Genomic DNA, 228177 nt, shown 5'->3' with positions numbered 1-228177 from the left:
TCTTCAGGTGCCGGCGCAGGCAACTGCAGGATGACGCTTTCGCGGGTGGGTTCCTCAGTGGCCTTGTTCCACGGCATGGCCGAGAGGGCCTGGCCCATGGCGCAGGTGTTGGTCGCTGCGGAGAACGTGAGGCCCGCGCCGATGGCACCGGCCAGCAAGCGGATCCTTGGCGAGACGAACCTGCCGCCGGCCAGACCCAGGACCACCAGGGAGCCTGCGGCGAGGCGGACCTGGCGCTCCAGATCCCAGCGGTCCCTGCCCTTCACGACGTCGCCGCCGGCGGCCGCGAAGCCGGGCGCCCCGCCCGTCAGGACGTAAGCGCCGTCGATCCCGGACTTGCCCAAGCGCTGGCGCGCCTGTTCGGCACGGGCTCCGGACTGGCAGACCAGCACGACGCGGGAGCCCAAGCGGTGGGCGAGTTCATCCGCGTGCTCGGACAGCAGCGGCAGGGGCACGTTATAGGACCCGCGGATGTGCATGGACTCGAACTCGGCGGCGGAACGGACGTCGAGCACGACGAGGTCCTGGTGCTCAGCAATCCAGGTGCGCAGGGTCTCGGGAGCAAGCGCTGTAACGGCTGGAGCCGTGGAAGGGGAAGTCATGTGCTGGCCTCTCGAAGGGGTCGTCGGGTGAATACCCCACCGAGTATTGCAGATACCCCCTGGGGTACGCAAAACACCCTAGGGGGTATAGGATGGAGGAAAACCCCGACTCTTGGAGTGACCAATGGAACTCAATCCCTCAGAACTCACACCCGTGATCAACCGGCTTAAGCGCGCCCAGGGTCAGCTCGCCGCCGTCACGCGCATGCTGGAAGAAGGCCGGGACTGCAAGGACATCGTCACCCAACTCGCGGCCGTGTCCAAAGCACTCGACCGGGCCGGATTCGCCATCATCGCCACGGGCCTGGAACAGTGCATCGTCCAAAAGGACGCAACGATGGACCGTAAAGAACTGGAAAAACTCTTCCTCTCCCTCGCCTGACTACCCTTTTCGAGCCGACCCAGGAGAACCATGACGTACACACTCAGCACGACCACCGCTCTTCCGTGGGCCGAAGCCCTGGACCGCACCCGGGACGCCCTGTCTGCCCAGGGATTCGGAATACTTACCGAAATCGACGTGCGTTCCACCTTCGAAACCAAGCTTGGAACCGAAGCCGCTGACGCTGTAGGTGACTACGTCATCCTTGGTGCCTGCAACCCCGCCCTGGCCAGCCGCGCCCTTGCCGCAGAACCCGAAATCGGCGCGCTCCTGCCCTGCAACGTCGTCGTCCGCCGCAGCAAAGACGCAGGAGTCACCACCATCGAGGCAATCGACCCACAGACCATGGTCCAGCTCAGCGCTGCACCGGCGGTCAAAGACGTCGCCGACGACGCAGGCACTCGCCTGCGTAAGGCCCTCGCCGCCTTGAGTGGCTGACCCACAACGTAATGTCTGCCAACGAGGGCGCCCCGGTGTCACAGAAGAGGACGGTCCGGGTGTGCTCATCCATGCAGCCGGTCCGCCTGAGCCCACGGTAACCTGCCGCGTTCAAACCCGGAGGCCCCGCAACCATCCGGATCGCAGACGTTGTCGACCGCACCCAGGTGAATGGATCGTGGAATGGCCCCGTTTCGAGGCCCCAAAGGTGCGAGAGCGTTCGTCGAAAACCTGCACGTAGGGAAGTGATAGAGCGTTGGAGGGGTCGACGGCGGTCTGCCGGGGTTGACGTTGTCCCTCCCGGTGGTCGGTGGTTGAGCCTGTCAGTAAAACCGTCGAAACCCCGGTACGACGACGACGGGTCGGCGTGGGACGACGCCCATCTCCCGCCGGCTCCGGGCGTAGAGCAGCGACTTTCGCTCTTGGCCAGATCCGTTGACGCTGTCCGAGGGGCCGGTTTCGGACTACCCACCGGCCGGGTCAGACAAAGGGCAAAACGCCTTCATCGCGCATCTGCGCAACTCATTCGTCCCGTGCCCGCCGCACCCAGGGTCTGGGCCTGGCAACGAGCAGAATCCCAGTGAGCTCAAGCGGTCAGCGTACCAGGCCGAGAAAGACGGCGAGCGATTGCTCCACCGCAACCATGGTCTCGGAGTCTATTCGGCCTATCCGCTGCCCGAGGTTGGCGCGACGGACTGTCGTGAGCTTGTCCACCATGATCTGGCTGATGGTTTGCAAGCCGATCAGCGGTCCTGGGTCTACAGTCAGCCTCAGCAATGGTGCGTCCGTCAAGTGAGTCGTTAGCGGCAGAAGAGTGACCGACTCCGACTCCGCAAACAGGTCATCCTGGATGATGAGTGCCGGGCGGGGTTTTTGCGCATATGTTCCGCCGGATACCGTCCACAGCTCGCCACGGTTCACTCCGGCCAGTCTTCCGAAACCTGCTCGACGAAATCCTGGTCGTCGCCAGCGCGGTCAGTGGCGGCAACCGCCAGCGCTTGGCGTTGCGCCTCACGCCTGAACTCCTCGGTGCGCGCATCGGGCACCCACATCTGAATCTGACGAAACCCACGCTCGCGCATGGCAACCCGGTGCCGTGCAACACGATCCCTAACGCTCATAGTTAAACGTTACATGTAACGCTTTGGCCTGTCACGCCCCCGATCGATTGGCTGGTCCTACGGATGCACCAGCGCCTTCACGGCACGTATTTCCCACGCCAGTACGCCCTGCAAAACACCGGCCAATCATTCACGAACACCGCCGGCACCATAGTGGTAGCCGCGGGCAAAGCAGACGCAGATGTGGACGCCGTCGAAGCGTGGACCGTCACCACCGGCAACGAGGTCAGAGTTGCTGTTCTCGATTCCGGTGTCGCCAGCGACAACGCCGACATCGCACCGAAGGCGGTCGCACGCGCCAACTTCAGTGCCTACAGCGTCGTGGGGCGCAGGATGTATCGGCGGCAGTACTCGACGCTGTTCCCGGGGCGCGCGGTTCCCGAAACGCTGTAGTCTCCGCGGCTGGATGGTTGGCCGGGAACGGGCTCTTGACCGCCACACCGGCCCGGTCCAGCATAGGAGGACACACTGGCGGTCTCCAGAGAGATGGCGGTTGACCATGGCCCGGGGAAACTTCGACGACCGGTTCTGGGCTGGGCAATTCCGCAGATGGGCTGGCGCGGCAGCGATGCTCGGCGGTGTGCTATGCGTCTTGGCCGCGTTCCTACACAATCTGGAACCGATCGGCTGCATCGGCTTGGAATGCGAGACAAGAGCCATGCGTTCATCAACCGGGTTTGTCCCGTTGGCGGCCGCTGCCGCATCCCTTCTCATCCTGGTTGGCGTGGCCGGTATGACACTCCTTGCACGGCGATCCGGCCAGTACCTCAAGCTTGCGAACGCTGGCCTGATGACGGCCGCAGTTGGGTTCATCCTGCTGTTTACCGGCGGGCTCATACAAACGGCGTTCTTCGCCGGCGACTTCCCGGGGATGCCGTACTTTGTCATCCCCGGGCTGCTGGCTGTCATCGCCGGCCTCCTGATGATCGGGGTCTTCATTCTCCGTTCAGGTGTTCTTCCACGATGGCTCGGGATCCTCTTCGTGGTCAGTACTGTCGCTCTGCTGGCAGCCAATGAACAAACACCCGCTGTCTTGCTCGCCATACCCTTTGGGCTCGCAATGGTGGCGGCCGGCTACTACATGTGGGCAGGGGCGGCAGCTATGCAGCCGCCCCTGCCAGAAGCAGCAAGATAGCTGAACAACCTCATCCAACGAGGCCCAGATCGGTGGCATAGGCCATGGTGCTAGTCATCCCCGCAATCGGGACCTTGTTTTCCTTGCATTGTTTCTCGTTGCCCTGGTCCTGCTCGGCATCGTCTGGGGCGTGGGCGGTCTAATAATCGGGCTGACGCACCTTACGGCCCTGGGCACCAGGAGTAAGAGCCGGCCGAAAGTACCGCGGAAGACCCCGGTTAGCCCCCGCGTTAGCCCCAAGCGCAAAGGTCCCCCGGCCCCCGACCGGGCTGAAACCAAAGCCCAGGACGCATCCGACATTTGGCCCAAATGGACCCCGTCGCACAGGCAGTACATGGACCGCGAGCAATCCCTCTGGCACGAGCAGTTCGACGCCTTGAATTCCCGCGAGGAGCCGCACTCCCCGCTTCCGATGTGGGTTCATCCCAAAAGATGAACAATGTCTCCCGTAGGTCCCTGATCGCAAACACAGATCCACGCGTCTCATCACAGCAAGTGCGGTCCCCAGTCATGAACGGGCGGGGACCGGTAGTGCAGCTGGTGAGCCTGCTGAAGCCCCGGTGATCGGGCTTAGGTTCTGCTGTCGACGCTCTCGGGTACGGAAAGTGTCTTGCGAACGAACGATTTCGCGACATCCTCCGGCATCAGTTGGCCGCAGCGTGACCGGGCTCTGTCGCTGAAGGGTCCTGCGAAACTTCGCACCGCAAGAACCGGTGTCGTTTTGGGGGCGGATCGGTAGTGACAGCGGGGTGCGCGATGCCAGGTCCGGAAGGTGCCGGGCGACGACGGCGATGCGGTGGTACAGGGTGTCCGGCGCCGGGACAACGTGCATGTTCGTCCGGAACTCAATCCGGATTAGTCCAGCCCGTCAAGAGGGGAGGTTGGCAGGTGCATAGGAGATGGCTTCAGATCCCGCAGGCAATACATCCGTGCCGCGCGGAAAAATCCCCCGGTTTCCGGGGGCCAGCGGCCGTGCCGCGACACCCCCACCGCGGCCCCGCAGAGGGGAAACGGCCAGCATCCTCGGTTTTGCACGTTTGTGCAGAAGGCTTGAACATATTCCCGCAGTGTTCGAAGAATGAAAGGGAAGGCGCCGCAGGGTGCGAAGAACAAGCTGCAAGGGAGCAACTTTGAGCATGCATGAATCCACCGGTGACCACAGCCCGGCCTCTTCCCGCACGACGGTTGAGAGCCTGCGTAAACGCCCCCGAGCTAAGGTGCTGATCATCGGCGGGGGCATCAACGGGGTCGGCACTTTCCGGGACCTGGCGCTGCAGGGCGTGGACGTGGCCCTGGTGGAACGGGGGGACTACTGCCAGGGTGCGAGCGGTGCCTCGTCCCATATGATCCACGGCGGGATCCGCTACCTTGAAAACGGCGAATTCCGCCTCGTCAAGGAATCGGTCACCGAACGCAACCGGCTCCTCAGGCTCGCCCCGCACTATGTTAAGCCGCTGAAAACCACGATTCCGATCTTCAGCACCTTTTCCGGCGTGCTGGCCGCCCCGCTGCGGTTCCTGACGCACAAACAGCACGGCACACCCAAGGAGCGGGGGGCCTTCCTGATCAAAATCGGACTGAGCCTCTATGACTCGTTCTCCCGGGACGGCGGCACCGTCCCGCGGCACGAGTTCAAGGGGCGAGCCAAGGCCCTGGCGGAACTTCCTCATCTCAATCCAGGCGTGAAATACACGGCAACCTATTTCGACGCGTCCGTGCACAACCCTGAGCGGCTCACCCTGGATGTCCTCCAGGACGGGCAGAAGGCCGCCGGCTCCGGCAATGACACAGCCCGCGCCGCCAATTACGTCAGCGTCAGCGGCATCGGCGACGAAGGGGTCCAACTCCGTGACGAACTCACGGGTGAGACGTTCTCCTTCACGGCCGATGTGATCGTGAACACGACCGGGGCCTGGGTCGACTTGACCAACGAGGCGCTGGGCTCGCCTTCCCTGTTTATGGGAGGGACCAAGGGATCCCATATCGTGCTGGATCACCCCGCACTGTCCGACGCCTGCCAGGGCAGCGAAATCTTCTTCGAACACACGGACGGCAGGATCGTCCTGATTTACCCAATGGGGGACCGTGTCCTGGTCGGCACCACGGACATCCGCGCCGACATGGACGAGGACGCCGTCTGCACCGACGAGGAGATCACATACTTTTTCGACCTGATCAAACACGTCTTTCCTGATATCACGATCACCCGGGAGAGCATCGTGTACAGCTTCGCCGGGGTGCGCCCGCTCCCGCGTGATGAAGCCGAGCACCCCGGGTTCGTCTCCCGCGATTACCGCATTGAACGCCGCGACCGTGACATCGCCGGCACCAACGTTCCGGTCCTGAGTCTTGTCGGCGGCAAATGGACGACTTTCCGGGCCCTGTCCGAGCATGTGACCAACGATGTCCTGGCGATCCTCGGTCACAAACGGAGCATCTCCACCGCCAAGCTTCCCATCGGCGGCGGAGCGGACTTCCCGCCCACCGAGACCGATGTGCAGGCCTGGATCACAGGCCACGTGTCCGATGATCTGGACGCCGGACGCGTCGAAGGACTGCTGACCCGCTACGGCACCCGTGCAACCGACGTCATCACCTACCTCACCGCCGGCGAGGACCGTGCCCTGAGCTCGACCCGCGAGCTGAGCCTGCGCGAAATCGAGTTCATGGTCCGGCACGAGCAGATCGGACACCTGATCGATGTCCTCATCCGGCGCACGTCCCTGGCCTTCCGGGGCCTGGTCACCGCCGAACTCCTCACCGAGCTGGCCCAGGCCCTCGCGGGACCGCTCGGCTGGGATACGGCCAGGATGGCCCAGGAAATCACGCACGCACAAAACGTGCTGCAGCGTTTCCACGGGGTCCCGGTACAAAGCCAGATTTCGTGACGCACAGCAAGGCCACGCACTAAAAGCCGGGCCGCTGCTTTGCCGCGGATCCGGACCCGACAGCGGGCGGGGCCGGGCGGAACTAGGCCTGGCGCTCCCGCCCCCGACTGCCGGTCATCACCCGAGACCGGCCACAAACAGAACAATAAGAGGAGTCAAAGATGTCTCTTGGAATTATCTTCCTGTCCGAAATATTCGGCACCGCGATGCTGACGTTGCTCGGCTGCGGTGTCGTCGCCAACGTTGCCCTAAAAGGAACGAAGGGAAACAACGGCGGGTTTCTCATGGTCACCTGGGGCTGGGGCATCGCCGTCTTCGCCGGTGTGTTCATCGCAGCAAAATCCGGCGCCCACCTCAACCCGGCCGTCACGCTGGGCCTGATCCTCAACGGCAAGAAGGAATTCGTCCCCGGCATCCCGGTCGATTTCCTGTCAACCATCACCTATTTCGGCGGCGAACTGACCGGCGCCTTCCTGGGCGCCGTGGTCTGCTGGCTGGCGCACAAGCAGCACTTCGACGCGGAGCCCATGGCAACCAGCAAACTGGCGGTGTTCTCCACCGGCCCGGCCATCCGCTCCACCCCGTGGAACCTGATCACCGAAATCATCGGCACCTTCGTCCTGGTCTTCGTCATCCTGACCTTCGGCGGCACGCCCTCCGGACTCGGACCGCTGGCGGTGGCCCTGCTGGTGGTCGGCATCGGTGTTTCCCTCGGCGGCCCCACCGGCTACGCCATCAACCCGGCCCGTGACCTCGGACCACGCATCGCACACGCACTGCTCCCGATCAAGGGCAAGGGCAAGAGCGACTGGTCCTACTCGTGGATTCCCGTCGTCGGTCCCCTGGCCGGCGGAGGACTGGCCGGCCTCGCCGCCGCCGCCGCGCCCATTGTATTCACCGCCGCACCGTAACCGTCGCGCCACCCGAACACCGTCATTCACTAAGACAAGGAAGTCATGATGAAGCAGTATGTAATCGCAATCGATCAGGGCACGACCAGCAGCCGTGCCATCGTTTTTGACCACAACGGCAATATCGTCTCCAGCGGCCAGAAAGAACACGAACAAATCTTTCCCCAGGCCGGCTGGGTCGAACACGACCCCGTCGAAATCTGGGACAACATCCGCGAGGTCATCGGCTCAGCGCTGTCCAAGGCAAACCTGACCAGCCACGACATCGCCGCCGTGGGCATCACCAACCAGCGCGAGACCGCCGTCGTCTGGGACAAGACGACGGGGCGTCCGGTGTATAACGCCATCGTGTGGCAGGATACCCGCACCCAGGACATCGTGGATCAGCTGGCAAGGTACGGCGGTGTGGACCGTTTCAAGAAGCAGGTCGGGCTGCCGCTCGCCACGTACTTCTCCGGCACCAAGATCAAATGGATCCTGGACAACGTCCAGGATGCGCGGGCCAAGGCCGAAGCAGGGGACCTGCTCTTCGGCACCACCGACTCCTGGGTGATCTGGAACCTGACCGGCGGCAGCACCGACGGCGGCATTCACATCACCGACGTCACCAACGCGTCCCGGACCCTGTTCATGGACCTGGAAACACTGCAGTGGGACAACAGCATCCTTGAGGAGTTTGATGTGCCCAGGTCCATGATGCCCGAAATCAGGTCCTCTTCCGAGGTCTACGGCACCGTCCACCACTCCCAGCTGCTGCGCGGAGTTCCTGTGGCCGGAATCCTTGGGGACCAGCAGGCTGCCACCTTCGGCCAGGCCGCGTTCGGCAAGGGCGAAGCCAAAAATACCTATGGCACCGGGTGCTTCCTGATCTTCAACACGGGCGAAGAGATCGTTCATTCCAGCAACGGCCTGTTGACCACGCTCGGCTACAAGCTGGGCAATGCGAAGCCGCATTACGCGCTGGAAGGTTCCATTGCCGTCACCGGATCGCTGATCCAGTGGCTGCGGGACAACCTGGGCCTGATCGATTCCGCCCCGGAGGTTGAGGCCCTGGCCGCGTCGGTGCCGGACAACGGCGGCGCCTACTTCGTACCGGCATTCTCCGGCCTCTTCGCACCCTACTGGCGTCCGGATGCCAGGGGCGCCCTGGTCGGGCTGACCCGTTTTGTCACCAAGGCACACATCGCCCGGGCGGCGCTGGAAGCCACGGCGTTTCAGACCCGCGAGGTGCTGGAGGCCGTCAACGCGGACAGCGGGGTGTCACTGACCGAGCTGAAGGTCGACGGCGGCATGGTGGCCAACGAGGCCCTCATGCAGTTCCAGGCCGACATCCTCGGAGTCGCCGTGGTACGGCCCAGAATCGTTGAAACCACGGCGCTCGGCGCCGCCTACGCGGCTGGCCTGGCCATCGGCTTCTGGAAAGACCTCGGAGAGCTCACCGCCAACTGGGGCGAGGACAAGCGCTGGACTCCGAAAATGGACGACGCCGAGCGGTTCCGCCAGCTCCGGCTCTGGAAAAAGGCCGTCACCAAGTCCATGGACTGGGTAGACGAGGATGTGAAGTAGGGCCCAGATCCGCCGCACGCTGACCGCCACGCATCCCCCACTACCGTTCAAGAATGAGGTCGCTATGTCTGACGCTTCCAGATCAACCCGCTATTCAATCCTGTCCCCGGCACTGGCCGTGGGCGACGACGAACCCGACCGGAACCTGGCGCTGGAACTCGTCCGCGTGACCGAAGCGGCCGCCATTGCCGGTGGCCACTGGGTCGGATTCGGCGACAAAAACAAGGCCGACGGCGCTGCCGTGGACGCCATGCGTTCCCTGCTGTCCACCGTCCATTTCAACGGCGTCGTCGTCATCGGTGAAGGCGAAAAGGACGAAGCCCCCATGTTGTTCAACGGTGAGCACGTCGGTGATGGCACCGGCCCCGAGTGCGATGTCGCCGTGGACCCGATCGACGGAACCCGCCTGGCTGCCCTCGGCATCAACAACGCCCTCGCCGTCCTCGCCGTGGCCGAGCGCGGCACCATGTTCGACCCCTCCGCCGTCTTCTACATGGAGAAGCTGGTCACCGGGCCGGAAGCCGCGGACGTCGTGGACCTGCGGCTGCCGGTCAAGCAGAACCTGCACCTCATCGCCAAGGCCAAGGGCGTCAAGGTCAACCAGCTCAACGTTATGATCCTGGACCGCGACCGCCACCGCGGGCTGGTGGAGGAAATCCGCGAGGCCGGTGCCCGGACCAAGTTCATCCTGGATGGCGACGTCGCCGGCGCGATCGCGGCCGCGCGCTCCGGTACCGGGGTCGACGCCCTCATGGGAATCGGCGGAACGCCGGAAGGCATCGTGACAGCCTGCGCCATTAAGACGCTCGGCGGCGTGATCCAGGGCCGGCTGTGGCCGACTAACGATGACGAGAAGCAGAAGGCCATCGACGCCGGCCATGACCTGGACCGGGTCCTTTCCACCGACGACCTCGTCACCGGCGACAACTGCTACTTCGCGGCCACCGGTATCACCGACGGCGACCTCCTCCGCGGTGTCCGCTACGCCAAGGACAAGGTGCTGACCCAGTCGATCGTGATGCGGTCCAAATCAGGCACCGTCCGCTTCGTCGACGGCGAACACCAGGCCCACAAGTGGGAATCCTATTCCCGCCAGGGCTAAAGGCAGGCAACCTCGCTGCCGCCGAAGGACAGTTTGAAAGTGGGTGACCTCCACCCATCCATGATCAGGCTGTCCTTCGGAGCGGCTCCGCACTCCAGCGGCGATCACGGTCTTATCCTTCGCATCCATCATCAACATCCGTTTCACGACGGAGACCAGCACCGGTAGAAGACCGGGAATTCAATGACGACGAAGTCACCGGTCCCGTCGACGCCACATGACGACGGGGTGCGCCGCCCCCGCCGTCGGCTGCCGGTGCCATCCCGGACAGCAAAGTCCTCAACGAGGGCGGTGTGGCAGCTCAGGCCTTGTGAACGCAACCAACTGGCCCGTTGGTAACGGCGTGGCGCGAAGGTGATCAACATGAGCACTCTCGAAACTGCCCTCAATAACGCATCACCGAGCACCCTACGGATGCACCAGCACCTTCACCGCCGTCTCCTTGTGGTTGATCAGGGTGTCGAAGCCCTGCTCCACCAGGTCCTCCAGCGCGATCCGCCCCGTGATGAACGGCTTCAAATCCACCTTCCCCTCCTGCACCAGCTTGATCACGGCGGGGTGGTCCCGGACGTAGGCGATGGTGCCGCGCAGGTCGATCTCCTTGAGCACCAGCTTCTGCATGTCCACCGTGGCCGGCGCACCCCAGATGGACACGTTGACCACCACGCCTGCCGGACGGACGGCGTCGAGCATGGTGTCCAGCACCGCGTTCACGCCGGCGCATTCGAAGGCGACGTCCGCCCCTGTACCGCCGGTGAGTTCCAGCACCCGCGCCGGGACGTCCTCCTTGCTGGGGTCCAGCACATGGTCAGCCACGCCGCTGGAAACCGCCTTCTCCTTGCGGGCCAGCGTCAGCTCGCTGACGATCGTGGTCACCCCCATGCCCTTGAGGACGGCCGCGGTGAGCAGCCCGATCGGACCTGAACCGCCCACCAGCGCCACGTCGCCCGCCTTCACGCCGCTGCGCGCCACCGCATGGTGCGCCACGGACAGCGGCTCGATCAGGGCCGCCTCATCAAGCGGAATGTCCCCAATGGGATGCACCCAGCGGGCGTCCACCACGATCTTCTCGCTCAGGCCTCCCCCGCCACCGGAGAGCCCGATGAACCCCATCTTGCGGCACAGGTGGTAATTGCCCGCCTGGCAGGAATCGCATTCGTCGCAGACAAAATAGGGTTCGACGACGACGTTGTCCCCCTTCGCGAGGCCCGTCACCCCTTCGCCGACTTCAGACACCGTCCCGGAGAACTCGTGCCCCAACGTCACCGGAGCCTCCTCCCCTGAGAGCGGGTGAGCATGCCCCGGTGCGGGGACGAAGATGGGGCCCTCGAGGTACTCGTGCAGGTCGGTTCCGCAGATGCCGCACCAGGCGACGTCGATCTTGACGGTCCCGGCGCGGAGCTCCGGCTCGGGCACATCCTCGATCCGGATGTCTTTCCTGCCGTGAAAACGTGCTGCCTTCATGATTTCTCCTCAAACTAACGGGTTTCGACAAGCTCAACCAACGGCGGCCGGGTTTCGACAGGCTCAACCACCGGGGCCGGGTTCAGCGCGCGTGGTGCGTTGGCTGCAGTTCGTACACCGGCGTTTCCAGTCCTTCCATCCGGGCTTTGAGCTGCAGGGCCAGGTAGGCGGAGTAGTGCCGGCTCTGGTGCAGGTTGCCGCCGTGGATCCAGAGGTTGGGGACATTGGTGGGCTTCCACATGTTGCGCAGCTCCCCTTCCCAGGGGCCTGGGTCCTTCGGGGTGTCTGAGCCGTACCCCCAACATCTTCCTACTTTGTCCGCGATTTCGGGAGAGACCAGGTCCGCCAGCCAGCCGTTCATGGAGCCGTAGCCGGTGGCGTATACAATCAGGTCGGCCTCCAGCTCAGTGCCATCACCAAGGACTACGGCGTTGCCGGTGATCTTGGAAACCTCCCCCGAGCGAAGCTGCACCCGGCCGTCGATGATCAGCTGGGAGGCGCCGACGTCGATGTAGTAGCCGGAGCCGCGCCGCAGGTACTTCACGAACAGCCCGGACCCGTCCACGCCGAAGTCCAGATCGAACCCGGCGGCCTCCAGCTGGGAGTAGAACTCGGCATCCCGGGCAGCCATCGCCTGGTACACCGGCACCTGTGCCTCGGGCAGGATCCGCAGCGGCAGCGATGCGAACAGCAGGTCGGCCTTCTCCGTGGTCACCCCGGCCGCGAGCGCCTTCTCGGAGTACAGGTCCCCCAGCGCCAGGTCCATCAGCGACTCGCTCCGGGCGATGTGCGTGGAGGACCGCTGCACCATGGTGACGTCGGCGCCGTGCTCCCACAGGTCCGCGCAGATATCGTGCGCGGAATTGTTGGAGCCGATCACCACGGCCTTCTTCCCACTCCAGTCTCCACCGCCCGGGTGCTGCGAGGAATGGCGCTGCTCCCCCAGAAAGGAGCCCGCGCCGTCGAACGCGGGAATGTTCGGGTAGCCGGAGACGCCCAGGGCGAACACCAGCTGCTTGGGGCGCAGCGTCACAGGCACCCCATCACGAACCACGTTGACCACCCATTCCTGGGTGCCGTCGTCGAACTCGGCGCCCAGGCACTCGGTGCCGGCCCAGTAGTTCAGCTCCATGATCCGGGTGTAGTGCTCCAGCCAGTCGCCGATCTTGTCCTTGGCGGCGAAGACGGGCCAGTCGTCGGGGAACTTCAGGTAGGGCATGTGGTCGTACCAGACGGGGTCGTGCAGGTGCAGGGACTTGTAGCGGTTCCGCCAGGAGTCGCCCGGCTTCTGGTTCTTCTCGATGACGAGGGTGGGGACACCGAGGCGCCGCAGCCGCGCCGCGAGGCCGATGCCGCCCTGCCCGCCGCCGATGATGACCGTATAAGGCTGCTCGTCATAGCCGAGCCGAGCCTCGCGATCCTGCTTCTGTTCCAGCCAGGAGCGGCGGCCCTTGATGATCTCGTGCGCCACGCTCTTCTCGCGGCGGGTCCCCTTCTTCTCCTCGAAGCCCTTCAGCTCCTGCATGGTGGTGAGCAGCGTCCAGCATTTGCCGTTCCGCAGCCGGAGGTGGCCGTAGCCGCGGGCGGCGGCAGTTTCGAACGTGATCCAGGCTTCCACGCTGCCGTCGGCGCCGGTGGCGTCCTCGGACAGGGCCCACCCAGAAGGCTGCACGTGGTCCAGCGTGGCCTCGAGCATCTGCCGGATGTCCGCTTTGCCTTCCAGCGTTTTCAGGTTCCAGGTGAACGCCACGAAGTCGCGCCAGTAGCAGTCGTCCTCGAAAAGCTCCAGCGCGGCGTCCACGTCGCGCCGCTGCAGGGCGGTATCCAGTTCCGTCAGCCAGGCCTGCGCGGCTGCGGTGGGTGTTTCGGTCATGTCCACTCCTTTGTGTCTGATGGTCCGTGTGTCTGTTGGTCCCGGCGGCCCCGTCCCGCCGGAATCCCCTGCGATATACTGGGACGGGCGTGAGCTGCATCACCATTGCAACGCAGTGGGGGTAACAACCGCGTTACACGGGCACTGCCGGCAAGGACGCCGCCGGTGAGGAGGACACTGTTTTGGACTACGGCCTGAGGTTTTCGGACCCGGCGAAGTACTCGCGCGCCCTGCGCCGCGCCCACGAACTGGTCATCTCCGGCATCCCGCGCCCGGAGATCCCCACCAACCTGGCGGATTCGTGGCGCCGCTCCATGGCCCTGGGCATCAGCCCGGACCAGCACAGCCCGCGGCACCTGCACGACGTCTCCGACGTCCTGGAACTGCGGCGGGAGCACCGGCTGCAGCAGGTCATGCCGGCGCTCAACGACCTGCTGGCCGACGATTCAAGTTCCGGCCGGCACCTGCTGGTGCTCACCGACGCCCGCGGCGAGATCCTGTGGCGGGTGGGCAGCCCGGAAGTGCTGCGGCGCGCGGACCGGCTGGAGTTCTCCGAAGGGGCCGACTGGTCCGAGGCCGGGATCGGCACCAACGCCATCAGCGAGGCGCTGGCCACCGGCCGGCCGGTGCAGCTGTTCTCCGCCGAGCACCTGGTACGCACCCACCATGAGTGGGCCTGCACGGCGGCGCCCATCACAGACCCGGCCACGGGCCGGCTGCTGGGAGTACTCGACGTCTCCGGACCGCTGGACACCATCAGCGCTGACACACTGCGGATGGTGCGGTGCGCCGTCAGGGTGGCGGAGTCACTGTTGGGAACGCCCGACGGCGGGACGTCCCTGGGTGCCTCTGCGCCCGTTCGTGCGTCCCGGCAGGCCGTCCGCCGAACGGCTGCTGCGGTGGAGTCGCTGGAGCTTCTCGGGGACAAACCCGCCGCAGTGTTTGCTGACGGCAGCCGCGTGACCCTGACACTGCGCCGAGCGGAGATCCTGGCGCTGCTGGATTCACGCGCCCAGGGCTGGTCCGCCGAGGAACTGGCCTATGAGCTTTATGGCGATGCGGGCACACCGCAGGCCATCCGGACCGAGATGTTCCGGGTCCGGTCCATGCTGGGCGATGCCGTGGAGTCGAACCCTTACCGGTTCGTAGCGGGCCTAGCGGGCTGTTCGGACTCGGGGCGTGTGCTGCGGCTGCTGCGCGAGGGACAGGTGGCCGAGGCGCTGGCGGCGTACCGGGCTCCCCTGCTCAGCCGCACCGGGACCATGGCCGTCCAGCTGCTCCGGGACCAGTTGGACCTGGCCCTCCGATCGGCCGTGCGGTCCAGCGGCGACGTCGGGCTGCTTGTCCGCTGGCTGTCCACGGATATGGGCTCCGCGGATTTTGACGCCGTCGAGACTCTGGGACGGTTAGTGGGCCGCGGGGATGCGCGGTATCTGGCGTTTCTGGCGTCCTGCAAGGTGGAGCATGTCCGGCAAGTGGAGGTGGCGGCGGGTAGAGGAACGTCAGCCAGCTAGGTGCCGGGAATGAGATGCCTCAGGAGGATTGAGGTTCCCGCTCAAAAAACGCACCAGGCTGTCGAAGCACCGAGGATCCGCTCCAAACTTCAAAGCGACGCATTCTATCGACCGTGGGCCAACCAGCACACCTTTCACTGGCGACGGTTGCCCGTAGCAAGCTCTCAAATTCGCGGAAATTGGGGTCCTCTGGTTGCTCCGATTGCTGATGGGTGAGCGCCAGAACTCGCGCTCCGAGGTCAACCAGCTCGTGTCCGTTAGCGAACCTTCGCCCCTTGCAGTAAGCGCAATCGGCTTTGTCGTGCAAACGACAGGGTTTCGAGGCATTAATACTCGACTCTTGGCGAATCCTATGAGTTTGCTCTTCCGACCACCCCATCAGCTCCTGGAACTCGACAAGAACGACGTCGAACGGCGCCGTTTCCAACGCCTGACAATAGCCATTCAAGTTCTTTATGTCGCGAACACCCATCTTTCGACGCCTTCCAGTCCGCTCATCGTGAAGCCGTGTAGGAAGTGCAATTCGGTTCGCAAGATCACGGATCATGCCAACGATGGTGGCCATTTCAAGGACGAACGAATGACAAGCCCGCGCCGCCGTGCGGAAGGATAGTAACGATCCGTCCTGCTCCGCAAATTTTCTAACAAGCAGCTCTTCGAAACCTCGGAGCCGAAAAAAGAGATCAGATTCCAAATCACGATGCTCACTCACTATCAGACCTTTATCTGCCAGCAGGTGACCGTTATCCTCACCATCGCAGTCAACCAGAAAAAGCGCGCGGCGTCTTTCTTGTTCATTCAGATAATTGCGGGCACCTACGCAATTTGCTTTCCCCATTCCTTTTTGGAGATGGACGGCATCCGCAAGAATCCCAGATAACGCGCTGGTATCAGCATGACTCTCAGCAACAATGACGGAATGATCTGATGGTATCGTCTGCAGAACCATACGGATCTTCTGCCCTAGTTGGCGACCGTTGAATTGCAAACTCGTCATATAGCATCAGCCATCGGAAATTCACATTCTGGCAGTTGAGCAATCAATGACGGCGCATGCGAAGCCATTAGAAACTTAAGACTTCTCCCCTTGCCCAAACTAATGAAATCCGACAACAAGTAGTCCTGCCATGCTACGTGCAGTGATATTTCTGGTTCATCAATAATAACCAACGAGTTTCTACGGCGACCAAAAATTAAGTCGAATGCGAGGATAACCAAATGCTGCTCGCCGGAACTCAATTGATCAGGTCGAATCTGGTATCCGTAGGCAGTCTCAAACATCATGCCCCTACGGCCACCGAGATGGACATGCTTGTCGCTCAGCCGGCGGTCAAGAAACGCCTTAAAGGCGCTGAGTTGCGTTTGTATTTCGCTTAGTTGGTCCAGGCGCTCCAGCGTCGACTGGAGTATGGCCGCCACTACCTGCCGAACAGCAGAAGTGTCACTAGCATCCGTCAGGAAGAGATCATCCTCTTGCTCTTGAGTCTCCAGCAAGCCGACAGTTCTTAAGCCACGGCTTCTTTCTCTTACTTCGCTCGCGAGACTAAGCACCTCACTTTGAGTTGGACCATGCCCCGACCTCATGGCCTCAACAACCCTTCGCGATAACCTCAGATCAAGACGTTCTGTACCTCGTCCGTACCGTGCCTGGGCTTGCGAAAGAATGGCCCCTATGTGATGGGCCGCCGCCATAATTGCACGTTCGTCGGAGGCCCCGCGCGTCCCCATGACACCAGCGTCAGGCAGGTCTAAGGCTTCCTGAAGGCGTCTGTCGCTAATGAACTCAACTGGAAAAAACTTGGAAAACTCGTTCAACCAGCCAGGAAGCTCTGGCTTCACCGCGCTAGAGTCCAGGTCTGCCAACGCTGTTCGACCTAGCCGATAATCGGCATATGACCTAGCGCTCCTTGGTCCCCGCTCTGTCAGGCGCATAAGCGCTCGCTCGGGGTCGTAATCGCTGTCTGCGAGTAGTTCCCTAACGCTGACCGGTAAATTTTGCAGGCCCTCACTCAGCCTGAGATCGTGAGAGCGTCCCCGCCACGTGATTATCGCGTGATTTGCCTCGTCATTTTTTTCTACAACAAACTCATCCCCGGAATCGAAGATAAGCTGCAAACTCAGAAAACGGAAAGAAAGCAATTGAAATGTATCAAGTTTCCCGGCCGCATATATGAGGCGTAGCACGGTTGACTTGCCGCTGCCATTTGGCCCAGTAAGTACCGTGGGGTGATCGGCGCCCAGCACAATCCTCAGATCGCGCTGACCGAACAAGCCCCTGATCCTGACTTCACGCAACTGGCCGGTAGCTTGCATACTAAATCATTTCCATCGTTAGCAGTTTGACCTTTTCGCTGTCATGAATCAAAAAACTCACCTCTCGGAGACACTTGATGTGCGTCTGAAGCTCCGACCCAACCCTAGCGCCCGTTACGACGTGCGAGCGTCAGCAGGCGTAATCCCAGGCGAGTCCCCACCTTTGGTTTTTACGCGCCTGTTTGGCCCCTGGTCGGTGGCTGGCGCAGGGAAGACCTCCGCTTCAACTCTTGGGCTCCATGGAACAAACCTCGGGGCCGCCACCATACAATGCATAGCAAGTACGTGCGTGATCGATGAACGCTGCACGGCAATGGGGACGATGCCAGCGGCAAGTCAAGTAGCCACTCCCCGCTGCCCGCAGCAAGGAAAGTGGGAGCAGTGGCCGGTAACAACAACGCCAACCTGGTGTGGAGCATCGCGAATATTCTGCGGGGCACCTACAAACCGGCACAGTACGGCTCGGTGATCCTCCCGTTCACCATCCTCCGCCGCCTGGACTGTGTTCTCGAAAAGACCAAGGATGCCGTCCTGAACGAGTCAGAGGCGAAGAAGGACCTGAACATCCCGCTGGACACCTTCCTGCAGAAGGCCTCGGGCCACAGCTTCTTCAACACTTCCAAATTCAACTTCGCCAAGCTCCTCGATGACCCCACCAACATCAAGGCAAACATCCTCAACTACGTCCAGGGCTTCTCGGAGAACACGCGGGACATCTTCGAGCGCTTCGAGTTCTACAAGACGCTCGAGAAGCTGGACAGCTCGGACCTGCTTTACCACGTCACCAAGGACTTCGCCGCGATCGACCTCCACCCAGAGGCCATTAGCAACATCGAGATGGGACTCATGTTCGAGGAGCTCATCCGCCGCTTCGCCGAAGCCTCCAACGAGACCGCCGGCGAGCACTTCACCCCGCGCGAGGTCATCCAGCTCATGGTCCAGCTGCTGCTGAACTACGACGACGACGTGCTCACCAAAGAGGGCATTGTCCGGTCCATCTACGACCCCACCGCCGGAACGGGCGGCATGCTCACCGTTGCGCAGGAACACCTACACGCGCTGAACCCGAGTGCATCCCTCGTTGCCTATGGTCAGGAAATCAACGACGAGTCCTACGCCATCTGCAAGTCCGACCTGCTAATCAAGGGCCAGGATATCTCCAAGATCTCCGTCGGGGACACCCTCGCCTTCGACCAGAACATCGGACAGCAGTTCGACTTCATGCTCTCCAACCCGCCCTTTGGCGTCGAGTGGAAGAAGATCCAGCCGCAGATCCAGAAGGAACACGAACTCCACGGCTTCGACGGCCGCTTCGGCCCGGGCCTCCCCCGGGTCAGCGACGGCTCGCTGCTATTCCTGCTCCACCTGGTCCGCAAGATGCGCCCGGCGCACGACGGCGGCTCCCGCATCGGCATCGTTCTCAACGGCTCACCGCTGTTCACCGGCGGCGCCGGCTCGGGCGAATCCGAGATCCGCAAGTACCTGATCGAGAACGACCTCGTGGAGGCCATCATCGCCCTGCCCACGGACATGTTCTACAACACCGGCATCGCTACCTACGTCTGGGTCCTCTCTAACAGCAAGAAGCAAAAGCACCCGGAGCGCGTCGGCAAGATCCAGCTCATCAACGGCGTCGACTTCTTCCAGAAGATGCGCAAGAGCCTCGGCTCCAAGCGCAAGGAACTCGGCCCAAAGGACATCGCGAGTATCGTCCAGCTCTACGGATCCTTCGAGGAGGACGGCGAGACCTCCAAGATCTTCAACAACCAGGACTTTGGCTACTCCACCATCACCGTCGAGCGCCCGCTCAAGCTGAACTTCGCCTTCACGCCTGCGCGGATCGACACCACATTGGCGCAGAGGCCTGTTGAGAAGCTGTCCGACGACGACCGGCAGCTTCTGGAGAAGGCCCTCCGCTCGCGCGTGGTCGAACCCTCCAAGGTGTACAAGGACCGCGAAGCTTTCCTCCGCGTCATGAAGCCCGCCCTCGCTGAGGTTGGCCTGAAACCGGGGGCTCCGGTGCTAAAGGCCGTTATAACTGGTCTCTCCGAACGCGACGAAAATGCCGACATCTGCAGGGGACCCAAGGGGACCCCCGAAGCCGATGCCGACCTCCGGGACACCGAAAACGTGCCCCTTGGTGAAGACATCCGAAAGTACTTCGCACGCGAAGTCCTCCCCCACGTCCCCGACGCCTGGATCGATGAGTCAAAGACCAAGGTTGGCTACGAGATCCCCTTCACGAAACACTTTTACAAGTACCTCGCGCCGAGATCGCTGGCTGAGATCGACGCTGACCTCAACCAGCTCATAGCTGAGATCACCACGCTCCTTGCCAAGGTGGAGAAGTGACCGAAATTTGGGAGGACACTCCTCTGCGATATCTTGTGGACCGGGTCGAGTCCGGGACAAGCGTGAATGCAGCAGACGTTGCGGCAGCTGAAAACGAACTTGGCGTACTCAAAACCAGCTGCGTGTCGCGGGGACTATTTGATCCCACTGAGAATAAACGCGTTAACGATGACGAGCGTGGCCGAGTGACCTGTCAGGTCCGCCCGGGCCGACTGATCGTAAGCCGGATGAACACCCCGTCACTCGTGGGGTCAGCCGGTTTCACCCATACAGCCCCTCCGAATCTCTACCTGCCGGATCGCCTATGGCAGATTTCAACGCGGAAGGCCGATGCTAAGTTTCTGTACTGGTGGATGCAGTCGAAAGAATACAAAGATCAGGTAAGACTGATTTGTGTAGGCACGAGCAGCAGTATGCAGAACCTCAGCCAGGACGATTTCCGGAGCTTCGTAGTCCCCACCCCGCCGATCAGTCTGCAGCGGACCGTCGCCCTGTTCCTGGATCGCGAAACTGCCCAGATCGACGAACTTGTCGACAAGCAAGTGCGGCTCATCGAGCTACTCGCCGAGAAGCGCCAGGCTGTCATCACACACGCTGTCACCAAAGGCCTCGACTCCTTGGCCACAACCAAAGATACCGACCTGGGTTGGGCGGGGATTGTAAACAGTGATTGGCCGGTAATGCCTCTCAAGCGGGCGGGGCGCGTATCGCTCGGCAAGATGCTCCAGCCGGAGCAAAAAGATGCTACGGACCGCAGGCTCCCGTACCTCAGGGCGGCCAATATTCAGCCACATGGGTTGGCTGTCGAAGACCGCCAACTGATGTGGTTCACCAAAGCCGAGCAGACGCACCTTTCTTTGAGGCGCGGAGACGTCGTTGTTGTCGAGGGCGGGGCGGGTTTCGGCCGAAGCGACGTCTTGTCAACGGATCTTGTTGGGTGGGCTTACCAAAACTCGATCAACCGTGTACGTCCAAATTTCGGGTTTGATGGTCGATTCATTAACTACGTGCTGCGGGCTATCAACGCCACAGAATTTAATGATGTGGTTTGCAACAAAGCAACTATTCCTCATCTAACGGCAGAGAAGTTGGAAAGACAGCTCCTTGCCGCCCCATCACAGTCGGAGCAGGAAAGAATCGCAGATTTTCTCGATCGTGAAACAGAAAAAATAGAAGCGCTCTCATCCAAGGCGCGGGACGTCATCAAACTTCTACACGAGCGTCGTTCCGCTCTCATCTCCGCCGCCGTCACTGGAAAAATCGATGTAACTACCGAAGGAGCGACGGCATGAGTACGGTGTTCAAGCCTGTCGGCTGGAAAGTCCAAGGCCTTGTCGATTCCGTCGAATCCGGAGTTGTCCAACTGCCTGACCTTCAGCGACCATTCGTATGGCCGAAATCTAAGATCCGCGATCTGCTCGACTCCATGTACCGCGGGTACCCTGTCGGCGAGCTGATGTTCTGGAATGTCTCGCAGGAAGAGTCGTCGCGAACGATTTCTGGTGCCACCGGACGGGTCGGTGCGCATCAGATCATTGACGGACAGCAGCGGCTCACCAGCCTGTACGCGGTTTTCAAGGGTGCGGCGGTCCGGGATGCGGAATACAACTCAAAGACGATGACCATTGCTTTCAACCCCATAAACGAAAAATTTGAGGTTGCCAACACTGCCATCGAGAAATCTGCGGATTGGATCGGCAACGTATCGGAGTTCTTCGGCAACCCGTTCAAGGTCCGGCGATCCTTCAAGAAAGGATATGAGGAAGCCCGCGGCGAGCTGACCGAGGAGATGGAGGAGCTCATAGAGGAGCGGCTCGCTCGCCTTGATAGCCTGCGCAATTATGAGTTCACAGTCGTTGAGATCCAGCCGGACGCTGACAAGAAGGTCGTCGCTGACATCTTCGTCCGGATCAACTCCGAGGGGGTGAGCCTCAAGGCGTCGGACTTCATCCTGACGTGGCTCAGTGTTTTCTGGCCGGAAGGACGCGAACGTCTTGAAGGCTTCGCTCGAGATTCTCGGCTAACTCCCCAGCGAGCCGGCGAGATCGCGGGCCGCACCGTGTCCTGGACGCCCATCAATAACTACCTTGCCGTTGACGCCGGTCAACTGGTGCGAGTCTTGGTCGCCGTAGGGCAGAACCGGGCTAAGCTTGGCGACGCGTACAACGCTCTCCAGGCGAAGGACCGCAGTACTGGCTTCGTCGTGCCTGAGCGGCAAGAGGCCGAGCTGGCAAAGCTTCAGGCAGCGCTGCCTGTCGTGCTCAAGGATCTGCACTGGACCGAATTCATCCGATGCCTCGCCGTGGCCGGCTTCAAATCGCGAAAAATGGTTACGTCGGACATGAACATCCTGTCTAGCTATGCACTCTGGATCCTGGGGCGAACACGCTTCGGCGTCGACGTGACTACCCTGCGGAACCTCATGGCCCGCTGGCTTTTCATGTCCCAGCTGTCCGGACGCTACACCGGAAGCGCGGAAACCCAACTCCAGAAGGATCTAGACCGTTTGACGGCCATCGATGGCAGCGATTCGAGCAGCTTTGTCTCGACAATCGAGACGGTCATTTCTGCTGAGCTATCGGACGATTTCTGGACCCTTCGCATGCCGGATTCGCTGGTGACATCGTCATCCGCCTTGTCACCGGCGTACCAGACTTACCTCGCCGCGCTGAATATTCTCGACGCGGACATGTTCATGCTGAGGAACAAAGTCCAACAGTGGATGGACCCCTCCTTGCCGGCGACCAAGGGAACGGAAGGCCATCATCTGAACCCTCGAAAATACCTGGAGAACGTTGTCGGCATCAAAGACCTCAAGAAGATCAACCAGGTTGCCAACTTCGCGCCGACGGACTGGAGCACCAATATCCTGATCTCCGACCGCCAGCCTGCCGAGTATTGGCCAGCTCTGGTGGCCGCACGCGGGTTCAGCGGGGACGCGCTGCGGCAGCAGATGTTCTGGCACGCTCTCCCTGAGGACTGGGAAACGATGGGCTACGAGGAGTTCCTCCAGGAGCGGCGAATCCTCATGGCCCAGGTCACGAGGGCAGGCTACGAGCAGCTCAAGTCCGGACAGTCGGTAGCGTCCCCGACGATAACGGTGATGGCACAGCCGGCTACCCATCTTGAAACCGACGTGGCGGACCTCGTCGAAGCGGGCATCCTCTCACCCGGTGATTTCCTCAGCCCTGCCGATGACTCCATCAGGATTCGGGCCGAGGTCACTGCAGACGGAGTGGTTGTCATTGACGGTCATGAGTTTTCCACCCTGGACGCCGCCGCGCATTACGCCGGCGCGGACAACGTTCCCGGGGCGGAGTATTGGCAGATGGAGAACGAGGAGGGCGAGCAAGTCGCCATCCAAGGCCTGATGAGTCCGGTTTCGCCATGAACACTTCACCGATCCAAGGCGCCACATACTACTTCCGCCACCGCAGTTGCGATCTAGAAGGGCGCCTCGTAGGTGAACAGATGCTGGTCATCGCAGGTTCATCCGCTCGTGCTGACTCTAGGCCCGGGGCGCCCGAGACAATCCTGAGTCGCCGAACCAGACTCGTGTCGGGCGGAGCTGCCGAAGTCGACGGGGAACGGTTCGTCCTAAAGCAGGATTACCTCTTCGCTGGACCGGGACAGGCCGTGGACCTGATTAACGGCGGTCATGTTCGGGAATCACTGAAACTGTGGCGGGACGCAAACGGAACATCACTGCACGACCTTCAGACCATCGAGTAGGGGACTCATTTTGGCGCAGCACAATGAAGTGACATTCGAGGAAGAGATCTGCCAAGCGCTCTCGGCAGAGGGCTGGACCTTTGAGCCGCACCGGAAGGCCGGGGATCTGTACGACGCCACCCGTGCCCTCGTCCCCGAGGATGTCTTCGCCTGGCTGGCGGACACCCAGCCGGAGCAGCTAGCCAAAGTCCTGAAGCCGAGGGACTCCCCCGCAGAGCACGAGGTCGCCAAAAGGCTACTGCTGGACCGGCTCTGCAAGGTCCTGGACAAGCCAGCGGCCAAGGAAGCGGGCATGCTGTCCGTGCTGCGCACCGGGTTCAAGGACGTCGCAGCCAAGTTTGAGATGTGCCAGTTCAAGCCGGCCATGGGCCTGAACCCCGAAACGCTGGAACGCTACGGGAAGGTCCGCCTGCGCGTGATCCGCCAGGTCCACTACTCCACGGTCGACACCAAGAAGAGCATCGACCTGGTCCTATTCGTCAACGGCCTGCCGGTGGCGACCATCGAGCTCAAGACCGACTTCACGCAGAACATCAATGACGCTGTCGAGCAGTACCGCAAAGACCGGCTGCCCCGCAACGGCAAGAACAAGGACGAGCCGCTGCTGTCCTTCGGCCGCCGCGCCCTGGTGCACTTTGCCGTCAGCAATGACGAGATCCAGATGACCACCGAGCTCAAGGGCAAGGACACCTACTTCCTGCCCTTCAACCTCGGCGACAACGGCCGCGCCGGCAACCCGGTCAACCCCAAGGGGTCGGCCACCAGCTACCTCTGGGAACAGGTCCTGCAGCGCGACTCCTGGCTGAACATCATCGGCAAGTTCCTGCACCTGCAGATCAGCGACAAGACGAACCCTGTGACGGGCGAGCGTGAGGTCCGCAAGTCCCTGTTGTTCCCCCGCTACCACCAGTGGGACGTGGTCAACCGGCTCATCGAGACCGCCCGCGCCGAGGGTCCGGGCCACCGCTACCTGGTCCAGCACTCTGCCGGCTCCGGCAAGACCAACTCCATCGCATGGACCGCGCACCAGCTCAGCTCCCTACACGGTGCCGGCAACGAAAAGATCTTCGACTCCGTCATTGTCGTGACCGACCGGACCGTGCTGGATGCCCAGTTGCAGGACGCGATCTACCAGATCGAGCACAAGTCCGGCGTCGTGGTTCCCATCCGCGGCAATGCCGGCTCCAAGTCCGCCGAACTCACCGCGGCTCTTGTTGCCCGCACCCCGATCATCATCGTCACGATCCAGACCTTCCCCTTCGCCCTGAAGGCCATCGCCGAATCCCAGGCCCTGAAAGGACGGAACTTCGCCATCATCGCTGACGAGGCCCACTCCTCACAGACCGGGTCCACGGCGAACAAGCTGAAGAAGGTCCTCTCCGCCGAGGAACTGGCGGATATCAACGACGGCGGCGAGTTCGACGTCGAAAGCTACCTGGCGGCCGAGATGGCCGAACGGGCGGATGCCAAGAACATCAGCTACTTCGCCTTCACGGCCACGCCCAAGGCCAAGACCCTGGAGCTGTTCGGCCGCACGGGTCCGGACGGGCTGCCGCAGCCGTTCCACCTGTACTCCATGCAGCAGGCCATCGAGGAGCGCTTCATCCTGGACGTGCTGCAGAACTACACCAGCTACAAGGTGGCCTACCGGCTCACCCACGGGGGCCGGGATTACGACTCGGACGACACGCAGGTGGAGAAGTCCGAGGCGCTGAAGTCGCTAATGAACTGGGTGAAGCTGCACCCATACAACATCAGCCAGAAGGTCCAGGTGATCGTGGAGCACTTCCGCGCGAACGTCGCCTGGCGCCTCGACGGCAAGGCCAAGGCAATGGTGGTCACCGGCTCTCGCAAGGAAGCGGTCCGGTACAAGCTCGCGATCGACAAGTACATCCACGACGCCGGCTACTCCGGCCTGGGCACCATGGTCGCCTTCTCCGGCGAAGTGAACGACGACGAGTCCGGACCCGAGGCCTTCACCGAGGTCAATATGAATCCCCGGCTGAAAGGCCGGACGATTCCGGAAGCATTCTCCACGGACGAGTACAAGATCATGCTGGTGGCCAACAAGTTCCAGACCGGATTCGACCAGCCCCTGCTCGTCGCCATGTACGTGGACAAGAAGCTCTCCGGCGTCTCGGCAGTGCAGACGCTGTCCCGGCTGAACCGCACCGCAGTGGGCAAGGACCAGACCTTCGTGCTGGACTTCGTCAACGATCCGGACGAGATCCTGACAGCTTTCCAGCCATACTTCCGCGAGGCCGCACTGGAAAGCGTCTCCGATCCGAACGTGGTGCACGACCTCCAGACCAAGCTCGACGCCGCGCAAATCTACCTCGAGTCCGAGGTGGACGGTCTGGTCAAGTCCTATGTCCTGGAGGCAGGCAACAACGCGCTCTCTGGTTGGGTGGCGCCGGCCAAGTCTCGCTTCAATACCCGGTACAACGCCGCGGTTGCTGGGGGCGCCAAGACTGCCCAGGACGAGCTGGACCTGTTCCGGAAGGACCTCGGCTCGTTTGTCCGCGCCTACGACTTCCTCTCCCAGATCGTCGACTTCGCCGACACGGACCTGGAGAAGCGCTCGATCTACTACAAGCACCTCCTGCCGGTTCTCCGCGTGAACGACGCGAAGGTGGCGCTGGACCTCTCGGGAGTGGTGCTGGCGAAGTACGCGCTCAAGGACAAAGGTCAGGCCCAGCTGCAGCTCTCGGGTGAGGATGCGCTGCTGAAGCCACCCACCGACATCGGCACCGGGCAAGCAAAGGACCCTGTCCTAGCGACGTGGGAGGAGGTCATCCAGCAGGCCAACCTGCCGTTTGAGGGCGAGGAGCTCGACGCGGTGGCACACTTCGTGGAGGGCGTGCGGCGTGAGTTGGTGAAAAACGAGACGCTCCAGAAGCAGGCGCAGAACAACTCCCGGAGTCACTTCGGCAGCAGTCCGCACCTGGCGGCAGCCGTCACCGATGCAGTCTCGAATTCGATGGACAGCCACTACAACCTGAGCCTCCAGGCGCTGGGAGACAAGACAAAAATGCATGCCCTGCTCAAGGTGTTGAGTGAGCTGGTTTACGAGGAGTTGCAGCTATGAGCGTCCGAGAAGACTGAATGCTGGAGCCGACCCGCTTAAGCCGATTGTTTCAGGCGATTCGTTTCCGGCCGGTCCTGATGGGAGCGAATCACACACTTATGGGACGAGATTACTGGTCCCAAAAGCATCGTGGGCTAAGTGCTATGACGCCCGCCAGAGAAATGTCACGGTACGATGGATAAAATTTAGAGTGAGGGTGGACAAGTGGCTGATGACTCAACGGACAACGTTGAACTAGTCGTAGAATCGGATGACGAATTCGAAGACTCCTATTCGGATCCCGGTTCACTGAAGTCGCAAGATGTATTGGGAACGGTCATATATCCTCTAGATTGGACTGTTGGAACTATTGTCGATCAGATCGATGCGGATCCCGATGATCCTGAGTCGACAGGAATCCTAGTAACCGATCCTCCTTTTCAGAGACGCACAGCTTGGAATGACGCCCGGCAAAGTCTTTTCATCGAATCACTCATGCTTGGCCTCCCGATCCCTCCGCTAGTGCTGGCGGAAAGCGTAACGAATCCTGGGCAGTTCTATGTGTTGGATGGGAAGCAGCGTCTAACGGCTCTTCGTCGCTTTCTGTTAGATGATAGACCACTCAAGCTTTCGGGCCTCGAATTACTTGAAACTGAGATCAAAGGGCTCACATACTCCGAAATTAGATCCAGTTCGACCTTGAAGAAATATGCACAGGCCCTCTATTCACAGCCAATACGGACAATAGTAGTAAGAAATTGGAGGACACCAGCTCTCCTGCATCTGATATTTTCTCGGCTCAATAAGGCCGCTGTCCCCTTGGCATCCCATGAGCTACGGCAGTCCCTTTATCCTGGGAAATTTACCAATTTTGTCAACCGTGAGAGTGCCCGGCCTTCTGGAGTTCTCCGAGCTCGTCGCCTCACTGAGCCAGATTTTCGGCTTCGCGATGCTGAAACTCTTCTTCGTTACATAGGAATCCGGACAAACCGGGCAAATTACGGTGGGGATCTGAGACAATTTTTGGACCGAGTACTCAAAGGGGGAAACGATCATTTTGATGATATCGAGAATGAGTTAGCTGCCATGGCTGACGACTTAGACCTTGCAGTGGGCACGACATTTGACATATTTGATAAGGTCGCGTTCCTTCGATATGATTCGGCGCGATTGAAATACATGCCGAGGTTTAACATGGCAGTCTTCGATGCAATGACTTGGTACTTTTCAGATCCAGCGATCGCGAACCTTGCTGTGAAGCGAAGGAATGATGTACGGCTTGCTTTTGAGCAGCTTTGTCGTGACAATGGCGATTTCGCGTCATATCTGACTTCCACGACCAAGACGCCTGGGGCCCTAAATGGCAGGATTGAGCTATGGGGCGCCGCTTTATCTGATGCCCTAGGCGTAGATATAGCCTTCGGGCAAACCGAGAAGTCTTTCCTACCAATAGCCGCAAAGCGCCAAGCTGTTCGCAAATAGTCATGATCGAGTTAGATGCACATTTAAAGCCTCCGAGGCACCGTTCGCGCCGATTCCAGCAGCTACGTGGCCGGCTCGATTCTATCGCCAAGGGCTTGAATCTATTGCCCGTACCGGTGACGCAGGAGGATGTTGATAGGATTCACTCCTTTAGGCTTCTCGCTCATGCTGAAATACAGGCATACCTTGAGGAGATAGCCGAAACTATCCTTGCAGTATCGGAGGAGACGCTGCAGCGGCACGAATTGACTCACGCCGCTCACCATTTAATAGTTTTTGAAGCAGTTCTGAAACTTTCTCAGAAGAGAAATGCAAGTCAGGCCAGCTATCCCCTATTTTCCCGGTCGTCGGCCATCCAGCTTTCCACAAGTGCGTTCACAGCCGCGGTCCGTAATCACCGAGGCCGAATTAAGTCCAATAATGGAGTTAAAGCCGCCGATCTCCGCACTCTGCTCGGGCCCCTCGGTTACAGGGACAGCTGGTTTTTGCCTGGTTTTCTAGATCAGATGGACCTTTTTGGAGTCCGAAGGGGCGAGGTTGCTCATAGGTCTGGTGTCATTGGTGCTGCTGTACTGCCGACCGGCTCGGCTGAAATGACATTGATAAATGCAGTGATGCCTGGTCTCAAGGATCTCGACAGATATAGTTCAAGACTTCTAATGCCAATCTAGATAGCGTGCCTTGGTTCTCCGCAGGAGACCCTACTGCGCCACAGCAGCAGCTGTCGCGTAGACATCAGCAGGCATCGGCCGGTGCAGTTTCCAGGTGATCGCAATGGGCTTCTCTCCGCTGTGCTGCACGTAGTCCACCTGTCCGAGACACTTGTATGGAACAGTTAGACCTGTCTCGTCCTCAGACGTATCGCGCGTAAAGAGCAGAATCTGCGAACCGTGTCCTGCACGGTCCAGATAGCGACTTCCAGTCGGGCTGCCCGATGACGTTGCGTTCTGCGATTCCCAGTGGAACAGCTCCGGGCTGATGGCGTAGTCCTTGTACATGGTTGTCGCCGAGTGCTTCCTGTCGTCCTTGTTCAATGTTACGAAGAAGGCATCGGTGGACGTCACCGGACACCAGGCTACGCCTTCGCGGTGCTGCACGTTCTTTCGAAGCTCCAACGACCCATACTGGAGCGCCGCCAGGATTTCCTCCCGCCGATAAGTCGCATGGGAAAGCAGCGGCACGTGTTGCAGCCCCGATCCGAGACCCTTCGCAGCATGCTTAGACGCGGCCACCCCAAGTTTCACGAGCTGCCGAATCTCGCTGCACACAAACTGGTAGCCGCGCAGGTAGTCCAGGCCGGCGTCGTACGTCTGAAAACCGCCGCCATCGTCCCACAAGGTGTAGAACAGCATGCGGGCGAATGTTTGCTCACGCATTCCAAGCTCCGCGTAGCGGGGTGTATCGGGGCGGACCAGCCTAGAGTAGGCCTCGGCACGTTCAGGATCGTCCACATGGATGAGCGCAGCCATGCGGCCCAAGAGCTTCTTCTCATCGGCATCCGAGAGCTCCTGGATCCTCCCGCTGAGGGCTGCCTCCAACGCCGAGAACCCTTCGATCAGACCCGCCTGTCGAAGGTAACCGGTCCAGGAATCCCTGGTCGAACGGTAGATCGACTTCACGTCGTTCCCGGACCGCTCCAGGTAGGCCTCTAGCTCGGTCTCCGCATACGAAGCAATGTCTCTGACGAGTTGAGCCCGGTTGAATCGGAGCTGTGCCTTGATGTTGTCCAGCACCACCTTCTGCGCCACCCGGTCAAGCACGATCTGGGAGCCCGACGGCAAGTACGGGAACTCGTCCTCGACAGCCTTCTTCAGCTCCATGCGCCCGTAGCCGGTCAGCGCCCGGTACCGAAGATCGAAGCGGAATTCACGGTGCTGCTGGCCGATGAAGTCCATAACCGTCAGGACCGCCTTGCCCTCGGCTCGTCGCAGCCCGCGCCCCAGCTGCTGAAGGAAGATCGTGGCACTCTGCGTAGGACGGAGCAGCAGGATGGTGTCCACCTGTGGGAGGTCCAGGCCTTCGTTGAAAAGGTCGACGGCGAAGATGCAGTTAATCTCCCGCCGGCGGAGGCGCTCCAGCGCGGCTGCGCGGTCAGCGTCGTTGGTGCTGCTCTCGACAGCGACGGAGGTAATGCCGGCGCGGTTGAACACCTCGGCCATATAGTGGGCGTGCTGAACCGAGACGCAGAAGCCGATGGCACGCATCTCGTCAGTGCTGGTGACCTTGTCACGGAGTTCGCGGATCACCTTGGCAGCGCGGGCGTCGTTGCCGGTGTAGAGGTTGCTGAGTTGCGTGGTGTCGTAGTTGCCGCGCTTCCATTCCAGCTGGCTCAGGTCAACGTCGTCCGAGACGCCGAAGTAGTGGAAAGGCACCAGCAGGTCAGCGTCCAGGGCGTCCCAAAGCCTGAGCTCACTGGCGGTGCGCCCGTTGAAGAACTGCTTGGCGACGTCGACCCCGTCGCCGCGCTCCGGCGTCGCAGTGAGTCCGAGAAGTTGCTGCGGCTTCAGGTGTTCCATCAGACGCCGGTAGGTTGGCGCCATAGCGTGGTGGAATTCATCTATGACGACGACGTCGAAGAAGTCCGGTTCCAGCTGTTCGATGCCTAGTGAGGACAGCGACTGGACGGAGGCGAAGATATGCTTCCACGCCTTCGGCTTGTGGTCCCCCACATAGAGTTCGCCGAAAGCACCGTCCTGCATGACGTCACGATAGGCACGCATCGCTTGCTTGAGGATTTCCTGCCGGTGCGCGACAAAGAGTAGCTTCAGATCGCGGCCAGCGGCTTCGCAGAGGCGCTTGTAGTCCAGGGCCGCGATGACGGTCTTCCCGGTTCCGGTGGCCGCGACCAGGAGATTGTGGTTGAAGCCCTTGAGGCGCTCCGCTTCAAGCTCTTCTAGCATCTCCTCCTGGTGGAGGTACGGCTGTACTTCGAGGCCGGTGGCTGCGTCCGGTGCTGCGGTGCGCCGGCCGCCGTTGCGTTCGAGTGCGGCCTCCAGCTTTTCGCCGTCTCGTTCCGGGTCGTAGCTTTGGAAGGCGCGCTGCTCCCAGTAGCTGTCGAAGGTGACCTCGAACTTCTGCAGCAGCGTGGGCGTGCCGACTGAGCTGAGCCTGACGTTCCATTCCAGACCATCCAGCAGCGCAGCCTGGCTGAGGTTGGAGCTCCCGACGTACGCCGTGTCGAAGCCGGAGTTGCGGCGGAACAGCCAGGCCTTTGCGTGGAGGCGAGTGGCCTGAGTTTCGTAATTGATCTTCACCTCGGCGCCGTAGCGGTTGACGAGCTCGTCGATGGCGCGCCGTTCCGTGGCGCCCATGTAGGTAGTGGTGAGGACTCTCAGGCGGGCTCCCCGCTCCTTGAGCTCCTCGAGGGCCGGCTGCAGAAGCCTGAGGCCGGTCCACCGGACGAAGGCGCATAGGAGGTCAACAGTGTTTGCCGACTCGATCTCGGCGCGGAGGTCCGCGGCGAGATTCGGCTCGTCCTTGCTGTTGGTCAGGAGTGCTGAGTCGCTGAGCTTCGTGGTTGGACGGCGCAGCTGGCGGCGCTTGAGGGCGTCCGGGCGATGGAGTGACTGAAGCTGGGAAGGGACATCACTGATTAGGTCGTCGTAGCGAAGCTCCTGAAGAAGCCGATTTGCCAAAGCGACTCTGTCAGTTGGCTTCGCTCCAGCGAGAACCTTCCGAACAGCGTCTGCCACATGACGGGAGAGGATATCCGGAGAGTCTTCGTCGTCGATTAACCCAAAGTTTGGTTCCAGCTCGGGAACTTTAGACAGGCTTGCCGTCAGCCATTCGGTATTAAGCAATTCATACAGACCTTCGGGCAATTGTTCAGTTGCCGGCCCCCCATCGAATGTGTTCACTGGGTAAGGCTAATTGGTAGAATGCAAAAAACCAATATCTCCGGTTGTCCCCAGGCTGCGCTTGGGGCACCACAATAAACGCATCAGTGAACGCAGTCGTCGACTATTGGGGCACTCGTCACCGCCGACAAAAACTACCGAGTCACCACTACCTGAGCCATCCAAATCAGGGCACGAACCTCTGTTCGTTGGGCACATTATATTCTATCGATGACCAAGGAATCAAATGACCAATAAATTACAATCCAAAAGTATCGCGAGGTTCAGGTTCGAGACGGTCTTCTGTTCCTTATAGATTCTCTTGCTTCGGATTCGCGGATGACAGCGACAGGATATTACTCATGAACACCCCCACACAACTACTAGCGGATAACCGCGTTGACGAGATTCTCAAGACGCTTGATTTCCTGCACCTTCGGTTTTCTAGCAATGACCGACTTAACAAAGCCAGTTGAATTACGGAACTCAGTAGCAGTAGACACAAACTCTCCGATAAGCCACTTGCCTCTCACCAACTTCCATGCGTCAGCATCCTTATCAGACCAAATTTGATCCGCCTTGTTCCATTCGTCATCGATATCGGCGGCCGCAATTCTTGGAGCCCGCTCTATAACACCCTTTAATTCGTCAAGGATTCCGGGTCTGCGTGGGCTAGGCCAACTTATGCTGGCACGATCTCGCAGCGCACGCATAGCAATCTCGGCTATCGACTGTTCCTTGTGCTTTTGAAGCAACCGCTGAAGAAGGCTTTTAACGTCTTCAAGTTCGCGATAGCTCGGCTTGAAAAAGCGACCATCGATCGCTGTCTGCAAGAAATTGTCATCGCTTAGAAGTACGCCTTCTATATCGGCTGAATTCCAAACATGACATCTCGAAGCAATGTTAGCAGCAGGCTCTTCTGCCTTGATGTCCGCATCAACGACCCCAATGATTGGTATGTCATAGCTGCTCAGGGATTCAAGAGTCCTGAGGACAAGGTTTCTGCCGTTAGCTGGGCGGATCGCCGCTCCGCCGAGCAGCGGAATGAGTTGCGGAAGTATCTCCGCGTCGAAGTCTCCTTCCGTAACCAGGAGCAGATCGGACTGCGACAAGGCACTTGCCTTAAAACCAGCATCTCTATAAAGCCGAAGCCGTTGCTCTTCATTCTCAAGAAACGACGGTGGCGAATCATGACTCAACTTGATGATGGCACCGGGTTCTACTGCATCTAGTATGGAAGGGCTATGCGTCGCAACAATCATCTGACCGCTTGATCCCATTCCTGGCGCCAGAGCATCTAAAAGTTTCGCACTTAGGCTGGGGTGCAGATACGCATCGGGTTCATCTATTGCAACGAGTGAATGGTCTTCCCCTGCTCGAAATACACGGCTCATAATGACCAACGCTTGTCGTTCACCACTCGAAAGTGCGTGCACTGGATGAAATCCCCCATCTGGAAGTCCGATACGAAGTTCTTCGGGGTGCTGCCTCGTTAGGGGAAGGAGGACCTTAGGATGCAAGAGCACGTCAACCGAACGTTTGAAGGCATCCCACTTCGACTGCGCGTCTGCCTGTCCCGTATCTAATGCATCTTCACTGGGCAGGCTTCCAGCGACACAAAGGGCACGTGCGTAGGATTGGAATTCGTTATCGTCGAGTATTCCCGAAACGGCCTGGGACCGACCTTGGCTTGTACTGCTCGCGCTTTGAGCGTCTGCAAGTTGGGCAAGATCGATAGTTCCACCGCCATGAGCGTTGAGCCGTCGTTCTGCTGGAAGGTAAATCAGGTCCATAGTTGGACACGAATTCAGAAAACTGGCATCTCTGAGACTCTCAGTAAGTGCAAGGGAATATGGCTCAGCAGTTAAATTCGTCGCGCTCTGATTCTTGCTGATGACGATGGTCGTTTCGCTTGCCGGGCGATCCGCAGGCCAACTTCTTTGAGTGGCATACTTCACCACAGCATCGAGTTCCGGTTCCGTGAGTGACACCGACAGCCTAATCTCCGCAGGAGTTTCCTGGTCCTTCGGCATTGGCACTCCTAGGGTCCAAGGCGCGAGTATGCAGGCTAAGAGTTTCGATTTACCGGTGCCGTTTGGACCAGCTATCGCCGTCAGGACGGAAGACGGAAGGTCTAGGGTGCAATCAGGCAGACCCCCAATATTCTTCACTTCTATGCGCCGAATTCTCATGTGATGACAATATACGACGAAGCTGACGCAGAATGTGACACCATCGTTCGTCAGCCCACCCTGGCAACGGCCACCTGGCTATACGATGAAAATGCCCGCACCGATGGCGCTTCCGAGGCCCATCATCGTGAACTGGCGGGGTTTGACGGGAGGGACGCTGGAGCTGTTCTTGCAGCCTCTGCCATGATTAGGGCGATGGGCACCGGATCTTTGCGCTAACGGGCAGGAAGGTCACGAAAGCGCAGCCTCAATGCAGGGCTCGGCAACGCCCGGATTGCTTGCAACCCTTCCTGATCCGTGTCACCTGTCCGGCTCAATCTCGGTCGACTACTTTGCTCTTACACCCGCCGCTGCCGGAACATCGGAAACGACTCCCGCACCCGGTCCACGGTCTCCACCGAAACCTCCACTGTCCGGATGACAGCTTCCAGCCCGAGGTCAGCCTCAACCACCCCCATCGGATCGACCAGAACACTGCGCCCCACCGACACCGGCGGCGCCTGGCACACCCCTGCCACGTACACGCTGTTCTCGATCGCCCGCGCGGCGTTCAGCGCCAGCCACTGTTCTGTCTTGTGCTCGCCCGGCACCCAGGACGAGCAGACCAGCAAAACCTGCGCGCCGGCGTCGGACAGTGACCTGGCCAGTTCCGGGAACCGCAGGTCGTAGCAGGTCATCAGGCCGAAGCGTACTCCCCCGCAATCGAACACCACGGGGCTGGTCGACGGCCCGGGCTTGATGAACGTCGATTCCCCGAAACCCTCCGCGTCGAACAGGTGGATCTTCCGGTAGAAGGCCAGCCGGACGCCGTCGGGCCCGAAGGCCACCAGGGTGTTGTACGCCTTGCCCGGCTCCTCCGAGGTCTCCACCACGCCCGCCACCAGCGCGATGCGGTGGCGGCAGGCGGTATTGGCGAGCTCCCGGCAGACGGGACCTTCCAGCGGCTCGGCCACCTCGGGGAACGTCACATCCACGATCTTCTTCTCGTAGGTGGCGTACTCCGGGAAGGGCGACCAGCGCGGCGCCGTCGCGCGCTGCCTCGGCGGCGAACCGGTCGATCGCGGCGAGGTTGGCCTGGATGTCGGTTCCCGACTCCAGCTGCCCCAGCGCTATCCGCACGGTTGCTCCTTCCCTTACGTCCAAACGGCAGCCCGGGTGAAAACGCCAAGCTCAGGCGGCGGCCTCAACCGTGGCCTTCTCAGTAGCCGTCATCTCCGGCGGCGCCGCCTTAAAGCCACGCGTAATCAGCGCCAGGACCACAATGCCCAGCACGAGCCAGGACACTCCCAGCGTAATGGCGTTGCTGTCCAACTGTGAGAGCAGGTAGGCGCAGACGATGGCTCCCACCACCGGGACCACCACGTAGGAAACGGGGTTCAGCTGGTGCCCGGCACGGCGCTGGCGCACGTAGTGGAACACCACCGAGGCATTGACGAGGGTGAAGGCGGTGAAGGCACCGAAGTTGATGAACGAGGTGGAGGTGGCCACGTCAAGGAAGATCGCGATCAGGCCGACGATGCCGGTGACGATCAGGTTCACCACCGGCGTGTGGAACTTCACGCTGAGCCGGCCGAAGACCGCCCTGGGCAGAACGGAGTCACGGCCCATGGCGTACAGCAGGCGCGAGGCGCTGGCCTGCGCCGCGAGGCCGGACGCGAACTGTGCCACCACCAGGCCGGCAAGGAAGACCGCGCCGAACAGCTGCCCGCCGGGGTGGACCAGCTGGGTCACATAGGACACCGTCACGAAGATGCCGCCGCCGATCAGGGCGATGAGCATGATGGCGCGCGGCATGTTCTTGCACGGTTCGATGGTCTCCTCGGTAAGGGTGGTGACGGCGTCGAACCCCAGGAACGAGTAGACGGCGATGGCCGCGCCCGCGGAGATGGTCGCGAAGCTGGCGGTGTCATCGACGAACGGCTGGCTGCTCACCAGTCCCCCGGCGCCGGAGGTGGACACCACGGTGCCGATGGACAGCGCCACAAAGAACACGACGACCAGCAGCTGGAACGCCATCAGCACGTAGTTGGCCTTGTCCGCCACCTTGATGCCCAGGATGTTCAGCAGTGTAGTGATGACGATGAAACCCACAATCCAGAGCCCGATGGGGATTCCCGGGAACTGCGCGCTCAGGTACGAGCCGCATGCACAATGCAGGTCCCAGGCATCCCCCGACCCATGGTTCACGCAGGTGCAGATTGCTGGAGACCAACCGCCCTCCACCGCAGTTAGGAAGTCATGAGCTACTGGGGGAAGAGGTGCCTTTGAGCAGCTATTCTCGATGCAATCTCAACGTAACGGCAGAGGGTCACGCAGCATGAAAGGGGCGCAAAAAGTGAAATAGTCTGCGCAACCAGATCGAAGTACGGGATTGAGAGCCGCCTGTCGTTGACGATCACAGCTTTCTCTAAGTCATGATGAGCAGACGCATGTCCAATGTCATTGCGCAGATTGTTGTCGAGGTGATCGAAGCAACGTTTCATTCCCGGAAGGCCCCGGATCACGTGCAGCTTGTCGGCGTTACGGAGGTGGTGAAACTGCTTGAGCGAAGTTACTTTATATAGTTTCTTATCGCCTGGCCTCGTGTATATCACGCCTTCGAAATTCCATGGATCCCCGTTTACGGCGCAGTTTCGCATCAGTAAAACAGGCCAAACGGTAGCGCAGCATGCCTCGAAGGTCCGATGGTAAGCGTCCCGGAGGGACATGAATTCGTCCTGGAATAGCGTGAAGTCATCCCAAATCGACTGATTGGTATCGGCCGCATTACGCAGATAGCCCGAGCTCCACGCAGGGGCACAGGAGGCTAGCGTCTTCGTCGCGCTGACTAACCCGCGTACAAGCGGGCCCGCAGGGTTCTGCGCTGCTGCTTCTTGGAGTGCTTCTATATAACCCTCATGCTTGAGGGCGGTGACGTGCCACTTGTTAACCTGCTCAATTGCTAAGAGTGCGCCTTCGGGGTCAGAGGCTCCAGCCAGGTAGGTCGTCATCCAACCCTGCCATATTTGAAACACCTGACTATGAAGGAGCGGCAACGCGGAATCAGCGGGTACATCGATGTCCGCATGATCCTTCAGAAACTTTGCGGTCTGCACGTAGTTACCAGACTCGTAGTACTCCAGCAACCACCCAATCTGAGGTATGAGGGCGTTGGCATCGCGTATCTCACGGCCTAACTCAAGGAGCGAACGCATCCGTTCCCGAGATCCAGCCAGCAGGTCGACGGTAAAGATCATCCCGCTCCCCGGGTCGCCCAGGTCCTTAGCTGAAGGCGACGACGGAAAGAACGGGTTCACGGTGACAACTGGGGCGTCTCCTTGCTCATCGCTGCGCTTACCTTCCAACTCCAGTCGGAAGTCCCCCGGGCCCCGCCCTTGCATGGAGCCACGGACAGGGAGTTTGCAGGCGGGGCAAGGTATATAGAAGCGCAGTAGTTCTGTCGAGTCGATAGTTACCCGGACGACAACAGCTTTACCGCACCCGGGGCAGGTCGTCTGCTGGCGAAAGATCATGCAATCTCCTCAAGTAGGCACCCGAGGAAATTATCCATGCTTTCCGCTGGCGCAGATACTGAGTTTTCTGGCACAGATCATGGCTCGTGGGAGCGCAGGTACTTAGCCCGCTTACTGCATGGTAGCGTCAGGAATATGATCTTCAAATACACGTTTATGAGCGGCCCTAATCACGGCGAAGAATTCCTTTCCCAGGTGAAAGTCCTTTCTATCACTTTGGATGGCGGGCAGTACGTGCCAGGCGGTGACGTACACATCGAAGATAGTGCTGCGGAGGAACCGCACATCAATGACGATATCAAGTTGCTTGAGTGGAAACCGGGAAACTAAGTCTCTTAGCACGAGAAGGCGGGCATCTCACGTAGAGGTGGACGCTGAAGCTATAAAGAAGTTAACAGTCGCTGCTGGGGCTAGTGCCGTGTCAGCGGTAATCACTAATTGGCAGATCCCGGAGACGAAGCAGTCGCCGTGCCGAACGCAATTGGCTCTTAACCACCGGTAGCTCAGTTGATGGCTCTGGAAGCCGTGAACGTACGTGAGGACTGCGAGAGGGCGCCCGGTCAGCCCGGGCGCCCTTCGTGTGCCCTGCACTTGCTAGTGGTGCAGAGCACCTGATTCAGTCGACAAGCACCGGCTGCTTGGTCTCGTCCGAAGCTTCAACAACCGGCAACACCTTCCCCGAACGGTGGTGGAGCCAGTTCGCCACCGCCAGCAGCGCAACGAGGGCGAACGTGCTCAGGAGCTGGGGACGGGAAGCCTCGCCGATGAATCCCACAGTGAAGATCGCCACGAGGATGACCAGGCCAAAGCACGTGAGCCACGGGAAGCCAGGCATCCGCAGGGGAAGATCCGTCCCCTCGCGGTCGGCGCGGAGCCGCAGCGCGAGTTGGGCAAGGAGAGCGGACGTCCACACCAGCAGGCAGGTCGAGCCCACGATGTTGAGCAGGACGGGCAGGACCTTCTCGGGGAAAGCCAGCTCCAGCACCACCGTGACAACGCCGAAAGCGACGCTGGCCAGGACTGCGACAACCGGGACCCGTGCCTTGGACACGGAAGCAAGCAGGCGTGGTGCTTCACCCCGCTCGGCGAGGGAGTACGCCATCCGCGAGGCGCCGTAGAGGTTGGCGTTGAGGGCGGAGAGGAGTGCTGCCACGGCTACCAGGGTGATGGCGGTGGCCGCCCCGGGCATGCCGGCGGCCTCCAACACGGCGGCGAACGGGCTCTTCAGCCCCGCCGAACCCACGGGAACCACAGCCGCGATAATGAAGATCGCACCGATGTAGAAGATTAGGATGCGCCACAGCACCGTCCGGACTGCTGTCTTCACGCTGCGGGCCGGCTCCGCGGTCTCGGCTGCCGCCACGGACACGATTTCGGTGCCGCCGAATGCGAACGCCACTACGAAGAGTGCCGTGGCGATCCCGGCGAAGCCGTCGGGCGCGAATCCGTCTCCGGTGAAGTTGGCCAGGCCCGGTGACTGCACGCCCGGCAGCCAGCCGAAGAGCAGGGCAGCGCCCACCAGGAGGAACCCGACGATTGCCGCCACCTTGAGCAGCGCGAACCAGAACTCAAACTCGCCGAAGTTCTTCACGCTGGTGAGGTTCACAGCCGTGAGCACCACGATGAACACGAAAGCCATCAGCCACACCGGCAGGGCCGGGAAGATGGTGGCCAGCAGGCCTGCCGCACCCAGCGCTTCCGCGGCGATGACCACCACGAGCTGCAGCCACCAGAGCCAGCCCACCGTGGCACCGGCCACCGGCCCGTAAGCCTTGGCGGTATAGACGGAGAAGGCACCGCTGTCCGGATTGGCGGCGGCCATCTCGCCGAGGGCCCACATCACCAGGATGATGAGGGTGCCGGCCACGAGGTAGGAGATCAGCACGGCCGGCCCTGCAGCCTGGATGCCGGCGCCGGAGCCGATGAAGAGGCCCGCGCCGATGGCGCTTCCAAGCCCCATCATGGTGAGCTGGCGGGGTTTGAGTGCGGCGCCCAGTGCGCGGCCAGACGTCATTGTCTGTTGTTCCATGGGGAGTCCTCTGGTTGTAGGTGGAACGGATGGGGTTTCAGGTCAGTCGGTTTTTCAGGCTGCGTGGGCTTCCAGGAGCCGAAGCACGCGATCGTTGGAGGCGGGGTCGGCCACGGTGATCCGCACGCCGTCGCCCTGGTACGCCCGGACCAGGATGCCCGCACGGTCGAACGCGTCCACCAGCCTGGCCCGGAGGCTCTCATCTGCGCGGATCCACAGGAAATTGCCCTGGCTCGCGTGCAGTTTCCAGCCCTGGGCTTCCAGCTGCGCGGCCATCCGTGCGCGCTCCTGCCTGACCTCGGCGACCCGCGCTTCCATCTCCTCCCCCGCGTCCAGCGATGCGACGGCCGCCTTCTGGGCCAGCGCGCTCACGGAGAAGGGAAGGGCTGTCCGGCGCAGTCCCTCAGCGATGCCCGGCGCCGCCACGGCGTATCCCACACGCAGGCCGGCGAGCCCGTACGCCTTCGAGAAGGTGCGCAGGATGCAGACGTTCGCGTACCGGCGGTAGAGCGCCAGGGAATCTGGACCGCTGCCCGCCTCGGCGTACTCCACATAGGCCTCGTCGATCACCACGAGGACGTCGGAGCGGACGGATTGCAGGAAGGCCTCGATGCGGTCGTGACTGATCGGCACACCGGTCGGATTGTTGGGGGTGCAGAGCAGGATGACCTTCGTCCGGTCGGTGACGGCCGCGGCCATCGCGTCGAGGTCGTGACCCTCAGCATCGTCCAGCGGGATGCGGACCGGCCGGGCGCCTGCCAGCTCAATCAGAATAGGATAGGCCTCGAAGGAGCGCCACGCGAAGATCACGTCATCCCCGGCGTCGCACAGTCCGGTGATGATCTGCTGGAGGACGCCCACACTGCCGGGCCCCACCGCAATCTCCCCGGCGGTGACACCCAGGTGACAGGCGAGCCGCTCGCGGAGTTCGACGGCGGCACTGTCCGGGTAGCGGTTCATGGTGCCGGCGGCTTCGGCCACCGCAGCGGCGGCAGCGGGCAGTGGTTCGTAGTGGCTTTCGTTGCTGGCGAGGGCCGCGGTGTCCGTGCCGGCGCTGCGCCGGCCCGGGACGTAGGGCGGGAGGCCGGCCACAGCGCCACGAAGGGTGGGGAGCGCGGTGTCCGGTGCGGTCAGGAGCTGATCACGGGTCATGAGGAACGATCATGTTGTGACCCGGCCCACAATGCAAGATACGCTCAACCCATTGGGACTTCTGCTCAACTTCTACTGTCTGTGGTGAAAATATGACCATCCCGAACCCGCGCACCCTGGATTCCCTCGACGGCAGGATCATCCTGGCCCTCGACAAGGATCCGGAAGCCAGCGCCCTGGCGCTCTCGCGGACGCTCGGCGTCGCACGGAACACGGTCCATGCCCGGCTGGCACGGCTCGAGCGCAGCGGCGCCCTCCGCTCCTTCAGCCGGAGGCTGGATCCCGCCGCTCTGGGCTATGACCTGATGGCCTTCCTCTCACTGTCCATCAGCCAGACGCGGACAGGCGCAGTGGAAGACGGGCTCGCCGCGATCCCGGAGGTCATCGAGGTGCACGCCACCACCGGGGACGCGGACCTCATGGCCAAGGTGGTGGCGCGCAGTACGGCCGATCTCTACCGCATCACCAACCAGATCCTGGAAATCGAGGGGATCCAACGGACCAGCACGGCCATTTCCGTGCTGGAACTCATGCCACCCCGCTACGACGGCCTCCTCAGCCGGCTCTCCGAGCAGGAATCCCGCCCTTCCAGCTAAGTACGGGTGATGCACGCCACAAGTGCGCATATTTTCACTTAGACCTGCATCGTCCTGCCAAATATCCCAATCAAATACGACTCTCTTGCCTATCCGTGAACCAGCCCACAAGCTTCCTGCATGACTACTCTTACCGTCTCCGGCCGCGTGGCACAGGTTCTCAGCAGCTACCTCAGCGATGTCTTCGGCGTTATGGGCAACGGAAACGTCTACTTCCTGGACGCCGCGGAAAAGCTGGGCCTCCGCTTCTCCCCCGTCCGCCATGAAGGCGCCGCCATCGCCGCGGCCGACGCCTACTACCGGACGTCAGGACGCCTCGCAGCGGGCACCACCACCTACGGCCCCGGCTACACCAACGCACTCACCGCCCTCGCCGAGGCGGTCCAGGCCCAGATCCCCGTCGTGCTGGTCACCGGAGATTCTCCCACCAGCGGCGCCCGGCCCCAGGACGTGGACCAGGTGGCCATCGCCGCAGCCCTTGGCGCGGCCACCTTCACCGTCACCCGCGACGCCGCGGGCTCCATCACCCAGCAGGCAGTGGAGTACGCACTCACCAAGCGCACCGCCGTCGTGATTGCCATTCCCTACGACCTCGCGGCACTCGAGGCTGCGGACGAAGAACTTCCGGCGCCGTTGGCACCTCAGGTGACGGACGACGTCGACGGCGGCCTTGGGCAGGTAGCCCGCCTTCTCGCCGGGGCGAAGCGGCCGCTGATCCTCGCCGGCCGCGGTGCGCATCTCGCCGGCGCCGGCCCGGAGCTCCGGGAGCTCGCCAACCGCCTGGGCGCACTGACCGCCGGAACCGCCCTGGCGCTCAACCTCCTCCAAGGCGAGGGGTATCTCGGCGTCGCGGGCGGCTTCGGCACGGACACCGCGGCCGGGCTCATGGGCGAGGCCGATGTGGTCCTGGTGGCGGGGGCAAGCCTGAGCCCCTTCACCATGCGGTTCGGGCACCTGCTCGGCCCGGACAGCACCGTCATCCAGATCGATGCTGCGCTGCAGCCGACGCACCCCCGGGTGGACATGTTCGTCAGCGCGGATGTGAAGTCTGCCGCGGGACACATCCTGGGGATGTTGGATGGCCCTGCCTCGCCGAACGCCAGCCGCGCAGAAGCCTGGCGCGCGGAAGCCCGCAGGCGTCTGGCCGAAGGACCGGCCCACCACCCAGGTTCCGACGAGACCCGGGACGGCCGGCTGGACCCGCGCTCCCTGGCCACGGCACTGGATGCCGTGCTGCCGGAGCGCCGCACAGTGGTCCAGGACGGCGGGCACTTCGTCGGCTGGGCACCCATGTATTGGCGCGTCCCGAGGCCGCAGGACCTGGTCATGGTGGGGACCGCCTACCAGGCCATCGGGCTGGGCCTTGCCAGCGCCGTCGGGGCTGCCCGCGCGCTGGAGGACGGCCGCACCCTGGTGCTGGCCTCCGGCGACGGCGGTTTCCTGATGGGCCTCTCCGACCTCGAATCGCTCATTGGCGCGGCGAGCAGCGCCGTCGTCGTGATCTACAACGATGCCGCGTACGGAGCCGAAATCCACCAGTACGGCTCCCAGGGCCTGACCCAAAAGCCAATGCTGATCCCCGAGGTGGACTTCAGCGGCATCGCCCGCGCGCTCGGTGCAGAGTCGGCGATCATCCGCTCACTGGCGGACCTTTCCGCGCTCACCGACTGGATCGATGCCGGCGCCAAGGGAACCTTCGTGGCCGACTGCCGCATCACGTCGAGCGTCCGGGCCCCGTGGCTGAGCGAGTGGATGGCGGCCAAGCAGGAGGCGAAGGCGGCGGTGGCGGGGTAACTGGGTCGGGGTCGCACGGCACCCCAGGACCAGCACGGAGTATCCCACCTGAATGCGCGCACCCTCTTGGAGGAACGCAACTGTAGCTGCCGAAGGCGTATCACTTGGAGGTCAAATCCTCTCGTTTCTTGTTGACACTCAATCGACGAACCGGCTCCCGGAATTCGGGAGCCGGTTCCCTGCGCAGATGCTAAAGCGTCGGCCCGTTACAGTGGCAAACGACAGCAGGCTGAAGGCTGAAGGCCATATTATGGCCCCGCTTTTGTGCATGTCCGCCAAAAAGCTACAAGTTTCTCGCTGCCCCACAAATTAGGTAGAAGCCAAATTAGGTAAGGTTGTTCCGATGTTAGGTAGGGGCGTCGCGGTTCTCTAGCAGTAGCCTTTGTCCAGGCAAAACTAATGTGAGTGGGCGCGCGAAAAGCCTCAGTTTGCCTACTGCGTAACGTGCGAATTCTGGGCCGCACTCGTCTTGGGCCGCTCCGTTGCGTTACCGAAACGGCCCGTCGTCTACCGATGATGCATCTCTTGTTACGGCCGTCACTCCGGGCGAATCCTTCGATCGTCTAATCGAAAGTCCGGGGCGGAAAGCACAAGACACCGCTATCGAAATAAGCGCATCTATGCTGCGCCTCTCCATCCAGTCATCCGCAGCCCGAAAAGGCCGCCGCACCCCGGAGATTATCCTGATGAAAGTTCTTTCACGAATTGCCGTGCTCACCGCTGTCCTGCTCGCCGGTTCTTCGGCAGCCGTGGCCGCACCTCCGCCGATCCGTTCCGACTTGCTTCCGACCATTGTCCCGGCTGGCGAAGGCTGCAACTTTAAACTGCAAGTTGAAGGCACAGACGCCAAGGCGCGTGTCAAAACTTTCAAAAACGGCAGACAGATTACTTCTGGTAAGGGCTATCTTGTGACCTATACGAACTTGAAGTCAAAGGAATCCTTGACCTTCGAAACCAACGGATCGGCTGAGATCTGGTCGGCCCCGGACGCTAACAACGTTGTTACCGTCACCGCCACAGGGAGCAACGGATTAGTCCTTTTTTCCACTGACCTTCCCGAAGAGCTAACGCCCTCGGCAATCCAGTACACCGGACGTATCGTCTACACGATCGATCTCGATACCGGCGTGTTTACCTTGATCAGCTCTTCCGGACAGCAACGGGACCTCTGCGCCGAGTTGTCATAACAAACATCTGGCTGTTCCAGCCGTGGCCTACCCACCACTTCTGAACGACGCGATTTGCTCAGGCAAGACCAGAAGCGAGTTTTTTAACCTCCGACGATTGCTGGCCTCTGGCAACCTCAGGCAGGTAGTGGAGGACACGGATGGATCATCCGTTACGTTCGGCGACGGCGGCCCTCACGCAAGTGCCGCCGTCGTACATTCCTACGTCACATCCTCCGGCGACGGCGGTTTCCTGATGGGCCTGTCCGACCTCGAATCGCTCATTGGCGCGGCGAGCAGCGCCGTCGTCGTGATCTACAACGATGCCGCGTACGGAGCCGAAATCCACCAGTACGGCTCCCAGGGCCTGACCCAAAAGCCAATGCTGATCCCCGAGGTGGACTTCAGCGGCATCGCCCGCGCGCTCGGTGCCGAGTCGGCGATCATCCGTTCGCTGGCGGACCTCTCCGCGCTCACGGACTGGATCGACGCCGGTGCCAGGGGAACCTTCGTGGCCGACTGCCGCATCACGTCGAGCGTCCGGGCCCCGTGGATGAGCGAGTGGATGGCAGCCAAGCAGGAGGCGAAGGCGGCGGTGGCGGGCTAGTTGCGCACCTGCAAGTCCACCCACACAAGACGGTGGTCGCTGCTCGGGAACGGATAGACCCCGGTCAGCCGTGAGAGGGGGTCAGCCTGGGTCGGCCAGAACACACCGGAGCCGAGGACTGGGGTCCTGCGTGAGGGCAACACGTAGTCAGCCCGGAGGTTCCCCGGCGCCGCGTCGGCGAAGTCTGCGGTGTCGTAGCGGGGGGCACCTCCATGGGTGGCGTTGGCTCCGCCCTGCAGGGCCGCCGCCTCCACGGCACCATCGGAGGCCGGCAACGGGTCGACGATTCGCTTGGAATCAAGGAGTTGGTTGATCGCGGCATCCACGGAGTCGCCGTCGAACGGGTCCGCGTTCTGGTCACCGACGATGACGAACGGTTCGCTCGGCAGCAGCCCGCGCTTCTTGCCCTCATCGTCCACGATGTACGCGGACTTGCCCGGGGTGACGTAGTCAGCCCAGAACCGGATCTCGTCGTGATTGCGGCGACCATTCCGGTCCTCCGGGCCGTCAAAGGTTGGCGGTGTGGGGTGCGAGGCGAGCACGTGCACCGTTTCGCTGCCGACCTTTACCGGAACATCCCAGTGCGACTTGCTCGACAGGCGAACTACTTCAAGCTCCTCCGGGGAAAACCAATCGGCCGGTTCGGGCGTCGCCGGGTTGTCCGGCAAGAGCGCCCCCGGCATGTCCTTCCACAAAAAATTCTGAAACGTCCGCACTTTCGCCGTGTCGATGGGGTACTTCGACAGGATCGCCATGCCGTACTGGCCCTCGAATGCACCGAAGCCGAAGGCGTCGTCGCCGCCGGTGACTTTGCCGTCGTTGTTGAGGTCGAACCCGCTGGGGATCCCGGTGTTGGACGGTGCTACGTAGGCGTAGGGGTAGTCGACCGGATCAGCCCCGCCCTGCCCGATCGCCAGGTAATTCTCGCGGAACAGATCGGTGGCACGCATCCCGGGCACGTAGTCGAATTCATTCAGCAGGATGACGTCTGGGTTCGCACGCTGGATGACCTCGGCAACGGTGCGCGCCTGCTGGTTGTCCGGAGTGCTCAGATCGGCCTCGAGTTCGCCGGCGCTTGTCCTGTTGAGCGACAGGTTGTAGGTGGCGACCCGTAGTTCCACCGTGTGGTCTTTTTTCGGCTCGGCGGCGGCCGCGGCCCCGCCCAGTCCAACGGTGAGGCTGCCGACAACAGCAGTGGCGGTGACGGCGGCGGTGAATGTGCGTCTCATGGACATGGGACTCCCTGGCAGCAAGAATGTGGCGGTGCGAACGACGGTGCGTTCAACCTAAGCCTCCAAGGTGACCACGAGACGTACCCCAGGCGAACGGAGATGGCACGGAGCAGGCCATTTCCATGGCTCCCCAGGTCAGCCGAACAGCGCCGCCACCTGGGTCAAGGTTTGAAAGACTCCGTAGGCTAGGGGCACCCCGACGAGGGCCCAGGCCACGGCCAGCCTGCCGGTGGACCTTTTCACAGGCGCCTGCGCGCCGGGGGTGTGAGCAGTGCTCATTTCAGGCCTCCATTAATGATTTGGTTGGCAGTACGGGTTCCGGGCGGGGTTCGTGGAATCGTGCGTCGACGGGCCTGATCAGGAGGTTGGCCACGAAGCCGATCACCAGCAGTGCCACCATGGTCAGCAAGGCGGCCTGGTAGGACGCGGCGTTCAGCTGGCCGGGCTTGCCCTGCGCGTCCAGGATCCCGTTGACGATCAGCGGGCCGGCCACCCCGGCGGCGGACCAAGCGGTGAGCAGACGCCCGTGGATGGCTCCGACCTGGAAGGTACCGAAAAGGTCCCGCAGGTAAGCCGGGACGGTCGAAAAGCCGCCACCGTAGAAGGAAATGATGACGAACGCGAGGGCGACGTACAGGACGGTGGTGGTGGAGCCGGCCAGTGCCAGCACCGTGTACAGCACTGCGCCGACGCCGAGGTACACCATGTAAATGCGTTTGCGTCCTGTGACATCCGAGGTGGCAGACCATGCGAAGCGGCCGGCCATGTTGCCAATGGAAAGCAACCCGACAAAGCCGGCGGCGACGGCGGCACTGACCAGGGACGCGCCATCGGACTTGCGGAAGAAGTCCTGGATCATGGGGGCCGCCTGCTCCAGGATGCCGATGCCGGCGCTGACGTTGCAGAATAGCGCGATCCACAGCAGCCAGAACTGCCTGGTCTTGATGGCGTTCTTGGCCGAGACGTTTTCTGTGGTGATGAGCTTGGCGGCCTTGACCTTGGCGGGGTCGAATCCTGCCGGCCGCCAGCCCTCGGCCGGGACCCTGATGGTGAAAGCGCCGAAGAGCATGAACGCAAGGTAGACGACGGCGAGGGTCAGGAAGAGCTTGCCCACGGCATCCCCGCTGGCCACCCAGCCCTGGGCGCCGGAGTTGGGATCGTACATTTTGAGCAGGGCGGTGGAGACCGGGCTGGCGATCAGCGCGCCGCCGCCGAAGCCCATGATGGCCATGCCGGTGGCGAGGCCGGGCCGGTCCGGGAACCACTTGATCAAGGTGGAAACGGGCGAGATGTAGCCGATGCCCAGGCCGATGCCGCCGACGAAGCCATAGCCCAGGTAGACCAGCCACAACTGGTGCGTGAAAATGCCGACCGAGCCGATCAGGAAACCGCCGGCCCAGAACATGGCCGAGGTGAACATCGCCATCCGCGGGCCGTTCTTGTCCACCCAGGTGCCCATGATCGCGGCCGACAGGCCCAGCATCACGATGGCGATGGAGAAGATCACACCGATCTCGGTCAGGCTGACGCCGAAGTGCTTGACCAGTGCCGTCTTGTAGACGCTCGTGGCGTAGGCCTGGCCGATGCAGAGGTGGACCGCGAGCGCCGCGGGCGGCACCAGCCAGCGATTGAACCCCGGTGGCGCAATAGTGTGTTCACGGTCCAGCCAGCCCATATTTTGCTCCCGTTGCTTGTCGACGACGCCGGTGTCCAGCGATCTGGGGGCGACAGCCTTCCCCCAACCGGGCCGTTGCCTTCGTCCATAGTGATGCAGATCATCAGCAAGCGTACTAATAATGCGCCGAACGGTGGCCAGCCAGCGCTGAGCGGGTCATTTCCCCCCTCCGCGTCGTCGTGGCTGTATTTCTGGAGGGAAGGGTCATCGGTGAGGACCTTACCGCCTGGCGCCAACGCACCCAGGTCGCGGGAGAGGATTTCCGGCAGCACCGCGGGCTCAATTATGTGCAATTCCTTTCAGTAAGCTCCGGACCGGCCGGACCATCCTGAGCTGCGGCAGTTCTTCCCACTCGCTGGCAGCGGCGCTCAACAGTGCCGCGCCCAGTCCCGTTCCGTGGGTGCCGGAGCGTAAAGATCGAATACAGTTCCAGCTCCTCGGGGCCGGGGATCATCCCGGCCCGGGCCGGCGTCCGCCAATCCCACAATGTGGTTGTTGCCGTCCACGGCAATGATCCGCGGGTCGGCAACTGCGAGGTGGGGGCGCCGCCGTTCCACGCGCTCGGGGATGCTGGCCCTTCGGCCGCGGAAGAACTCCGGGGAGAGTAAGTGCCCGTAGCTCTCCTCATGAGCGAGTGTGTGAAAGTGCACCACGGCCACGGCGTCCTCGGGAGTGGCCTGGCGAAGCCTATAGCATCCGTTCAGCCTAAGCTTTGCCGGGCAGCTAAGCCGGTGCAATGCCCGGCGATTCCGGGGCGTTCAAGGGTTCCTGCACGTCCTGCACCACCTCGTTGTGCCGCAGGAACCACGGCTTGAACGGCGGGTCAAAGCGGGCAAACCGTGGCGGGCCCACGGTCGTAAGCCCGGTGAGCGTTAGGGCCGCCTGCAACCCGGTGTTGCGGCGCGCAAAAGCCGCTCCGGTGCCGCTTCCCGAGAAGCGAACAACTGCGGCGACCGAACCCGGAACGGCCCGGATCCCAACGTCGGGGTTCGTCGGAACCGGAGCTGTCTCGGCCGTCAATCCTGCGGGGAGCACAAAGGCGACCACAAAGTCAGCGGGCGCATCGCTGCCCGGCAACGGACCGCTCTGAACCACCGGCGCGGTCATCGCCAGTTTTTCTGAGGGTCCGCTGTCCTGGATGACGGGGGCGGTCATCGCCAATTTCTGGCCGGCCGTATTGCTGCCGCTGATGTAGTTGAACAGGTGCCGGAAGGCAGCGTTGCCGGCGCGGTCAAAGGTCGCATTGACGTGCACCTCGGCGACAATATGCGCGGGATAGCGCCGCAACTCGAAGTGCGGGTAGCTGTGGACCAGCTCGTAGGGTTGCTGTTCGGTCATGGTTCCAGACCCTACGCCGGTCCGGCGCGGGCGGCCAGACACCAGGCACTATTTACCAGTTCGGCAACAGCATCAAATCGGCATGGACACCAGGGCGCCAACGACCAGGATCATCGCGAGCATCAGCGAGGCGACGAAGGCCAGGATGCCCGGGATGTCGGAGTCACGGATCAGGGTTGAGAGCTTCCCGGTCTCGCGCCCGGCATCGGCCGGCGCCTCCCGGTGCACCACAATCAGCGCCAGCAGCGCGAGCGGCACGTTGACTGCGAACAGCGCCTGCCAGCCCAGCGTCGCCCGCGCGCCCGGTGACGAGTCCGCGATCATCCGCTCACTGGCGGACCTTGCCGCACTCACGGACTGGATCGACGTCGGCGCCAGGGGAACCTTTGTGGACGACCGCCGGATCACGTCGAGCGTCCGGGCCCTGTGGCTGAGCGAGTGGATGGAAGCCTCACAGGCCGCGAAGGCGGCGGTGGCGGGGTAGCTGCCAGGCTGGCACGAAAAAGGAGGCCGACGGCGACACCCAGTGTCGCCGTCGGCCTCCTTTTAAGCCCGCTGTGGTGCTATCCACGCAGGGCGCTGGTGCTCTATGCCGCCGTTGGAAGCGATACGTAGCTGCCCTCGATGACGCCGGCGGCAACAACGGGAGTGCCGTCTACTGTGACATAGCTGCCACGGGTGACGGGGGGCAGGTTTCGGCCGCCAGCGACGGTGACATAGCTGCCCTCGACGCCGGCGGGGACGCGGCCGGCGGGGAGAGTCACGTAGCTGCCGCCGCGTACGGCGGTGTCAGCGACAGCGATCCGGGTGGCGTTCTCGAGATTGGTTTCGGTGGTGGATGAGGAGGTTACGGGGCGTTCAGTCAGCAAAGTCATGGGTTCTCCTTGGAGTTTCAGGATGAGGGCCATACAGGTTCTTGTGCCGCTCAAGCAGGAGGGCGGTTGCGCGTCGTGTCGCTTGCCCCGCTGGCCCGGGTATCTTCACCGGTGCGGTACTCAAGGGCTACGGTGGCCTGTACCTAACTTTACGGCTTAATGTGAGCTACTCAAAATAAGGTGGGAAGGCTCACGTTTACCAAGGCACCTGTTCGCCATCCGATGCGGGGACTAGTCTGATCCGCATCAACGTCCAACGCCGTCAAGGAGCTGTCATGGCCGGGTTTGTGCAGATCATCGAATTCAAGACCTCCCGTATCAAGGAGATTGAAGAACTGGGCCGTCCCTCAAGAACCGAGGGGAGCACTCCGGCCACGTTGCGCCGCATTGTTGCCACGGCGGACAGGGACCACCCGGGCACCTACTTCACCATCGTCGACTTCGAATCCTTTGAGTCGGCGATGGAGAACTCCGGCCAGCCGGAAACGTCGGAGTTCGCTGCCAAAATGGCGGAACTGTGCGACGGACCCGTGATCTTCCACAATCTGGATGTCATGTGGGAGGACACCGGAGACGGCGCGGGCAACGGCTAGCCAGCTTCAGCAGGCCGGTTAATCCTTGAAAACCACCCCGGAAAGGCATGCACCCATGCGGATACTCGTCGTCGGAGCCGGAGCCACAGGCGGGGCGTTCGGTACGCTCCTGCAGGAAGCGGGACGGGATGTCACCTATTTGGTGCGGCCGCGCAAGCAGGAGGTCCTTCGCCGCGACGGATTACGCTTCATCTCCCCTACCGCTGACCGGACGCACCCGGTAAAAACCATCACGGCACCGGACGGGTCAGAGGCCTTCGATCTGATCCTCGTCACGGTCAAAGCCACCGCGTTCGAGGGCGTACTCGGCGAGCTTGGCGCTTTCGTCGGGCCTGGAACGAGCCTCGTTCCCATCCTCAACGGCATGGCCCATGTGGACCGGCTTGAGCAGTTGTACCCGGGCCAGGTGCTCGGCGGCCTGGCCCGGATCGTCGCCACTCTTGACGGCGATGTGGTCCGCCAGCAGATGCCCCTCACTTCCCTCACGGTGGGCGGGCTCAACGGAAACCCTGTCCCAACGGATGTTTCCGAGGCTCTGGACGTGCCCGGCGTCGACTTCTCGGTAGTGGACGACGTAGCCGGCGCCCTGTGGGAGAAATGGGTATTCATCGCGGCCGCAGGAATCGTCAACTGCCTGTTCCGGGCGCCGGTTGGACGAATCATCGAGGCCGGCGGGCGGTCCAGGATCCTGGAGGCCATCAGTGAAACCGAAGCGGTGGCGGCGGCAGCAGGACATCCCGTTTCCGACGCCGGTCATGCACAAGCGGTGGGTATCCTGACTCAACCGGGATCCGCGTTCACTTCCTCCCTGTACCGGGACCTCAGCGCAGGGCTCCCCTCGGAAGCCGAGCACATCCTCGGCGACCTCGCCGGCAGAGCCCGCAGCCTCAACGTCCCTACGCCACTGTTGGAGCTCACGCTCATCCAGATCAGGGCCGGCCTCCCGGCCTGAACCGTTCCAGCGCGGCCAGAGGGTGGCGGTGGCGGGCTGATTCACAGGTCCACCGCCTAACATGGCCCAGATGAATGCTGCCCGGGACGTACGCTCTGCCGCCGTTGTTATCAACGCCGGATCACGCCGAGGGGCGGCACACGAACTTGCCGTTGACACGATGCGAAAGGCAGGCGTGCCCATCTCCGCCGTGCACCATGTGCACTCGGGGTCAGACCTGTCCGGGACGTTTGATCGGGTGCTTGCGGACGGGCACGACCTGGTTGTTGTCGGTGGCGGCGACGGGACCATGACCGCCGCCGCCGGCCGCCTTGCCGGCACCGACGTTGTGCTCGGCGTTCTTCCGCTGGGCACCGCCAACGACTTCGCCCGCACGCTGGAGATACCGAACAGTCTTGCCGAGGCCTGCGCCACCATCGCAGACGGGAAAGTAGTGGACATCGACCTCGGCCGGGCCAACGGTGAGCCATTCCTCAACGTCGCGTCCGTGGGCCTGTCCGTGGCTGTCACCGAAGCGCTCAGCCCCCGCCTGAAGCGGTACATCGGGCCATTGGCGTACAGCATCGCCACGCTAACGGCATATGCCCGGCACAAGGCGTTCCGGGCCCGCCTCGAGTTTCCCGACGGGGACCACGAGCCGATGGAACTCGACAGCGTGCTTCAGGTGGCGGTCGGCAATGGCCGGCATTACGGCGGCGGCAACACGGTCTCCCCCACGGCAGGGATCGACGATCACACCCTCGACATCTACGCCATCCTGGCGGGGCCACTCCGGGAGCATGTGAGTATCGCGCGGTTACTCAAGGACGGAAGCTTCATCAAACACGACCGGGTGCACCACCTGACCACCCGAGCTGTCCGGCTGGTCACGGACCAGCCGCTGCCGGTGAACCTCGACGGCGAGATCGCCACCAACACGCCCACCGACTTCACCGTCCAGCGCAACGCCGTCCACGTCGTGGTGCCCCAGAGCAGCGCCAGCGCGCTGTTCGACGGACCGGGCGCCGCGGACTAGCGGGCCGGCTGGAGTGTGCCGCTCCCCCTGGAGTGAAGCTCCCAGAGCTGGTGCGCCGGCGTCGTACTTCCCGCTAAGGCGCCGTCGCAACCGGGCCGTGAACGTGTTTCCGGCAGCCCGACTCTGCACGTAACAACCCCGTTCACCCGGTAAACTTATGGAGGAATTGTTCGGCCCGCAGAGCCCGGTTCCATCCCCCTCCTCCTTGAATGGAACAACTTCCCCATGTCCTCCGCGACTTCCGCGTCGGCGTCCCAGCGTTTCCCGCTGGCCGCCATGATGGTCCTGGCCACCATCGCCTTCACCGCCATCACCACCGAGCTACTTCCCTCCGGCCTGCTCCCCCAGATCAGCACCGGCCTGAACGTCTCCGAACCGGTGGCCGGCTACCTCGCCGCCGCGTACGCCGCCGTCATCGTGGTCACCGTGGTGCCCGCCGCACGGCTGCTCGGCAAGGTCCCCAAGCGCCCCCTCCTCGTGGCGCTCGTGCTGACGTTCGCGCTCAGCAATGCCATGGTGGGCCTCGCGCCCGACTTCACCGCCGCCATGATCGCGCGGCTGGTGGGCGGCCTGGCCCACGGACTGCTCTGGACCACCATGGCCCCCTACGTGGCGCGTGTGGTCCCGGCTGCCAAGGTGGGCAAGGCCCTGGCCATCGTCTTCAGCGGCAACAGCCTGGGCCTGGCCATCGGCGCCCCGATCGGCACCGCCCTCGGCGGCTTCCTCGGCTGGCGCGCGTCGTTCCTGGCCCTCGCCGGCTTCAGCCTGCTCCTCGCCGTCCTCGGCTTGTTCCTGCTCCCGTCCGTCCGGCGCGCCGCCGGCGAGGCCCGCCCCTCCCTGCGCGCGGCCATCGCCCAGCCCGGTGTGAAACCCGTGGCCATCGCCTGGCCGCTGCTGGTCCTGGCACACTTCGCGCTGTTCACCTACATCGCCCCGTACATCCGCGACGCCGGCCTGCCCGGCTACGCCATCAGCCTCTCCCTCACCGTCCTGGGCGTCTCCGGCCTGCTGGGCATCTGGATCGCCGGGCTCACCGTTGACTCCCACCCGCGCCGCTCGCTTCTGATTACGACGGCGGCAATCGCCGTCTCGATGCTGCTGTTGCCGTTCGTGGGCGGCAGCCTTGCCTTCGCCCTGGTGCTGATGTCGGTGTGGGGCGCCGGCCTGGGCGCGATCGGCATCTACAACCAATCGGCCATCCTCCGCGCCGGCCGCGAGAACAAGGACGCCGCCAACGGCCTCACGGTCCTGACCATCCAGCTGGGCATCACCATCGGCGCCCTCTACGGCTCCGCCGCCCTGGTGGTTGCCGGCCCACTGCTGGTCCCGGCCGCCGCGGCCCTTCCTGTCATCGCCGCCCTGGTGATCGCCTGGGCCGGAAGGACGGCAGCCTACCCGCCAGGCCCGCGTGAGTTGGTGTGGAAGAGCCCGCGGCCCATCGAGGAGCGGGCGGGCACGCGTTAGATCCCACTCACCTTGTGGTGGTAGCAGCGACGGGTCAGCTGAGAGCCCCCTTGGGTGCTAGCTAAGCTGCGGGGTCGGCGTCGCGTTTGGCCGCGTGATGGCCACCTATTGCGGCGCGGATGTCGCCCTCCTCGTGCTTGCCTTTGTCCTTGCCGAACGGCAGAGCCTTGAGCAGCGGGTGCACGATGGCCATCACCACGAGGCCCCAGGCGAGTCCGATGACGGCCGAGCACAGGGTGTTCACGAGCCAGGCGAGGAAGCCGCCCACCACCGCGATCCCGGCGAAGGGGTGCTCGAGGACATGGACTATGTCGTAGGGCGCGTGCCAGCCGAGGTCGTGTGCACCTTGCACCATGATGTGGCCACCCACCCAGAGCATGGCGATTGTCCCGATAAAGGTGATCGCGGCCAGCACGGCGGGCATGCCCTTGACGAGCAGCTCACCGGTGCGCTGGGAGCCGGCGGAGTCTTTAGCGGCCAGGTGCATCCCGATGTCGTCCATCTTGACGATGAGTGCGACGGCACCATAGACGGCCACCGTGATCACCAGAGCCACGACCACCAGGATAATCGCCCTGGACAGCAGGGAATCCTGGGCCACCTCGTTCATGGAGATGACCATGATCTCGCAGGAGAGGATGAAGTCGGTGGTGATGGCGCCCTTGATGACCTTGGCCTCGGCCTCCGGACCGCGTTCAACCGCCGGCGCATCTTCCTCCGCGGTGTGGTGTCCGCGGAGCTTGTGCCAGACCTTCTCGGCGCCCTCGTAGCAGAGGTACGTGCCGCCCGCCATGAGGATGAACGGGATGGCCCAAGGGACGAACGCGCTGATGAGCAGCAGTGCCGGCAGGATGATCAGCAGCTTGTTGCGGAGCGAGCCCCAGAAGATCTTCTTGATCATCGGCAGTTCGCGGGACGGGTCCGCCCCGGACACGTACTGCGGGGTGACGGCGGCGTCGTCGATCACCACGCCGGCGGCCTTGACCCCCGCTTTGGCGGCTCCGGCCGCGACGTCGTCCACCGAGGCGGCCGCTATGCGGGCCAGGGCTGCGATGTCGTCCAGCAGGGCGACGAGACCGCCGCTCACAGATCGGCCCCGAACTGCTCGAGGGCGGACGGCTGAGTGTGGATACCTAGGTCAAGGCGCGAGATTGGCATGCTCCGAGTCTATTGTGGCGGACAGCCGGCCGAGCAACCCTGTGTCACCTCCGCCCCAAGTTAACCTCCCCTCCAACTCAGGGCCCCAAGCGCGCAACCTCCCCTTCCTAGTGTGGACGGGTCACCGGCCATCAGCCGGTCCCCGTCACCCAGGAGGAAACCACCCATGCGCCCAGTCCTGACTGCAGCGGCAGCCGCCGCCCTGATCGCCGCCCTGGCGAGCCCCGCCGTCGCCGCCCCGGAAAACGAAGCCGGCACGCCGTCGTCGAACGCTGCCGGAACCGCCACGTCCGCGATCAAGACGAACGAGCGCAACGGCTCCTTCGACCTGCAGAGCCACCGCGGCGGCCGCGGCGAATGGACCGAGGAGTCCCTGGCCGCGTTCGCGAACTCCCTGGCGCTGGGCGTAACCACCCTGGAGTTGGACACCCACCTGACCGAGGACGGCAAGGTCATCGTGTGGCACGACGACACCATCCAGGCCAACAAGTGCGCCGACACCGCCCCCGCCACCGCCGGCGACCCCGAGTTCCCGTACGTCGGAGACCGGGTGGCCGAGCTGTCACTCGCGCAGGTCAAGACGCTCAACTGCGGCTTCGTGCGGCTGCCCGGCTACCCGGAGCAGGACGTCATCGAGGGCAACCGGATCGCCGAGCTCAAGGACGTCTACCAGCTGGTCCGCGACACCAACGCCGCCAAGGTCCGCTTCAACGTGGAGACCAAAGTGGAGGATACCCAGATCGGCGGTGCGGGCATGGAGTCCCTCACCCGGGCCGTGGTGGCCGAGATCCAGGCTTCCGGCATGGCGGACCGGACCACCCTGCAGTCCTTCGACTGGTCCTCGCTGAACCTCACCAAGGAGATCGCGCCCGAACTCCCGCTGGTGGCGCTCTCCAGCGGCGACGCCTGGATGGGCGTGGGCCAGCCGGGCGCCAGCCCCAACCTGGGCGGCATCGACATCGACGACTACAACGGTTCCCTTCCGCAGGCTGCAGCCGCGCAGGGGTACGACGTCGTCTCCCCCACGTTCCGCTCCGTCACCCCCGCGATGATCGCCGAAGCCCACGAACTGGGCCTGCCCGTCATCCCGTGGACCGTGAACACCACCGCGGACATGGAACGCCTGATGGACCTGGGCGTGGACGGCATCATCACCGATTACCCCACGCGCATGCGCACCCTCATGGAGGAACGCGGCCTGAAGCTGCCCAAGGCGTACGAGGTTAAGGGCTAGACTCCCTGCCTTTGAGTGCGCGCCGGACGGCGGCTTTCGAAGCTGCCGCCCGGCCTTTCTACGTACTCTCTAAGCTGGGGTGACCGGACCCTCCACCCGGGAACAGGAGCAGCAACCGCCGTGACCATCCCTCAGCCGCGTATAGCGGTTCTGCCAGACACGCACGACGCGAGACTTTTGGCTGAACTTACTAGTCACGCCAGCGACCTGTCGGAAGCCTCGCATACCCTGGCCAGCGCCTTCGTGGCAGGCGAGGATTCCGACTTGTGGCTGCCCCTGACCTCGCATTCCGTGACGGCATACGTTCGCCCATTCATTCATTCCAATGTCCGCACCCGTCTCGACGAGATGCCCGGGATCCCGTCCATCCCGTCCACACTCCAGAAGGTCCACGACACCATTCGGGAGTATCGCAACAAAACCATCGCGCACTCGCAGTCAACCCTGGCCACGCCGCTTCCCATGGCGCTACTGGATGTTGCAGGACGAGTGGTGAATATCGTGGGCGTGTCCATCATCCACCCAATGCCCAAGGCCATGGGGGAACGCTTTTCGGACTTGATTGCTGCGATGGAGGATGCAGTGGACCACGCAACGCAGCCGGTTCTGGAGCGCCTCCGGACCTCGTTGAGGAATGAGGCGCCGGAAACCATCAGCGGCTGGCCGCAGCCGGAGTTTTTGCACGACACCGACGCGGATTTCAGTGCCGGAAGCAAACGGCAACCGACACCACGTTGGACGGCCTACTGGCATGTGGAGCCGCCACCTGGCCACGAACCTTTCGGCCCGGCATCAGGCCACTAAGCGCCCTTCCGCTTCCACGCCACCGCCAACCCCAGCACCAAGGCGCCCAGCCCCAGCATCACCAGGACCATCAGTCCCCAGTTCTCCTGGTTCACGCCGGGCCCGTACAACACACCGATCAGCACCGTCGCTGTGATGGCGCCGAGGTAGCGGCAGGTCTGGAAAATTCCGGCCGCCACTCCCCTCTCCTCCGGCCGGGCGGATACGTACAGGCCCTGGTTCGATGCCGTGCTCACCACTCCGTACGGGACGCCCATCAACGCTGTTAGCACAAACACCAGGGGCGGCCACAGGGACAACGTCAACGCCCCGAGGCCGGCCGAGGCAACCAGCAGGATGAGCGCACCGGCGATCATCACCGGACGCACGCCGAACCGCTCAATCAGCCGTACCGTCACCGGGGTGACCAGCACGGACATCGCCGCCAGGGGCAGCATCAGCAGGCCCACCAGTCCGGCGTCGTAATGTCCTGCCTCCTGCAGCAGCTGCGGCAGTCCGAAGAAAGCAAAGTAGTAGACGCCGCTGAAGACGACGAACACGAGATACACCAGCAGTAGCGGCCGGTTCCGGCCGAGCAGCCGCAGGTCCAGGAACGGCGGGCGGAAGCGCAGCTCCCGCCACGCGAACAGCGCGGCAATGACGGTCGCCGCGCCCAGGAGCCACCAGCGGTATCCCGGCATCACGTTCAGCAGCGCCATCATCGCGAGCATCAGCGAGGCGACGAAGGCCAGGATGCCCGGGATGTCGGAGTCCCGGATCAGGGTAGAGAGCTTCCCGGTCTCGCGCCCGGCATCAGCCGGCGCCTCCCGGTGCACCACAATCAGCGCCAGCAGCGCGAGCGGCACGTTGACCGCGAACAGCGCCTGCCAGCCCAGCAGGCTCACCAGCAAACCGCCGACGACGGGTCCCACCGCGGCCGCCGACGTGTTCGCCATCTGGATCCGGCCCAGCGGGCGGGTGGCCGGCAGCTTCGCCAGCCGGCTCAGTTCGGTGACCATCACGACGGCGGACGGGTACGCCGTCGCGGTCCCCACGGCCATGAGCGCGCGGGCCACGCAGACCAGCGCGAAGTTGGGCGCGAAGGGCGCAACTGCACAGGTCACTGCCACCAGGGCCATCCCGAACGTGAACAGGCGGCGCGGCCCGAAACGGTCCGCAAGCCTGCCCATCAGCGGCTGCCCGGCCGCGGACGCGAGGTAGAACGAGGTGATCACCCAGGTGACCGTGGCGACGTCGAGCGCGAAATCCTCGCGCAGGACCACCAGCGCGACGGCGATCATGGACGAGTTCAGCGGGTTCAGGGAGGTGCCGAGGCTGAGCGCGGCGATCGCGAGGCCGGGACGGGGTTTGTGCGTCACACCCCTAAGTCTGGTGCATCGTTGCCTTGGGTCACGAACCTACTCCGCGGCGCGTGGCGAATCGAGCTCGCCGGCGATCTTCTCCTCCAAGGCGGCAAGCGTCGCCTCCGGCAGGACGATGAGGCCGTCCAGTTCCCGCCGGGCGCGCTTGTACGCGGTTTGCCGTTCGGCAGGTGTCGCGGCATTGTCCAAGGCGATGTTGAGCAGCTTCCTGGCCGTCGTCAATCGCTGGCGTTCCAGCTCAGTGAAGTTGTGGTCCTTGATCCGCTTGGCTTCGCGCTCTGCGACGTCGAAGGCCAGCTCAAAGCCATGCACGGCCGTCCGGTATTCAGCCAGCCCGGCCGCCGTCGTAATGTCCCCCGGGGCGGCTGGCCGCAAACCGTCCGCCGCCTTCTTCGCCCGGAGGAAGGCGACAGTGAGAGGCTCCCGAACATCCGTCATGACCGGAAAGTCGATCAGTTTCCCCACGTCGAGCTCGTAGTCCAGCCACCGCCGGTTCACGGCGTCGTGCGCTGCCATCAGGGCGGCGACCTGGGCCTGGCTGGCTTGTTCCGCCTGCACCGCCTGGTTCTTGACCTTGTACAGCTCCAGACGGCGACGGTGCCGGCGTTCGCTGGCCTTGGACCATGACCGTGCCCATCCTCCGGCGATTCCGCTGAGAGGGAAGGCGAGCCACCAGTAATGGCGAAGGAAGTCAAAGAATTGGTCCACGGATTCATCCTCCCACTGCCCGTCGCACCCCAAGGGGACGCCCTAAGCCCGGCTCAACCCGTCAGTTCGTTCAGTCGGGTCCGGAGGTAGCGCTGTTCGGCGTCGTTCTCAGTGAGGATCAACGCCTCTTCGAAGGCGACCCGGGCCTCGCCGAGACGGCCCAGCCGGGTCAGGAAGTCGGCGCGTGCGGCGGCCAGATACGGGTAGCGGGCCAACTGGGGCACGGCACCCAGCGCATCCAGCTCCGCCAAACCTTCCGCCGGGCCCACCGCAAAGCCGAGGGCTATGGCCCGGTTGAGTTGGACAACGGGAGAGGGCCACGTCTCCATAAGCACGTCGTAGAGCCCAAGAATCTCCAGCCAGTCAGTGTCGGACCACGACGCGCTCTCGTCATGGACGGCCGCGATGGCCGCCATCACGGCGAAGCGGCCCGGGGGCCGGGAGTTCAACGCCTCGCGCAGGAGCGCAACCCCTTCTTCGATGGCCGGCCGGTCCCATTTCGTCCGGTCCTGGTTCTCCATCAGCACCAGTTCGCGGTGCTCATCGAGCCGGGCGCCCCTGCGGGCGTCGGTGAGCACAACGAGTGCTAGGAGCCCTGCGACATCGCGGTTCTGCGGAAGCAGGAGCCGGAGCATTCTCGCGAGCTCAAGGCCGCGTTCCGCGAGATCACGGCGCATGAGGTCTGCCCCTGACGGGGCGGTGTGCCCGGTGGTGTACACCAGGTACAGGACGGACAGCACGCCGTCGACGCGCTCGTGCAGCTCGGATGCCGCTGGCACACGGTAGGGGATGTGCGCGGCCGCGATCTTCTTCTTCGCCCGGGTGATCCGCGCCGCCATGGTGGCCTCTGGCAGCAGAAACGCCCGCGCCACATCAGCGGTGGACAGGCCACACAGGAGCCGAAGCGTCAGGGCCACCTGGGCGTCCAAGGCCAGGGCCGGGTGGCAGCAGGTGAAGATCAACCGCAGCCGGTCATCGGCAATGTCTTCGGAGTCCCGGCCCGGCTCGCCCTCTGCGTACTCCTCCGGATCGAACAGCTTGGGGAGCGCCCGCTGCGCCGTCGCGGCCCGGCGATGCATATCCAGGGCCCGACGGCGGGCGGTCACCGTGAGCCACGCGCCAGGGTTAGTCGGGATGCCGCGCGGACCCCACGTGGACAGTGCACTGGCGTACGCGTCCTGCACGGCCTCTTCGGCGGTATCGATATCACCGGCAACACGGACGGTGGCCGCCAGCACGAAGGCCCACTCCCTGCGGTGCGCATCGGCAACCGCGGCAGCAACCTCCGAGCTGGCGGCCGGCGCCATCAGCTGACCATTCGCACGGGCCGGACCTCTACCCCGATGCCGGCCGGAACCTCCTTGGCGATCTCCAGCGCCTCATCCAGGTCGCCTGCCTCGATCAGGTAGTAGCCGCCCAGCGTTTCCTTCGACTCGGCAAAAGGACCATCCGTGACCGAGAATCCGCCCGCCCCGTCGCGCCGGATGGACGTCGCCGTCGAAGGTGGCTGCAGTGCGGCCCCGTTGAGCAGGGACGCGCCGCGGCGCTGCTGGAACTCCTGATAAGGCGCGCTCATGTCCTCGCCGTCGGATTGTTTCGCCGCTTCATCCTGGAAGATCAGGACCAGATACTTTGACATTTTCGTGCTCCCATCGTGGTGACTCTGCTTTGAGCTTTCACTGCATCGACGCCGACGGCCTCGCCGTCGTCAGGGCCGTACATTCTGGCCCTTACTCATACGACGCCCGCCCGAAGCGCAGATCGACAACTACTGCCAGAATTCCGTTAGCTGCCCTTCGCCGCCTGCGCTTCGATCGCGTCGAGGTCGCGGACGGCGAAGCGGTGGTGTTCCCATTCCTCGTGGAGGATGACGTGCAGGCAGTCGAGCGTGGTCACGCTGTAGCGCGGATCATCGGGAGCCTTGTGGGGGTTTTGCAGGTCCTCGGTGGTGACGGCGGCGAGGAAGTCCCGCACCATTTTCACGCGGCCGGCCCGAACCTCAAGGACCTCATCGTAGGTTGGCTTGGCCGTTTGAAATACCGACATGTCCAGTCCGTCCGTTTCGTATTCAACATTCGGCACCCCGATCGGGTGGTACGGCTGCTCAAGCCCCATAGCCGCCCCACCCAGCCACTTATCGGTGGCCATCACCAGATGCCGCAGCGTCTGCGCAAGCGACCACTCGCCGTCGACCGTTACATCCTCGGTGCCTGGCGGCAGCGCAGCCGCCCGGCGCAAAGTGGCCGTCCATGTATCCTCGAGCCGGGTCCAGGCCTTCCCCAGGCTTTCCGGGTCACCCGCGTGCCGCAACTCCCGGCCAGGAAAGCGCCGGTTGAGTTCGGCGTCAACGAGCGGAGCCACGTCCACGCCGTTGACCAGCATCGATCCCTGGTCCTCGAGGAGCCAGGGAGCGTCGATGTCCACGCGCTCAACATAAACACCGCGCATCACCGCACCGGACAGGTCGGAGCGGACGAACCTGGACCCGGTCAGGTTGACATCGGAAAACTGCGCGCCCCGCAGGTCATCGGACTCGGTAAAGGTTGCCATGCGCGCCATCTTTCCCGGTAGACCGTGATGCATCAAGGGCTGCGCGACGTCCTGGACCCGCGATTTTCGAAGGGGTAGCCCCGTCCGTTGACTCGCGATTCGCCGTGGAGGTGCAATTAAAGTGGCTCCCGCAACAGCAGAAGCCAGTCCACGAAGCGGCCCCCGCTTCCGTGAGGCCGCCCAAAATATGGAGGTCGGAATGGGACAGGCACGCGAGGTCATGGATCGCCTGAACAAGGCGATGGAGGCAAAAGACAAAGAGACGCTGGCACGCAGCTACGCCACCGACGCCGTCGCCTACACGCCGGACAAGGGTGAGCTCCGCGGTCGCGAGGCCATCACCAGCTACCTCTTCGAACTCTGGGACGCCATGCCGGATGTCCGGTACGAGCAGACGGGACGGCACGAGGCCGGCGACATTGCCATCGATGAGGGCATCGTCATCGGCACCAACACCGGCCCGCTGCGCATGCCCTCCGGCGAAACCATGGAGCCCACCGGCAAGCAGCTCCGCATCAGGAGCTGCGACGTCGCCAAGGTGGAGGGTGGCGAGATCACCTCTCACCGCTTCTACTTCGACCAGGTGGAGTTCCTGTCGCAGCTCGGATTGATGGGCGAAGTGTCCACGCAGTGACGGGTTGGTTGGCGAACTGCGATGCCGTGGGCACCTTGTGAAAGGTACCCACGGCATCCTGGTTCATCGGGCTCGCACGACGGCGGCGCGCGCCACGGACCGGTATCGTTGACCCGCGGGGTGCCCGCGGGTGCAGGCACCGAAGTCTGAATCCTGCGAGGCCACCGTTCGTCACGTCAGGGGGAAACAATATGGTCTTTGACCGAGAGCGTGAGAAGCGCAACGACAACGTGTACGCCGAACACAAAAGGGCAATCGCGGCCGGCGAGAAGCGTGTTCTCCGCAGGACCAGCACCGGGGATTTGCACAGCTACCCCGCGGACGAGATCGGCTTCAGTCCCGGACGTGGCCATGCCCAGGTCAGCACCTGGTGGGGCATGGGAATCCTTGCCATCGTTGGCGCAGCGCTGACTGTCGTTTCACTGCTAATTTTGCTGGCCCCGCTGGGACAGGGCGAAGGTCCGTTCTGGGGTTCGCTGTTCCTGACGGCTCTGTCTGTAGGTATCACGTATTATGCGTTGAGCCTTGCCCGGGACGAGTACAGGGCCACCCAGCTCCGCAAGCGGCGCAATTCCCCTAAGCCCGGCACCGGCAACGTGGACATCGATCTCCTTGAATTAGGTCAGGAACATCCCAACCGTCCCACCACGTCCCGATAGGATTCATTCCGATGTTCAACCAGCACAAGCAGTTCCGCAGGCCAGACGGCACCCATTAGGACCCGAGCAGTTTTCAACGTCAAACAGTACGAGGAGCAGTACGGTCCCGGGGCGTGCCGGAGGGATGCTCCATGGCCGCCATCACGCCCGTCCAAAGTCCAGGACTGATTGTGGCCCTCGGAATCTTCCTCACCGCAATTTCCGTTGGCATGCTCGGTCTGAGTTTCGTTCCAGAACCACCAGGGTGTCGTCCTCCACCGTGAATGCAGGGTTTCCGAGGACGCTTCGCATCTCCTCGCCGTGCCAGAAGCGCTCATGCCCGGCACGCCACTCAGCAACGGACGCGTATCCCTCACCCTCGTCGCGGGCGTGCTCACAGGTAACGCCGGCAAGCCGGACCAGCTGGACGTCCGTGGTCGCGATGACCGCTACAGCTTTCCCTGCAGAGTCGACCACAATCTGCCTGGCAGCAGCCTGCGGGAACAGCTCGTCCTCCACGATGTTCTGCACCGCCATTGGGGCCGTGGAGGTCTTGCTCCCGTCGAGAATCGCGGAAACGAGCCTGTCGCGCAAAGGCCCGGGGAAACCGAATTCGGAGCGGGGCAGGCAGTTGAACTCGTTCATCGCTTGATTCTGTCGGCTGTGTCCGCGGTCAGCAAATGGTGCGCCCGCGCCGTTAACTGGAGCGCCGCCGTCGTAATTCACGACGGCGGCCACTCACCAACTGTGCCTGTGCTGCGCGTGCTGTTAGGGGCGGAACCGTCGTGGGCCACATTGACGGTGGTCCGGCCCCCAAACGGATCAAACCGCGGCGTGTCCGCGTCAAAGTGCCCCAGTTCGGCTGCTCTTGCTGCGCTGGGGAACTTCTGCGAAGAAATCCTCAGCTTGAGCTTCCGATCCGTCTACTTATCGCACCCGATGCCGTCGCCGTCCCGGTCAAGGTGCTTCCCATATCCCGGTGTACCGGCATAAATGGGCGCCGCACCTGCTGCGCGTGCCGCCGTGCAGTTCGCGTAAGAGACGGCGGCCGGCGCCTGGACTGCCGGGGCTGGTGCCTGGACTACGGGTGCTGGCTTTACCGCCGCCTGCTGGGCAGCCTGCTGTGCCGCTGCATCGGCTGCTTTCTGGGCTGCCACCTGCGCTGCTGCCTGATCTGCTGCCGCCTTCTCGGCGGCAGCTTTATCAGCCGCGGCCTTTGCTGCAGCAGCCGCCTCTGCTGCCACCTTGTCGGCGGCGGTCTTATCTGCGGCGGCCTTTTCCGCCGCAACCTTTTCAAGGGACTTGACCCCGAGGCGAACGGTGGATCCCTTTGCCGCCTGCGCGCCTCCCGTGGGGTCCTGGGACGTCACCAGCCAGTTCTTCTTCGAAAGAATCGTCTTTCCGTCCACGGTGTCCTTGGCCTCGACCTTGAACCCGAGATCTTCCAGCTGATCCGTGGCTTTATCCAAGGTCAAGCCCGTCACGCCCGGAACCGCGACGGCAACCTCAGCAACAGCAGTTGCATCTGATGCCGGCTGCGAGGCTTCCTGCTTGCCGCCGCATCCGGTCAGCATCAGGCCAGTGAGTACAACTAATGCCAATGTCTTCTTCATTTTTTCCCCCTTGGAAAAGTTCTTGGTTTGGTCAAGTGATGGAAAGGTTTAGCTTTCGCAGGCCACGCCGTCGGAGTCGCGGTCAAGCGCTGCCCGATAGCCGGCCTGCCCGGCATAGATCGGTGCGGCGCCAGCGGCTTTGGCAGCCGTGCAGTTGGCGTAATAAGCGGCCGCAGGAACGGCGGGAGCAGGGATGGGTACAACCGGCGCCGGAGCTGCTGGTACTGGAGCAGGCACCACAACAGCGGGAGCCGGGGCCACCGGGGCCGGAGCGGGAGCGGGAGCCACCGGTTCAGCCGCAGGCGCAAGTGCCGGCGCCGCGGCCACCGGTGCCTGCTCGTTGGTTGGTGCGAGCTGGCCTTCGCAGTCGGCGAGGATCCTGGCCATTGCGTCGTGCTCCGCCTGTGTGACCCACAGGCTGTACGTCGCCTTCACCGAAATCTGCCGGGCCACATATTCACACCGGAAGCCCTTGTTCGGCGGCAACCAGGTGGCGGCATCGCCGTCGCCCTTTTTCATGTTGGTGGGACCGTCCGTGGACTGGAGGTTCAGCGGGTCATTGGCGAAGGCCGTCCGCTGCTCCGCGGTCAGCTGCTGCGCGCCCTTCTGCCAGGCGTCACTGAGGGCAACAACATGGTCGATCTGGACGGCGCTGCTGGTGGCACTCCCCCGCAGGAAGCTGATGCTGGTGCCCGTGTAGGGGTCCGCCAGCGTTCCGGACTGAACCTTGCAGGGGACACTGTTGGTGTATTTGATCCCCGTGAGGTCGCGTTTGAGAATGTCATTCCGGGTGTCGCAGCCGTTACGGTCCACGTCCATCCACGCCTGCCCGAAGAGCGCTCGGTCATAGCCCGTCTTGGGCGCCCGGCCCTTGATGGGAAGAGCGGCCAGCAGGTCGATCGCCTTGGTAGCAAAGGCCGGCTGCGTCTTCGGTGCCGCTGCGCTCACGCCGTTGGCCAGGGCGAAGGCCGTCTCAGGATCGAGCGGAGTGCCCGTCGCCTGCTCGGTGGGAGCGGACGACGGCGTCGGCGAAGTTTTGGAGGAAGCGCTCGCTGTGGCGGTTGCTGGCGAGGCATTCCAGTCCGAGGAGGCTGCCTGAAGGTCCGCCTCATTGGTCCGCGGCAACGTGACTGCCCCGGCGATGAAGAGAGCGAAGGAGACCGCAAGGGCTATGGCCCCTGCCTTCCGCTTCGCCGGGAGCCACGCCCAGGAACGGCGTCCGGTGGCCAGGACGTAGAGGCCGGTCAGGGCCGCCGAGATAGCAAGGAAAACCAGGGCACCCCCGAGACCGCTGCTGAACGCGCCAACAGTCATAAAGAGGACCGTGATGCCACAGACGATGATCGTTGAAGCGCGTGGACTGCGGGGCGGTTCCTGTCCGAACGCAGGCGCAGGTGATGCTGACCCGAAACGGGCCTGATTGTTCGGCATTATTTCCCCAATAATGAAGGCTCGGCGTTTAGCCTGACCTTTTCTCTTGAAACTTCACGGAAATGCCGAGCCTATTTCTCCGTGAGCCAGGAAAACCGAAGTTGCGGCGAACCTCAGAAAACGTTGATTGAGTCTTGAGCCGACCTTGATGAAAAATGTCGTAAATTATCAGTTCTATGGTTCTGGGCGAAATCGCTATACGGTTCCGCTTTCGTTGCCGGCTGCCGCAGGTCATCGACATGCGGCAGCCGCCGGACTCGACGTCGAGTCCGGCGGCAGGACCAAGGTGCAGCCGCCGCTGAGCGGAGCTACTGCCCCGGTGCCCGGTAGGACGGTGTTTTCTTCACCGCTTCGTCGACGTCCTCGACAGTCATGAGCGGCTTCAAGCGCACTTCCACATTGCCGGTTGAGTTGATCATCAAGGACAGTGCCGCCGCGGCCGCCTGGTCCGGCACCTCAAAGACGCCGAGGACGTCGGTGTCCCCGAAGGCGTAGTAGAAACACTCGAGCGATCCTCCTACGGAACTGAGCGCCTCCACCAGCGCATCCCGCCGCTTGGTGCCGCCCTCGCGCATAAGTCCCTTGATTCCATCGCCCACATAATTGGCTTCAAACAGATACTTGGTCATGGTTTTTCCTGTCCCGTGATGTCCAGGACGCGGGCATCCCAGCGTGTGCCTGACTTCTAGTCAGAGAGGGTCCTGGGCGGTCCCCGAGTGGGACCGTGGCCATAGCGTAGGCCCACTCCCAGGCACTGACAACAGCCTCAGCAAAACTTCCGGAGAAGCTGACGCAACCCTGGACATGTGACCAATCAGTCACCTATCCTAGAACCATGGACGCCGTGTTCAAGGCCCTCGCCGACCCCACCCGCCGGGACCTCCTCGATGAGCTCTTCCGGGAGGACGGGCAGACCCTCCACGCGCTCGAGGCCCGCTTCGAGATGACCCGCTACGGGGTCATGAAGCACCTCAAGCTGCTGGAGGACGCCGGCCTTGTGGTCACCCGCCGTCGGGGCCGGGAGAAACTCCATTTCCTCAATCCGGTGCCCATCCGCCTGGTCCACGACCGCTGGGTCAGCAAATATGCACAACCATGGGCCGCTGCCCTCAGCGACCTCAAAACCAGATTGGAAAGTCCCATGGAAAAGATCTTCGAAATCTATATCAAGACCACCCCGGAATTGCTCTGGGAAGCCATCACCACCAGCGAGATCCGCAGCAAATACCAGTTCGGCAACAGCATCAAATCGGACTGGACACCGGGGAGCCGCTTCGAAATGGGCAACGTGAAAGCCGGCGGAGCGCTCCTGGGCGAGGGCGAAAACATCGAAGTGGACCCGCCCCGCAAACTCGTCCAGACCATGACCGCGCTCTGGGGCGAGGACGTCAAGGCCGAAGGCACCTCCCGCATCACCTGGGAGATCGAACCCGTGGGCGATTCCTGCCACCTCACCGTCACCCACGACCAACTCCGCGACGGCGCCAACGACCAGCTCTATGGCGGCTGGCCCATGATCCTCTCCGGCCTCAAGACCTGGCTGGAGACCGGCGAAAAGCTCACCACCCCCGGCTCACTCATGTACACCTGAGGGACCGAGCCCTAAGGCGACCTGCGCGCCCAACCCGGGCGCCGCCGTCGCACTCCCCCGCGCTACTTTTCAGGTCCCGCGTGCGCCGCCTTTGCGGCCTCATAGCTGGTGCCGAAGGGCAGCGTGTCCAGCATGGCACCACACAACTCCGGGTGGGTATATGACTAAACGAGTTCGTCGTGGAGAATGCGAGCAGCGTGACCCATCGCCTGCTCCGCCGACGGCTGGATGACGGCCGGCACCCGACTGCGAGTGAGTGCAATAACGACTAGAGTCTCGCCGCCTATGTGTTCGACGACGCCCGCTTCGTGACGAAGATGGACGAAGGAACCCGTTTTCGAATACCAGGCCGATGTATCAGCTGAAAAATCCGGTGCGAGGCGATGTCGGAATACGTTTGCAGCGAGCATCTCGCGCAGAGGTGCCGCCACCGCATTGCCGATGCTTCCGTCCCAGATCTTTTGTAGGAGATCGGCAAGCCCGCGCGCGGTGCCGGCGTTAGCCCGCTCGATGTCCAGTTGGGGCAACGGAGAGGGATGGCCGTGTTTGTCGGCTGAAACGACGAGCGAGTGCACCGTAGCAGCATCGCGGGTTCCGGTTTGGCTCGCGAGCGAGGTATAGAGTTCGCCGATCGGATGACGCAAGACGATGCCGCTCGTGCCGAGGGCTTGGAGCCATTCCGTGACGTCGTGCGGGGAGACGATGCGGAAAATTGCATCCGCGGCCGTGTTGTCGCTGATCTCCATGGCAAGCCGGATGAGATCCCCCACGGCGATCGTCACCGGGTGGGTAAAGCGGGCAATACCGGGACCACCCTGAGATCGGCTCGCGTCATCGATGCGTACCGACAAGCTGAGGTCGAGCCGACCCTGTTGCGCGGCGTCGAGCGCGGCCGCTGCTAGTGGCAGCTTGGCTACGGACGCCAGCGGGAAGGGACGATCGGCGTCAAGTGCGAGCTCGTGTCCCGTGCCGAGGTGACGCACGAGGAGAGATCCCGAGAGTCCCGCGGTCTCGAGCACGTGCGCTGCCCGGCGCAGGGCCCGTGCCCCCGCGCCGGTCTCGTGCGCCGGGACGGTCAAGATTGCCCCCTCCTTACGCCACCGAGCGCCGCAGCGATTTCCCGCCCAAGGATCGGATCGAAGAGCTTCCTGCCGCATGTCGAGCGTGACTCAAGCCGATACGCACGTGCGACTGTCAATTCGCGCACTTCGAACCATTGCAAACGCCACGCGGCCGCCTGCTCCTGCGTACATAGGACCCAATCCTCGCCTGCTAGCGCTCCCGTGAGCGCGCTGACGACGCTTGGGGACTCGTAAACCTGATGCGCTGCCAGCCCAGATTCCGCAGCGGACTCTCGCAACATAGTCAGAAGCTGGGCGGACGCATCCTCCGCCAGAACTGCGATACGCCAAGCCGCTTGTGGCCGCAGGGCGCGGGTCGGACGCAAAGCTGCAAGTGTAAGCGGCCTGGTTCGATCGGTAGCTTGCGCGAGGCCCAGCGGCACCACCCAGTCGGCTCGGGCGGTTTCGACCGGAAGAATAGCGGCATCCGCTTCCCCTAGTCGGAACCGCAAAGAACGCCGCTCCCGGTCGTTTTCCTCGATCTGGAGGTCGGTGCCGGCCCCGAGGGCGCGTAGCCGAAGGGCCGCCCAGAGCGCTGGATCGTGATCGGGTGGTACGAGAAGGCGGACCGTGCCGCGACGATGGGATGCTGCAGCATCGAGGAGCGCGCGTTCGGCGCTCAGAACCGCTTGAGCATGTCCGAGGATTGCGGCGCCGAAGGGCGTGAGACTCACCTGGCGCGTACTCCGCTCGAGCAGCGCTCCGCCGAGATGGACCTCGAGTGCAGCGACTCGCCGACTCACTACGGGCTGGGTCGTCCGTTCATCGTGCGAGGCCGCCGAAAAACTCTGCCGATGAGCGACGGAGACGAATGCACGCGCACAATTGAGGATATCCATCTCTCAATTATGCGGAAAGTACATAAAACTCGTCTTTTCTGGCTTTGAACGCATCAGGGCATTCCCTCAGACTGGCCGCATGGAACCAATTGACGCATCCAGCCCCCAAGACCGGAAATTCGCCCCGACCCGTCGCGGAATCCTCTTGCTAGGCACAGGAGTGCTGGCAACCTCACTGGTCGCCACGGGAAATAGCCCGGGATTCGCCCAGGCGAAGCTGCCCGGGAAGGGGAGCGCCCGTCCGCATCTCGACCGGTCAATCGCCGCCCTCGAATCGGCCAATGGCGTCACGATAGGGATCGCCGCGGGCCGACGGGGACAAACGGCCTATACATACCGTGGGGGTGACACGTTCCCGATGTGCTCTCTCTTCAAGACCCTCGCTGTTGCCCGACTGCTGCGCGACCACGCGTACGATGATGAGTTCTGGAAGCGCCGAATTCTGTTCCGTGAGGATCAGATCGTGGAGAACTCCATAATTTGCGCCGCCGACGAGGACCGGGACATGAGCGTGGAAGAACTCGCCGACGCTGCCCTGCGTTTCAGCGATAACACGGCTGGCAATCTCCTGCTCGAACTCATCGGAGGTCCAATGCAGATAGGCGCCTATGCGCGAACTCTCGGCGCCCCCTTCACACGTCTCGACCGCTGGGAACCGGAGCTCAACGAGGCGCTTCCCGGTGACCTCCGCGATACCAGCACGCCGTCTGATATCCATAAACTCTACGAGGCCCTCTTGCTCGGCGACGCGCTAAGTACACTCGGGCAGGCCCGTCTTCGCAGCTGGATGCTCCGCAACACCACCGCCGGCAAGCGGCTGGGAGCGGCTGTGCCACCTGGAGCTGAACTCGCCGACAAGACAGGCGCCGGCGATTACGGAGTCGTCAATGACGCGGGCGCCGTGTGGCCGGACGGGCGTCCACCGCTAACACTGGCCGTGATGACCAAGACAGACGATCCGGATGCGGTAAACAACAACGAAGTCGTCGCGCGCGTTGGCCAGCTCATTTTCGCGGAACTCCTATAACGGCCGCTAGCCCAACGGGGCGTGTTACCCGTGTACTCACCACCGGACTCGCGATCGGATTCGCCTTCGTTGCCACCGCTCTTGCTCCGTGGCTTGCGACCGATGTCAAACTGCCTTTCAAGCTCTTCGGCGGTCATCGCTTGCCCGCGTTCGATGCGTCAGGTCGTCCAACGAAGGCTCCGCACTTCGGGCGGGTCAGCGCAACACCAATGGCCGTGCTCCGAAGCCGCTCGTACGTCCCCCCAAAGCAAGTGGCCGCACGGTGAAACTTCCGAACAGGGGAACGCCAGCGGACTCCGACGCTGAGAATATCAATCTGATTTGGGTCCACTAGCCGTGGGCAAAGATTGGCGGTCCTTGGCATGGGGTTCACAAATCCAACGAAAATTGACAGCATCAGCGGCCACCCAGTCTTGTATTTGCGCTGATGCGTAATTAGGCTGGGGCGCAAATGGATGAACTGAGTACGATTTTCCTTGCGCTGGCGGATCCCACCCGCCGTGCTCTGCTGGCGCAACTGCAGCAGGGTGAGGCGACGGTGACCGAACTGGCCGCTCCGCACTCAATTAGCGTGCCCTCCGTATCGCGCCACCTGAAAGTGCTCGAGCAGGCCGGGCTGATCACTAAGTCCAAATCGGCCCAGTGGAGGAACTGCCGGCTTCAACCAGCGCCGCTACAAAAGGTTGAGGAATGGATGCGCCCATACCGCGATTTCCTGAGCACACGGCTGGATCGCCTTGACGCTCAGCTCGCCATAAACCCCGATCGCCCCGATGCTCTCACTGAACTGAAGGATAGATGATGACCGACTTCCCGACACAAGATCGAAGCTTCACCCTTACCCGAACTTTGGCTGCATCGCGGCATGCCGTGTTCACAGCTTGGACTGACCCTGAGCATTTGGCTTGGTTCTATAACCCCGACATGCCCACACCCACCACACCCATCGAGGTCGACCTCCGGGTTGGGGGAACGTGGAAACAGCAGATGATCGTCGACGAGAACCTTAGCTATCCCACCGGTGGGATCTACATGGAGATTGTTCCCGACGAACGACTCGTCTTCCGCTGGGGAGCGGTTGGAGGCTGGCCCGAACTCGACGGCGAGAGCGAACTGACTGCCCCTGTTGTCACGGTGCAGCTGACCGACTTGGGCACGGAAACGGAGCTCGTCCTCACAGTTCAGTTTTCTGAGCATCTGGACATCGAAGAGGTACAAAAGCTCATTCTGGGAGGTACCCGGGAGGGCTGGGGTGCCACCATCGATCGGGTCAAGGACAGCACCTCCATGGCCACGGTGACCCATGGGCGCACGGCGGGGCCCCAGATCTATGTCTTTTTCCCGGGAACGGCGCGGGAAGCATTGAACTTTTACGCGGATGTTTTCGGCGGTGAGCTTTCCCTGCACACGTACGAGGACTTCGGCAGGAGCGACGGCGCACCAGAAGCCGTAGCTCATGGAGTGCTCAACGGCGTTGTTGCTCTGGCAGGTTCGGACGCAGCTGAAGGCCAAACAACGGTCCGGCTCGAAGGCATCATGCTCTCGCTGCTGGGAACCGCCGAACCGGCAGTTCTCCATAAGTGGTTCGACAAACTCTCCGTTGACGGGTCGGTGCTCGATCCACTCTCACCAAAGCCGTGGGGCGCCTCTGATGGCCAAGTCATTGATCGTCATGGACTTCACTGGCTTGTCGGATATGAGCCCGCGACATGAGCGACGCCCAATTGCTTGCTCAGCTGGCCAGTGAGCGAAGACATGTTCTTCGAACAGTCGATGGCCTCGAGAACGATGAGATGCGTCGAACCTTAGTCCCGTCCGGCTGGACAATGACGCAGCTGCTCAACCACCTGGCCTTCGACGATGAGATGTTCTGGATATCGGCTGTTCTCGGTGGTGATGACAGGGCAATCGCCGAACTTCACAACGGGTGGGCGTCCGAACCGATGACCGGTGCCGAGGCCGTCAACATCTACAAGCGTGAAATCGCTCGAAGTGATGAGGTCCTTGCGAAGATCGATTTGGATGCCCCTCCCCGCTGGTGGCCTCCAGCCAGCGCATTCGACGCACCACCGATGTCCAATGGGCGTGAGGTCCTGTTTCGCGTGCTCGCTGAGACTTCCGTCCACGCGGGCCACCTCGACATCGTCCGAGAGCTAATGGACGGACATCAGAATCTCGTAGTCGAATAGTCCCGACTTCCGGCCAGCTAAGGCGGCAGCCCGATTTGAGAACACCGACGTATCGTCGCGTTCCCAGTGAGTTAGCTAGCCGCCTGCTGGGCCACCGTATGGGCGAGCCAGTAGGAGTCGGTTCCGGTTTCGATAATGGTTCCTTTAAGGTCAGCCGGTCCACAAGCGCGGCACACAGACGTGGGTCGGTGAAGGTTTTGGTCCAGCCGGAGAAGGATTCGTTGGTGGCGATGGTTGCAGCTGGTCGAGGGCAGGACACAGGTGGGCGTCTTGCGCGGGAGATATAGGACGGGGCTGCACGTGGCCGGAGGACATAGAGCCTGGGCGGGACTTCCCCGCTTATTCGAGGACCCTCATGAGGAACGCGGCTTGAAGCTCCCCCAAGGCGTTCGGACTGAGGCAGAAGTGCCGTAGCGCCACCCGCCTACAACCTCCGCTGCCGGAACATCGGGAACGCCTCCCGCACCCGGGCCACCGCTTCAATCGAAATATCAGCTGCCCGGACGCCAGGTTCGAGTCCGAGATCGGCTTCAACGACGCCCATGGGATCCACCAGAATGCTGCGGCCCACGGAGACCGGCGGGGCCTGGCACACCCCTGCCACGTAGACGGCGTTCTCAATGGCGCGCGCGGCATTCAGCGCCAGCCACTGCTCGGTCTTGTGGGTGCCCGGCACCCAGGACGAACAGACCAGCAGGACCTGGGCGCCGGCGTCGGCCAGTGACCTGGCCAGCTCCGGGAACCGCAGGTCGTAACAGGTCATCAGGCCAAAGCGCGCTCCCCCGGACTCGAACACCACCGGGCTGGTGGACGGACCCGGCTTGATGAACGTCGATTCCCCGAAACCCTGGGCGTCGAACAGGTGGATTTTGCGGTAGAAGGCCAGCGGCTTCCCGTCCGGCCCGAAAGCCACCAGGGTGTTGTAGGCCGTGCCCGGATCCCCGGTCGCTTCCACCACTCCCGCCACCAGCGCGATGCGGTGGCGGCGGGCGGTGCCGGCGAGTTCCTGGCAGATGGGACCGTCCAGCGGCTCGGCCATCTCGGGGAACGACGCGTCCACTTTCTTCTTCTCGTACGTGGCGTATTCCGGGAAGGCGACCAAGGTGGCGCCGTCGGCAGCGGCCTCTCCGGCGAACCGGTCGATCGCGGCAAGGTTGGCCCGGATGTCGGTGCCCGATTCCAGCTGCCCGAGCGCTATCTTCACGGTTCTTCCTCCTCGGTTCAGCGGCCTGGTACAAACTGTCGGGTCTAGGCAGTCGCCTCTACGGTCGCCTTTTCCGTGGCCGTCATTTCCGGCGGTGCCGCCTTGAAACCGCGCGTGATCAAGGCCAGGACCACCACGCCCAGCACGAGCCAGGACACTCCCAGCGTAATGGCGTTGCTGTCCAACTGTGAGAGCAGGTAGGCGCAGACGATGGCTCCCACCACCGGGACCACCACGTAGGAAACGGGGTTCAGCTGGTGCCCGGCACGGCGCTGGCGCACGTAGTGGAACACCACCGAGGCATTGACGAGGGTGAAGGCGGTGAAGGCACCGAAGTTGATGAACGAGGTGGAGGTGGCCACGTCAAGGAAGATCGCGATCAGGCCGACGATGCCGGTGACGATCAGGTTCACCACCGGCGTGTGGAACTTCACGCTGAGCCGGCCGAAGACCGCCCTGGGCAGAACGGAGTCACGGCCCATGGCGTACAGCAGGCGCGAGGCGCTGGCCTGCGCCGCGAGGCCGGACGCGAACTGTGCCACCACCAGGCCGGCAAGGAAGACCGCGCCGAACAGCTGCCCGCCAATCTGCAGCGCGATGGAGCTCGCGGCGGAGGCCGAGTCCTCGAATACCCCGCCCGGGTGGACCAGCTGGGTCACGTAGGACACGGTCACGAAAATGCCGCCGCCGATCAGGGCGATGAGCATGATGGCGCGGGGCATATTCTTGCGCGGTTCAATGGTCTCTTCAGTGAGAGTTGTGACGGCGTCGAACCCCAGGAACGAGTACGCGGCGATGGCTGCGCCTGCGGAGATGGTCGCGAAGCTGGACGTGTCGTTGAAGAACGGCTGAGTGCTGGCCAGGCCGCCGGCACCCTGGGTGGATACCACGTTGCCGATGGACAGCGCCACAAAGAACACGATGACCAGCAGCTGGAACGCCATCAGCACGTAGTTGGCCTTGTCCGCCACCTTGATGCCCAGGATGTTCAGCAGAGTAGTGATGACGATGAAGCCCACAATCCAGACGGCGATGGGGATTCCCGGGAACTGCGCGCTCAGATACGAGCCGCCGATAAGCCAGATGACCATCGGCAGGAACAGGTAGTCCAGCAGGATGGCCCAACCGACGAGGAACCCGACCCGGGGATCGATGGACCTGCGGACGTAGGTGTAGGCGGAACCGGCGACCGGATACGCGATGGCCATCCGGCCGTAGCTGTGGGCCGTGAACAGCATGGCGACGAGTGCCACTAGGTAGGCGGCCGGCGAGGCCCCGCCCGTGGTTTCGGCAATGATGCCAAAGATCCCCAGGACGATGAGTGGGGTCAGGTACGCAAGGCCGAACAGGACCAGGGAGGGCAGTTTCAGCGTGCGGGTGAGCGTGGGAGTTGTCACGGTGTTTCCTTAGGCGTTGAAGGACTGGGGAGCCCAGGTGGCCGGGCTGATCCGGCCCTGGTAAACGGGCAGTTCGACGGCGTCTTCGCCGTCGCGGAACTGGGACCAGGGGCGGTTGAGGTTTTCGGTGCCGTGGGTTCTGACGCGCTCGACGGCGGCAAGGTCCAGTTCCGCGGTGAGCAAGACCGGGGCGTCCTCGGGGGCCTCGGCGAGGGTGTTGCCCTCCGGGTCCACGATGATGCTCTGACCTTTGCCGGTGGGGCCGGCGCAGTTGACGCTGACCACGAAGACCTGGTTCACGATGGCATTGGCCTTGGCTAGTACCAGTTCCTGCCGGCGGTCCGGGGTGGTGGTTTTGACGACGTTGAGGATGACCTCGGCGCCCATCCAGGCGAGCTGGCGGGAAACCTCGGGGAACCACGCGTCGTAGCAGATGTTCAGGCCCACCCTGCCGACGCCGGCCAGGTCCACGGTGGTGAACCGGTCGCCGGGGTCGTAGGGCTCGAAGGGGCGCCAGGGGAAGACTTTCCGGTAGTAGCCGGCAAGCTCTCCCTCCGGGGACAAGACCAGCTGGGTGTTGAACAGCTGCCCTTCCGGTCCGCGCTCGCACACACTGCCCGGGACCAGCCAGATGCCCAGGTCCGCGGCAAGCTGCCGGAGCTCCTTGACCCGTGGGCCGTCCAGCGGCTCGGCCGAAGATTGGAGCATTGCCGTGCGCTGCTGGTCAGGATCGGAATCTCCGAACAGGTGCAGCTCCGGGAAGACCACCAGCCTGCTGTGCGGCTGGACGGCCAGGGCGGCGGCGACCTCGTCCGCGAACGCCGAGACGGGTTCGCCGATGAGCCGCGGCCGGGCTTGGGCGGCGATGAGGGGAAGGATGCGTTGCATGGTGTTCTCCACGTTGGGGATGTGATCTGGACTATATTAGATCAGAATGATCCATTTATGGGAAGAGGGGCAGATGGGCCGTAAAGTAGCGGATATGACCCGTCAGTTGGAAGACACCGCCGACACCTCGCCCATCGGCGCAGGCAGGCTGGCCGGAATCGACCGCCGTAGCGCCATCGACGCCGTGCGGCTGCGGATCGGTATGGCAATTTCGCTTGGGCTGCTGAAACCCGGTGAGCGCCTTCCCGATCAGGAGGACGTGGCCCTGGGTCTCTCGGTCAGCCCGATCACGGCCCGCCGTGCCCTGGCGAGCCTGGCGGAGCAGGGCGTCGTGGTCCGCCGCCGCGGCCGGGCCGGTGGAACGTTTGTTGCGGATGAGCCTCCGCAGAGCGTGCTGGCCGAACTCTCGGCTTCGCCGGCTGAGTCCCGGGCCGTGAACCGGCTGGTGGATCGGCGGCTGCTGTTCGAATGCGCCGTCACGCAGTACGCGACACTCAACGCCACGGCTGAACAGCTAGATGAGCTCGACCGGCTGACCCGCGACATGGCTGGATCCGCGGACTGGTCCGACTACCACCAGGCGGACGAGCGTTTCCATCAGCTGGTGGGAACGGCGTCAGGCCTAGGTACCGCCGTGGAGGCGTACCACGAGACGCTGGCGGAGCTCTACGCCTACTTCATCCCCTACCCCATCGAACTGCTGCACGAATCGAACTGCGACCACGTCGCGCTGGTGGCAGCCCTGCGTGCCGGTCGTGTCCAGGACGCGGTGGAGGTCTCCCGCAAACACGTGGACATCCTTCACCGGACGATGTTCATGGGCCTGACGGACGGCGGAGAGGCCTCGTTGCGGCGAAGCCTGTGACTACCGGGGAACAAGCCGCCACAGGGACGTGACCTCGGCCGCGCGCGCCTCGAACAGAGGATCGTCGCGGTCCGAGGCCTTCGGATGCGTGGGCTTGGTGTCGAGCCGTTCCACTACCATCAGCCCTGCCGCCTCGATGGCGGCCAGCAGATCGTCACGCGAGCGCAGGCCAAGGTGCTCGGCCAGGTCGGAGAGGACAAGCCAGCCCTCACCGCCCGGCTCCAGGTGGCCGGAGAGTTCGTTCAGGAAGCGGAACAGCATCCTGCTCCCGGGGTCGTATACGGCGCTGTCCAGGCTGGAATGCGGTGTGGCTGGAATCCAGGGCGGATTGCACACAATGAGCGGGGCCCGTCCGGGCGGGAACATGTCGGTCAGGACAGCCTCGGCACGGTCCTGGACACCGAGGTTCCGGAAATTCTCACCGGCGCAGGCGATGGCACGCGGTTCATTGTCCGTCGCCACCACGCGGTGGACGCCACGTCGCGCGAGGACGGCTGCGAGCACCCCGGTGCCGGTGCCGACGTCGAACGCCAGCGTGTCAGCGGGCAGCGGAGCGGCGGCGACCAGGTCCACATACTCACTCCGGGTGGGGAAGAAAGTGCCATAGTGCGGGTGGATGCGGCCCTGCAGCGCATCGACGTAGACGCCATTCCGTCGCCACTCATGGGCGCCAATTGCCCCGACAAGCTCATGCAGGGACACAACGGAAGCGTCCCCGATATCGCCGTACGCTTCAGCGGCAGCCTCACTGATATCCGGTGCGCGGCGCAGCGGCACCACCGGGCCCGGATCAAGGGGAATCAGCAGCAGGCCGAGAATGCGTGCGCGGTGCGAGCGGGACTGGCGATGCCGATAGAACTTTTCAGCAGGGGTTCCTGTGATCTTCTTTCCTGCGCCTATCCGCCGGTCCAGGGCGTTGAGGACCTGCCGCGCGTTGTGGAAGTCACCGTGCCAGAGCATCGCAACCCCCTGTGACGCCATCCGGTATGCCTCATCGGCCGTGAGCGAGTCGGTGACCACTTCGACCCGCCTGGGCGCCGGTCTGCCGTTCGCCGAACGCCACCTCGCACTCATACTGGCACCAGCTTCGGCCCAGGTCACGACGGCGGGATCATCCACCGCTGCTGTGCGCGCGGGCTGCAGGGCCGACGTCGGGAGTCCCACGGGAGCTGGCATGTCGGTACTGATAAATGATCCATTCCAAGAATCCGGGGGCGGATCGGAGACTGACGATTGCGCGGCGATTCCACAACGTGCATTGTCAGGATACAGGGGTGCCGTGGCCGCCACCCGCCGTCCAGCCTGCCTAGGTCCCGGCCGGAAGCTGCCGGTTGTCGCCGGTAGCCGGAAGCGGCAAAATTAGTAAGTGCACTGACGGATTCGGCACTACAATTAATCATGGACACGATCCCGGCGGTTATCCTCATTTTCGGGGTAGCGTTCGTCTGGCTGGGCGTGCCCGTGGTGGTTATTCTTCGCTCCCGGCGCCGCAGGGGTGCACCGAGGCCGGTGCGTCCAACGGCGCATCCCGCTGATCAGGCTCACCACCCTGCCGGCGTGCGCTGGCGCCGCCTCGGCCGGATCGCGGACCAGAACAGTGGAACTCCGGTGAGGCGCCGCAGCATGAAACTTCGGAAGGTTCACGGTAAGGGCCTACCCCTATAGCCGCCTCTTGTGCCGCCCGCACGGAGGTTTCGACAAGCTCAACCACCGGGATGCAAGCTCAACCACCGGGATGCAACCTCAACCACCGAGCTGCAGGCCGATGCGTCAGGACACCCTGCGGAATTCCCCGGGCCGGAGCTGGACGTGGATGGGCAGCACCAGCTGGATGTGGGTGTCGCCGATGGGCTTGTCGAGCAGCTCGTTAATCGAGGTCTGCCCTTCCAACTCGGTGTGCTGGTTTTTGCCCATGTATCGAGCTTATGTGCGCCACCGCTGGAGGGAATCCAAAGACACGGCTACGCGGCTGGAACGAGCTTGTAGGCGTAGCGGGCGTCCACGCCACCGGCAGGGCTCATTCTCACGTCCGCTCCCTCAGTGGGCAGCAGCACCGGCGCCCTGAACACCTGACCGTCGCACGGGACCTGCACAATGGCGAGAACTTCAGCACCCGCCGCAGTGGCCACCGACAGTTCCGCCGCTGGTGGTCCTGCGCAGACGAAGCGGAGTTCGTACTGGCCCGGTTTGGCCATGAGAGTCCCGGTGGTGGGTGTGTTGGCCCTGTTGGCACCACTCAACTCGCCGGGTAAATGCGGTTGCAGCTGCTTCGATGACCACTCTCCAAAATCCGCCATCTCTGAGGTGCGCGGGTCTGCGTTCGTCTCCACCTTGACGCCCGTTGCAGCCGGCCTGCCCGTCGGCGGGACCGCGCTGATGGTGACGGGCCCGCCGGGGTGCCTCAGGAACCGGTCCAGCGGGGCGTCGCACTCAAATCTCATCTCTTCCGGTATGCCGTCGCTTTTCACGACAGTGAGCTTGGCCCCGTAAACCCCGGCACATGCACCCGTGACCATGTAGTCCCCCGGCGCCAGAACTAGGGAAAGCTTCCCGGCGGGCTCTGCGTCGGACGGCATGCCGGGATCCGACGCCGGTGCCCCGAGCAGACGCGCCACTTCACCGGCGTTTTCCGCAAAGGACCGCGGCTCCGGTGCTGCTGCCGGTGTGGATGGTGGCTCCGGTCGCTCATCCGGGCCGCTGTACTCACAGCCCGCAAGCGCAACGACGAGTGCGGCCACAACCAGCAGGACTCTTCCACGCCGAGTCTGCATCCCCCAAAGAGCTGACATGCCTCCGAGTCTATGGCCTCTTGCCTGCGGCAGTGCGAGTATGTTGAGCATCAGGTTCGCTGCAGGCGCCCCCAACCCGGGCAGTAAGGACGCGCGCTCATGACCTATGTCAACAGCTTGGCGGATGTGGGAGCAGGTGACATCTCCTTGGCAGGCGGCAAAGCCGTGGGACTGGGCGGCCTCATCCACGCCGGGCTGCCGGTCCCCCCGGGATTTGTGCTGAACACTGCAGCCTATTCTCACTTTGTGGAAGCCAACCACCTGGAGGCCGGCATCCAGGAACTGGCAAGCGTGCCGCCGGATGCGTCGCCACGGGACTACGAGGACGCCTCGGAGCAGATCCGAGCCCTGTTCACAGGTGGCACCATGCCGGCCGAGATCGCAGCGGAACTCGCCGCTGCCTACGGGCATCTCGGCGGACGTCTCGACGGCGGGGATGCGGCTGTTGCAGTGCGCTCCTCCGCCACGGCCGAGGACCTCGCCTCCGCCAGCTTCGCCGGGCAACAGGAAACGTACCTGAATGTCCGCGGGCCCGCGGCCTTGTCCGTGGCCGTGATCGAATGCTGGGCTTCGCTGTGGACGGCGCGGGCCATGGCATACCGGGCCCGTGCAGGCATCGGACCTTGCTCGGTTCGCCTCGCCGTCGTGGTCCAGAGAATGGTCCCGGCCGATGCAGCTGGGGTCATGTTCACCGCCAACCCGGCCAACGGGCGCCGCGACCAGACGGTGATCAGTGCCGCGTGGGGCCTCGGCGAGTCAGTGGTCAGCGGTACGGTCACCACGGATGACGTGATTGTCGACGCCGGGACGGGTTCCGTGCTGTCGCGACAAACCGCCGACAAGGCGGTCATGACTGTCTATGCCGAGCACGGCACCCGGGAGCAGCCGGTGCCGGCCGAGCGCCGTCGTCGGCCCGTTCTTGACGACAGTGCCGCAGCCGCGCTCGCCGGGTATGGCACACGGAGTGCGGATCATTTCGGGGCGCCGCAGGACATCGAGTGGGCGCGGGCCGGTGACCGGTTCTTCATCCTGCAGTCCCGGGCCATCACCGCGCTGCCCGAACCGGCGGCCGACACCCCGGAAACCTGGCCAGTGCCCTTCCCCAAGGCGATGTACTTCCGGGCGAGCATCGTGGAACAGCTGCCCGACCCGCTCTCGCCACTGTTTGCCGACCTCATTGACGGCTCGGTGTCCCGCTCGCTGAGAGCCTTGATGAACGAGGCCGTGGGCACGAACGTCATCCGCGAGGACGACGTTGGCCTACCCACCATCAACGGCTACGCCTATTACTACTACCGCACCTCGGGAATGTGGCGGGTGATGGGAAAGGCACTGACGGCGGTGCGCGCGCTGGTCCGCGGCCAGGCGCACATGGGCGTGGCCGGCTGGCGCGAATTTTCGCATCCCCGGTACGAACAGGCGATCAAGGACTGGTCCACGAAGCCGGTCACCGAGCTCTCCGGTGCGCAACTGCTGGAAGGTGTGCAGGCGCTGCTGGACGCCGGCACCGTGTACTACACAGCCGTGCAGTCCATCATTCCGCTCGCCGCCACCAGCGAACTCTCGTTCCGGGCGTACTACGACAAGTTCGTCCGGCGAGCCGACGATCCCCCCGCCGTGACGTTTATCCTCGGCTACGACAGCGAACCGATCCGGGCGGAGAAGTCGCTGTACGACCTCGCCTCCTGGGTCCGCGGCGTCCCCGGGCTCGCCTCCGCGATCCTCCATGAACCGACGACGGCGTTGGCCGAGTCCCAGCGCACGGGATTCCCGCCTGCCGGGTTCGCAGAGTCGTTGTGGCAGCTGTGGCGTCTTCGCTTCCAGGACCACCTCGGCCGGTTCGGCCACGCGGTCTACAACCTGGACTTCGCCAGCCCGGTACCGGCCGACGATCCGTCAGCGCTGCTGGACGCGGTGAAGTTCTACCTGCGCGGGCAGGGCAATGACCCCCATGAGCGGCAACGGCTGTCCGCTGACCGCAGGGAGATCGAAACCGGACGGATCAGCAGCCGGCTGGGGCCGCGCCGTCGGGCCGCGTTCCTCCGTCTGCTCCGGTGGGCACAGAACACCGGACCGATCCGCGAGGACGCGCTTGCCGACGTCGGCCTGGCCTGGCCGCTGCTGCGGCGGATGCTGCTTGAGCTCGGGCAGCGGCTGGTGGACGCCGCCGTCATCGCCGAGCCCGCCGATGTGTTCTGGCTGCGCCACCAGGAGCTGCGCAGCGCCGTCGAGTTTGGGCTGGCCGCGCCGGGAGCCCCGGAGGTGGCAATTGCCGGAGCCTCCCAGCCTGTCCGCGCCGCCGCAGTCGAGGAGCGCAAGATGCTGTGGCGGGGCCAGGTGAAGGCCGCCGCCCCGCAAATGCTGCCGGAGAGCCGGTGGATGGAAAAGGCTTTCGGGTCCATGATGCCCGCAGGTTCGCAGCACCAAACCGGTGACGTCATCAAAGGCACCGGCGCGAGCTCGGGCCGGGTCACCGCTCCGGCCCGCGTCCTCCGCGGACCCCAGGACTTCGCCCTGATGCAGCCCGGAGAGGTGCTCGTCGCACGCATCACCACTCCCGCCTGGACCTCGCTGTTCGCGATGGCCTCCGCCGTGGTAACCGACGTCGGAGGCCCGTTAAGCCACAGCTCCATCGTGGCCCGGGAGTACGGCATTCCCGCCGTTCTCGGCACCGGGGTGGCCACCCAGCGGCTCGCCAGCGGCCAGCTGATCCGCGTGGACGGCGACGCCGGCACCGTCACGATCGAGCATCCCAGCCCTACCTAGGGGCCGCACCGGGTGGCATGATGGGCGCATGAGCCGAGTCACGTGCGATCTGACCATCTCCCTCGACGGCTTCCTCGCCGGCCCGAACCAAAGCCTTGCGGAGCCGCTGGGCGAAAACGGAGAGCTCCTGCACCGGTGGCAGTTTGAGGAACCCGAGGCCAACGCCGCGGCGATCGAAGGCATCCTCGCGGCGGGCGCCTTCATCATGGGACGGAACATGTTCGCCGGTCCCGGTCCCGGCGCGTGGGATGAGGACTGGCGGGGCTGGTGGGGCGAGGAGCCGCCGTATCACGCACCGGTGTTCGTCCTCACCCACCAGCCACACGCGCCCCTGGAGATGCAGGGCGGCACCACGTTCAACTTCGTGACCGACGGGATCGAATCGGCGCTGGCCCAGGCGCGGGAGGCCGCCGGCAGCAAGGACGTGGCCATTGCCGGCGGAGCGGAGACCGCCCGGCAATACCTCTCGGCAGGGCTGATGGACGAACTGCGGCTCCACATCTCACCCATGATCCTGGGAGCAGGCGAACGGCTGCTCGACGGCGTCGGCAACGTCACGCTTGAGCCGACCGAAGTGAGCGGTACCGGCCTCGTGACGCACGTGCGGTATCGAGTGGTCCGCTAGATAGGGCGTCCTCCCGCAGCTGGCTCAGCCCAGGACGGCCCACCCCCGCGGTGGCACCAGGACGGCGTTCGCACCGTCATCGAGTGTCGCCTGTCCGGCTACGACGGTAGTGGCGCCCGCGGCGCTGATCAGCTGGGTGTCGTGCGAGAGGTTCAGTGCGACCACGAGCGCATCGGCGCCAACCGCGACGCGGTATGCAAGCACCTCGTTGGAGAGCTGGAGGACATCCGTGGTCGCACGGTGCAGCCATGGGTTCCGCCTCCGAACCCCGATGAGCTCGTGGTGTACGGCGAAGATGGGTCCTCCCACGGCCGAGAGCTGGTCGGGGGAGGACGGGAAGAGCGGCCTCACATCGTCGTCGCCCCCTGCCCTGTCCTCCTTGACGCCCCGGTAGCCCTGCTCGTCGCCGTAGTAGATGGACGGCGTTCCGCCGACCGTGAGCAGGACGACGACGGCGTGCGGTACGAGCGCCGCATCGGTGAGCTTGCTCGCGATGCGGGTGACGTCGTGGTTGCCGATGAAGGTGAGCGGTGCATAGGAGCGCAGGAGTGCGTTGTGTCGTTCTAATGCAGCTGCGAGTTCGAAGAAGTTCGCGTCGTTTAGCGAACTCCAGACAGCCTTCCAGAGCTCGTATTGCGTGGCGGAATCCAGGCCGCCGGACCGGACCTCTGATGCATAGTCGCCGTGGATGTACTCACCCACGAAGTACGCATCCGGATGGGATGACCGGACGCGTGCCGTGACCGGGGCCCAGAACGACGACGGGACGGCGTAGGCGGCGTCGAGTCGCCAGCCGTCCGCACCCCGGCGCAACCAGTGCTCCATGACTTCAACGACAAAATCAGCGACGGCCGGCTCGTCATGGTTGAGCGCCACGAGGTGGTGGTGGCCCTCGAAGTCGCGATACGCGGGTTCGGCCCCGGGAGCGGCACCGTCGGGCCACTCCAGCGAGAACCAGGAGGCGGTGTCCGCCTCCGGCCCGCGTGCGAGGACATTCTGGAACGGCGCGAAGGAGCGACCGGTGTGGTTGAAGACGCCGTCGAGCAGTATGCGCAGTCCGCGGCGGTGTGCCTCTGCCACCAGGGTGTCGAAGTCCTGCTCGGATCCGAGCCGCGGATCGATACGGAAGTAATCCGTGGTGTCGTACCCGTGCGTCTCCGACGCGAAGATGGGGCCGAGGGCCAGCCCCGACGCCCCGAGTTCCACCGCGTAGTCGAGCCACGGGACAAGGTCCAGCAACCGGTGGTCAGCGGCGGGTTCCGGCGTCGCGGTCTTCTCCGCGCCGACGAAGCCGAGCGGATAAACCTGCCACCAGATGGCGTGCTGGACCCAGTCAGGTTCGTTCATGGCGATGATGCCCTTCCGTCCGTTCCCGGCCGCCCGGGAAGGGCGGCAGGCTGGCCCGGGCGGGGCCGGCGTCCCGTCTAGCCTATATTGACCAGGAGGCGGCGCCCGGAGGTGGCGCCCGGGTGGACTCACACTAGTGAAAGGGAAGCCCTGTGCCTTGTTGGAAAGGCAACACTCCTTGTGCGGGGTTCATGGTGAACCAATCGCCGCCCTGCTCGGTCGCAAAGATGATGACCCTCTGAGCAGGATCGAGCGGATCGCCGTCCGGGTAGGACTCTCCTCCAGTGCACGTCGGGGGCATGGAGGAGATGCGAAGGTTCCCATCTCCGGGATCCCCTTTGAGTACCTGCTCGACTTCCACAAGGTGGGTCGTGGCCATGTGACCGTAAATGCTGGCCTCACCGGCCCGGCTTACAGGCCTTCCGATGAGCACCACGCCGGCCTTGTCATATTGGTCTTGAGGGGTCTCGAACCGGACCCACTCAACGCACGCGAAGGGGCCGGCGCTTGGAACGAGACTGCTGGTAGAACCAAGGATTGAGCCTGTGGAGTTCGGCGTGGGTTCCGCAGATCCCGGTCCGCCCGTCAGCTTTTCGCCGCACGACGTCAGCACCATGGTGAGAAGCAGGCAGGGAGCTATCCATCGCCACAACCGAATGCGTTTCGTCAGGCGTTGGACTTCCGCTTCACCCAGCCCCATACGCCCGTAGCGACAAACAGGATGAGGCCGATGATTGCCAGCCAAATAAGGCCCTTCACGGCAAAGCCAACGATCGAAAGAACAAGCCAGATGACCAGAAGCCCAATTATTAGTCCCATAGCGGCATCCTACGCCCCCGCTGGATCCGGCCGTCTATAACGCGGGCTCGTTCAGGTGTGCATCCCGGACGTCCGGTGATATTGCGCCCTGGATGACCCAGCGGTTGCCATCCGGGTCAGCAAAGTGCGAGAACTGCACTCCCCCCATGTCCTGTATTTCGCTGACGTCGGCGCCACGGCGGACGAGCTCAGCATGGACCGCACCAATGTCGGGTACCACAAGCTGCAGCCCCTCGAGGCTGCCCGGCGTCATGCTGGTCATTCCTGTGCCTATGACGATAGAGGCAGCCGAACCTGGCGGCGTCAGCTGCACGACGCGCATGCCAGGGATGTGCTCCACATCGTGGTCAAGGACAAAGCCCAACTTCTCCGTATAGAACGACTTCGACCTGTCGACATCGGCCACGGGTACTTGGACAACTTCAAGGCGCATCTCCATGCGCCTCAGAGTACCGCCCCCGGATGTGACGTTGGCAAGAACCACACAATAATGTGCTTCGCCCAGGGATACCGAAAGATGATCATCATGCTTACTATTGACTGGCGTTAGGCACATCGATGTAGCGACTGCTCACTGGGGGCAGCGGCGACCGTGCCGGAACTGGAGTTTCGCATGAGCACTGAACAGGGACTAAGCCCGCTGAGCGACGAAGAACTGATGGCACAAGGCGGCACGGCACTCCCCGACAAGGAAGTTGCCTCCGTCCTGGACCTGAACGCCGATTTGGACCTGGGCATCAACGCCGCGGCGCCCATCGATCTCGCTGTCGCGGCCAACGCCAACGTCGCAGCCCCGATCGACGCGGCTGCCTCCGCAAACATCCTCTCCTTCGGATCCGAGGCCCAGGCCCTCGCCGACCAGGGAGTCATCATCGACCAGGGCATCACTGCCGACGCTACAGCTGACTCCACGCAGGACAGCATCATTGACCAGGGCACCGATACAGCAGCCGGTGAGGACGGAACCGCGGATAGCGGCACCCCCGCAGACGGCAGCACCGACGGCGGACTCCTGCCCGGCGACGGCGCACTTCCGGATGTTGGAGCGGTGCCCGTGGATCCTTCTGCGGCCCTGGACGGGGACCTCCTGAACGTCAATGTGGACCTCGCTGCCGACGCCGACATCGCGGCCCCGATCAACGGTGCCGTTGCTGCCAACGCCAACGTTGCCGCACCGATCGACGCGGCTGTTGCAGCGAACATCGGTTCCATCGACAGCGACGCTTTCGCTGTGGCCCAGCAGGACGCCATCATCAGCCAGCACATCGACGGCGAAGCCACCGCTTCTGCCGATCAGCAGTCCGATCTCCGGCAGTAGTCCGGGCACCACCTCCCACGTGAGCACTCCTAAATGAGCACAGTGCACGGCGGGCCGCCCAGGATGGACGGCCCGCCAGCTTCCCCTGCCACGGCCACAACCGGCGCCGTCGGCCTGCCCGCTTCCTTCCCGCCCGTTTCCTCCCTGCCCGACGTTCCCGTGCGGGCCGATGGCGTGGAACTACTCGGTGAACCGAAGGGTTCGGGCTACCGTGAGCCGCCCTCGCTGGTCCGCAGGTCAGATGGCCAGGCCATCGCGCTAACACGCCTGCTGTACCTGGTGCTGGAAACAGTGGACGGACGGCGAACCACCGAGCAGGTCGCGGCCCACGCCAGCGCCCGCTTTGGGAAGTTGGTCAGCCCGGACAACGTCCGCACACTGATCAGCTCCCAGCTGCTGCCGCTGGGGCTGCTCCGGCTGGCGGACGGTTCGCAGCCGGAAGTGAGGAAAGCTGATCCCCTGCTGGGCATGCGCTTCCGCTACACCGTCACGGATCCGGAACGCACCCGCAAGCTCACCGCTCCCTTCACGGTGCTCTTCCACCCGCTCATCGTGGCGGTTGTGTGCGCAGCCTTCATCGCGGCGTGCTGGTGGGTGCTCCTGGTTAAGGGACTCGCCTCCGCAACCCACAATGCGTTCGCCAACCCGGCGCTCGTTCTGCTGGTCCTGGCGGTGACTGTCCTGTCCGCCGGCTTCCACGAGTTCGGCCACGCTGCCGCCGCACGCCGCGGCGGGGCAACACCGGGAGCCATGGGGGCCGGCCTCTACCTGATCTGGCCAGCGTTCTTCACCGATGTCACCGACTCCTACCGGCTGGGCCGGGGCGGCCGGCTCCGCACCGACCTGGGCGGGCTGTACTTCAACGCGATCGTGGCCGTGGCCATCATGGGCGTCTGGTGGGCCACCGGCTTTGACGCACTGTTGCTGGTGGTGGTCACCCAGATCCTCCAGATGGTCCGGCAACTGCTGCCGCTGGTGCGGTTTGACGGATACCACATCCTGGCCGACGCCACCGGCGTTCCGGACCTCTTCCAGCGCATCAAACCGACCCTGCTGGGGCTGCTGCCGTGGCGCCAAACGGACCCCGCGGCCCAGGTGCTCAAGTCATGGGCGCGGGCAGTGGTGACGGCCTGGGTACTGGTCACCGTGCCACTGCTGGTGCTCAGCCTGGTCATGATGGTGCTCTCGCTGCCGCGGCTCCTGGGCACGGCATGGGCCAGTGTCCTGAAGCAGCAGTCGGAATTGTCCGAAAGCCTGGCTGCCGGGGACATCGCCGGAGCCGCCGTGCGCGCCCTGGCGATCGCCGCCGTCGGCCTCCCCATCCTTGGTATTGGCTACATCCTGCTCCGACTGGTCCGGCAACTGACCACCGGGCTCTGGCAGCGGACCCGCGGCAAGTCGCTCCAGCGGGCCGTAGCGATGGCCGCCATCGCAGCGGTGACCGCCGGGCTGGCCTGGGCCTGGTGGCCCGGGGCAGACACATACCGGCCGGTGCAGCCATACGAACGCGGCACTCTGGCCGACGCCACCACTGCTGTCTTTCCGACGGCGGCGTACTCCGCCCTGCGGGAAGGCGGGACCGGGAAGACGGTAGCCCTGTGGCCCGCAGGAGCAGTTAAGCCGACGCGCGAAAACCCCCAGCTCAGCATGATCCTGGTGCCCCGCACCGGTCCTACGGGGACCGGCACAGCGGCTGACACCACGGCCGGTGCCGCCGCGGCGCCGTCGTGGGTGTTCCCGTTCAACCAGCCCGCCGCCCCGGAGCAAGACGGGAACCAAGCCCTGGCGGCGAACACAACGGACGGCTCCGTGGCCTACGACGTCGCCTTCGCCCTGGTGTGGGCCGAAGACGGCGAACCAGTGGACACCACCAACGAGGCCTACGCGTTTGCCAGCTGCGCCGACTGCGCCGCCGTGGCCGTGGGCTTTCAGGTGGTGCTTATCGTGGGTCAGGCGGATGTGATCGTGCCGGAGAACCTGTCCGCAGCCGCCAACTACAACTGTCTCCGCTGCCTGACGTATGCGCTGGCCAGCCAACTCGTTCTCACGCTCGACGGGCCGCTAAGCGACGGTGGCACGGCCAGGCTCAACGCGCTGTGGGCCGAAGTTGCCGAGTTCGGGCGGAACCTCCAGAACGTCCCGTTGTCCGAAATCCAGGGACGACTCAACGCATTCAAAGAGCAGATCAAGGAGATCATCCAAAGCGATCCCAGCGCCACGAACGGCACCGGCACTTCCGCGACGCCGTCGACATCAGCCACGCCGGCTCCTGGCTCAACCTCCGGATCGAGCGCAGCACCCACCACAGGAGCCACCGCGCCGGCACCGTTGCCGTCCGGAACCACGACGGCGGCACCGCCTCCCGCAGCGACTGTCACCGGTGGAGCGGCCCCGGAGAGCAGTCCCCCGCAAGAAGCTCCCACCACGGCGCCGACCGAAGCAGCACCCGTCGCTCCCACGCCGGTTCCGACCCCAACCACGGGCTAAGCGCCCGATCAGGAGGACGGGCGCGTCACGCAGCGGATACGCCCCGGCTCCTCGAGGGGACGGTCAGACCAGGGTCGGCTGGCTCGACAGGATGTAATCCACTGCTGCCGGGCCGGTCATGCGCAGCCCCGGCCTGAAATAGCGGTCTGCGTCGAGCCGGCGCTGATCATGCCCACTCCGCGCCATGGCAGTCCAAAAAACAGCCGGCATCCCGGGATTGATTCGGTTCAGGATGCACCAGCTGACGTAGACGCCGTACATTTCATCTTCGGTGAGCCCAAAATAATTCTCCGGTTCGACCATGATGCAGTCGGCAAGGAAGCGCGTGTACTTCGAGTCAGTCATTGGAAACCCTTCGCCTGCCGGAATTATTTGTGACAGCGCCGCACCCAGTCGGAAGGCGTCACTTTGACTGTGATTCGTAGCCACACACGCAGGCGGATTGGTCGCCTTCCAGCTTGTATCGGAAACAATCCGAGGCATATAGTAAGTTGCCTTATGATTTAGGTACACACTGCCGCAGCGCACCGGAAGGAACGGGTATGTTGGCGGAATCGCCGGGCTCCATCAGAATTGACGTGGTTGGCGGGCGTTACCGGCTGGGTGAGGTGATCGGCCGCGGCGGCATGTCGTCCGTCTACCGTGCACGGGATGAGAATCTCGGCCGGGACGTGGCCTTGAAGCTGCTCGCACCCCAGGCACCCGATGCAGACGAGCTGAAACGCCAAGAAGCTGAAATCACGCTGCTGGCGACCCTGAACCATCCCAGCCTGGTGACATTATTCGATGTCGGCGTCGACGTACGCATCCCGGATGAGCCCCGGCCGTTCCTGACCATGGAACTGGTGGAGGGGCAGGATCTGCGCAGCCGGATCAGGCACAGTGCTGTTCCCTTGGACGAGCTCGCCGTGATAGGAGCCGGCATCGCTGACGCACTGGCCTATGTCCACGGCCTTGGCATCCTTCACCGCGATATCAAGCCGGGCAACATCCTCCTGGTGCAGACCCGGCCCGGGGAGCCACTGCGGGCCAAGGTCGCAGACTTCGGCATAGCTCGAATCGCTGATGCAACACGCCTGACCGCTACTGGAGCCATGGTGGGCACCGCGGCGTACCTCAGCCCTGAACAGGCTATGGGCTCCCCGCTCACCCCTGCCACAGACATCTACTCGCTGGGGCTGGTCCTCCTCGAATGCATCAAGCAGACAATGGAATACCCCGGCAGCGCTGTGGAATCCGCCGTGGCCCGGCTGCACCGCGCGCCCAAAATTCCGGCGGAGCTTCCGGCCGAGTGGGCCGACCTGATCCGCTCCATGACGGCAATCGAACCGCTGGAACGCCCTGCAGCTGCGGACATCGAGACGGCGCTGCGGCAGGCCCTTGTCTCGCCGACGTCCACTCCCGGCGAACTCGCACCGGAACCTACGCGCGTTATCCCGGCAATGCCGTTCAGGACGCCGTCCGTCACAGCAGAATCTCCCTCCCCTAACCTTCCGGCCAGGCCCCTCCATGAAGCCGCCGACGGCGGGTATTCCGCCACCGCCGCGATGTCACGGCTGGTGCCTGGTGTCGATCAGCCCAGCGGCCCCCGGGGAACGCGCCGAAGGAAGTCACCCCGTGCGGGACAGAAAAAGCGTCTGCCGGTGGTGGCCATCCTGATCCTTCTTGCGCTGGCAGGCGGGGCGGCGGCACTGACAGCGGGCCAGGCACCAGAGCCCACACCCGACGTCGTGCCTTACCCTGCGGTGAGCGGCACCCTGGGTGACCACCTTCAGGACCTCCAGAAGAGTGTGGAACCATGACCCGCTTCCATTCCATGGGCCAGCGCACCGGAGCCCGGGGAGCCGGCCTTTCCGCCACCCTGGTGCTGGCGGCGTCGCTCGCTGGCTGCGGTCCGGCCGATACCGGTGTGCAGCGCGACACTGCCCATCACCTTCAGGAACTTGTGCTCGGCGTGAGCCAGGCAGCGGCCGCAACCGATCACACTGCAGCGCTCAAGACCCTGGACAGCCTGGAAACGGACGTGGCGTCCGCAGCCGGCAGCGGCCAGGTTTCCGAGGAACGGCACCGTAGCATCATGGCCAGCATCACCGCGGTCAGGGCCGACCTCAATGCCGCCGCAGAAGCCGCAGCGGCAGCGAAGGCAGCTGAAGAAGCAGCGGCTGCCGCGGCAGCAGCGGAGAAGGTCAAGGCTGACGCAGAAGCCGCCGCGCAGGCCGCCCAGGAAAACGCGGCGCCCGTCGCGCCGGCCGCAATACCGGCCCCAGCCCCTGCACCGGAGCAGGGAAAAGGCGCCGAGGGGAAAGGTAAGAACAAGAAGGGCTGAGGATTTGGCGTCCCCTGGCGGACCCTTCGACTACCATCGTGTGATGCCAGTTCTTATCGCCCCGGACGTCAGCTATCACGCCTCGTGGCTGGAAGGATCCGCTGAATTTGACGGCGCCAACCGGGACGGCGGAGGCCCGGCGGACTGGTCCTTGGCAGAACTCACCGATGCCCGGACCTTCCGCCGCTTTGTCGATGCCCTTGTCAACGATGCCCTGCGGGAGAGCCCGCGCAAGCCGGAGCACGTACCCTGCACGTACTTATGGATTGTGGAGGGTGACACGTTCCTGGGCTCGCTGGCCATCAGGCACGAGCTGAACGATCACCTCCTCAACGAGGGCGGGCACATCGGCTACAGCGTGAGGCCTTCCGCCAGGCGTCGCGGTCACGCGGCAGCCGCTTTGGCCGGCGCCCTGCCGATAGCCCGGGAACTGGGAATCCGCCGGGTTCTTCTCACCTGCAATGAGGACAACGCCGGCTCCCGGGCGACCATCGAAAAGAACGGCGGCGTCTACGAGGATACGCGCAACGGCAAACGACGCTACTGGATCGATACCGTCTGACCGGCTGACGGCAGCCTGCGCGCCTGCGCGATTACGAGGGTGCCATCTCCGCGGCGGCCCCGATACGCTCATAACGGACCCCTACCGGGGTATCGATACGCGAAACTCTACCGAGAACGGCTAGCGGCGTAGCCTGAGTCTATGGACTCCGAAGTCCGCGATCTCACGCTCCGCACCGGCATCTCAGTGCCGTGCCTCGTCGACGGCGACGCCGACTCAAAACCGGTGCTCCTGCTGCACGCATGGGGCGAATCCCACGGCAGCTTTGACCGGCTGATTCCCCTGCTGACCGGCTTCAGGGTCTACGCCCCGGACCTCCGCGGGCAGGGTGAGGCGGACAAACCGGAGGGCGGCTACTCCCTGGCGGAACAGGCCGAGGACGTTGCCGCGATCCTGGACGCCTTCGACGTGCCGAGTGCCGTCGTCGTCGGCTCCTCCAGCGGAGGTTACGTTGCCCAGCAGCTCGCCATTGTCCATCCCCAAAAGGTCGCGGCGCTGGTGCTGGTGGGCGCTCCCCTGAGCCTCCGGGGGCGCGCTGCCTTCGCCGACGAAGTGGACCGCCTGACGGATCCCCTCGACGAGGACTGGGTACGGGAATCCCTGTCGTGGTTTCCCCTGCTGCATGAGGTTCCCGCCTGGTTCATCGAGGACCGCGTGCGCGATGGTCTCAGGATGCCCGCCCGCGCCTGGAAGGGCATCCTCAACGGACTATGCGAGGCCGCGCCGCCTACCGAATCGGGAACTATCCACGCCTCCACGCTGATCCTGTGGGGCGCCCAGGACGGCTTGCTGCCACGCGGCGACCAGGAAACCCTAGCCGCCAGGATCGCCGGCTCCGTGCTGAAGGTCTATCCCGGCGTGGCGCACCTGGTGCTGTGGGAGTGCCCGGAACGGGTGGCAGAGGATACGACGGCGTTCCTCGCCTCCCTCGCCTGAGGCACCGCTACATTCCCATCCCGTCCATCGCCGCGGGTGTGAGGGCGACGCCCAGCGCGATGACGGCCAGCGCCACCGCAACGGAACGGTTGGCGAGCCGTTTCCACGGCAGCATCTTCTCCCCGGCAATGAAGGCCCCGATCAGTGCCATCCAGCCGAGGCTCATCACGCCGAGCGCGAACAGCGCCGTCATCAGCGCCCAGCAGCACGCCACGCACCAGGCACCGTGTTCCACGCCCATACGAACCGCACCGCTGTATCCGGGCCGCAGGCGGTGCAGGATAAAGTCCATGGGCGACCGGCATTTCATCAGGCTGACGTTTTTGGCGGGCATCAGCTGATAGACGGCCGCCATCATGATTACTCCGGCCGCAACGTAGCGGCCGCCCTGGTCCGGGGCGAAGACCCCTGGCGCCAGCGAGGCGACCCACTGGTACACGGCGTAGGCCACCAGCCCGAATGCGGTCCAGGAGACCAGATAGCCCGCCACGAAAATGGCGGTGGACCCTGCCGGTGCGTAGCGTCCCGCCTGTCGCCGGTGGCGCTGGATCCGGTGGTAGGCCACCACCATGGGCGCCACGGACGGGAACATCATGGCCGCGAGCATTACCACCCACGTGACGGTAAAGAATCCCAGCGGCCCCGGGTCAGTCCAGCTGCCCATGTCCATCCCCGTCAGCTGCGTGGACGTGAAAATCCAGCTGGCTGCGGAGATAACGACCAGGACCGCTATCAGACCGGCCTCCCGCGGGTCCACACGCGAGGCATGCGCCACGGTCTGCGCGGTCCCTCTCCTGAACAGCTTCCTGCGTTCCATCGGCCGGCCGCGCTCAGCCCCGGCCCTTCGGTGCGCCTTCAGCCATTTCACTGGCGAATGTGAAGTCGGCCGTTTCGCCGTACACGCCGTCGAAGTCCATGCCGAACAGTTCCGTGTGACCCGGGCCCTTTCCGATCCGGAATTCAGGAGCAAACCCGTACATTGCGTTTTTCACCGTAGTCACGCCGCCGTCCGGCCCGGGCAGGGGCTCGAACGTGAACTGCGCTTTGCCGGCTACCGCGCCGGACGGCTTCTCCCCGTCGGTGAACGTGACGCTGGCGCGCTCCAGCCCCAGCCATTCGCCGTACAGCCCAGCAAGGTCACCGAACGGCCCGCCGGCCTGTCCGCGGAGGATGGTTTCCAAGGCGCTCACTTGGGGATCGGATGCACCCTCGTCGACGACGGCCCCCACCTTCCAGCCGCCCGCGGTTAGATGTGTGGGGAACCAGTTGAGGAACGCGAAGTCGACGCCGGACAGGTCCGTGTCGTCGAGGTTTCCCTTCGCGATGTGGAAGACATTCAGGCCCCGGCACTCGCCGTCGGCGCCCGTTGGTGTGCCGTCCACAGGGCACGGACAAATCAGGTGGCACGTGCAGTTACCCACATACGTTCCGGACATTTCCCAAGACACAGGACCCTCCTCGCTGGCGCCGTCGCCAAGCAAAAAGCGGCCCAAACTCAGCGCCGAAAATACTTAGGAACGGGACGGATGGTCCCGTTAAGGCTGACGCTATTCCTGCCGAATCGGGGTGTCAATATGCCGGGATACCTAACGGCCGGCAGCACCAGGTTGACCGGTCTTTTAACTGTCTGATGTGCCCATCTGCGGCTAGATGTAGGCGAATTCGTCTATTCGTGAATCGCACTGCGAACCGAGCCACGTACCATCTGTGTTAGGACAGGCGTCATGCCGACCGGCCCGGACCGGATTCTAGTTGAAAGTCCAGGCGGGGACCTCGTTCCTGCCCCGCCGCCGCCGCAACACCACGATCAGGGCACCGGCGCCGCCAAGCAGCAGCGCCGCCGCCCCGGCGGCAATCGCCGGAAGCCCGGGCCCGGAGGCCCCGTCAGTGGTACCTCCGGCTGAAGTACCTCCGGCAGAACCCTGGGACCCCGCGACGGACTCCCCGCCGTCGGACGCTTCCGCACCGGCAGCGGGCGTACCCGCCGCGGCGACCACCGTCAGTGACCTGCCGCCCCTGTTGACCACCACCACTGAGCCGTCAGCCCGGACAGCCATGCGGCCGGGGTCCTCACCAGTGGGAATCGCCTCCGCCGCGGCCGTAGCACCCGGCGGGATGACCGAGACCGTGTTGTCCACACTGTTGGTTACGTACACCGTGCCGTCTGGACCGGCCACCACCTCCTGAGGCGCCTCGCCTACCGGGATCCGCCGAGCCACTGTGGTGCCGCCGGGTTCGATGACCGCCACGTCATTGCTGAGGATGTTTGCCACATAGACGGTTCCGTCCGGCGCGGCAGCAATCCCGTGCGGGTGGTCCTTCGCTCCCACGGCGATGGTGTGGGAGGGGCTCGGCGAACCGGCAGGCACCACGGTGACAGTGCCCTCGTACTCGTTGGTGGCGTACGCCGTCCCGTCCTTCGCCAGCGCCACCTCCACCGGGTAAGGCCCCGCCAGGATGGAGCGCTCGGTCCAGACAGCGCCGGGCGGCACCACCGACACGGTCCCTTCAGCCGGGTTGGACACGTACAGCGAACCGTCGGCTCCCGCCGTCAGCCAATGCGCACCCGGGCTCACCCCGATCGCGAAGCCCGCCTCTGCCGCACCGGGGGCAACCACGCCGATTTGTGCCTGCCCGGACTCGGTCGACTGCAGCACATACACGGTCCCGTCCGGCGTCACCGCCAGCGACGAGGGAAAACGTCCCACCTTGATGGTGCGGGAGGCGCGCGTTTCGCCGGGCGGGAAGACGCTGATGCCGCCCGCCCAGTGGTAGTCGCTGACGTACAGGGTGCCGTCCGGCGCGGCCGCCACGCCCAGCGGCTGGATGCCGGCGTCGATCACGGTGGTGCCGGCGGCCGGCGGGCCAGAAACCGCCGGACCAGTCGCCGGCGGGTCCTCGGCGGACGCCGGACCAGCGACGACGGCGGGGCCCAGCAGGAGCCCGGCTGCAGCCAGCAGCGCCACGCCTGCGCGCAGAAATGTTTTCGCGTTCCCGGCCGGATCGCGCGGTTCGACCGGGGCGCCCGGATCGCCGGCGGCGCGGTGCATCAGAAAGTTCTTCACAAGTTCCCCCAAAACCTTGGCCGCCCTGCGGCAGTGTTCCGATCCTACCTGCCGCCGTTAGCCCTGTGGCCGCTGGGGTGAAACTTGGCTGAGGATGGCGGTTCCAGGTCGCTCAAGCCGAGGGCTGGGATTGGTAGCGCCCTAAGTTTCTAGGCTTTGAAATCCGCGATGAGTATCGCACTCCGTGCCCGGATTGGGGCTAGGTGTTCGCCAAGGCCACTGAGGACAATGCCGGCGTCGGCCGCCTGAAGCGCGGATTCCGGGATGGACAGCCCGTCTGCGCGGAGGCTGATTAGGGTCTCCACGAGTCGAAAGGACAGATCTCCGTTCTGGCCGGTGGCGGTCCAGTCGTTCTCGGGGAGTGCCGCCCCCAGGCGTTGGTACAGTCCCCGGAGTTCCCGTCTGTCTTTAGCGAAGCCGTGGAACCGTTCGCTGCGTGATTCGGGGAGGTTGTAGAGCACACCGACATTCCAGCGGGCCTTGCACAGCTGGGTTCCGTCAAACAACGCGACGGCGTGGAGCCGGGCACCGGCCGATACGGGGTCGCTATCGCCGTCGGCCCCCGCGCAGATGCCGCGGGCAAAACCGAGGCCGCTGGATACTGTGCCCGCGAGCAGCACCTCAAGAATGTCGTCCTTGGTCTTGAAGTGGTGGTAGAGCGAGGATTGGCGGATCCCCACGGCCTCCGCGATGGACCGCGTCGACGTGGTGGCGTAGCCCTGGGTGGTAAAGAGTTCGGCTGCGGCGTCGAGGATTTCTTCACGTGCGGTGGCTCCCGGGCGGGAGGGTTGCTGCTTACGGGGGCGTCCGGGGCCGGTTGTTGTCACTGCATCATTCTTGCACTCCGGGCGCGCCATCTACTGCCGCCTCAAGGGTGGTGAGGAGCCCGAAATACGGTGGAAATGAACCGTCAATCAACTCTTTACAACGGGGAAACGAGTTCGGGATCTCGGCCTGTAAAACTATCAATTGACCGGTATTCCGCAGCGCCGGCACCACAGCGCTGCTTGTGCCGGAAGGCTTTGTCCCAACGCCGTCCCAGCCCCGGAGATCCCGATGACATCCACTGTTCTTCCCAGGTCCGCGCAGGCCGATGATGCAGACCTTACGTCTCTTGGCTACGAGCCGTCCCTGCACCGCAAGCTCGGCCGCTATGCATCATTCGCGGCAGGCTTCTCCTTCGTTTCCATCCTGACCACCATCTTCCAGCTCTTCGCGTTCGGCTACTCCTTTGCCGGACCGGCCTTTTTCTGGACCTGGCCCGTGGTCCTGCTCGGCCAGCTTCTTGTAGCCCTGAACTTTGCAGAGCTTGCCGCCCGCTACCCGCTCTCCGGCGCCGTGTATCAGTGGGCGCGGCGTGTGGGCGGCGAAACCGTTGGCTGGTTTGCCGGCTGGTTCATGGCGCTGGCTCAGGTTGTCACTGCTGCCGCTGCGGCCATTGCCCTGCAGGTGGTTCTCCCCCAGCTCTGGGGCGGCTTTCAGCTGGTTGGTGGCGACGCCGCACTGAACACTGTCTCGGGTGCCGCGAACGCCGTGGTCCTGGGCGCCATTCTGCTGGTGGTCACCACGGTGATCAACTCCATGGGAGTCAGGCTGATGGCCCACGTGAACTCCGTCGGTGTGACGTGCGAGATCGTCGGCGTCATAGCGGTGGTCCTCGCCCTCATCACGGCCGCCCAGCGCGGACCGGACGTCGTGCTGGACACCGTCGTCCTGCAGGGCTCCGATCTTGGCGCCGTCGGCGCGTTCATGGTTTCGGGCCTGATGGCCGCCTATGTCATGGTGGGCTTCAACTCGGCCGGGGAACTCTCCGAAGAGACAAAGGACCCTCGCCGGACCGCACCCCGCACCATCCTCTCGGCCCTTATCATCTCCGGCATCGGCGGGGCGCTGATGATCATCACCGCGCTGATGGCAGCTCCCAGCCTCGACGACGGCCGGCTCGCCACCGAAGGCCTTCCCTACGTGTTAACTGCCGTCCTCGGGACCTTCTGGGGCAAGGTGCTCCTGGTCGACGTGGCCGTGGCTATCTTCGTCTGCACGTTGGCCATTCAGACGGCCGGCTCGCGGCTGGTGTTCTCCATGGCCCGAGACGGCAAGCTTCCCGGCTCGGCACTGCTTTCGGCCGTCCATCCTACGCGCGGCACGCCGATGTGGCCCTCCATTGCCATCGGCGCACTGGCAGTCGGCGTTCTGGCGATCAATGTAGGCAATGCGGCGCTGTTCACCACGCTCAGCAGCGTTTGCATCGTGATGGTCTATCTGGCCTACCTCCTGGTCACCGTGCCGCAGCTCCTCAACCGCCTCCGCGGCGACTGGGACCGGGTCGGCGAGACCATGCCGGAGGGGTTGTTTTCGCTGGGGCGGTGGGGTCTGCCGATCAATATCCTCGCGGTGCTGTACGGGGCAGTGATGGTAGTCAACCTCGCCTGGCCACGACCTGAGGTCTATGACCCCTCCGGAGAAAACGGCATCCTCCTCTACTCGGCTCCGCTGATGGTGGGCGTCGTGCTGCTCCTCGGCGTGTGGGTCCGACGCTCCAGCGCCCGGTCGGCCGCACTCTCGGAAGCCTGACCACACAGCAGGACTGCAACGCGCGCTTGCAACATCGGATTTTTACACCACCCCCGGCCACGCCAACACCCCCAGGATTGACATGACATTGACCACTGAAGCACCAGCCACCGCCACCACCGCCGGAGCCCGCGCCCACGCGCGGGAACAGCACGGAAGCGCCGCGGACACCATGCGGTACATCCCGGCCACTTCCGCCCCGGAGCGGCTCACCGCCGACCTGCCGGACAGTGCCAAGGAGCATCTGAGCTGGGCAGAGTCCGTGGCCTTTGGTCGCTACACCGCGCTGACGCTGGCCCGCGGGTCCCGGATCCGGCTCACAGACACCGAGGGCGATGCCTGCGTCCATGTCCTGCTCTACCGGACCGCGGCCCTGCACGAGCGGCTCAACGTCGCAGACACCGTCAAGGTTCCGTGGCAGGCGTACCCCACCGCAGGACACCCTCTTCTCTCCGACGCAGGCCGGCTGATGGCCACCATCGTGGCTGACACCTCCGCCAGCCACGATGCCCTGACAGGTGCCACCACCCTCGTCGGAAACACCACCCGCTACGGAGCCGGAACCGCCCACAGCAGCGCGCCGGCCGGGCGCGAACTGCTCACCCTTGGTGCGCTGAAGCAGGGGCTGGGCGTACGCGACGTGGCGCCATCAATCTCGCTGTTCAAGGGGATCCGGGTGGATCCGGACGGCGGCCTCCGGTTCACAGGAGGTGCCGGTCCCGGGGCGGCCGTCGACATCCTGCTGCAGATGGACGCGGTACTGCTCCTGGCCAACACGGCCCATCCACTTGACCCGAGGCCCGCTTTTACCGGAACCGCCGTGGACGTCCTCGCCTGGCACGCCCCCGAAGACCTGGAACTGCTCGCCGCGGGCCATCTCGTTGGGCCGCTCATGCCCGAACACCGCCAGGCCCTGAACAACACCGACCACGACCTCACGGCAAGGAACGCCCGATGAACACCGCCACCGAAACCCTGGCCCCCGTCAACGCAACCGTTAGCCGGACAGCGCTCGTGGCCGGCTCCGTCGTCCTCGACGAATACGTGGAAGCGCGGGGGCCCTGGTCCGCCGTCATTGCAGCCGGCGACGTCCTGACCATTGTGGACCTGGAAGGCAACCAGGCAGTGGACTGCCTGCTGTACGCCGCCGAGGACACGTCGGTGAGGTACTCAGCCGCCGTCACCATCGCCGCGCAGCGCTCCATCGTGCTGACCACGGGCTCCGTGCTTCGCTCCGATACCGGCGCCCCGCTGATGACGGTTATGGCTGACGAAGTCGGCGTCCACGACACCATCGGCGGCGCCTGCTCTCAGGAATCCAACACCCTCCGCTACGGCCAGCACACCCGCGAGCAGCACGCCTGCGTCGAGAACTTCCTGATCGAGGGTTCCCGCTGGGGGTTGGACAAGCGCGACCTCGTCTCGAACATTAACTGGTTCATGAATGTCCCGGTTGACCCGGACGGTGCCCTCGGCATCGTGGACGGCCTCTCCGCCCCGGGCAAACGCGTGGCCCTTCGTGCGGACATCGACACGCTGGTTCTGGTCTCTAACTGCCCGCAGATCAACAACCCGTGCAACGGCTTCAACCCCACCCCCGTCCGTATGATCGTCACCCGGCCGGAGGCTGCCCTGTGAACCGCTTCGACACCCTGCTCATTGCCAACCGCGGGGAAATCGCGTGCCGCATCATCGAATCCGCGCGGAAGATTGGCTTGCGCACGGTGGCCGTGTACTCCGAAGCGGACCGCGGCGCCCGCCACGTCCGGCTCGCCGATGACGCCGTGCTCTTGGGTCCGGCACCGGCCAAGGAATCGTACCTGCGCGTCGAGGCGCTGCTGTCGGCCGCTGCGGCAACCGGGGCCGGAGCCATCCACCCCGGCTACGGCTTCCTCTCCGAGGATGCCGGCTTCGCCGAGGCAGTCGAGGCAGCCGGGCTGGTCTTCGTCGGTCCCACCCCGGAGCAGCTCAGAATCTTCGGCACCAAGCACACAGCACGGGATGCCGCCCGCGCTGCCGGCGTCCCGATGATCGCCGGCTCCGGCCTCCTCGCCGGCGTGGACGAGGCCGTACTGGCAGCCCGGGAGATCGGCTACCCGCTGATGCTCAAGGCCACCGGCGGCGGCGGCGGAATCGGGATGACCGTCTGCCGCACCGAGGATGAACTCACCGAGAGCTACCCCCGCGTCGCGCGGCTGGCGGATGCAAGCTTCAGCACGGCCGGCATCTTCGCCGAGCGGTACGTCGAGCAGGCACGGCACGTGGAAGTGCAGATCTTCGGCGACGGCGAAGGCAGGGTGGTGAGCCTCGGGGACAGGGACTGCTCGCTCCAGCGCCGGCACCAGAAAGTCGTGGAAGAGGCACCCGCCCCGGACCTTCCCGAATCCGTCCGCGACGAACTGCACCGCAGTTCGCGGGCGCTCTGTGCGTCTCTGGACTATCGCTCGGCCGGGACCGTGGAATTCGTCTATGACCCGGTCCGCGAGCAGGCCTCGTTCCTCGAAGTCAACGCCCGGCTTCAGGTGGAGCATCCCGTCACCGAAGCCATTACGGGTGTGGACCTGGTCGAGTGGATGCTCCGCCTTGCCCAAGGCGGCACCGAAGCAAACTCGGTGCTGGCCGGCCGGCCGGACAGCATTCCCGTGACCGGCTACGCCGTGGAAGCCCGCCTTTATGCCGAAGATCCGGCCCGCAACTTCCAGCCCAGTTCAGGGACCGTGACAAACGCCGTCTACCCCGCAGCCGACGGCGTGCGCGTGGACGCATGGGTGGAAACCGGCAGTGAGGTATCCACCAACTACGACCCCCTCCTTGCCAAGATCATCACCACAGGCGCCGACCGGCACCAGGCCTTCGACAGGCTCGGTGATGCGCTGAAGAACACCCGGATCGACGGCATCGAAACCAACCTCGGAATGCTCCGCGCAGTAACCGGACTGGACGCGGTCCGGAGCGCGGAACATTTCACCGGAACCCTGGATGAGCTGGGTGACCCGGAACCCCGGATCACCGTGGAGCGGCCCGGGCTGCAGACTTCGGTCCAGGACTGGCCCGGACGGGTGGGCCTGTGGCAGGTCGGTGTCCCGCCCAGCGGTCCTATGGACGACCTCTCTTTCCGGCTCGGCAACCGGGCGCTGGGCAACGCGGAGGGCGCGCCCGGGCTTGAGTTCACCATGACCGGCCCCAGCCTGCGCTTCAGCCACAGCACCACCGTGTGCGTCACCGGCGCGGACGTGGTGGTTACCGTGGACGCTACCGAGATTTCCGCTTGGGAACCAGTGACGGTGCCCGCTGGAGGCACGCTCGACATCGGCACCGCCGAAGGATCTGGCCTCCGCGGATACATCCTGTTCCAGGGCGGGCTTGACGTGCCCCAGTATCTCGGCAGCGCCTCAACGTTCACCCTGGGCCAGTTCGGCGGCCACGGCGGGCGTGTACTTCGCGCCGGCGATGTCCTGAGGGCAGCGACAGTCGATGCCGAGGACGCCCCGGCCGTTGCTCTTGGCGCGTCGGGACTGGCCGCCAGAGTCCCCTTGGACAGCCGGCCTGCGCTGACATCCGAATGGGAATTGACGGTAGTCGAAGGACCGCATGGCGCGCCGGAGTTCTTCCAGCGCGAGGACATCGAGGACCTGTATTCGGCCAGCTATGAGGTGCACTTCAACTCTGCCCGGACCGGTGTGCGCCTGATCGGCCCTAAGCCCCGATGGGCGCGGGAAGATGGCGGCGAAGCCGGGTTGCACCCCTCAAACATCCACGACACCGCCTATTCCGTGGGAGCCCTGGATTTCACCGGAGACACCCCAATTCTGCTGGGTCCGGACGGTCCCAGCCTGGGCGGCTTCGTCTGCCCGGTCACCGTGGTGAGCGCCGACCGTTGGAAGCTGGGCCAGCTACGTCCCGGTGATACTGTGCGGTTCGTGCCCGTGGAAGCCAGCCGGGCGCCGTCGACCAAGGATCTGGGTCCCGCCCGGCAGTTGGTGCTGCCCGGCGATCACGACTGGGCACCCGGGGCGGTCTCAGCCCCCGGTCTCCGTCGAGGAGACGGCGACGACGGCGTGCTGGGAAGGGTGCCCCAAGCCCCGGGCCGGCCAGCAGTCACGTATCGCCGCTCGGGGGACGACAACCTGCTGGTCGAATATGGCGACATGGTCCTTGACCTGAGCCTGAGGGCCCGTGTACATGCCCTGCACCAGCACATTGAAGCACTCCGCTTGCCCGGGATCGTTGACCTCACCCCCGGCATCCGTTCCCTGCAGATCAAGGTCGACCCTTCGGTGCTTCCGACCCCGAAGCTCTTGGGCCTGGTGCAGGAAGTCGAGGCTGCCCTGCCTGCGAGTTCAGAGCTGGTGGTGCCCAGCCGCACCGTCCGTCTTCCGCTGTCCTGGGATGACCCGGCCACGCGGGAAGCCATCCAGCGCTATATGGCAGGTGTCCGGGATGACGCTCCCTGGTGCCCGTGGAATATCGAATTCATCAGGCGCATCAACGGCCTGGACTCTGTGAACGAGGTCTTTGACACGGTCTTCAACGCCGAATACCTGGTCCTCGGCCTAGGCGATGTCTACCTTGGCGCCCCGGTAGCTACACCGCTGGACCCCCGCCACCGCCTGGTGACCACCAAGTACAACCCCGCCCGGACCTGGACACCGGAAAATGCCGTGGGAATCGGCGGTGCGTATATGTGCATTTACGGGATGGAAGGCCCCGGTGGATACCAGTTCGTGGGCCGTACCACCCAAGTGTGGTCCCGTTACGCCGATTACGCGCCGTTCGAGTCCGGTTCGCCCTGGCTGCTGCGGTTCTTTGACCGCATCTCCTGGTACCCGGTCAGCCCCGAAGAACTGTTGGACCTGCGGGCCGACATGGCCGCGGGCCGGGGCCGCGGCGTTGAGATCGAGGAGGGCACATTCTCCTTGGCGGACCATGAGGACTTCCTTGCCCGGAACAGCGACTCGATCGAGGTGTTCCGCGCGAAGCAGGCGGCAGCGTTCGCCGTCGAACGGCAAGCGTGGGCCGACGCCGGTGAGTTTGACCGCGCCGACGCAGCAGCCGCCGTTGTTCCGATCGCCGAAGAGCTGGAGGTTCCCGAGGGAGGAACGCTGGTTGCCGCACCTTTCGCCGCGAGCGTGTGGAAGGTGGACGTGGCTCCCGGTGACCGGGTCGCCAAAGACCAGCCGCTGGTTTCGCTGGAGGCCATGAAAATGGAAACGGTGCTGGTTGCCCCGTGCGACGGCGTGGTCCAGCAGGTACTGCCTGTGGCAGGTTCCCAGGTGGTGCAAGGCGAGGCCCTCGTGGTCATTGCACCGCCGGCGGTCCAGAACGCAACCGGGCACTCCGATGTGGATAGCGACGAACTGGAAGAGGCTGCAGCATGAGCACCGTACTCGCAAGCCGATGCGCCACCGAGCGTGTGAGAGCAGCACTGGCCGCCATCGACGCCGTCGACAGGCCGGAAATCTGGATTGCCCTGCGCCCGGCGGATCAACTCCTAGCCGAGGCCGGACGTATTGACACTGCAGTGGCCGCCGGCGCCGACCTCCCTCTGGCAGGAATGCTCCTTGCTGTGAAGAACAACGTTGACGTGGCGGGGATCAGCACTACGGCGGCGTGTCCCGGGTTCGCCTACATGCCGGAGCAGGATGCCGAGGCCGTAGCCCGGCTGCGGGCGGCCGGGGCCGTGGTTCTCGGCGCCACCAATCTGGACCAGTTCGCCACCGGGCTGGTTGGGACGCGAAGCCCGCACGGAGCCGTCCGCGATTCCCGCCGACCCGACCATATTTCCGGTGGTTCCAGTTCAGGCTCCGCCGTCGCAGTGGCCCTGGGGCTCGCCGATGTTGCGATCGGCACGGACACCGCCGGCTCGGGCCGGGTACCCGCCGGACTTCAGGGGATTGTGGGCATCAAGGCCACACTCAACGTGGTTTCCACCGCCGGAGTAGTTCCGGCGTGCCGCTCGTGGGACGCCGTCACCGTGTTCGCCCGGGACCTGGCGACAGCCGAACTGGCCATGGGAATCATGGCGGGGAACGCACGAACCTGGCCGTCGGACGCCAAGCTTGCCGCACCGGCCCGGCCACGAGTTGCCTATCCATCGGCCTTGCCGGAACTTCCGCAAGATTGGGCTGATGAATTCGGCCGCCAGATTGCCAGGCTTCGCGCTTCGGGAGTTGATGCGGAGCCCATCGAGTTCGACGACTTCCTTGAGGCCGCGCGCCTGCTGTATGACGGCGGTCTGGTGGCGGAACGCTATGCCGCCGTCGGAGCTTTTGTTGCCTCCGCTACCGCGGACTCCGGCAATTCTGACGGGTTGGATCCCACCGTGGCCGGAATTGTCCTCAGAGCTGGCGAGGTCCCTGCCCACCGGTACGTTTCGGACACCGGCCGGCTCAACGATCTCAAGAGCCAGGCAATGGCGCATTTGCGGGGCTTCGACGCACTGATCGTCCCCACAGCGCCTTTCCACCCGAGCCTCTCGGACGTCGCCCGCGACCCTGTCGGAGTGAACTCGAAGATGGGGACGTACACCAACTTCTGCAATCTCTTCGACCTGTGCGCTGTCGCCATACCGGCCGGGGAATTGGACGGCTTCCAGTTCGGGCTCACCGTTGTCGGGCGAACGTTCGAGGATGCGGTTGCCGCTGACATCGCCCGCAGAATCGAAACAACGCCTGCCCCGCCGGCCCTGTTCGCGGCCGGAGCCGTCCAGGCGCCCCCGGCCGGCCCCCGGAAACCATGGCCGGTGCGGGCGGGCGCTTCCGCTGAGCCGCTCGTCGTGGTTGGGGCACATCGACGAGGGCAGCCCCTGTCCCACGAACTCGAAACCTTAGGTGCCGCCTGGGACGGGGATATGCGTACGGCGGCCTGCTACCGCATGGTCGCACTGGACACCCAGCCACCGAAACCCGGGGTGTACCGGTCAGAGAACGGGGCGGAGCTCGTGGCAGAGCGCTGGCTGGTGCCGGAAGCGGCGCTGGGACGGTTCCTGGCCGCGCTGCCCGAGCCAATGCTCCTGGGTTCCGTTCGTCTGGCAGACGGTACTCGCGCTGTCGGCTTCGCTTGCGACGCCGTGGCGGCCGCCACTGGCCGGGACATTACAAGCCACGGTGACTGGATCACGGCAATGGCGGCCCATGCGACCGGATTGGAGGTCCCACGCCAAGACGCTCGCGAAAGCCTCCGGGACTCGCTCCTGACCGGGTTCACCCGGGGTCGTCAGTCAAACACCACGTGCGGGTAGCAGTGGCTGCAATCCTCGGATCACAGGAACCCTTGAGGCCAGCCCACAGATCACAAACCCATATTCAGATTCCCCGGCTCTGACAGGAGTGGAATGAACGATCAGAAGAAGATAACCAGCTGGTGGCCAAAAATTTGTTTCAGGTCTTTCCTTAGTCGTCCGGTGAATCGTCCAACCACCGCGGCGGGCGATGCGGAGCGCCAATATTGGTGGCTGCTCCCCGGTGACGCCGCATACGCGATACCGGACAATGCCCAATTAGAGGGCGGAGTGATTCAGTCTCCGGACGCCGGTTCGTCCGGCTCCGTCTGATTGCTCCGATATGGAGATTTGCATTCCAGACGCTCTTGGACGCCGCTGCCCTACAGCACCTTTGAGAGGAACGCCTTGGTCCGGTCCTGCCGGGGATTGCCCAGCAGCTCGCGGGGCGGGCCCGACTCGACCACCACACCGCCGTCCATAAAGGCGATGGAGTCCGCCACCTCGCGGGCAAATCCCATCTCGTGAGTCACCACGATCATGGTCATGCCGCTTGTGGCCAGTTCCTTCATCACGTCCAGGACCTCACCCACCAGCTCCGGATCCAGGGCACTGGTGGGCTCGTCGAAGAGCATCAGCTTGGGATCCATGGCCAGCGCCCGGGCGATGGCCACGCGCTGCTGCTGACCGCCGGACAGATGCGCCGGGTAGTGGTCCGCTTTGTCCCCCAGCCCGACGCGCTCCATCAGCTCCCTGGCGCGCAGGATGGCTTTGGCCTTCGGAATGCGTTTGACCCGCATGGGCGCCTGGATGATGTTCTCCAGCGCGGTCATATGCGGAAACAGGTTGAACCGCTGGAACACCATGCCGATGTCACGGCGCTGGAGCGCTGCTTCCTTGGGTTTGAGCTCATGGAGCTTGTCGCCCTTTTGCCGGTAACCCACCAGCTGCCCCTCCACGAAGAGGCGGCCGGCGTCGATCTTTTCCAGGTGGTTGATACAGCGCAGGAACGTGGACTTGCCGGAGCCGCTGGGGCCCACGATGCACAGCACCTCACCGGCCTGGACTTCCAGGCTCATGCTGCGCAGCACGTTGTTGGAACCGAAGCTCTTGGAGATCCGGTCTGCGGTCACCATCGGAGTAGCGTTCATCCCTTGGCTCCCAAATCATTGCCCAGCGGCGCTGCGGCTATTGCCGCCACCGCTGGATCAGTTTCCGACGCCGGTCCCGCCTGCCGCCGTCCCGTACCGCGGGAGAAGCGCTTCTCGATGAAGTGCTGCCCCACCATCAGGACGGACGTGAACAGGAGGTACCAGATCGATGCCACAATGAGCAGCGGCACCGGGGTGAAGGTCACCGCGGAGATGCCGCGGGACACCCCGTAGAGGTCAATGCTCAGGGGAATGGCCGCCACGAGTGATGTGGTTTTGAGCATAGAGATCACCTCATTGCCGGTGGGCGGAATGATGATCTTCATGGCCTGCGGAACCACCACGTAACGCATGGTCTGGCCCCACGACATGGCGAGCGCCGTCGATGCCTCCTCCTGGCCTTCGTCAACGGAGAGGAGCCCCGCGCGGACAATCTCGGACATGTAGGCGGCCTCATTGAGCGCCAGACCGATCACCGCGGTGATGTACAGGTTGGTGAACACGTCGTTGGGAATGGTGATCCACGGCGTCATGAACGGGATCCCGATGGTGAACACGGGGTAGATGAGCGCCACGATGCCCCAGAACACCAACTGGACGTAGACCGGGGTCCCACGGAAGATCCACAGGTACAGCCAGGCGATGCTCTTGACCACAGGGTTCGGCGAGAGACGCATGATAGCCAGGAGCAGCCCCAGGACGATGGCGCCGATCATGGCGTAGATGGTGAGCGTCAGGGTCACCCAGGCCGCCTGGCTGATCCGGCGGTCGAAGATATATTTGCCCACTTCCGCCCAGCCGTAGTCGGGCCGCTGCGAAGCATCCACGACGAACAGCGCCAGCAGGAACACCAGCACCACGGCGATCGAGATCCGCCAGGGGTGGCGCAGGGGAACCGCCACAATGGCGTCCCCCTGCGCGTCACTTCCGCCGGTTGCGGGGTCGGGCCGCGCCACGGCGGCGTGTTTGGGAAGAGTCATGGCTGGTTACTTGGCCGACGACGCCACGTTGAGCGCCGCCGTCTTCACGCCGCCGCTTTCGACGCCCCATTTGGAGAGGATCCTGTTGTAGGTACCGTCGTCGATCAGGGCCTGCAGTGCCTTCTGCAGGACCGGGGTGAACGCGCTTCCCTTGTCCACCGGGATTCCGTAGGGTGCCACTTCGAAGGCATCTCCGGCGGTCTGCAGCTTTTCCTTCGTCTGCGAGATTGCGTACAGGGTCACCGGCGAGTCCGCACTCATGGCGTCCACCTGGCCCACCACCAGGGCGTTGGTTGCCTGGTCCTGCGCGTCGTACTTGAAGATCTCGATGGCGGGTTTGCCCGCGTCCGTGCACGCCTTGGACTTGGCCGGTACCTCGTGAGTGTCCTCATAGGTGGTGGCCTGGACGGCAACCTTGAGTCCGCAGGCGTTGTCCGGGTCCACGGTCCTGCCTTTCGGTGCCGCCCACTGGATGCCCGCTGAGTAGTAGTTCACAAAATCGACCTGCTTTTCGCGCTCCAGCGTGTCGGTGAACGACGACATGCCCATGTCGTCCTTGCCCGCCTTGACGGACGGAAGGATGTTGTCGAAGGTGCCGATATCAAAGTTGACCTTCAGCCCGAGCGAGGCGCCCAGCGCATTCGTGAGGTCCACCGACCAGCCGGCCGGGGCGCCGTTGCCGTCCTTGAATTCGTTGGGCGGGTAATTGTTGGCCATGCCCACATTCAGGACGCCCGCGGATTTCATCTTCTCGGGCAGCAAAGCCGCAAGTTCCTCATTCTTTTGAACGGCAGTGTCTGCGGAGGAAGACGCTTTATCCGCTGCTGCCGGGGCGCTGTTGTCCACGCAGCCCGAAAGCATAAGTGCTGTTGCCGCGGTCAGGGCTGGGATTAAATAGCGGTTGCGCATTGGATCCTTAGGTAGTTGAAGATGAAGGTCCGGCACCGCGAAAATTGTGCGATTCCCCTGGATACAAAATCAGCGAGGAGTTCAGTGGGGGCGACTCCGCACCCATAAATCGGACCGCATTCCGTAAGTCACGGGTAGCTTCCGGGCCTCTGGCCTTCAACTCGGAGATAGTGGATGCGCCTACCAGCGCCATAGTAGGCGCAATTCGTTGGAGAAAAGGCCGGAGACACGGCTGGCCTCTGATGTAGGTTTGAGCTGACCCTCAGTTGTCAGCGACAAACGAATCGCAGGTACCGGATGGATGCGGACGTCATCATCGTCGGCGGCGGCCTGGCCGGGCTTGTGGCCAGCAATGAACTGGTCAGGGCAGGCAAGCGGGTGGCCATTCTTGACCAGGAGAACGCCGCCAACCTTGGCGGCCAGGCGTTCTGGTCCCTCGGCGGCCTCTTCCTGGTGGACACCCCCATGCAGCGCCGGCTCGGCGTGAAGGATTCCTTCGATCTGGCCTGGCAGGACTGGCAAGGCTCGGCCCAATGGGACCGGCTCGACGGTGACCATCCGGACGATGAATGGGCCCATCGGTGGGGACGCGCGTACGTCGAGTTCGCGGCCGGGGAGAAACGGTCGTGGCTGCGGGAGCAAGGCGTGAAATTCACCCCGCTCGTCGGCTGGGCTGAACGCGGCGATGGCCGGGCCGGCGGTCACGGCAACTCCGTCCCGCGCTTCCACGTCCCCTGGGGAACGGGTACCGGAATCTCCGAACCGTTCGCGGACAAGGCCCGGGCGGCGTCAGAGGCGGGTCAGGTCAGGTTTCACTTCCGTCACCAGGTGGACGGACTAATGTTCGACGGCGGGACAGTCACCGGAGTGCACGGGACCGTGCTGGCACCCGATCCGGCGCCGCGCGGCGCGGCCTCGAACCGCGACAAGATCGGCGAATTTGAGCTGCATGCCGACGCTGTGGTCATCGCCACCGGCGGGATTGGCGGGAACCACGAAGAGGTGCGCCGGTGGTGGCCGGACCGCCTGGGCACCCCGCCACGGAAGATGATCACCGGCGTCCCGAAGCACGTGGATGGCCGCATGCTGGGCATCGCGGACCTGGCCGGCGTCCGGCTGGTTAACCGCGACCGCATGTGGCATTACACCGAGGGCATCCAGAACTGGAACCCCATCTGGCCGGACCACGCCATCCGGATCCTGCCCGGGCCGTCGTCGATGTGGTTCGACGCCCTGGGCCGCCGGCTTCCCGCACCGGGACTGCCCGGCTACGACACCCTGGGCACCCTCAGGCTGCTGCGCACCACCCCGGACATCCAGCAGTACGATCACTCCTGGTTCATCCTCACCCAGAAAATCATCGAAAAAGAGTTCGCCCTTTCCGGATCCGAGCAAAACCCCGATATCACCAACCGGGACCTCAAGCTGTTGCTCCGGACCCGCCTTGGCCGCGGCGCGGGGGCACCCATCGAAGCCTTCAAGGACCACGGTGCCGACTTCGTCGTCGCCGACAATCTGGCCAGCCTGGTCAGCGGGATGAACGGCCTCACCGGCGAAGCGCTGCTCGATTACCGGCTGGTTGAGCGGCAGATTGCCGAACGGGACGCGGAAATCCAGAACCCGTACTCCAAGGATGCGCAGGTCATCGGCATCCACAACAGCCGCCGCTTCCTGGGCGACCGGCTGTTCCGCACCGTGAAACCGCACCGGATCCTGGACCCAACGGCCGGCCCGCTGATCGCCGTACGGCTCCACATCGTCACCCGCAAAACCCTCGGCGGCATCCAGACCGACCTCACCGGGCAAGCCTTCAGCAAGGACGGGTCCCGCATCCCCGGCCTCTACGCCGCCGGCGAGGCCGCCGGATTCGGCGGCGGCGGCGCCCACGGCTACAACGCGCTCGAAGGCACCTTCCTGGGCGGATGCCTGTTCACCGGCCGCACCGTGGGCCGCTCCCTCGCACGCCTGCTCTAGCCGCCCGCAGGAAAGATCAAAGGAGCTACCGGTCGGTCTTGACCACCGTGAACAGCACCGCCGAGTCCTCTTCCGCTTCCAGGCTGTGCAGCCCGTCCGGCACGATCAGCAGATCGCCGGCCTTGCCCTGCCACGACTCCCCGCCAGCCCGCAGCCAGACCGATCCCTTCAGCACGTAGACCGTGGCCTCGCCGGGGTTCTGGTGCTCGCTGAGCTGCGTGCCGGCACGGAAGGCCATGACGGTCTGGCGCAGTTTCTTCTCATGGCCGCCGAACGCGGTGTCGGCTGCCCGCCCGCTGGGTGCCGCAACAGCGGCAGCGATCTGCTGACGGGCCAAAGCCTCAATCGATATTTTCTGCATGACGCAACCGTACCGACGATTGCCGGCGTTGCCGAGGGGGCTGGCAACCCTTATCCGGCAACGACCCTGCAGGCATGGTCACTACCCGCCCTGCGCCGAACGGACCATGCGGATCTCGGGTAGTTCTTCCCACTCGGGTGGCAGCTGCCCGCGCCCGCCGTCGGGCCGAAAGCCGTGTTTGAAGTAGAAGGCGAGCGCCCGGGGATTGGTCTCCAGCACCCAGAGATAGGCCGGGCTTTCGCCGATTGCCGCCTTCAGCAACGCGGCCCCCAGCCCGCTGCCGTGCGTCCGCCGGAGCGCGTACAGCGAATACAGTTCCAGCGCCTCCGGGCCGTCTTCATCCCGGCGTGGACCCGAGTCGGCGAGACCCACCACCTCGTTATTGGCGTCCACGGCGATGATCCGAGGGTCGCTGCTGGCCAGATATGGTCGACGACGTTCCACCCGTTCGGGAATGCTGGCCCGCCGGGCGCGGAAGAACTCCGCTGACAGCCGGTCCCCGTACGTCTCCTCGTGGGCCAGGGTGTGCATCTGCACCACGGCTTCAGCGTCCTCGGGGGTGGCCTGCCGGATAAGAAAGTCCATGGCCCCAGCGTAGCCACCTACTACTTGGCCCAGCCCGTATTCTGCAGCCAGCCGGCCAGGATGGGCAGAGCCACGGCGCTGTGCATCGCGCCCATATGATCCAGGCCCGGCAGGACGCGGACGTCCCACCCGGCTCTGGTCAGGATGGCCTGATGCCTCGCCAAAGTCTCCCCGATGGACACCTGCACGCCGCCCCAGACCGGCTTGTAATCGATCTGGTCCTCGGCGCCTGCGAACGCGAGTTTGGCCAAGTCCGCCGGGAGCACTGCAGAGGAATCGTCAAAGTCCTGCAAGGCTTCATACAGGGTGACGAACTGCTGTGTCTGCGCCTCGGTGGTCTGGACCGCCACCGAATCCCAGTCGCCCGGCTCCGGCGCAGGCACCGGGCCGGCGGGTTCGCCGGCCGTCTGCACGGACATGGCATGCGCGGCCCGAGTGACTGCCAGCATGCTCCGGTATGGACCTTCGAGCGGCGGGAAGCCGCCCATGGCGAGCGCCCGCAGACGGTCGGTACGGAGTGCGAGCTGCAGGCCGCTCAGCGCCAGCCAGGAGTAGCCGTAGTAGGCAAAACGGTCGACGCCGGCGGCATCGGAAATTGCCAGCAGATCCTTCGCGATGTTCCCCGGGGTGAGCGTCTGCGGCGCCGGGTGGGCCATCCGGTGTGCCTCGTAGTCGGCCGCTATGACCTGGTTGGTTGGTGCCAGCCCGTTGATGAGGTTTGGTCCCAGGTCCGGATCCCCTCCCCATTGGCGCAGTGTCTCCGCCTCCGCCGTCGTGTGCAGCGCCAGGCTGACCGGAAGGAGGACGGCGGGTCCGTCTCCTTGGATGCTGACGGGGATGGTTGAGCCGTCATGGAGAACTGCGTCAACTGTGTCTGCGTCCATGGGATTCTCCCCTACCCGGAGTTCAGCCCTTTGGCGTACGCGGCCTGCCCCACGTGCTGGAGGCAGTCGGCAATGGTGCTGACCAGCCGCACGCCGAGGGTAACGGGCGGATCCCAACGTTTGTCAACGATCCGGTCCAAGTCCTCATCGGTGAGTGTCTCCAGGAATACTGCGGTCTGCCGGTGAACGGCGTCGTAGTACTCCAGGAGAAGTTCCGGACGGGCGCGCACCGCGTCGACCTGGTGGCTCGAGTGACCGTACCCCGTGTCACGGTCTGTCAGCGGCAGGCCAAAACGGCCGGCAAAGTCCTGTGACGTCCAAACCTGGTCCAGGCCAGCGGCGGAACCCACCTGGGCGTCCTCCACGCGGGCGAGGTGCCAGATCAGCCATGCAACAGAGTTCCCCGTGCCCGCCGGCCGCCGTGCCAGCGACCCGTCGTCGAGCCCTTCAAGCGTGGCCTCCACCGTCTCCCTGATCCGGCCGAAGGTGTCCAGCAACAGTTCCTTGGATTTCATCAGGTCCTCCTCAACGTGCCATTTTCACTGAGCCCCATGCTTACACGCTCGCCCCACCGCCGGATAGCGCGGGACAATGGAAGCGTTATCCAACCGCGCATGGGTACCTCAAGGAAACCACCATGAGAAAAGTGAGCGTCACCATTAACCTGTCGCTGGACGGGGTCATGCAGGCGCCGGGCCGTCCCGACGAGGACACCCGCGGAGGGTTCCAGCGTGGCGGCTGGGCGTTGCCCTACAACGACCCCGTCATGGGACGTGTGATGGGTGAGGGGATGGCACAAACAGGTGCCCTCTTACTGGGGCGGCGCACCTATGAGGACTTCGCCGGCTACTGGCCGCACCAAACAGACAACCCCTTCACCGAGGTCCTGGACAACATCCGGAAATACGTCGCCTCAAGGACCCTGGCCGAACCATTGCCCTGGAAGAACTCAACACTGCTCCAGGGCAATGCAACAATGGCCGTGGCCGCCCTCAAGAAGGAGCCGGGGCCGGACATCGCCATCCTGGGCAGCGGTGAGCTGATCCAGTCGCTGAGTAGCGGGAACCTCATCGACGAGTACGTGCTCCTCATCCATCCGCTGGTTCTCGGTTCGGGCCGCCACCTGTTCCCTGACGGCGGCCCTTCGTCAGAACTCCGGCTCGCCAGTAGCGTAACCACAACGACCGGCGTCGTGATCGCCACCTATCACGCTGTCTCAGCGGCTCAGTAGGAACCTGAAATTTCAGGGCCGGCACGAAGGTGGCGCGTCGATTCCTGAGGGGGCGCGCGAGGGGGCGCACCTGCCTTCGCGGCAAGTGCAGCCCCTTCGTGCGCCAATCAGCCCCGCGGCTGGCTACTTGCGCTGGGAGATGTTGAGAATGTTCCCTTCGCTGTCCAGGAACCAGGCGGACTTCCCCCAGTCATTGTCGGCAACGCCGTTCTCCGTCTTCAGGCCGGGGAAATCGTAGTCTTCAAAGACGACGCCGCGGCCCCGCAGTTCCTCCATCTCGCCTTCAAGGTTGTCCGTTTCCCAGCCCATCTGGGTGTTCTTGGCCGTCCCGGCATTCTCTGTCTGGTAAATCAGGAAGCCGGTTCCGTTGCCACCGCTGTACATCAGGCTGTCGTCCTCCATGGACTCCGATGGTTCCAGGCCCAGCTTGTCGCGGTAGAAATCCTTCGCCCGCTTGATGTCCTTCGCAGCGAGGACTGCCATGATGGTTGAATCCTTGAGCATGATGATTTCCTTTGTGCCTTGCTTTCGCGTTGGTGGCGATGCTTTCCCCCGGTAGCGGATCCGGAACAGCGTTGTCCGGTGCCGCGTGGCCGCCCCTTGCGCCAAGTGCCGGAGCGGCCACCTGGGACTCTCCTGCGCCGCGCCAGCCATCACCGGCACGAGGGTCCCCGAAGCCTATGTGGCCATTATGGAACTGAAAGGGCACCCGCGGATATAGGGGATTTCAACTGCTTCAGGTGGCCCTCCAGGATGCCTCGCTGTGCCTTCACGGATGCCCCTACGGACGCCGGGAACAAGTGTGGATCTGGGGCTGCTTCTGGTGCCGCACACTTAGTTAGTGCGTACTTTTGGTGTAGAAGAAGAATTCCTGATCGTTGATCCCTCCAACGGCAGTCCCCTGCCCCTGGCCGCAGACCTTCTGCGTCTCCAGGACCCGGGCGAACCCGGGGACCTTTCCGCGCACCCGATGCTCGCCGTCGAGCTTCACCAGGAACAGATCGAAGTGATCACCCACCCGCACAGCACCCTGAGCGGGCTCTCCGCCGAGATCCTGTCCGGCCGAGCCCTTGCGGACTCGCTTGCCCGGAAAGCGGGCGCCCGGATCGCCGCCCTCGCCACGTCGCCGCTGGCGGTGACACCCCATTCCACAAGCAACACCCGCTATGACGCGCTGCTGGAAAAGTTTGCTGTCACGGCCCGTAAACAGCTGACGTGCGGCTGCCACATCCATGTCTCCGTTGACTCCGACGAGGAAGGCGTCGCGATCCTGGACCGCATCAGGTCCTGGCTGCCCCCGCTGATGGCGTTGACCTCCAACTCCCCGTTCTGGGACGGCGCTGACAGCGGCTATGCCAGCTACCGCACCCAGGCCTGGAACAGGTGGTCCTCCGCCGGGCCGACGGAAATCTTTGGCTCTGCCCAGGCGTACCACCAGCGCGTAGCCGATCTGGCCGCAACGGGGGTAGTAAACAACCCTGATTTTGATGCCCGCCTCTCTGCCCGCCACCCCACTGTGGAGATCCGGGTGTCCGACGTTTGCCTCGATCCCCGCGACACCGTCCTGATCGCTGCCCTGGTGCGCGGTCTGGTGGAGACCGCTTCCCGGGAATGGAAATCCGGCCAGGCGCCGGACATGGTTTCGGCCATCATCCTGCGTCAGGGTTCCTGGCTGGCCAGCCGGTGGGGAATCCAGGGCGAGCTGCTGAACCCGCTGACCCACAAGCCGGAGTCTGCACGCGACGTCATCGCCGCGCTCCATAACCATGTCCGCGACGCACTGGTCGAGGCAGGCGACGAAGCCTACGCCAAGGCATCCCTGCAGCGGATCTTCAGCAATGGAACCGGCGCCAAGCTGCAGCGGCAGGCCTATGCCCGCCACGGCAGGCTGGCTGACGTGGTGAGCGACGCCGTCGTGGTTACGCACCAGGAGCCGGCCTTCTACGAGTCGAGCACCCAGGATGATCTCTCACTTTTGGTCCCCAACCCCGTGGTTTAGCAACCAAAGCTGATAGAGCAAATCCGGGGGCTCCGGTCTCTCGTCGGGCGGGCCGGGGAACCGCGGGATAATGGAAGCATGAGCAATCAGGATCCGGACCCTTGGGCGGAATTCGACAGGCTCAAGCCTGCCGTCCCGGACCGTGTGGCCGGCTACCCCGGCGGCGAACCGGTGGGCTTTGGCTTCCGAACGGGTGTGCGTAGCGCCAAAGTGGCCCTCGGCTTCGCCGTGTACGCGTTAGCGCTCGGAACCACGCTGGTGCTCACCGGCGCAGTGGTCTTCATCGCCCAGGGGCAGTGGCTGCTGCTCGGGCTGATGGTGCTGATCGAAGCCGTGTTCATCTACGGGTTCATCAGGCTGGCGCGCCAGGCGCGCAGCCGCCGCGCCTCCGGCTAGTCGGGCTTCTGGTTAGGCAGGCTTCTGCCCGGGCACTGCTAGGACCGCGCGGCGCGGATGGCCCGGCCTGCGGCGGCGCCGACGGCCAGGATCACCGGGACCTGGCACATCAGTGTGACTACGGTGTTGGGACGGAACGCCGCGCGCCCGCCGACGCTCCGGTACGCACCCAGCGGCAGCACCATCCCGCCGCCACCCCCGCCGGAGGCACCATCGCCAGCTTCACCGCCTCCGCCGAACCCAAAGGACACCAGGGCAACCGGGACGATTTCTTCCCCACCCACCTGGACGGGCGGGCCATAAGCCTTGGTGACGCCGATGTTTTTGAAGGTGTCCACGAAGGACGAAAAAGAGTCGGACATAACCTCACCCTAGGCGTGCGGCGCCGCGATCACCATGGCTGAGCGGCCGACGTCGGACCCTCCTCCAGCGAGCCGCGCATTGCCGCGGGGCCCTGCCCTTGCAATACTTCGGGGATGCCTGCTCCCTCAGCCGCGTTCGCCGAGAACGCCATCCACCAGCCCGCCCGTGCCCAGTTCGAGGACTTCATTGATGAGCACCGGAACATGCTCAACGCCTGTCTGGATGGCCTCACCGAGGAGCAGGCGCGCCGGTCGCTGGTGGCATCCCGCACCACCCTTCTTGGCTTGGTGAAGCACGCGGTCTTTGTGGAGAAAGTCTGGTTCGACGAGGCCATCACGTGCCGGTCGCGCGCCGAGATCGGCATCCCCGCCTCACCGGACGAATCGTTCATCCTCACGGAGCAGGACACCATCGCCAGCGTCCGGCAGTCCCACCGCGAGGCTTGCGAGGCATCTCGCCAGGCGACGTCGTTGTTGGATCTCGACGACGCGCTCCCCGGCAACCGCCGCGGCCCGCTCCCCCTGCGCTGGGTATACCTGCACGTGCTGCGTGAGTTCGCCCAGCACTGCGGGCACGCAGACATTCTTCGGGAACAGATCCTCACCGGCTGACGCCGGGCAAACGCCGGGCCGGGGCAGGCGCCGGCCCCCCGGCGTCAGGCCCGGGTCAGGCTTTGTTGGCCGTCGCGGCGATGGAAAGCGCGGCCAGTCCTCGCTCAAAATCGGCACCGATGAACTTGTCCATGTTCATAAACAGGGCGAAAACCTTCGCGAGCCCCTTGTTCTCGCCGGTCATTCGCCACGTGACCTGGGTTCCGCCGTCGGCCGGCGTTAACGTAAATATGGTGGGATTCACAGCCTTGAACGGCTTTGTGAACTCAACGCGGACCTTAATGGTCCGGGGAGCGTCCGACTCGACAATCTCCATGTTTCCGCTGCCCGCCTTGCGGTTGCCGCTCCAGGCATACTTGGCCCCCACTCCGGTGTCACTGCCCGAATACGATCGGTTCAATTCCGGATCCACGTTCTCCCACGGCGACCATTTGGTCCACTCGAGAAAGCTGTTGACCAGTGGAAACACGTCTTCCGCGGGGGCAGGAATGAGGGTGCTGCGGGTGACTTCATAAGATGACATGCGGCCATCATAGGCGGATGGGCCGGTGAACCCGCCAGCCCCGGCGGGGCGACAGTTGTTGTGTTCACCACCTGTTCCGGCGCCCGCTACCTAGCTGGCCTACAGTCGCAGGATCCACGGCCGGAACTGCGGCCGCACCAGTGAAAGAGGCAACGATGACCACCGGACTCCACCAGCACAACCTCAGCCGGAGGGCCGCGCTGGCTGCTGCCGGAACGATTGGCGCGCTGGGACTCACAGTGGCAGCGGCCGCCGGAAGCAGCGCGGCTCCGGGTCCGAAGGCACCCAAGCCCAGCCTCGCCTTCCGGACCGACGGCGGTTTCAAGGTGGTCCAGTTCAACGACACCCAGGACGACGAGCAGACGGACCGCCGCACGATCGAGCTCATGGACAAGACCCTGGACGCGGAAAAGCCGGACTTCGTCGTGATCAACGGCGATGTGATCAACGGCGGCTGCGACTCCGAGCTGGAGGTTAAGCAGGCACTCAACCACGTGGTCCAGCCCATGGAGCGCCGGCAGATCCCTTGGGCCGTCACGTTCGGCAACCACGACGAGGACTCCGTGGCTCGGACGGGCATGACCGAGGCCAAGATGCTGCAGTTCCTCCAGACCTACGAATTCAATATGAACGGCGACTCCACGCCTGGCCTGACCGGGACATCAAACTCGCTGCTGCTTGTTCAGTCCGCCAAGTCCAAGGCACCGGCCTTCGGCCTGTGGCTTATAGACACCGGCCGATATGCCCCAGACGCTATCAACGGACAGGATTTCGAAGGCTACCCGGACTGGGACTGGGTACGTATGGACCAGGTCACCTGGTACCGCAACCTGTCGATCGCTACGGAGCAAAAGTACGGCAAGAAGGTCCCGTCCCTGATGTGGGGCCACATCGCGCTCCACGAGCACCGCAACATGTGGTTCTCCAGCCTCGACTCGCGGACAGACTCGGATCACGCCCGGGCCCTCACGAAGCACAACATCATCGGCGAACGGAACGAGGACGAATGCCCCGGTCCCATCAACTCCGGCCTGTTCAGTGCCTTCCTGGAGCGTGGGGACGTCCTGGGTTACTTTGTGGGCCACGACCACGTCAACACGTACGTGGGCAACTACTACGGTGTGCAGCTCGGTTACGCGCCCGGCACCGGCTTCGGCGCCTACGGGCTCCCCGGTGCCGAGCGGAACCGCTTGCGCGGGGCACGGGTCTTTGAGCTGGATGAGAACCACCCCGGAATCTACAAGGAGACCCGGCTGGTCTTCGCCAAGGACCTGGGTATAGACCTGACTGCCAACGATCAGCCGATCGTTCCGCAGCCGCTGGATGCGGCGCAGCTCTAGCGCGGAACTACACCGGCCGAGGCGGTGCCCCCACTTGAGGTGGAGGCACCGCCGCTGTAGTCAATCACCCGGCGTCGGCACACTGCCCCAAAGTGACCCGGGGCGGGTCACTTTGCGCCGCCGCATCAAACCCGGCAGTGGCTCAGCTGAGGTATCCGTTCGGGTTAAGGACGTACTTGGTGGCCGCGCCGGCGTCGAACTCGGCGTAGCCCTTGGGGGCATCCTCGAGGCTGATGGCTTTGGCGTTGACGTTCTTGGCGATGTTCACCTTGTCGTGCAGGATGGCCATCATCAGCTGCCGGTTGTACTTCATCACCGGACACTGCCCTGTGGTGAAGCTCAGCGACTTCGCCCAGCCGGTGCCCAGGCTCAGGCTCAGCGCGCCCTTCTTGGCCGCCTCGTCCACACCGCCCGGATCACCCGTGACGTACAGCCCGGGAATGCCCAGTGCCCCGCCGGCTGCAGTGATCTCCATCAGTGAATTCAGCACCGTCGCAGGCGCCTCCTTGGCGTCGTGGCCGTGGCCGTGGCCCCGGGCCTCGAAGCCCACTGCGTCCACGCCGCAGTCCACCTCCGGAACACCCAGGATCTGCTCGATCTGCTCCGCCGGCCCGCCTTTGCTCAGGTCAATGGTTTCGCACCCGAAACTGCGGGCCTGCTTCAGCCGGTCCTCGTTCAGGTCCCCCACAATCACGACGGCGGCACCCAGCAGGTGGGCGCTGGTGGCCGCTGCGAGGCCAACAGGTCCGGCCCCGGCTACGTACACCGTGGAACCCACGCCCACCCCCGCTGTCACAGCGCCGTGGAAGCCGGTGGGGAAGATATCCGAGAGCATGGCCAGGTCCATGATCTTCTCCATGGCCTGGTCCTTGTCCGGGAACTTCAACAGGTTCCAGTCCGCGTAAGGGACCAGCACGTAGTTGGCCTGGCCGCCCACCCAGCCGCCCATGTCCACATAGCCATAGGCGCTGCCCGGACGGTCCGGATTAACGTTCAGGCAGATCCCGGTTTTGCGTTCCTTGCAGTTCCGGCACCGGCCGCAGGCGATATTGAAGGGCACCGAACAGATGTCACCGACTTTGATGAATTCGACGCCGGGACCCACCTCCACCACTTCGCCGGTGATTTCATGCCCCAGCACCAGGTCGGAGGGTGCTGTGGTGCGGCCGCGGACCATGTGCTGGTCTGAACCGCAGATGTTGGTGGCCACAGTCTTGATGATGGCCCCATGAGGCACGGTGCGCCCCACGTTCGCCGGGTTGACGCCCGGTCCGTCTTTGAGTTCGAAGGTGGGGTAATCGATATCGATCAGTTCCACCTTGCCGGGTTCCTTGTAGGCAACGGCTTTGTTCCCTGACATCCTGCTCTCCTCGCGTCGGCACGGCGTGCCTTCGTGGGGTAGCCGTGAGTTGTGAAGTGCTGCAATGGATCCCCCAGCTGCAGGGCCTGCCCGTTGCTTGAGCAGCTGGATGTTTTCCTGGCGTTGGGGGGTCCGGCCAGTGTAGGCACGGCTGCTCCCAGGGGTCTAGGGCCAAGAGCCCTAAGATTTCTGTTCCCACCAGGGAAGGCGCAAGTCCGGCGCGGGCCAGGCCGGGGCCAGATCAGGCCCGGGCAGCCAAGGCCGTGTTCAGGAACTCCAGGTGCGCGGGCGTAGTAGCCACCGCGGCTGCGACGTAATCCGGGTGCTTGCGGAGGTACTTCTTGATGAACGGGCAGACCGGGACGATGGCGCGCCCCTCGTCAACTGTTGCCTGGAGCGCCGCCTTGGCGAGCTTGCCCGCGAGTCCCTGGCCACCGTATTCCTCGTTGATCACGGTGTGGTAGAAAATCCGCTGCGGTGAGCCGCCGTCGTCGTACTCCTTGTACACGGCCTTACCAATAACGTTTCCGCCGGTCAGCACTTCGAAGCGCTGCCGCTCCGGGTTGTGGCGGATGGTGACATCGTGCATGGAATCTCCTCGGTTCGGCTTCTGCTACAGCCTAACCACGGTACCCCGGCCCTTATTTCGTCTCCCGCTAACAGGCCAGGTTGAGCGCATTCACGGCTGCTTCAGCCATCTCGAGCGACTGCGGATCATCGAAGCCCATCATTTCCGGTGACGGAGGCCGGGCCACCGCCATGGCCACCTGCCGGGACCCGTCCGCGCTGATCAACGCGAGCGCCGCGTATCCCGGCACCACCCCGACATTGCCGAAGTAATCATGGTTTGAGCACGAGTCGTACAGCCTGACGATACCGAGGCCGAACGTTTCGTATTTCGGCTGATGCATCTCCTGCACGCTTTGGGGCGTCAGCAGGCTCCCTTTCTGCAGGGCGGCGAAAAAGGTGTTGAGTTCGGTGACCGTGGAAATCATGCCCGTCTCGGGGGAACCCTTGTGGAACGGACTCAGGGCGTTGTCCACCAGCTCGCCGGTTTCCGTCCGGGTGTAGCCGTGGAGCATCCCCTGCGGGCCCGGCTCATCCCCCATCATCAGGGTGTCCTTCAGCCCCAGCGGCTCCTCGTTGTCGGCGCGGATGACCGCTCCGATGTCCTTTCCCCGCAGCTTCTCGACGAGCAGGGCCAACGCCGAATAGTTGGCGCCGGAGTAGCTGTACAGGCTTCCGGATCCGCCGGTCCAAGGCATGCCCGCAACGAACCGCACACGTTCCTCATGGGTGAAGGGCCCTTCCCCTATTTGGACGGGCGATACCCAGTAGTCGGGCATCCCGGACCGATGACTGAGCAAGCTGCGGATGGTGATGGGTCCAGGTGGCTTGCTGATGCTCTCGAAGTCCGGCAGGTACTTCTGGATGGGGTCATCCAGCTCGACCATCCCTTCCTCCACCAGCTTCATGACCGACACCGCCACCATGGTGGTGGTGATGTCGCCGATATGGGTCTGGTCGCTCAGCTGCACAGGCTCCCGGGTCTCAAGGCTTCGGACGCCGACGGCCGAGGACCATTCTCCCAGCCTTGACTTCAACTGGATGATGACTGCTGTGGCTCCCCCTGCGCGCATTTCCTCGCTGTATTTTTCCAGCACGGCAACAAAGGCCCGCTCCTTCGGGGCAGTGGCGGACGCCGTCGTCGTGGATTGAACGGTCGGGGACTGCTGATCCAGCGGATCGGGGGCACTGGTGCAGCCTGCGAGCGAAGCCACCAGCGCTGCCGCTGCAACGGCGGCCGCAAGGCGGGAGGAGCCCGAGCCATAAACGCCTGCCCGCATCCCCTGTCCCTCCACGGGGCCGGCCAGCAGCTGGACTCCCAAGAGACCCGCCAGCTGCCCCGGCACCTTCGATGTTCCTCAGGGCCAAAGGAAGTGTCAAGGAAGGCTTCGCGAGACCGGTGACGCAGCCGCCGTGGCCTTGTAGTGTCGTGGGCAACGGGCAAGGACCCCCCCTGCCGGTCACTAGCAGCGAACCGGGAAACCTAGGAGCGAACATGGCTGTTGACGAGAACGAAGCGCAGGTTCTGGACCAGTGGACCCACCGGCTGGCCCAGGCCCTGCAGATCCTGGACCTGGAGGTGGATCAGGAACTCCTCCTTGACCTGGCCAGGAAGTCCGCCGGCTCGGTGATCCATGCGGCCGCACCGGTCACCACGTTCCTGGTGGGCTACGCCGCAGGGCTCGCCGCCGGCAACGGCAGCGGGGCGGCCAGCGGGACCAAGAAGGAGTCGACGGCGGCAGTCACCCAGGCGGCCGACGTCGCCTTCCGGCTGTGCGAGGACGGGCACGACGGCGGCCCGGCCGCCGGCGGCTGGGCGGACACGGGTCAGTAGCGGGTCCCGGACCCCCCATCAAGGGTTCTGGCCCGAGTATCATCTATCCCGCGGCGGTCGGTTCCTTAACCAGCACGGCTACCGGCTCCAGCCTGACGATCACAGCTTTCGACGCCGGCGTCTGGCTGCCTTCGGCCACACTCTCCAGCGGCACCAGCACGTTGGCCTCAGGGTAGTAAGCCGCCGCGCAACCGGCCGCGGTCGGGTAGGAGACCACCCGGAAATTTCGCAAGACGCGCTCCACGTTGTCCGGGTACACGCCGTGGATGTCCACGTGCTGACCGTCGCTGAGTCCCAGTTCGGCGAGGTCCCCGGGGCTGACGAACACCACTTCGCGGCCCTTCTTGATGCCGCGGTAGCGGTCGTTGTTGCCGTAGATGGTGGTGTTGAACTGGTCGTGCGAGCGCATGCTCTGCAGGATCAGCGTTCCGGCCGGCCGCTCCACATGCTGAAGCTCGTTGACCGTGAGCATCGCCTTGCCCGTCGGGGTGGTGAACGTCCGCGAATCCCGCGGCCCGTTCGGCAGTACAAAGCCGCCATCCTGCCGGATCTTCAGGTTGTAGTCCTCGCAGCCGCTGACCACGCGCGAGATGTGGTCCCGGATGAGGTCGTAATTCTTCTCGAACCCGGCCCAGTCCGCCTGCACGGAGTCACCCACCACTTTGTGGGCCAGCCTGCTGACGATGGCAACCTCGGAGAGCAGACCCGGCGCCACCGGTTTCACGGTTCCCTGCGAGGCGTGGACCGCGCAGACCGTGTCCTCCACGGACACAAACTGCGGACCGGATTCCTGCATGTCGATCTCCGTGCGGCCCATCGTGGGCAGGATCAGCGCCTCAGATCCTGTGACGGTGTGCGAACGGTTGAGCTTGGTGGAAATCTGGACCGACAGCTCGGTGTTCTCCATCGCCGCGAACGCCGCGTGCGTGTCCGAAATGGCGCCTACGAAGTTGCCGCCCATGGCCACAAAAACCCTGATGCCGCCGTCGCGCATTTGCCTGATGGTTTCCACGGCGTCCACGCCGTGTTCGCGGGGCGGTTCAAAGCTGAACTCCTTGCCCAGGGCGTCCATAAAGGCCGGCGGCATCTGCTCCCAGATGCCCATGGTGCGGTCGCCCTGGACGTTGCTGTGCCCGCGGATGGGAGAGGCGCCGGCGCCGGGCTTGCCGATGTTGCCTCGGAGCAGCAGGAGGTTGATGATCTCCTTGATGGTGGCCACCCCCTTCTTGTGCTGGGTAATGCCCATGGCCCAGGTGATGATCACCTTCTCCGCCCTGAGGTAGCGATCCGCGAGCTCGTTGATCTCCTCAGACTGCAGGCCGGTGGCCGCCAGCACGGCAGCCTCGTCCAGCTGGGCAAGATGCTCGCGGAGCTCCTCGAGGCCCTGGCAGTGTTCGGCGAGGAATGCATGGTCCAGCACGGTCCCCGGATTCGCGGCCTCCGCGTCCAGGACCCGTTTGGAAACGGCCTGGAGCAGGGCCATATCCCCGCCGATGCGGACCTGCAGGAACTGGTCGGCAATCTCCGTGCCGCGGCCAATGATCCCCTTCACCTTCTGCGGGTTCTTGTAGCGCATCAGGCCCGCTTCCGGCAGCGGATTCACGGCCACAATGCCCGCTCCGGCCTCCTTGGCCTCTTCCAGCGCGGTCAGCATCCGCGGGTGGTTGGTGCCCGGGTTCTGGCCCATCACGATGATCAGGTCCGCCTTGGCGAAGTCATCGTAGGAGATGGTGGCCTTGCCGATCCCGATGGTCTGGCCCATCGCCCAGCCAGAGGACTCGTGGCACATGTTGGAGCAGTCCGGCAGGTTGTTTGTCCCGTAGGCGCGGACAAACAGCTGGTAGAGGAACGCGGCCTCGTTGGAGGTTCGGCCGCTGGTGTAAAAGGCGGCCTGGTCCGGGCTCGGCAGCCCCTTGAGCTTGTCCGCCGCTATGGTGAAGGCCTGCTCCCAGCTGACCGGGCGGTAGTGGTCCTCCCCCGCTGGCTTGTACACAGGCTCGGTGAGGCGGCCCTGCATGCCCAGCCAGTACTCGGACCTCTGCCGTAGCTCACTGACCGGGTTCTCAGCCCAGAAGTCGGACCCGATCACCACCGGCGTGGCTTCCCAGGTGACAGCTTTGGCGCCGTTTTCGCAGAACTCGAATGTCTTGCGGTGCCCGGGGTCCGGCCACGCGCAGCTCATGCAGTCGAAGCCGTCCTTCTGATTCAGTGCCAGCAGGGTCTTCCCGGTCCTGACTACACCCATATGCTGCACGGCCGGCTCCAGGGAATGGTAGACGCCCGGCACACCGGCGGCCCACGTCTTGGGGTGGCCGCTGACCTCGATGTCAGCCTCGTTGGCCTCTTCCACGCGCGGATTCTTGCGTGCCACGTTGCACTCTCCTTGATTCAAGCCCTCACCGTCGACCCACCGGGTTTTCAGCGGTTTGACGGTCCCTGTCCACCCTTGTTCAGGGGGTCATCCAAGTCAAGCAGGACTAACGGCAAACGCCTAGGTAGGGTGGACAGATGGACGTCCCTCCCTTTGTCTGGACCATGACCATCGCGGGAATCGTGGGCCTACTGGCTTTCGACTTCTTCTTTCACGTGCGGAAGGCCCACACCCCCACACTCAAGGAATCGGCCATTTGGTCCTCCATCTATGTGGGGATTGCCCTCCTCTTTGGCCTGGGTGTGCTGTTCTTCGGCGGCACCACCATGGGCACCGAGTACTTCGCCGGGTACGTCACGGAGAAGGCCCTCTCAGTCGACAACCTCTTTGTGTTCCTCATCATCATGGCCAGCTTCAAGGTCCCCCGCGCGGACCAGCAGAAGGTGCTGTTGTTCGGCATCGTCTTCTCGCTGATAGCCCGGACGGCCTTCATTTTCCTCGGCGCCGCCCTGATCAACAGCTTCGCGTGGGTGTTCTACATCTTCGGCCTGATCCTGCTGATCACCGCAGGGAACCTGCTCAAGCCGGACAATCACGACGACGACTCCGAGGGTTTGGTGGTCAGGCTCGCCAAACGCTTCCTCCCGGCGTCGGAACATTACGACGGCGACAAACTGTTCACAATGGAGAACGGCAAGCGTGTCCTCACCCCGATGCTCCTGGTGATGGTGGCCATCGGCGGCACCGACATCCTGTTTGCGCTGGACTCCATCCCCGCCATCTTCGGCCTCACCCAGAACGTCTTCATCGTCTTCACCGCCACCGCGTTCTCGCTGATGGGCCTGCGCCAGCTCTTCTTCCTGATCGACGGACTGCTGGACCGGCTGATCTTCCTTGCCTACGGCCTCGCCGCCATCCTCGGCTTCATCGGCGTCAAACTCATCCTGCATGCCCTGCACGAGAACACCCTGCCCTTTGTCAACGACGGCGAGCACGTCAGCGTGGTGGAGGTCAGCACCGGCGTGTCCCTGACCGTGATCCTTGGCGTCCTGGTGATCACCGTACTGGCCTCGATCTTCAGCCCCAAGGGCAAGGCCAAAAACGCGGTGTCGGGCGCCAAACGGCACGCCACCGAGTATCTGGACCTCAACTACGAAACGGACATGGCGGAGCGGGACAAACTGTTCGCCCGGATGGTCCGGGAGGAAAACCAGCTCCGCAGCCTGCCGGAGAAGTACAAACGGCTCATCCGCAACGAAACCGAATTTATGGACCTCCTCCGCAAAGCCCACGCCGAGCACGATCAGGCCCAGGTCCGGGCCGCGCAGGAATAGTTCATCGCGGGGTCACATATTGCCCCTCGAGACGCCGCGGAAGGGCAACAAGTGACCTCGCGTTGCATTGTCAGTGCCTGTTGATAGGTTCGAATCATGGCCAGGGGAACCGTCCTCCGGCCAGGCACGTCACTAGGCACGTCAATGGGGAGGCCCCGTGTTTCTGCTCGATCCAGCCAGTGGTGATCCCGGGCGTGCTGATCGGCGCAGCGCTGATTCCGGCCCCGGCGCGCCTCAGGAACTGGTATTTTCCGCCAGCGACCTTGTGGCCGCCAGCGAATGTGAGTACCGCACGCTCCGCGTCCTGGATGAGAAACTAGGCCGGTCCCCCAAAGCGCAGTTTCCCGACGACGACATGCAACGCCGTGCCGGGGCCCTCGGTGACAAGCACGAGGCCAAGGTCCTGGCCGGCCTGATCGCGCAGTATGGCGAGTGGGACGCCGGCCGCGGCGCCGGCGTGTACTCGATCGAGCGCGGGGAGAACACGCGCAGCGAACTGCTGGCCAAGCACGCTGAAACGGAACTTGCGCTCCGTGCCGGGGCCGACGTCGTCTTCCAGGCCACCTTCTTCGACGGCGAATTCCTGGGCTATGCGGACTTCATTGTCAACGAGGCCGCGGGCACGGGAGACCCGGGCCGTTACGAGGTGTGGGACACCAAGCTGGCCCGGCACGCCAAAGTGGGCGCGCTTCTGCAGCTGGCCGCGTACGGCGACCAGCTCATCGGCATGGGCCTGGAACCGTCGCCCCGGGTCACTCTGGTGCTGGGCGCCGTGGTGGACGGCGATTACGTCCGCAGCCACCACTCCCTGCCGGACCTGCTGCCGGTCTTCCGCGAGCGCCGCGACCGCTTCCGCACCCTTACCGAACAGCACCGCGAGGCCGGTTCGGCGGTGCAATGGCAACAGCCCGGCGTCGCGTCCTGCGGGCGGTGCAACTACTGCGCCGAGCAGGTCCAGTCCCACCGCGACCTCCTGATGGTGGGCGGTATGACCACGCTGCGGCGGAAGAAACTCATCGCCGACGGCGTCACCACCATCGACGCACGGGCCGATCTCCCGCTGGGCAGGGCCACCGGCTCGGTGGCCCGGCTCCGCGACCAGGCCAGGATGCAGCTGGGCCGGGACGTTCCGGACGGTTCGCGCACTTTCGCCAAGGACGGCGAGGAGCATACCGTCACGTTCAAGGTGCTGCCGGAGAACGCCCTGGCAGAGATTCCGCAGCCCAGTCCCGGCGACATCTTCTTCGACTTCGAGGGAGATCCCCTCTGGCAGGACCCCGCCACCAGCAAGTGGGGGCTGGAGTATCTGTTCGGCGTGATCGAGGCGCCTGTATCTGACGGTGACGCGGTATTTGACGGTGACGCGGCGCTCTCGGCGGGCAAGCCCGTGTTTCGGCCCTTCTGGGCGCATTCGCGTAACGAGGAACGGCAGGCCTTCCTGGACTTCCTCGCCTATGTGGAGGAGCGCCGCTCCAGGTACCCGGACATGCACGTCTACCACTACGCCGCCTACGAAAAATCGGCGCTCCGGAACCTGTCCGTCACGCACCTCGCCGGCGAGGACACCGTGGACAACTGGCTCCGCGAAGGGGTCCTCGTGGACCTTTACGCCACCGCCCGGCATTCTCTGCGGATCTCCGAGCCGTCCTACTCCATCAAGAAGCTTGAGCCCCTGTACATGGGCAGCAACCTCCGCTCCGGGGACGTCAAGGACGCCGGAGCCTCCGTGGTGGCGTATGCCGGTTACTGCGCCGCCCGGGACGACGGCGACGCCGCCAGCGCCGCACACATCCTGGCCTCCATCTCCGACTACAACGAGTACGACTGCCTCTCCACCCTCCGCCTGCGCGACTGGCTGCTGGGTCTCCGCGGGGCGCCCGCCTCAAGCGCGGCGGGCCCCGGAACGTTCGACGGCGGCGTGCAGCCGGCGCCGTCGTCGTCCGCTGTTGCGGCCCCGCTTCCCCTTCCGGAACCCGAGCCAACCCCCGAGGAGCGCCGCCTGCAGGATTACCTGGCCGGCCTCCCGGACAACCGGCCGTGGACCAACAACGAACGGGCCATCGCCATGGTGGCCGCGGCCACGGGGTACCACCGCCGCGAGCGCAAGCAGTTCTGGTGGGAGCACTTCGACCGTACCGAGTCCGAGATCGACCACTGGTCTGAGGACCGCAACGTGTTTGTGGTGGAGTCTGCTGAAGTCCTAACAGATTGGTCGATTCGTAAGCCGAGAGAACGAATGCGCACCAGGACAGTGCGGCTCCTCGGGACCATGAGTGAAGGCTCCGAGTTCAAGTCGGAGAGAACATGGTGCCGGCTCTACGAGGCACCCTTGCCAGACGGCCTGGAGGATCCGCGCGGAAGACCGATAAGTAGAGCGGGAGTCTTCAAAACGAGTATCTCTGCTATTGAGGACGCGCCGGGCGCGCCGGGTAAGACACTGATTACGATCTCCGAAAAAGAGTCAGCCAAGGTTCCTGCCCATGAGCAAACACCCTGCGCTCTGACGCCCGACAAACCCATTGAGACCGTCAGCATCGAAGCCGCCCTGGCCGAACTGGCGCAGAGTGTCGGCGCCTCGGTGCCCGTGCTTCCGGAACACCCCGGCGTCGATATCCTGCGCAAGGTGCCGCCGCGCTTCCAGTCGATGTCAGGTCCAGCTGCCGTGGGCAAGGACGCCACCGGTGCAGCGGACTACGTCACGGCGATCACCGCGACGCTGCTTGACCTCGATCATTCATACCTCGCCGTGCAAGGCCCGCCCGGGACGGGCAAGACCTACGTCGGCTCGCACGTCATTGCCCGGCTGGTGGAGCAGGGCTGGAAGATCGGCGTGGTGGGGCAGTCCCACGCCGTGGTGGAGAACATGCTGTGCACCGCCATCGAAACCGCGGGAGTGGATCCGGCGCGGGTGGCGAAGAAGCTGGCCGCCCCGCATCCCGTGCTGTGGCACCGCACGTCCGACGACGACGTCGCAGCCCTGATCGCCTCCCCCGACGGCTGCCTGGTGGGCGGCACCGCCTGGACCATGACGGGCAAGTCCGTCCCGGCAGGATCCCTGGACCTGTTGGTCATTGACGAGGCCGGTCAGTTCTCACTGGCCAACACGCTGGCCGTGGCCCGCGCCGCCAAGCGCCTCCTGCTCCTCGGTGACCCGCAGCAGCTGCCGCAGGTCACGCAGGGCTCGCACCCTGAGCCCGTGGACGAGTCCGCCTTGGGCTGGCTTGCTGCCGGGCACGCCACCCTCCCCGGCGAGCTGGGCTATTTCCTGGCGGACAGCTGGCGCATGCACCCGGACCTGTGCCGGGCCGTGTCTGTCCTCAGCTACGACGGAAAGCTGGAAGCCGCGCCGGCGGCATCCCTCCGCAGCCTCGCGGAACTGCCGGCCGGTGTGGAGACAGTCTTTGTGGACCACAGCGGGAACGCCAAGTCCTCGGCAGAGGAAGCTGCCGAGGTGGTCCGTCAGGCCCAGCGGCACATCGGGTTGAAATGGCTGCCCGGCGACGACAAGCCGGCCAGGCCCCTTAACCCGGAAGACATTCTGGTGGTAGCCGCGTACAACGCCCAGGTCCAGCTGATCAAGCAGGCCCTGCACGACGCCGGCCTGCCTGGCGTCCGCGTGGGCACAGTGGACAAGTTCCAGGGCCAGGAGGCGCCGGTAGTCCTGGTGTCCATGGCCTGCTCCGCGGTTGCCGAAGCTCCCCGCGGGGCCGAATTCCTGTTGAACCGGAACCGGATCAACGTCGCGGCGTCACGGGGCCAGTGGCGGGCGGTCATCATCCGCTCCCCCGAACTCACGAACTACATGCCCGCCAAACCGGCGGCGCTCGAGGAACTTGGCGCTTTCATCGGCCTCAGCGCGGGTATCCACAGCCCTGGCGTCACCGGGCCCTGAAGTCCCGGAACGATCCGTCGGCAGCGGAGATGGACTCATCCACCCGTTCCACCCGGCCGGGGGCATTCTCCGACCTCAGCCAGTCCAGAAGCTTGTGGACCTGCTGCTCCGGCCCTTCGGCCACGATGGACACCGAGCCGTCGTCGAGGTTCCTCACCACGCCCTTGAGCGCCAGTTCGTCGGCCTTACCCATCGTCCAAAAACGGAACCCGACACCCTGCACCACGCCAAAGACGCGGGCAGAGAGCCGGATATCGCTGTTCACAGCAGTCAGGACTGCTTGACCAGCGCAGCTTCGACGTTGATCTTGACTTTGTCGCTCACCAGCAGGCCGCCGGCTTCCAGGGCAGCGTTCCAGGTCAGGCCGAACTCCTTGCGGCTGATCTCGCACTCCGCGGAAAATCCTGCGCGGGTGGCACCAAACGGGTCCACGGCTACCCCGGTGAACTCGACCTCCAGCTCCACCGGCTTGGTGATCCCGCGGATGGTGAGATCGCCCGTGAGCGTGTAGTCCTCACCGTCGCCCTCCACCGCGGTGGCCCGGAACGTCATCTCGGGGTACTGCTCCACATCGAAGAAGTCCGCCCCCTTCACGTGTCCGTCGCGGTTGGCGTCGCCGGAATCGAAGCTGGCCGTCTTGACCGTGGCGTGAAGCGAAGCGTCGGCCAGGGATGCGCCAACGCGGGCTTCGGCCGAGGCGTCCGTGAAACGTCCGCGGACCTTGCTGATGCCCGCGTGCCGGACAGTGAAACCAATCTCGCTGTGCGACATGTCCAGGGTCCAGACGCCCGATGTAAGGCCTGAAGGAAGGGTCACTTTGCATCTCCTTTGTGGAAACAGTGGTGTGGAAACCGGCCAAGACGACCGGTTTCCACACTGCTTCACTCCGGAGTTTTTGTCCAGATACTGACCCTGCATCCGCCCTGCAGATGCCATGATCTGGACGAAAATCAGCTGGCCACGGCTGCGCCGAACAGTCAGTTGATGGTGATGTCCCGCGTTCGGTGGTCGTAGCGGATGGTGACCGTGCCGCCGTCGTGGTGCAGTTCGTGGTTGGGGCCATCGAACGTGCCGAACGCGCCGTAGTTCTCGTCCCACGAACGGTTCAGGGCGATCTTGAAGGTGTAAGAGCCGGCGGGCAGCTCGGCACTGATCTTCCACAGCTGGTCCAAGGCATCGAGCGTCAGCTGGGCTTCGTCGTACTGCGGGGCCCAGTTTTCCGGCGCGCCCAGGATGGTGTTGAAGTCGCCGGCTACCGCTACGGCCTCAGGCTGCGGGAAAGTCTCCACAGCAGGCGCCTCCGCCTTTGCCTTGGGCGCAGCCTTAGTTGCAGTTTTGGGTGCTGCCTTGCGTGAGCGGACGGCTTTAACCACGGGCTCCACTACGTCCTCGATGGCGTCTTCGATTGCCTTCGCGGCCTTCCCGACGGCGTCGGCGGCCTTCTTGGCGGGAGTCCGCTTCGCCGGAGCCTTTTTGGCGGGAGCCGCCTTGGCTGCCGGCGCGGGTGCCGGTGCGGGTGCCGGCGGAATGGCGACGTCGGCAGGAACCGGAGTGCCGGCGTCGAGCGCTGTGGCGAACGAACCCGCATCGGGGAAGGCCACCGTGGCGCGCATGCCGTCATCGGTGATGCTCCAGCCGGAACGGCCCTTGACCAGCCAGCCGGCTTTCACCAATTTGGCCGTGGCGGATGTGAGCGTCTTGTGTCCGCGCGGGATGCCGCCGCTGAGCAGCGTGGCCTCGTGATCACTGAACGGCACGCGGGCGGTGGCTTCCGCCAGAACCTCGCCGGCGTTGAGTGAACGGCCGGACCAGACACCTTCGGTCAGGACGTGCAGCACGGTCTTGAGCCGGAGGTCGGTGTTATCTGCGATGGACTTAGCCATTTTTCCCCTTGCATAATGCGATCTGTCACTAGGCATCCTGCCAAGACCCTGTTAAATCGCGCGACTTGAATAGGTTAACTCTGCGTGTCGTGACCGACTATGACGCGAATTACAGCACAAGTGAGGCAGGAGTCTCGGCTAGGGGGCTGTTTACTCAACCCTGGAGCGCAAAGTCCCGGTATCGCCGGACACTTCCCGGACGCGCTCGCGCACCAGTGTAGCGAGCAGGCGCGCGCGGAGCTAGCCGCCGTTCAGCTCGTCCAAAAGTTCGGCTTTGCGCTCCTCGGAGGCGAACGACGAATGGATGGAATTGGCCGCGAGCCGTGCCCTGTCGAAATCCGAAAGATCAAAAACGGCCTTCAGCTGAGAGAAGTTGTCGTCCACGTACCCACCGAAGTAGGCCGGATCATCCGAGTTCACGGAGACATTGAGCCCGGCGGCAAGCATGGCTGGCAACGGATGGTCCGCCAGGGTGTCCACGGCACGCAGCCGGACGTTCGAGAGCGGGCAGACAGTCAGCGGAATCCGGTCCGCAACCAGCCGCTCCACCAGATCCGTGTCCTCCATGCAGCGGATGCCGTGATCAATGCGTTCCACTCCGAGGATGTCCAACGCGTCGATGATGTACGACGGCGGCCCCTCCTCGCCTGCGTGGGCAGTCAGCCGCAGGCCCGCTTCGCGGGCTTTGGCGAACAGCCGCTCGAACTTGGCCGGCGGGTTGCCCACCTCGGCGGAATCTAGGCCGATGGCCGCGATGGGGGCGTTCATGGCCAGCAGTGCGTCCAGGACTTCCAGCGCGGATTCCTCGGACAGGTCCCGCAGGAATGCGGCGATCAGCAGGGTGGACATGCCGAAGTCCTCCTGCGAGGTGGCCAGGGCCGACGCCACCCCATTGACGCAGGTTTCGAGGCTGACACCGCGCGACACGTGGGCCTGCGGGTCCATCATGATCTCTGCATGCCGGACCCCGGCGGCGGCGGCGCGGGCCAGGTAAGCGCGCGTCATGTCGGCGAAATCCTGTTCAGTCTGCAGCACCGCCATGTTGGCGTAGTACAGGTTCAGGAAGGACTGAAGGTCAGTGAACTCGTACAGGCCCTGAAGCTCCTCCAGGCCGGAGTACGGAAGGGTAATGCCGTTGCGCTCGGCCAGTTCGAGGATCAGTTCCGGTTGCAACGTGCCCTCAATGTGCAGATGCAGCTCCGCGACAGGGAGGAGTCTCGCATCCTCTTCGGTCTGGAGCAGATCCGTCTCCGAAGGTTCTGCGCTTGGTAGTTCCGTGTCGGGCACTTCCGTCCCTGGAAGTTCCGTCACTGGAAGTTCCGTCACTTCCGTGGCTGGTAGTCCCGTCTGTGGCAGCGGATCGGCGGCATTGTCCCGGTTGTTGTCCATCGGGTCAGGATATCGCCCGCCGGCCGGTTCGCGGCTAGAGTCGGATTGATGCGGAACCCTAAACAGGCTGACGATCTTTCCCTTCCCACTCCAGGCCATCTGGCGGACGGCTTTGTCCGCGTCAGGGGCGCGCGGGAGAACAACCTGCGGAACGTGGACGTGGATGTGCCCCGCGACTCCATCGTGGCTTTCACAGGAGTCTCCGGCTCAGGAAAGTCCTCCCTCGCGTTCGGCACCATCTACGCCGAAGCCCAGCGCCGCTACTTCGAATCCGTGGCGCCGTACGCACGCCGCCTCATCCAGCAGGGCCACAATCCCAAGGTGGAGATGATCTCCGGGCTGCCACCCGCCGTCGCGCTTCAACAGCGCCGCGGCGCACCCAGCAGCCGCTCCACCGTTGGCACGGTAACCACGCTCTCCAATTCGCTCCGCATGCTGTTTTCGCGGGCGGGCACTTACCCGGCCGGCGCTGAGCAGCTGGACTCCGACGCGTTTTCACCGAACACAGCGGCCGGCGCCTGCCCCGAATGCCACGGGCTGGGGGTGGCGCACACCGTCAGCGAGGAATCCCTGGTCCCGGACCCCACTCTGACCATCCGGGAAGGTGCCATCGCGGCATGGCCGGGCGCCTGGCAGGGCAAGAACCTCCGCGACATCCTCAGCCACCTGGGCTACGACGTGGACGTACCCTGGCGGAAGCTGCCCAGGAAGCAGCGCGACTGGATCCTGTTCACGGACGAGCAGCCCGTCGTGGAGGTCACGCCCGAGCGGGACCGCGTGGCCAAGCCGTACAAGGGCCGCTTCTGGAGCGCCAAAAGCTACGTCCTGCACACTCTGGCGGACTCCCAGAGCGCCGCCATGCGCGAGCGTGTCCTGGCATTTATGGAGTCCGGCCCGTGTCCGCGCTGCGGCGGCACCGGGCTCCGGCCCGAAGCACTCGCGGTCTCCTTCGGCGGCCGCAACATCTCCGACCTCAACGCCACACCGATGGCCGAGCTCGCAGAAATCATCCGCCCCACCGCCGGGCTCAAACAAGCCGGTACCGCGTCACGCCGGCAGTCCTCCGGCGAGGAAAACGAGGTGGCCGTGGCCATCACGGCCGACCTCCTGCAGCGCATCACCGTGCTCCTGGAACTGGGCCTCGGCTATCTTTCGTTGGGCCGCGCCACCCCCACGCTCTCCCCCGGCGAGATGCAGCGGCTCCGGATCGCCACCCAGCTCAGGTCGGGACTGTTCGGCGTGATCTATGTGCTCGACGAACCGTCCGCCGGCCTGCATCCGGCCGACGCCGAACCGCTCCTGGCGGTCCTGGACCAGCTCAAGGCTTCCGGCAACTCGGTGTTCGTGGTGGAGCACAACATGGACGTGGTCCGCCGGGCTGACTGGCTGGTGGACGTGGGTCCCCGCGCCGGAGAAGGCGGCGGCGAGGTGCTTTACAGCGGCCCGGTTGCCGGGCTCGCGGCCATCCAAGCGTCGGTCACCCGGCCCTTCCTGTTCCACGACGGCGGGGCGTCCGAGGGCGGCACCGCACCTCGTGCGGGCAGCACCGCTCGTGCCGCCCAGGTCCGGGAGCCGGACGGCTGGCTGGAGCTCGCGGGGATCAGCAGGCACAACCTCAAGGACCTGGATGCACAGTTCCCCCTGGGCGTTCTGACGGCGGTCACGGGGGTGTCCGGCTCCGGCAAGTCCACCTTGGTGACGCACGTCCTCGGCGAAGTTGTGGGATCCGGGCTCAAGAACCATCAGGCTCCGCAGCTGTCCGAACCTGATGATGCGGGTCCGGCCACCGCGTTGTCTGTGGGACCGGTCAGCGGCGCGGAACGGATCGACAGGCTGGTCACGGTGGACCAGAAACCCATCGGCCGAACCCCCCGCTCCAACCTCGCCACGTACACGGGCCTGTTCGACGCGGTACGCAAGGAATTCGCGGCCACAGAGCAGGCCAGGGCACGCGGGTTCGGCGCCGGACGGTTCTCCTTCAATGTGGCCGGCGGCCGCTGCGAAACCTGCCTGGGCGAAGGCTTTGTGGCGGTTGAACTGCTCTTCCTCCCAGGCAGCTACGGGCCGTGCCCTGAGTGCGACGGGTCCCGCTACAACCCCGAAACCTTGGAGGTGACGTACCGGAACAAGAACGTGGCGGAAGTGCTGCGCATGACGGTGGATGCGGCCACCGCGTTCCTGGCCGACATTCCCGCCGCGGCCCGCAGCCTGAAAAGCCTCGGGGATGTGGGCCTGGGCTACCTCCGCCTGGGCCAGCCCGCCACGGAGCTTTCCGGCGGCGAGGCCCAGCGCATCAAGCTGGCCACCGAACTGCAGCGTGCCCAGCGCGGACATACCCTCTACCTCCTGGACGAGCCAACCACCGGGCTCCACCCGGCCGACGTCGAACTCCTGATGGCACAGCTCCACGGCCTGGTGGACAGCGGCAATACCGTGGTGGTGGTGGAACATGAAATGGCCGTTGTGGCGGCGGCGGACTGGGTCATTGACCTGGGCCCGTCCGGCGGGGACGCAGGCGGCCGGATTGTCGCCGCCGGAACCGCCGCCCACGTCGCGAGTTCCACAGCCAGCCGCACCGCTCCCTACCTGGCAGCCGCGCTTCCCCCGGTCACCAGCTGACCACCAGAAATCATCTCGGTTTGATAACGGGCCGGCGATGTCCTAGCGTGAAATGCAAGCCCGTTCTTCGGGCGACTTGAATGCCCGGTGCTGCCTCCACCAGAACTGCCCGGCCGGCAGACACCGAAAATTGACCTCTATATCGTCAGGGGCGGGCAGTGGCGCAATAACCTCCGGGGACGGACCGAGCGCTGGTGGCCTTCAGGAGCATCACACCATGAACAACAACACCATTCGTACTGCCGCACGCCGTGGAGTAGCCGTCGCCGCCATTTCCGCAGCCGGCCTTGCCCTCTCTGTCACCGCAGCAAACGCGGCCACCGACGGCGCAACCTGGGACTCACTGGCGCAGTGTGAAAGCGGCGGAAACTGGGCCACAAATACCGGCAATGGCTACTCGGGCGGCCTGCAGTTCAGCGCCACAACCTGGGCTGCCTACGGCGGCACCGGTTCCGCGGCCGACGCCAGCCGCGAGCAGCAGATCGCCGTGGCCGAACAGGTCCAGGCCTCGCAGGGCTGGGGAGCCTGGCCGTCCTGCGCCGCGGAGCTTGGCCTGAGCGGCGGAGGGGGTACGACGGCGGTGACTCCCCAGAGCGTGCCAGTCCAGAGCGTGCCAGTCCAGGCCCCTGTGGAGAGCGTGCCGGTCCAGGCACCGGTGGTGCAGGCACCAGCCGTGCCGGCCGCGACGGATGCCGTGACGGCTCCGCAGCACGCCGCGCCCGTGGAACTGAGTGGCGAGACCTACACGCTTGAGCCCGGCGACACCCTGAGCATCGTCGCCGACAAGCTTGGCGTTGAGGGCGGCTGGCAGAACCTGGCGGACGCCAACCTGGACACCATTACCAACCCGGACCTCGTGTTCTCCGGGCAGGTCCTCCAGCTTCCGGCCTAAGCTTCAAAAACTTTCCGTGTGAGCCGCCCCTTTCCCCAAGATTGACGGCCTGCGGAAACAACAAAACCCGGCAGCAACAACCCCGGGAAACAACGACGCCGGAGTGCCCCTCATTGGGGAGCTCCGGCGTCGTCCGTTTGTGTTCTGAATGACTGGCAGGCTCCTGACCTTCCTGCCCGCCCGCGGTTTTGCTCGCTTAGGCTGCTGCCTTGGCGGCCGGAATCTCGCGGATGATGCGAACCTTCCACGCGGCGTCGTCGGTGGTGTCCAGCAGGGCCACCGTGCCGTGGGCGAGGTTCAATGCCACGCGCTTGGCCGCCAGCAGTTCGAGGTAGAGGTGCTCGTTCATGCGGCTGGGGGTGTCGATCATGTACTTCACGGCGTCGCGGACCTTGCGGTAGTTGGCGCTCTTTTCGCGGTGCAGGTGAAGTTCCAGCATCTGGCGCTGGCGCACCTTGGGCTCGTGCTTGTTGAGCCAGGAGACGGCCAGATGCACACCGATCACCAACGCGAGGGAAACGGCGTAGATCCACCAGCCGCTGGACATCAGGAACAGAGGCAGGTTGCCGATGGCGACGAGCGCGATAACGATCCGCAGCGCGACGATCCGGCGCAGGGTCAGTGCCACGGAGGCCATCGCCGCACGAAAACCGTGCTGCTCGGTCCGGGCCGCGGCCGGGTCGAGGGTGAATTCATCAAGGACCAGGATGCCCTTGGCCTCCGGATCAAGCATCTGTCCGAATTTGGGCACAAACAGCTGCGTTGAACCGGCGGTCACTTCAGGTGAAATTGTCATGAGGGGGCTTCCGGGACGGTGGGGCGTTTCGGTGATCTTAGTGGCTAGCGGTACCCACTGTATGCATCGGTCCACTATGTGAACTATTTTGCTGCGCCGTTGTCGTTGAGGGACCCGCCAGCGGACCCCGCGCGTGTGGCGCCGGGCACTGCAATTGGCACATCCGCCGCATGCCGTCAGACTGAAGGGATGCAAACCTTCCTTCCGTATCCCGATTTCCGGCAGAGCGCCGAAGCACTGGACACCGCCAGGCTCGGCAAGCAGCGTGTCGAGGCGCTGCAGACCCTCCGGGCTCTGGTGATTCCCGAGTACGGCTGGCTGGACCACCCCGCCGTCCGCATGTGGATGGGCCACGTTCCGGCGCTCACCATGTACGGCCTGGCGATGGTGGACGAATGGACCAACCGCGGCCATGAAGACAACACGCGCGCCAACATCACCGAGTTCGCGCCCCAGGCTGCGCACCCGGACTACGCGGCCAAGATCCCGCTGCCGGAGTGGCTCGGAAATCCTGATTTCCACTTGAGCCACCGCGCGAAGCTGCTCCGCAAGGAACCGAAGTTCTACAAGACGGTGTTCGCTGACGCCGATTTGGACCTGGACTTCATTTGGCCTGAGCCCAAGCACGAGTTCTACCCGGCGGAGCCCGAGGGTGACATCCTGTGGATCCTTCGCGACCCGCACACGGAAATCGATCCGCAGACGCTGGATACCGTGGCACTGCCTCCGATCCGCCGCGCCGGCGCTGTTGCACCCACTGCTCCTGAGGATGGTTACTCCCCCGTGTACGTCGACGACGGCTCCCGCCGCCCGTCCAAGCAGCCGCGCAAGCTGCCGCCCAAGCAGCTCGTGAAGAAGCCCACCCGCAAGCGCCAGGCGCAGGAGGAAGCATTCGCCACCCTCCCCGGCAAGACCACCGTTGCCGTTTCATTTGAGGACGGCACCAAGTTCGCTGTGGGGCAGGTGCTGGGCCGTCCCATCACGCTCGACGACGGCCGGTTCGGCCGCACCTTCAGCGTCACCGAGGTAATCGACCGGTCCGCCTTCGACTACCCCGCACTCCTGCAGGACCCCCGGGTGTTCTTCCCGGTTCCCGCTCCCTAAGTCCGTGACTATCCTTCTGGCCGGCTGCGGCGATCTGGGCACTGAAGCGGGCCTGCGCTTCGCCGCGGCCGGACACCGTGTGGTGGGCTGGCGCCGCACGCCCGAAAAACTGCCATCGGCGATTGAAGGCGTGGCGGCGGACCTGGGCTCCACGGATCTGCCTGCTGTCCCGGCGGACACCACCGCCGTCGTCGTGGCCGTTGCGGCGGATTCGCCGTCCGAAGCCGCCTACCGGGCCGCCTATGTGGACGGGCTGGCGCACGTCCTGGACGCCCTGGAGCGCGACGGCGTGACGCCGCGGCGCGTGCTTTTTGTGTCCTCCACCGCTGTCTACGGGGACGCCGGCGGCGGCTGGGTTGATGAGAGTACGACGGCGGAACCTGGCGGTTTCTCGGGGCGCATCCTCCTTGAGGCGGAGGAACTCCTGGTTTCGCGGTTGCGCGGCACTGGTACTTCGCCCGTTGTGCTGCGCCTTGGCGGGATCTACGGTCCGGGCAGGACCCGGTTGATTGATCAGGTCCGCAGCGGTGCTGCCGTGGTTCCCGACGAGCCGCGTTTCACCAACCGGATCCACCGGGACGATGCGGCCGCGGCAATCGTTATGTTGGCGACCATGGAAGCTATGCCTGCGCCGGTATATGTCGGAGTGGACAACTCTCCCGCTGAACTTGGTGATGTACTGCGGTTCCTGGCCGCCGAAATGGGCTATCCGGAACCGCCAGTAGGTCCGGCCGGCGAGGCACGCGGTGGCAACAAACGCTGCAGCAATGCCCTACTCCGCACGACCGGGCTCGAGTTCACCTACCCGACGTTCAAGGAAGGTTACCGGGCGGTTCTGGCACGCACCGGAGTCCGCCACCCTTAGCCTCCGGGCGCGAACGGGCGCCTAAGTCCCCTTCCCCACCGACGACGCGGCGCCAACGAACACCTTCCGCCCTTCCACTACCGAAGACCCCGCGCGAACGAACACTTGCGACCCTCACCGCTTGCTTTGTGGAGTTATGCACATAGGCGTTCCTCCTCGGCGTTTTTGTCAGACCCTCGCGGGATGATTTAGGTATGGATAGCAGAGCGGCTGTGGTGACGGCGGAGGCCCTTTCGGTGTCCTTCGCTGAGCTGGCTGTACGGCTCCGTGGCGGGTCCGATTCCCCCGGTCGCGGGGGCGCTGATCCGCTGCGGCCGGCGGCGGATGGATTCCTGGACGGGCTGGCCGAGATCTCACGACTGGACGCGAAAAGTGCCGCCCTGAAAGTCTGGCTGGCTGCCGGTTACAGCGCCGCTGCCGAGGCTCTCGCGGGCCCGGCTGAGTCCCCGCAGGACCACCGGGGCCAGGAGATGGCCGTGGTCGCCGAGGTCGCCTGCGCCATGACCGTCAGCGAACGCAGTGCCGGTGCCCTGCTCGCCGAAGCCCACATCCTGACCACGGCCCTGCCGCTGACGTTCTCGGCGCTGCAGGCCGGGACGATTTCGTGGCAGCACGCGAGGATCATGGTCGACGAAACCACCAACCTGGACCCCGCCGGGGCGCACGCGCTGGAAGCACATTTCCTGGACCCCGACGCGGTGAACGCGGCGAGGGGTGGTTTGGCCGGTGAACTCATCCCCGGGAGGTTCCGGCACAAAGCCCGGACCTGGCGGGAACGGCACCACCCGGTCAGCATCGAAAAACGCCACGCACGCGGTGTCCAGGATCGGCGGGTGGAGTACACCCCGGACCGCGACGGCATGGCCTGGCTCTCTGCCTACCTCCCCGCCGACACCGCAGCCGGGATCTGGAACCGCACCACCGCCGCAGCCCGCGCCCTCCAAGGACCGGACGAGGACAGGAACCTCACCCAGCTCCGCGCCGACACCGTCGCCAACTGGCTGCTGACCAACAACACCGCAGGCGGCGCAAAAGATGGTGTGGCCGGCGGAACCGTTGAAGTGCCCGGCGCGCCTGCTGGCGTGACCGGAGGCAGCGGCGCAACGGGCACGGTTGTGGGCGAGGGGGTTCCGTCGCCGCGGGCGCAAGTTCTCGTGACCGTGCCGGTGTTCGCGCTGATGGGTCTGACCGATGAACCGGCCATGCTTGACGGGTACGGGCCGATTCCGCCGTCCATGGCCCGGCAGCTCGTCGCCGGCGGCGCCGAATCGTTCCACCGCGTCCTGATCGACCCGCGTGATGGTGCTGCGTTGGAGATTGGGCGGAGCAGCTACCGGGTCACGAAAGCCCAACGCCAATGGCTCCGGCTGCGCGACGGGAAATGCCCGTTTCCGGGCTGCAGCAACCACTCCCTCGACAACGAAGCCGACCACCTCCTTGCCTGGGCCCACGGCGGCACCACCGGAATCAGCAACCTCGGCCAGCCCTGCCACAAACACCACAGACTCAGGCACACCACAGCTTGGAAACCCACTGCAGCCACCAAGAACAAACCACCCGGCTGGATCTCACCCACCGGACGGCAATACTCCAGCGAACACCCTGACTGGGAACCACCAACCTGGCCAGATGGCCTACAGGCAATAGCCGAACAAATAGCCAACATTGGGGCCACCAACATTGCCGAACATCCCGGCCCGGCGATCCCCACACAGAGTCCACCGTGAGCTGGACTGTGGCTTCCTACCGCTGGCATGTCTGGACTGAACGCGGCTATTTGCCGAGCCCAGCCCTACGGAGCGCCTCGGCCATCGCAGTGTTTGCAGGCGCCGGATTCGGCGCCTGCAAACGGCCTCCCGAAGTCTTCGGATCGGGCTTCGAAGACGATACGTTCTTGTTCCCCGGGCTCGGCGCCCCAGATCGGCGCTGCCCATTTGAGTCACGCCCACCCTGGTCGCGCCCGCTGGCGTCACGCGGCGGATTTGCCGGACGTCCCCCAGCTGCCCGACCGTTTTCAGGACGGCCTTTTTCCGAACGCGCGGCTTCCGGTCGCCCGGCCGCCGAACGAGTACCCTCCGAACGCTGACTTTCCGAACGCTGACTTTCCGAACGCGGGCCCGTCGCCCGCCCACCGGAAGGCGTCGGCTCGTCGTCGAGCCTTAGCGTGAGCGAAATCCGTTTCCGCTCCGGATCGGCCTCCAGCACCTTCACGCGGACAACCTGCCCGGACTTCACTACCTCGCGGGGATCTGAGACAAAGCGGTTGGCCAGCGCAGACACGTGAACCAGGCCGTCCTGGTGCACTCCTACGTCCACGAACGCACCGAACGCGGCCACATTGGTGACAGTCCCCTCCAGCACCATGCCTGGCTTGAGATCGGAGATCTTCTCGATGCCTTCCGAGAACGTCGCCGCTGCAAAGGCAGGCCGTGGATCCCGGCCCGGCTTGTCCAGCTCCGCCAAGATGTCCTGGACCGTGGGCAAACCAAAGGTACCGTCAACGAAAGCGCGGGGATCCAGGGATGAGGCCGGCGCGGAGCCCGCGGCCACCAGGATTTTCCGGGCAATCGGATACGCCTCGGGGTGCACGCTCGATGCGTCCAAAGGTTCTGCTCCGCCGGTGATCCTCAGGAAGCCAGCGCACTGTTCAAACGCCTTCGCACCCAGGCGGGGCACCTTCTTTAGTTCTATGCGCTTGGCAAATGGCCCGTGTTCGTTCCGGTACGCCACAATGTTCTCGCTCAGCAACGGCCCGACGCCGGCCACCCGGCTCAACAGCGCGGGCGACGCCGTGTTCACGTCAACGCCCACAGCGTTCACGCAGTCCTCGACCACCGCGTCCAGGCTGCGGTCCAGCTTCGCTGCGGTGACGTCGTGCTGGTACTGCCCCACGCCGATGGACTTGGGATCGATCTTCACGAGTTCTGCCAGCGGGTCCTGGAGCCGCCGCGCGATGGAGACGGCTCCGCGCAGGGAAACGTCCATGCCCGGTAGCTCCGCCGAGGCCAGCGCCGAGGCGGAGTACACGGACGCTCCGGCCTCGGAAACCACCAATTTCTGCGGTTTCGCCTCCGCGGCCGGCAGTAGCTTGATGAGTTCCGCGGCAAGCTTGTCCGTTTCCCGGGACGCTGTGCCGTTGCCGATGGCCACCAGCTCTACCTTGTGCTTCTGGGCAAGCCGCACCAGGGTTGCGAGCGCCTCGTCCCACTTCCGGGCCGGCGCGTGCGGGTAGACGGTGTCGGTGGCCACCACCTTGCCCGTCCCGTCGACGACGGCCACTTTCACGCCGGTCCGCAGGCCCGGGTCCAGCCCGAGCGTGGCACGGTTTCCGGCGGGTGCGGCCAGGAGTACGTCGCGCAGGTTCGCGGCGAACACCCGGACAGCTTCGTCTTCGGCGGCAGTGAACAAACGCCCACGGAGGTCTGCGGTCAGCCGGGCCAGCACCCGCGAGCGCCAGGCAAGCTGCGCGGTCTGGATCAGCCACGCGTCGGCAGGCCGGCCGCGGTCGGCGACCCCGAGGCATCTGGCCACGGCGGATTCGTAGCGGGAACGCGCGGCTGCCAGGGCGTCGTCGTCGTTCGGATCCGCCTCGGCGAGATCCAGCTCCAGGACGCCATCCTTCTCACCGCGGAGCAGCGCAAGCACGCGGTGCGAGGGCATCCCGGTGGGCGCCTGGGCGAACTCAAAGTAGTCGGCGAATTTCTGCCCGTCGGACTCCTTGCCCTTCTTGACCCGCGACACCATCCGCCCCTGCGTCCACAGCCGCTCGCGCAGGGTTGCGGCGAGGTCCGGATCCTGCGCAACCCGCTCGACCAGGATCGAACGGGCGCCGGCGAGCGCTGCGGCCGCGTCATCAATGGAGTGTTCGGCGTTTAGGTACCTGGCAGCCTCGCGTTCCGGATCCAGGTCGGGCCGCTTCAGCAGTGCATCGGCGAGCGGCTCCAAACCGGCTTCACGGGCAATCTGGGCCTTGGTGCGGCGCTTGGACTTGAACGGAAGATAGATGTCCTCCAACCGGGACTTGGTGTCCGCGGCAAGGATCGCTTCCTGCAGTTCAGGGGTCAGCTGCCCCTGCGCGGCAATCGCTTCGAGGACGACCCGACGGCGGTCGTCGAGTTCGCGGAGGTAGCGCAGGCGCTCGTCGAGCTCGCGCAGCTGCGTGTCATCCAGCGTGCCGGTGGCTTCCTTGCGGTACCGGGCGATGAACGGGACGGTGGACCCGCCGTCGAGCAGGTCCACTCCAGCCTTGACCTGCCAGGTCTTCACGCCAAGCTCGGCGGCGATCTGGACATGGATGGCGCTGTCCGGAGTTGAGGCAGACTTTGGGGTGGACGGGACGTGCGGCAGTTGGGTCACCTAAACATTTTGCCCTACGGGCCTGATGGTCTCCAGCGACGCCAGCCGGGCAGCCTGTCGGGGTATTCCGCTCCGGGCCACGAAGTGCTGTAGTTGATATGCCGTCACAGGCATTCACTTCGAGGAAGAGGCCACCATGCGGGAACTGCTCATCGTCTTTCAGGAAGGATTCGACGAGGCCAACATCACCGTTATGGTCAACGGCAAGGAGGTCCGCCGCGATATGGGGGTGTCCACCAACCCGCTGCTGGGGGAAGCCTACGAAGCGTCGGTGGAGCTGCCCGCGAAAGGGGCGCAGGTGGGTGTGGAAGTCACCAACCGGGGCCTGAAAGCCATTACCAAAGTCAGCGGAAAGCCCAAAAGCCTGCTCGTCTCCATTCAGGATGACAAGCTGGTGATGCGCGAAGGGACGGGCCGGGAGGCATACCTGTAGTTTTTCCTTTCAATAATCCATTCGCTGGAGTATTCTGGAGATACCGCTCAGCGCTTATGAATCTGGGCGGGCCAACGTTGAAAATGAGCCAAAACAGCCGTCGGATGGCTAATTGGCGCGGGCTGCCGGGACAGCACACCGAGCAGCCAACGACGGCGGCACCCAAGCCGGGTGCCGCCGTCGTCGTTAAGCTCTGGTCAAGGCGGGAATTGACCGCTAAGCCGAATACGCGGGGTAATCCGTGTAGCCCACGGAGCCCTCTCCGTAGAACGTGGACGCGTCCGGTTCGTTCAGCGGAAGGCTTTCCTTCCAGCGACGCGCGAGGTCCGGGTTGGCAATGGCGGGGCGCCCCACCACCACGGCGTCGGCGTGACCGTCGGCCACCAGCGCGGTTGCTTCCTCACGGGTGGTGATGGTGCCGAAGCCGGAGTTCACCAGGAATGTGCCGTTGAAGCGCACCCGGAGATCCTGGACGAGCTCACTGGTCGGCTCGTGGTGCAGGATGCTGGCATAGGCGAGGTTGAGCGGCGCAATACTGTCCACCAGCACCTCATACGTGGCGCGGACATCGGCCGCATCCGTTTCGACGATGCCCTGGACGCTGTGCTCAGGCGAGATGCGGATACCCACGCGGTTCGCACCCACAGCGGCCACCACGGCGTTGACCGTTTCAATTACAAAGCGGGCTCGCTTTTCCGGCGAACCGCCATAGCTGTCGTCGCGGACATTTGAGTTCGGGGCCAGGAATTCGTGGAGAAGGTACCCGTTGGCCGAGTGCAGCTCCACGCCGTCGAATCCCGCTTCAATGGCGTTGACCGAGCCGGTGACGATTTCCTGCATCACAACGGGCAACTCGTCGGTGGTCAGTGCGTGCGGGACGGGGTATGGCTGCTTGCCGGACGGCGTGCGGACCTCACCCTCGATGGCCACGGCACTCGGACCCACGATGGTGTGACCGCCGGTGATGTCCGCATGGGATACCCGTCCGCCGTGCATGATCTGGGCGAATATCCGGCCGCCTTCAGCGTGTACTGCGTCCGTGACCTTCTTCCAGGCAGCAATCTGTTCCGCGGTAACAAGACCGGGCTGGCCCGGGTAGGAGCGTCCTGCGGGGCTCGGGTATGTGCCTTCGCTGACGATGAGTCCCAGGGATGCGCGCTGCCGGTAGTGCTCCACGACCAGGGGACCCGGAACACCGTCCTCGCCTGAACGGAGGCGGGTCAGGGGCGCCATGACCAGGCGGTTGGGCAGTTCAAGCTCGCCAAGAGTTAAGGGGGAAAACAGCATGCGCAGTTCCTTTCGAGATGAGTTGGTACTGCTGTGCCCAACTGCGCGGCGCGTGCAAGTATTCCGATGGAGGCGCGGATCACTCTCGACTTGGGTGGCCTGGCTGGATTTCAGGCGTTGCCTGCCGTCATCGCGACGTCCGATGCTTTCTAGCGGGGCGGCACGACGCCGGGGCAACCTTGACCCTGCGGGTTCTCGTTGCAGTCGTCCGCGTAGTTCCGTGTGATGGAGCGCCAGACGCTAATGGTCCGCGGCGGTGCGCTGAACTGGCCTTGACCCGGTATGGGCAGCGGCGGTCCGCTGTTCACGGAGTACGTGCCCTGGAAGGACGTTGTGAGGACGACCTGAAAATCGCCCGTGTCCGCGTAGACGTGGCTCGTCCGTGTCTTTTCACCCCAGCGGTCCTGCGGCAGCGGCCCGCCCATGGAAGGCTGTGGGCCGAAGACGGCACCGTCGCCGTATTTCCAGGTGTATTGAACCGGCGTTGCTACGACATGCACCTTTTGCCCGAACATCGTCACGTCGAACTGTTGCTCTGACGCGTCGGCGTAGAAGTTGGTCTCAGCACCGCGGAGTGTATGCGGGCTGGGCTGAGCGACCGCTGTTCCGGCGCTGACGGGCAGGCTCTCAAACTGCCGTTGGATCTGGGCGGCTATTTGTTCCAGGACATCGACAGGTTTTTCGTCGTAGACGCAGGTCGGTCCCGCGAAAAAGGTATAAGTGTTTAGCGCTTTCAGGGATCTGTACCAGTTCACCACGCGGCCATTATCTCCAGCTGTGCACTCAACATCAGGTCCCGCACAGTTGGATCCGTCGAGGTTTGGGTCCGTTCTGCACACGTGTTTGGACCGATACTTGAACGGGTCTTCGGGTAAGCCCACCGGTACCGACGTCCACGCATTGGTCTGAGGATCTTGAAACCAACCGACGGCGGAAGCGCCATTGCCATCCCATCCAGTTCCAATGGCCGGTGACTCGGCGGAGTCTGACGTGGCCATTGGCCCGGGCAACAGCAACAGAAGCGTGCAAGCCATCGCCGCAAGCAGCCTCTGCGCTGTTGAAGCATGGCCAGCCACTATTTCACCAAATGTTCGACAGTGTGGGCTTTCCATCCACTTCCATCGAAATGGGCAATGACGATGTCACCAATAGCTGGCTTTCTCGGCAAACTTCCCTTGAGCGTGGCATCCGCAAGGTAATAGTCGATCGTATCTTGGTACACCTGGACGACGGCTTGATATTCTGCTGGGCTGGTCTCGACAAAGTCCGAGTGAACGCCCTCCACATGCATCGTCCCGCCTGCCATCCAGCGCCCATCCGCGTGCCACTCCGTGACCTCGGTTTTTACATTTGCGCAGGCACCGCAGTCCGGCCCCGAGGCCGCCTCCAGCGGCTTGGTATCGCCGGTCTCGTAGGCATAGCTCAAGGTCGAGTACCAATACAAGGCGAACGCCTCCAGCCCCTCTTTCGTCTCCGTCTTCGCGACCTCCGGCAGTACCGGCACCGGCACATTCTGAGCCCGGCCGCTAGCCGAAGCCGGCACATAAGCAGCGGTCGCCGTCGGGGTTGGGCTGGGGCTGGCCGTCGAGCTCGCCGTCGGAGACGCGGACGATGTACCACCACTATTGGGATCGCCACCCGAGTTGCATCCGGTCAAGAGCAAAGCAGACGCGGCAACAGCAGCAACAAAGTGCATGCGCGAACGCCTAGACGTGGAAGTAATGTGCGATGTCATGGGCAGCTAATCCCCCGATAGATTCAAGACGTTTCGCTCCGAACAATGACCTTAAGGGTAGCCCAGTACACATTTGAGCGATGAAAGTTATCCACAGCCACCCGCCTTCGGTTGTACCACCGCCAAGGACCAATAAAAAGTCACACGGGCAGTCGCCCTCGCTCCCAGAATTTCCCGCCGAATACCTAGAATTCTTCTACCGAACGTAGAAGAATAGGCTGCATGATGTTTACCCACGCAGACGGCAATCCCATTCTGGAGCTCGACGACGAGCAGTCCTGGCAACTCCTGGAAGCAACACAGCACGGCCGGCTGGTGGTCTCCGTTGCCGGCGAACCGGATATTTTTCCCGTCAACTACCTGACCTCGGACCGGAAAATCTACCTCCGCACCGCTCCGGGCAACAAGCTGGCACAGCTCACCATCAACTCCAGGGTGCTGCTTGAAACGGACGGGATCCTCTCGGACGAGGCCTGGTCAGTAGTCCTCCGCGGTACGGCGCGCGTCCTGTCCAACTCAACAGAACTCGCCGCCGTCGAAGAGCTGGGCCTGAAATCCTGGGTGCCGACACTGAAGGATTTCTACGTGGAGATCGTGCCCACGTCCGTCAGCGGCCGCCATTTCGAGCTGGGCGACCAGCCGGAGCGCGAAATCTAGGAGCTCCTGGACTGGAACCATGGCGGACAGGCTCACTCCCGAGCAGCGCAGCTGGAACATGTCCCGCATCCGGGGCAAGAACACCAAGCCGGAGCTGCTGGTGCGCCGCCTCCTCCATGCCAAGGGTTACCGCTACCGCTTGCACGGCAGTGCTGGCCAAAGCCGACTGCCCGGCCGCCCGGACCTTGTATTCGCGGGCCGGCGAAAGGTCATCTTCATCAACGGCTGCTTCTGGCACTTCCACGACTGCCGGGTAGGCCGGCACGCGCCCAAAGCGAACGCCGCCTTCTGGGAGGCCAAGCGCACCCGCACGAAAAACCGCGACGCCGACCAGCGCCAGCAGTTGATGGCCGCCGGCTGGGAGGTGCTCACCGTATGGGAGTGCGAGCTGAAGGACGGCTCCGCCCTAGAAGCCCACCTCGTGGATTTCCTCGGCGCGCGGCAAACCGGCGCCCGGCAAGCTGACGCCCTGCAAGCAGGCATACGACAAGCAGGCATGCGACAAGCAGGCACACGACAAGCAGGCACCCTGCAAAAAAGGGCCCGGCATACCCACAGCACGCAAACTCACGGCAGGTAGCCAACCCCAGCCGGAAGTTGAGTCAATCTTGAGCCTTTGCCGCCTCCCGAATTGATCGGCGCCAGCAAAGATGAACTCCTATGAAAAACCCGCAGTCTCCTCAGGAATCCCGCAGTCCTTGTCCCGAACGGCTGTATCTCCAGGGAACAGATTTACTCTGAAAGTGGACACAAACCCAAGTCACAGCCCCCTACCCGGACGGCAGACGAGAGCGGAAGGGACGGAAATGGCTCCATCTGACGACGCAGGGCGCCCACTGGTCGATCCCTCCGTTCTTGACCGGCTACGCGTCGAACTCGACGAAGACGAGGGCTATTGCAGCGTCTTTGTGGGAAACTTCATCGACTGCCTGCCTTTGCGGATCGGCAAACTGCGGCTCGCCCTGACCACCGGAGACCTGGACGGGGCGGTAGATGCGATCCTGAGCCTCAAGACATCGAGCCAGATGGTGGGCGCCGAACGGCTGGCGGGGCTGGCCATGGACCTCGAACGTTCCATCCGCGAAGAGTCACCCCGCGCGGAACCATCCGTTGCACTGCCGCAACTGGCCGTCAACTACCTCCGGCCGATCAACCAGTGCTGCCGCCAGACCCTGCACCGTCTGCAGGCTCAGCGTTCCTCAGGCGCCAACCGGTAACCCACGCCGCGGACCGTCTGCAGCCAGCGCGGTTGCTGCGGTGAATCACCGAGCTTCTTCCGGAGGTTGCCCATGTGGACCTCCACCGAACGCTCATCCGCTTCGCTGATGTAACTTCCGACGTCGTAATCCTCGTCCCGGAGCCGACGCACCAAATCCGATTTGGTCCGGACAGTCCGGCCTGCCTCCAGCAGTGCAAAGAGGAGTTCGAACTCCGTCCGCGTCAGGTTGAGCTCCTGGCCGTCCACAGCGACAGACCGTGAGGCGTAACTCAGATCCAATCCATTGTGGCTGTAATGACCGTTTCCGCTGCCGGTGCCGACGTCGGCAGGGCGATCAGACACGGGAGCAGCGTTCTCCCCCGCGTCCGGAAGCGCCCGGGGGCGGCGCATCATCGCCGCGATCCGCGCGCGGAGTTCGCGTGGGCGAAAGGGCTTGGTGAGGTAGTCGTCAGCCCCGGACTCGAGGCCGATCAAAGTATCCAGTTCTTCAGCCCGGGCCGTGAGCATCACGATGTAGGCATCCGAAAACTCGCGGATCTGGCGGGAGACCTCGAATCCGTCGATATCCGGCAGTCCCAAATCAAGCGTTATCACGTCTGGATTCAAGATTCTGGCAGCCTTGACCCCTTCGGAGCCGCTGCCCGCCACGGTGACGTCAAAACCCGCTTGCGTCAGGACCGCGCGTACCAATTCCCGGATATCCTGGTCATCTTCGATGACCAGGCCAACTCGTGCTTCACTCATACCAGTCCCCTCAACCAGCTTGACAACGTGAGAAGTATAGCCTGCTGCCGATATCCTGCTGGTATGTATTCCCCCATCCTCCCACTTCAGGCCGACGTTCATGAGTAAACCCGAAAAGTGGGCCACCGGTCGCCTCAGGTTTTTCCGGCGACCCTTCCACGAGTACCGGCTGACGGACAGGGTGGGCCTCAGCCAGACGCCGCTCTTCGTCACCACCCTCCTGACGGCATTCCTTACGTGGGCGTTCTTCCCGGGGACCATGGACAACCCGCTCTTCGTGGCCTTCCTGATTTCCCAGCTGGCGCTCATGGCGCTCTGCTATCTGGTGCCGTGGGACCGCCTGCCCTACACCAGCTTTCTGGCAATTCCGCTTCTGGACTTCGTCTCCATCGCGGTGGGCAGGGAAGGCGGACAGGCGAGCCTGACCGGAATCAGCCTGTTGGCAGTCTTTCCCGTCATCTGGATGTGCGCCTCAGGCTACTACCCGCGCGCCTCCTTGTGGCTGTCTTTTTTCGCACCCCTGGCCATCATCTGGGTTCCGCTGCTGATCCACGGCGACGTGTCCGGTCCCAGCCTGGCCAAGTCCCTCCTCCTCCCCGTCATGATGCTGGGAATCGGCGTATCCGTCAGTGTGCTGACCCTGAGCATGATGCGGCAGCAGCGCACCCTGGAGGAGAAGGACGCGCAGCTCCAAGCCAGCCTGCTCAGCACCAGGCGCCAGGAAGCGCTGCTCAACTCCGTTCTGGAAACCGTGCACCTGGGCGTTCTCGCCGTCGACGCAGACGGCCACGACATTCTGATGAACCGGAAACAACGCGCCAACCACGAGCTGGCACGCCCGAAGGACATCGACGATCCGAACGAATCCCAGCTGCTGGTCGCCGGCGCAGACCGCACCACCCCCGTCCCGGTGGCGGACCGACCCGTGCGGAGGGCTGTCCTGGGCGAAAACTTCACCGACTACCTGGTCTGGCTGGGCGCAGGCAAGGAACAGCGGGCTTTCACCACCAGCGCCCGGGCCATGAAGGACCCCGACGGGACCTTCGCCGGCTCGGTGATCGTGTTCAGCGATGTGACCGACCTGGTGGACGCCCTGGCCGCCAAAGATGATTTCGTCGCCAGTGTCTCCCACGAGTTCAGGACTCCCCTGACGTCCATCCTGGGCTACGTGGAACTTCTCCTGGAGGATGACCCCGGCAACGACCAACTGGAGCCGCTGAACATCATCAAGCGCAATTCAGAACGGCTTCTCACCTTGGTGTCCGATCTCCTGGCCACCAGGAACGGGCAACTGATCGTGACCCCGCACGCTGTCGACGTCGCGGAACTGGTGCGCGCCAGCGTGTCCGCCGCGATGCCCCGGGCTGATGCCTCCCGTGTGGCGTTGACAGCCGAAACACCAGCCAAGCTGGAGGCCCATGTGGACGGCCCGCGTATCTCCCAGGTGCTGGACAATTTGGTCTCCAATGCGATCAAATACTCGCCCGACGGCGGCAACGTGGTGGTGTCCTTGGAGCACGACGGCGGCAACCTCGCGTGCCGGGTCAGCGATACCGGCATGGGCATGAGCCCCAACGACCAGGCCCAGGTGTTTGCCAAGTTCTTCCGGACGAGCAACGTCCGCCGGACAGCCATTCCCGGCGTTGGCCTGGGCCTGCCCATCAGCAAGGCCATCGTGGAGGCCCACGGCGGAACCATCCAGGTGGAAAGCAAACTGGGCCAGGGCACCACGTTCACGTTCCGGATGCCGGTCTAGGTTCCCGAGCGGGCGGGTGGGCCCACGCCCGCCGGGTTCCCTGGCCGAGCTTGCGAGGTTAGGGGGCGGGTGGGGACCACTTCACCCCAGGACTGCCGAGCCAGGTCCGCCACCGCTGCCAGGATGTCCGACGGCGGCATCGACAGATCCAGCGGAAACTCCACAATGTCGATGTCAGTGTTGAGGATCCGCCGCAGCTTCATCTCGCCCGCCCCCGCATAGACCAGCCACGCGGTGGGCACACCCAGGGCGGTGCAGTGGGCGAGCATCTGGTAGTGGTCGGCGGTCAGGGAGGCACCGAGGTCGGCGGCGGCCTTGTACTTTGCGTTGTAGACCACCACGGGACGTCCGCCCAGCAGGTGCACGGCGTCCGGGCGAACGGAGAGCCGGTCGGCATCGTGGACGGCTTCGCTGAGGAGCGCGTTGTACTGCAGCCGCATCTCCCCCGGATACGCCGCCATGGCCTCCCGGAGCGCCATGCCCACAAAATCCTCGAACACCTGGGCCATGTCCACCACAAACGACGCCGTCTGCTGCTTCCCCTCGCCGGCCTCGGCGGAGGCATTCTTCAGGATCAGCTCAGAGAGGCGCAGCACGGGCTGGTAGCGGACGTTCATCCGGCTCGGCGTCCACGGCGGTAGGGGCGCACCGGCGGGAAGGCGGGTGACGGCGTCGAGCTTTCCCTTCAGCTGCCGCAGGCGGCTCAGCACTTCCGGGCGGACCCCCGGCACCTTTCCCATGCGCTCCAGCGCGGCGCGCAGGATCCGGTTTTCGGCGATGTCCTCGGTGAACTCGTCGTAGGACACTTCCAACGGCACCAGCATGCCGGGGCGCCGGGAAATCTGGTCGGAAATCCGGATGCGGCCCTTGACCGTGCGGAGGGACTCATCAACGGTCAGGTAGCCCTGCAACACGCCTCGTCCCAGGGCACGCTCTGCCATTTGCGCCAGGGATTCGGCCAGCGCGCTCCAGAGTTCGCGGTCCTCGGTTGCGGCCACGGAATCAGCCCGGAAGCCCTGGTTGCCGGCGTAGCTGAGGAGGAAGAGCAGCCGGCTCAGGCCCAGCCGGTCTTTGGGGCGCACATCCAGCTGCAGGGTGCCCGTGCGGACCGACCCCACCTTGCCCGCGGGCTCGATCCGGTACAAACCCATGCCCATCGGGGAGGCCTTGGCCAGCCCGCTGGAGTTCACGAAAGCCGCGCTGGCCGCATCAAGGCGTTCCACGGTGCCTTTGGACAGCTCGTCAAGGACCAGGTGGCGCGCTGTAGGGCCGCGGCCGCGCTGCAGCGCACCACCCTGTGCCGCGTCACTCAATGCCGCACCACCGCGCGCGGGGCCGCCTGAGGCGGCACCAGCTGACGCGGCGCCACCCAAAGCTGCGCCGCCTTGCACTGTTCCACCATGCACCGCTCCGCCATGCACGGGGGTGTGGACTGGCTTAGCTGGTAACAAGGCGTCCCAGCAGCTGCTCCAGCCCGAACCGTTCCTCCAGCTGCGCGCGGGTCAGCTGGCCGTGGTAGTGCTCTTCCAGCAGCGGCATCAGCTCGTATTTCCAGATCCGGCGCAGCCCAGTCGGCGTCTGGGCGGCGGACTTCATGAAGTACGACGGGCCGATCATTAGGTCCCGGTCCCACTCGTCGATGGCGGCGTTGAGCGCATCCAGCAGCAGGGCCGGCGTGGTGTCCAGGTCCCGCGCCTGCAGGAACCGCAGCAGCGACCCCCTCACCGGCTCCGTCTGCGGATGCAGCTCGATGAACGCGAACCGGCGCCGGATGGCGGCATCCATCATGGCAATGGACCGGTCCGCGGTGTTCATGGTGCCGATGATGTACAGGTTGTCCGGCAGCGTAAACGGCTCGTTGGGGCTGTACTGCAGGTAGATCCGGTCATCACGGTATTCCAGCAGGAAGTACAGCTCGCCGAACACCTTGGCCAGATTGGCGCGGTTCATCTCGTCGATGATCAGGAAGTAAGGCTTCGTCTCGTTCCCCGGTTTGGCGGCTTCCTCGGCCAGCCGGCGCAGCGGCCCCGCCACTAGCTTGAAGGCAACCTGGCCCTCGTCGGTCTTGTCCGGCCGGTAGCCTTCGAAAAAGTCCTCATACGCGTACGACGGGTGGAACTGCACCAGCTTCACCCGCTCGTCCGTGCTGTCCTGGGCCAGCTCCGCCGCAAGGTGCTTGGCCAGGTACGTCTTGCCCGTTCCGGGCGGCCCGTACAGGACAAGCTGGCGGTTCTCCTCCAGCAGTTCAGCGATCTCCTGCAGCGGCTCCAGGTCCATGTGCAGCGACTCCGCGAAGTCGCGGCTCAGCGGGCGGAAGCCCTCCTGCACAGGAGGCACGACGGCGGCAGGGGCGTCGTCGTCGTCGTCCTCCGGTTCCGCTTCGGCCGGCACAAGCGCCTGGAGCGCCTGCACCACTTTGGTGACGTCAACAACGATCCCCGAGGTGGCCAGCTGCCGCTGGACGTGACGGGGCAGGTCGGTGGTGGCGTGGCCGCCGTCATCCAGCCAGCGCACCTTGCGCCGCAGGCGGCGGTTGTCATCGTTGTGCTCGGGCTCGCCGAGCACAACGCCCAGCCGCACGGTGCCCGCGTGCTGGAACAGAACCAGGTCGCCGGGCTTCATAACGGTGAGGAAGGCGAACACCGCCGTTTTGGTGTCCTCCCGCTCCACGTAGCCCAGGTGCTTGTAATCCTCGTCCACGGCGTGCTGCACCAGCCCGGCGGTCACGCCGGGGTCCAAGTGACGGAGATGTTCGACGTCGAGCGTCACCTTCTCATCGTCCTGCCACGCCGTGAGGAGCTCGGCGTTATCGCTGTGAGTACGCAGCAGCCACGCCCGGCGCCCGGGGTCCCCCACTTTGCGCCACTGGCTGACCAGCTGGCGGGCGTACCAGTCGATGCGCTGGCCGGCCTGTTCATCCAAATGCAGGCGGATGCGGTGGATGTCGGCGGTGATGTCTTCGTCACTGTCGCCCTTGGCCCCGCCCACCAGGGAGGCGAACGCGTCCCGGATTTCCTGCCGCTCCACGTCCGCCACAACGGGCTCGAAGTAGCTGGGCCACGCCAAATACTCGATGCTGCGGCGGATGGCGGGCTGGTCCCCCGGCGTGCCTGCTGCGAGCTCGTGGAACTTGAGCGGGTCCTTCAGCGCCTTGTTGATGGCGGCCGGAATCTGCTGGTCCACGTGCTGCACAAACCGGCAGAGCCATTTGAGGTGGTCCCAGATGGTCCAGTTGAATTCGGCGGTGCGGTCCCTGATCACGCCGTGGTCGGTCATGCCCTTGTAGAGTTCCTCGGGCAGCTCCAGCGGTGCTTCCAAGGGTGTTTCCAGCCAGGACGCAGACTCGGCCACACGGGCTCGTTTGACCTTGAGCGACTTCACCTCGTGCGCCAGGGGCAGCGACTGCAGGAAGAGCAGCTCGACGGCCAGCTGCTTGGCCTCGCGGGAAGCGTCTTCGAGGTTCTGCCGGAGGTTCGTCATCATGGGCGCCTTGGCATCCGCGGTGCCCCGGTCCAGGCGGTCCAGCAGCTCTGCCGCAGCCTCCGAAGTCCAGGTCAGGGTGTTCCCGTCCAAAGCTGACGTCTTGCCCTGCAATGCCGGTCCCAGCACAAACCAGGCCGCGTCCTCGATCTCCTTTGAGACACCGAGGGCGCGGTGCATGGCAGTCTTGGGGTTTGGGGTCATGGGTTCAAATTTACAGGCTCAAGCTGGATGCCCGCTCCGAGGTCCCTGACGGTCTGCAGTTCGCAGGCCTGCTATTTAACGGCTCCGGCCCCGGCTCCGGGCCGCTTGCGCCCCAGAATGAAGTAGCCCATCGGCCCGATGAAATTGATCAGGGCCGCCACGCGCCAGGCTGCCTTTGGTCCATTGATTTGAGCCGCCGGGCGCTTGGAAATGTCGCGCTGGGCAGCCAACATCAGCGCCACCTGTCCTATCCCGATGACCACAAATCCCGCCCGTGCCGCCGGTGACATATCTTTCCAGGTCTTTTTGTTTTTCTTGGCCATGATCAACGCTCCCTTAGTGGATACTTCCAGTTTCCGGTGTGCGCCGTTCCTGCGCAACGGATGTGCAGGAACGGCGGACACTGCTGCGGCGCTCAGGCGTTCAAAGACGAACGCTGCTTACAACGTATACGGCGCCAGCCGCTCCTTCTGCTCCGGCGTCAGGCGCAGGACGCGGCCGGAGGCCTCGTCCACAAACGCCAGATGGCTGCTGGCCCGGACGCACTCCTCCCGGGTGACCGGGTCCTGCACCACGTAGTGGATGTCAAAACTGGCGCCCTTCACGGCACCGATCCACAGTTGGACCACGGCCGGGATGTTGCGGTATTCGAGGGTCTTCACGTAGCGGATCCTGTGGTCCACCACCAGCGCCAGGGTCCCCTCCGGTACGTCGTTGAAGAGCGAGACTTCCGGCTCAATGCCGGGCAGGCCGGTTCCCCGCGGAGGCCCAAACGCCATAATCCGTGCCTCCTCCAGCATCCGGACAATCTGGACGTTGTTGATGTGCCCATAGGCGTCCATGTCACCCCAGCGCATCGGGACCAGGACCTCGATGCGCCGGGGATCGGAGACGCCTGAACCGCGGCCGGACGTGGGCTCAGACACGTGGCCGGTACCCAGCGTGCTCAGCTGTGGACCGCCGTCGAATCGTCCACAACGTTTTCCTCAACGTCGGAACCGGCGAACTGGGACATGTACAGCCGGTAGTAAGCGCCTTCCGCCGCCAGGAGCGCCTTGTGGTTGCCCTGCTCCACGATCTTGCCGTTCTCCATCACCAGGATGGTGTCGGCGTCACGGATGGTGGACAGCCGGTGGGCGATCACAAAGCTGGTGCGGTCCGTCCGCAGCGCCGCCATGGCCTTCTGGACCAGCAGTTCGGTGCGTGTATCCACCGAACTGGTTGCCTCATCCAGGATGAGCAGCGACGGGTTGGCCACAAATGCGCGCGCGATGGTGATCAGCTGCTTCTCACCGGCGCTGACGTTGTTGCCTTCCTCATCGATTACGGTGTCGTACCCATCCGGCAGGGCGCGCACAAAGCGATCCACGAAGGTGGCCTTGGCCGCTGCCATGACCTGCTCCTCAGTGGCGTCCAGGTTGCCGTACCGGATGTTGTCGTAAATGGACCCGCCGAACAGCCACGCATCCTGAAGCACCATGCCCACCTTGGACCGTAGTTCGGAGCGGCTCAGGTGCGTGACGTCCACGCCATCCAGGGTGATGGACCCGGAGTTGAGCTCGTAGAAGCGCATCACGAGGTTCACCAGGGTGGTTTTGCCGGCCCCCGTGGGACCGACGATCGCCACGGTGTTCCCGGGTTCCGCCGTGAAGGACAGGTTTTCGATCAGCGGCTTGTCCTCGGTGTAGCTGAACGTAACGTCCTTGAACTCCACATGCCCGTCTGTCTTGGCCGGCAGGTGCTCGGTGGCGGTCTCGGAGTCCTGCTCATCGGCGTCGAGGAATTCGAACACCCGCTCCGAGGACGCCACGCCGGACTGCAGCATGTTGGCCATGCCGGCCATCTGGCCCAGCGGCTGGGTGAATTCGCGCGAGTACTGGATGAATGCCGTGGCGTCGCCCAGGGACATCGAGCCCGAGGCCACCCGGAGGCCACCCACGACGGCGATGCCCACATAGCTGAGGTAGGAAACGAACTGCATGACCGGGAAGATCATGCCGGAGACGAACTGGGCCCCGAAGCTGGCCTTGTACAGGGCCTCGTTCCGTTCTTCGAAGCGTTCCAGCATGTCAGCGTCACGGCCGAAGACCCGCACAAGGTCGTGCCCGGAGAAGGACTCCTCGATCTGGCCGTTCAGCTCGCCCGTGTTCTTCCATTGGGCGGCAAAGAGCTTCTGGCTGCGGGAGCCGATCAGGCCGGCCGCCACGCCGGACAGCGGCAGCGCCACCAGGGCGATGAGGGCGAGCTGCCAGGAGACGATGAACATCATGATGACGATGCCGATGACCGTCAGCAGCGAGCTGATCAGCTGCGCAAAGGCTTGCTGCAGCGCCTGCTGGACGTTGTCGACGTCGTTCGTCACCCGGGAGAGGACGTCGCCGCGCTGGCGGGTGTCGAAGTAGTTCAGCGGGAGCCGGTTCAGCTTCTTTTCGGTGTCGTCCCGGAGCCTGCGGATCACCTTCATGACGATGCGGTTCAGCACGTAGCCCTGCAGCCAGAGGAAGATGTTGGCCACAAAGTACATCAGCAGCACTATGGCGATCAGGACCGAGAGCTTCTGGAAGTTGATCCCGGTGCCGGGAACGAGCTCCATCTTGGAGATCATGTCCGCGAAGTTGTCCTGGCCTTGCTGGCGTAGGCCTTCCACGAACTGGTCCTTGCTGGCGCCGGCGGGGAGCTGCTTGCCCACTACGCCGCCGAAGATAACGTCCATGGCCTGGCCCAGGATCTTGGGGGCGATGACGTTCAGGACCACCGAGACAATCACCAGGGCCACCACGGCGTAAATGCCCATGGCTTCAGGTTTCAGGAGACCCAGCAACCTTTTGGCGGAAGGCCAGAAGTGCTCAGCCTTCTTCGCGGGCATGCCGCCGAACATGTCGCCGTCGGCTTCGGAGGGCTTGTACTCCTCCTCGAAGAAGTCGTCGTCCTCCAGGAGGTCTTCGGGGGTGGTGGAATCCGGGTTTGTTTCGGTGGTCGAGCCTGTTGTTTCGGTGGTCGAGCCTGTCGAGACCTTCTTGGCGGCGCTCATGCCATTTCCTCCACGCTCAGCTGGGATTCAACAATTTCCTGGTAGGTGGGTGAGGTTTCCAAGAGTTCCTCATGCGTCCCGCGGTCCACGATCCGGCCGTTGTCCAGGACCAGGATCTGGTCTGCGTCGGTGATGGTGGAGATCCGCTGGGCCACGATGATCACGGTGGCGTCGGCGGTGGTCTGTTTCAGCGCGGCGCGGAGCCGGGCGTCAGTTGCCACATCCAGGGCCGAGAACGAATCGTCGAAGAGGTAGACCTTCGGTTTGGTGATCAACGCACGGGCGATGCAGAGCCGCTGCCGCTGGCCGCCGGAAACGTTGGTGCCGCCCTGCGCGATGCGGGCGTTCAGTCCGTTCTTCTTCTCGCGGACAAAATCCCCGCCCTGGGCGATCTGCAGCGCGTCCCAGAGTTCCTGGTCCGTGGCTTCGGTCTTGCCGAAGCGCAGGTTGTGCTCGATGGTGCCCGAGAAGAGGTACGGCCGCTGCGGGACCAGTGCCACGCGCTTGGTGATCTCGGCCCGGTCCAGGTTGGCCACGGACACGCCGTCCAGCAGGACTTCACCCTCGGCGATGTCGTAGAGGCGCGGCAGCAGGGCCAGCAGCGAGGTCTTGCCTGCACCGGTGGAACCGATGATGGCCACGGTCTCGCCCGGCCTGGCGGTGAAGCTGATGTTACTCAGCACCGGCGTCTCGGCACCGGGGTAGGCGAAAGTGACGTTCCGGTATTCCACCACCCCGGCCAGTGTGGCGGGAGTTTCGGGACGTTCGGGATCGTGGATGGAGGGTTCGACGTCGAGCACTTCACCGATGCGGTCCGCGCAAACGGAGGCACGCGGGATCATCATGGCCATAAAGGTGCCCATCATGACGGCGACGAGGATCTGGAGCAGGTACTGCAGGAACGCGGTCAGGGAGCCCACCTGCATGTCGCCTGATTCCACGCGCTGGCCACCGAACCACAGCACCGCGGCAGTGGAAAGGTGCAGGATCATGCCGATGGCCGGGAACATCAGGACAAACAGCGCACCGATCTTCAGGGAGACATCGGTCAGGTCCTTGTTGGCCACGCCGAACCGTTCGGTTTCGTAGGGTTCGCGGACAAAGGCCCGGACCACCCGGATGCCGATGATCTGCTCGCGCAGGACGGCGTTGATGCGGTCGATCTTCTTCTGCATCGAACGGAACAGGGGCATCAGCCGCACCACCAGGTAGCCCACCACCACAATCAGTAAGGGCACGGAGACCCAGACCAGCCAGGACAGGCTGATGTCCTCGCGCAGGGCCATGATGATGCCGCCGATGCACATGATGGGCGTGGCCACCATGAAGTTCAGGCCCATCAGCACCAGCATCTGCACCTGCTGGACGTCATTGGTGCCACGGGTGATGAGGGTGGGCGCGCCGAACGTGTTCACGTCCTTGGCGGAGAAACTGGTGACCTTGCGGAACACCCCGCGGCGCAGGTCGCGCCCCACGGCCATGGCCGTTTTGGAGCCGTAGTAGACGCCGGCGATGGCGGTGCCCACCTGGACAATGGCCACCAACAGCATCACGGACCCGGTCCGCCAGATGAAGTCCGTGTCCCCGCGGGAAACGCCTTCGTCGATGATCTGTGCGTTGAGGCTGGGGAGGTACAGCGCTGCGATGGTGGACGCCAGCTGGAGCACGACGACGGCCACGATGTATGGCATATACGGTTTGGAGTAGCGCCGAATGAGGGTGAGGAGCATGCCCGTAAATCCTTAGGAAGAGAGCGCGAAATGATGAGGATAAGTAGTAACAGGCGGGGCTGACATTTCTCAGCCTACCTACTCTACGAAATCCGTTGCCCGGGCGAAACATCTACGGCAAATATCATCCGATCGGCGTACTCCCCCGCGCGGTTCCAAAGCCACCCACCTGCGCGAACGGACACTTGGGGCCCTGGGATCCCCGGGCCCCAAGTGTCCGTTCGCGCGTCCGTCAGTAGCCGCGCTTAGGTCAGCGGCTCGCGGAGGCGAGTTCCGGCGTCGTGCTTTCAGCATTGGCGTCTGCCTTGGCCTTGGCGCTTTCCGCGGCGTCTGGCCCGGCCCCCACCCCTGGCTGCGCCTCCGGCTGGATATCAACGGTGCGCCGCAGCGGGCGTTCCTTAATGAACAGGACCGAGACCAGGGCTACCAGCGCAACAGCGGCGGAGATCAGGAAGACCTCGGCGGTGGCGTTGCCGTAAGCAGCGCGCATGATTTCGCGTACTGGGGCGGGCATGTCAACGAGGTCCATGCTGGCTCCGGCGGACCCGCCCTCCACCGGGATGCCGGCCGCAGCAAGGCCCTGCGTGGCGAGTTCGCTGACCCGGCTGCTGAGGATGGCGCCGAGCACGGACACACCGACTGCGCCGCCCACCGAACGGAAGAATGCTACCGACGCACTGGCCGAACCGATGTCGGAGGCACGAACGGTGTTCTGCACCGCCAGGACCAGGTTCTGCATCAGCATGCCGAGGCCCAGGCCCAGGATTGCCGTGAAGATCCCGGCCTGCCACAGTTCGGTGGTGTGGTCCATGGTGCCGGCCAGGCCCAGGCCTCCGATCAGCAGGATGGACCCCCCGATCAGGTAGCCCTTCCACTTGCCGGTGCGGCTGATGAGCAGACCGGAAACGACGGAACCGGTCAGGTTGCCGGCGATCATCGGAAGCGTCAGCAGCCCGGCTTCGGTGGGAGTGGCGCCGCGGGCCACCTGGAAGTACTGGCCCAGGAAGGTGGTTGAACCGAACATTGCGATGCCCACGGCCACTGAAGCGATGATGGCCAAAGCGGTGGTGCGTTCGGAGATGATCTTCAGCGGGATGATGGGCTGCTCAACCTTGGACTCCACCAGCACCAGCAGGGCCAGCAGCACCACGCCACCGCCCACCATGGCGGCCGACTGCCAGGAAACCCAGTCGTAGTAGGCGGGGTTGCCGGCGAAGGAAACCCAGATCAGGAGCAGGCTGACACCGGAGGTCAGCAGGATGGAGCCAAGCCAGTCGATCTTGACGTGGCGTTTGATGTGCTCGATTTTCAGGGTGATCTGGAGCAGGATAAGCGCGACGACGGCGAGCGGCACGCAGACGAAGAACGTCCAGCGCCAGCCCAGCGGGCTGTCCACGATGAATCCGCCCAGCAGCGGGCCACCGGCAGTGCCTACCGCCATCACGGCCCCCATGTAGCCGGAGTATTTGCCGCGGTCCCGCGGCGGGATCATGGTTCCGATGATGGCCTGCGCCAGCGCGGTCAGCCCGCCCATGGCCACGCCCTGGATAACGCGCGCGGTGAGCAGCAGCGGGATGGTCTCGGAGAGACCTGCCATGACCGAGCCGGCCACGAAGATGACGATGCTCAGCTGGACCAGGATCTTCTTGTTAAAGAGGTCGGACAGCTTGCCCCAGATGGGGGTGGTGACGGCGTTGGCCAGCAGCGCGGCGGTGATCACCCAGGCGAAGTCGGTCTGGGTGCCGTGCAGATCGGACATGATGGTGGGCAACGCGTTGGCCACAATGGTGCTGCTGAGGATGGCGGTGAAGAACGCCGCGAGGAGCCCAGTCAGGGCTTCCATGATCTGGCGGTGGGTCATCGCCATGGGTGGTGCGGCCGGTTGGCTCGACATATCAGTGCTCCTGGAGGGTCTGGGTTGCGGCGGACGGTGCCTGGGTTGGAAGTGCCGGGACTGCATGTGCCCGGGCTGAATGCTTGAGTGAGTCCGAGAGTTTCGTCAGGATCCGTGCCGTGTCTTCGGCATCCTCCTGGCTCCAATCGCTGAGGTAGTCCTGCAGCGTGGCAGTGCGGTGCTCCTCGATCTTCCGGAGCTTGTCCGCGCCGGCTGGCGACAGGGCAACCAACTGGGCACGGCCGTCGTCGGGATCCTGCCGCCGGATGACGTAACCCTGCTCTTCAAGGTCCGCGATATGGCGGCTGAGGACGGGGGCGCTGACACCGAGCCGCTCCGCAAGCTGGGTAGCGCGGGATTCCCCCTCCCCCACGAACCTGAGGACGCCCTGCAGCGCAACCCCGGTGTCCTGTCCGCGGAAGCTCGCCGCGGCCACGCATCGGACCACCCGCTGGAGGTCGAAGATGCGGTAGACAAGGTCCGCTGCGGTGTCCGGGGCGACTGCCATGATTGAGCTCTCCTCTTTTGTTTGCCTTAGGCAACCATATCTTTAAATGGTTGCTTTGGGAAACTAAAGGACTGCAGACTGGGTTCGAGGGGCGCTTAAACGCCAAGCGCGAACGTACAGTTGCGGCCCTACTTCCTCGCGGAAATGGGGCCTCAACTGTACGTTCGCGCGTAATTGGTGCTTGGTGTTCAGCCGTCCAGGTGGGTGGGACCGAACATCTTGAGCAGGGTTTCGACGACGACGACGTTGGGTCCGTCGGCGGCGAAACCCGCCTTGAGCGCGTCCCCGACGTCCTCGGGGGCCACTCGCGTGGCCGGAACACCGAACGCTTCGGCGAGCTTGACGAAGTCGGGGCGTGCGAGCTCGGTGGCCGTGGCTTTACCGAACGCGCCCACCATGTATTCGCGCAGGATGCCGTAGCCGCCGTCGTCCACGATCAGCCAGGTGACCGGGATGTTGTGCTGCTTGGCCGTGGCGAGTTCGGAGATGGAGTACATGGATGAACCGTCACCGGACACGGCGAGCACCCGGCCGGGCTTGCCCACTGTTTCCAGCCCGACGGCGCCGCCGATGGCAGCCGGGAAACCGTAGCCCAAGCCGCCGGCGCCCTGGGCGGAATGGAACTGGCCCTGCCGGGCGTCCCAGCAGCTCCAGCCCCAGTACGCAGAGATGGTCATGTCCCAGAAGGTCTGCATGTCCGCGGGGACGGCTTCGCGGATGTCGGCCATGAACTTCAGCTCTTTGCCTAGGTCCTGGGATTCGAGCCGTGCCTGGACCTTGGCGAGGGATTCCTTCACGAGGTCCTCGGGGGTGGTCCCGTGCCAGCTGCGCGTGGTGTCGACGGGCGCTGCCAGAGCCTCGTCGAGGGCGGCCAGGGCCTGGCCGGCGTCGGCGCGGATGCCCAGGCCGGGGCTGTTTGATTCGAGGACGCGCGGTTCGGCGTCGATCTGGATGATGCGGCCACGGGGTGCGAACGTGAAGTAGTTGGACGTGACTTCACCGAGGGAGGAGCCGATGACAATCAGCACGTCGGCGTCTTCCAGGAGGTCCGTCATGTGGCGGTCCTCGATCCAGGACTGGAGCGAAAGCTCGTGGGTCCATGGGAAGGCGCCGTTGCCGCCGGGGGTGCAGATGACGGGTGCGCGCAGCTTCTCGGCGATCGAGAGCAGCGATTTTTCCGCCCGGCCACGCCGGGTACCGCCACCGGCGATGATGGCGGGACGTTCCGCCGTCGACAGCCATTTCACCGCTTCCCGGACCAGCTCCACACGGGGCGGGTTGTCCGCGGCTTCCGCGAGTGCGTCCTCCACCGGAGGCACCATGATGGGATCCAGGAGCACGTTCTGCGGGATTTCCAGCCAGACCGGGCCCTGCGGCGAGGAGATGGCTTCGGTCCAGGCGTCCTGGATGGCCGACGGAATGCCCGACGCGTGCTGGATCAGGCGCTGGCTCTTGGTGACGTTCGCAGCCGAGGCCTTCTGGTCATCGAGCTGGTGCAGCATGCCCTTGCGGCGGGCGCCCAGGCCGTCGAGCGGGATCTGGCTGGCCACCACCACCATGGGCACACCCGTGGCGTAGGCCTCCTGCAGGCCGGCGAGGGACGTCAGCGCGCCGGGTCCGGTGGACAGGAACAGCACACCCACTTCACCGGTGGCGCGGGAGTACCCGTCCGCGGCGAAGGCGCTGTTGTTCTCCACGCGGGAGGACACGAAGTGCAGATTGCCGCGGCCCATGGCGTCAAACAGGCCGAGCGCGTGCTGGCCCGGGATGCCGAAGACGGTCTTGGCGCCGAGCGCTTCAAGGGTTTCGACGACGAGGTCCCCGCCGTTGCGCTGGCTGGTCCGCCTGCTGTCCCCTGCGGGCGCAGCTGCTGTGCCCGGATCGAAATCGATCATGGTCACTACTCCTTGGTTCCGGCGGCTGCGGCAGCGAAACCGGCAGGTTGGCGGGCTTCTTGGCCCAGAGCCTGGGCGGCATAGCCGTTGGCGGCCCCGAACCGGTCACCTTCAACAGCATTGTCCGCCATCAGGGTGATCAGTTCATAGGCCACATGGCTGGCTGCCACACCGGTGATTTCGGCGTGGTCGTAGGCCGGAGCAACCTCGACGACGTCGGCGCCCACCAGGTTCATGCCGCGGAAGCCGCGGATGATCTCCAGGAGTTCGCGGCTGGTGATGCCGCCAGCCTCCGGGGTGCCGGTACCGGGCGCATGCGCGGGGTCCAGGACGTCGATGTCCACGGAAATGTAGAGCGGGCGGTTGCCGATCCGGTCGCGGACCTTGGCCACGGTCTCCAGGACGCCCTGGTAGTAGACGTCAGCTGAGGTGACGATGCCGAACCCGAAGCGGTGGTCGTCGTCGAGATCTTTTTTGCCGTAGAGCGGGCCGCGGGTGCCGATATGGCTGATGGCTTCCGTGTCCAGGATGCCTTCTTCAACGGCCCGGCGGAACGGGGTGCCGTGCGTGTATTCGGCGCCGAAGTAGGTGTCCCAGGTGTCCAGGTGGGCGTCAAAGTGCAGCATGGCGATGGGTCCGCCGGCCCGCTCGGCAGCCGCACGGAGCAGGGGCAGGGCGATGGTGTGGTCCCCGCCGAGCGTCACCAGCTTGCTGCCGGCCGCGGTGAGGTCCAGGGCGTTCTGCTGGATGGTTTCGATGGCTTCATTGATGTTGAACGGGTTGACCGCCATGTCGCCGGCGTCAGCCACCTGGATGTTTTCGAACGGGCTGACGTCCCAGGCGGGGTTGTACGGGCGCAGCAGGCGGCTGGCCTCGCGGATGTGGTTGGAGCCGAAACGGGCACCCGGGCGGTAGGACACGCCGGAGTCGAAGGGCACGCCCACCACCGTCACGTCAGCCTTGGCCACCTGGTCCAGGCGCGGCAGGCGGGCGTAGGTTGCAGCGCCGGCATAGCGCGGAATACGTGATGAATCGATGGGGCCAAGGTTGCCGTTGGCTTCGATGCGCAGCTCTTTCAAAATGAGCCTCTCCTTCGAGGATTGATCGGCGGGTGTGACAGCCATCATAGCCTGAAGTTTTCTTATGCGCATCAGTTGTTTACAAAACTCTTTGCGCCGGGCCCGGCTGATCGCTCCGGCCCGGTTGCCGCGGGACCTGCATTGGGCCGTCCGCCAGTTGCCGCACCTTACCGCGGAATCATGGGGATCTGCGCGGCTGGCAGTCCGCCCGGGCCCGAGCAACTGGGCCGGAGCGTCGAGCGCAGGCGAGGCGGGTTACCCACATACGGCTTGTTCCGTCTTCCAGATCCAGTCCCGGCGGCCTGAAATGGCCCCATGGACATCTTCGAACACCTCAAACAGGCCGGCGGGGTTGCCCGTACCGCCCAGCTGCTCAGCGCCGGATACTCCCGGACGGACATTGCACGCTTGGCGGACCGCGGTGTCACCCAGCCCCGGCGCGGCATTTTTGTGCGGCCAGATGCCCACGCGGGATTCGTTGCGGCCATCCGGCACAACGCGCGGCTCACCTGCGCCAGCGCAGCCGAACACTACGGGCTGTGGCTGCGGGAGCCGCCAGCCGAGCACCATCTGGCGTGCAACCATGGCCACAGCATGGGCTTCATCCGGCACCGGACAGTCCGCTTCGATCCACACCCCGCACTGCCCATCGCCGCGGTTGAAGATGTGGTGCTGCATGCCATCGGATGCCTGCCCGCCCCGGCGTCAACGGCAATCGCCACTTCGGCCATCCGCTTGCATGGGGTACCCCTCGAGGTTTTGAAGGACCAGCTCGGAGGAGATCGATCCCGTCCTGTGCTGGCCGCGCTGCGTGAGCTGGACCTGCGCGCCGAATCCATCGTGGAAGTCGACGCCCAACACCTGTTCCGCGCCAACGGCATCGCGTTTGATGCACAGGTTCAAATTCCGGGAATCGGGCGCGTCGATTTCCTCATCGAGGGTTTCCTGATCGTCGAAGTAGACGGCTTCGCGTTCCACTCGACCAGGAAAGCCCTGCGGCAAGACCTGGCGCGCAACAACGCTTCGACCGTGCATGGCTATGCGGTGCTGCGCTACCCGCCGGAGGTCATCTGGTTCAATCCGGAGCAGGTTCTGGCGGAAATCAGGGCCGTCCTCGCCTCCAGGAAGGCATCGGCGCAGTAACGGCCGTACGCTCCCGCCCAGTTGCTTCACTGCAGGGCTGCCTGAGCAAGCCACTGGCAGCCCGCAATCCGCGCCAGTCCGGGCTATGACGGGGGCTGCCGGCCCGCAGCCAGGAGGAAGCCGGCCACAAACTGGGCAGGAACGCGCAACGCTGGCTGGCCCGAAGAACCACCTACCGGCTGGCGGCGGGGACCAGGACCCAAAGAACCTCGACGGCCTCGCCGGTGGGATTGACCCACGTATGTGGTTCGCGGCCGGGGAACGTCACGGTGTCGCCGGTGTTGAGCTCGTATTCCTCGTTGGTCAGGATCAGCCGGATGCTTCCCTTGATCACGTGGAGCACGTCCACGTCGCAGTCCACGGCGTAGAGCTCGGTCTCGCCGCGGCCATGTGGCTCGATGACGGCCTGGATGATCTGGATGCGCCGTTCGGAACGGGCAGTCAGCAGCCGCTCCACGATGCCTTGGCCGCCGAGGGAGATCCGGGGGCCGTCGTTCCGCTTGGTCAGGTGTGTTTCCGGGGCAGCGAACAAATCGCCGATGGAGATGGACAGGACCTGACAGAGGGTCACCAGGGACGCGACCGACGGCGATGTGAGGTCACGTTCCACGCGGCTCAGGAAGCCTTTGGTCAGGCCGGTGGCGTCGGCAACCTGCTCGATGGTCAGCCGCTGGGACTGTCGGGCGGCACGGATTCGGGAACCGATGGCAACGGGAACGTTGCTCGGCTCAACTGGCAGTGCCTTCATGTGCAGACCTTTCGTGGCCGGCGGTGCGGCCCCATCTCTGGAGCAATCCTAATGGCCAACCGCCGGCGTGACGCCGCGAACGCGGCAGCGAAGAACAGATAGTGCGGGCGACCTTGACTGTTGCGCCGGTCACAACATACGCTTTTAGGCAACAAGTGTTGTCTCTGAGGCAATATTTGAGGACCTCTTCCTCCCAACTCAACAAGAGCAGCGGAAAACCGGCTCCCCCAGCAGCGCCGCCGGGATACCAGCCAAGCTGCAGATCAGCTCCAAGGAGCCCCAAATGGACGCTAACTTCGTCAACATCGCCATCGTGGTGGTGTACCTCATCGCCATGCTGGCCTTCGGCTGGTGGGGCAAATCCCGCACCAAGAACAACAGCGACTTCCTCGTGGCCGGCCGCCGCCTCGGCCCGCTGCTCTACACCGGCACCATGGCCGCCGTCGTCCTGGGCGGCGCCTCCACTGTCGGCGGCGTCGGCCTGGGCTACAAGTTCGGCATTTCCGGCATGTGGCTCGTGGTGGCCATCGGCGCCGGTGTGCTCCTCCTGAGCCTGCTCTTCGCCGGCACCATCCAGCGGCTGAAGATCTACACGGTCTCCCAGATGCTCAGCCTTCGCTACGGCCAGCGCGCCACCCAGACCTCCGGCATCGTGATGCTGGCCTACACCCTGATGCTCTGCGCCACGTCTACGGGCGCCTACGCCACCATCTTTGTGGTCCTGTTCGACTGGGAGCGCTGGCTCGCCATCGCCGTCGGCGGCGCCATCGTCCTGGTCTACTCCACCATCGGCGGCATGTGGTCCATCACCCTGGCCGACCAGGTGCAGTTCATCATCAAGACCGTGGGCATCTTCGCCCTGATGCTGCCGTTCACCCTCAACGCAGCGGGCGGCTTCGACGGAATCCGTGCCCGCGTTGACGCCAGTTTCTTCCAGCTCGATGGCATCGGGATTCAGACCATCATCACGTACTTCGTGGTCTACACCCTGGGCCTGCTGATCGGCCAGGACATCTGGCAGCGCGTCTTCACCGCCAAGACCCCCACCGTGGCCCGCTGGGGCGGCGCCACCGCAGGCGTCTACTGCATCCTGTACGGCGTCGCCGGCGCCCTGATCGGCCTGGCCGCCCGCGTGGCCCTGCCCGAGATCGACGTCGCCAACCTCGGTAAGGACGTTGTCTACGCCGAGGTCGCCACCCAGATCCTGCCGATCGGAATCGGCGGCCTGGTCATGGCCGCCGCAGTCGCAGCGATGATGTCCACCGCCTCCGGCGCCCTGATCGCAGCCGCCACGGTGGCCCGTGCCGACGTGGTTCCGTTCGTGGCCAGCTGGTTCGGCAAGACGATCAACACCGACGACACCGAAAACCCCGAGCACGACGTCAGGGCCAACCGTTACTGGGTCCTGGGCCTGGGCATCGTTGCCGTGCTGATCTCCATGGCGGCGCAGGACGTCGTAGTGGCACTCACCATCGCCTACGACATCCTGGTGGGCGGCCTGCTGGTGGCCATCCTCGGCGGCCTGGTCTGGAAGCGCGGCACCGGCATCGCAGCGGCCTGGTCAATGGCCGTCGGCTCGGTGCTGACCCTGGCCCTGCTGATCGCGTACTCCACGGGAATCATTCCCAGCGAAGACGGCGTGTACGCCAACGATCCCATTTACTGGGGCCTGGGCGCGTCACTGGTTTCCTACATCGTGATCTCGCTGCTCACGCCTCCCACGGACCCTGCGGTCCGCGAGGCCTGGGACAAGCGGGTCGCCGGAGCGGTCACCGAAGAACTTCCCATGGAGGCCCACCCGGTCGCCAGCCACGGGACCCGCTAGGGATCTCAACAGGCTCGATCACCGGAGATAGCGGCTGAATCACCGGAGAAAAAGCTCAACCAACGCAGAGTACGACGGCGGCACTCCCCTTCGCTTCCCCGGCGAACCGGAGTGCCGCCGTCGTTCGTTTCATTCCGTTCCGCGGAATTCGTCCTCATCGAGGGGAACCACGCGCTCCTCGGCGTCAACTGCCACCGGGGGCGTGGAAGCCACGACCTCATCGGCATCCAGGAATTCGTCCTCAGCGTCCCAGTCGCCTTCCCTGACCGGTACGTCCTCTGCGTAGTCATAAGCCGGATCTGATTCAACAGAGTCCAGGTGCGGCATGTCCGGGTGCTGTCCGGTGGTGCTCATGATTCGACCTCCGTTTGTTCGCCTGACGTGCTTTCAGCGTGGGCGCGGGCGGACGCCACTCCTTCATCACAGCACCGCCGGTAGGCCCGGTCAAGAGCCCCAGCAACCAGGCCCGGCCCACCCGGCGGACCTCCCTACTTTAAGGGAAACCTAAACTCCGCAGTGAGGTCAGCCAGCCGAAAATCCGCGTCATTCCGCGGTAAGCTGGGCGGTGCAATGGGGCCGAACCTTCCCCATCCAGCACAGGAGCCTTGCGTGTCTCAGCACCACAATCCCCATCAAGCCGCGCCCGCGGAAGCCAACCCGTCGGCGCCGCAGCCCACGCCGGCCGACCTCCGCAAGTGGCGCCAGTACCTGGCGGACGAACGGGCCGAGGCCGCCGTCTACCGCGATCTCGCCCAGAACCGCGACGGCGAAGAGCGCGCCATCCTGCTTGCCCTTGCCGAAGCCGAAGGGCGGCACGAGGCCCACTGGCTGCAGCTCCTCGGCGACCACGCCCAAAAGTCCCGGCCGGCATCGCTCCGCAGCCAGTTCCTGGGTTTCCTGGCCCGCCACTTCGGCTCCGTTTTTGTCCTGGCCCTCGCCCAGCGCGCCGAAGGCCGCTCCCCCTACGCCCTGGATCCCAACGCCACGGACGCCATGGCAGCGGATGAACAGATCCATGAGGAAGTGGTCCGCGGCCTGGCAACGCGTGGCCGCAACCGGCTCGCCGGGACCTTCCGCGCCGCCGTTTTTGGGGCCAACGATGGCCTGGTCAGCAACCTCTCACTGGTGGTGGGCATGGCCGCATCCGGTGTGGCGAACGGCGTGGTGCTGCTCAGCGGTGTGGCAGGGCTCCTCGCCGGCGCCATGTCCATGGCCGCGGGCGAGTTCGTCTCCGTCCGGTCCCAGCGCGAGCTCCTGGCCGCCACCCGTCCCACCCAGATCACCCTCGCCGCCGCGCCGAAACTGGACATCGAACACAACGAACTGATGCTCGTCTACCTGGCGCGCGGTATGTCCCACGAAGCAGCCGAGCATCGCGTGGCCGAGCGCATGGGCCTGCTGAGCTGCGACTGCGATCCCAGCCTGTCGCTGCAGCCCGAATTGCCGGAGCCGGAGGACCAGCACGAGGCCGTAGGCACCGCGTGGGGGGCGGCCATGTCCAGCTTCTGCTTTTTCGCGTCCGGCGCTGTGGTCCCCATTCTGCCGTTCCTGTTCGGCCTGACCGGAGTGGCCGCCCTGGTGGTTGCCGCAGTGCTGGTGGGGCTGGCGCTGCTGGCCACCGGCGGAATCGTGGGCCTGCTGTCCGGGACGTCACCCCTGACACGCGGGCTGCGTCAACTGGGCATCGGCCTGGGCGCCGCCGCTGTCACCTACGTGCTGGGGCTGGCCTTCGGCACTGTGGTGGGCTAGCAGAAACACCGCGCCGTGCCACTCGCATGGCGCGCCCGGCTGTTGCCTATTTGCCGATGGCGGCCTTACTTTCACTGATCCACTGCTCCGCCGCCTTCTCCGGCGTAAGCCGCTTAAACAGCACATCGGTGTTGACGCGGGCCGTGATCTCGGAGACCGCGGTTGAACCGGTGGGACCGATGAAGGTGGGTGCGAACTCCATTTTGCCGATCTGGTCGACATAGGCGGCTTCAACTTTGCCCTGCGGCGTCAGCTGGTCCTGGATGGCGGTCCGCATGCCTGCGTTGCTGGGGACGCCGCGGTCGCTCTGGATGATCTTGGCCGCGGCCTCGTTATTGACGAGGAAGTTCACCAGCTTTGCGGCGGCCTCGGTGTGCTTGCTGCGCGCGGAAATGGTGAAGAACTGCGAGGACTGGAGCCAGATGCCCGGAGTGGGTGCTTCCCCGGGGAGCTTGAACAGCTTCAGTTCCGCTCCCGAGGCCTTGCTGAGAGCGGACAGTGAGTTGCTCCAGGTAAGCATCATGCCGGCCTGGCCCATGCCCATGAGCGTCTGCTCAGTGCTGACGCTGAGCTTCTCCACGGTCTCGGAAGCACTCGGCGCGGCCCCCGACTCGCTCAGCTTCAGGGAGAAGTCGAAGTAGTCCTCCACCGATTCCTTGCCCAGACCGAGCTGGCCGTCCTTGGTATACAGGGACTCGCCGCGCTGGCGCGCGAAGGCATCCAGGGAATCATGCGTGAGGACTGTTGCCGTTCCGTAGGTGCCTTTGGGACTCTTTGCGGTTACCTCACCCGCAATATTGGCAAAGTCGTCCCAGGTCCACTTGCTGTCGTCGGGCAGTGCAATGCCGGCCGCCTGGAAGACGGCGGGGTTCACGACTATCGCAAGGGCATTGGCACCGGTTGACACGCCGTACTGCTTGCCCTGGACCTGTCCGTTTTCCACGGCTCCTTGGTCCAGTTTGGACAAGTCCAGCGGGCCGTCCACCTTGGACAGGTCCAGCAGTGCGCCGCGGTTGGCGTATTCGGCCGGGTAGGCGCCGCCCATGGTGATGACATCGGGGGCGTCGTTGGCGGCCATCTGGGTGGCCAGCTTGTCGAAGTAGCCACCAATATCGCCGTACTCAGGCCTGACCTTGATATTGGGGTTGGCGGCCTCGAATTCCTTGATGGCCTTGTTGGTCGACTCGGCGCGGCCAGCGTTACCCCACCAGGAGAATCGGATCTCAACGGGGCCATCCTGTGGCTGGTTGGCGGACGGGCCGGAACAAGCTACGGTCACACCCAGCAAGCCCACCGCCGAGAGTACTGCGATTGTTTTACGGAGGCTGCGGATAGCGTTACGCGTCATTGGGTAGGCTTCTTCCATCCGAGAAAGCGGTTTCCTGAAACGTATCAAAGGGCGGTTGGAGCGTCAAGGGTTCTCCGCTGGCCAGCCACTTGGGACCTGTCGACGGAAACAAGTCCACGACGGCGCCATGATGGCCCGACGCCTCGGCCCCAATGCGCGCAGCGCGGTGGGCTTCCCAAGACGACGGAGATCGGCACGTGAAATGGCCAGGGGTTGACACCACCCGGCGACGGTACAAGGATTGAATCGTTTCGGAAAACGGTTTCCTAGGGCCGCATCCTTCGGCGCCGTGACATTCCCGTACGGCCGCAACCGAGACTCCTCAGACCGGATTATCCCCAGCTCAAGGCAGACAGCATCAGGAGGGCGTGCATCGTGCACAGCCAAAGCACCACCCGTCGTTCGGCACTCCCTGCCCCTGGCACCGACATCAAAGCCAGCACCATCAGCGCCAGCACCATCAACAGGGAAGCACTGGTCCGGCGGCACAATGTCCGGCAACAGAACCTTGGTCCCAGAAGCCCTGTATCCGTGGGCAACGGCGAGTTCGCCTTCACTATGGACCTCACCGGGCTCCAAACGATGCCTGAGGCCTACCCTGTTGGCGCGGGCGATGACCTGCCGCCGGGAACACTCCTCGGCACACAGGCCCAATGGGGCTGGCACGCCGTACCGCCAGACCACCCATACGGGCTCGCTGGTTCCACGGTGCTCTACGACTCACCCCGCGGACCGGTTCCATACGTTGACATGGTGGGCAACATCGTCAACGACCGCGAGACCGACACCTCCCGGGCCGAAACGTGGCTGCGGGCAAACCCGCACCGCCTCGATTTGGGACGCATCGGCTTCCGCCTAATGGAGGACGGAGCCGAACGGGCAATTTCCGAAGCCGATGTGTCCGGCACAGAGCAAACTCTCGATCTCTGGACAGGCGCGGTGACCAGCCGCTTCACGCTGGCGGGCCACCCGGTGACAGTCACCACCGTGTGCCACCCCGGCCAGGACGAAATCGGCCTTCGCGTGGAGTCGCCCGCACTGGGGACGGGCCTGGTGATTGGCATCGGCTTTCCGTATGGCTCAGAGGCCTGGCACGACGCCGCCGACTGGCACAACCCTGACGCCCACACCACCTCGCTTGGGGAGCAGGCGCCTTCCAAACTGCCTGCCCGATCCACCAGCTGGACCGTCCGCCGCGAGCTGGACCGCTCCCGCTATCAGGTGGTGATCACGGGGCAGAACCTGACTGTTAAGCAGACCGAACAGCACCGCCTCCGGATAGCTCCCGAAACCACCGCGGGACAGGACACCCCCGCTGTTCTCGATTTGTCCATTGCCTTCATCTCCGCCGGAGACGGCGACTGTATCCCTCGGGGTGACAACAGGCTGACACGGGCGGAAACCACGCCGAACCGGGGCTCAGACGCCAGCACCGCCGTCGGGCTTTCCGCGGCCTGCGACGCTGCAGGCAGCAGAGTTGCCGCCGTCTCTGAGGCCTGGTGGCAGGAGTTCTGGTCCTCGGGCGGGGCGATCGAACTCGACGCGACCGACGATCCCCGTGCGAAGGAGCTGGAGCGCCGGATCGTCCTGTCGCAGTATTTGACGGCCATCAACTGCTCCGGATCGTTACCCCCGCAGGAAACGGGACTTGTGTGCAATTCGTGGCGTGGCCGCTTCCATCTTGAAATGCACTGGTGGCACGCTGCACATTTTGCCCACTGGAACCGCGTGGAGCTCCTGCTGCCGTCGTTGCGGTGGTACGCCACAGCGCTGGAAACCTCGCGCCAAACAGCCAAGGCGCAGGGCTTCGACGGCGTGCGCTGGCCAAAGCAAGTGGGCCCGGATGGCAGGGAGAGCCCCAGCCCCATCGGGACGTTCCTGATCTGGCAGCAGCCGCACCCCATCCACCTGGCCGAGCTGGTGTACCGGGCCAACCCGGGCCGGGACGTGCTGGAGGAGTTCGCCGGAATCGTGTTCGAGTCCGCCGAATTCATGGCCAGCTTTGCGCATCCCACCGCACGCGGATTCGAGCTGGGGCCGCCCCTGATTCCTGCGCAGGAAAGCTACGGTTCCGTCCGGAGCACGGTCACAAATCCTACGTTCGAGTTGGCGTACTGGCAGTGGGGTCTCCGGATCGCGGCCACCTGGCGTGAACGGCTGGGATTGGAACCCGTCGGGGCATGGTCGGAGGTGGCCGATGGGCTGGTCCGGCCGCGCGTGATTGACGGCGTCTACGCCGCGATCGACGTCGAACCTTTCACTATCCGCACTGACCACCCCTCGATGCTGTGTGCGCTCGGCGTCCTGCCGCAGACAGGCCTGATCGACAAGGACATCATGCGGGCAACGCTTACGGACGTCCTGGCTGATTGGGATTGGGACAGCACGTGGGGCTGGGACTATCCGGTGATGGCCATGACTGCCGCGCGCCTCGAAGACCCTGAGGCCGCCGTCGACGCACTGCTGCTGGACGCGGGAAAGAATACCGTGCTGCCCAACGGACACAATCGCCAGACGGACTCCTTGCCGGTCTACCTGCCCGGCAACGGCGGACTGCTGGCGGCCGCCGCGCTGATGGCCGCCGGATGGGACAACGGACCGGACCGGCACGCCCCGGGGTTCCCGTCCAACTGGACCGTGGCTTGGGAGGGATTGGTGACTAGCCCCTAGCTGAGCCGCCCAGCACTGCGAGCGCCTCGTCCACACTGTCCACCAGGAAAATCCGGTCCTCCATGGCCCGTCCAGCGGCAAGCCGTTTGAGCAGGGGCCACGCGGGATGCTCCTGCTCCCAGTGATGCCGTCCCACCAGCACCATCGGCGTCACGGCTTCGCGGGCGCTGTAGTAGTTCTCGCAGGCATCCTGGAAAATTTCCTGTACGGTCCCGGCCGCTCCCGGCAGGAAGATGATGCCGCCCTCGCACAGTTCCAGCAGGATCGCTTCCCGGACGGCGTTGGCGAAGTACTTGGCGATGTGGGTGGCAAAGTAGTTGGGCGGCTCATGCCCGTAGAACCAGGTGGGGATGCCCAGCGACGGCGTTCCGCCCGGATAACGTTCGACGACGGCGGCCGCCTCGCGTGCCCACGCGGACACCGAGGGGCGGAAGCCGGGGACGGATCCAAGTCCGGCGAGCGCGGTCGTGAACTCCGCGTGCGGAACGTGGCTGAGATAAGCACCGAGATTGGCCGCTTCCATGGCACCCGGGCCGCCGCCGGTAGCCACCATCCGCCCGCTCTGCGCCAGGAGCCTGCCCAGCTCGGCTGCCTGGGCGAACTCCGGGGTGCCCCGCTGGGCTGCATGGCCGCCCATCACGCCCACGGTGGTGCGGCCGGCGTGGAGGTCCGAGTGCATGAACTCGTCCAGGGCGTCCCCGATGGCGTGGTCATGCAGCGCCGAGGCCAGGGTGGCGTCCAGCCGGTTGCGCTGACCCGGGCTGATGCTCCATTGGTACACCAGGGCGTCAGGCAGCTCCTCATAGGGTGAGGTTTCCAGGCCGGCGTACAGTTCCTGCGGCGTGTAAAGCCGGGCCCGGTAGGGATCGAACGGCACACCCTGCAGCTTGGGGAAAATCAGTGCGCCACGGCGGCGAAGCCCCTCTTCAATGCCCTGGTCGAAGGTACACCCGAGGAAAATGGCACCTTCCACGTCCAGGGTTTCCAGCGCCAAGTTACGGCCGCGCAGATCCAGGGACTGGGCGTGCCAGCCATGCATGGCCACCGCGCCGGCAGCGACCAGCCGGTCGAAGGCCTCCAGGCTCTCAACCTCTAGGGTCCGCGGGCTGGGGACCAGGCCACCGGAGGGGTTCACGCCGCGGACCTAACGGGCGGCACCGGCCGTGCCGGTGACGTGCTCTTCCAGCCGGACCAGCGTCTTTTCAATGCTGACCGGGTGGCGGCGCAGGTAACCTGCCAGCCGGAGGAAGAACTTGCCACGGACGGCAGTGGCGTCCCATTGTTCGGTGACGCACGTGCCGGGAGTACCGTCGGCGCCGGTGGCGGGTTCGAGGATGTAGCGCCAGACGTGGCCGTAGAAATGGCGCCAGGCGATGCGGCGGCCTTCCTCGAATTCGGAGACTGTGTTCAGGATCTTGTAGTCCACGGCCATGTTCATTTCCATGCCGAACCGGGCTCCGAGGCCCAGCCGTTCCGGGCCGCGCGGCTGGGCGCCTTTTACCGTGCCGGAACCGTCAATCGCACTGTGCAGTGCCGGCGTGGCCAGGACTTCAAAGATCATTTCGGGCGGAGCGGCGATGAAGCGTTCGCGGGAGACAAGGTATCGGCTATTCATCCCCCCAGCCTAGGACCACGGGCAGGAATGGAGGGCCACCCGCCCGTGGCAGCCTTGACCGCCGAAATTCGACTGATATTATCGACAAAGGCAGTATGTCCTATCAAGCGAACATACTAGGACATGGATTCCCTCCCGGACCTCGGGCGGGCACCAGCTTCCGGCAGGGAACGGGGAATATTTAGTGGCGAATCAACTGGGTCTCATCATCGACCGTTCCTCGCCGGTGCCCCTGTACCACCAGGTGGTCCAGGGCATCGAGAACGCCATCCACAGCGGAATCCTGGAACCCGGCAGCCGGCTGGAGAACGAAATCGATCTCGCGGCCCAGCTGAACCTGTCCCGGCCCACCATGCGCAAAGCCATGGATGAACTGGTCCGCTCGGGGCTGCTGGTCCGCAAGCGCGGCGTGGGCACGCAGGTGGTCTCCAGCCAGGTCCGCCGCCCCCTGGAACTCTCCAGCCTGTTTGATGACCTCTCCAACAACGGCAAGAAGCCCACCACCCAGGTGCTGACCTTCTCCCATATGGAGGCCGACGCGGCGACGCTCGCCACCCTCGAACTGCCCGCCGGCTCCAAGGTGTACCACTTCACCCGCCTGCGGAAAGTGGGCGGCAAGCCCCTGGCCCTGATGGAGAACTGGGTCCGGGACGACATCGCCACCATGGACGAAGCCATGCTTGCCTCCGAGGGCCTCTACGCCATTCTCCGCCGCGGCGGAGTCAACTTCCGCCTCGCCTCGCAACGCATCGGCGCGATGATCGCCAACGACTACCAGGCCCGCCTGCTGGATGCCGAGGTAAGTTCCGCACTGGTCACCATGGAGCGCACCGCAACGGACGACGCCGGCCGCCGGGTGGAAACCGGACACCACGTGTACCGGGCGGATTCGTACAGCTTTGAAATGACACTCGTACAGCGATAGCGCAAGGAATATCAATGACTAACTGGGTCTACCCCCTGGGCAGCGCCGCCGACGGCGCCTGGGACGTCTCGCTCGGAACCTCCGACTCATCCTTGGCTGTGGACGGCTGGGCCCATACGGGCCTGAAGGTGGCCACCCTGACTGCAGGGGCCGCCGTCGTTCTCCCTGCAGCGGACGAGGAGCGCATAGTGGTTCCGCTCAACGGCTCCTTCACAGTCTCCGTGGACGGTGAAGAGTATGTCCTGAACGGGCGACCGTCCGTGTTCCACGGCCCCAGCGACGTGCTCTATTCGGGAACGGCCCGTGCCGTCACCGTCAGCTCGTCCGACGGCGGCAGGTTTGCCGTTGCCACGGCTCCGGCCAAAACCTCCTATCCCACGCGCCTGGTCACGGCAGCGGAGACACCCGTGGAACTGCGCGGGGCCGGCAACTGCTCCCGCCAGGTCCATAACTTCGGCACGCCTGCGGCCCTCGAGGCTGACCGGTTCATCGTGTGTGAAGTCCTCACCCCCGCCGGAAACTGGTCCTCCTACCCTCCGCACAAGCACGATGAGGAAAAGGACGGCGAAACGAACCTCGAGGAGATCTATTACTTCGAGACGCAGGTGGCCGCAGGTTCCGGGGCGCCCGACCCTGCCCATGCAGATGCAATCGGATACCAGCGCGTCTACGCCTCGGATGAGCGTCCCATCGACGTGGCAGCCGAGGTCCGCACCGGCGACGTTGTGCTGGTCCCCTATGGCTGGCACGGCCCCGCCATGGCGGCCCCGGGCTACGACCTGTACTACCTGAACGTGATGGCCGGCCCCGGCCCGGTCCGCGAATGGCTGATCAGCGACGACCCGCACCACGGCTGGGTCCGCCAAAGCTGGGACGGGCAGGACGTCGATCCCCGGCTGCCGTTCGGCGCTTAGAGGTCAAGCGTTAGAGATCAAAAAATGCCCCTCCGGAACGGATTCCGGAGGGGCATTTTCATGGCACCGGGTCTGGTCAACGGGCCACGCTGATGGCAACCTTGACCGGGACGCCCGTGGCCAGTGATTCCTGGGCGGCGTCAGCCACGCGGGAAGCGGCCACCGCGTCCTCCGGGGTGCAGGGATTCTCCCGCCGGCCCAGGATCAGCTCCACAAACGCGGCCATTTCGGATCGGTACGCCTGGTCAAAGCGCTCGGCGAAGGTCCGGTGGGGTTCCCCGGCGGGGAAATCGATCCCGGCTTCGGCCGACGCCATGGCCGTTTGCTCATCGAGCCCAACCATCAGCGAACGGCTGGAGCCCTGGATTTCCAGGCGGACGTCGTGGCCGGCGCCGTTGTAGCGGGTGGCTGACACGGTACCGACTGTGCCGTCGTCGAACGTGACCAGCGCAAGCGCCGTGTCCACGTCGCCCACTTCGCCGATGGCCGGGTCGCCGTTGTTTGAGCCCTTTGCGTAGACCTCCACGATCTCGCGGCCGGTCAGCCAGCGGAGGATGTCGAAGTCGTGGACGGAGCAGTCGCGGAACAGTCCGCCGGAGCCGGCGAGGAACTCCACGGGCGGCGGCGCCATATCGCAGGTGACCGCGCGCAGGGAGTGGATCCAGCCCAGCTCGCCCGCCTGGTAGGCACGCTTGGCTTCGAGGTAGCCGTGGTCAAAGCGGCGCTGGTGGCCGATCTGCACCACGCCGTTGTTGTCGCGAATGTAGTCCAGCACCGGCAGGGCGTCAGCCACATTCATGGCCACGGGCTTTTCGCAGAAGACCGGGATTCCGGCGTCCACGCCGGCCTTGATCAGTTCGGGGTGGGTTCCGGTCCCCGTGGCGATGACCAGTCCGTCCACGCCGGAGGCCAGCAGGGCTTCCACCGTAGGCAGGAAGCCGGCACCGAGGCCCGCAGCGATCCCCCTGGCGTGGTCCTCGGCAACGTCGGTGAGCAGGAGCCTGACGTTGATGCCCTCCGGGTTGAGAACTCCGTTGAGTGCGGCGATGTTCCGGGCGTGCATCACGCCGATGCGCCCCACTCCGACCAGACCGAGAATGACGTCCTTCATAGTGTTCCTTCCGTTGAAAAAGTTGTAGTGCCCTGCACCGTGAACGCCGCCCGGAAGGCCGCAAGGGCTTCCTCGTCGTCACCGCTGGCCCAGGCTTCCATACCCACCGTCCCGTCGTAGCCTGCGTCCGCGAGCGCCCTGGCCACGGCCCGGTAGTTGATCTCCCCGGTTCCGGGTTCGCAGCGGCCCGGGACGTCGGCAACCTGGACTTCGCCGATGTGCGGCAGGGCGGTCCGCACAAGCTCGATGAGGTTCCCCTCGCCCAGCTGTGCGTGGTACAGGTCCAGCATGAGCTTCACATTGGGGTGCCCGGCTGCTTCCACGAGCGCCAGGGTGTCCTTGGCCCGGGCGAGCGGGATGCCGGGGTGGTCCAGGATCGTGTTGAGGTTCTCCAGGCAGAACGTCACGCCGTGCTTCTCCCCCAGGTTGCCGAGCCGTTCCAGGGTCCGCGCCCCGGTGCTCCACATGCGGCCGGTGGACCGGTAGAGGGGGCGGGCCGCCTGGCCATCGATGAGTTCCGCGGAGTGCACCACCATGCGGCTGACGCCGAGCTCCAGGGCCGTGGGAATCAGTGACTCTGCCGTCCGCACCACGTCGTCGGCCGTGTCGGGGTCCACCAGGCTTCCGGAGGTGTACCCGGTCATGGAGGAGAACACCGCGCCGGTGGCCTTGAGCGCCGGGATGTCCTTGCCCCTGGAGTCCCACATCTCGACGTCGAATCCGGCGGCGTGGATCCGCTGGACCCGTTCGACAAACGGCAGGTCCGTGAAGACCATTTCTGCGCAGACGGCCAGGCGCATCAGACGCCGGCCCGGGCGTCGTCACGGGGCGCCGGCACCGGGGCAGTAGCCACAGCCACCGGACCGCCCTGTTTGACCGATTCGATGCACGCCAGCGCCATGGCCAGCGCGCGGCGGGCGTCTGAGGCGCCGGGGGTGAGGGTGAAGGCGCCCGACGGCGGCGGGGTGCCGTCCCGCTGCGCGCGAACCGTGGCGGCGAAATCGGCGAGTTCGTCCGTGTAGGCCTGCCGGAAGAGTTCCACGTTGAGGCGAGGGGTGTCCGCGGACAGTCCCTCCGCCGTGTAACGGCGGGCCGCCGTCTCGGTGGCCCGGCCGGCCTGGACCATGCCCTTGGAACCGAAGACCTCGCCGCGGATGTCGTAGCCATAGAGGGCACTGAAGTTTGCTTCCGCCACGGCGACGGCGCCGTTGCTGTAGCGGATGGTCACCACCGCGGTGTCCAGGAAGCCCTGCTCGCGCAGCTCCGGTTCCACGAGGGCGTCGGCCACGGCATAGACCTCCACCGGCTCCGCGCCTTCGTTGAACCAGTTCAGGGTGTCGAAATCGTGAATCAGGGTTTCCAGGAAGACCGTCCACGCGGGGACCCTGGCCGCGTTCGGGATGCTGCCGTTGCCCGGATCGCGGGTCAGCGAGCGCAGGAGCTGCGGCTGCCCGGCGATGCCGGCCGCGAGGTCCTTCTTGGCCGCTTGGAAGTCCTCCGCGTAGCGCCGGTTGAAACCGATCTGGAAATGCACCCCGGCTTTTTCAACGGCGGCCAGTGCGGCGTCGAGTTCGTCCAGGCCCTGGCCCGCAGGCTTCTCGCAGAAGACGTGCTTGCCCGCGGCGGCAGCCTGGCTGATCAGTGACGAGTGGAAGCGGGCCGGGCTCGCGATGACCACGGCGTCGATCTCCGGATCGGCCAGGATGTCTGCGGCGTCGGCCGTGACCTTTGTGGTGCCCAGCGATTGGGCCAGGGCCTGCGCGGATTCCACGTTGGGGTCGGCGATGGCCGCCAGGACAGCGCCCGGGACGCGGCGGGCGATGCTTTCGGCATGGAACGCCCCCATCCAGCCGGAGCCGATAAGCCCGACCTTCACGGGTGCGGCGAGTCCTGCGGAGTGCTGTTCGATGTAGGCCATTGGCCCGTCCTTTCGATGGTCAAAACAAGAAATGAATCAGAGGCGGGCGGTTGCCTCGCCGGGGAAAGCAGTTTCGCCCGGGAACACCACTCCCAGCTGGCGGCGGATCTCGTCGGCCACGGCCAAGGTGTGGATGGACGCTGCCAGGGTCCGCTGGCCGGCCTGCGTCTGCCCGGCGGCCACGCCACGGGCCACGGCCGCAGCCTCGTAGTGCAGTCCCTCGAAGTGGCCGCCGGCCGGTTCCTCATGGCGCAGCCGGGTGCCGTCCGGGAAACGGACCTCGAAGCCACCGGGCATGTTGAAGGGCCCGTCGATGGTCAGCGTGGCCTTGGAACCGACGATCGTGGCCGAAGTGGGCGTGAAGTTGTGCAGGTGGGTGTTCACCACGGCCTGCGCGCCGCCGGCGAACTGCATGATGGCGGAGAGCTGGGCGTTGACCCCGGATTCGTGGGGCTGGCCGATGGCGTGCAGCTCTTCCGGCAGGCCCAGGACCTCGGTTACCAGGGCCAACGGGTACGTGCCGAGGTCCAGCAGCGGGCCGCCGGCCAGTGCCGGATCGAAGATCCTGTGGCCGCGTTCGAAGTGTTCACCGTATTCGGCAAAAACCGTGGTGATGGTGCCCAGGGTCCCGGCGTCGAGGATCTGCCGGATCACGTCGAACTTGGGCAGGAAGAAACTCCACATGGCCTCTGCGGCGAACACTCCGGCGGCATCGGCCCGTTTGGCGATGTCCCGGGCCTGCGCCGCATCGAGGCCGATCGGTTTCTCCACGAGTACGTGCTTGCCGGCGTCCAGGGCGAGCACTGCGGCCTGGTGGTGGAAGTTGTGTGGCGTGCAGACGTAGACGACGTCGATGTCCGGGGCGGCGGCCAGCTCCTCGTAGCTGCCGTAGGCCGCGGGCACGTCGAATGCGTCCGCGAATGCCTTGGACCGGCTGAGCGAACGGGACCCGACGGCGGCGATCACCTGGTCCGTGTGCGCCTGGACGGATTCGGTGAAGCGTTCGGCGATCCAGCCCGGTCCCATGATCCCCCAGCGCAGCACCGGGGCATCCCCGGATCCGGGCACGCGGGAGACCGGCAGGGCGGAAAAGCTCACGAGTAGCTCACTTTCGTGTAGGCGCCGTCGCTGTGCAAAGACTGGATCATGGCCTGGGCCACGAGCGAGGCGTTGAGGCCATCCTGCGCCCCGGCCAAGAGTGGCTGGTCCCCCAGGGCCAATGCAGAGATCCAGGACTGCAGCTGTAGCCGGTACGCGTCGGCGAAGCGCGGGCGCCAGTCGGCGGGTATCGCCGTCTGGCTGAGGCCCGCCTGCTGGGCGCCCAGCAGGGCGGAATCATTCAGGCCGGTGGTGCCACGTTCCGAGACAACCTCGCAGCGCGTGGTGTAGCCGTACTGGGCGTTCAGGAACAGCTCCAGCGTGGTCACCGTGCCGTCGGCGGTGCGGAGCATCATAAAGGCGGGGTCCCGCAGCCCGCCGTCGGCATGGCGTGAGCTCCGCCCGGCCTGCCATGACACCTCCATGATGGGCGAGTCCAGCAGCCACGGGATGATGTCCAGCTCATGGATGGCTGAATTGGTGATGGCCGATTCCGAGGTGGTTCCCGGGCCCGCAGCGGCGTTGCGGCTGGTGCAGTGGACCATCAGGGGCTCACCCTGGACCCGGTCCTGCACGGACTGGCGCAGGGCCACGTAGCCGGGGTCGAAGCGCCGCATAAAGCCCAGTGAGAGCAGGGATGCGCCGGTCGCGGCCACCATATCGGCGTCCGCCGCCACCACCTCGAGGCTTTCCAGGAGTGTGGGTGCCAGCGGCTTTTCGCACAACACCGGGGTCATCGCCTCGAAGCACTCCAGCACCAGCCCGGCGTGGGTGGAGTCGTGGGAGGCAACCACGACGGCGTCCACCTCCTTGGAGTTGATCAGCTCGGAGGGATCGGTGGTGATGCGGGCGGTTGGCGGTGCAGCGGCGGCGGCACGGCCGGCGTCGAGGTCTGCCACAAAGGTGACTTCGGCGCCGCCGATAGTGGTGGAGAGGTTCCTGATGTGGTCGGCGCCCATGATTCCGGCGCCGATGACGCCTACCCGGATCGGCATGTTGGTCCTGTCCTGTCCATCGTGATTCTGCACGTCGTTTGATGGCTGCCCCATGGCAAGGCCGGGGCCCGCCGGCAGTCGCCGGAGGGCCCCTTCGGGCCGCCGCGGCTAGGCGTGTCTTGGGGCGCCTGCCTGGACGGCGTCAGCGACGTCGGCCACTTCGGCTTTGACTTCCTTGAGGGCTTCGCTGTGGCCGCCGAGCTGTTCGAGCTCGTGGGCGAGTTCGGCGAGTTCGGCGCCACCGGCCATCTGGGCAGTGAGCTCGTCGAGGCTGATGTCCTTCTTGTCGTAGTAGCCGATCGACTTGCCGCGCTTGAGCAGCAGGAACCGGTCCCCGACCGGGAAGGCGTGGTGCGGGTTGTGGGTGATGAAGATGACCCCGAGGCCGCGGTCCCGGGCCTGCAGGATGTACCGGAGCACCACGCCGGACTGCTTGACGCCCAGTGCCGCCGTCGGCTCATCCAGGATCAGCACCTTGGCGCCGAAGTACACGGCCCGGGCGATCGCCACACACTGGCGCTCGCCGCCGGAGAGCTGGCCGATGGGCTGCTCCACATCGCGCAGGTCGATGCCCATCTCGGCGAGTTCCTTGAGCGTGATGGCTTTCATCTTCTCGACGTCCAGGCTCTTGAACGGGCCAAAGCCGCTGGTCAGCTCCGAGCCGAGGAAGAAGTTCCGCCAAATCGGCATCAGCGGCACTACGGCGAGGTCCTGGTAAACCGTGGCGATGCCGGCGTCGAGCGCGTCACGGGGGGACGTGAACTTCCGTTCCTCGCCCATGATGTTCAGGACCCCGGCGTCGTGCTGGTGCAGGCCGGCGATGATCTTGATCAGGGTGGACTTACCGGCACCGTTGTCGCCCAGCACGCAGGTGACGCGGCCGTTGTCCACGGCCATGGTGACATCGCTCAGCGCAATGATGTTGCCGTAATGCTTGCCTACTCCCTCGAGGGAGAGCAGGTGGACGGGGGTGTGGGTGAGGGGATCTTTTTCGTTCTGCAGCAGCGTTTGCTGGTCGATTTCCTTGGCATTCATTTTCTCCGGCCCCTTACTTAAGTTCCGCGCGGCGTTTGACGATGAGGTTGACGATGGTGGCCAGCAGCAGCATCAGGCCCAGGAAGAACTTGAACCAGTCCGGGTTCCACTGCGCGTAGACGATGCCCTTGTTGGCCATGCCGAAGATGAACGCGCCGATCGCGCCGCCGATCGCGGAACCGTAGCCACCGGTCAGGAGGCAGCCGCCGATGACCGCGGCGATGATGTAGAGGAACTCGTTGCCCACACCCTCACCGGACTGCACGGTGTCGAAGGCGAACAGGTTGTGCATGCCCAGGATCCAGCCGCAGAAACCAACCCCCATGAACAGACCGATCTTGGTTGCCTTGACAGGGACACCCACGGCGCGGGCTGCGTTCTCGTCCCCGCCGACGGCGAAGATCCAGTTGCCCACCCGGGTCCGCATGAGCACCCAGGTGGCCACGGCGACGAGGGCGATCCAGATGAAGACGGTTATTTTGACATCGATGCCCCCGATGGTGACGGAGGAGGCAAACACTGCGCGGGCGGAGTCGAAGCCGTCCATTTCGGAAATCGAGGGAGAGGACACGCCGCCGCCGATCATCCGGGTCAGGCCCAGGTTCAGGCCGGTCAGCATCAGGAAGGTGGCAAGGGTGACGATGAAGCTGGGCAGCTTGGTCTTCATCAGAATCCAGCCATTGATGTAACCGATAGCCAGGGATACGAGCAAGGCCAGGGCAACACCCACCCAGACGTTGGTGCTGAAGTACCAGCTGAACATGGACGCCGTCAGCGCCGAACTGATCACGGCGACACCGGTGGAGAGGTCGAACTCACCGCCGATCATGAGCAGCGAGACCCCGACGGCCATGATTCCAATGGTGGAACTGCCGTACAGCACGGTCGCGAAGGACGCCGGCTGAAGAAACGTCTGGGACACCACCGAGAAGAAGATGAAAAGCACGATTGCGCCCACCAGGGCGCCGACCTCGGGGCGGCCGAGTAGTTTCTGGAGCGGATTACGTTTACCGATACGTTCGTCGGTCACAGGGAGGGGGGACTTGGATAGGGTCTGGGTCATGGGGTTTCTCCTGCTAGGGCGGGTTCCGGAGCCACTGAGGCCCCGGAACCCGGCTCAGAGCATCCTTAGCGGATGCCTTCCTTGGCGAATTTGAGGACGTCAGGAGCTGCTGCCTGATCAATGATCGACGGACCGGTCAGCACCGGAAGTCCGCCACCCACGTGGTAGCCGCCACGCTTGACCTGCCACAGCGCATCGATGGCGCCGTATCCCTGAAGCCACGGCTGCTGGTCAACCGTGAAGGCTACCTTGCCGTCGATGATGGCCTGGGCAAGGTCACCATTCATGTCGAAGGAGGCAACCTTTACTTTGCTCTGCAGCCCCAGGGCTTCCACTGCTTTGTTGATGGTCAACGTGAATGGCGCGCCGAGGCCGATGATGGCGTCTGCATCCGGGGTGGCCTGGAGCTTTGCGGTCACGGTGGAGGAAACCTGGGTCATATCGGTTCCCTGGACAAACAGGTTCTCGGTACCTGGGATCTTCGACTTGACGCCGGCGCAGCGGGAATCCAGTGCGACGTTGCCCTGTTCCATAATCACGCAGATCGGGTGCTTGGCTCCGAGCGAAGAGAGCTTCGTTCCGACGGCGGCGCCAGCCAGGTTTTCATCAGAACCGAAGTGAGTGAACGCACCTACTTGTCTCCAGACATCCGCACCGGAGTTAAGGCTGACGACAGGGATACCGGCGTCAGTGGCTTTCTTCAGGACGTCCTTGAGCGCGTCCGGCTTGGCCAGAGTGACTGCGATGCCTCCCACCTTCTGGTCAATCGCCTGCTGGATAAGCTGAGCCTGGCGGCCGCCTTCGGGATCTGAAGTGTAGAGCAGTTCCACGTTGTCCTTCGCTGCCGCTTCTTCGGCACCTTTGCGGAGAATGTCCCAGAACGTGTCGCCGGGAGCGGCGTGGGTGATCAATGCGATTTTGATACGCTCCGTCGTGGCCACCTGCCCGCCGCCGGCCGCGTTGCCGGAGTCTGCGGACTTGCCGCCGGTACTTGAACAGGCACTTAGCGCCAGCATCGGCACAACCGCCGCTATCAGGGCCGCCTTACGCCAAGAAAGTTTTACCACGATGAATCTCCTTTGATTTCAGCTCCGGGCTGCTACATTGCAGCCACCGGAATGCGCCTATATCGATGATGGTGACTTGCTCCACGTATGTCAATAGTTTGTCCTGACATTAGGATGTTTTAACGTGAACCAGCCGCCCGATCGAGCGTAATTCGAGGCGCTGACGGCCTTTCCACCGACCGCCCCAGCACTCATTGCAGAAGTTTGCGGTGTAAGACATGGGGTGTCCCGTCGGGCGCCGGGCACGCAAAAGCCCCTTCAAGCGGTTCAAAGGGGCTTTTGCGGAAGCAGGGCGTGACAGGTCAGGGGGCGGGGCTGCCAGCCAGGGCTTGGGTGCCGGCAACGTGCTTGAAGTAGTGCTCCACGTCTTCCAAACTCTTGTCCTTGGTTTCCGGGACGTACTTGGCAGCAAACGCGATGGCGCCAACGCCTAGCACCGCGAAAACGAAGAATGTGCTGGAGAGGCCGATAGCGGCGAGTAGCTGCGGGAAGCCGAAGCCCACGAGGAAGTTCACGATCCACAATATGAATGCCGACGCTCCCATCCCGAGACCACGGATCTTCAGCGGGAAAATTTCGGACAGCATGAGCCAGGTGACTGGCGAGATGGCACCCTGTTGGAAGGCCAGGAAGGTGACGGTCAAGGCCAGGATCACGAAGCCCCGGCCTATTCCTTCGGGCAGGACCAGCGAGAAGAATCCGATCAGCAGCAGGGCGGCCGTCGTACCGATCTGGCCTGTGATAAGCATCTTTCGACGACCCACCTTGCCAAGCAGCCAGATCCCCACGAAAGTTGCCAGCACGGAAATGACGCCGTTGGCGATGTTGGCGGTCAACGCAGCTTCCCGGCCAAAACCGGACTCGGCCAAAATCTGCGTTCCGTAGTACATGATCGAGTTGACGCCCGTGATCTGCTGGATGACAGCCAACCCGATGCCGACGACGAAAATCCGGCGGAGCCAGGGAATTCCGAGGTCCTTCCAGGAACCCATCTTGGACTTGTAGTCCTCAACAGCCATCGCTTTGACTTCTTCGAACTCGGCACGGGCCTCCGAGTGGGAACGAATCCGCTGCAGCACGCTGAGGGTTTCGCCGAAACTCCCCATGGAGGCCAGCCAGCGGGGGCTCTCCGGCATGAAGTTCATTCCGACCCATAGCGCGATTGCGGGCAAGGTGGCGATGACGAGCATCCACCGCCAAATGCCTCCGGCCTCACCAAAGGTGTTGCCGAGATAGGCGTTGAAGATGAAGGCCAGCAACTGCCCGGTGACGATCATCAACTCGTTCTGCGTGACGATGCGCCCGCGCCGTGCGCTGGGTGAAACTTCAGCAAGGTACACAGGGACAGTCACGGATGCGCCGCCCACGGCCAGACCCAACACGAAGCGTGCGGCAATCATGACCCCGGTGCTTGGCGCGAAGGTGCATGCAAGCGTCCCGATCAGGAAGATGATGGCCAGGACCATGATCATCTTCCGGCGCCCGTTGCGGTCTGCGAGGCGGCCGCCGAACAAGGCGCCAAAGGCGGCACCAAACAGGAGCGAGGACGTGACCAGGCCTTCGGTCAGCGGCGTCAGCCCCAGATCTTCCTGCATGTAGGGCAGTGCGCCGTTGATAACACCGGTGTCGTAGCCGAACAGCAGCCCGCCGAATGTCGAAATGATGGTGACGGTCCGCAGTGCGCGTTTATGGTTGACGGGCGGTTTCCGGGCCAGGGCCGGAGAGGCACCCGGCGCCGTCATACGCTCACCTTCTGGATATGCTGCTTCATGGTATCCAGCTGATAGCGGGACACGTCCTCGGCGTTGTCGTCTTCGGCGAAGACGCTGGACACCATCACGGTGTTGTCCTTGTCCAGGAAGCCGATTTCCTTGAGCCCGCCGAAGAACTCGTCCCAGTTGACGTCGCCGTCGCCGATCTTCAGGTGCTGGTGCACACGCACGGCGTTTCCGGGCGGGTTGGTGATGTAGCGCAGGCCGTGGGAGGCGTGGTGGTCCATGGTGTCCGAGACGTGGACCAGGCGCAGCCTGTCTCCGGCGGCCCGCATGATCTCCAGGGGCTTGTTGCCCATGTGGAACGAGTGCGAGGCCACATAGACCATGCCGATGTTGGGCGAGTTGATGCCTCTGATGACGCGGATGGCGGCCAGTCCGTCTTCGACGAAGTCGTCCGGATGCGGGTCGATCAGGATGTCCAGGCCTTCACGCTCGATGATCGGCAGCAGCTCTTCCATGGAGCGGTAGAAGGCGCGCTCGGACTCTTCGGCTTTTTCGGGGCGGCCGCTGAATTCGGTGTTCATGGTGCTGACGCCCAGGTCCACCGCAATTTGAATGGCACGCTTCCAGTAGCGGACCGCGGCTTCGCGGGCGTCCTCGTCCGGGCCGGACCAGCGCAGGACCGGCAGGACGGACGCGATTTCGACGCCGGCGTCCGTGCAGGCCTTGTTCATCTGGGCCACGAGCTCGTCGTCGGCTTTGGGGTGGTTGTAGAACGGAATCATGTCCGCATGCGGGGTCAGCTGCAGGTACTTGTAACCGAGATCGGCGGCCACGCGCGGAAATTCCAGCAGGCTGTGGCTGTGGTGGAACGGGGTGGGGTCCAGGGCGATTTTCATGGTCACTCCTTTGTGGTCTGGAAACTTCGACGGTGCGTGCAAAAGGCGGCCCGCCGGCCTGCTGCCGACAGGCCGCCTTGTGGTTTGCAGGGGCTGTTAGTTGTAGAGGTCCGGCTTGGTGTTGAGCTGGACCTTGACCTTGTCGCCCGACTTCTGGGCCTCGACGCCGGCTTCGCAGCAAGCGGCGGTGGCGTACCCGTCCCAGGCGGTGGGGCCGCCGATTTCGCCGCGGACCGCAGCGTCAACCCAGGACTGGATTTCGACGTCGTACGCCGCGCCGAAACGCTCTTCGAAGCCGGGCGTGACCTTGCCGCCCCAGCGGCCGGCGCTTCGGGTGTAGGGGCCCTTGTCGCCGCCGATGTTCACGATGCCGTCTTCAAAGGAGGCCTGGGTGGCCACTTCATAGCCGAACTTGGCGTTGACGTAGATCTCGACGTCGGCCAGGACACCGGATTCGGTTTCGAGCAGGACATGCTGCGGATCGTGCTGGCCGTTCGGGGCGTTCTTCGTGGCTTTGCCCAGACGGACCTGCACCGAGGTGATTTCCTCGCCGGTGAAGAAGCGGATGGCATCGAACTCGTGCACCACCGAGTCGTTGATCAGCATCTCATTGGTGAAGCCCGCGGGCGTGGTGGGGTTGCGGTGCTGGTGGTGGAGCATCAGCAGCTCGCCCAGTTCGCCGTCGCGGATGACGGAGCCCAGGGCAGCGTATTCGGCGTCGAAGCGGCGCATGAAGCCCACCTGGATGCGCTTGTGTCCCAGGGCCGTTTCGGCCTGGACAACTTTCCACGCACTTTCGGCGTCCGGGGTGAGCGGCTTTTCGCAGAGGATCGGGAAGCCCTTCTCGAGCGCCTTGTACAGGATTTCCTCGTGGAGGAAGCCCGGCGTGGCGATCAGCACGGCGTTGACGTCGCCGTTGTTCAGGGCCTCGTCGGCACTGGCCAGGGCCACTGCACCCGGAATGCCTTCGATGGCAGCCTGCGCACGGGCAAGGTCCACGTCCACGACGGCGGCAACTTCAGCGCCGTGGATGCGCTTGCTGAGGCGCTGGATGTGGTCCGCGCCCATGCGGCCGGCGCCGATGACGGCGACGCGAAGGGATTCAGTCATTGTTCTTTCCTTACGTTTCGGGTGCCTGGGCGGCTGTTAGTTGACTGCCGTGCGGGAGCCGCACGACAGCAGGTAGTTTCGGGTGCGCTTGGCGATCGGCATGGGGACCTCGAAGGCCACCGGGTACATGTCCTGCTCCACGATGCCGAAAATGGGGCGGTTCAGTGCCTCCACTGCTTCAATCACAGCGCGGAGGTCGGGCAGCCCGTTCGGCGGCTCGGTCATGACGCCGGCAAGGTTGGCCGCGGCCCAGGTCATGTTTTCCTCGTTGACCTTCTTGAGGATGTCCGGGTTGATCTGCTTCAGGTGCAGGTAGCCGATGCGGTCCGGGTAGTTCTTGATGAGCTCCAGGCTGGAGGCTCCGCAGTACTCGGCGTGGCCGGTGTCCAGGCACAGGTTCAGGTACTTCGGGTCCGTGGCGGCCAGCAGGGTTTCGATGTCTTCCTGCGCTCCGACGTGGGAGTCGGCGTGCGAGTGGAACTGCTGCTGCAGGCCGAAGTCTTCCAGCAGGGTCTTGCCCAGGCGGTTGTGGCCGGCGAACAGGTCGGCCCAGGCCTTCTCGGTGAGCTGGCCGCTTTCCACAGCTTCGCCGGTGACATCGTCACGCCACATCGCGGGAATGACCACAATGTGCTCGCCACCCATGGCTGCCGTGAGCTCGGCGACCTTGCGGGCCGGCTCCCAGGCCGTCTCCCACTGGTCGAGCCCGCGGTGGAACGCCGTGAAGACCGTTCCTGCGGTGACCTTCAAGTCGCGGGCCTTGAGTTCCTCGGCCAGCCGCGTGGGATCGTTCGGCAGGTACCCGTAAGGACCCAGTTCGATCCACTTGTAGCCGGATTCGGCCACTTCGTCGAGGAAGCGTTCCCACGGGGTCTGCTTCGGGTCGTCCGGGAACCAGACACCCCAGGAGTCCGGCGCGGTACCGATGATCAGCTTGTTCTCAGTCATTGACGCTTCCTTAGTTGGAGGGGAAGTTGTACGAGGCGCCGGAGGCGTGGGTGGGCTCGGGCCAGCGGGACGTGACCACTTTGCCACGGGTGTAGAAGGAGACGCCTTCCGGGCCGTAGATGTGCTTGTCTCCGAACAGCGAGGCCTTCCAGCCGCCGAAGGAGTGGTAGGCCACCGGCACGGGCAGCGGAACGTTGATGCCGATCATGCCCACGGTTACCGAGCGCTGGAACTTGCGGGCGTTGGCACCGGAGGAGGTGAAGATCGCGGTGCCGTTGCCGTACGGGTTGGCGTTGATCAGGGCGATGCCTGCGTCCAGGTCCTCAACGCGGACCACCACGAGGACCGGTCCGAAGATTTCCTCGGTGTAGGCGGTCATTTCGGTCTTGACGTGGTCGATGACCGTGGGGCCTACCCAGAAGCCTTCCTCGTGGCCGGGGACCACCAGGTCGCGGCCGTCCACCACCATGGCAGCCCCTGCGGCTTCTGCCTCGGTGACGATCTTCACGATGCGTTCCTTGGAGGCGGGCGTGATCACGGGGCCCATTTCGGCGTCGGGCGCGGTGCCGTTGTTTACCTTGACGGCCAGGGCGCGCTCTTCGACCTTCTTGACGATCAGGTCCGCGGCGTCACCGACGGCGACGGCAACGGAGATGGCCATGCAGCGTTCCCCGGCGGAACCGAAGGCGGCGGCGGCGAGGTGGTCCGCGGCGTTGTCCAGGTCGGCGTCAGGCATGATGATCGCGTGGTTCTTCGCCCCGCCCAGGGCCTGGACGCGCTTGCCGTGCTTGGTGGCGGTCTCGTGGACGTACTGGGCGATCGGGGTGGAGCCAACGAAGGAGATACCGTCCACGTCCGGGTGGGTCAGGAGCCCCTCCACGGTTTCCTTGTCGCCGTGCAGGACCTGGAACACGCCGTCGGGCAGGCCGGCCTGCTTCCACAGCTTGGCCAGCAGCATCGAGGCGGACGGGTCACGCTCGGAAGGCTTGAGGATGAAGGCATTGCCGGCGGCGATCGCCATCGGGGCCATCCACAAAGGCACCATGACCGGGAAGTTGAACGGCGTGATCCCGGCGACCACGCCGAGCGGCTCGCGGAAGGAGAAAACATCGATCCCGGTGGAGACCTGGTCCGAGTAGTCGCCCTTGAGGAGGGTGGGGATGCCGCAGGCGAACTCGATGACCTCCAGGCCGCGGCCGATCTCGCCCTTGGCATCGGAGAGGACCTTGCCGTGCTCGGCGGTGATCAGTTCGGCGAGCTCGTCCACGTGGGCCGCAACAAGTTCACGGAACTTGAACAGCACATTGGTGCGCTTGGCCAGGGAAATGTCACCCCAGGTGTCGGCGGCGGCGCGGGCAGCAGCGACAGTGGCGTCCAGGTCCGCACGGTTGGCCAGCCGCAGCTCCGCGGAAACGGCGCCGGTGGCGGGGTTGTAGACAGGCTGCGTGCGGGTGCCTTCGCCGGCGGTTTCGGCGCCGTTGATGAAGTGGTTGATGGTGGTGGTGACGGTCGTCGTTGACATGGTGTTGGACTTCCTTGGTCTGTGGGGCTGTGTGTCTGGGAAATCAGCCGAGCAGTTTGCGCTGGCGGTTCTTGTGGTCGGTGTAGGTCTTGAAGGCCTGTTGCGTGGAGTCGAGGTCTGAGACCTGGGAGACGGGAACGTCCCACCATGATTCGGAGCTCGGAGCGTCCAGCAGGGGGTCGGATTCAACGTGGATCAGGATGGGCCCGCCGCGTTCAGGCGCAGCTTTGGCGTCCCGGATGGCCTGCTCGAGTTCGGCGATGACCTTCTCCCCCGGTTCGATCCGGATCACCTTCACGCCGAGGCTTTCGGCGTTCAGGGCCAGGTCCACGGGGAGGGTTTCGCCTTCGTCGAAGCTATGCTGCTCCTTGTTCAGGGCCCGGTACTGGGTGCCGAAACGCTGCGAACCGAGGGATTCGGACAGCGAGCCGATGGAGGCATAGCCGTGGTTCTGGATCAGGACCACGATCAGCTTGATGCGTTCGGCGACGGCGGTGACCAGTTCGGTGTGCATCATCAGGTAGGAGCCGTCCCCCACCATGACCACCACGTCCCGGTCCGTGCCACCGCGGGCGGCTTCAGCGAGGGCGGCGCGCTTAACGCCGAGGCCGCCCGGGATTTCGTAGCCCATGCAGGAGTACGCGTACTCCACGTGGTAACCGAACGGGTCCCGGACACGCCACATCTTGTGCAGGTCACCGGGCAGGGAACCTGCCGCGCAGATGACGACGTCGGCCGCGTCCATGGCCCGGTGTGTGGCGCCGATGATCTCGTTCTGGGCCGGCAGTGGCGTGAAGCGGGTGTCGAAGGCTTCGTCCACCGTGGCGTCCCAGCGCTTCTTCTCTGCGGCGATCCTCGCTTCGAGGTCTGCTCCGACGCGGTAGCCACCGAGGGCCTGGTTCAGCTTGACCAGGGCCTTGCGGGCATCCGCAACGATAGGCAACGACGTGCCGTGCTTGTACGCATCGATGGCGGCGACGTTGATGTTGATGAACTTCACGTCGGGGTTCTGGAACGCGGTCCGCGAGGCAGTGGTGAAGTCCTCGTAGCGGGTACCGATACCGATGATCAGGTCCGCTTCGGCAGCGATGGCGTTCGCCGCCGTCGTGCCTGTGGAGCCGATCGCCCCGAGCGAGAACTGGTGGTCCCAGGGCAGGACGCCGACGCCGGCCTGGGTGTTGCCCACCGGGATGCCCGTCAGCTCGGCAAATGCAGCCAGCTCCTCATTGGCGTAGGCGTAGAGGACGCCGCCGCCCGCGATGATCAGCGGGCGCTTCGCGGCACGGATGGCCTCGGCGGCGCGGCGGATGTCCTCGTCGTCGGCCTCAGGGCGGCGGATCCGCCATTCCCGTTCGGCCAGGAACTCCTCAGGCACGTCGAAGGCCTCGGCCTGGACGTCCTGCGGCAGCGAGATGGTGACGGCACCGGTTTCGGCCGGATCCGTCAGGACGCGCAGGCCGTGGTGGAAGGCCGAGAACAGCTGCTCCGGGCGGGAGACCCGGTCGAAAAACTTGGACAGCGGCCGGAACGCGTCATTGACCGTGATGTCGTAGGCATAGGGCTGCTCGAGCTGCTGCAGGACCGGGTCCGCGGCGCGGGTGGCAAAGGTGTCACTCGGCAGCAGCAGCACCGGGAGGCGGTTGGTGGTGGCCAGCGCGGCACCCGTGAGCAGGTTCGAAGATCCCGGTCCGATCGAGGTGCTGATGGCAAAGGTCTGGCGCCGGCGGGTATGCCGTGCGTAGCCGACGGCCTGGTGCGCCTGGGCCTGCTCGTTGCGGCCCTGGTAGTACGGCATGATCGCCGGATCGAGGTGCTGGTACTGCTTCAGGGCCTGGCCGACGCCGGCAACGTTGCCGTGGCCGAAGATGCCGAACGTCCCAGGAATCAGCCTCTCCCGGTAGTCCTCGGTGCCAATACGGTCCACCGTGTACTGCTTGGACAGGTACTCGACGACGGCCTGGGCGACCGTCATTCTGCGTGTTGCTGTTCCCATGTGAAGTTACTCCGATACTTTCGCTGATGACTGCAGCGCGGGCGTCTTGAGCAGCGAGGCGGCCGTGGCGACGGCCCCGGCCACATCGCCGTCGGCCGGGTACAGCAGCGTCCGGCCCACGGTGAGGCCTTGGACGCCGGATAGGGCAAGGGCGGCCTGCCAGCTGGCGAAGACCTCATCCTGGGTGCCTTCCGGATCCCCGCCGAGGAGCACGGTGGGCAACGTGGTGGCCGCCATGACGCGCTCCATCTCCGCCACCACGGGCAACTTCATCCAGGTGTAGGCACTCGTGGAGCCCAGGCCCTGGGCGATCGCGATGGACTTGATGACGGCGTCCGGGCTGAGGTCGTTGCGGACCTTGCCGTTCTGCCAGACGGAGAGGAAGGGTTCAACCATGGCGATCAGCTTGCGTGCGGCGAGGGAGTCGATGGCCCGCGCCGTGGCTTCCAGTGCGGAGGCCGTGTCCGGGTCGCCGAGGCAGATGCGGGTCAGCATCTTGCCGCCGTCGGCGCCCAGTGCTTCCAGTGCCGCGGCCGTGTGGCCGGTGAAGCGGTCGTCGATTTCATTGACGAGCCCGGCCAGGCCACCGCGGTTCATCGAGCCGAAGACAAGCTTGCCTTCCAGGGCCCCCAGCAGGAGCAGGTCATCCATGATGTCCGGGGACGCCAGAACACCATCGACGGCGGGATTTGCCAGTGCAATCTGCAGGCGGTCCAACAAATCAAGACGGTCCGCCATCGCCACCGGAGCGTTTCCCACGGAAAGGGCGCCTCGGGCCGGGTGGTCGGCGGCAACGATGAAGTTCTGCACACCATACTTCAGCCCCGGATGGCGGCGACGGGTGGCTGCCGCGCGGGCAACGGCGGCGGGGTCTTCGAGCCGGAGGGCGCTCAGGTGCTGGTAGCGGCGGGGATCGTCGTTGGCGCTCAAGACGCTGCTCCTTCGGAAATTGTGGTGTGGGACGGGCGCGAGGCGGCGGCACCGGCCAGGGCCGGTGCCAGGCGGCCGCGTTCGGCCAGGAGCGAGGTGACTTCCTCCGGCGTCGGCATGGCGTCGGCGCAGGAAAGGCGGGATGCCACAATGGCGCCGGCGGCGTTCGCGTAATCCAGGACCTGGGCCAGCGGCCAGCCGGACAGGAGTCCGTGGCAGAAGGCACCACCAAACGAGTCGCCGGCACCGAGGCCGTTGAGGGTTTCCACCGGGACCGGCGCGGAGACAACGCGTTCGGTGCGGGTCTTGGCCATCACGCCTTCCGGCCCAAGCTTGACGACAGCGATCTCGACGCCGGCGGCCAGCAGCCGGTCGGCCTGCTCGTCAGGGGTTCCTTCGCCCACGGCGACGGCACATTCCTTGTCGTTGCCGATGGCAACCGTGACGTGCGGCAGGATCTTGGCAACCTCGGCCCGGGCGTCCTCTTCGGAAGCCCAGAACATGGGCCGGTAGTCCAGGTCCAGGATGGTGTACTGGCCTTCCGTGAGACCGGTCCGCGGACGCGCTGCATGGGCGGCCAGGTGGGCCTCGAGGCTGGGCTCCTGGCACAGGCCAGTCACTGTCGACCAGAAGATCCCGGCCTCACGGATGGCGTCCAGGTCCAGCTCCTCGGCCTTGATCTGCAGGTCAGGGGCCGTGGGGAAACGCCCGTAGAAGTAGAGCGGAAAATCATCCGGCGGCATAATGGCGCAGAACGTCACCGCGGTGGGCCATTCCTTCACTGGCGTAACGAATGTATCGTCCACGTTGAACTTGCGCAGTTCACGGTGGAGGTATTTCCCGAAGGCGTCGTCGCCGGTGCGCGTGATCACGCCTGCCTTGCGGCCATGCCGCGCCGCGGCCACGGCCACATTGGACGGGGAACCACCGAGGTATTTTCCAAAGGACGTGACGTCCTCCAGACCCACCCCGATGTCGTTCGGGTAGATATCGACACTGATGCGCCCGATCGTGAGCAGTTCGTGGGTCACGGTAATCGCGGACCTTTCTCGTTTGAGTTCCGTACCCTGTACAGCAAGAGCTAGAACTCCGGTTCCTGGCCGGGCCCCCGTGAGCGGGGCCACAACCACTACCTTGCCCTAGAATCATTGTCCTGTCAAAGGTTTGTACTGACATATTTACAACCTGCATCGGGCGCCGGATTGACGCCCTCGGGATTACTTCCGGGGGACCGCCAGTTCGCCCGTGACGTACTGCGCCCGCCCGAAGCCGAACGACCAGTCACTGGCGGCATTCTCCACATATCCGATGAACACGTCCTCACCGGCAATATCAAGCTCCGCCAGCCGGGCAGCAATCGCAGCAAAGAGAGATTGCTTGGCCGCTTGGCTACGGCCACCCTGGGTGAAGATCTGGATCATCACCACATCGGCGGTGCGCTCGAAGCCGAGCCCCGCATCCTGGGCGACAATCTGGCCCTGCGGATGCTCCGTGAGGACGTGGAAGTAGTCGCGCTCCGGGATGGCATACTCCGCGAGGATGGCATCGTGGACTCCGCGGCTGAGGCGCTGCAACTGCTCGGAGTCGCGCCCTTGATTTACATCGATTCGAACCAGTGGCATTTTCATCTCCCTTAGGGTTTGTCCTGACATACTAACAAACTAGTGGGATTAGTAGCAAGGAACTCCCCCCGAAGCCCCTTCCGCACAGCCGGAGTCGGCGGTATGGTTAAACAACCAGATGATTGATCAATGAATCGGTTGATTACAGATTAAGAAAGGTCTGCACCACGATGAACCCCGACGACGGCACCCTGGACTCGGCCTTTATGGCCCTGGCCGACCCCGTGCGGCGGCGGATCATCGCCCGGCTCAGCCGCGGGCAGGCAACAGTCAACGAATTAGCGGAACCCTTCGCGATCACCAAGCAGGCGGTCTCGAAGCACATCCAGGTCCTCGAGCAGGCAGGGCTCGTCACCCGCAGCAGGGAAGCCCAGCGCCGGCCCGTCCACCTGAATCCCGCACGGCTGGAGGCACTCACAGCGTGGATCGACCAGTACCGGCTGGTCCGCGAAGAGCAGTTCCGCAGCCTCGATGCCGTGCTCAGATCCAGAGCCGCCAACGGCGGCACCCACCCTAAGGAATCATCATGAGCAATCCACTGAACCTCACCGTTCCTGAAGGACTCCCCTTCATCGACTACGAGCGTGAGTTCGATTTCCCGGTGGCGGACGTGTTCCGCGCGCATAAGGACCCTGACCTGATCGTCCAGTGGCTCGGCCCGCGGGGACTGAAGATGGACATCGACCACTACGATTTCCGCACCGGCGGCACCTACAGCTACCTGCACACGGGGCCGGACGGCGTCGCCTATGAGTTCAGCGGGGTCTTCCACACCGTCCGGGAAAACGAATTCGCCATCCAGACCTTCGAGTTCGGCGGCTACCCGGATGTTGTCAGCCTTGAATTCATGACGTTTGAGGACCTCGGCAACGGACGCACCCGCCTGCGGGGCCACTCCGTCTACCCAACCCAGGAGGCCCGCGACGGCATGGCGCAGTCAGGCATGGAAGGCGGCATGACCGAGGGCTACGAGCGGCTCGACGAACTGCTCAGCGGCGCCAAGGTCTAGCCCAGCGCTTAAACGCGGACGACGGCGGCCGGCTACCTTCCTGGAGAAGGTAACCGGCCGCCGTCGTACTGCTAGGCAAGTCCCGGTGGCCGAGCCTGTCGAGACCCGCTGACGCTCCAGTGGTCGAACCTGTCGAGAGCCGAAAAGGGCCTAGCCGTTGAACTCCGCAGGGTGCGGACCGGTGCGTCCGTCCCGCTCCAGGCCGTCGATGACCGACAACTCGTCCGCGGTCAGGTCGAAGCCGAACACGTCCAGGTTCTCCCGGATCCGCTGCGGGGTGACGGACTTGGGGATGATGATCCGGCCCTGCTGCAGGTGCCAGCGCAGAATGACCTGAGCGGGACTCACACCGTGCCGTGCCGCGATGTCCACAACGGCCCTATCCGCCAGCACGGCGCCCTGGGCGAGCGGGCTCCAGGCCTCAGTGGCGATCCCGTGTGCGGCGTTGAAGCCGGCAATGTCCCGCTGCTGGAGTGCCGGGTGGAGTTCAACCTGGTTGATGGCCGGGACCGTACCGCCCAGGTCAAGGATGTTCTGCAGGTGTTCGGGGAGGAAGTTGGAGACGCCGATGGCCCTGGCCTTGCCGCTGGCCAGCAGGTGCTCCAGCGCCCGCCAGGACTCGAGGTACAGGCCGGTTGCCGGCGCCGGCCAGTGGATCAGGTAGAGGTCCAGGTAGTCCAGCCCCAGCTTGTCCAGGCTGGCGTCGAACGCGGCCAGCGTGGCGTCGTAGCCGAGGTCGGCCACCCACAGTTTGGACGTAATGAACAGTTCTTCCCGGCCGATGCCCGACTCGGCGATGGCGCGTCCGGTACCTGGCTCATTGCCGTAGATGGCGGCGGTGTCGATGCTCCGGTAACCGGCTGCAAAGGCGTGGCTGACCGCGGCGGTGGTGTCGTCGTCGGACACCTGGAAGACGCCGAACCCTAACTGCGGCATCCGCACGCCGTTGTTGAGGGTGATCTCGGGGATGGACGTGGTGATGGGGATGGAAGTCATGGGTTCTCCTGTTGCAGGTTGAGGATTGTGGTTTGGAGGTTTAGTGCAGGACGGTGACGGGCTCGGCAGCCACGCGTTCGCCGGAGGCGTCGGCGTTAGCTTCGGCGTTGGCGTCGGCGTTGGCGTTGGCAGTGGCGCTGGCGCTGGCGCTGGCGTCAGAGGATGCGTGCCGGACGGCCCGCTTGGCTCCGGCGGCGGCGATAATCATCACCACGAGCCCCAGCAGGGTGATGCAGGCCCCCGCCCAGATGGGCGAGGTGTAGCCGAGTCCGGCCGTGATGGTCACTCCACCGAGCCAGGCGCCGAGGGCGTTGCCCACGTTGAAGGCGCCGATGTTTGCGCCGGAAGCGAGGGTGGGGGCGCTGGAGGCGTACTTCATCACACGCATCTGCAGTCCCGGCACGGTGGCGAAGCCGAAGCCGCCCATCAGGACGATGGAGGCAATAGTGAGCACCTGGTTGCCGGCGGTCAGGGCAAAGCCGACGAGTACAACCACCAGAACGGATAGCACCACAACGAGCGTTCGGTCCACGTTGCGGTCCGCTGCCTTGCCGCCGATGGTGTTGCCGACAAAGAGGCCCACACCGAAGACGATCAGCAGCCACGGCACGGTGGAGGCGGCGAAGCCGGTGACCTCGGTGAGGGTGAAGGCGATGTACGTGAAGGCGCCGAACATGCCGCCGTAGCCGAGGATTGTGACAAGGATGGAGAGCCACACCTGGCCGGACCGGAAGGCGCGGAGTTCACTGCGCAGGGTTCCGGGCGTGGTGTCCCCATGGCCGGTCTTCGGAACCAGAGCGAGGATGCCCGCCAGTGCGATGACCCCGATGACGGTGATGGCCCAGAACGTGGAGCGCCAGCCTGCGGCCTGTCCCAGCATGGTGCCGAACGGTACGCCCAGGACGTTGGCGGCGGTGAGCCCGGTGAACATGATGGCGATGGCGCCGGCCTTTTTGGTGGGGGCAACCATGTCAGCGGCCACCACGGCTCCGATCCCGAAGAAGGCGCCGTGCGCCAGGGCGGCGATGATCCGTCCAATCATCATCATGCCGTAATCGGGTGCGATGGCGGAGACCAGGTTGCCGGCAATGAAGAGCACCAGCAGGACGGCGAGAACGGGCTTGCGTTCGAAGCGGGTCACCGCCGCGGTCAGCACCAAGGCGCCGACCACCACGGCGAGGGCGTATCCGGAGATCAGCCAGCCTGCCGTGGCCTCGCTGACCTGGAAGTCGGCGGCAACCTCAGGCAGCAGGCCCATGATCACGAACTCGGTGAGTCCGATGCCGAACCCGCCGAGGGCGAGGGCTATCAGGCCAATGGGCATGTGGATGCTCCTTTGAAAACTGTACGGAATGAGATAGGACGCGTAAGCTAGTAGTTGCAGACGCGTTATTTATTGTTGCACAAGCAGATACACCGCGCAAGCAACTATTATCGATTGTGCTCCGCCTCACGCCGCCAGGCGGCTGGAGCACCCGCGAGAGGAAAAGACAGATGGGCATCAAGGACGACGCCGTGGAGGTTCGGGCACAGGGTTGGCGCACGCTCGCGGCGCTGCACGGCCTGATCGAGGGCGAGCTGGAACGCTCCCTGCAGGCCGAATCAAAGCTGTCAGTGGTGGAGTACACCGTGCTGGATGCGCTCAGCCGCCAGGACGGCTGGCACATGCGCATGCAGCAGCTCGCCCGTGCCACCGCGCTCAGCGCCAGCGCCACCACCCGGCTCGTCAACAGGCTTGAGGACCGCGCGCTGCTGACCCGGATCCTCTGCGCGGACGACCGCCGCGGCATCTACACCGAACTCACGCCCAGCGGCATCGCCCTGCTGGAGGAAACCAGGCCGGTCCATGACGCCACCCTGGAACGTGCCCTGGCGGAGGCCCAGGAGATTCCCGAGCTGGCCGCGCTGGTGGACGCGCTCCCCCTGCTCCACGCGAACGCCTAGTTCCCGCGCACCCAGAGGCGGCTACAAGTACGACGGCGGACGGTCACCTTGGTGGGGAAGGTGACCGTCCGCCGTCGTGCTTAACCAAAAAACGCGGGGTCACTCCCTGCCCGATCCAACCTCTGGAACGGGCAGGGAGTGACCCCGCGTTGTACTTTTTAGTGCTAGAGCGCTGCGTAGACTTCGCGCAGCAGCTTGGCGGTCTCGGACGGCGTCTTGCCGACCTTCACGCCTGCAGCCTCGAGGGCTTCCTTCTTGGCCTGGGCGGTTCCGGCGGAACCGGAGACGATGGCGCCGGCGTGGCCCATGGTCTTGCCTTCGGGAGCGGTGAAGCCGGCAACGTAGCCAACAACCGGCTTGGTGACGTGTGCCTTGATGTAGTCGGCTGCACGCTCTTCAGCATCGCCACCGATTTCGCCGATCATTACGATCGCCTTGGTCTCGGGGTCAGCCTCGAACGCGGCCAGGGCGTCGATGTGCGTGGTGCCGATGACGGGGTCGCCGCCGATGCCGATGGCGGTGGAGAAGCCCAGGTCGCGCAGTTCGTACATCATCTGGTAGGTCAGGGTTCCGGACTTGGAAACCAGGCCGATGGGGCCCTTGCCCGTGATGTTGTTCGGCGTGATGCCAACCAGCGCTTCGCCGGGGGTGATGATGCCGGGGCAGTTCGGTCCGATGATGCGGGTGACCTGCTTGCCGTCGGCGTCAACCGTGGACTGGGCCAGTGCCCAGAACTCGGCGGAGTCCTGGACGGGCACGCCTTCGGTGATGACGACGACCAGGCCGATGCCTGCTTCGATGGCTTCAACCACAGCGTTCTTGGTGAATGCCGGCGGGACGAAGACGATGGAGACGTCGGCGCCGGTTTCGGCAATGGCTTCCTTGACGGTGCCAAAAACGTTGATCTCGGTGTCGCCGTGCAGGACCGTGGTGCCGGCCTTACGGGCGTTGACGCCACCAACAATGTTGGTGCCGGCCTTCAGCATCAGGGCGGTGTGCTTGGTGCCTTCGCCGCCGGTGATGCCCTGGACGATGACCTTGGAGTCCTTGTTCAGATAGATAGACATGGTGCGTCCCTTTACTTAGCTGCGTTGGCGAGCTCGGCGGCCTTGTCGGCGCCCTCGTCCATGGTGGCGGCCAGGGTAACCAGCGGGTGGTTGGCCTCGGCCAGGATGCGGCGGCCTTCCTCAACGTTGTTGCCGTCGAGGCGGACTACCAGCGGCTTGTTCGCGGAGTGGCCCAGCTCGGCCAGCGCACCAACGATGCCCTTGGCGACGGCGTCACACGCGGTGATGCCACCGAAGACGTTCACGAACACGGACTTGACCTGCGGGTCACCCAGGATGACGTCGAGGCCGGCAGCCATGACCTCGGCGGAAGCTCCACCGCCGATGTCCAGGAAGTTGGCGGGCTTGACGTTGCCATGGTTTTCACCGGCGTAGGCAACAACGTCCAGTGTGGACATGACCAGGCCTGCACCGTTGCCAATGATGCCCACTTCACCGTCCAGCTTGACGTAGTTCAGGTCCTGGGCCTTGGCCTTGGCCTCGAGCGGATCTGCAGCGTCCTTGTCTTCAAGGAGGGCGTGCTTGGCGTGGCGGAAGTCGGCGTTCTCGTCGAGCGAGACCTTGCCGTCCAGTGCCACGATGTCGCCAGCGCCGGTCTTGACCAGCGGGTTGACCTCCACGAGGGTGGCGTCTTCCTTCTTGAAGACGTCCCAGAGCTTGAGGATTACGGCGGCGACTTTGCCGCGCAGTTCCTCATCGAAGCCTGCAGCTGCAACGATTTCGTCAGCCTTGGCCTGGTCGATGCCGACAGCGGGGTCGATGGCGATCTTGGCGAGCGCCTCAGGGCGTTCGACGGCGAGCTGTTCGATTTCCATGCCGCCTTCTACCGAGCACATGGCCAGGTAGTTGCGGTTGGCACGGTCCAGCAGCACGGAGAAGTAGTACTCCTCGGCAATGTCGGCACCCTGGGCAATCATCACCTTGTTAACGGTGTGGCCCTTGATGTCCATGCCCAGGATGTTGGTGGAGTGCTCAAATGCCTCATCGGCGGTTTTGGCAACCTTGACGCCGCCAGCCTTACCGCGGCCACCAGCCTTAACCTGGGCCTTAACGACAGTAACGCCGCCGATTTTCTCGGCAGCTGCCTTTGCTTCTTCTGGGGTGTACGCCACGATGCCGGCAAGCACGGGTACACCGTGCGCCTCGAACATATCGCGCGCCTGGTATTCAAACAGGTCCACGGTTTAGTGTCCTTCTACGTCGAAGTAGTTTCTGTACAGTCGGGCATCGTCGAAGACGATGACCGGGCTGCGGATTGCCTGCACCTGCGGCCAGTTCGGAAACGGGCCCCACTGCGCAATGCTCCATTCGGAACTCTAGTCCTCTCTGAGGACCGGCCCGTTCCACAGTACCTCTTATGTGAGTAACGACACTATTCTATGGAGCGTAGAAAAACGCCTAGATTACGGGGTTTTTGAGGCCTCTGCGGGTGCCGGGGAGGCCGTTGCCACAGGCTTGGAAATAAGTTCGTAGTGGTCCCGCGCCACAAAGAACCCGACGCCGGCCGAGACGTTTCCGCACGCCACGCCGCCGTTGTAGGCGGTGCAGCGCAGCCCGTTCCGTTCCAGGTTCTGGCCATCGGCCAGGACCGCCAGTTCCGTCAGCGGGCCGCTTTTATTTCCTTTGGGTCCGTAGGCAGCCTCCATTTGTGTGACGCCGGAACGGCACTCCCCGTACGTTGCCTTGTCCGGGCTGAGCAGCGCCGTGCCGCCCAGGTAGCCCAGGCCGGTGCCGGCGCAGTCGTCCTTAGCGTCGGCCGCGGCGGGTTTGGGGTAACCGGCAAGCTCACAGTGCGCCACGGGGACGGTGGCGAGCTTGTTGTTGGCCCCGTCGGTGAAGCTGTTCGGCTCATACGGGAGGTTAAGGTGCTCTCCACGCGCCGACGTCAGGGAGCACACAATGTTCCGGTCCTCCGTGATGAAGGACAGGACGTCCCCACTTGCCCTGAACGCGGCGGGGTCAGTCAGTGCTGCCTGTTCGAGTTGCTCCATCGCCGGCAGCGGGGGCGGCGCCACATAGCCCGGGTCCTCCGTGGTGATGCTGCAGCCAGTGCCCGCCAGCAGGAAGAGGGCGGCCAGGATCCCCAATACAGTCCGTCGCATGGCCTCCATTATGCCCCGGCAGCGGCCTCACCCCGGCGTACGCCTGCCTGCGGCCTCCACGACTGCGGCAGCGGCTTCAGCGGGATCCTGACCCTCGAACTGCTCCTGCATCTTCCGTGCCCGGCTTTTCCAGCCGGGATCCGCCAGGATCTTTGCCACTGCAGCGGCAATATCGGCGGGTTGGGGTGATTCCGTTCTGAGGTTAATGCCGACACCGGCGTATTCCACCCGGGCGTTAACATCACTTTTGCCCTCGTTGATGCCCGAGACCACCAGCGGAACACCCTTGGACAGGCTCAGCTGCACACCGCCAAATCCGCCGTTGGTGATAAAGACGTCCGTGAAGTCAAAGACCTCCGCGAAGTCCACGTAGTCGCGCACCACCACGTTGGGTTGCGCGTAGCGGGCTGTCAACGCCGCTGTGCCGTGCCCGCCGGTCGCGACGATGATCAACGCATCCATGTCCTTGACCGCTTCCAGCGCCGGAACGATGAGTTTGTCCTGGTCGAGGTTGTCCACGGTTCCCTGGGTTACAACGAGTGTTGTGGGATAGGACCGGGGAAACCCGCCGGACCCGCCGTCCCCGCCGGAACCTGAGGCGGAGGACTGGCCAGGCGCCCGGTATGGCAGGAGCGCACCAACATAGTGCACTTTGGGGTTGACCTGGCGCCGCGGGAAGTCGAGGGATTCCGGGCCGGTCTGGATGATGGCGTCCGAGGACCGGTAGGGCTCGTCCGTCAGGCGGCCTTCCCGCGGGACAGCCTGGCCGTAAGCGGCGTGCTGGCGGCGGTAGCTTTGGCTGGCAGGGCGCAGGATGACCTTGTCGGACATCAGGCCCGCCAGGCCCTGGACCGCCTTCTCCACCGGATTGCGGGGCGGGCGGAACCCGAAGAAAAGCGGTGGTACCTGCGGGTCGCTTTCCATGTTTGGGATCACAACAAAACTCACCACCGGCTTGCCCATCAAATGCGAGACGAGGCGATGAATGAACATGGAGCTGTCCGCCACGACAACGTCGAACGGATACTGCTGCGCGACTTCACGGATGTCCTCGAAGAAGTGACTGACGTTGCTGGCGAAAATTTTCTCTCCGTCGAAACCGATGGCCCGTGGGCCTTTCAGCCTGGCCCGCTCCGGGTAGAGCTCATTGAGATTGTCAGCGCGGTGCTCTGTGGCCCTGCGGAAGGGGAAGTGCTGGATTCCCATTCCGCCGAGCCTGTCTGCATAGACGGGACCCGTGTACCAGGCCACCTCATGGCCGTGGTCCTTGAGCCGCATCGCCACGCCCGTCATGGGATTGAAATGGCCGTCAATGGCCTGGCTGGCGAACAGGATCTTCACGGTGGCGCCCCCGAATCTGCTGTGCTCAAGATCTGCTTGGCTCACGATCTGCTGTGCTCACGTGCCTGCGCTGCACCGGTTCCCCGGCTACCCTGCGGCTCCCCGGCTACGGGCGCGTTCCTGAACTGTAAGCCAGCCGGCGTGCCCGGACAAGGGCAAGCCCGGGGCTAGGCGTCGATCTTCGTGAGCGGCGCGTAACGGAGCAGCAGACGCTTCTCGCCGACGTCGAACTTCACCTTGGCCACCGTTTTGTCCCCCGCGCCTTCAAGCGCCAGCACTGTGCCGTTGCCGAAGCTGGTGTGGTTGACCTTATCGCCCACACTGACGGCGACAATCTCCTTCTGCGGCTGGACCCGGTTCTTGGCGATGGCTGCGGGGACGTCCGCGTTGAAGCCTGCCGACGAGTCGGCGGCCGCACCGCGGGACGTGCCGGCGCCCCAGAAGGATCCGCCGTAACGGCTGGAGCCGATTGCCGCGCTGCTCCCCCACCCGCCGGACTGCTTGCTGGTGCCTTCGCGTTTCCACTCCACCAGCTCGGCGGGGATTTCCTCGAGGAATTGGCTGGCCGGGTTGTACTGGCTTTGGCCCCACATGCTGCGGACTTCGGACCGCGTGACGTAGAGGCGCTTGCGAGCGCGGGTCAGGCCCACGTAGGCCAACCGGCGTTCCTCGGCGAGTTCCTTGGGGTCCGTGGCCGATCGCTGGTGCGGGAACAGCCCGTGTTCCATGCCTGTCAGGAACACCACCGGGAATTCGAGCCCCTTGGCAGTGTGGAGGGTCATCAGCGTGACCACCCCGAGGCGTTTGGCTTCCGCCACGGCGGCGTCGATGTCCGCGCCCGGCGCGTCCGGGATCTGGTCCGCGTCAGCCACCAGGGACACCTGCTCCAGGAAGGCGCCCAGGGAGCCTTCCGGGTTCTCCTGTTCGTATTCACGCACGACGGCGACGAGTTCCGCCAGGTTCTCCACGCGTGACTCGTCCTGTGGATCAGTGCTGGAACGCAGCCCGGCAAGGTAGCCGGTCTGTTCCAGGACGGCCTCCAGCGCGGCGGCGGCACCGGAACCGGAAGCTACCTCTGCGAGGTCGTCCAGCAGCTTCACGAACCCGAGGACGGCGTTGACGGAACGGGTGGCCATGCCGGGCGCTTCTTCAGCCCGCCGGGCGGCGGCCATAAACGACATCCGTTCGCGCGCGGCCAGCGCGGCCACGGCACCTTCGGCGCGGTCACCAATGCCGCGCTTGGGTTCGTTGAGCACCCTGCGCAGGTTGACGTCGTCGTCCGGGTTCACCAGAACCCGGAGGTACGCGAGGGCGTCCTTGATTTCCTTGCGGTCGTAGAAGCGCGTGCCGCCCACCACCTTGTACGGCAGGCCAACCCGGACCAGCACGTCCTCAATGGAACGGGACTGCGCGTTGGTGCGGTAGAAAATGGCGACATCACCGGGGCGGAGGTTGTCCTCGTCCTGGAGCCGGTCAATCTCCTTGGCAATGAACTGGGCCTCGGCGTGCTCGTTCTCGCCGACGTAGCCGATGATCTTGTGGCCCTCGCCTTCGGCGGTCCACAGCCGTTTATCGGGGCGGTTGGGGTTGCGCGAGATCACGGAGTTGGCCGCGCTGAGGATGTTCTGGGTGGAACGGTAGTTCTGCTCCAGCTTGATGGTGCGGGCGTTCGGGTAGTCCTTCTCGAACTCCACGATGTTGCGGATGTCAGCACCGCGGAAGGCGTAGATGGACTGGTCGGAGTCGCCGACGACGGTGAGCTCGGAAGCTCCGGGGCCCTCACCCACAATCTCGCGGACCAGGGCGTACTGGGCGTGGTTGGTGTCCTGGTACTCGTCCACGAGGACGTGCCGGAAACGCCGCCGGTAGGAATCGGCGAGCGCCGGGAAGGCCCGGAACATGTAGACCGTCTCGGCGATGAGGTCATCGAAGTCCATGGCGTTGGCCTGGCGCAGCCGCTGGGTGTAGCCCTTGAAGACGTCAGCCACGGCGGACTCGAAGGGATCGTTGTGGTTCGCGGACGACGCGTAGGAATCGGCGTCGACGAGCTCGTTCTTAAGCGCGGAAATCTTGTGCTGGATGGCCTTGGGCGCGAACTTCTTGGGGTCCAGGTCCAGGCTCTTGGAGACCTGGACGACCAGCCGCAGCGAGTCCGCGGAGTCGTAGATGGAAAAGTTCGACTTCCGGCCCACGTTGGCGGCCTCCTGGCGCAGGATACGCACGCAGGACGAGTGGAACGTGGAGATCCACATGATCTTGGCCCGTCCACCCACCAGCGCAGCGATCCGCTCCCGCATCTCGGCGGCGGCTTTGTTGGTGAACGTGATGGCCAGGATCTCACCGTGATGCGCGCGGTGGGTGGCAATGAGGTATGCGATCCGGTTGCTGAGGACGCGGGTTTTTCCCGAACCGGCGCCGGCCACAATAAGCAGGGCTCCGCCTGCGTGCTTGACGGCCTCCTCCTGCTGCGGGTTGAGTCCCTGCAGGAGTTCCTCGGCGTTGGGCCGGTGGTGGGCCGGCTCGCCGTTGCTGTCATGAGCAGGCTGCTGGTTCGCCCAGCCGCCCGTGCGCTGGACGCCCTGGCCTGCTGCGTGTTCGGGGCCGTTGGAGGACCCTCCACCGGGCCCGCCGCCACCGAATTCGGCGGCCGCGGCAAGGCCTTCCGGGCGCGACTTGGTGCGGGCGGAGGCCGGCGCGGCGGCCTTGAACGGTCCGTCAGAGTACGGGTCAAACAACATATCCATGGTGCCTACAAGTCTAGGCGGTGGGGCTGACAGTCAGGTCCAACCCTGTGGATAACACCGCGACCCCACCCCCGGACGCGCGCAAAAGCGGCCCGGACTCAGGCCACGGAGCCCGACTCGAGGGCGGCACGCAACTCGCGTACCGCCGTCGTGCCTCCCGCCATAAACCAGTCCAGTCCGTTGATCCGGACCGTGTCGGTGGCACCGCCGGCGGCCCGGACGATGGCCTTGCCGGGCAGCCAGTCCCATTCCGGGCAGCTGTGCTGGAACCAGCATCCCAGCTGGCCATCGGCCACCCGGCCCAGGTCGCAGGACCCGGAGCCGAACATCCGCAGCGCCGCGGCGGAAGTGGCGGCAGCGTGCCACGGCATGGCGCAGAGCGGATCCATCAGCCAGGTGGGGTGGATGTAGGTGGCTGCGCCGAGTTCGGCGAGCGCCGTTGCGTTGCGCGCGGTGCTCTCCTGGCCGGCCCCCGCGTCCCGGTAGGCGGTCAGCACCTCGCCATTCAGCGTGGCCGCGTGGGCCGTGCCGCCGAGCCAGAGTTTGTCCTCCTCCGGCTGGAAAATGGCGCCGAGCAGCACGTCGGAGGAATCCTTCAGGGCGAGGGCCGAGCACCAGTACGTGGAACCGTGCAGGAAGTTGTAGGTGCCGTCCACGGGGTCGATCACCCAGGTGCGGCCACTGGTGCCGGCCACCGAGGCGCCTTCCTCCCCCAGGATGCCGTCCTCCGGCCGGCAGCGCTGCAGCTGCCCCAGCACGTAGGCTTCCGCTGCGTGGTCCGCGGCGGTCACCACGTCGGAAATGGAGGTTTTCTGCTGGGACTGAAGTCCGGCCATGCGCATCAGGAGCGCCAGTTGCCCGGCTTCGCGCACCAGCGCGGAGGCCAGTTGGTAATCGTCCAGGGCGGGTTCAAGTTCAAGGGCGCTGTGCCGGCCAGTGGTCATTGACCCAGTTTAGGTGGCGGGATAATGGTGCCATGGCCAAAACCCCAGCGCAGCGGATCAAGAAGCACGGCTCCAAGGCGGCTGTTCCGCAGCACAGCCTTCCGCCGGTCATCAACCCCACCACCAGCCGTTCGCCGCAGAAGGCCCAGAACAACACCAACCTGATCCTCATCGCGGGCGTCGTTGCCAGCCTGTTCCTGTTCTGGTACGTCCACCTGCTCACGTTGGATCAGCTCACGCAGCTCTCCGAGGGCCTGGCCATGCCGGACTCCCTGGTGGGCGGTTTTGACGCCGGCTACGTCGGCCAACTGAACGCCGTTATGAATGACGACGCCCGCGGCCAGCTCAACTACGTCCACAAAACAGCCGGCACACTGTTCCCGCTGATCTTCGGCTTCACGTGGCTGCTCCTGATCGGAACCAACGTCGCCAGGAAGACGCTCCGCTGGGTCCTCTGGGCTGTGCCGCTGCTGTTTGTGGTGGCCCGGCTGTGGGGCAATGTCGCCATCGATGCCGCGCTGGGATCGGAAACGGCCGACGCCGGCCAGGTCGCCTTGGCATCCGGGCTCACCGTTGCCGGGTGGGTGCTGTTCGTCCTCAGCCTGCTGGCCGGAGCAACGGCAGTGTTCCTGCGGAAACGGCCGCGCCGGCAGTAGGCTCCCGCCCCTACGTCCGGAGAGTTCTCCCCATACCGTTCCCGCCGGACACCCCGATAGTGTGTCCAGTGCCGGCATTTGATGCCGGGGATCTTTAACATCGGGGGAATCCATGGGGAATCACGGACGGATCCTGCTCTCAATATCTTTGAGATCAGCGGACTGGCCTGGGCATCAACTGTCCACAAAGCGACGGAGGCTCTGGCGGGTGAGCCGAAGTGACGTTGCGCAGATTCTCTAAACCGTTCGCTTCGGCCATGATCCTGGGGCTTATCGTGTTTGCCCTCTCAGCATGTGGCTTCGGCGGACCTGCACCCGCTGAGCGCCTGAAGACCGCGCTGCAGGACGCCGCGATCTCCGTGCCTGGAGTTGAATCGGCCCAGGTCAACGTCAACGTGAACACGTCCGGAAACTTCATCAACGCGAAGCTGGTGGGGGCAGACAGCGACGAGGCAGCGCTTGCCCAGGCGCTGGAGAGAGCCCTTCCGGCAATGCTGGAAGAAACCGAAGACCTTAAGACCGGCACCTTCTCGGTCAGCATTTTTTCACCCGACGACACCGTGTCGGTGGGGGCCGGCGCACTCGGCTACCCCGGGGGTGCTTCGCTCACCGATTTCCGGGAATTCTTCCTCGACCGGTCCTGAGTCCGCCACGTCTGGAGCACTGGGTCAGCGGCCATCTGCAGACGCGCCCGAGCGAACTTCCTTCCGATGCCGGTGGACCCGCTGTGCAATCACCAGGCCCGCCGCTGCCACACCCACGGTGACGGGATAGCCCATCAGCCTCTCAAGCGTGCCCGGCTCCGGAACGTCCATGCCCGTCAGCCCGCCGGCCGCCAGCGCGGCGAGCGACACCACGCCGCACGCCAGGACAAACCACCCCAGCGGTGTCTGCCGCAGCCACAGGATGCCCAGCACCACGAGGGCCGCCGCGCCGGCGAGGAAATACACCACCGCGCCGATGAAGTGGAAGGCGGAGCCGGCATCCTCCGGCACCAACCCCACGATCATGGTCCCTGCACCGGCGGCGCCGGTCAGGATCCGAACGCAGACCGCAGCCAGCCATGGCTTCCGGCGCGCAGGCTGGACCCGCGCTCCGGCACGGGCGGCGACACACAGCAGCCCCGAGCCCAGGAGCAGCGCACCGAGCAGCATGCCCAGCCCCTGGACCACAAACGAGGCGTTCATCAGCCAGTGCAGCGGCGAACACACGTCCCGCCCGTCGTAGATCCCGCAGTTAAGCGCGCCGAGGTCGCTGATGTAGCCGGTCCGGCGGTCATACGGCTGCGGGCCGCCCCAGGCGCCGATCACGGCCGTTTCCGCCACAAAATACTGCAGGACACTCAGGACGGACCAGGCGCCGATGTACTGGCGGGCTGAGGCGGTGTCCGGGAGGTAGGCCACGGCGGGGGCGGGCGTCGGGGCTGATCTCATGCCAAGAGCGTAGTACGGCCTCCCACCTTGTATGCTTGTATCCGTGTCCGGACGGACCGGCCCTGCCGGAACATTGGACACGCGCCCTCGTAGCTCAGTGGATAGAGCACGGCTCTCCTAAAGCCGGTGTCGTTGGTTCGATTCCAATCGAGGGCACTTGAATCTTCCGTCACCGGAGTTTGGCCTCCGCGCCTTCCTGCTCGGCCCCTCGCCGGCCAGGGACTTGCCCGTTCACGGGAACTGGGCCGTTGAACGGCAACTGCTGGACCGGTCCACCGGCACTCACGGAACCTTTGCCGGCGTCGTACGTTTTTCCCCCACGCACGACGGCGGCCTGGCCTTCCGTGAAGAAGGCACCATGCGCTGGCCCGCCTTTACCGGCCCCGCCTCGCGTGAATACGTCCTGAAACCCGCAGACCGGCCCGAAGCCCTGGACGTGTTTTTTGCCGACGGGCGGCCCTTCCACCGGATGAGTTTCACTCCGGAGGCCAGCCAGGATCGGCACTGGTGCGATCCCGATACGTACCGCGTGGCCTACACCTACGGCGGCCCGGACACCTTCAGTTACACGTGGGATGTGACCGGCCCGCGCAAGGACCTGCTGCTGACGTCCGCCCTGAATCGACTGGCCTGAAGCGTCAGGTCTGAACAGGCTAGGCTCGGTACCGTGAAAGCCCGCATTGTTGTCTCCGCCGTCTGTGTCTTCGACGCCGCCGGCCGGCTCCTGACCGTCCGCAAGCGCGGCACCAGCATGTTTATGCACCCCGGCGGCAAGCCGGAGGCCGGTGAAACCGCCGTCCGCGCCGCGGCGCGGGAACTTCAGGAGGAAGTGGGGATCGTGGTGGACCCGCAGGAGCTGGAGCTGATGGGCGTCTGGATCGCCGACGCCGCCAACGAGGCCGCCACGGACATCGAAGCCACCGTCTTTACCGCGCCGGGAACCTGGACGGCGCACCCGTCAGCCGAGATCGCCGAGATCCGCTGGCTGGATCTGGCGGCGCTGGATCGGGGCGCGCCGCCACCCGCGGACCTCGCCCCGCTGCTCACGGACCACATCCTGCCGGAGCTGGCCGCGCTGCGCCCCGGCCCCAAGTAGGTAGCGCTAACTGTCGTTTTGAGGCCTCAAAACGACAGTTAGCGCTACCTACTTGGGGAAGGCTGAGCCGCTAGTACTCCGGAACGGCTTCCGCTGCCACGGCCGAGGCCTCGGCGAACTGCGTCTGGTAGAGCTCGGCGTAGCGGCCGTCGGCGGCCAGCAGCTCCGTGTGGTTCCCGCGCTCCACGATCTGTCCGTCCTCCACCACCAGGATGACGTCGGCTGCACGGATGGTGGACAGCCGGTGGGCAATCACGACGGCGGTGCGCCCCTCGAGCGCGGCGCCCAGGGCCGCCTGCACGGCGGCTTCGTTCGTGGAGTCCAGTGCGGCGGTGGCCTCATCGAGAATGACCACCCGTGGTTGGGAAATCAGCAGCCGGGCGATGGTGAGGCGCTGGCGTTCGCCGCCGGAGAGCCGGTAGCCGCGCTCCCCCACCACGGTGTCCAGGCCGTCGGGCAGGGACCGGATCATGGTCTCAAGGCGGGCCTGCCGGATGGCGTCCCACATGTCCTCTTCGGTGGCGTCCGGCCGGGCGAGCCGGAGGTTGGACGCGATCGACTCGTGGAACAGGTGCCCGTCCTGGGTGACCATGCCCAGCGTGTCCCGCAGGGAATCGAAGGTGGCGTCACGGACGTCCAGTCCCGTCCCCGGAAGGGTGCCGCCGAGCCGCACTGCCCCGGCATCGACGTCGTACAGCCGGGAAAGCAGCTGCGCGATAGTGGACTTTCCGGCACCGGAGGAACCCACCAGGGCGACGGTCTGCCCCGGTTCCACCCGGAAGCTGATGCCGTGCAGCACCTCTTCGCCGCCGCGGGTATCCAGCGTGGACACTTCCTCGAGCGAGGCCAGTGAGACCTTGTCCGCCGAGGGGTAGGCGAAGCGGACGTCGTCGAACTCCACGGACACGTGCCCCGGCGGGATGGCCACGGCGTCGGGCTTCTGCTGGATCAGGGGCTTGAGGTCCAGGATCTCGAACACCCGCTCGAAGCTGACCAGGGCACTCATGATTTCCACCCGGGCGTTGGACAGGGCGGTGAGCGGGGCGTACAGGCGGGTCAGCAGCAGGGCCAGCACCACAACATCGCCCGCGGCGAGCTGCCCGCCAATGGCCAGCCAGCCGCCCAAACCGTAGACCAGGGCCAAGGCAAGCGCGGAGACCAGCGTCAGCGCGGTGACGAACGTGAACTGCAGCATGGCCGTGCGCACGCCGATGTCCCGGACGCGGCCGGCCCGGACAGCGAACTCGCGGGATTCCTCATCCGGCCGGCCGAAGAGCTTCACCAGGGTGGCGCCCGGAGCGGAGAACCGTTCGGTCATCTGGGTGCCCATGGCCGCGTTGTGGTCTGCGGCCTCACGGCGCAGGTCCGCGAGCCGGGAGCCCATCCGGCGGGCGGGGATGAGGAAGATCGGCAGCAGGATCATCGCCAGCACGGTGACCTGCCAGGAGGTCCCGAGCATCACGATCAGCGTCAGGATCAGGGCCACCACGTTGCTGACCACGCCGGAAAGGGTTCCGGCGAAGGCTGACTGGGCGCCGATGACGTCGTTGTTCAGGCGGCTGACCAGGGCCCCGGTGCGGGTACGGGTGAAGAACGCGATGGGCATCTTCTGCACATGGTCAAAGACCCGGGTGCGCAGGTCCACGATCACGCCTTCGCCGATGTTGGAGGACAGCCAGCGGCTGACGAGTCCCAACCCTGCTTCGGCTACTGCCACCACGGCGATCAGCATCGCCAGCCGGATCACTTCGTCTGTACCCGCCTTGGCCACGATGGCATCAACCACCTGGCCGGCCAGGACAGGGGTTGCGACCGCCAGGAACGCCATCACAATCGACAGCGCCACGAACGCGATCAGCTTCGTCCGGTGCGGGCGGGCGAAACCCAGGACGCGTTTCAGGGTGGCCTTGGAGAAGGGCTTGGAGCCGTTCTTGGCCCGGGAGATGTTGTACAGGGAGTGCCAGGCGACGCCGTCCATGCTCATCGCTGTTTCTCCGTTGCGTCTGCCATCAGTTCAGTTACCATTCCGTTGTCCACGTTCCACCGGACATCCAGCTGAACATTTTCCAGCAGCCTCCGGTCATGGGTTACTAACAGCAAAGCGCCCTCATAACTTCCCAGTGCCTCTTCCAGCTGCTCGATGGCGGGCAGGTCAAGGTGGTTGGTGGGTTCGTCAAGGACCAGCAGGTTCACGCCGCGGGCCTGCAGCAGTGCCAAGGCGGCGCGGGTGCGTTCCCCCGGCGACAGCGAATCCACCGGGCGTGAGGTGTGGTCCGCTTTCAACCCGAACTTGGCCAGCAGGGTGCGGACCTCCGCCGGATTCAGGTCCGTGAGTGCGGCTTCGACGGCGTCGCCAAGGTTGAGGTTTCCCGCCAGCAGTCCGCGGGCCTGGTCAATTTCGCCGACAGCCACCGAGGCGCCCATGGCCGCGTTGCCGGCGTCGGGCGCCTGCACGCCCAGGAGCAGACGCAGCAGCGTTGACTTGCCGGCTCCGTTGGGGCCGGTGATCCCGATCCGCTCCCCCGCGTTCAGCTGCAGGTTCACGGGGCCCAGCGTGAAGCTTCCCTGCTTCACGACGGCGTCACGCAAGGTGGCCACCACTGCACTGGAGCGGGGCGCCTGGCCAATGGTGAACTGCAGCTGCCATTCCTTGCGCGGCTCCTCCACCACGTCCAGCCGGGCAATCCGGGATTCCATCTGCCGGACCTTCTGTGCCTGCTTTTCCGATGACTCGGTGCTGGCGGCCCGGCGGATCTTGTCATTGTCCGGGCTCTTCTTCATGGCGTTCCGCACACCCTGGGAGCTCCATTCGCGCTGGGTCCGGGCACGGGAGACCAGGTCTGCCTTGGTGGAGGAGAACTCCTCGAACTTTTCCCTCGCGTGGCGCCGCGCCACGGCGCGCTCCTCGAGGAAGGCCTCGTAGCCGCCGTCGTACACGGCCACGGAATTCTGCGCCAGGTCCAGTTCCACAATGGTGGTGACACAGCGGGCCAGGAACTCGCGGTCATGGGACACCAGCACCACACCGCCGCGCAAGCCCTGGACGAAAGCTTCCAATTTGGCCAGGCCGGCCAGGTCAAGGTCGTTGGTGGGCTCGTCCAGCAGCACAACATCGAAGCGGCTGAGAAGGAGCGCCGCAAGGGCCACACGGGCGGCCTGGCCGCCGGAGAGCCCGGTCATGGGAGCGTCCGCTCCGGTGTCCAGGCCGAGGTCGGCCAGGACGGGCGGGATGCGTTCGTCGAGGTCTGCTGCGCCTGACGCCATCCAGCGGTCAAAGGCCAGCGAATATGCGTCATCGGCTCCCGGTGCGCCTGAGCCCAAGGCCTCCGCGGTGAACTCCATCTCCACGGTGGCCTGGGCGCAGCCGGTCCGGCGGGCGATGTAACCGGCCACGGTCTCGCCTGCGACGCGCTCGTGTTCCTGGGGCAGCCAGCCCACAAAAGCATCGGCGGGGGCGAGGCTGACGCTGCCGCCCTGGGGCTGGTCCACTCCGGCAAGCAAGCGCAGCAGGGTTGATTTGCCGGCGCCGTTGGCGCCCACCACACCCACCACGTCGCCGGGGGCCACCGTGAGGGAAAGATTGGCGAAGAGTGTCCGGTGGTCGTGGCCGCCGGAAAGATCTTTGGCAACTAGGGTTGCAGTCATAGGTTGGTCCGTCCTCTCGCCGCCCGGCCGGAGGAGCCCGCCTGAATCGGCCCGAAACTGCGGGAAATCCGCAATGCGCCGCCCCGAAAAGTGCCGGGACACTAAAGAGCCCGCTGGTCCGGACTTGGGGGGTGTACGGACCAACGGGCTCGACCATCAAGCATAGTCGACTCGGGATGCTGCACCAAACCCGTCTGGGTAAGAACAGGCTAAAATCAAAGGGCAATCATCCGTTCAGCAGAGAGCCGATATGCCTATTCCTGCCAAGGCGTTCCAGCGCTGGCTGCACGGCATCGCCCCGCACACGAGCACGTCAGACATCTGCCGGGTGTCCGGCATCAAGCGCACCACGCTGGCCCAGCAGCTCGTCCGGGGCAAGGTGGCAGAGGCAACAGTGGTCAGCATCAGCCGGGCGTACAACGTCAACCCCGTCTCGGCACTGGCGTCGTTCGACGCTTACAGCCAGCTCGCGGACACTCGCCCGCCCACCGGGTCCGAACTGGTCAGCCAGATTTCCACCCCGGACCTCCTGCGGGCAATTCTGGCCCGCTCCGCCGCGGATCCGGGCGGTGCGGCGACAGCCGAGGCGTCGGCCGGTTCACCTGCGTTGGAGCCGGTCCCGCACGCCACTTCGGTTAAGAACTGGGTGGAGGCCATCGACGACGGCGAACTGCGGCACCGGGTCTCTGCCGCCACCGGCATCGCCCCGCAGAACTACTCGGCACAACTGACCGCAAACCGGCTGGCCCCCGAACTGGCGGTTGCCACTTCCGTTGCCGCCGGCGTCGGCCCTGCCAGCGGCCTGGTGGCCACCGGGCTAATCACGGAGGCGGAGGCCGGCTGGCCTCCCGGAGCCCGGCTCGCCGCGCTCGACAGCCTGTCCGACGGCGATCTGACCACACTGGCCGGCGACAGGCTGCAGACTCTCGGCAGGGCCCTCCGCCGGCAGGAACATGATCACGAGACAACCGAAAAGATCTGGGAGAACCTGGGATGATCGAAATCCTGCAGTGGTCCACGCTGACCGTCTGCGGTCTGGTGGCCATCGCGCGTGTTCCCAGTGCCGTGCGGGGGAAGAACAGGACGATCTTCTACATCTTTGCGCTCATGACGCTCGCCACCCTGCTCAGCATCCGGGCGCCGTACCTTGCCATCGACCAGGCGCTCGGCGGGGTTAACGTGGCCAACCTCCTGCTCCGTTTTGTCATCTTCGCCGCTATTTTCTTCGTGGGCATTCGCGTCACCAAGGGCTTTGGGGCCAACGACGCCTACCGGCTGCTCACCGGACGGATCGGGATGGCCGTCCTGGCCCTGACCTCCCTGGCCGTGCTTGGTGTGTTTCTTATGATGGATACGGCGGGATCCTCGGCGGGCCTGGCCTCGGTGTCAGCCAAGGACGCCCGGCACGGACTTCTGGTGGAGTACTACGGTGCTGCAGGCCGCGCATACCCTGCGTACGTTTCACTGGTCCTGCTGCCTGCCATGCTCCGGGCCTGCCGGGGCAGTTTTCCGTTCCTGGTCCGGGCGGCGGCGTTCCTGCTGGCCCTCGGAGCCGTCGCCATTGGCGCCAGCCTGCTGTTCCCGGCGCTCCCACCGGCGTTGGGCTCAGTGGAGTTTGTCATCAACTACACAGCGGTCCTGTGTTTTGTTATCGGGCTCGCGCTGATCTGGCTAGCCAAGCTGCGGTCAGGGCGGACCGAGCCAAGTCAGAAGACTTCTACTGCAAAGTAGTCTTCACACTTTCACAAAATCATTAGACATGGCACAATCATGAATGTGTGAAGTTGGGTGCCGGTGTTCACGAACGGGGATAGATTCCTGGACGCCGGGCCTGTTGAGTCTTTGCATCCTTTGGGGGGATGAGTGGTGGCGGGCCGTTGGGGACCGCCCCCACTCAGCCATTTAACGGCCCGGCCCGGCCGGGCCAACCATCATCGATTGCTTTGTAACGGCCCCTTTGAGCCCTCAAAACGGCCTGGGCCCACGCCGGCAGGGTTCCCTGGCCGAGCTTGCGAGGCGAGGGGGCCGGTGGGGAGAAGCAGTCGATGGGTGCTACCGCGCGAACCTCAGGGTCACCAGCTGGAACGGGCGCAGCGAAAGGTCCACTGATTGCTCTCCTGCGGCAGTGCTGACCCCCGGGGCGTCTGCGGACCGCTCCAGCAGATCCGTGGCCTGGACGGCTGTGACCGGGAAGTTGGCCCTGAGCACGCCTGCGGACCGCTGCCCCAAGGACTCATAGAGGCGGACCACAACATCGCCCGAAGCGTCCTCGGCAAGCTTGACCGCCTCGATGACGATGGCGGGGTTGTCCACGGCGAACAGCGGCTCCGCGCCGCGGGCGCCCTTCACCAGCCGGGGTGCAAGGTTGGTACGGTACCCCTCCTCCACAGCTTCGGCGATTCCGGCGCCGGGGCGGATGGTCACAATCAGTTCCTGGGGGCCGCGGTCCGCCGTCGGGTCCGGGAACTTCGGTGCGCGCAACAGCGAGAGACGCACCGAAGTGGTAGTCCCGCCGTCGGAATCCCGCACGCTCCTGGTGACATCGTGCCCGTAAGTGGCCGCATTGGAAATCGCGACACCGTAGCCGGGTTCGGCCACATGGATCCACCGGTGCGCGCAGATCTCGAACTTGGCGGCCTCCCAAGAGGTATTGATGTGGGTGGGACGGAAGACATGGCCGAACTGGGTCTCCGACGCGGAGCGGTCCGCTCTAACGTCCAGCGGGAAGCCCAGCTTGAGGAGTTTCTCGCTCTCCTGCCACTCAACAGTGGTGGTGATGGTGAGGGAGCCGCTGCCGGCATCCAGACTGATCCGCTGGGTGAGCGGTGACGAGCTGGCAACCCGGTCAACCACCACAACGGCACTGGTTCCGGCGTGCTCCAGCCGGATGGCCTGCGCCGCAGTGAGGGCCGTGACGTTGCGGCGGTAGAACTCATCAATGTCCCAGGCGTCCCACTGGTTGGGCGTGTCCCGGTGCAGTTCCAGCAGGTTGCCGCGGGCACCTGGAGCGATGGCTTCGCGTCCCGTGGCGTAGTCGGTCAGGGAGGCAAGCAGGCCATCGGAATCCAGGACCGCCCTGATGATGCCGTTGTCCAGCACATAACCGCCATCCACAGCGGTTGCCTGAACCGACTGGCCGGCCGGTGAAAGCTCTGCGGCAGCCAGGGCCGGAACCCCGTTGCGCGCGTGCGGTGCGGCGTTGAGCAGGAAGATCTGCGCCCCCTCGCCCAGGAGCGCGGCCGCTGCCTGCCCAATGAGGGTTTCGAGGCTGGCGCTGATGGCGGCGTAGTTACGTTCCGCGTCCTGGTGGACCCAGGCAATGGAACTGCCGGGCAGGATGTCGTGGAACTGCTGCAGGAGCACCAGCCGCCAGAGCCGCTTCAGCTCTGCTGCCGGGTACTCGAACGAACCGGGGCTCCGGACGGCGGCGGTGGTGCACCAGAGTTCGGCCTCGCGGAGCAGGTGTTCGCTGCGCCGGTTGCCGCGTTTGGTCTGGGCCTGGCTGGTGTACGTGCCGCGGTGGAGCTCCAGGTACATCTCCCCCACCCAGACGGGCAGGGAGGGGTACTCTTCCTCCGCCTGTGCGAAGAAACTGTCGGCGGAACCCACACGGACTCTGGGCGAACCTTCGAGGTCCGCGGTGCGGCTGGCGGCAGCCAGCATTTCCCGCGTGGGCCCGCCGCCGCCGTCGCCGTAGCCGAACGGGACAAGCGAGCTGTTGCCGCGCCCATGGTCGCGGAAATTCCGCTCGGCGTGCGCCAGTTCGCGTCCGCTGAGCTCCGCGTTGTAGGTGTCAACGGGCGGGAAGTGCGTGAACAGCCGTGTGCCGTCGATGCCTTCCCAGTTGAAGGTATGGTGCGGCATGCGGTTGACCTGGTTCCACGAGATCTTCTGCGTCAGGAACCAGCGGCTGCCCGCCGACTTGACGATCTGCGGCAGGGCCGCGGAATAGCCGAAGGAATCCGGAAGCCAGGCTTCGCGGCATTCGACGCCGAACTCGTCGAGGAAGAAGTTCTTGCCCTCGATGAACTGCCGGGCCATGGCCTCGCCGCCGGGCATGTTGGTGTCCGACTCGACCCACATGCCGCCCACCGGGACGAACTGCCCGGCCTTGACCTTTTCCCGGATCCGGCTGAAAAGCTCCGGGTAGAACTCCTTCATCCAAGCCAGCTGCTGGGCTGACGAGCAGGAAAACACAAAGCCCGGATCCTCATCCATCAGCGCCACCACGTTGGAAAACGTCCGGGCACATTTGCGGATGGTTTCACGCACCGGCCAGAGCCAGGCGGAATCGATGTGGGCGTGGCCCGTAGCCACCAATTGATGGGCGGAAGCGTAGGCGGGCCTGGACAGGACTTCGGCCAATGTAGCCCGCCCGGCCGCGGCGGTGCCCGGGACGTCGTCGGGATCCATCTGGTCCATCATCCGTTCCAGCGCACGGAGGATCTCATGGCGCCGCGGCTGCTCCGGGGAGAGTTCGTGCATGAGCCCGGCGAGGGTCCAGATGTCCTGCTGGAGTTCCCAGACGGTCTGGTTGAGTTCGGCGATGGCGATCCTGCCCAGCCGGTACTGCGGCGCCGTGCCTGCTGTTGCCTTGTCCCCGTAGGGTGTGGCGGCGAAGGTCCAGCCCTTTGCCATGTCCGGGTTGGCGGCCGCTTCAACGTAGAAGTCAACGGACATGCCGCTGCCCAGGAGCTTCAGCGGAATGTACTGGTTCCGAGGCGAAATTGCCTTGATGATGGTGCCGTCAGGTCGCCAGGCGATTCCCTCGCACTGGAATCCGGGGGCTTCGTTGATGAAGCCAAGGTCCACCACGATTTCGACGGCGGTATCCGGGCCGGTGCCCCAGGCCTCCGGCACGTCGCCCTGCAGGCGCAGCCACTTGGTCCCCCACGGCTTGCCCCAGGCAGCACCGTGTTCCTGCGGCTCGAAGCGATTCCGCAGCGCATCCAGCACGGACACCGGTTCGCCGGGCGCATCCCAGCTGCTCAGGTTCAGCGGAACGGTGCGGGCGTAAACAGCGGGAATGATCCGCTCGCGGACAAACCGGTCCAGGCGGACTTCGGTGATCCGGCGGTCGTCATGCAATGTAAACCCTCTTAGGTGCTTGAACTGGAGTACTCGAAATCCGGACCAAACGCGTCCAATCGATGGATAAAATCTACCGGCTAGTAGCTCAATAACCAAGCGTCACGGGAAATCTGCGCCGAAGGTGCTGGCGCCGTTTATATCCCGGCGCGTCAGCGCTTAACTTGGCAGGCTCCGCCCCGGAGCGTCGCCAGCTACGCCAGCAGGAACCGGCGCTGCTGGCAGGGTGATCCTGCCCTGCCCGGTGTAGATATTCAGGCTCGTGCCCCGGCTGAATCCAGCCAGGGTCATGCCGCTGGCCTCCGCCAGCTCCACAGCAAGGCTCGACGGTGCACTCACTGCCGCCAGTACGGGAATTCCCGCCAATGCTGCCTTCTGCACGAGTTCGAACGATGCGCGGCCCGAGACCTGCAGGACCAGCCCGGTCAGCGGAAGCAACCGCTCCCGCAGGGCCCAGCCCACTACCTTGTCCACGGCGTTGTGGCGTCCCACATCCTCGCGGAGGCACAAGAGCTGCACGCCGCCGTCGTCCGCTATGCGGAAGAGGCCCGCGGCGTGCACTCCGCCGGTGACGTCAAAAACGTCCTGGGCTTCGCGGAGCCGTCCGGGAAGGGAAGCCAGCACGTCGGCGGGCACGGTCAAAGGATCCGCCGCCGGGCTGAAATGGGAGGACTTGCGCACTGCCTCAATCGAGTCCGTGCCGCAGATACCGCAGGAACTTGACGTGAAGACGTTCCGTCCCTTCGCCGGGAGTTCGACGTCGGGCCGCAGCTGGGCCTCCACCACATTGAATGTCTGGACGCCGTCTTCGTCTTCGCCGGCGCAGAACCGCAACGACACGAGGTGCTCGGGCTCCCAGATGATCCCCTCGGACACCAGGAAGCCGGCCACCAGGTCAAAGTCGTCACCGGGAGTCCGCATGGTCACCGAAAACGACAGCGAACCGATCCGGATTTCCAGCGGCTCTTCGACGGCGAGGACGTCCTCGCGGTGGCGGACCGGGAACTCAAGGGCATTGGGCGAGCCATCCAAAACATACTTGTGCACCTTGCGGCGCTGCGTCACGCGCCCCATCAGCGCACCTCCGGACTGTCTCGAAGGGCCCCGTGGACGTTCCGGACCTGCCGGCTGGCGCTATTCATGGGTCCATCATTGCACCACGGGCCGGGCTGTGGCGTACGGGATTCCGCAGCACGACGCCTATCCCAGCAGGGCACTCCAGTCCACCGGGCCGGCGGGCTTCGCAGCGTCCTTGCCAGCTGCCCGGGTGGCCGGCTTCGCGGCGGGCCGGCCCTTGGGCTTGGTACCTGGCTGCGCGGGCGCGGGCACCGGCGGCCCCCACGGCAAAGCGAACGCCGGGACTGGTTCGCCCAGCTGCACCCCATGCGGCGGAACAACCATCACCCCGTGCGCCGACGCCAGTCCGCGCATCATCCCGGGACCCGCGTGCTTGGCCGGGGACGCCATCCCGTACAGAAGCCGGAAGGGCATCAGCCTGGTCCGGCCCGGCTCAGGCTCGATGGTGGTCCCGCACGGGACCTCCTGCACCGGCGGCATAGTGCCGTGGCCCAGCGCCGCCAGCAGCGGTTCGCCCACCGTGGACAGTGCCATCATGGCCGCCAGCGGGTTTCCGGGGAGCCCCAGGACAAATCGACCGTCGGGGAGCTCGGCCAGGACAGCCGGATGGCCGGGGCGCATGGCGATGCCGTCAATAACCAGCCGCCCGCCCAGTTCCGCCACGGCCCGGCGGAGGTGGTCGGTGTCCGAGACGCCAGTACCGCCTGTGGTGATCACGACGTCGGCAGGCAGCGCGGAGGGGTCCGGCACCTCGGGTGGGAGGTCCGCCAGTCCGTCCAGCCACTCAGCGTAAGAGTCGCCGATCCGTTCCTGGCCGCCGTTGATGCCGCCGAGCATTTCCACAACGGCCGCGAGCTGCGGACCGAAGGTGTCCCGGACCTGTCCGGGGACCGGCAGCCCCTGGGCAACAACTTCGGAGCCGGTCAGCAGGAGTTTAACCACGGGCTTGCCCTGGACCATCAGGTCATCGTGCCCGGCCAGGGCCGCGACCGCCAGATGGGCCGGGTTCAGTGTTACGCCGGCTTTGACCAGCACCTCTCCTACCGCGGCTTCCTCGCCAGCCTTCCTGATGTGCTGGCCGTTCCCGGGCTCGCCGGGGCGGGCGGTGCCGCCGGTCATCAGCAGCGGCAGGCCGTCGTCGTCCGTTCCAAGCACTGCACCTTCGCTGCGCAGGACAGCTTTAGCACCGGGCGGGATCAGTCCGCCGGTGACGATGCTGCTGGCCTGGTGGGGTGCCAGCCGCTGGCCGGTCTCCGCCACGATCCACGGCCCAGTGCCGTTGACGGCCCAGCCGTCCATCGCAGATGACGCGTAGTGCGGCATATCGTGCAACGCCGTGATGTCGCTGGCCAAGACCCTGCCCAGGGCCTGGCCCAGGGGAACGCGGCCGGGCGGAATCGGTGTGGCGATATCAAAAGCGGCCTTGCGCGCCTCATCCCAGGTGTGGGCGAGGTGCTTTGACGGGGCTGTCTGCTGCTCAGGATTTTCGGATACGTCGCCGGTGGCGGCGGTCACTGAACGGGAATCATTCGACGGGGGTCCCGGCGGATTCGGCGTCATAGTCAGCAGCCAGGGTGCGGGCACGGTCCATGGCAGCGGTCATGGCGGCGGCGTTCGAGGCCTGTCCCGATCCCGCAGCCAAGCCCGCGGCGAATCCGGCAATAAACGTGGTGAGCGGGGCAGCCGGGCGGACCACTGAGTGGGCTGCCACGCCGGCCAGCGACAGGATGGTGTTGACGTCGATCTGGACGTCCTCCAGTTCATACGCCTGGAGCAAGGACCTGCACCACTCTTCCAGTGTCTCTTCCTGGCTTTTCACGCTCTGCCTCCCAAATCGTCTGCGGCCGTGTTGCCCCGGAGCCCGCTCAGGGGATCCGGACCGGCCACTCCAAGTGCGGCGGCATCGTCCCAGGTATCCACGTCTGCCGTGGAGCCGGCCGGGACGGCGACAAGCTGCACGTCCAGACTAGCAAGGAGTGCCCTCACCGACCCGTTGATTAAGCGTCCTGCGCTTTCCAGTTCTGCCACGGAACGTTTTAGCGCGGCTGTGCTATAAAAACCAATGAGCGGCTGTCGGCGGCCATCCTCCGAGACGGCCACCAGGCCGTCCGTTTCCAGGCCCGCAGGCCTGACTGCGGCAGGTTCTGCACCAGGTCCTCGTGAACGCAATGCAGCCTTCAGCGCCGCCACGGCCCGCCCTACGTTGGGCATATCGCAGGCCAGCACCAGCGTCAGCCCGGGCCGGCTGCCGCCCGCAGCGGCGAGGGCCGCGAGCCCGGCCGCAATAGCAGCCGCGGGACCGCTGAACGGCGGTTCCTCGCGGCAGCGCAGAAACCCGGCCGGGACCTCCCCGCCAGGCACTAACGCGACGTCCGGACCGACCACTACGGCGGCTCCGGCACCTCCCGCAGCGGCCACCGTCCGGCGCAACAGGGAGTCGCCGTCGTACGTCAGGCTCTGTTTGGGCACGCCACCGAGCCGCGACGAACGGCCGCCGGCGAGGATAACGGCATCGAACTCGAGGGGGTCAGCATCCACCCACCCAGCTTAACCGTGCAGGCCGGAATACTGCGCGGGGGCTGGGATGCTGCGCGGGTTGGAGGTTGCGCGAATCTGGAACAGTGGCGCGAATTCAGGCAGCCCGTTCGGGCAGCAGGAACGGATCCCACGCCGGCGTGGGCTTCTCAAGTTCCTTGATCTGCCAGATGGTGCCGTGCGGCGGTTCCGGGACAAACCTGAGCTTCCAGCCCATTTCAGCCGGGGTGTGGTCGCCCTTGGAATTATTGCAACGGAGGCAGGCGGCCACCAGGTTCTCCCAGGAGTCGGCGCCGCCACGTGATTTGGGCTGGACATGGTCGATGGTGTGGGCCCCTTTTCCGCAGTAAGCGCAGCGGTGGCCGTCACGCCGCAGGACGCCGCGGCGGCTGACAGCGGTGCTCTGGTTATATCTGGGGCGGATGTAGCGGTTCAGGAGTATCACGGACGGGCGGCCCATAATCTCCTGGGGCCCCACCACAGGGTCATCGCCTTCGGCAATAACGCTGGCCTTGCCCGTGAGCACAAGGACCAGCGCCCGGCGAAAGGTTACTACCGCCAGCGGTTCATATCCAGCATTAAGAACGAGAGTGCGCATGCACGTACCTCTTTGTGGCCGCACCCGTCAGGGGCACGAGGGCCGGCTGCCCCCGGCATATCCGGGCTATGGATCGACACCACAAGAGTAAACAAATAATCCCGGGATCAGCTAATCCCAGACGCGTCGGCAGTCACGTGTCGCCCTGGCCGCCCGTCCGGATCGGGACCACAGCCCTCAGACAGCAAAGGACCCCCGCGGTGAGGCGGGGGTCCTTTGAACAATAAATCAGCTGCTAGGACACGCGGATGAAGACCGGTCCTGAGCCAACATTAGCGCTGAATACTACGGTCTGGTTGCCGTTGTAGCCGCCGTGGACTGCCTGGCCGTTGCCAGCGTACACGGCAATGTGGGCCACGCCCGCACCGCCGTCGGCGTAGTAGATCAGGTCGCCGGGCTGGGCCTCGGCGGCGCTCACGGTCTGCCCCAGGGACAGGTAGCCTGCGGGCCAGCCGTGGTAGTTGATGCCCACGGCGGCCAGGGAGTTGGTCACCAGCATGGTGCAGTCCTGGCTGACGCCGAGCTGTGCGTAGGCCGCAGACAGAATGGCCTGGCCCTTGCTGCTGGCGGCGACCGGCGCCTTCGGCGCGGCCGGCGTTGCCGACGCTACCTTGATGGTTGCCGCGGCCTTGGCCGGAGCTTCAACAACAGGCGCGGGAGCCTCAACCGGCTCGGGAACCTCAACCGGAGCCGGGGTGGTGGTCACGGCCGGCTTCTCGTAGGAGATGGCAATGGTGGAAGCGGCAGAAATGATGGCCGGAGCAGAAACCTCAGCCTCAACGTTCGAAGCGGAAGCAGCTTCGCGCTGGACTCCGGTGTCTGCCGCGTTCGCAGCGATACCACTGGTCAGGACAAGGCCGGAAGCGGCAGCGATAACCGCAGCCTGGCGACCCATGCCGCCGGCGTTGTCGCCGACAGCCTTGGCAATGACAGCCAGCGAGTTGGTCTTGGCGACCTCGGCGCGGTGCCGTGCAACATTTGCACGTGTAGTCATTAATTTCTCTCTTTCGTATTCCTTAGGACCGCGTGGGCAGCCCAAGGGCTTTGGACGCGCCGGCATCTTGGGGGTACGCCGGCACGCCCCGAACGGGGATTTAGCGAAGAGTTTCTGGAGAAGCGCGGTTCTTCTACTTCATGGTGTAGAAGGATCCGCCGCCTGTGGAGGCGACGGAGTGCAGCAGCGTGCCCTGTGACGGGTTAAGTGCGCTGATCATCATGCCGTTGCCGACGTAAATGCCAACGTGGGCGCCGCCATTCTGCATGACCAGGTCACCGGGAGCCGGTGTGGCGGTGGGCCGCATGGCTGTCCAGGCATTGGTGCGGGGAATGCTGATGCCGGCCTGGGCGTAGACCCACTGCGTAAAGCCTGAGCAGTCCCAGCCATTGGGAGTGGTGCCGCCCCAAACGTAGGGGTTGCCGATACCGGTGTAGGCAAGTGCTGCCAGACCCGAAGCGGCAGCGGAGGAGACAGTGTCAGCGAGCTTGGAGGCCGCGGCCTCGGTTGCGGCAGCACCCTGAGCCCCGGTTTCGGAGGCCGTGGACTGCGCACGAACCGTCTCAACCTTCGGTGCCGGCGTGGTCTTGATCACGGGGCGCTCGAAGGAAACGGTAGCCGTGGGCGCCGCAGTTACGGCGAGTGCCGTCTGCGCGGAACCGGACTCGG

204 protein-coding genes, 1 tRNA gene and 4 pseudogenes (2 of these 209 running past the window's edge) are annotated in these 228177 nt (G+C 64.7%); 85 read left to right on the top strand and 124 right to left on the bottom strand.

Annotation, left to right across the window (positions count from 1 at the left end):
- On the bottom strand, positions 1–602 hold the 5' portion of the coding sequence (locus ACZY0Q_RS11230; RefSeq protein WP_463916812.1) for a rhodanese-like domain-containing protein. The gene continues 16 nt to the left of window position 1, outside the view; the window shows 602 of its 618 coding nt (coding positions 1–602); its start codon is at positions 600–602; the stop codon falls past the left edge of the window.
- Positions 603–726: 124 nt separating this feature from the next.
- Between ACZY0Q_RS11230 and ACZY0Q_RS11225 the strand changes: the two genes are divergently transcribed.
- Both ACZY0Q_RS11225 and ACZY0Q_RS11220 read left to right on the top strand, forming a co-directional pair.
- Positions 727–984: a metal-sensitive transcriptional regulator gene (locus tag ACZY0Q_RS11225; protein ID WP_463916809.1), complete on the top strand. Its 258-nt coding sequence runs from the start codon at positions 727–729 to the stop codon at positions 982–984.
- 30 nt (positions 985–1014) lie between these two features.
- On the top strand, positions 1015–1422 hold the full coding sequence (locus tag ACZY0Q_RS11220; RefSeq protein ID WP_463916807.1) for a DUF302 domain-containing protein: 408 nt from the start codon (positions 1015–1017) through the stop codon (positions 1420–1422).
- A 594-nt stretch (positions 1423–2016) separates the two neighbouring features.
- Here the strand turns inward: ACZY0Q_RS11220 and ACZY0Q_RS11215 are convergent.
- Positions 2017–2343, bottom strand: a complete 327-nt coding sequence (locus tag ACZY0Q_RS11215; protein WP_463916804.1) for a type II toxin-antitoxin system PemK/MazF family toxin — start codon at positions 2341–2343, stop codon at positions 2017–2019.
- Positions 2340–2543 carry an antitoxin MazE-like protein gene (locus ACZY0Q_RS11210; protein WP_463916801.1) on the bottom strand — a complete coding sequence of 68 codons (204 nt, stop codon included), beginning with the start codon at positions 2541–2543 and terminating at the stop codon, positions 2340–2342. The genes ACZY0Q_RS11215 and ACZY0Q_RS11210 overlap by 4 nt, the downstream gene beginning before the upstream one ends.
- A gap of 63 nt (positions 2544–2606) precedes the next feature.
- Between ACZY0Q_RS11210 and ACZY0Q_RS11205 the strand changes: the two genes are divergently transcribed.
- The 6 genes from ACZY0Q_RS11205 (at position 2607) to glpX (ending at position 10145) form a co-directional block, all read left to right on the top strand.
- Positions 2607–2936, top strand: a complete 330-nt coding sequence (locus ACZY0Q_RS11205) for a hypothetical protein (protein ID WP_463916799.1) — start codon at positions 2607–2609, stop codon at positions 2934–2936.
- 265 nt (positions 2937–3201) lie between these two features.
- Positions 3202–3678 (top strand): hypothetical protein, encoded by a 477-nt coding sequence (locus tag ACZY0Q_RS11200; protein ID WP_463916796.1) that lies wholly within the window; start codon positions 3202–3204, stop codon positions 3676–3678.
- 1136 nt (positions 3679–4814) lie between these two features.
- Positions 4815–6566, top strand: coding sequence for a glycerol-3-phosphate dehydrogenase/oxidase (locus tag ACZY0Q_RS11195; RefSeq protein ID WP_463916794.1), 1752 nt, complete (start codon positions 4815–4817; stop codon positions 6564–6566).
- Positions 6567–6727: 161 nt separating this feature from the next.
- Positions 6728–7477, top strand: coding sequence for an MIP/aquaporin family protein (locus ACZY0Q_RS11190; RefSeq protein WP_463916791.1), 750 nt, complete (start codon positions 6728–6730; stop codon positions 7475–7477).
- 48 nt (positions 7478–7525) lie between these two features.
- Positions 7526–9043 carry a glycerol kinase GlpK gene (gene glpK, locus ACZY0Q_RS11185; RefSeq protein ID WP_463916788.1) on the top strand — a complete coding sequence of 506 codons (1518 nt, stop codon included), beginning with the start codon at positions 7526–7528 and terminating at the stop codon, positions 9041–9043.
- Positions 9044–9107: 64 nt separating this feature from the next.
- On the top strand, positions 9108–10145 hold the full coding sequence (gene glpX, locus ACZY0Q_RS11180) for a class II fructose-bisphosphatase (RefSeq protein ID WP_463916785.1): 1038 nt from the start codon (positions 9108–9110) through the stop codon (positions 10143–10145).
- 408 nt (positions 10146–10553) lie between these two features.
- Here glpX and ACZY0Q_RS11175 read toward each other — a convergent pair whose 3' ends face one another.
- Entirely contained in the window at positions 10554–11609 is a 1056-nt protein-coding gene (locus tag ACZY0Q_RS11175) for a 2,3-butanediol dehydrogenase (protein WP_463916782.1), read from the bottom strand.
- An 82-nt stretch (positions 11610–11691) separates the two neighbouring features.
- Positions 11692–13482 carry an NAD(P)-binding domain-containing protein gene (locus ACZY0Q_RS11170; RefSeq protein ID WP_463916780.1) on the bottom strand — a complete coding sequence of 597 codons (1791 nt, stop codon included), beginning with the start codon at positions 13480–13482 and terminating at the stop codon, positions 11692–11694.
- A gap of 182 nt (positions 13483–13664) precedes the next feature.
- On the opposite strand from ACZY0Q_RS11170, the gene ACZY0Q_RS11165 reads away from it, so the two are divergent.
- Positions 13665–14996: a GAF domain-containing protein gene (locus ACZY0Q_RS11165; protein ID WP_463916778.1), complete on the top strand. Its 1332-nt coding sequence runs from the start codon at positions 13665–13667 to the stop codon at positions 14994–14996.
- Between the two features lie 19 nt (positions 14997–15015).
- Here the strand turns inward: ACZY0Q_RS11165 and ACZY0Q_RS11160 are convergent, their stop codons facing one another.
- A complete protein-coding gene (locus tag ACZY0Q_RS11160; protein WP_463916775.1) occupies positions 15016–15945 on the bottom strand; it encodes a hypothetical protein in 930 nt (309 codons plus the stop codon).
- A gap of 44 nt (positions 15946–15989) precedes the next feature.
- Positions 15990–17309 carry an AAA family ATPase gene (locus tag ACZY0Q_RS11155; protein ID WP_463916772.1) on the bottom strand — a complete coding sequence of 440 codons (1320 nt, stop codon included), beginning with the start codon at positions 17307–17309 and terminating at the stop codon, positions 15990–15992.
- A gap of 381 nt (positions 17310–17690) precedes the next feature.
- On the opposite strand from ACZY0Q_RS11155, the gene ACZY0Q_RS11150 reads away from it, so the two are divergent.
- The 6 genes from ACZY0Q_RS11150 to ACZY0Q_RS11125 all read left to right on the top strand — a co-directional run bounded on the left by ACZY0Q_RS11150 (position 17691) and on the right by ACZY0Q_RS11125 (position 28613).
- Positions 17691–19661, top strand: coding sequence for a type I restriction-modification system subunit M (locus ACZY0Q_RS11150; protein WP_463916770.1), 1971 nt, complete (start codon positions 17691–17693; stop codon positions 19659–19661).
- Positions 19658–20953, top strand: a complete 1296-nt coding sequence (locus ACZY0Q_RS11145; protein WP_463916768.1) for a restriction endonuclease subunit S — start codon at positions 19658–19660, stop codon at positions 20951–20953. The genes ACZY0Q_RS11150 and ACZY0Q_RS11145 overlap by 4 nt, the downstream gene beginning before the upstream one ends.
- Entirely contained in the window at positions 20950–23052 is a 2103-nt protein-coding gene (locus ACZY0Q_RS11140; RefSeq protein WP_463916765.1) for a GmrSD restriction endonuclease domain-containing protein, read from the top strand. Before ACZY0Q_RS11145 ends, ACZY0Q_RS11140 begins: the two co-directional genes overlap by 4 nt.
- 351 nt (positions 23053–23403) lie before the next feature.
- Positions 23404–26481: a type I restriction endonuclease subunit R gene (locus tag ACZY0Q_RS11135; protein WP_463916762.1), complete on the top strand. Its 3078-nt coding sequence runs from the start codon at positions 23404–23406 to the stop codon at positions 26479–26481.
- A gap of 204 nt (positions 26482–26685) precedes the next feature.
- Positions 26686–27942 carry a GmrSD restriction endonuclease domain-containing protein gene (locus tag ACZY0Q_RS11130; protein WP_463916759.1) on the top strand — a complete coding sequence of 419 codons (1257 nt, stop codon included), beginning with the start codon at positions 26686–26688 and terminating at the stop codon, positions 27940–27942.
- A gap of 116 nt (positions 27943–28058) precedes the next feature.
- Complete coding sequence (locus ACZY0Q_RS11125; RefSeq protein ID WP_463916756.1) at positions 28059–28613, top strand: hypothetical protein; 555 nt, start codon at positions 28059–28061, stop codon at positions 28611–28613.
- Positions 28614–28643: 30 nt separating this feature from the next.
- Here the strand turns inward: ACZY0Q_RS11125 and ACZY0Q_RS11120 are convergent, their stop codons facing one another.
- From ACZY0Q_RS11120 to ACZY0Q_RS11095, 6 genes and pseudogenes are all read right to left on the bottom strand, one after another.
- Positions 28644–31763, bottom strand: coding sequence for a DEAD/DEAH box helicase (locus tag ACZY0Q_RS11120; RefSeq protein ID WP_463917560.1), 3120 nt, complete (start codon positions 31761–31763; stop codon positions 28644–28646).
- Positions 31764–32161: 398 nt separating this feature from the next.
- Positions 32162–33811 (bottom strand): ATP-dependent nuclease, encoded by a 1650-nt coding sequence (locus tag ACZY0Q_RS11115; protein WP_463917559.1) that lies wholly within the window; start codon positions 33809–33811, stop codon positions 32162–32164.
- Between the two features lie 12 nt (positions 33812–33823).
- Positions 33824–33970: pseudogene (locus ACZY0Q_RS11110) on the bottom strand (AAA family ATPase); the annotation flags it as partial.
- A 338-nt stretch (positions 33971–34308) separates the two neighbouring features.
- Positions 34309–34944: a nitrilase-related carbon-nitrogen hydrolase gene (locus ACZY0Q_RS11105; RefSeq protein WP_463916753.1), complete on the bottom strand. Its 636-nt coding sequence runs from the start codon at positions 34942–34944 to the stop codon at positions 34309–34311.
- A gap of 196 nt (positions 34945–35140) precedes the next feature.
- Positions 35141–36157, bottom strand: coding sequence for an APC family permease (locus ACZY0Q_RS11100; protein WP_463916751.1), 1017 nt, complete (start codon positions 36155–36157; stop codon positions 35141–35143).
- 56 nt (positions 36158–36213) lie between these two features.
- The gene (locus tag ACZY0Q_RS11095) at positions 36214–37206 is read right to left on the bottom strand and encodes a hypothetical protein (protein ID WP_463916749.1); all 993 of its coding nucleotides are present in this window, start codon (positions 37204–37206) and stop codon (positions 36214–36216) included.
- 312 nt (positions 37207–37518) lie between these two features.
- Here ACZY0Q_RS11095 and ACZY0Q_RS11090 point away from each other — a divergent pair, with 312 nt between their 5' ends.
- Positions 37519–37812: a hypothetical protein gene (locus ACZY0Q_RS11090; RefSeq protein WP_463916747.1), complete on the top strand. Its 294-nt coding sequence runs from the start codon at positions 37519–37521 to the stop codon at positions 37810–37812.
- Between the two features lie 286 nt (positions 37813–38098).
- Here ACZY0Q_RS11090 and ACZY0Q_RS11085 read toward each other — a convergent pair whose 3' ends face one another.
- On the bottom strand, positions 38099–39511 hold the full coding sequence (locus ACZY0Q_RS11085) for an amino acid permease (protein WP_463916744.1): 1413 nt from the start codon (positions 39509–39511) through the stop codon (positions 38099–38101).
- Between the two features lie 54 nt (positions 39512–39565).
- Positions 39566–40663, bottom strand: a complete 1098-nt coding sequence (hisC, locus tag ACZY0Q_RS11080; RefSeq protein ID WP_463916742.1) for a histidinol-phosphate transaminase — start codon at positions 40661–40663, stop codon at positions 39566–39568.
- A gap of 92 nt (positions 40664–40755) precedes the next feature.
- Here hisC and ACZY0Q_RS11075 point away from each other — a divergent pair, with 92 nt between their 5' ends.
- The 4 genes from ACZY0Q_RS11075 to ACZY0Q_RS11060 all read left to right on the top strand — a co-directional run bounded on the left by ACZY0Q_RS11075 (position 40756) and on the right by ACZY0Q_RS11060 (position 44826).
- Complete coding sequence (locus tag ACZY0Q_RS11075) at positions 40756–41259, top strand: Lrp/AsnC family transcriptional regulator (RefSeq protein WP_463916740.1); 504 nt, start codon at positions 40756–40758, stop codon at positions 41257–41259.
- 120 nt (positions 41260–41379) lie between these two features.
- Positions 41380–43053, top strand: coding sequence for a thiamine pyrophosphate-binding protein (locus ACZY0Q_RS11070; RefSeq protein WP_463916737.1), 1674 nt, complete (start codon positions 41380–41382; stop codon positions 43051–43053).
- A 620-nt stretch (positions 43054–43673) separates the two neighbouring features.
- A complete protein-coding gene (locus ACZY0Q_RS11065) occupies positions 43674–44240 on the top strand; it encodes a hypothetical protein (protein ID WP_463916735.1) in 567 nt (188 codons plus the stop codon).
- Between the two features lie 97 nt (positions 44241–44337).
- On the top strand, positions 44338–44826 hold the full coding sequence (locus ACZY0Q_RS11060; protein ID WP_463916733.1) for a thiamine pyrophosphate-dependent enzyme: 489 nt from the start codon (positions 44338–44340) through the stop codon (positions 44824–44826).
- Here ACZY0Q_RS11060 and ACZY0Q_RS11055 read toward each other — a convergent pair.
- From ACZY0Q_RS11055 to ACZY0Q_RS11030, 6 genes are all read right to left on the bottom strand, one after another.
- Positions 44823–46055, bottom strand: coding sequence for an endonuclease/exonuclease/phosphatase family protein (locus ACZY0Q_RS11055; protein ID WP_463916730.1), 1233 nt, complete (start codon positions 46053–46055; stop codon positions 44823–44825). The two genes, ACZY0Q_RS11060 and ACZY0Q_RS11055, sit on opposite strands and share 4 nt — an antisense overlap.
- Positions 46056–46193: 138 nt before the next feature.
- Entirely contained in the window at positions 46194–46337 is a 144-nt protein-coding gene (locus ACZY0Q_RS11050; protein ID WP_463916728.1) for an MFS transporter small subunit, read from the bottom strand.
- A gap of 1 nt (position 46338) precedes the next feature.
- Positions 46339–47733: an OFA family MFS transporter gene (locus ACZY0Q_RS11045; protein ID WP_463916726.1), complete on the bottom strand. Its 1395-nt coding sequence runs from the start codon at positions 47731–47733 to the stop codon at positions 46339–46341.
- Between the two features lie 368 nt (positions 47734–48101).
- The gene (locus tag ACZY0Q_RS11040; protein ID WP_463916724.1) at positions 48102–48386 is read right to left on the bottom strand and encodes a hypothetical protein; all 285 of its coding nucleotides are present in this window, start codon (positions 48384–48386) and stop codon (positions 48102–48104) included.
- A gap of 70 nt (positions 48387–48456) precedes the next feature.
- Positions 48457–49071, bottom strand: coding sequence for an SOUL family heme-binding protein (locus tag ACZY0Q_RS11035; RefSeq protein WP_463916721.1), 615 nt, complete (start codon positions 49069–49071; stop codon positions 48457–48459).
- A gap of 72 nt (positions 49072–49143) precedes the next feature.
- Positions 49144–49329, bottom strand: coding sequence for a hypothetical protein (locus tag ACZY0Q_RS11030; RefSeq protein WP_463916719.1), 186 nt, complete (start codon positions 49327–49329; stop codon positions 49144–49146).
- Between the two features lies 1 nt (position 49330).
- Between ACZY0Q_RS11030 and ACZY0Q_RS11025 the strand changes: the two genes are divergently transcribed.
- Positions 49331–49555, top strand: a complete 225-nt coding sequence (locus tag ACZY0Q_RS11025) for a hypothetical protein (protein WP_463916716.1) — start codon at positions 49331–49333, stop codon at positions 49553–49555.
- Between the two features lie 103 nt (positions 49556–49658).
- Here the strand turns inward: ACZY0Q_RS11025 and ACZY0Q_RS11020 are convergent, their stop codons facing one another.
- Positions 49659–49946 (bottom strand): hypothetical protein, encoded by a 288-nt coding sequence (locus ACZY0Q_RS11020; RefSeq protein ID WP_463916713.1) that lies wholly within the window; start codon positions 49944–49946, stop codon positions 49659–49661.
- A 275-nt stretch (positions 49947–50221) separates the two neighbouring features.
- On the opposite strand from ACZY0Q_RS11020, the gene ACZY0Q_RS11015 reads away from it, so the two are divergent.
- The 4 genes from ACZY0Q_RS11015 to ACZY0Q_RS11000 all read left to right on the top strand — a co-directional run bounded on the left by ACZY0Q_RS11015 (position 50222) and on the right by ACZY0Q_RS11000 (position 53970).
- Positions 50222–50539 carry a hypothetical protein gene (locus tag ACZY0Q_RS11015; protein WP_463916710.1) on the top strand — a complete coding sequence of 106 codons (318 nt, stop codon included), beginning with the start codon at positions 50222–50224 and terminating at the stop codon, positions 50537–50539.
- Between the two features lie 55 nt (positions 50540–50594).
- Complete coding sequence (locus ACZY0Q_RS11010; protein ID WP_463916707.1) at positions 50595–51491, top strand: ketopantoate reductase family protein; 897 nt, start codon at positions 50595–50597, stop codon at positions 51489–51491.
- 70 nt (positions 51492–51561) lie between these two features.
- The gene (locus ACZY0Q_RS11005; protein WP_463916705.1) at positions 51562–52506 is read left to right on the top strand and encodes a lipid kinase; all 945 of its coding nucleotides are present in this window, start codon (positions 51562–51564) and stop codon (positions 52504–52506) included.
- A gap of 225 nt (positions 52507–52731) precedes the next feature.
- Positions 52732–53970 carry an MFS transporter gene (locus tag ACZY0Q_RS11000; protein ID WP_463916702.1) on the top strand — a complete coding sequence of 413 codons (1239 nt, stop codon included), beginning with the start codon at positions 52732–52734 and terminating at the stop codon, positions 53968–53970.
- Between the two features lie 61 nt (positions 53971–54031).
- Here the strand turns inward: ACZY0Q_RS11000 and ACZY0Q_RS10995 are convergent, their stop codons facing one another.
- Positions 54032–55057, bottom strand: coding sequence for a DUF808 domain-containing protein (locus tag ACZY0Q_RS10995; protein ID WP_463916699.1), 1026 nt, complete (start codon positions 55055–55057; stop codon positions 54032–54034).
- 237 nt (positions 55058–55294) lie between these two features.
- Between ACZY0Q_RS10995 and ACZY0Q_RS10990 the strand changes: the two genes are divergently transcribed.
- On the top strand, positions 55295–56362 hold the full coding sequence (locus tag ACZY0Q_RS10990) for a glycerophosphodiester phosphodiesterase family protein (RefSeq protein WP_463916696.1): 1068 nt from the start codon (positions 55295–55297) through the stop codon (positions 56360–56362).
- 120 nt (positions 56363–56482) lie between these two features.
- On the top strand, positions 56483–57166 hold the full coding sequence (locus tag ACZY0Q_RS10985) for a hypothetical protein (protein WP_463916695.1): 684 nt from the start codon (positions 56483–56485) through the stop codon (positions 57164–57166).
- Here the strand turns inward: ACZY0Q_RS10985 and ACZY0Q_RS10980 are convergent.
- From ACZY0Q_RS10980 to ACZY0Q_RS10960, 5 genes are all read right to left on the bottom strand, one after another.
- A complete protein-coding gene (locus ACZY0Q_RS10980; protein WP_463916694.1) occupies positions 57163–58524 on the bottom strand; it encodes an MFS transporter in 1362 nt (453 codons plus the stop codon). The two genes, ACZY0Q_RS10985 and ACZY0Q_RS10980, sit on opposite strands and share 4 nt — an antisense overlap.
- Before the next feature lie 39 nt (positions 58525–58563).
- Entirely contained in the window at positions 58564–59235 is a 672-nt protein-coding gene (locus ACZY0Q_RS10975) for a hypothetical protein (protein WP_463916692.1), read from the bottom strand.
- 53 nt (positions 59236–59288) lie between these two features.
- Positions 59289–60542, bottom strand: a complete 1254-nt coding sequence (locus tag ACZY0Q_RS10970) for an RNA polymerase sigma factor (protein WP_463916690.1) — start codon at positions 60540–60542, stop codon at positions 59289–59291.
- Positions 60542–60874, bottom strand: a complete 333-nt coding sequence (locus tag ACZY0Q_RS10965; protein ID WP_463916689.1) for a YciI family protein — start codon at positions 60872–60874, stop codon at positions 60542–60544. Before ACZY0Q_RS10965 ends, ACZY0Q_RS10970 begins: the two co-directional genes overlap by 1 nt.
- Positions 60875–61020: 146 nt before the next feature.
- Positions 61021–61785 (bottom strand): DinB family protein, encoded by a 765-nt coding sequence (locus tag ACZY0Q_RS10960; protein ID WP_463916687.1) that lies wholly within the window; start codon positions 61783–61785, stop codon positions 61021–61023.
- Between the two features lie 199 nt (positions 61786–61984).
- Here ACZY0Q_RS10960 and ACZY0Q_RS10955 point away from each other — a divergent pair, with 199 nt between their 5' ends.
- Both ACZY0Q_RS10955 and ACZY0Q_RS10950 read left to right on the top strand, forming a co-directional pair.
- Positions 61985–62419: an ester cyclase gene (locus ACZY0Q_RS10955; protein WP_463916684.1), complete on the top strand. Its 435-nt coding sequence runs from the start codon at positions 61985–61987 to the stop codon at positions 62417–62419.
- Between the two features lie 191 nt (positions 62420–62610).
- A complete protein-coding gene (locus tag ACZY0Q_RS10950; RefSeq protein ID WP_463916682.1) occupies positions 62611–63078 on the top strand; it encodes a hypothetical protein in 468 nt (155 codons plus the stop codon).
- Between the two features lie 189 nt (positions 63079–63267).
- Here ACZY0Q_RS10950 and ACZY0Q_RS10945 read toward each other — a convergent pair whose 3' ends face one another.
- The 4 genes from ACZY0Q_RS10945 to ACZY0Q_RS10930 form a co-directional block, all read right to left on the bottom strand.
- Positions 63268–63702, bottom strand: coding sequence for an ASCH domain-containing protein (locus tag ACZY0Q_RS10945; protein WP_463916681.1), 435 nt, complete (start codon positions 63700–63702; stop codon positions 63268–63270).
- A 278-nt stretch (positions 63703–63980) separates the two neighbouring features.
- Complete coding sequence (locus tag ACZY0Q_RS10940; protein ID WP_463916679.1) at positions 63981–64670, bottom strand: excalibur calcium-binding domain-containing protein; 690 nt, start codon at positions 64668–64670, stop codon at positions 63981–63983.
- Positions 64671–64718: 48 nt separating this feature from the next.
- On the bottom strand, positions 64719–65984 hold the full coding sequence (locus tag ACZY0Q_RS10935) for a GmrSD restriction endonuclease domain-containing protein (protein WP_463916677.1): 1266 nt from the start codon (positions 65982–65984) through the stop codon (positions 64719–64721).
- 425 nt (positions 65985–66409) lie between these two features.
- On the bottom strand, positions 66410–66730 hold the full coding sequence (locus tag ACZY0Q_RS10930) for a GYD domain-containing protein (protein WP_463916674.1): 321 nt from the start codon (positions 66728–66730) through the stop codon (positions 66410–66412).
- A 206-nt stretch (positions 66731–66936) separates the two neighbouring features.
- On the opposite strand from ACZY0Q_RS10930, the gene ACZY0Q_RS10925 reads away from it, so the two are divergent.
- Complete coding sequence (locus ACZY0Q_RS10925) at positions 66937–67692, top strand: ArsR/SmtB family transcription factor (RefSeq protein ID WP_463916671.1); 756 nt, start codon at positions 66937–66939, stop codon at positions 67690–67692.
- A 164-nt stretch (positions 67693–67856) separates the two neighbouring features.
- Here the strand turns inward: ACZY0Q_RS10925 and ACZY0Q_RS10920 are convergent, their stop codons facing one another.
- Together ACZY0Q_RS10920 and ACZY0Q_RS10915 are read right to left on the bottom strand one after the other, a co-directional pair.
- Positions 67857–68771 carry a serine hydrolase gene (locus ACZY0Q_RS10920; RefSeq protein ID WP_463916668.1) on the bottom strand — a complete coding sequence of 305 codons (915 nt, stop codon included), beginning with the start codon at positions 68769–68771 and terminating at the stop codon, positions 67857–67859.
- Complete coding sequence (locus tag ACZY0Q_RS10915) at positions 68768–69652, bottom strand: LysR family transcriptional regulator (protein ID WP_463916666.1); 885 nt, start codon at positions 69650–69652, stop codon at positions 68768–68770. The genes ACZY0Q_RS10920 and ACZY0Q_RS10915 overlap by 4 nt, the downstream gene beginning before the upstream one ends.
- 79 nt (positions 69653–69731) lie before the next feature.
- On the opposite strand from ACZY0Q_RS10915, the gene bla reads away from it, so the two are divergent.
- The 5 genes and pseudogenes from bla to ACZY0Q_RS10890 all read left to right on the top strand — a co-directional run bounded on the left by bla (position 69732) and on the right by ACZY0Q_RS10890 (position 72868).
- The gene (gene bla, locus ACZY0Q_RS10910; protein WP_463916664.1) at positions 69732–70679 is read left to right on the top strand and encodes a class A beta-lactamase; all 948 of its coding nucleotides are present in this window, start codon (positions 69732–69734) and stop codon (positions 70677–70679) included.
- A 451-nt stretch (positions 70680–71130) separates the two neighbouring features.
- Positions 71131–71481 (top strand): ArsR/SmtB family transcription factor, encoded by a 351-nt coding sequence (locus tag ACZY0Q_RS10905; RefSeq protein WP_463916662.1) that lies wholly within the window; start codon positions 71131–71133, stop codon positions 71479–71481.
- A pseudogene (locus ACZY0Q_RS10900) lies at positions 71478–71942 on the top strand (SRPBCC family protein); the annotation flags it as partial. The gene ACZY0Q_RS10905 and the pseudogene ACZY0Q_RS10900, both read left to right, overlap by 4 nt.
- Before the next feature lie 24 nt (positions 71943–71966).
- Positions 71967–72392 carry a VOC family protein gene (locus ACZY0Q_RS10895; RefSeq protein WP_463917557.1) on the top strand — a complete coding sequence of 142 codons (426 nt, stop codon included), beginning with the start codon at positions 71967–71969 and terminating at the stop codon, positions 72390–72392.
- Positions 72389–72868, top strand: a complete 480-nt coding sequence (locus ACZY0Q_RS10890) for a mycothiol transferase (protein ID WP_463916660.1) — start codon at positions 72389–72391, stop codon at positions 72866–72868. The genes ACZY0Q_RS10895 and ACZY0Q_RS10890 overlap by 4 nt, the downstream gene beginning before the upstream one ends.
- 71 nt (positions 72869–72939) lie before the next feature.
- Here the strand turns inward: ACZY0Q_RS10890 and ACZY0Q_RS10885 are convergent.
- The 4 genes and pseudogenes from ACZY0Q_RS10885 to ACZY0Q_RS10870 form a co-directional block, all read right to left on the bottom strand.
- Positions 72940–73100: pseudogene (locus ACZY0Q_RS10885) on the bottom strand (ATP-binding protein); the annotation flags it as partial.
- A gap of 192 nt (positions 73101–73292) precedes the next feature.
- The gene (locus ACZY0Q_RS10880; RefSeq protein WP_463916659.1) at positions 73293–74072 is read right to left on the bottom strand and encodes a carbon-nitrogen hydrolase family protein; all 780 of its coding nucleotides are present in this window, start codon (positions 74070–74072) and stop codon (positions 73293–73295) included.
- A 44-nt stretch (positions 74073–74116) separates the two neighbouring features.
- On the bottom strand, positions 74117–75469 hold the full coding sequence (locus ACZY0Q_RS10875; RefSeq protein ID WP_463916657.1) for an APC family permease: 1353 nt from the start codon (positions 75467–75469) through the stop codon (positions 74117–74119).
- 9 nt (positions 75470–75478) lie between these two features.
- A complete protein-coding gene (locus ACZY0Q_RS10870) occupies positions 75479–76357 on the bottom strand; it encodes a carbon-nitrogen hydrolase family protein (protein WP_463916655.1) in 879 nt (292 codons plus the stop codon).
- A gap of 94 nt (positions 76358–76451) precedes the next feature.
- On the opposite strand from ACZY0Q_RS10870, the gene ACZY0Q_RS10865 reads away from it, so the two are divergent.
- A complete protein-coding gene (locus ACZY0Q_RS10865) occupies positions 76452–77222 on the top strand; it encodes a FadR/GntR family transcriptional regulator (RefSeq protein ID WP_463916653.1) in 771 nt (256 codons plus the stop codon).
- On the opposite strand, the gene ACZY0Q_RS10860 is transcribed toward ACZY0Q_RS10865, so the two are convergent.
- From ACZY0Q_RS10860 to ACZY0Q_RS10850, 3 genes are all read right to left on the bottom strand, one after another.
- Complete coding sequence (locus ACZY0Q_RS10860; RefSeq protein WP_463917555.1) at positions 77223–78296, bottom strand: methyltransferase; 1074 nt, start codon at positions 78294–78296, stop codon at positions 77223–77225. It lies immediately after the preceding gene.
- Positions 78297–78992: 696 nt separating this feature from the next.
- Positions 78993–79136: a hypothetical protein gene (locus tag ACZY0Q_RS10855; RefSeq protein ID WP_463916651.1), complete on the bottom strand. Its 144-nt coding sequence runs from the start codon at positions 79134–79136 to the stop codon at positions 78993–78995.
- A 47-nt stretch (positions 79137–79183) separates the two neighbouring features.
- Positions 79184–80011: a hypothetical protein gene (locus tag ACZY0Q_RS10850; RefSeq protein ID WP_463916648.1), complete on the bottom strand. Its 828-nt coding sequence runs from the start codon at positions 80009–80011 to the stop codon at positions 79184–79186.
- A 99-nt stretch (positions 80012–80110) separates the two neighbouring features.
- On the opposite strand from ACZY0Q_RS10850, the gene ACZY0Q_RS10845 reads away from it, so the two are divergent.
- Positions 80111–82777 carry a PEP/pyruvate-binding domain-containing protein gene (locus ACZY0Q_RS10845; protein ID WP_463916647.1) on the top strand — a complete coding sequence of 889 codons (2667 nt, stop codon included), beginning with the start codon at positions 80111–80113 and terminating at the stop codon, positions 82775–82777.
- 28 nt (positions 82778–82805) lie between these two features.
- Complete coding sequence (locus ACZY0Q_RS10840) at positions 82806–83402, top strand: dihydrofolate reductase family protein (RefSeq protein ID WP_463916646.1); 597 nt, start codon at positions 82806–82808, stop codon at positions 83400–83402.
- A gap of 24 nt (positions 83403–83426) precedes the next feature.
- On the opposite strand, the gene ACZY0Q_RS10835 is transcribed toward ACZY0Q_RS10840, so the two are convergent.
- The 3 genes from ACZY0Q_RS10835 to ACZY0Q_RS10825 form a co-directional block, all read right to left on the bottom strand.
- Entirely contained in the window at positions 83427–84749 is a 1323-nt protein-coding gene (locus ACZY0Q_RS10835) for an alpha-amylase family protein (RefSeq protein WP_463916644.1), read from the bottom strand.
- 666 nt (positions 84750–85415) lie between these two features.
- A complete protein-coding gene (locus ACZY0Q_RS10830; RefSeq protein WP_463916642.1) occupies positions 85416–85568 on the bottom strand; it encodes an LPXTG cell wall anchor domain-containing protein in 153 nt (50 codons plus the stop codon).
- A gap of 34 nt (positions 85569–85602) precedes the next feature.
- Positions 85603–86007, bottom strand: coding sequence for a VOC family protein (locus ACZY0Q_RS10825; RefSeq protein ID WP_463916639.1), 405 nt, complete (start codon positions 86005–86007; stop codon positions 85603–85605).
- Positions 86008–86181: 174 nt separating this feature from the next.
- Between ACZY0Q_RS10825 and ACZY0Q_RS10820 the strand changes: the two genes are divergently transcribed.
- Positions 86182–86886 (top strand): peptidoglycan-binding protein, encoded by a 705-nt coding sequence (locus tag ACZY0Q_RS10820; RefSeq protein ID WP_463916637.1) that lies wholly within the window; start codon positions 86182–86184, stop codon positions 86884–86886.
- Between the two features lie 33 nt (positions 86887–86919).
- A complete protein-coding gene (locus ACZY0Q_RS10815) occupies positions 86920–89373 on the top strand; it encodes a hypothetical protein (RefSeq protein ID WP_463916635.1) in 2454 nt (817 codons plus the stop codon).
- A gap of 63 nt (positions 89374–89436) precedes the next feature.
- Here the strand turns inward: ACZY0Q_RS10815 and ACZY0Q_RS10810 are convergent, their stop codons facing one another.
- Positions 89437–89718, bottom strand: a complete 282-nt coding sequence (locus ACZY0Q_RS10810; RefSeq protein WP_463916634.1) for a hypothetical protein — start codon at positions 89716–89718, stop codon at positions 89437–89439.
- A gap of 197 nt (positions 89719–89915) precedes the next feature.
- Between ACZY0Q_RS10810 and ACZY0Q_RS10805 the strand changes: the two genes are divergently transcribed.
- From ACZY0Q_RS10805 to ACZY0Q_RS10790, 4 genes are all read left to right on the top strand, one after another.
- Positions 89916–91175 carry a serine/threonine-protein kinase gene (locus tag ACZY0Q_RS10805; protein ID WP_463916633.1) on the top strand — a complete coding sequence of 420 codons (1260 nt, stop codon included), beginning with the start codon at positions 89916–89918 and terminating at the stop codon, positions 91173–91175.
- Positions 91172–91699 carry a hypothetical protein gene (locus ACZY0Q_RS10800; protein WP_463916630.1) on the top strand — a complete coding sequence of 176 codons (528 nt, stop codon included), beginning with the start codon at positions 91172–91174 and terminating at the stop codon, positions 91697–91699. Before ACZY0Q_RS10805 ends, ACZY0Q_RS10800 begins: the two co-directional genes overlap by 4 nt.
- Before the next feature lie 43 nt (positions 91700–91742).
- Complete coding sequence (locus ACZY0Q_RS10795; RefSeq protein WP_463916627.1) at positions 91743–92261, top strand: GNAT family N-acetyltransferase; 519 nt, start codon at positions 91743–91745, stop codon at positions 92259–92261.
- Between the two features lie 141 nt (positions 92262–92402).
- The gene (locus ACZY0Q_RS10790; protein ID WP_463916626.1) at positions 92403–93197 is read left to right on the top strand and encodes an alpha/beta fold hydrolase; all 795 of its coding nucleotides are present in this window, start codon (positions 92403–92405) and stop codon (positions 93195–93197) included.
- A 7-nt stretch (positions 93198–93204) separates the two neighbouring features.
- Here the strand turns inward: ACZY0Q_RS10790 and ACZY0Q_RS10785 are convergent, their stop codons facing one another.
- From ACZY0Q_RS10785 to ACZY0Q_RS10770, 4 genes are all read right to left on the bottom strand, one after another.
- On the bottom strand, positions 93205–94065 hold the full coding sequence (locus tag ACZY0Q_RS10785; protein ID WP_463916625.1) for a DUF2182 domain-containing protein: 861 nt from the start codon (positions 94063–94065) through the stop codon (positions 93205–93207).
- The gene (locus tag ACZY0Q_RS10780; protein WP_463916624.1) at positions 94028–94645 is read right to left on the bottom strand and encodes a DUF1326 domain-containing protein; all 618 of its coding nucleotides are present in this window, start codon (positions 94643–94645) and stop codon (positions 94028–94030) included. Before ACZY0Q_RS10780 ends, ACZY0Q_RS10785 begins: the two co-directional genes overlap by 38 nt.
- Positions 94646–94945: 300 nt before the next feature.
- On the bottom strand, positions 94946–96262 hold the full coding sequence (locus ACZY0Q_RS10775; RefSeq protein ID WP_463916623.1) for a Vgb family protein: 1317 nt from the start codon (positions 96260–96262) through the stop codon (positions 94946–94948).
- A 149-nt stretch (positions 96263–96411) separates the two neighbouring features.
- Positions 96412–97089 carry a TetR/AcrR family transcriptional regulator gene (locus tag ACZY0Q_RS10770; protein ID WP_463916621.1) on the bottom strand — a complete coding sequence of 226 codons (678 nt, stop codon included), beginning with the start codon at positions 97087–97089 and terminating at the stop codon, positions 96412–96414.
- 229 nt (positions 97090–97318) lie between these two features.
- On the opposite strand from ACZY0Q_RS10770, the gene ACZY0Q_RS10765 reads away from it, so the two are divergent.
- The 6 genes from ACZY0Q_RS10765 (at position 97319) to ACZY0Q_RS10740 (ending at position 106388) form a co-directional block, all read left to right on the top strand.
- On the top strand, positions 97319–98836 hold the full coding sequence (locus ACZY0Q_RS10765; RefSeq protein ID WP_463916618.1) for an amino acid permease: 1518 nt from the start codon (positions 97319–97321) through the stop codon (positions 98834–98836).
- Between the two features lie 82 nt (positions 98837–98918).
- On the top strand, positions 98919–99794 hold the full coding sequence (locus ACZY0Q_RS10760; protein WP_463916616.1) for an urea amidolyase associated protein UAAP1: 876 nt from the start codon (positions 98919–98921) through the stop codon (positions 99792–99794).
- Entirely contained in the window at positions 99791–100474 is a 684-nt protein-coding gene (locus tag ACZY0Q_RS10755; RefSeq protein ID WP_463916613.1) for an urea amidolyase associated protein UAAP2, read from the top strand. Before ACZY0Q_RS10760 ends, ACZY0Q_RS10755 begins: the two co-directional genes overlap by 4 nt.
- A complete protein-coding gene (gene uca, locus ACZY0Q_RS10750; RefSeq protein WP_463916610.1) occupies positions 100471–104214 on the top strand; it encodes an urea carboxylase in 3744 nt (1247 codons plus the stop codon). Before ACZY0Q_RS10755 ends, uca begins: the two co-directional genes overlap by 4 nt.
- Entirely contained in the window at positions 104211–106076 is a 1866-nt protein-coding gene (gene atzF, locus ACZY0Q_RS10745; RefSeq protein WP_463916608.1) for an allophanate hydrolase, read from the top strand. Before uca ends, atzF begins: the two co-directional genes overlap by 4 nt.
- A 93-nt stretch (positions 106077–106169) precedes the next feature.
- Entirely contained in the window at positions 106170–106388 is a 219-nt protein-coding gene (locus ACZY0Q_RS10740) for a hypothetical protein (protein ID WP_463916606.1), read from the top strand.
- A gap of 50 nt (positions 106389–106438) precedes the next feature.
- Here the strand turns inward: ACZY0Q_RS10740 and ACZY0Q_RS10735 are convergent, their stop codons facing one another.
- Genes ACZY0Q_RS10735 through ACZY0Q_RS10725 form a run of 3 tightly spaced genes read right to left on the bottom strand, consistent with a single transcriptional unit; the run spans position 106439 to position 109095 of the window.
- On the bottom strand, positions 106439–107206 hold the full coding sequence (locus tag ACZY0Q_RS10735; protein WP_463916604.1) for an amino acid ABC transporter ATP-binding protein: 768 nt from the start codon (positions 107204–107206) through the stop codon (positions 106439–106441).
- The gene (locus ACZY0Q_RS10730; protein WP_463916601.1) at positions 107203–108186 is read right to left on the bottom strand and encodes an amino acid ABC transporter permease; all 984 of its coding nucleotides are present in this window, start codon (positions 108184–108186) and stop codon (positions 107203–107205) included. The genes ACZY0Q_RS10735 and ACZY0Q_RS10730 overlap by 4 nt, the downstream gene beginning before the upstream one ends.
- A 6-nt stretch (positions 108187–108192) precedes the next feature.
- Positions 108193–109095: an ABC transporter substrate-binding protein gene (locus tag ACZY0Q_RS10725; protein ID WP_463916599.1), complete on the bottom strand. Its 903-nt coding sequence runs from the start codon at positions 109093–109095 to the stop codon at positions 108193–108195.
- A gap of 297 nt (positions 109096–109392) precedes the next feature.
- Here ACZY0Q_RS10725 and ACZY0Q_RS10720 point away from each other — a divergent pair, with 297 nt between their 5' ends.
- Positions 109393–111069, top strand: coding sequence for an FAD-binding dehydrogenase (locus ACZY0Q_RS10720; RefSeq protein ID WP_463916597.1), 1677 nt, complete (start codon positions 109393–109395; stop codon positions 111067–111069).
- 25 nt (positions 111070–111094) lie between these two features.
- On the opposite strand, the gene ACZY0Q_RS10715 is transcribed toward ACZY0Q_RS10720, so the two are convergent.
- The 4 genes from ACZY0Q_RS10715 to ACZY0Q_RS10700 form a co-directional block, all read right to left on the bottom strand.
- On the bottom strand, positions 111095–111430 hold the full coding sequence (locus ACZY0Q_RS10715; protein ID WP_056346835.1) for a cupin domain-containing protein: 336 nt from the start codon (positions 111428–111430) through the stop codon (positions 111095–111097).
- A gap of 81 nt (positions 111431–111511) precedes the next feature.
- Positions 111512–112015, bottom strand: coding sequence for an N-acetyltransferase family protein (locus tag ACZY0Q_RS10710; RefSeq protein ID WP_463916595.1), 504 nt, complete (start codon positions 112013–112015; stop codon positions 111512–111514).
- Between the two features lie 20 nt (positions 112016–112035).
- Positions 112036–112899: an alpha/beta fold hydrolase gene (locus ACZY0Q_RS10705; protein ID WP_463916593.1), complete on the bottom strand. Its 864-nt coding sequence runs from the start codon at positions 112897–112899 to the stop codon at positions 112036–112038.
- A gap of 11 nt (positions 112900–112910) precedes the next feature.
- On the bottom strand, positions 112911–113414 hold the full coding sequence (locus tag ACZY0Q_RS10700) for a mycothiol transferase (RefSeq protein ID WP_463916591.1): 504 nt from the start codon (positions 113412–113414) through the stop codon (positions 112911–112913).
- A gap of 122 nt (positions 113415–113536) precedes the next feature.
- Between ACZY0Q_RS10700 and ACZY0Q_RS10695 the strand changes: the two genes are divergently transcribed.
- Positions 113537–114130 (top strand): dihydrofolate reductase family protein, encoded by a 594-nt coding sequence (locus tag ACZY0Q_RS10695; protein ID WP_463916588.1) that lies wholly within the window; start codon positions 113537–113539, stop codon positions 114128–114130.
- Positions 114131–114253: 123 nt separating this feature from the next.
- On the opposite strand, the gene ACZY0Q_RS10690 is transcribed toward ACZY0Q_RS10695, so the two are convergent.
- Positions 114254–114634 carry a VOC family protein gene (locus tag ACZY0Q_RS10690; RefSeq protein ID WP_463916586.1) on the bottom strand — a complete coding sequence of 127 codons (381 nt, stop codon included), beginning with the start codon at positions 114632–114634 and terminating at the stop codon, positions 114254–114256.
- A gap of 337 nt (positions 114635–114971) precedes the next feature.
- On the opposite strand from ACZY0Q_RS10690, the gene ACZY0Q_RS10685 reads away from it, so the two are divergent.
- Both ACZY0Q_RS10685 and ACZY0Q_RS10680 read left to right on the top strand, forming a co-directional pair.
- The gene (locus ACZY0Q_RS10685) at positions 114972–116129 is read left to right on the top strand and encodes a glutamate--cysteine ligase (protein WP_463916584.1); all 1158 of its coding nucleotides are present in this window, start codon (positions 114972–114974) and stop codon (positions 116127–116129) included.
- Between the two features lie 78 nt (positions 116130–116207).
- Positions 116208–116525 (top strand): hypothetical protein, encoded by a 318-nt coding sequence (locus ACZY0Q_RS10680; RefSeq protein WP_463916583.1) that lies wholly within the window; start codon positions 116208–116210, stop codon positions 116523–116525.
- A gap of 38 nt (positions 116526–116563) precedes the next feature.
- Here ACZY0Q_RS10680 and ACZY0Q_RS10675 read toward each other — a convergent pair whose 3' ends face one another.
- Positions 116564–116887: a hypothetical protein gene (locus tag ACZY0Q_RS10675; RefSeq protein WP_463916581.1), complete on the bottom strand. Its 324-nt coding sequence runs from the start codon at positions 116885–116887 to the stop codon at positions 116564–116566.
- Positions 116888–117001: 114 nt separating this feature from the next.
- Between ACZY0Q_RS10675 and ACZY0Q_RS10670 the strand changes: the two genes are divergently transcribed.
- The gene (locus ACZY0Q_RS10670; RefSeq protein WP_463916579.1) at positions 117002–117499 is read left to right on the top strand and encodes a DinB family protein; all 498 of its coding nucleotides are present in this window, start codon (positions 117002–117004) and stop codon (positions 117497–117499) included.
- 55 nt (positions 117500–117554) lie between these two features.
- Here the strand turns inward: ACZY0Q_RS10670 and ACZY0Q_RS10665 are convergent, their stop codons facing one another.
- Complete coding sequence (locus tag ACZY0Q_RS10665; RefSeq protein ID WP_463916576.1) at positions 117555–118022, bottom strand: SRPBCC family protein; 468 nt, start codon at positions 118020–118022, stop codon at positions 117555–117557.
- Between the two features lie 155 nt (positions 118023–118177).
- Here ACZY0Q_RS10665 and ACZY0Q_RS10660 point away from each other — a divergent pair, with 155 nt between their 5' ends.
- Positions 118178–119362, top strand: coding sequence for a metallophosphoesterase family protein (locus ACZY0Q_RS10660; RefSeq protein ID WP_463916574.1), 1185 nt, complete (start codon positions 118178–118180; stop codon positions 119360–119362).
- A 142-nt stretch (positions 119363–119504) separates the two neighbouring features.
- On the opposite strand, the gene fdhA is transcribed toward ACZY0Q_RS10660, so the two are convergent.
- From fdhA to ACZY0Q_RS10645, 3 genes are all read right to left on the bottom strand, one after another.
- Entirely contained in the window at positions 119505–120722 is a 1218-nt protein-coding gene (fdhA, locus tag ACZY0Q_RS10655) for a formaldehyde dehydrogenase, glutathione-independent (RefSeq protein ID WP_463916572.1), read from the bottom strand.
- A 241-nt stretch (positions 120723–120963) separates the two neighbouring features.
- Positions 120964–121311 (bottom strand): GNAT family N-acetyltransferase, encoded by a 348-nt coding sequence (locus ACZY0Q_RS10650; protein WP_463916570.1) that lies wholly within the window; start codon positions 121309–121311, stop codon positions 120964–120966.
- A gap of 67 nt (positions 121312–121378) precedes the next feature.
- Positions 121379–122635 (bottom strand): serine hydrolase domain-containing protein, encoded by a 1257-nt coding sequence (locus tag ACZY0Q_RS10645; RefSeq protein WP_463916568.1) that lies wholly within the window; start codon positions 122633–122635, stop codon positions 121379–121381.
- A gap of 149 nt (positions 122636–122784) precedes the next feature.
- On the opposite strand from ACZY0Q_RS10645, the gene ACZY0Q_RS10640 reads away from it, so the two are divergent.
- Complete coding sequence (locus ACZY0Q_RS10640; RefSeq protein WP_463916566.1) at positions 122785–123123, top strand: DUF6457 domain-containing protein; 339 nt, start codon at positions 122785–122787, stop codon at positions 123121–123123.
- Positions 123124–123166: 43 nt separating this feature from the next.
- Here the strand turns inward: ACZY0Q_RS10640 and ACZY0Q_RS10635 are convergent, their stop codons facing one another.
- The gene (locus ACZY0Q_RS10635) at positions 123167–125494 is read right to left on the bottom strand and encodes an FdhF/YdeP family oxidoreductase (RefSeq protein ID WP_463916563.1); all 2328 of its coding nucleotides are present in this window, start codon (positions 125492–125494) and stop codon (positions 123167–123169) included.
- Positions 125495–125631: 137 nt separating this feature from the next.
- On the opposite strand from ACZY0Q_RS10635, the gene ACZY0Q_RS10630 reads away from it, so the two are divergent.
- Together ACZY0Q_RS10630 and ACZY0Q_RS10625 are read left to right on the top strand one after the other, a co-directional pair.
- Complete coding sequence (locus tag ACZY0Q_RS10630; protein ID WP_463916561.1) at positions 125632–126828, top strand: TerC family protein; 1197 nt, start codon at positions 125632–125634, stop codon at positions 126826–126828.
- A gap of 157 nt (positions 126829–126985) precedes the next feature.
- A complete protein-coding gene (locus tag ACZY0Q_RS10625; protein WP_463916559.1) occupies positions 126986–130720 on the top strand; it encodes a TM0106 family RecB-like putative nuclease in 3735 nt (1244 codons plus the stop codon).
- Here ACZY0Q_RS10625 and ACZY0Q_RS10620 read toward each other — a convergent pair.
- The 4 genes from ACZY0Q_RS10620 to ACZY0Q_RS10605 form a co-directional block, all read right to left on the bottom strand.
- Positions 130707–130985: an acylphosphatase gene (locus ACZY0Q_RS10620; protein ID WP_463916557.1), complete on the bottom strand. Its 279-nt coding sequence runs from the start codon at positions 130983–130985 to the stop codon at positions 130707–130709. The genes ACZY0Q_RS10625 and ACZY0Q_RS10620 overlap by 14 nt on opposite strands.
- A 5-nt stretch (positions 130986–130990) precedes the next feature.
- Positions 130991–131536 (bottom strand): YceI family protein, encoded by a 546-nt coding sequence (locus ACZY0Q_RS10615; RefSeq protein WP_463916555.1) that lies wholly within the window; start codon positions 131534–131536, stop codon positions 130991–130993.
- 161 nt (positions 131537–131697) lie between these two features.
- The gene (locus ACZY0Q_RS10610; RefSeq protein ID WP_463916552.1) at positions 131698–132603 is read right to left on the bottom strand and encodes a pullulanase X25 domain-containing protein; all 906 of its coding nucleotides are present in this window, start codon (positions 132601–132603) and stop codon (positions 131698–131700) included.
- A 240-nt stretch (positions 132604–132843) separates the two neighbouring features.
- Positions 132844–133992, bottom strand: a complete 1149-nt coding sequence (locus ACZY0Q_RS10605) for an adenosine deaminase (RefSeq protein ID WP_463916550.1) — start codon at positions 133990–133992, stop codon at positions 132844–132846.
- Between the two features lie 48 nt (positions 133993–134040).
- Here ACZY0Q_RS10605 and ACZY0Q_RS10600 point away from each other — a divergent pair, with 48 nt between their 5' ends.
- Both ACZY0Q_RS10600 and ACZY0Q_RS10595 read left to right on the top strand, forming a co-directional pair.
- Positions 134041–136611 (top strand): excinuclease ABC subunit UvrA, encoded by a 2571-nt coding sequence (locus tag ACZY0Q_RS10600; protein WP_463916548.1) that lies wholly within the window; start codon positions 134041–134043, stop codon positions 136609–136611.
- Between the two features lie 217 nt (positions 136612–136828).
- Entirely contained in the window at positions 136829–137503 is a 675-nt protein-coding gene (locus ACZY0Q_RS10595) for a transglycosylase family protein (protein ID WP_463916546.1), read from the top strand.
- A gap of 196 nt (positions 137504–137699) precedes the next feature.
- Here ACZY0Q_RS10595 and ACZY0Q_RS10590 read toward each other — a convergent pair whose 3' ends face one another.
- Positions 137700–138299 (bottom strand): hypothetical protein, encoded by a 600-nt coding sequence (locus ACZY0Q_RS10590; protein WP_463916545.1) that lies wholly within the window; start codon positions 138297–138299, stop codon positions 137700–137702.
- Positions 138300–138488: 189 nt separating this feature from the next.
- Between ACZY0Q_RS10590 and ACZY0Q_RS10585 the strand changes: the two genes are divergently transcribed.
- The 3 genes from ACZY0Q_RS10585 to ACZY0Q_RS10575 all read left to right on the top strand — a co-directional run bounded on the left by ACZY0Q_RS10585 (position 138489) and on the right by ACZY0Q_RS10575 (position 141995).
- Positions 138489–139403: an MSMEG_6728 family protein gene (locus tag ACZY0Q_RS10585; protein WP_463916543.1), complete on the top strand. Its 915-nt coding sequence runs from the start codon at positions 138489–138491 to the stop codon at positions 139401–139403.
- 4 nt (positions 139404–139407) lie between these two features.
- Positions 139408–140268 carry an SDR family oxidoreductase gene (locus ACZY0Q_RS10580; RefSeq protein ID WP_463916542.1) on the top strand — a complete coding sequence of 287 codons (861 nt, stop codon included), beginning with the start codon at positions 139408–139410 and terminating at the stop codon, positions 140266–140268.
- A 194-nt stretch (positions 140269–140462) separates the two neighbouring features.
- Positions 140463–141995 (top strand): HNH endonuclease signature motif containing protein, encoded by a 1533-nt coding sequence (locus tag ACZY0Q_RS10575; RefSeq protein WP_463916539.1) that lies wholly within the window; start codon positions 140463–140465, stop codon positions 141993–141995.
- A 46-nt stretch (positions 141996–142041) separates the two neighbouring features.
- Here ACZY0Q_RS10575 and ACZY0Q_RS10570 read toward each other — a convergent pair whose 3' ends face one another.
- Positions 142042–144624, bottom strand: a complete 2583-nt coding sequence (locus ACZY0Q_RS10570) for a Tex family protein (RefSeq protein ID WP_463916538.1) — start codon at positions 144622–144624, stop codon at positions 142042–142044.
- A gap of 136 nt (positions 144625–144760) precedes the next feature.
- Here ACZY0Q_RS10570 and ACZY0Q_RS10565 point away from each other — a divergent pair, with 136 nt between their 5' ends.
- Positions 144761–145057, top strand: coding sequence for a hypothetical protein (locus ACZY0Q_RS10565; protein ID WP_104062760.1), 297 nt, complete (start codon positions 144761–144763; stop codon positions 145055–145057).
- 216 nt (positions 145058–145273) lie between these two features.
- Here the strand turns inward: ACZY0Q_RS10565 and ACZY0Q_RS10560 are convergent, their stop codons facing one another.
- The 3 genes from ACZY0Q_RS10560 to ACZY0Q_RS10550 all read right to left on the bottom strand — a co-directional run bounded on the left by ACZY0Q_RS10560 (position 145274) and on the right by ACZY0Q_RS10550 (position 148040).
- Positions 145274–146344 (bottom strand): alkene reductase, encoded by a 1071-nt coding sequence (locus ACZY0Q_RS10560; protein ID WP_463916535.1) that lies wholly within the window; start codon positions 146342–146344, stop codon positions 145274–145276.
- Positions 146345–146493: 149 nt separating this feature from the next.
- Positions 146494–147102 carry a hypothetical protein gene (locus tag ACZY0Q_RS10555; RefSeq protein WP_463916532.1) on the bottom strand — a complete coding sequence of 203 codons (609 nt, stop codon included), beginning with the start codon at positions 147100–147102 and terminating at the stop codon, positions 146494–146496.
- A gap of 317 nt (positions 147103–147419) precedes the next feature.
- Positions 147420–148040 carry a DUF6318 family protein gene (locus ACZY0Q_RS10550; RefSeq protein WP_463916530.1) on the bottom strand — a complete coding sequence of 207 codons (621 nt, stop codon included), beginning with the start codon at positions 148038–148040 and terminating at the stop codon, positions 147420–147422.
- A gap of 261 nt (positions 148041–148301) precedes the next feature.
- Here ACZY0Q_RS10550 and ACZY0Q_RS10545 point away from each other — a divergent pair, with 261 nt between their 5' ends.
- From ACZY0Q_RS10545 to ACZY0Q_RS10535, 3 genes and pseudogenes are all read left to right on the top strand, one after another.
- Complete coding sequence (locus ACZY0Q_RS10545; RefSeq protein ID WP_463916529.1) at positions 148302–148736, top strand: pyridoxamine 5'-phosphate oxidase family protein; 435 nt, start codon at positions 148302–148304, stop codon at positions 148734–148736.
- A gap of 19 nt (positions 148737–148755) precedes the next feature.
- Positions 148756–149175: pseudogene (locus ACZY0Q_RS10540) on the top strand (very short patch repair endonuclease); the annotation flags it as partial.
- 367 nt (positions 149176–149542) lie between these two features.
- Positions 149543–149953 carry an Hpt domain-containing protein gene (locus ACZY0Q_RS10535; RefSeq protein ID WP_463916527.1) on the top strand — a complete coding sequence of 137 codons (411 nt, stop codon included), beginning with the start codon at positions 149543–149545 and terminating at the stop codon, positions 149951–149953.
- Here the strand turns inward: ACZY0Q_RS10535 and ACZY0Q_RS10530 are convergent.
- Positions 149926–150699, bottom strand: coding sequence for a response regulator transcription factor (locus tag ACZY0Q_RS10530; RefSeq protein ID WP_463916526.1), 774 nt, complete (start codon positions 150697–150699; stop codon positions 149926–149928). The genes ACZY0Q_RS10535 and ACZY0Q_RS10530 overlap by 28 nt on opposite strands.
- Positions 150700–150799: 100 nt before the next feature.
- Here ACZY0Q_RS10530 and ACZY0Q_RS10525 point away from each other — a divergent pair, with 100 nt between their 5' ends.
- On the top strand, positions 150800–152455 hold the full coding sequence (locus ACZY0Q_RS10525) for a sensor histidine kinase (protein WP_463916525.1): 1656 nt from the start codon (positions 150800–150802) through the stop codon (positions 152453–152455).
- Here ACZY0Q_RS10525 and ACZY0Q_RS10520 read toward each other — a convergent pair.
- The 10 genes from ACZY0Q_RS10520 to speB all read right to left on the bottom strand — a co-directional run bounded on the left by ACZY0Q_RS10520 (position 152452) and on the right by speB (position 166276).
- Complete coding sequence (locus ACZY0Q_RS10520) at positions 152452–153741, bottom strand: 5-methylcytosine restriction system specificity protein McrC (protein ID WP_463917553.1); 1290 nt, start codon at positions 153739–153741, stop codon at positions 152452–152454. The genes ACZY0Q_RS10525 and ACZY0Q_RS10520 overlap by 4 nt on opposite strands.
- Positions 153742–153892: 151 nt before the next feature.
- Entirely contained in the window at positions 153893–156139 is a 2247-nt protein-coding gene (locus ACZY0Q_RS10515) for an McrB family protein (RefSeq protein ID WP_463916523.1), read from the bottom strand.
- A 71-nt stretch (positions 156140–156210) separates the two neighbouring features.
- A complete protein-coding gene (locus ACZY0Q_RS10510; RefSeq protein ID WP_463916521.1) occupies positions 156211–156462 on the bottom strand; it encodes a PLDc N-terminal domain-containing protein in 252 nt (83 codons plus the stop codon).
- A gap of 117 nt (positions 156463–156579) precedes the next feature.
- Positions 156580–156996 (bottom strand): acyl-CoA thioesterase, encoded by a 417-nt coding sequence (locus ACZY0Q_RS10505; protein WP_463917551.1) that lies wholly within the window; start codon positions 156994–156996, stop codon positions 156580–156582.
- 89 nt (positions 156997–157085) lie between these two features.
- Entirely contained in the window at positions 157086–159170 is a 2085-nt protein-coding gene (locus tag ACZY0Q_RS10500; protein WP_463916519.1) for an ABC transporter ATP-binding protein, read from the bottom strand.
- Positions 159167–160900 (bottom strand): ABC transporter ATP-binding protein, encoded by a 1734-nt coding sequence (locus ACZY0Q_RS10495; protein WP_463916518.1) that lies wholly within the window; start codon positions 160898–160900, stop codon positions 159167–159169. Before ACZY0Q_RS10495 ends, ACZY0Q_RS10500 begins: the two co-directional genes overlap by 4 nt.
- A 250-nt stretch (positions 160901–161150) precedes the next feature.
- Complete coding sequence (locus ACZY0Q_RS10490; RefSeq protein ID WP_463916516.1) at positions 161151–162794, bottom strand: MFS transporter; 1644 nt, start codon at positions 162792–162794, stop codon at positions 161151–161153.
- Position 162795: 1 nt separating this feature from the next.
- Positions 162796–163302 carry a MarR family winged helix-turn-helix transcriptional regulator gene (locus ACZY0Q_RS10485; protein ID WP_463916514.1) on the bottom strand — a complete coding sequence of 169 codons (507 nt, stop codon included), beginning with the start codon at positions 163300–163302 and terminating at the stop codon, positions 162796–162798.
- 188 nt (positions 163303–163490) lie between these two features.
- Positions 163491–165197, bottom strand: coding sequence for a thiamine pyrophosphate-binding protein (locus tag ACZY0Q_RS10480; protein WP_463916511.1), 1707 nt, complete (start codon positions 165195–165197; stop codon positions 163491–163493).
- A 5-nt stretch (positions 165198–165202) separates the two neighbouring features.
- Positions 165203–166276: an agmatinase gene (gene speB, locus ACZY0Q_RS10475; RefSeq protein ID WP_463916509.1), complete on the bottom strand. Its 1074-nt coding sequence runs from the start codon at positions 166274–166276 to the stop codon at positions 165203–165205.
- A gap of 315 nt (positions 166277–166591) precedes the next feature.
- Here speB and ACZY0Q_RS10470 point away from each other — a divergent pair, with 315 nt between their 5' ends.
- Entirely contained in the window at positions 166592–167419 is an 828-nt protein-coding gene (locus tag ACZY0Q_RS10470; protein WP_463916507.1) for a DUF559 domain-containing protein, read from the top strand.
- A gap of 172 nt (positions 167420–167591) precedes the next feature.
- Here the strand turns inward: ACZY0Q_RS10470 and ACZY0Q_RS10465 are convergent, their stop codons facing one another.
- A complete protein-coding gene (locus ACZY0Q_RS10465) occupies positions 167592–168167 on the bottom strand; it encodes a helix-turn-helix domain-containing protein (protein WP_463916505.1) in 576 nt (191 codons plus the stop codon).
- Positions 168168–168450: 283 nt separating this feature from the next.
- Between ACZY0Q_RS10465 and ACZY0Q_RS10460 the strand changes: the two genes are divergently transcribed.
- Positions 168451–169992, top strand: a complete 1542-nt coding sequence (locus ACZY0Q_RS10460; RefSeq protein WP_463916503.1) for a sodium:solute symporter family protein — start codon at positions 168451–168453, stop codon at positions 169990–169992.
- A gap of 129 nt (positions 169993–170121) precedes the next feature.
- On the opposite strand, the gene ACZY0Q_RS10455 is transcribed toward ACZY0Q_RS10460, so the two are convergent.
- Entirely contained in the window at positions 170122–170346 is a 225-nt protein-coding gene (locus tag ACZY0Q_RS10455) for a hypothetical protein (RefSeq protein WP_463916501.1), read from the bottom strand.
- 255 nt (positions 170347–170601) lie between these two features.
- On the opposite strand from ACZY0Q_RS10455, the gene ACZY0Q_RS10450 reads away from it, so the two are divergent.
- Positions 170602–171741 carry a VIT1/CCC1 transporter family protein gene (locus ACZY0Q_RS10450; RefSeq protein ID WP_463916500.1) on the top strand — a complete coding sequence of 380 codons (1140 nt, stop codon included), beginning with the start codon at positions 170602–170604 and terminating at the stop codon, positions 171739–171741.
- 46 nt (positions 171742–171787) lie between these two features.
- Here the strand turns inward: ACZY0Q_RS10450 and ACZY0Q_RS10445 are convergent, their stop codons facing one another.
- A complete protein-coding gene (locus ACZY0Q_RS10445) occupies positions 171788–173089 on the bottom strand; it encodes an ABC transporter substrate-binding protein (RefSeq protein ID WP_463916498.1) in 1302 nt (433 codons plus the stop codon).
- 375 nt (positions 173090–173464) lie between these two features.
- Here ACZY0Q_RS10445 and ACZY0Q_RS10440 point away from each other — a divergent pair, with 375 nt between their 5' ends.
- Complete coding sequence (locus tag ACZY0Q_RS10440) at positions 173465–175759, top strand: hypothetical protein (RefSeq protein ID WP_463916496.1); 2295 nt, start codon at positions 173465–173467, stop codon at positions 175757–175759.
- On the opposite strand, the gene ACZY0Q_RS10435 is transcribed toward ACZY0Q_RS10440, so the two are convergent.
- Both ACZY0Q_RS10435 and ACZY0Q_RS10430 read right to left on the bottom strand, forming a co-directional pair.
- A complete protein-coding gene (locus ACZY0Q_RS10435; RefSeq protein WP_463916494.1) occupies positions 175749–176894 on the bottom strand; it encodes an LOG family protein in 1146 nt (381 codons plus the stop codon). The genes ACZY0Q_RS10440 and ACZY0Q_RS10435 overlap by 11 nt on opposite strands.
- A 9-nt stretch (positions 176895–176903) precedes the next feature.
- Entirely contained in the window at positions 176904–177374 is a 471-nt protein-coding gene (locus ACZY0Q_RS10430; protein ID WP_463916492.1) for an SRPBCC family protein, read from the bottom strand.
- 184 nt (positions 177375–177558) lie between these two features.
- Here ACZY0Q_RS10430 and ACZY0Q_RS10425 point away from each other — a divergent pair, with 184 nt between their 5' ends.
- A complete protein-coding gene (locus tag ACZY0Q_RS10425; RefSeq protein WP_463916490.1) occupies positions 177559–178299 on the top strand; it encodes a GntR family transcriptional regulator in 741 nt (246 codons plus the stop codon).
- A gap of 14 nt (positions 178300–178313) precedes the next feature.
- Positions 178314–179213 (top strand): 5-deoxy-glucuronate isomerase, encoded by a 900-nt coding sequence (gene iolB / locus ACZY0Q_RS10420; RefSeq protein WP_463916489.1) that lies wholly within the window; start codon positions 178314–178316, stop codon positions 179211–179213.
- Positions 179214–179289: 76 nt separating this feature from the next.
- Here iolB and ACZY0Q_RS10415 read toward each other — a convergent pair whose 3' ends face one another.
- From ACZY0Q_RS10415 to ACZY0Q_RS10335, 17 genes are all read right to left on the bottom strand, one after another.
- Positions 179290–180324 (bottom strand): Gfo/Idh/MocA family protein, encoded by a 1035-nt coding sequence (locus ACZY0Q_RS10415; protein ID WP_463916486.1) that lies wholly within the window; start codon positions 180322–180324, stop codon positions 179290–179292.
- Positions 180321–181124, bottom strand: a complete 804-nt coding sequence (locus ACZY0Q_RS10410) for a TIM barrel protein (RefSeq protein ID WP_463916484.1) — start codon at positions 181122–181124, stop codon at positions 180321–180323. The genes ACZY0Q_RS10415 and ACZY0Q_RS10410 overlap by 4 nt, the downstream gene beginning before the upstream one ends.
- Entirely contained in the window at positions 181124–182242 is a 1119-nt protein-coding gene (locus tag ACZY0Q_RS10405) for a Gfo/Idh/MocA family oxidoreductase (protein WP_463916481.1), read from the bottom strand. Before ACZY0Q_RS10405 ends, ACZY0Q_RS10410 begins: the two co-directional genes overlap by 1 nt.
- A gap of 36 nt (positions 182243–182278) precedes the next feature.
- Positions 182279–183340: a Gfo/Idh/MocA family protein gene (locus ACZY0Q_RS10400; protein ID WP_463916479.1), complete on the bottom strand. Its 1062-nt coding sequence runs from the start codon at positions 183338–183340 to the stop codon at positions 182279–182281.
- Positions 183337–184335, bottom strand: a complete 999-nt coding sequence (locus ACZY0Q_RS10395) for a Gfo/Idh/MocA family oxidoreductase (protein WP_463916477.1) — start codon at positions 184333–184335, stop codon at positions 183337–183339. The genes ACZY0Q_RS10400 and ACZY0Q_RS10395 overlap by 4 nt, the downstream gene beginning before the upstream one ends.
- Before the next feature lie 108 nt (positions 184336–184443).
- Entirely contained in the window at positions 184444–185370 is a 927-nt protein-coding gene (locus ACZY0Q_RS10390) for an ATP-binding cassette domain-containing protein (RefSeq protein WP_463916475.1), read from the bottom strand.
- Positions 185371–185383: 13 nt separating this feature from the next.
- Positions 185384–186433 (bottom strand): ABC transporter permease, encoded by a 1050-nt coding sequence (locus ACZY0Q_RS10385; protein ID WP_463916473.1) that lies wholly within the window; start codon positions 186431–186433, stop codon positions 185384–185386.
- Positions 186434–186498: 65 nt separating this feature from the next.
- Entirely contained in the window at positions 186499–187500 is a 1002-nt protein-coding gene (locus tag ACZY0Q_RS10380) for a substrate-binding domain-containing protein (protein WP_463916471.1), read from the bottom strand.
- A 302-nt stretch (positions 187501–187802) separates the two neighbouring features.
- Positions 187803–189242 (bottom strand): sugar porter family MFS transporter, encoded by a 1440-nt coding sequence (locus ACZY0Q_RS10375; RefSeq protein WP_463916470.1) that lies wholly within the window; start codon positions 189240–189242, stop codon positions 187803–187805.
- Complete coding sequence (locus ACZY0Q_RS10370; protein WP_463916468.1) at positions 189239–190114, bottom strand: sugar phosphate isomerase/epimerase family protein; 876 nt, start codon at positions 190112–190114, stop codon at positions 189239–189241. The genes ACZY0Q_RS10375 and ACZY0Q_RS10370 overlap by 4 nt, the downstream gene beginning before the upstream one ends.
- Before the next feature lie 96 nt (positions 190115–190210).
- Positions 190211–191224: a Gfo/Idh/MocA family protein gene (locus tag ACZY0Q_RS10365; protein WP_463916465.1), complete on the bottom strand. Its 1014-nt coding sequence runs from the start codon at positions 191222–191224 to the stop codon at positions 190211–190213.
- Positions 191225–191260: 36 nt separating this feature from the next.
- Entirely contained in the window at positions 191261–192172 is a 912-nt protein-coding gene (locus ACZY0Q_RS10360; RefSeq protein ID WP_463916463.1) for a sugar phosphate isomerase/epimerase family protein, read from the bottom strand.
- 10 nt (positions 192173–192182) lie between these two features.
- Positions 192183–193694, bottom strand: a complete 1512-nt coding sequence (locus ACZY0Q_RS10355; protein ID WP_463916461.1) for a CoA-acylating methylmalonate-semialdehyde dehydrogenase — start codon at positions 193692–193694, stop codon at positions 192183–192185.
- Positions 193695–193737: 43 nt separating this feature from the next.
- Positions 193738–195687 carry a 3D-(3,5/4)-trihydroxycyclohexane-1,2-dione acylhydrolase (decyclizing) gene (iolD, locus tag ACZY0Q_RS10350; RefSeq protein WP_463916459.1) on the bottom strand — a complete coding sequence of 650 codons (1950 nt, stop codon included), beginning with the start codon at positions 195685–195687 and terminating at the stop codon, positions 193738–193740.
- A 6-nt stretch (positions 195688–195693) separates the two neighbouring features.
- Positions 195694–196617 carry a Cgl0159 family (beta/alpha)8-fold protein gene (locus ACZY0Q_RS10345; RefSeq protein ID WP_463916457.1) on the bottom strand — a complete coding sequence of 308 codons (924 nt, stop codon included), beginning with the start codon at positions 196615–196617 and terminating at the stop codon, positions 195694–195696.
- The gene (gene iolC / locus ACZY0Q_RS10340; protein WP_463916455.1) at positions 196614–197648 is read right to left on the bottom strand and encodes a 5-dehydro-2-deoxygluconokinase; all 1035 of its coding nucleotides are present in this window, start codon (positions 197646–197648) and stop codon (positions 196614–196616) included. The genes ACZY0Q_RS10345 and iolC overlap by 4 nt, the downstream gene beginning before the upstream one ends.
- Positions 197649–197834: 186 nt before the next feature.
- Entirely contained in the window at positions 197835–198239 is a 405-nt protein-coding gene (locus tag ACZY0Q_RS10335) for a tautomerase family protein (RefSeq protein WP_463916452.1), read from the bottom strand.
- 170 nt (positions 198240–198409) lie between these two features.
- Between ACZY0Q_RS10335 and ACZY0Q_RS10330 the strand changes: the two genes are divergently transcribed.
- Together ACZY0Q_RS10330 and ACZY0Q_RS10325 are read left to right on the top strand one after the other, a co-directional pair.
- Positions 198410–198769, top strand: a complete 360-nt coding sequence (locus ACZY0Q_RS10330) for an ArsR/SmtB family transcription factor (RefSeq protein ID WP_463916450.1) — start codon at positions 198410–198412, stop codon at positions 198767–198769.
- Entirely contained in the window at positions 198766–199248 is a 483-nt protein-coding gene (locus tag ACZY0Q_RS10325; RefSeq protein WP_463916448.1) for an SRPBCC family protein, read from the top strand. Before ACZY0Q_RS10330 ends, ACZY0Q_RS10325 begins: the two co-directional genes overlap by 4 nt.
- A gap of 150 nt (positions 199249–199398) precedes the next feature.
- Here the strand turns inward: ACZY0Q_RS10325 and ACZY0Q_RS10320 are convergent, their stop codons facing one another.
- Complete coding sequence (locus tag ACZY0Q_RS10320; protein ID WP_463916446.1) at positions 199399–200244, bottom strand: aldo/keto reductase; 846 nt, start codon at positions 200242–200244, stop codon at positions 199399–199401.
- Between the two features lie 40 nt (positions 200245–200284).
- On the bottom strand, positions 200285–201568 hold the full coding sequence (locus ACZY0Q_RS10315; protein ID WP_463916443.1) for an MFS transporter: 1284 nt from the start codon (positions 201566–201568) through the stop codon (positions 200285–200287).
- A 170-nt stretch (positions 201569–201738) separates the two neighbouring features.
- On the opposite strand from ACZY0Q_RS10315, the gene ACZY0Q_RS10310 reads away from it, so the two are divergent.
- Positions 201739–202188: a MarR family winged helix-turn-helix transcriptional regulator gene (locus ACZY0Q_RS10310; protein ID WP_463916440.1), complete on the top strand. Its 450-nt coding sequence runs from the start codon at positions 201739–201741 to the stop codon at positions 202186–202188.
- Between the two features lie 164 nt (positions 202189–202352).
- Here the strand turns inward: ACZY0Q_RS10310 and sucD are convergent, their stop codons facing one another.
- The 6 genes from sucD to ACZY0Q_RS10280 all read right to left on the bottom strand — a co-directional run bounded on the left by sucD (position 202353) and on the right by ACZY0Q_RS10280 (position 210386).
- Positions 202353–203255 (bottom strand): succinate--CoA ligase subunit alpha, encoded by a 903-nt coding sequence (gene sucD, locus ACZY0Q_RS10305; RefSeq protein WP_056346687.1) that lies wholly within the window; start codon positions 203253–203255, stop codon positions 202353–202355.
- Between the two features lie 11 nt (positions 203256–203266).
- The gene (gene sucC, locus ACZY0Q_RS10300) at positions 203267–204436 is read right to left on the bottom strand and encodes an ADP-forming succinate--CoA ligase subunit beta (protein ID WP_058929952.1); all 1170 of its coding nucleotides are present in this window, start codon (positions 204434–204436) and stop codon (positions 203267–203269) included.
- 222 nt (positions 204437–204658) lie between these two features.
- Positions 204659–205366, bottom strand: coding sequence for a hypothetical protein (locus ACZY0Q_RS10295; protein ID WP_463916438.1), 708 nt, complete (start codon positions 205364–205366; stop codon positions 204659–204661).
- Positions 205367–205384: 18 nt separating this feature from the next.
- The gene (locus ACZY0Q_RS10290; RefSeq protein ID WP_463916436.1) at positions 205385–206743 is read right to left on the bottom strand and encodes a glycosyltransferase; all 1359 of its coding nucleotides are present in this window, start codon (positions 206741–206743) and stop codon (positions 205385–205387) included.
- Positions 206744–206865: 122 nt separating this feature from the next.
- Positions 206866–209442, bottom strand: a complete 2577-nt coding sequence (gene pcrA / locus ACZY0Q_RS10285) for a DNA helicase PcrA (protein WP_463916434.1) — start codon at positions 209440–209442, stop codon at positions 206866–206868.
- A 98-nt stretch (positions 209443–209540) separates the two neighbouring features.
- Positions 209541–210386 (bottom strand): inositol monophosphatase family protein, encoded by an 846-nt coding sequence (locus ACZY0Q_RS10280; RefSeq protein ID WP_463916432.1) that lies wholly within the window; start codon positions 210384–210386, stop codon positions 209541–209543.
- Positions 210387–210418: 32 nt separating this feature from the next.
- Between ACZY0Q_RS10280 and ACZY0Q_RS10275 the strand changes: the two genes are divergently transcribed.
- Both ACZY0Q_RS10275 and ACZY0Q_RS10270 read left to right on the top strand, forming a co-directional pair.
- Entirely contained in the window at positions 210419–211042 is a 624-nt protein-coding gene (locus ACZY0Q_RS10275; RefSeq protein ID WP_463916429.1) for a hypothetical protein, read from the top strand.
- Positions 211043–211299: 257 nt separating this feature from the next.
- Positions 211300–211686, top strand: coding sequence for a hypothetical protein (locus ACZY0Q_RS10270; protein WP_463916428.1), 387 nt, complete (start codon positions 211300–211302; stop codon positions 211684–211686).
- Between the two features lie 24 nt (positions 211687–211710).
- On the opposite strand, the gene ACZY0Q_RS10265 is transcribed toward ACZY0Q_RS10270, so the two are convergent.
- Positions 211711–212475, bottom strand: a complete 765-nt coding sequence (locus ACZY0Q_RS10265; protein WP_463916426.1) for a DUF998 domain-containing protein — start codon at positions 212473–212475, stop codon at positions 211711–211713.
- Positions 212476–212558: 83 nt separating this feature from the next.
- Here ACZY0Q_RS10265 and ACZY0Q_RS10260 point away from each other — a divergent pair.
- The 3 genes from ACZY0Q_RS10260 to ACZY0Q_RS10250 all read left to right on the top strand — a co-directional run bounded on the left by ACZY0Q_RS10260 (position 212559) and on the right by ACZY0Q_RS10250 (position 213571).
- A tRNA-Arg gene (locus ACZY0Q_RS10260) sits at positions 212559–212631 on the top strand.
- A 1-nt stretch (position 212632) separates the two neighbouring features.
- A complete protein-coding gene (locus tag ACZY0Q_RS10255; RefSeq protein ID WP_463916424.1) occupies positions 212633–213109 on the top strand; it encodes a DUF6314 family protein in 477 nt (158 codons plus the stop codon).
- Positions 213110–213142: 33 nt separating this feature from the next.
- Positions 213143–213571: an NUDIX hydrolase gene (locus tag ACZY0Q_RS10250; protein ID WP_463916422.1), complete on the top strand. Its 429-nt coding sequence runs from the start codon at positions 213143–213145 to the stop codon at positions 213569–213571.
- 70 nt (positions 213572–213641) lie between these two features.
- On the opposite strand, the gene ACZY0Q_RS10245 is transcribed toward ACZY0Q_RS10250, so the two are convergent.
- Positions 213642–215555: an ABC transporter ATP-binding protein gene (locus ACZY0Q_RS10245; protein ID WP_463916420.1), complete on the bottom strand. Its 1914-nt coding sequence runs from the start codon at positions 215553–215555 to the stop codon at positions 213642–213644.
- The gene (locus ACZY0Q_RS10240) at positions 215552–217216 is read right to left on the bottom strand and encodes an ABC-F family ATP-binding cassette domain-containing protein (protein ID WP_463916419.1); all 1665 of its coding nucleotides are present in this window, start codon (positions 217214–217216) and stop codon (positions 215552–215554) included. The genes ACZY0Q_RS10245 and ACZY0Q_RS10240 overlap by 4 nt, the downstream gene beginning before the upstream one ends.
- A gap of 250 nt (positions 217217–217466) precedes the next feature.
- Between ACZY0Q_RS10240 and ACZY0Q_RS10235 the strand changes: the two genes are divergently transcribed.
- Positions 217467–218213 carry a hypothetical protein gene (locus ACZY0Q_RS10235; protein ID WP_463916418.1) on the top strand — a complete coding sequence of 249 codons (747 nt, stop codon included), beginning with the start codon at positions 217467–217469 and terminating at the stop codon, positions 218211–218213.
- Complete coding sequence (locus ACZY0Q_RS10230; protein WP_463916415.1) at positions 218210–218947, top strand: hypothetical protein; 738 nt, start codon at positions 218210–218212, stop codon at positions 218945–218947. The genes ACZY0Q_RS10235 and ACZY0Q_RS10230 overlap by 4 nt, the downstream gene beginning before the upstream one ends.
- 321 nt (positions 218948–219268) lie before the next feature.
- Here the strand turns inward: ACZY0Q_RS10230 and ACZY0Q_RS10225 are convergent, their stop codons facing one another.
- The 8 genes from ACZY0Q_RS10225 to ACZY0Q_RS10190 all read right to left on the bottom strand — a co-directional run.
- Entirely contained in the window at positions 219269–222304 is a 3036-nt protein-coding gene (locus ACZY0Q_RS10225) for an alpha-mannosidase (protein WP_463916413.1), read from the bottom strand.
- 159 nt (positions 222305–222463) lie between these two features.
- Positions 222464–223378, bottom strand: a complete 915-nt coding sequence (gene fdhD / locus ACZY0Q_RS10220; protein WP_463916411.1) for a formate dehydrogenase accessory sulfurtransferase FdhD — start codon at positions 223376–223378, stop codon at positions 222464–222466.
- Positions 223379–223504: 126 nt separating this feature from the next.
- Positions 223505–224896, bottom strand: coding sequence for a molybdopterin molybdotransferase MoeA (locus tag ACZY0Q_RS10215; RefSeq protein ID WP_463916409.1), 1392 nt, complete (start codon positions 224894–224896; stop codon positions 223505–223507).
- A gap of 10 nt (positions 224897–224906) precedes the next feature.
- Entirely contained in the window at positions 224907–225200 is a 294-nt protein-coding gene (locus ACZY0Q_RS10210; protein ID WP_463916407.1) for a DUF6457 domain-containing protein, read from the bottom strand.
- Positions 225197–225919 carry a molybdenum cofactor guanylyltransferase gene (gene mobA / locus ACZY0Q_RS10205; protein ID WP_463916405.1) on the bottom strand — a complete coding sequence of 241 codons (723 nt, stop codon included), beginning with the start codon at positions 225917–225919 and terminating at the stop codon, positions 225197–225199. Before mobA ends, ACZY0Q_RS10210 begins: the two co-directional genes overlap by 4 nt.
- A 94-nt stretch (positions 225920–226013) precedes the next feature.
- Entirely contained in the window at positions 226014–226514 is a 501-nt protein-coding gene (locus tag ACZY0Q_RS10200; protein ID WP_463916402.1) for an HNH endonuclease, read from the bottom strand.
- Between the two features lie 235 nt (positions 226515–226749).
- A complete protein-coding gene (locus ACZY0Q_RS10195) occupies positions 226750–227508 on the bottom strand; it encodes a C40 family peptidase (protein WP_463916400.1) in 759 nt (252 codons plus the stop codon).
- A 133-nt stretch (positions 227509–227641) separates the two neighbouring features.
- Positions 227642–228177, bottom strand: the 3' portion of a protein-coding gene (locus tag ACZY0Q_RS10190) for a C40 family peptidase (protein ID WP_463916398.1). Its footprint extends 136 nt past the window's final position; the window shows 536 of its 672 coding nt (coding positions 137–672); its start codon lies off the right edge, out of view — the gene reads right to left on this strand; the stop codon is at positions 227642–227644.

Source organism: Pseudarthrobacter lactosi (assembly GCF_055412785.1).
This window is presented reverse-complemented; position numbering and strand designations above follow the sequence as displayed.

What these genes read in the sequence shown, in the direction of transcription:
- ACZY0Q_RS11225 (WP_463916809.1), top strand. Translation starts at nt 727, where the DNA reads ATGGAACTCAATCCCTCAGAACTCACACCCGTGATCAACCGGCTTAAG.
- ACZY0Q_RS11220 (WP_463916807.1), top strand. Translation starts at nt 1,015, where the DNA reads ATGACGTACACACTCAGCACGACCACCGCTCTTCCGTGGGCCGAAGCC.
- ACZY0Q_RS11210 (WP_463916801.1), bottom strand. Translation starts at nt 2,543, where the DNA reads ATGAGCGTTAGGGATCGTGTTGCACGGCACCGGGTTGCCATGCGCGAG.
- ACZY0Q_RS11205 (WP_463916799.1), top strand. Translation starts at nt 2,607, where the DNA reads ATGCACCAGCGCCTTCACGGCACGTATTTCCCACGCCAGTACGCCCTG.
- ACZY0Q_RS11200 (WP_463916796.1), top strand. Translation starts at nt 3,202, where the DNA reads ATGCGTTCATCAACCGGGTTTGTCCCGTTGGCGGCCGCTGCCGCATCC.
- ACZY0Q_RS11195 (WP_463916794.1), top strand. Translation starts at nt 4,815, where the DNA reads ATGCATGAATCCACCGGTGACCACAGCCCGGCCTCTTCCCGCACGACG.
- ACZY0Q_RS11190 (WP_463916791.1), top strand. Translation starts at nt 6,728, where the DNA reads ATGTCTCTTGGAATTATCTTCCTGTCCGAAATATTCGGCACCGCGATG.
- glpK (WP_463916788.1), top strand. Translation starts at nt 7,526, where the DNA reads ATGAAGCAGTATGTAATCGCAATCGATCAGGGCACGACCAGCAGCCGT.
- glpX (WP_463916785.1), top strand. Translation starts at nt 9,108, where the DNA reads ATGTCTGACGCTTCCAGATCAACCCGCTATTCAATCCTGTCCCCGGCA.
- ACZY0Q_RS11175 (WP_463916782.1), bottom strand. Translation starts at nt 11,609, where the DNA reads ATGAAGGCAGCACGTTTTCACGGCAGGAAAGACATCCGGATCGAGGAT.
- ACZY0Q_RS11170 (WP_463916780.1), bottom strand. Translation starts at nt 13,482, where the DNA reads ATGACCGAAACACCCACCGCAGCCGCGCAGGCCTGGCTGACGGAACTG.
- ACZY0Q_RS11160 (WP_463916775.1), bottom strand. Translation starts at nt 15,945, where the DNA reads ATGGTTCTGCAGACGATACCATCAGATCATTCCGTCATTGTTGCTGAG.
- ACZY0Q_RS11155 (WP_463916772.1), bottom strand. Translation starts at nt 17,309, where the DNA reads ATGCAAGCTACCGGCCAGTTGCGTGAAGTCAGGATCAGGGGCTTGTTC.
- ACZY0Q_RS11140 (WP_463916765.1), top strand. Translation starts at nt 20,950, where the DNA reads ATGAGTACGGTGTTCAAGCCTGTCGGCTGGAAAGTCCAAGGCCTTGTC.
- ACZY0Q_RS11115 (WP_463917559.1), bottom strand. Translation starts at nt 33,811, where the DNA reads ATGCCGAAGGACCAGGAAACTCCTGCGGAGATTAGGCTGTCGGTGTCA.
- ACZY0Q_RS11095 (WP_463916749.1), bottom strand. Translation starts at nt 37,206, where the DNA reads ATGATCTTTACCGTCGACCTGCTGGCTGGATCTCGGGAACGGATGCGT.
- ACZY0Q_RS11090 (WP_463916747.1), top strand. Translation starts at nt 37,519, where the DNA reads ATGCTTTCCGCTGGCGCAGATACTGAGTTTTCTGGCACAGATCATGGC.
- ACZY0Q_RS11085 (WP_463916744.1), bottom strand. Translation starts at nt 39,511, where the DNA reads ATGGAACAACAGACAATGACGTCTGGCCGCGCACTGGGCGCCGCACTC.
- hisC (WP_463916742.1), bottom strand. Translation starts at nt 40,663, where the DNA reads ATGACCCGTGATCAGCTCCTGACCGCACCGGACACCGCGCTCCCCACC.
- ACZY0Q_RS11075 (WP_463916740.1), top strand. Translation starts at nt 40,756, where the DNA reads ATGACCATCCCGAACCCGCGCACCCTGGATTCCCTCGACGGCAGGATC.
- ACZY0Q_RS11070 (WP_463916737.1), top strand. Translation starts at nt 41,380, where the DNA reads ATGACTACTCTTACCGTCTCCGGCCGCGTGGCACAGGTTCTCAGCAGC.
- ACZY0Q_RS11065 (WP_463916735.1), top strand. Translation starts at nt 43,674, where the DNA reads ATGCTGCGCCTCTCCATCCAGTCATCCGCAGCCCGAAAAGGCCGCCGC.
- ACZY0Q_RS11055 (WP_463916730.1), bottom strand. Translation starts at nt 46,055, where the DNA reads ATGAGACGCACATTCACCGCCGCCGTCACCGCCACTGCTGTTGTCGGC.
- ACZY0Q_RS11050 (WP_463916728.1), bottom strand. Translation starts at nt 46,337, where the DNA reads ATGAGCACTGCTCACACCCCCGGCGCGCAGGCGCCTGTGAAAAGGTCC.
- ACZY0Q_RS11045 (WP_463916726.1), bottom strand. Translation starts at nt 47,733, where the DNA reads ATGGGCTGGCTGGACCGTGAACACACTATTGCGCCACCGGGGTTCAAT.
- ACZY0Q_RS11035 (WP_463916721.1), bottom strand. Translation starts at nt 49,071, where the DNA reads ATGACCGAACAGCAACCCTACGAGCTGGTCCACAGCTACCCGCACTTC.
- ACZY0Q_RS11020 (WP_463916713.1), bottom strand. Translation starts at nt 49,946, where the DNA reads ATGACTTTGCTGACTGAACGCCCCGTAACCTCCTCATCCACCACCGAA.
- ACZY0Q_RS11015 (WP_463916710.1), top strand. Translation starts at nt 50,222, where the DNA reads ATGGCCGGGTTTGTGCAGATCATCGAATTCAAGACCTCCCGTATCAAG.
- ACZY0Q_RS11010 (WP_463916707.1), top strand. Translation starts at nt 50,595, where the DNA reads ATGCGGATACTCGTCGTCGGAGCCGGAGCCACAGGCGGGGCGTTCGGT.
- ACZY0Q_RS11005 (WP_463916705.1), top strand. Translation starts at nt 51,562, where the DNA reads ATGAATGCTGCCCGGGACGTACGCTCTGCCGCCGTTGTTATCAACGCC.
- ACZY0Q_RS11000 (WP_463916702.1), top strand. Translation starts at nt 52,732, where the DNA reads ATGTCCTCCGCGACTTCCGCGTCGGCGTCCCAGCGTTTCCCGCTGGCC.
- ACZY0Q_RS10990 (WP_463916696.1), top strand. Translation starts at nt 55,295, where the DNA reads ATGCGCCCAGTCCTGACTGCAGCGGCAGCCGCCGCCCTGATCGCCGCC.
- ACZY0Q_RS10970 (WP_463916690.1), bottom strand. Translation starts at nt 60,542, where the DNA reads ATGGCGCCGGCCGCCAGCTCGGAGGTTGCTGCCGCGGTTGCCGATGCG.
- ACZY0Q_RS10965 (WP_463916689.1), bottom strand. Translation starts at nt 60,874, where the DNA reads ATGTCAAAGTATCTGGTCCTGATCTTCCAGGATGAAGCGGCGAAACAA.
- ACZY0Q_RS10960 (WP_463916687.1), bottom strand. Translation starts at nt 61,785, where the DNA reads ATGGCAACCTTTACCGAGTCCGATGACCTGCGGGGCGCGCAGTTTTCC.
- ACZY0Q_RS10955 (WP_463916684.1), top strand. Translation starts at nt 61,985, where the DNA reads ATGGGACAGGCACGCGAGGTCATGGATCGCCTGAACAAGGCGATGGAG.
- ACZY0Q_RS10950 (WP_463916682.1), top strand. Translation starts at nt 62,611, where the DNA reads ATGGTCTTTGACCGAGAGCGTGAGAAGCGCAACGACAACGTGTACGCC.
- ACZY0Q_RS10945 (WP_463916681.1), bottom strand. Translation starts at nt 63,702, where the DNA reads ATGAACGAGTTCAACTGCCTGCCCCGCTCCGAATTCGGTTTCCCCGGG.
- ACZY0Q_RS10940 (WP_463916679.1), bottom strand. Translation starts at nt 64,670, where the DNA reads ATGAAGAAGACATTGGCATTAGTTGTACTCACTGGCCTGATGCTGACC.
- ACZY0Q_RS10935 (WP_463916677.1), bottom strand. Translation starts at nt 65,984, where the DNA reads ATGACTGTTGGCGCGTTCAGCAGCGGTCTCGGGGGTGCCCTGGTTTTC.
- ACZY0Q_RS10930 (WP_463916674.1), bottom strand. Translation starts at nt 66,730, where the DNA reads ATGACCAAGTATCTGTTTGAAGCCAATTATGTGGGCGATGGAATCAAG.
- ACZY0Q_RS10925 (WP_463916671.1), top strand. Translation starts at nt 66,937, where the DNA reads ATGGACGCCGTGTTCAAGGCCCTCGCCGACCCCACCCGCCGGGACCTC.
- ACZY0Q_RS10915 (WP_463916666.1), bottom strand. Translation starts at nt 69,652, where the DNA reads ATGGATATCCTCAATTGTGCGCGTGCATTCGTCTCCGTCGCTCATCGG.
- bla (WP_463916664.1), top strand. Translation starts at nt 69,732, where the DNA reads ATGGAACCAATTGACGCATCCAGCCCCCAAGACCGGAAATTCGCCCCG.
- ACZY0Q_RS10905 (WP_463916662.1), top strand. Translation starts at nt 71,131, where the DNA reads ATGGATGAACTGAGTACGATTTTCCTTGCGCTGGCGGATCCCACCCGC.
- ACZY0Q_RS10895 (WP_463917557.1), top strand. Translation starts at nt 71,967, where the DNA reads ATGGCCACGGTGACCCATGGGCGCACGGCGGGGCCCCAGATCTATGTC.
- ACZY0Q_RS10890 (WP_463916660.1), top strand. Translation starts at nt 72,389, where the DNA reads ATGAGCGACGCCCAATTGCTTGCTCAGCTGGCCAGTGAGCGAAGACAT.
- ACZY0Q_RS10870 (WP_463916655.1), bottom strand. Translation starts at nt 76,357, where the DNA reads ATGCAACGCATCCTTCCCCTCATCGCCGCCCAAGCCCGGCCGCGGCTC.
- ACZY0Q_RS10865 (WP_463916653.1), top strand. Translation starts at nt 76,452, where the DNA reads ATGACCCGTCAGTTGGAAGACACCGCCGACACCTCGCCCATCGGCGCA.
- ACZY0Q_RS10860 (WP_463917555.1), bottom strand. Translation starts at nt 78,296, where the DNA reads ATGAGTGCGAGGTGGCGTTCGGCGAACGGCAGACCGGCGCCCAGGCGG.
- ACZY0Q_RS10855 (WP_463916651.1), bottom strand. Translation starts at nt 79,136, where the DNA reads ATGGGCAAAAACCAGCACACCGAGTTGGAAGGGCAGACCTCGATTAAC.
- ACZY0Q_RS10850 (WP_463916648.1), bottom strand. Translation starts at nt 80,011, where the DNA reads ATGTCAGCTCTTTGGGGGATGCAGACTCGGCGTGGAAGAGTCCTGCTG.
- ACZY0Q_RS10845 (WP_463916647.1), top strand. Translation starts at nt 80,111, where the DNA reads ATGACCTATGTCAACAGCTTGGCGGATGTGGGAGCAGGTGACATCTCC.
- ACZY0Q_RS10840 (WP_463916646.1), top strand. Translation starts at nt 82,806, where the DNA reads ATGAGCCGAGTCACGTGCGATCTGACCATCTCCCTCGACGGCTTCCTC.
- ACZY0Q_RS10835 (WP_463916644.1), bottom strand. Translation starts at nt 84,749, where the DNA reads ATGAACGAACCTGACTGGGTCCAGCACGCCATCTGGTGGCAGGTTTAT.
- ACZY0Q_RS10830 (WP_463916642.1), bottom strand. Translation starts at nt 85,568, where the DNA reads ATGGGACTAATAATTGGGCTTCTGGTCATCTGGCTTGTTCTTTCGATC.
- ACZY0Q_RS10825 (WP_463916639.1), bottom strand. Translation starts at nt 86,007, where the DNA reads ATGGAGATGCGCCTTGAAGTTGTCCAAGTACCCGTGGCCGATGTCGAC.
- ACZY0Q_RS10820 (WP_463916637.1), top strand. Translation starts at nt 86,182, where the DNA reads ATGAGCACTGAACAGGGACTAAGCCCGCTGAGCGACGAAGAACTGATG.
- ACZY0Q_RS10815 (WP_463916635.1), top strand. Translation starts at nt 86,920, where the DNA reads ATGAGCACAGTGCACGGCGGGCCGCCCAGGATGGACGGCCCGCCAGCT.
- ACZY0Q_RS10810 (WP_463916634.1), bottom strand. Translation starts at nt 89,718, where the DNA reads ATGACTGACTCGAAGTACACGCGCTTCCTTGCCGACTGCATCATGGTC.
- ACZY0Q_RS10805 (WP_463916633.1), top strand. Translation starts at nt 89,916, where the DNA reads ATGTTGGCGGAATCGCCGGGCTCCATCAGAATTGACGTGGTTGGCGGG.
- ACZY0Q_RS10800 (WP_463916630.1), top strand. Translation starts at nt 91,172, where the DNA reads ATGACCCGCTTCCATTCCATGGGCCAGCGCACCGGAGCCCGGGGAGCC.
- ACZY0Q_RS10795 (WP_463916627.1), top strand. Translation starts at nt 91,743, where the DNA reads ATGCCAGTTCTTATCGCCCCGGACGTCAGCTATCACGCCTCGTGGCTG.
- ACZY0Q_RS10790 (WP_463916626.1), top strand. Translation starts at nt 92,403, where the DNA reads ATGGACTCCGAAGTCCGCGATCTCACGCTCCGCACCGGCATCTCAGTG.
- ACZY0Q_RS10765 (WP_463916618.1), top strand. Translation starts at nt 97,319, where the DNA reads ATGACATCCACTGTTCTTCCCAGGTCCGCGCAGGCCGATGATGCAGAC.
- ACZY0Q_RS10760 (WP_463916616.1), top strand. Translation starts at nt 98,919, where the DNA reads ATGACATTGACCACTGAAGCACCAGCCACCGCCACCACCGCCGGAGCC.
- ACZY0Q_RS10755 (WP_463916613.1), top strand. Translation starts at nt 99,791, where the DNA reads ATGAACACCGCCACCGAAACCCTGGCCCCCGTCAACGCAACCGTTAGC.
- atzF (WP_463916608.1), top strand. Translation starts at nt 104,211, where the DNA reads ATGAGCACCGTACTCGCAAGCCGATGCGCCACCGAGCGTGTGAGAGCA.
- ACZY0Q_RS10740 (WP_463916606.1), top strand. Translation starts at nt 106,170, where the DNA reads ATGAACGATCAGAAGAAGATAACCAGCTGGTGGCCAAAAATTTGTTTC.
- ACZY0Q_RS10735 (WP_463916604.1), bottom strand. Translation starts at nt 107,206, where the DNA reads ATGAACGCTACTCCGATGGTGACCGCAGACCGGATCTCCAAGAGCTTC.
- ACZY0Q_RS10730 (WP_463916601.1), bottom strand. Translation starts at nt 108,186, where the DNA reads ATGACTCTTCCCAAACACGCCGCCGTGGCGCGGCCCGACCCCGCAACC.
- ACZY0Q_RS10725 (WP_463916599.1), bottom strand. Translation starts at nt 109,095, where the DNA reads ATGCGCAACCGCTATTTAATCCCAGCCCTGACCGCGGCAACAGCACTT.
- ACZY0Q_RS10720 (WP_463916597.1), top strand. Translation starts at nt 109,393, where the DNA reads ATGGATGCGGACGTCATCATCGTCGGCGGCGGCCTGGCCGGGCTTGTG.
- ACZY0Q_RS10715 (WP_056346835.1), bottom strand. Translation starts at nt 111,430, where the DNA reads ATGCAGAAAATATCGATTGAGGCTTTGGCCCGTCAGCAGATCGCTGCC.
- ACZY0Q_RS10710 (WP_463916595.1), bottom strand. Translation starts at nt 112,015, where the DNA reads ATGGACTTTCTTATCCGGCAGGCCACCCCCGAGGACGCTGAAGCCGTG.
- ACZY0Q_RS10705 (WP_463916593.1), bottom strand. Translation starts at nt 112,899, where the DNA reads ATGGACGCAGACACAGTTGACGCAGTTCTCCATGACGGCTCAACCATC.
- ACZY0Q_RS10700 (WP_463916591.1), bottom strand. Translation starts at nt 113,414, where the DNA reads ATGAAATCCAAGGAACTGTTGCTGGACACCTTCGGCCGGATCAGGGAG.
- ACZY0Q_RS10695 (WP_463916588.1), top strand. Translation starts at nt 113,537, where the DNA reads ATGAGAAAAGTGAGCGTCACCATTAACCTGTCGCTGGACGGGGTCATG.
- ACZY0Q_RS10690 (WP_463916586.1), bottom strand. Translation starts at nt 114,634, where the DNA reads ATGCTCAAGGATTCAACCATCATGGCAGTCCTCGCTGCGAAGGACATC.
- ACZY0Q_RS10680 (WP_463916583.1), top strand. Translation starts at nt 116,208, where the DNA reads ATGAGCAATCAGGATCCGGACCCTTGGGCGGAATTCGACAGGCTCAAG.
- ACZY0Q_RS10675 (WP_463916581.1), bottom strand. Translation starts at nt 116,887, where the DNA reads ATGTCCGACTCTTTTTCGTCCTTCGTGGACACCTTCAAAAACATCGGC.
- ACZY0Q_RS10670 (WP_463916579.1), top strand. Translation starts at nt 117,002, where the DNA reads ATGCCTGCTCCCTCAGCCGCGTTCGCCGAGAACGCCATCCACCAGCCC.
- ACZY0Q_RS10665 (WP_463916576.1), bottom strand. Translation starts at nt 118,022, where the DNA reads ATGTCATCTTATGAAGTCACCCGCAGCACCCTCATTCCTGCCCCCGCG.
- ACZY0Q_RS10660 (WP_463916574.1), top strand. Translation starts at nt 118,178, where the DNA reads ATGACCACCGGACTCCACCAGCACAACCTCAGCCGGAGGGCCGCGCTG.
- fdhA (WP_463916572.1), bottom strand. Translation starts at nt 120,722, where the DNA reads ATGTCAGGGAACAAAGCCGTTGCCTACAAGGAACCCGGCAAGGTGGAA.
- ACZY0Q_RS10650 (WP_463916570.1), bottom strand. Translation starts at nt 121,311, where the DNA reads ATGCACGATGTCACCATCCGCCACAACCCGGAGCGGCAGCGCTTCGAA.
- ACZY0Q_RS10640 (WP_463916566.1), top strand. Translation starts at nt 122,785, where the DNA reads ATGGCTGTTGACGAGAACGAAGCGCAGGTTCTGGACCAGTGGACCCAC.
- ACZY0Q_RS10630 (WP_463916561.1), top strand. Translation starts at nt 125,632, where the DNA reads ATGGACGTCCCTCCCTTTGTCTGGACCATGACCATCGCGGGAATCGTG.
- ACZY0Q_RS10610 (WP_463916552.1), bottom strand. Translation starts at nt 132,603, where the DNA reads ATGGCTAAGTCCATCGCAGATAACACCGACCTCCGGCTCAAGACCGTG.
- ACZY0Q_RS10605 (WP_463916550.1), bottom strand. Translation starts at nt 133,992, where the DNA reads ATGGACAACAACCGGGACAATGCCGCCGATCCGCTGCCACAGACGGGA.
- ACZY0Q_RS10600 (WP_463916548.1), top strand. Translation starts at nt 134,041, where the DNA reads ATGCGGAACCCTAAACAGGCTGACGATCTTTCCCTTCCCACTCCAGGC.
- ACZY0Q_RS10595 (WP_463916546.1), top strand. Translation starts at nt 136,829, where the DNA reads ATGAACAACAACACCATTCGTACTGCCGCACGCCGTGGAGTAGCCGTC.
- ACZY0Q_RS10590 (WP_463916545.1), bottom strand. Translation starts at nt 138,299, where the DNA reads ATGACAATTTCACCTGAAGTGACCGCCGGTTCAACGCAGCTGTTTGTG.
- ACZY0Q_RS10585 (WP_463916543.1), top strand. Translation starts at nt 138,489, where the DNA reads ATGCAAACCTTCCTTCCGTATCCCGATTTCCGGCAGAGCGCCGAAGCA.
- ACZY0Q_RS10575 (WP_463916539.1), top strand. Translation starts at nt 140,463, where the DNA reads ATGGATAGCAGAGCGGCTGTGGTGACGGCGGAGGCCCTTTCGGTGTCC.
- ACZY0Q_RS10565 (WP_104062760.1), top strand. Translation starts at nt 144,761, where the DNA reads ATGCGGGAACTGCTCATCGTCTTTCAGGAAGGATTCGACGAGGCCAAC.
- ACZY0Q_RS10560 (WP_463916535.1), bottom strand. Translation starts at nt 146,344, where the DNA reads ATGCTGTTTTCCCCCTTAACTCTTGGCGAGCTTGAACTGCCCAACCGC.
- ACZY0Q_RS10550 (WP_463916530.1), bottom strand. Translation starts at nt 148,040, where the DNA reads ATGCACTTTGTTGCTGCTGTTGCCGCGTCTGCTTTGCTCTTGACCGGA.
- ACZY0Q_RS10545 (WP_463916529.1), top strand. Translation starts at nt 148,302, where the DNA reads ATGATGTTTACCCACGCAGACGGCAATCCCATTCTGGAGCTCGACGAC.
- ACZY0Q_RS10535 (WP_463916527.1), top strand. Translation starts at nt 149,543, where the DNA reads ATGGCTCCATCTGACGACGCAGGGCGCCCACTGGTCGATCCCTCCGTT.
- ACZY0Q_RS10530 (WP_463916526.1), bottom strand. Translation starts at nt 150,699, where the DNA reads ATGAGTGAAGCACGAGTTGGCCTGGTCATCGAAGATGACCAGGATATC.
- ACZY0Q_RS10525 (WP_463916525.1), top strand. Translation starts at nt 150,800, where the DNA reads ATGAGTAAACCCGAAAAGTGGGCCACCGGTCGCCTCAGGTTTTTCCGG.
- ACZY0Q_RS10515 (WP_463916523.1), bottom strand. Translation starts at nt 156,139, where the DNA reads ATGACCCCAAACCCCAAGACTGCCATGCACCGCGCCCTCGGTGTCTCA.
- ACZY0Q_RS10510 (WP_463916521.1), bottom strand. Translation starts at nt 156,462, where the DNA reads ATGGCCAAGAAAAACAAAAAGACCTGGAAAGATATGTCACCGGCGGCA.
- ACZY0Q_RS10505 (WP_463917551.1), bottom strand. Translation starts at nt 156,996, where the DNA reads ATGCGCTGGGGTGACATGGACGCCTATGGGCACATCAACAACGTCCAG.
- ACZY0Q_RS10500 (WP_463916519.1), bottom strand. Translation starts at nt 159,170, where the DNA reads ATGAGCGCCGCCAAGAAGGTCTCGACAGGCTCGACCACCGAAACAACA.
- ACZY0Q_RS10495 (WP_463916518.1), bottom strand. Translation starts at nt 160,900, where the DNA reads ATGCTCCTCACCCTCATTCGGCGCTACTCCAAACCGTATATGCCATAC.
- ACZY0Q_RS10490 (WP_463916516.1), bottom strand. Translation starts at nt 162,794, where the DNA reads ATGTCGAGCCAACCGGCCGCACCACCCATGGCGATGACCCACCGCCAG.
- ACZY0Q_RS10485 (WP_463916514.1), bottom strand. Translation starts at nt 163,302, where the DNA reads ATGGCAGTCGCCCCGGACACCGCAGCGGACCTTGTCTACCGCATCTTC.
- ACZY0Q_RS10480 (WP_463916511.1), bottom strand. Translation starts at nt 165,197, where the DNA reads ATGATCGATTTCGATCCGGGCACAGCAGCTGCGCCCGCAGGGGACAGC.
- ACZY0Q_RS10470 (WP_463916507.1), top strand. Translation starts at nt 166,592, where the DNA reads ATGGACATCTTCGAACACCTCAAACAGGCCGGCGGGGTTGCCCGTACC.
- ACZY0Q_RS10465 (WP_463916505.1), bottom strand. Translation starts at nt 168,167, where the DNA reads ATGAAGGCACTGCCAGTTGAGCCGAGCAACGTTCCCGTTGCCATCGGT.
- ACZY0Q_RS10460 (WP_463916503.1), top strand. Translation starts at nt 168,451, where the DNA reads ATGGACGCTAACTTCGTCAACATCGCCATCGTGGTGGTGTACCTCATC.
- ACZY0Q_RS10455 (WP_463916501.1), bottom strand. Translation starts at nt 170,346, where the DNA reads ATGAGCACCACCGGACAGCACCCGGACATGCCGCACCTGGACTCTGTT.
- ACZY0Q_RS10445 (WP_463916498.1), bottom strand. Translation starts at nt 173,089, where the DNA reads ATGACGCGTAACGCTATCCGCAGCCTCCGTAAAACAATCGCAGTACTC.
- ACZY0Q_RS10430 (WP_463916492.1), bottom strand. Translation starts at nt 177,374, where the DNA reads ATGAATAGCCGATACCTTGTCTCCCGCGAACGCTTCATCGCCGCTCCG.
- iolB (WP_463916489.1), top strand. Translation starts at nt 178,314, where the DNA reads ATGACTAACTGGGTCTACCCCCTGGGCAGCGCCGCCGACGGCGCCTGG.
- ACZY0Q_RS10415 (WP_463916486.1), bottom strand. Translation starts at nt 180,324, where the DNA reads ATGAAGGACGTCATTCTCGGTCTGGTCGGAGTGGGGCGCATCGGCGTG.
- ACZY0Q_RS10410 (WP_463916484.1), bottom strand. Translation starts at nt 181,124, where the DNA reads ATGCGCCTGGCCGTCTGCGCAGAAATGGTCTTCACGGACCTGCCGTTT.
- ACZY0Q_RS10405 (WP_463916481.1), bottom strand. Translation starts at nt 182,242, where the DNA reads ATGGCCTACATCGAACAGCACTCCGCAGGACTCGCCGCACCCGTGAAG.
- ACZY0Q_RS10395 (WP_463916477.1), bottom strand. Translation starts at nt 184,335, where the DNA reads ATGCCGATCCGGGTAGGCGTCATCGGCGCCGGAATCATGGGCGCCGAC.
- ACZY0Q_RS10390 (WP_463916475.1), bottom strand. Translation starts at nt 185,370, where the DNA reads ATGAATGCCAAGGAAATCGACCAGCAAACGCTGCTGCAGAACGAAAAA.
- ACZY0Q_RS10385 (WP_463916473.1), bottom strand. Translation starts at nt 186,433, where the DNA reads ATGACCCAGACCCTATCCAAGTCCCCCCTCCCTGTGACCGACGAACGT.
- ACZY0Q_RS10375 (WP_463916470.1), bottom strand. Translation starts at nt 189,242, where the DNA reads ATGACGGCGCCGGGTGCCTCTCCGGCCCTGGCCCGGAAACCGCCCGTC.
- ACZY0Q_RS10370 (WP_463916468.1), bottom strand. Translation starts at nt 190,114, where the DNA reads ATGAAAATCGCCCTGGACCCCACCCCGTTCCACCACAGCCACAGCCTG.
- ACZY0Q_RS10365 (WP_463916465.1), bottom strand. Translation starts at nt 191,224, where the DNA reads ATGACTGAATCCCTTCGCGTCGCCGTCATCGGCGCCGGCCGCATGGGC.
- ACZY0Q_RS10360 (WP_463916463.1), bottom strand. Translation starts at nt 192,172, where the DNA reads ATGACTGAGAACAAGCTGATCATCGGTACCGCGCCGGACTCCTGGGGT.
- ACZY0Q_RS10355 (WP_463916461.1), bottom strand. Translation starts at nt 193,694, where the DNA reads ATGTCAACGACGACCGTCACCACCACCATCAACCACTTCATCAACGGC.
- iolD (WP_463916459.1), bottom strand. Translation starts at nt 195,687, where the DNA reads ATGGGAACAGCAACACGCAGAATGACGGTCGCCCAGGCCGTCGTCGAG.
- ACZY0Q_RS10335 (WP_463916452.1), bottom strand. Translation starts at nt 198,239, where the DNA reads ATGCCACTGGTTCGAATCGATGTAAATCAAGGGCGCGACTCCGAGCAG.
- ACZY0Q_RS10330 (WP_463916450.1), top strand. Translation starts at nt 198,410, where the DNA reads ATGAACCCCGACGACGGCACCCTGGACTCGGCCTTTATGGCCCTGGCC.
- ACZY0Q_RS10325 (WP_463916448.1), top strand. Translation starts at nt 198,766, where the DNA reads ATGAGCAATCCACTGAACCTCACCGTTCCTGAAGGACTCCCCTTCATC.
- ACZY0Q_RS10320 (WP_463916446.1), bottom strand. Translation starts at nt 200,244, where the DNA reads ATGACTTCCATCCCCATCACCACGTCCATCCCCGAGATCACCCTCAAC.
- ACZY0Q_RS10315 (WP_463916443.1), bottom strand. Translation starts at nt 201,568, where the DNA reads ATGCCCATTGGCCTGATAGCCCTCGCCCTCGGCGGGTTCGGCATCGGA.
- ACZY0Q_RS10310 (WP_463916440.1), top strand. Translation starts at nt 201,739, where the DNA reads ATGGGCATCAAGGACGACGCCGTGGAGGTTCGGGCACAGGGTTGGCGC.
- sucD (WP_056346687.1), bottom strand. Translation starts at nt 203,255, where the DNA reads ATGTCTATCTATCTGAACAAGGACTCCAAGGTCATCGTCCAGGGCATC.
- ACZY0Q_RS10295 (WP_463916438.1), bottom strand. Translation starts at nt 205,366, where the DNA reads ATGGAGGCCATGCGACGGACTGTATTGGGGATCCTGGCCGCCCTCTTC.
- pcrA (WP_463916434.1), bottom strand. Translation starts at nt 209,442, where the DNA reads ATGGATATGTTGTTTGACCCGTACTCTGACGGACCGTTCAAGGCCGCC.
- ACZY0Q_RS10280 (WP_463916432.1), bottom strand. Translation starts at nt 210,386, where the DNA reads ATGACCACTGGCCGGCACAGCGCCCTTGAACTTGAACCCGCCCTGGAC.
- ACZY0Q_RS10275 (WP_463916429.1), top strand. Translation starts at nt 210,419, where the DNA reads ATGGCCAAAACCCCAGCGCAGCGGATCAAGAAGCACGGCTCCAAGGCG.
- ACZY0Q_RS10270 (WP_463916428.1), top strand. Translation starts at nt 211,300, where the DNA reads ATGATCCTGGGGCTTATCGTGTTTGCCCTCTCAGCATGTGGCTTCGGC.
- ACZY0Q_RS10265 (WP_463916426.1), bottom strand. Translation starts at nt 212,475, where the DNA reads ATGAGATCAGCCCCGACGCCCGCCCCCGCCGTGGCCTACCTCCCGGAC.
- ACZY0Q_RS10245 (WP_463916420.1), bottom strand. Translation starts at nt 215,555, where the DNA reads ATGAGCATGGACGGCGTCGCCTGGCACTCCCTGTACAACATCTCCCGG.
- ACZY0Q_RS10240 (WP_463916419.1), bottom strand. Translation starts at nt 217,216, where the DNA reads ATGACTGCAACCCTAGTTGCCAAAGATCTTTCCGGCGGCCACGACCAC.
- ACZY0Q_RS10235 (WP_463916418.1), top strand. Translation starts at nt 217,467, where the DNA reads ATGCCTATTCCTGCCAAGGCGTTCCAGCGCTGGCTGCACGGCATCGCC.
- ACZY0Q_RS10230 (WP_463916415.1), top strand. Translation starts at nt 218,210, where the DNA reads ATGATCGAAATCCTGCAGTGGTCCACGCTGACCGTCTGCGGTCTGGTG.
- fdhD (WP_463916411.1), bottom strand. Translation starts at nt 223,378, where the DNA reads ATGGGGCGCGTGACGCAGCGCCGCAAGGTGCACAAGTATGTTTTGGAT.
- ACZY0Q_RS10200 (WP_463916402.1), bottom strand. Translation starts at nt 226,514, where the DNA reads ATGCGCACTCTCGTTCTTAATGCTGGATATGAACCGCTGGCGGTAGTA.
- ACZY0Q_RS10195 (WP_463916400.1), bottom strand. Translation starts at nt 227,508, where the DNA reads ATGACTACACGTGCAAATGTTGCACGGCACCGCGCCGAGGTCGCCAAG.